The sequence below is a fragment of the Gordonia sp. X0973 genome (assembly GCF_013348785.1).
Taxonomy (GTDB): Bacteria; Actinomycetota; Actinomycetes; order Mycobacteriales; family Mycobacteriaceae; genus Gordonia.
Window position 1 is genome coordinate 2,275,496 of the sequence record NZ_CP054691.1, and the last position, 224,242, is coordinate 2,499,737.

The 224,242-nt window shown below is 69.6% G+C and carries 229 protein-coding genes, 4 tRNA genes and 4 pseudogenes (2 of these 237 cut by a window edge); 89 read left to right on the forward strand and 148 right to left on the reverse strand.

Annotated features, from left to right (window positions below; genetic code table 11):
- The 3 genes in view from fadD5 to HUN08_RS11095 are tightly spaced (at most 47 nt apart) and all read right to left on the reverse strand, a layout consistent with a single transcriptional unit that may run on beyond the window.
- Positions 1–476 carry the beginning of a fatty-acid--CoA ligase FadD5 gene (fadD5, locus tag HUN08_RS11085; RefSeq protein WP_124247727.1) on the reverse strand. It extends 1,117 nt beyond the left edge of the window, so the window shows 476 of its 1,593 coding nt (coding positions 1–476); it begins with the start codon at positions 474–476; its stop codon lies beyond the left edge, outside the window.
- Positions 477–523: 47 nt separating this feature from the next.
- Positions 524–1,321, reverse strand: a complete 798-nt coding sequence (locus tag HUN08_RS11090; RefSeq protein WP_124247726.1) for an enoyl-CoA hydratase-related protein — start codon at positions 1,319–1,321, stop codon at positions 524–526.
- Positions 1,322–1,356: 35 nt separating this feature from the next.
- On the reverse strand, positions 1,357–2,094 hold the full coding sequence (locus HUN08_RS11095; protein WP_124247725.1) for a hypothetical protein: 738 nt from the start codon (positions 2,092–2,094) through the stop codon (positions 1,357–1,359).
- A gap of 94 nt (positions 2,095–2,188) precedes the next feature.
- On the opposite strand from HUN08_RS11095, the gene HUN08_RS11100 reads away from it, so the two are divergent.
- The 12 genes from HUN08_RS11100 (at position 2,189) to HUN08_RS11155 (ending at position 10,838) form a co-directional block, all read left to right on the forward strand.
- A complete protein-coding gene (locus HUN08_RS11100) occupies positions 2,189–3,322 on the forward strand; it encodes an acyl-CoA dehydrogenase family protein (RefSeq protein WP_124247724.1) in 1,134 nt (377 codons plus the stop codon).
- Between the two features lie 77 nt (positions 3,323–3,399).
- A complete protein-coding gene (locus tag HUN08_RS11105; RefSeq protein WP_301546992.1) occupies positions 3,400–4,011 on the forward strand; it encodes a GntR family transcriptional regulator in 612 nt (203 codons plus the stop codon).
- 68 nt (positions 4,012–4,079) lie between these two features.
- Positions 4,080–4,152: transfer RNA gene (locus tag HUN08_RS11110), tRNA-Asn, on the forward strand.
- 152 nt (positions 4,153–4,304) lie between these two features.
- The gene (locus HUN08_RS11115) at positions 4,305–4,547 is read left to right on the forward strand and encodes a hypothetical protein (RefSeq protein WP_124247723.1); all 243 of its coding nucleotides are present in this window, start codon (positions 4,305–4,307) and stop codon (positions 4,545–4,547) included.
- Between the two features lie 72 nt (positions 4,548–4,619).
- Positions 4,620–6,017 carry a threonine/serine exporter ThrE family protein gene (locus HUN08_RS11120; RefSeq protein WP_124247722.1) on the forward strand — a complete coding sequence of 466 codons (1,398 nt, stop codon included), beginning with the start codon at positions 4,620–4,622 and terminating at the stop codon, positions 6,015–6,017.
- Between the two features lie 87 nt (positions 6,018–6,104).
- On the forward strand, positions 6,105–6,350 hold the full coding sequence (locus tag HUN08_RS11125; RefSeq protein ID WP_301546682.1) for an excalibur calcium-binding domain-containing protein: 246 nt from the start codon (positions 6,105–6,107) through the stop codon (positions 6,348–6,350).
- Positions 6,351–6,380: 30 nt separating this feature from the next.
- Positions 6,381–6,821, forward strand: coding sequence for a hypothetical protein (locus HUN08_RS11130; protein ID WP_124247721.1), 441 nt, complete (start codon positions 6,381–6,383; stop codon positions 6,819–6,821).
- A gap of 9 nt (positions 6,822–6,830) precedes the next feature.
- Positions 6,831–7,355 (forward strand): GNAT family N-acetyltransferase, encoded by a 525-nt coding sequence (locus HUN08_RS11135; RefSeq protein WP_124247720.1) that lies wholly within the window; start codon positions 6,831–6,833, stop codon positions 7,353–7,355.
- A 164-nt stretch (positions 7,356–7,519) separates the two neighbouring features.
- A complete protein-coding gene (locus HUN08_RS11140) occupies positions 7,520–8,011 on the forward strand; it encodes an FBP domain-containing protein (RefSeq protein WP_124247719.1) in 492 nt (163 codons plus the stop codon).
- Positions 8,012–8,051: 40 nt separating this feature from the next.
- Positions 8,052–8,125, forward strand: a tRNA-Ile gene (locus tag HUN08_RS11145).
- 56 nt (positions 8,126–8,181) lie between these two features.
- Positions 8,182–9,162 carry a patatin family protein gene (locus HUN08_RS11150; protein ID WP_124247718.1) on the forward strand — a complete coding sequence of 327 codons (981 nt, stop codon included), beginning with the start codon at positions 8,182–8,184 and terminating at the stop codon, positions 9,160–9,162.
- 32 nt (positions 9,163–9,194) lie between these two features.
- Positions 9,195–10,838 (forward strand): amidohydrolase, encoded by a 1,644-nt coding sequence (locus HUN08_RS11155; protein ID WP_301546683.1) that lies wholly within the window; start codon positions 9,195–9,197, stop codon positions 10,836–10,838.
- Here HUN08_RS11155 and HUN08_RS11160 read toward each other — a convergent pair.
- The gene (locus HUN08_RS11160; protein WP_124247717.1) at positions 10,825–11,547 is read right to left on the reverse strand and encodes an aspartate/glutamate racemase family protein; all 723 of its coding nucleotides are present in this window, start codon (positions 11,545–11,547) and stop codon (positions 10,825–10,827) included. The genes HUN08_RS11155 and HUN08_RS11160 overlap by 14 nt on opposite strands.
- A gap of 108 nt (positions 11,548–11,655) precedes the next feature.
- On the opposite strand from HUN08_RS11160, the gene HUN08_RS11165 reads away from it, so the two are divergent.
- The 3 genes from HUN08_RS11165 to HUN08_RS11175 all read left to right on the forward strand — a co-directional run bounded on the left by HUN08_RS11165 (position 11,656) and on the right by HUN08_RS11175 (position 14,659).
- Positions 11,656–13,305 (forward strand): amidohydrolase, encoded by a 1,650-nt coding sequence (locus HUN08_RS11165; RefSeq protein WP_124247716.1) that lies wholly within the window; start codon positions 11,656–11,658, stop codon positions 13,303–13,305.
- A 92-nt stretch (positions 13,306–13,397) separates the two neighbouring features.
- Entirely contained in the window at positions 13,398–13,793 is a 396-nt protein-coding gene (locus tag HUN08_RS11170) for a hypothetical protein (RefSeq protein ID WP_124247715.1), read from the forward strand.
- Positions 13,794–13,876: 83 nt separating this feature from the next.
- Positions 13,877–14,659, forward strand: a complete 783-nt coding sequence (locus tag HUN08_RS11175; RefSeq protein WP_165353445.1) for an oxygenase MpaB family protein — start codon at positions 13,877–13,879, stop codon at positions 14,657–14,659.
- Here the strand turns inward: HUN08_RS11175 and HUN08_RS11180 are convergent.
- Complete coding sequence (locus HUN08_RS11180) at positions 14,625–15,365, reverse strand: DJ-1/PfpI family protein (protein ID WP_124247714.1); 741 nt, start codon at positions 15,363–15,365, stop codon at positions 14,625–14,627. The two genes, HUN08_RS11175 and HUN08_RS11180, sit on opposite strands and share 35 nt — an antisense overlap.
- A gap of 142 nt (positions 15,366–15,507) precedes the next feature.
- On the opposite strand from HUN08_RS11180, the gene HUN08_RS11185 reads away from it, so the two are divergent.
- The 7 genes from HUN08_RS11185 (at position 15,508) to HUN08_RS11215 (ending at position 20,658) form a co-directional block, all read left to right on the forward strand.
- On the forward strand, positions 15,508–16,734 hold the full coding sequence (locus tag HUN08_RS11185; protein ID WP_124247713.1) for an oxygenase MpaB family protein: 1,227 nt from the start codon (positions 15,508–15,510) through the stop codon (positions 16,732–16,734).
- A gap of 17 nt (positions 16,735–16,751) precedes the next feature.
- Positions 16,752–16,997 carry a hypothetical protein gene (locus tag HUN08_RS11190; protein ID WP_124247712.1) on the forward strand — a complete coding sequence of 82 codons (246 nt, stop codon included), beginning with the start codon at positions 16,752–16,754 and terminating at the stop codon, positions 16,995–16,997.
- On the forward strand, positions 16,994–17,977 hold the full coding sequence (locus HUN08_RS11195) for an FAD:protein FMN transferase (RefSeq protein WP_124247711.1): 984 nt from the start codon (positions 16,994–16,996) through the stop codon (positions 17,975–17,977). Before HUN08_RS11190 ends, HUN08_RS11195 begins: the two co-directional genes overlap by 4 nt.
- Complete coding sequence (locus HUN08_RS11200; protein ID WP_124247710.1) at positions 17,970–18,539, forward strand: ferric reductase-like transmembrane domain-containing protein; 570 nt, start codon at positions 17,970–17,972, stop codon at positions 18,537–18,539. Before HUN08_RS11195 ends, HUN08_RS11200 begins: the two co-directional genes overlap by 8 nt.
- A 5-nt stretch (positions 18,540–18,544) precedes the next feature.
- A complete protein-coding gene (locus tag HUN08_RS11205; protein ID WP_301546684.1) occupies positions 18,545–19,579 on the forward strand; it encodes an NADH-ubiquinone oxidoreductase-F iron-sulfur binding region domain-containing protein in 1,035 nt (344 codons plus the stop codon).
- Between the two features lie 47 nt (positions 19,580–19,626).
- The gene (locus HUN08_RS11210; protein WP_301546685.1) at positions 19,627–19,833 is read left to right on the forward strand and encodes a ferredoxin; all 207 of its coding nucleotides are present in this window, start codon (positions 19,627–19,629) and stop codon (positions 19,831–19,833) included.
- Positions 19,834–19,992: 159 nt separating this feature from the next.
- Positions 19,993–20,658: a TetR/AcrR family transcriptional regulator gene (locus HUN08_RS11215; protein WP_124247708.1), complete on the forward strand. Its 666-nt coding sequence runs from the start codon at positions 19,993–19,995 to the stop codon at positions 20,656–20,658.
- Here HUN08_RS11215 and HUN08_RS11220 read toward each other — a convergent pair whose 3' ends face one another.
- The 12 genes from HUN08_RS11220 to HUN08_RS11275 all read right to left on the reverse strand — a co-directional run bounded on the left by HUN08_RS11220 (position 20,659) and on the right by HUN08_RS11275 (position 32,460).
- On the reverse strand, positions 20,659–21,369 hold the full coding sequence (locus HUN08_RS11220; protein ID WP_124247707.1) for a GntR family transcriptional regulator: 711 nt from the start codon (positions 21,367–21,369) through the stop codon (positions 20,659–20,661).
- A gap of 103 nt (positions 21,370–21,472) precedes the next feature.
- Positions 21,473–22,402, reverse strand: a complete 930-nt coding sequence (locus HUN08_RS11225; RefSeq protein WP_124247706.1) for an oxygenase MpaB family protein — start codon at positions 22,400–22,402, stop codon at positions 21,473–21,475.
- Positions 22,403–22,445: 43 nt separating this feature from the next.
- Entirely contained in the window at positions 22,446–23,096 is a 651-nt protein-coding gene (locus HUN08_RS11230; RefSeq protein ID WP_124247705.1) for a hypothetical protein, read from the reverse strand.
- Positions 23,086–24,315, reverse strand: a complete 1,230-nt coding sequence (locus HUN08_RS11235; RefSeq protein ID WP_124247704.1) for an MlaD family protein — start codon at positions 24,313–24,315, stop codon at positions 23,086–23,088. The genes HUN08_RS11230 and HUN08_RS11235 overlap by 11 nt, the downstream gene beginning before the upstream one ends.
- Positions 24,312–25,325, reverse strand: coding sequence for an MCE family protein (locus HUN08_RS11240; RefSeq protein ID WP_174900846.1), 1,014 nt, complete (start codon positions 25,323–25,325; stop codon positions 24,312–24,314). The genes HUN08_RS11235 and HUN08_RS11240 overlap by 4 nt, the downstream gene beginning before the upstream one ends.
- Before the next feature lie 98 nt (positions 25,326–25,423).
- Positions 25,424–26,578, reverse strand: a complete 1,155-nt coding sequence (locus tag HUN08_RS11245) for an MCE family protein (protein ID WP_124247702.1) — start codon at positions 26,576–26,578, stop codon at positions 25,424–25,426.
- Positions 26,578–27,621, reverse strand: coding sequence for an MlaD family protein (locus tag HUN08_RS11250; RefSeq protein WP_124247791.1), 1,044 nt, complete (start codon positions 27,619–27,621; stop codon positions 26,578–26,580). Before HUN08_RS11250 ends, HUN08_RS11245 begins: the two co-directional genes overlap by 1 nt.
- 14 nt (positions 27,622–27,635) lie before the next feature.
- Positions 27,636–28,655, reverse strand: coding sequence for an MlaD family protein (locus HUN08_RS11255; protein ID WP_124247701.1), 1,020 nt, complete (start codon positions 28,653–28,655; stop codon positions 27,636–27,638).
- Positions 28,652–29,989: an MCE family protein gene (locus tag HUN08_RS11260; RefSeq protein WP_124247700.1), complete on the reverse strand. Its 1,338-nt coding sequence runs from the start codon at positions 29,987–29,989 to the stop codon at positions 28,652–28,654. Before HUN08_RS11260 ends, HUN08_RS11255 begins: the two co-directional genes overlap by 4 nt.
- Positions 29,990–29,992: 3 nt before the next feature.
- Positions 29,993–30,856 (reverse strand): ABC transporter permease, encoded by an 864-nt coding sequence (locus HUN08_RS11265; protein ID WP_174900919.1) that lies wholly within the window; start codon positions 30,854–30,856, stop codon positions 29,993–29,995.
- Position 30,857: 1 nt separating this feature from the next.
- A complete protein-coding gene (locus HUN08_RS11270) occupies positions 30,858–31,667 on the reverse strand; it encodes an ABC transporter permease (protein WP_124247698.1) in 810 nt (269 codons plus the stop codon).
- A gap of 148 nt (positions 31,668–31,815) precedes the next feature.
- The gene (locus HUN08_RS11275) at positions 31,816–32,460 is read right to left on the reverse strand and encodes a hypothetical protein (protein WP_124247697.1); all 645 of its coding nucleotides are present in this window, start codon (positions 32,458–32,460) and stop codon (positions 31,816–31,818) included.
- A 32-nt stretch (positions 32,461–32,492) separates the two neighbouring features.
- Here HUN08_RS11275 and HUN08_RS11280 point away from each other — a divergent pair, with 32 nt between their 5' ends.
- Complete coding sequence (locus tag HUN08_RS11280; RefSeq protein WP_301546686.1) at positions 32,493–32,954, forward strand: hypothetical protein; 462 nt, start codon at positions 32,493–32,495, stop codon at positions 32,952–32,954.
- A 63-nt stretch (positions 32,955–33,017) separates the two neighbouring features.
- Here the strand turns inward: HUN08_RS11280 and HUN08_RS11285 are convergent, their stop codons facing one another.
- The 4 genes from HUN08_RS11285 to HUN08_RS11300 are packed head-to-tail and all read right to left on the reverse strand — an operon-like array spanning position 33,018 to position 37,670.
- Complete coding sequence (locus tag HUN08_RS11285; RefSeq protein WP_124247695.1) at positions 33,018–33,986, reverse strand: bile acid:sodium symporter family protein; 969 nt, start codon at positions 33,984–33,986, stop codon at positions 33,018–33,020.
- Positions 33,979–35,889: a DNA primase gene (gene dnaG / locus HUN08_RS11290; protein WP_124247694.1), complete on the reverse strand. Its 1,911-nt coding sequence runs from the start codon at positions 35,887–35,889 to the stop codon at positions 33,979–33,981. Before dnaG ends, HUN08_RS11285 begins: the two co-directional genes overlap by 8 nt.
- 16 nt (positions 35,890–35,905) lie before the next feature.
- Positions 35,906–37,189, reverse strand: a complete 1,284-nt coding sequence (locus HUN08_RS11295) for a deoxyguanosinetriphosphate triphosphohydrolase (protein WP_124247693.1) — start codon at positions 37,187–37,189, stop codon at positions 35,906–35,908.
- Entirely contained in the window at positions 37,182–37,670 is a 489-nt protein-coding gene (locus HUN08_RS11300; protein ID WP_124247692.1) for a cold-shock protein, read from the reverse strand. Before HUN08_RS11300 ends, HUN08_RS11295 begins: the two co-directional genes overlap by 8 nt.
- A 96-nt stretch (positions 37,671–37,766) precedes the next feature.
- Between HUN08_RS11300 and HUN08_RS11305 the strand changes: the two genes are divergently transcribed.
- A complete protein-coding gene (locus HUN08_RS11305; protein ID WP_124247691.1) occupies positions 37,767–38,186 on the forward strand; it encodes a VOC family protein in 420 nt (139 codons plus the stop codon).
- Between the two features lie 68 nt (positions 38,187–38,254).
- Here the strand turns inward: HUN08_RS11305 and HUN08_RS11310 are convergent, their stop codons facing one another.
- Complete coding sequence (locus tag HUN08_RS11310) at positions 38,255–39,640, reverse strand: glycine--tRNA ligase (protein ID WP_124247690.1); 1,386 nt, start codon at positions 39,638–39,640, stop codon at positions 38,255–38,257.
- Positions 39,641–39,737: 97 nt separating this feature from the next.
- Positions 39,738–40,253: a glyoxalase/bleomycin resistance/extradiol dioxygenase family protein gene (locus HUN08_RS11315; RefSeq protein ID WP_124247689.1), complete on the reverse strand. Its 516-nt coding sequence runs from the start codon at positions 40,251–40,253 to the stop codon at positions 39,738–39,740.
- Between the two features lie 88 nt (positions 40,254–40,341).
- On the opposite strand from HUN08_RS11315, the gene HUN08_RS11320 reads away from it, so the two are divergent.
- Genes HUN08_RS11320 through HUN08_RS11330 form a run of 3 tightly spaced genes read left to right on the forward strand, consistent with a single transcriptional unit; the run spans position 40,342 to position 41,966 of the window.
- Complete coding sequence (locus HUN08_RS11320) at positions 40,342–41,139, forward strand: helix-turn-helix domain-containing protein (RefSeq protein ID WP_124247688.1); 798 nt, start codon at positions 40,342–40,344, stop codon at positions 41,137–41,139.
- A 42-nt stretch (positions 41,140–41,181) separates the two neighbouring features.
- On the forward strand, positions 41,182–41,559 hold the full coding sequence (locus tag HUN08_RS11325; RefSeq protein ID WP_124247687.1) for a metalloregulator ArsR/SmtB family transcription factor: 378 nt from the start codon (positions 41,182–41,184) through the stop codon (positions 41,557–41,559).
- Positions 41,556–41,966 carry a Fur family transcriptional regulator gene (locus HUN08_RS11330; protein ID WP_124247686.1) on the forward strand — a complete coding sequence of 137 codons (411 nt, stop codon included), beginning with the start codon at positions 41,556–41,558 and terminating at the stop codon, positions 41,964–41,966. Before HUN08_RS11325 ends, HUN08_RS11330 begins: the two co-directional genes overlap by 4 nt.
- Here HUN08_RS11330 and HUN08_RS11335 read toward each other — a convergent pair whose 3' ends face one another.
- The 13 genes from HUN08_RS11335 to hrcA form a co-directional block, all read right to left on the reverse strand.
- Positions 41,967–42,356 (reverse strand): hypothetical protein, encoded by a 390-nt coding sequence (locus HUN08_RS11335; RefSeq protein ID WP_124247685.1) that lies wholly within the window; start codon positions 42,354–42,356, stop codon positions 41,967–41,969. It lies immediately after the preceding gene.
- Positions 42,353–43,117 (reverse strand): isoprenyl transferase, encoded by a 765-nt coding sequence (locus HUN08_RS11340; protein WP_124247684.1) that lies wholly within the window; start codon positions 43,115–43,117, stop codon positions 42,353–42,355. The genes HUN08_RS11335 and HUN08_RS11340 overlap by 4 nt, the downstream gene beginning before the upstream one ends.
- Positions 43,114–43,866: a DNA repair protein RecO gene (gene recO, locus HUN08_RS11345; protein WP_124247683.1), complete on the reverse strand. Its 753-nt coding sequence runs from the start codon at positions 43,864–43,866 to the stop codon at positions 43,114–43,116. Before recO ends, HUN08_RS11340 begins: the two co-directional genes overlap by 4 nt.
- A gap of 12 nt (positions 43,867–43,878) precedes the next feature.
- A complete protein-coding gene (locus HUN08_RS11350; protein WP_124247682.1) occupies positions 43,879–45,342 on the reverse strand; it encodes a YhgE/Pip domain-containing protein in 1,464 nt (487 codons plus the stop codon).
- A gap of 18 nt (positions 45,343–45,360) precedes the next feature.
- The gene (era, locus tag HUN08_RS11355) at positions 45,361–46,275 is read right to left on the reverse strand and encodes a GTPase Era (RefSeq protein WP_124247681.1); all 915 of its coding nucleotides are present in this window, start codon (positions 46,273–46,275) and stop codon (positions 45,361–45,363) included.
- Positions 46,268–46,591 (reverse strand): cytidine deaminase, encoded by a 324-nt coding sequence (locus HUN08_RS11360; RefSeq protein WP_124247680.1) that lies wholly within the window; start codon positions 46,589–46,591, stop codon positions 46,268–46,270. The genes era and HUN08_RS11360 overlap by 8 nt, the downstream gene beginning before the upstream one ends.
- The gene (locus tag HUN08_RS11365; RefSeq protein ID WP_124247679.1) at positions 46,578–47,885 is read right to left on the reverse strand and encodes a hemolysin family protein; all 1,308 of its coding nucleotides are present in this window, start codon (positions 47,883–47,885) and stop codon (positions 46,578–46,580) included. The genes HUN08_RS11360 and HUN08_RS11365 overlap by 14 nt, the downstream gene beginning before the upstream one ends.
- A gap of 3 nt (positions 47,886–47,888) precedes the next feature.
- Positions 47,889–48,440 carry an rRNA maturation RNase YbeY gene (gene ybeY, locus HUN08_RS11370; protein ID WP_124247678.1) on the reverse strand — a complete coding sequence of 184 codons (552 nt, stop codon included), beginning with the start codon at positions 48,438–48,440 and terminating at the stop codon, positions 47,889–47,891.
- Entirely contained in the window at positions 48,437–49,459 is a 1,023-nt protein-coding gene (locus HUN08_RS11375; RefSeq protein ID WP_165353446.1) for a PhoH family protein, read from the reverse strand. Before HUN08_RS11375 ends, ybeY begins: the two co-directional genes overlap by 4 nt.
- A 74-nt stretch (positions 49,460–49,533) precedes the next feature.
- The gene (locus HUN08_RS11380; protein ID WP_124247789.1) at positions 49,534–50,295 is read right to left on the reverse strand and encodes a S9 family peptidase; all 762 of its coding nucleotides are present in this window, start codon (positions 50,293–50,295) and stop codon (positions 49,534–49,536) included.
- Positions 50,292–51,059 (reverse strand): 16S rRNA (uracil(1498)-N(3))-methyltransferase, encoded by a 768-nt coding sequence (locus tag HUN08_RS11385; protein WP_124247677.1) that lies wholly within the window; start codon positions 51,057–51,059, stop codon positions 50,292–50,294. Before HUN08_RS11385 ends, HUN08_RS11380 begins: the two co-directional genes overlap by 4 nt.
- Before the next feature lie 12 nt (positions 51,060–51,071).
- Positions 51,072–52,220 carry a molecular chaperone DnaJ gene (gene dnaJ, locus HUN08_RS11390; protein ID WP_124247676.1) on the reverse strand — a complete coding sequence of 383 codons (1,149 nt, stop codon included), beginning with the start codon at positions 52,218–52,220 and terminating at the stop codon, positions 51,072–51,074.
- A 55-nt stretch (positions 52,221–52,275) separates the two neighbouring features.
- On the reverse strand, positions 52,276–53,310 hold the full coding sequence (hrcA, locus tag HUN08_RS11395; protein ID WP_124247675.1) for a heat-inducible transcriptional repressor HrcA: 1,035 nt from the start codon (positions 53,308–53,310) through the stop codon (positions 52,276–52,278).
- Positions 53,311–53,419: 109 nt separating this feature from the next.
- Here hrcA and HUN08_RS11400 point away from each other — a divergent pair.
- Positions 53,420–53,767 (forward strand): annotated as a pseudogene (locus HUN08_RS11400) (type II toxin-antitoxin system VapB family antitoxin); the annotation flags it as partial.
- Positions 53,768–53,808: 41 nt separating this feature from the next.
- Here HUN08_RS11400 and HUN08_RS11405 read toward each other — a convergent pair.
- A complete protein-coding gene (locus HUN08_RS11405) occupies positions 53,809–54,798 on the reverse strand; it encodes an alpha/beta hydrolase (protein ID WP_124247673.1) in 990 nt (329 codons plus the stop codon).
- Positions 54,799–54,839: 41 nt separating this feature from the next.
- On the reverse strand, positions 54,840–56,063 hold the full coding sequence (gene hemW / locus HUN08_RS11410) for a radical SAM family heme chaperone HemW (RefSeq protein WP_124247672.1): 1,224 nt from the start codon (positions 56,061–56,063) through the stop codon (positions 54,840–54,842).
- A 329-nt stretch (positions 56,064–56,392) separates the two neighbouring features.
- Here hemW and HUN08_RS11415 point away from each other — a divergent pair, with 329 nt between their 5' ends.
- From HUN08_RS11415 to HUN08_RS11435, 5 genes are read left to right on the forward strand one after another with little or no spacing between them, the layout of a single operon-like run.
- On the forward strand, positions 56,393–58,153 hold the full coding sequence (locus tag HUN08_RS11415; protein ID WP_124247671.1) for a nitrite/sulfite reductase: 1,761 nt from the start codon (positions 56,393–56,395) through the stop codon (positions 58,151–58,153).
- An 11-nt stretch (positions 58,154–58,164) separates the two neighbouring features.
- Entirely contained in the window at positions 58,165–58,893 is a 729-nt protein-coding gene (locus HUN08_RS11420) for a phosphoadenylyl-sulfate reductase (RefSeq protein WP_124247670.1), read from the forward strand.
- The gene (gene cysD / locus HUN08_RS11425; protein ID WP_124247669.1) at positions 58,890–59,825 is read left to right on the forward strand and encodes a sulfate adenylyltransferase subunit CysD; all 936 of its coding nucleotides are present in this window, start codon (positions 58,890–58,892) and stop codon (positions 59,823–59,825) included. Before HUN08_RS11420 ends, cysD begins: the two co-directional genes overlap by 4 nt.
- Positions 59,825–61,129: a sulfate adenylyltransferase subunit 1 gene (locus HUN08_RS11430; protein WP_124247668.1), complete on the forward strand. Its 1,305-nt coding sequence runs from the start codon at positions 59,825–59,827 to the stop codon at positions 61,127–61,129. The genes cysD and HUN08_RS11430 overlap by 1 nt, the downstream gene beginning before the upstream one ends.
- The gene (locus HUN08_RS11435; RefSeq protein ID WP_124247667.1) at positions 61,126–61,851 is read left to right on the forward strand and encodes a sirohydrochlorin chelatase; all 726 of its coding nucleotides are present in this window, start codon (positions 61,126–61,128) and stop codon (positions 61,849–61,851) included. Before HUN08_RS11430 ends, HUN08_RS11435 begins: the two co-directional genes overlap by 4 nt.
- Here the strand turns inward: HUN08_RS11435 and HUN08_RS11440 are convergent.
- Positions 61,787–63,529, reverse strand: a complete 1,743-nt coding sequence (locus HUN08_RS11440; protein WP_301546687.1) for an HNH endonuclease signature motif containing protein — start codon at positions 63,527–63,529, stop codon at positions 61,787–61,789. The two genes, HUN08_RS11435 and HUN08_RS11440, sit on opposite strands and share 65 nt — an antisense overlap.
- Positions 63,530–63,555: 26 nt before the next feature.
- Complete coding sequence (locus HUN08_RS11445; protein ID WP_124247336.1) at positions 63,556–64,530, reverse strand: alpha/beta hydrolase; 975 nt, start codon at positions 64,528–64,530, stop codon at positions 63,556–63,558.
- Positions 64,531–64,687: 157 nt separating this feature from the next.
- Here HUN08_RS11445 and HUN08_RS11450 point away from each other — a divergent pair, with 157 nt between their 5' ends.
- On the forward strand, positions 64,688–65,056 hold the full coding sequence (locus HUN08_RS11450; protein ID WP_124247335.1) for a hypothetical protein: 369 nt from the start codon (positions 64,688–64,690) through the stop codon (positions 65,054–65,056).
- A gap of 13 nt (positions 65,057–65,069) precedes the next feature.
- On the opposite strand, the gene HUN08_RS11455 is transcribed toward HUN08_RS11450, so the two are convergent.
- The 7 genes from HUN08_RS11455 to lepA all read right to left on the reverse strand — a co-directional run bounded on the left by HUN08_RS11455 (position 65,070) and on the right by lepA (position 73,443).
- Positions 65,070–66,062, reverse strand: a complete 993-nt coding sequence (locus tag HUN08_RS11455; protein WP_124247334.1) for a sulfate/molybdate ABC transporter ATP-binding protein — start codon at positions 66,060–66,062, stop codon at positions 65,070–65,072.
- Position 66,063: 1 nt separating this feature from the next.
- A complete protein-coding gene (cysW, locus tag HUN08_RS11460) occupies positions 66,064–66,984 on the reverse strand; it encodes a sulfate ABC transporter permease subunit CysW (RefSeq protein WP_124247333.1) in 921 nt (306 codons plus the stop codon).
- The gene (gene cysT / locus HUN08_RS11465) at positions 66,981–67,835 is read right to left on the reverse strand and encodes a sulfate ABC transporter permease subunit CysT (protein WP_124247332.1); all 855 of its coding nucleotides are present in this window, start codon (positions 67,833–67,835) and stop codon (positions 66,981–66,983) included. The genes cysW and cysT overlap by 4 nt, the downstream gene beginning before the upstream one ends.
- Positions 67,832–68,923 carry a sulfate ABC transporter substrate-binding protein gene (locus tag HUN08_RS11470; protein WP_124247361.1) on the reverse strand — a complete coding sequence of 364 codons (1,092 nt, stop codon included), beginning with the start codon at positions 68,921–68,923 and terminating at the stop codon, positions 67,832–67,834. Before HUN08_RS11470 ends, cysT begins: the two co-directional genes overlap by 4 nt.
- A gap of 228 nt (positions 68,924–69,151) precedes the next feature.
- Complete coding sequence (locus HUN08_RS11475) at positions 69,152–69,448, reverse strand: hypothetical protein (RefSeq protein ID WP_124247331.1); 297 nt, start codon at positions 69,446–69,448, stop codon at positions 69,152–69,154.
- Positions 69,449–69,531: 83 nt separating this feature from the next.
- Positions 69,532–71,544 carry a M3 family metallopeptidase gene (locus HUN08_RS11480; protein WP_301546688.1) on the reverse strand — a complete coding sequence of 671 codons (2,013 nt, stop codon included), beginning with the start codon at positions 71,542–71,544 and terminating at the stop codon, positions 69,532–69,534.
- Entirely contained in the window at positions 71,545–73,443 is a 1,899-nt protein-coding gene (lepA, locus tag HUN08_RS11485) for a translation elongation factor 4 (RefSeq protein WP_301546689.1), read from the reverse strand. It lies immediately after the preceding gene.
- A 16-nt stretch (positions 73,444–73,459) separates the two neighbouring features.
- Between lepA and HUN08_RS11490 the strand changes: the two genes are divergently transcribed.
- Genes HUN08_RS11490 through HUN08_RS11500 form a run of 3 tightly spaced genes read left to right on the forward strand, consistent with a single transcriptional unit; the run spans position 73,460 to position 75,015 of the window.
- Entirely contained in the window at positions 73,460–74,131 is a 672-nt protein-coding gene (locus tag HUN08_RS11490) for an alpha/beta fold hydrolase (RefSeq protein ID WP_124247330.1), read from the forward strand.
- A 46-nt stretch (positions 74,132–74,177) separates the two neighbouring features.
- Positions 74,178–74,555, forward strand: a complete 378-nt coding sequence (locus tag HUN08_RS11495) for a DUF4189 domain-containing protein (RefSeq protein WP_124247329.1) — start codon at positions 74,178–74,180, stop codon at positions 74,553–74,555.
- A 13-nt stretch (positions 74,556–74,568) separates the two neighbouring features.
- Positions 74,569–75,015: a type II toxin-antitoxin system PemK/MazF family toxin gene (locus tag HUN08_RS11500; protein WP_124247328.1), complete on the forward strand. Its 447-nt coding sequence runs from the start codon at positions 74,569–74,571 to the stop codon at positions 75,013–75,015.
- A gap of 15 nt (positions 75,016–75,030) precedes the next feature.
- On the opposite strand, the gene HUN08_RS11505 is transcribed toward HUN08_RS11500, so the two are convergent.
- A complete protein-coding gene (locus HUN08_RS11505; RefSeq protein WP_124247327.1) occupies positions 75,031–76,173 on the reverse strand; it encodes a sulfotransferase family protein in 1,143 nt (380 codons plus the stop codon).
- A gap of 108 nt (positions 76,174–76,281) precedes the next feature.
- On the opposite strand from HUN08_RS11505, the gene rpsT reads away from it, so the two are divergent.
- Positions 76,282–76,542 carry a 30S ribosomal protein S20 gene (gene rpsT, locus HUN08_RS11510; protein WP_124247326.1) on the forward strand — a complete coding sequence of 87 codons (261 nt, stop codon included), beginning with the start codon at positions 76,282–76,284 and terminating at the stop codon, positions 76,540–76,542.
- A 58-nt stretch (positions 76,543–76,600) separates the two neighbouring features.
- Here the strand turns inward: rpsT and holA are convergent, their stop codons facing one another.
- From holA to HUN08_RS11580, 16 genes and pseudogenes are all read right to left on the reverse strand, one after another.
- Positions 76,601–77,569, reverse strand: a complete 969-nt coding sequence (holA, locus tag HUN08_RS11515) for a DNA polymerase III subunit delta (RefSeq protein ID WP_124247325.1) — start codon at positions 77,567–77,569, stop codon at positions 76,601–76,603.
- Positions 77,570–77,621: 52 nt separating this feature from the next.
- Positions 77,622–79,058, reverse strand: a pseudogene (locus tag HUN08_RS18545) (ComEC/Rec2 family competence protein); the annotation flags it as partial.
- Positions 79,059–79,064: 6 nt separating this feature from the next.
- Positions 79,065–79,973 (reverse strand): ComEA family DNA-binding protein, encoded by a 909-nt coding sequence (locus HUN08_RS11520; RefSeq protein WP_124247323.1) that lies wholly within the window; start codon positions 79,971–79,973, stop codon positions 79,065–79,067.
- Positions 79,974–80,069: 96 nt separating this feature from the next.
- On the reverse strand, positions 80,070–81,167 hold the full coding sequence (locus HUN08_RS11525) for a beta-propeller fold lactonase family protein (protein WP_165353489.1): 1,098 nt from the start codon (positions 81,165–81,167) through the stop codon (positions 80,070–80,072).
- 125 nt (positions 81,168–81,292) lie between these two features.
- The gene (locus HUN08_RS11530) at positions 81,293–82,075 is read right to left on the reverse strand and encodes an alpha/beta fold hydrolase (RefSeq protein ID WP_165353490.1); all 783 of its coding nucleotides are present in this window, start codon (positions 82,073–82,075) and stop codon (positions 81,293–81,295) included.
- The gene (locus tag HUN08_RS11535; protein WP_165353491.1) at positions 82,072–82,797 is read right to left on the reverse strand and encodes a hypothetical protein; all 726 of its coding nucleotides are present in this window, start codon (positions 82,795–82,797) and stop codon (positions 82,072–82,074) included. The genes HUN08_RS11530 and HUN08_RS11535 overlap by 4 nt, the downstream gene beginning before the upstream one ends.
- A 50-nt stretch (positions 82,798–82,847) precedes the next feature.
- On the reverse strand, positions 82,848–83,693 hold the full coding sequence (locus HUN08_RS11540) for a DegV family protein (protein WP_124247320.1): 846 nt from the start codon (positions 83,691–83,693) through the stop codon (positions 82,848–82,850).
- 9 nt (positions 83,694–83,702) lie between these two features.
- The gene (gene octT, locus HUN08_RS11545) at positions 83,703–84,413 is read right to left on the reverse strand and encodes a diglucosylglycerate octanoyltransferase (protein ID WP_301546690.1); all 711 of its coding nucleotides are present in this window, start codon (positions 84,411–84,413) and stop codon (positions 83,703–83,705) included.
- On the reverse strand, positions 84,413–85,123 hold the full coding sequence (locus HUN08_RS11550; RefSeq protein WP_124247319.1) for a histidine phosphatase family protein: 711 nt from the start codon (positions 85,121–85,123) through the stop codon (positions 84,413–84,415). Before HUN08_RS11550 ends, octT begins: the two co-directional genes overlap by 1 nt.
- Positions 85,120–85,485, reverse strand: coding sequence for a ribosome silencing factor (gene rsfS, locus HUN08_RS11555; protein ID WP_124247318.1), 366 nt, complete (start codon positions 85,483–85,485; stop codon positions 85,120–85,122). Before rsfS ends, HUN08_RS11550 begins: the two co-directional genes overlap by 4 nt.
- Positions 85,486–85,506: 21 nt before the next feature.
- Positions 85,507–85,842 carry a CD225/dispanin family protein gene (locus HUN08_RS18390; RefSeq protein ID WP_367649949.1) on the reverse strand — a complete coding sequence of 112 codons (336 nt, stop codon included), beginning with the start codon at positions 85,840–85,842 and terminating at the stop codon, positions 85,507–85,509.
- 135 nt (positions 85,843–85,977) lie between these two features.
- Positions 85,978–87,357: pseudogene (locus HUN08_RS11560) on the reverse strand (amino acid permease); the annotation flags it as partial.
- Between the two features lie 99 nt (positions 87,358–87,456).
- The gene (gene nadD, locus HUN08_RS11565; RefSeq protein ID WP_124247316.1) at positions 87,457–88,134 is read right to left on the reverse strand and encodes a nicotinate-nucleotide adenylyltransferase; all 678 of its coding nucleotides are present in this window, start codon (positions 88,132–88,134) and stop codon (positions 87,457–87,459) included.
- A gap of 19 nt (positions 88,135–88,153) precedes the next feature.
- Complete coding sequence (locus HUN08_RS11570; RefSeq protein ID WP_124247315.1) at positions 88,154–89,560, reverse strand: VWA domain-containing protein; 1,407 nt, start codon at positions 89,558–89,560, stop codon at positions 88,154–88,156.
- 2 nt (positions 89,561–89,562) lie between these two features.
- Entirely contained in the window at positions 89,563–90,486 is a 924-nt protein-coding gene (locus tag HUN08_RS11575) for a MoxR family ATPase (RefSeq protein WP_174900921.1), read from the reverse strand.
- The gene (locus tag HUN08_RS11580) at positions 90,486–91,751 is read right to left on the reverse strand and encodes a glutamate-5-semialdehyde dehydrogenase (RefSeq protein WP_124247313.1); all 1,266 of its coding nucleotides are present in this window, start codon (positions 91,749–91,751) and stop codon (positions 90,486–90,488) included. The genes HUN08_RS11575 and HUN08_RS11580 overlap by 1 nt, the downstream gene beginning before the upstream one ends.
- A gap of 172 nt (positions 91,752–91,923) precedes the next feature.
- Here HUN08_RS11580 and HUN08_RS11585 point away from each other — a divergent pair, with 172 nt between their 5' ends.
- Genes HUN08_RS11585 through HUN08_RS11600 form a run of 4 tightly spaced genes read left to right on the forward strand, consistent with a single transcriptional unit; the run spans position 91,924 to position 95,194 of the window.
- Positions 91,924–92,826: an acetoacetate decarboxylase family protein gene (locus HUN08_RS11585; protein ID WP_124247312.1), complete on the forward strand. Its 903-nt coding sequence runs from the start codon at positions 91,924–91,926 to the stop codon at positions 92,824–92,826.
- 20 nt (positions 92,827–92,846) lie between these two features.
- Positions 92,847–93,785: an NAD-dependent epimerase/dehydratase family protein gene (locus tag HUN08_RS11590; RefSeq protein ID WP_124247311.1), complete on the forward strand. Its 939-nt coding sequence runs from the start codon at positions 92,847–92,849 to the stop codon at positions 93,783–93,785.
- Positions 93,786–93,806: 21 nt separating this feature from the next.
- Positions 93,807–94,625 carry an SDR family NAD(P)-dependent oxidoreductase gene (locus tag HUN08_RS11595; protein WP_124247310.1) on the forward strand — a complete coding sequence of 273 codons (819 nt, stop codon included), beginning with the start codon at positions 93,807–93,809 and terminating at the stop codon, positions 94,623–94,625.
- Entirely contained in the window at positions 94,622–95,194 is a 573-nt protein-coding gene (locus tag HUN08_RS11600; RefSeq protein ID WP_124247309.1) for a TetR/AcrR family transcriptional regulator, read from the forward strand. The genes HUN08_RS11595 and HUN08_RS11600 overlap by 4 nt, the downstream gene beginning before the upstream one ends.
- Before the next feature lie 33 nt (positions 95,195–95,227).
- Here HUN08_RS11600 and HUN08_RS11605 read toward each other — a convergent pair whose 3' ends face one another.
- From HUN08_RS11605 to HUN08_RS11615, 3 genes are read right to left on the reverse strand one after another with little or no spacing between them, the layout of a single operon-like run.
- Positions 95,228–95,914 (reverse strand): HNH endonuclease family protein, encoded by a 687-nt coding sequence (locus HUN08_RS11605; RefSeq protein ID WP_124247308.1) that lies wholly within the window; start codon positions 95,912–95,914, stop codon positions 95,228–95,230.
- 41 nt (positions 95,915–95,955) lie between these two features.
- A complete protein-coding gene (gene recG / locus HUN08_RS11610) occupies positions 95,956–98,205 on the reverse strand; it encodes an ATP-dependent DNA helicase RecG (protein WP_124247307.1) in 2,250 nt (749 codons plus the stop codon).
- Positions 98,202–99,887, reverse strand: a complete 1,686-nt coding sequence (locus HUN08_RS11615) for a DAK2 domain-containing protein (protein ID WP_124247306.1) — start codon at positions 99,885–99,887, stop codon at positions 98,202–98,204. Before HUN08_RS11615 ends, recG begins: the two co-directional genes overlap by 4 nt.
- A gap of 152 nt (positions 99,888–100,039) precedes the next feature.
- Here HUN08_RS11615 and rpmB point away from each other — a divergent pair, with 152 nt between their 5' ends.
- The 4 genes from rpmB (at position 100,040) to HUN08_RS11635 (ending at position 101,908) form a co-directional block, all read left to right on the forward strand.
- The gene (rpmB, locus tag HUN08_RS11620) at positions 100,040–100,228 is read left to right on the forward strand and encodes a 50S ribosomal protein L28 (protein WP_005182428.1); all 189 of its coding nucleotides are present in this window, start codon (positions 100,040–100,042) and stop codon (positions 100,226–100,228) included.
- Between the two features lie 89 nt (positions 100,229–100,317).
- Positions 100,318–101,109 carry an enoyl-CoA hydratase/isomerase family protein gene (locus HUN08_RS11625; RefSeq protein ID WP_124247305.1) on the forward strand — a complete coding sequence of 264 codons (792 nt, stop codon included), beginning with the start codon at positions 100,318–100,320 and terminating at the stop codon, positions 101,107–101,109.
- A gap of 31 nt (positions 101,110–101,140) precedes the next feature.
- Positions 101,141–101,692, forward strand: coding sequence for a hypothetical protein (locus tag HUN08_RS11630; RefSeq protein WP_124247304.1), 552 nt, complete (start codon positions 101,141–101,143; stop codon positions 101,690–101,692).
- 57 nt (positions 101,693–101,749) lie between these two features.
- Positions 101,750–101,908 (forward strand): hypothetical protein, encoded by a 159-nt coding sequence (locus tag HUN08_RS11635; protein ID WP_165353493.1) that lies wholly within the window; start codon positions 101,750–101,752, stop codon positions 101,906–101,908.
- Here HUN08_RS11635 and HUN08_RS11640 read toward each other — a convergent pair.
- From HUN08_RS11640 to thiL, 4 genes are all read right to left on the reverse strand, one after another.
- Positions 101,905–103,395: an HNH endonuclease signature motif containing protein gene (locus tag HUN08_RS11640; protein ID WP_367649918.1), complete on the reverse strand. Its 1,491-nt coding sequence runs from the start codon at positions 103,393–103,395 to the stop codon at positions 101,905–101,907. The genes HUN08_RS11635 and HUN08_RS11640 overlap by 4 nt on opposite strands.
- Positions 103,396–103,540: 145 nt before the next feature.
- Positions 103,541–104,218: a uracil-DNA glycosylase gene (locus HUN08_RS11645; RefSeq protein ID WP_124247303.1), complete on the reverse strand. Its 678-nt coding sequence runs from the start codon at positions 104,216–104,218 to the stop codon at positions 103,541–103,543.
- A gap of 10 nt (positions 104,219–104,228) precedes the next feature.
- Positions 104,229–104,750, reverse strand: a complete 522-nt coding sequence (locus tag HUN08_RS11650; protein ID WP_124247302.1) for a gamma carbonic anhydrase family protein — start codon at positions 104,748–104,750, stop codon at positions 104,229–104,231.
- 26 nt (positions 104,751–104,776) lie between these two features.
- On the reverse strand, positions 104,777–105,751 hold the full coding sequence (thiL, locus tag HUN08_RS11655) for a thiamine-phosphate kinase (RefSeq protein WP_124247301.1): 975 nt from the start codon (positions 105,749–105,751) through the stop codon (positions 104,777–104,779).
- Positions 105,752–105,786: 35 nt separating this feature from the next.
- Between thiL and HUN08_RS11660 the strand changes: the two genes are divergently transcribed.
- Positions 105,787–106,338 carry a DUF3515 domain-containing protein gene (locus HUN08_RS11660; protein WP_301546691.1) on the forward strand — a complete coding sequence of 184 codons (552 nt, stop codon included), beginning with the start codon at positions 105,787–105,789 and terminating at the stop codon, positions 106,336–106,338.
- Between the two features lie 16 nt (positions 106,339–106,354).
- On the opposite strand, the gene HUN08_RS11665 is transcribed toward HUN08_RS11660, so the two are convergent.
- The gene (locus HUN08_RS11665) at positions 106,355–107,356 is read right to left on the reverse strand and encodes an NAD(P)H-dependent glycerol-3-phosphate dehydrogenase (RefSeq protein ID WP_124247300.1); all 1,002 of its coding nucleotides are present in this window, start codon (positions 107,354–107,356) and stop codon (positions 106,355–106,357) included.
- A 43-nt stretch (positions 107,357–107,399) separates the two neighbouring features.
- Positions 107,400–107,936 carry a YdeI/OmpD-associated family protein gene (locus tag HUN08_RS11670; RefSeq protein WP_124247299.1) on the reverse strand — a complete coding sequence of 179 codons (537 nt, stop codon included), beginning with the start codon at positions 107,934–107,936 and terminating at the stop codon, positions 107,400–107,402.
- Between the two features lie 50 nt (positions 107,937–107,986).
- On the opposite strand from HUN08_RS11670, the gene cofC reads away from it, so the two are divergent.
- Genes cofC through HUN08_RS11685 form a run of 3 tightly spaced genes read left to right on the forward strand, consistent with a single transcriptional unit; the run spans position 107,987 to position 111,781 of the window.
- The gene (gene cofC / locus HUN08_RS11675) at positions 107,987–108,676 is read left to right on the forward strand and encodes a 2-phospho-L-lactate guanylyltransferase (protein ID WP_165353494.1); all 690 of its coding nucleotides are present in this window, start codon (positions 107,987–107,989) and stop codon (positions 108,674–108,676) included.
- The gene (locus HUN08_RS11680; RefSeq protein WP_124247297.1) at positions 108,666–110,849 is read left to right on the forward strand and encodes an RNA degradosome polyphosphate kinase; all 2,184 of its coding nucleotides are present in this window, start codon (positions 108,666–108,668) and stop codon (positions 110,847–110,849) included. The genes cofC and HUN08_RS11680 overlap by 11 nt, the downstream gene beginning before the upstream one ends.
- A 17-nt stretch (positions 110,850–110,866) precedes the next feature.
- Positions 110,867–111,781 carry an NUDIX hydrolase gene (locus tag HUN08_RS11685; protein ID WP_124247296.1) on the forward strand — a complete coding sequence of 305 codons (915 nt, stop codon included), beginning with the start codon at positions 110,867–110,869 and terminating at the stop codon, positions 111,779–111,781.
- 15 nt (positions 111,782–111,796) lie between these two features.
- Here HUN08_RS11685 and HUN08_RS11690 read toward each other — a convergent pair whose 3' ends face one another.
- The 3 genes from HUN08_RS11690 to leuC form a co-directional block, all read right to left on the reverse strand.
- Entirely contained in the window at positions 111,797–112,498 is a 702-nt protein-coding gene (locus tag HUN08_RS11690) for an HU family DNA-binding protein (protein ID WP_124247295.1), read from the reverse strand.
- A gap of 148 nt (positions 112,499–112,646) precedes the next feature.
- On the reverse strand, positions 112,647–113,234 hold the full coding sequence (gene leuD, locus HUN08_RS11695; RefSeq protein WP_124247294.1) for a 3-isopropylmalate dehydratase small subunit: 588 nt from the start codon (positions 113,232–113,234) through the stop codon (positions 112,647–112,649).
- On the reverse strand, positions 113,222–114,679 hold the full coding sequence (gene leuC / locus HUN08_RS11700; RefSeq protein ID WP_124247293.1) for a 3-isopropylmalate dehydratase large subunit: 1,458 nt from the start codon (positions 114,677–114,679) through the stop codon (positions 113,222–113,224). The genes leuD and leuC overlap by 13 nt, the downstream gene beginning before the upstream one ends.
- 41 nt (positions 114,680–114,720) lie before the next feature.
- Between leuC and HUN08_RS11705 the strand changes: the two genes are divergently transcribed.
- The gene (locus HUN08_RS11705; protein WP_124247292.1) at positions 114,721–115,455 is read left to right on the forward strand and encodes an IclR family transcriptional regulator; all 735 of its coding nucleotides are present in this window, start codon (positions 114,721–114,723) and stop codon (positions 115,453–115,455) included.
- Between the two features lie 28 nt (positions 115,456–115,483).
- Positions 115,484–115,981, forward strand: coding sequence for a pyridoxamine 5'-phosphate oxidase family protein (locus tag HUN08_RS11710; protein WP_124247291.1), 498 nt, complete (start codon positions 115,484–115,486; stop codon positions 115,979–115,981).
- Positions 115,982–116,039: 58 nt separating this feature from the next.
- Here HUN08_RS11710 and HUN08_RS11715 read toward each other — a convergent pair.
- The 5 genes from HUN08_RS11715 to HUN08_RS11735 form a co-directional block, all read right to left on the reverse strand.
- Positions 116,040–116,112, reverse strand: a tRNA-Glu gene (locus HUN08_RS11715).
- A gap of 34 nt (positions 116,113–116,146) precedes the next feature.
- Positions 116,147–116,218: transfer RNA gene (locus HUN08_RS11720), tRNA-Gln, on the reverse strand.
- Between the two features lie 98 nt (positions 116,219–116,316).
- Positions 116,317–117,792, reverse strand: a complete 1,476-nt coding sequence (gltX, locus tag HUN08_RS11725) for a glutamate--tRNA ligase (RefSeq protein WP_124247290.1) — start codon at positions 117,790–117,792, stop codon at positions 116,317–116,319.
- Between the two features lie 35 nt (positions 117,793–117,827).
- A complete protein-coding gene (locus tag HUN08_RS11730; RefSeq protein WP_124247289.1) occupies positions 117,828–118,670 on the reverse strand; it encodes an alpha/beta fold hydrolase in 843 nt (280 codons plus the stop codon).
- Positions 118,667–119,452, reverse strand: coding sequence for a fumarylacetoacetate hydrolase family protein (locus HUN08_RS11735; RefSeq protein ID WP_124247288.1), 786 nt, complete (start codon positions 119,450–119,452; stop codon positions 118,667–118,669). The genes HUN08_RS11730 and HUN08_RS11735 overlap by 4 nt, the downstream gene beginning before the upstream one ends.
- Before the next feature lie 87 nt (positions 119,453–119,539).
- Here HUN08_RS11735 and HUN08_RS11740 point away from each other — a divergent pair, with 87 nt between their 5' ends.
- Positions 119,540–120,742: an MFS transporter gene (locus HUN08_RS11740; RefSeq protein WP_124247355.1), complete on the forward strand. Its 1,203-nt coding sequence runs from the start codon at positions 119,540–119,542 to the stop codon at positions 120,740–120,742.
- Here HUN08_RS11740 and HUN08_RS11745 read toward each other — a convergent pair.
- Complete coding sequence (locus HUN08_RS11745) at positions 120,729–121,739, reverse strand: 3-isopropylmalate dehydrogenase (protein WP_124247287.1); 1,011 nt, start codon at positions 121,737–121,739, stop codon at positions 120,729–120,731. The genes HUN08_RS11740 and HUN08_RS11745 overlap by 14 nt on opposite strands.
- Complete coding sequence (gene serA / locus HUN08_RS11750; protein ID WP_124247286.1) at positions 121,736–123,331, reverse strand: phosphoglycerate dehydrogenase; 1,596 nt, start codon at positions 123,329–123,331, stop codon at positions 121,736–121,738. Before serA ends, HUN08_RS11745 begins: the two co-directional genes overlap by 4 nt.
- 277 nt (positions 123,332–123,608) lie before the next feature.
- On the opposite strand from serA, the gene HUN08_RS11755 reads away from it, so the two are divergent.
- The gene (locus HUN08_RS11755; protein WP_124247285.1) at positions 123,609–124,268 is read left to right on the forward strand and encodes a serine protease; all 660 of its coding nucleotides are present in this window, start codon (positions 123,609–123,611) and stop codon (positions 124,266–124,268) included.
- Positions 124,269–124,361: 93 nt separating this feature from the next.
- On the opposite strand, the gene ilvC is transcribed toward HUN08_RS11755, so the two are convergent.
- The 3 genes from ilvC to HUN08_RS11770 form a co-directional block, all read right to left on the reverse strand.
- The gene (ilvC, locus tag HUN08_RS11760; RefSeq protein ID WP_124247284.1) at positions 124,362–125,375 is read right to left on the reverse strand and encodes a ketol-acid reductoisomerase; all 1,014 of its coding nucleotides are present in this window, start codon (positions 125,373–125,375) and stop codon (positions 124,362–124,364) included.
- Positions 125,376–125,480: 105 nt separating this feature from the next.
- Positions 125,481–125,984, reverse strand: coding sequence for an acetolactate synthase small subunit (gene ilvN, locus HUN08_RS11765; RefSeq protein WP_124247283.1), 504 nt, complete (start codon positions 125,982–125,984; stop codon positions 125,481–125,483).
- Positions 125,981–127,939: an acetolactate synthase large subunit gene (locus HUN08_RS11770; protein WP_124247354.1), complete on the reverse strand. Its 1,959-nt coding sequence runs from the start codon at positions 127,937–127,939 to the stop codon at positions 125,981–125,983. Before HUN08_RS11770 ends, ilvN begins: the two co-directional genes overlap by 4 nt.
- Positions 127,940–128,199: 260 nt before the next feature.
- Here HUN08_RS11770 and HUN08_RS11775 point away from each other — a divergent pair, with 260 nt between their 5' ends.
- A complete protein-coding gene (locus HUN08_RS11775; RefSeq protein ID WP_301546693.1) occupies positions 128,200–128,613 on the forward strand; it encodes a PH domain-containing protein in 414 nt (137 codons plus the stop codon).
- A gap of 96 nt (positions 128,614–128,709) precedes the next feature.
- A complete protein-coding gene (gene ilvD / locus HUN08_RS11780) occupies positions 128,710–130,554 on the forward strand; it encodes a dihydroxy-acid dehydratase (protein WP_124247282.1) in 1,845 nt (614 codons plus the stop codon).
- Between the two features lie 13 nt (positions 130,555–130,567).
- Here ilvD and HUN08_RS11785 read toward each other — a convergent pair whose 3' ends face one another.
- The gene (locus HUN08_RS11785) at positions 130,568–131,755 is read right to left on the reverse strand and encodes a DoxX family protein (RefSeq protein ID WP_124247281.1); all 1,188 of its coding nucleotides are present in this window, start codon (positions 131,753–131,755) and stop codon (positions 130,568–130,570) included.
- 150 nt (positions 131,756–131,905) lie between these two features.
- Between HUN08_RS11785 and HUN08_RS11790 the strand changes: the two genes are divergently transcribed.
- The gene (locus HUN08_RS11790) at positions 131,906–133,093 is read left to right on the forward strand and encodes a PQQ-dependent sugar dehydrogenase (RefSeq protein WP_124247280.1); all 1,188 of its coding nucleotides are present in this window, start codon (positions 131,906–131,908) and stop codon (positions 133,091–133,093) included.
- Between the two features lie 20 nt (positions 133,094–133,113).
- Here HUN08_RS11790 and gatB read toward each other — a convergent pair whose 3' ends face one another.
- Together gatB and HUN08_RS11800 are read right to left on the reverse strand one after the other, a co-directional pair.
- Positions 133,114–134,616 (reverse strand): Asp-tRNA(Asn)/Glu-tRNA(Gln) amidotransferase subunit GatB, encoded by a 1,503-nt coding sequence (gene gatB, locus HUN08_RS11795; RefSeq protein WP_124247279.1) that lies wholly within the window; start codon positions 134,614–134,616, stop codon positions 133,114–133,116.
- 31 nt (positions 134,617–134,647) lie between these two features.
- The gene (locus HUN08_RS11800; protein ID WP_124247278.1) at positions 134,648–135,682 is read right to left on the reverse strand and encodes an ATP-dependent 6-phosphofructokinase; all 1,035 of its coding nucleotides are present in this window, start codon (positions 135,680–135,682) and stop codon (positions 134,648–134,650) included.
- A 104-nt stretch (positions 135,683–135,786) separates the two neighbouring features.
- Here HUN08_RS11800 and HUN08_RS11805 point away from each other — a divergent pair, with 104 nt between their 5' ends.
- Both HUN08_RS11805 and HUN08_RS11810 read left to right on the forward strand, forming a co-directional pair.
- Entirely contained in the window at positions 135,787–136,461 is a 675-nt protein-coding gene (locus HUN08_RS11805) for a TetR/AcrR family transcriptional regulator (RefSeq protein WP_124247277.1), read from the forward strand.
- Between the two features lie 45 nt (positions 136,462–136,506).
- Complete coding sequence (locus HUN08_RS11810) at positions 136,507–137,706, forward strand: oxygenase MpaB family protein (protein ID WP_124247276.1); 1,200 nt, start codon at positions 136,507–136,509, stop codon at positions 137,704–137,706.
- A gap of 9 nt (positions 137,707–137,715) precedes the next feature.
- Here HUN08_RS11810 and HUN08_RS11815 read toward each other — a convergent pair whose 3' ends face one another.
- Complete coding sequence (locus tag HUN08_RS11815) at positions 137,716–138,378, reverse strand: TetR/AcrR family transcriptional regulator (RefSeq protein WP_124247275.1); 663 nt, start codon at positions 138,376–138,378, stop codon at positions 137,716–137,718.
- An 87-nt stretch (positions 138,379–138,465) separates the two neighbouring features.
- On the opposite strand from HUN08_RS11815, the gene HUN08_RS11820 reads away from it, so the two are divergent.
- Complete coding sequence (locus HUN08_RS11820; RefSeq protein WP_301546694.1) at positions 138,466–139,434, forward strand: oxygenase MpaB family protein; 969 nt, start codon at positions 138,466–138,468, stop codon at positions 139,432–139,434.
- Here the strand turns inward: HUN08_RS11820 and gatA are convergent.
- Positions 139,424–140,923, reverse strand: a complete 1,500-nt coding sequence (gatA, locus tag HUN08_RS11825; protein ID WP_124247273.1) for an Asp-tRNA(Asn)/Glu-tRNA(Gln) amidotransferase subunit GatA — start codon at positions 140,921–140,923, stop codon at positions 139,424–139,426. The genes HUN08_RS11820 and gatA overlap by 11 nt on opposite strands.
- Positions 140,923–141,219 carry an Asp-tRNA(Asn)/Glu-tRNA(Gln) amidotransferase subunit GatC gene (gatC, locus tag HUN08_RS11830; RefSeq protein WP_124247272.1) on the reverse strand — a complete coding sequence of 99 codons (297 nt, stop codon included), beginning with the start codon at positions 141,217–141,219 and terminating at the stop codon, positions 140,923–140,925. The genes gatA and gatC overlap by 1 nt, the downstream gene beginning before the upstream one ends.
- A gap of 91 nt (positions 141,220–141,310) precedes the next feature.
- Here gatC and HUN08_RS11835 point away from each other — a divergent pair, with 91 nt between their 5' ends.
- Positions 141,311–141,970 carry an amino acid-binding protein gene (locus HUN08_RS11835; protein ID WP_124247352.1) on the forward strand — a complete coding sequence of 220 codons (660 nt, stop codon included), beginning with the start codon at positions 141,311–141,313 and terminating at the stop codon, positions 141,968–141,970.
- Between the two features lie 13 nt (positions 141,971–141,983).
- Here the strand turns inward: HUN08_RS11835 and ligA are convergent, their stop codons facing one another.
- The gene (gene ligA / locus HUN08_RS11840) at positions 141,984–144,026 is read right to left on the reverse strand and encodes an NAD-dependent DNA ligase LigA (RefSeq protein WP_124247271.1); all 2,043 of its coding nucleotides are present in this window, start codon (positions 144,024–144,026) and stop codon (positions 141,984–141,986) included.
- Between the two features lie 53 nt (positions 144,027–144,079).
- On the opposite strand from ligA, the gene HUN08_RS11845 reads away from it, so the two are divergent.
- Complete coding sequence (locus HUN08_RS11845) at positions 144,080–144,487, forward strand: MmcQ/YjbR family DNA-binding protein (RefSeq protein ID WP_124247270.1); 408 nt, start codon at positions 144,080–144,082, stop codon at positions 144,485–144,487.
- Positions 144,488–144,517: 30 nt separating this feature from the next.
- Here the strand turns inward: HUN08_RS11845 and HUN08_RS11850 are convergent, their stop codons facing one another.
- From HUN08_RS11850 to HUN08_RS11905, 12 genes are all read right to left on the reverse strand, one after another.
- The gene (locus HUN08_RS11850; RefSeq protein ID WP_124247269.1) at positions 144,518–145,516 is read right to left on the reverse strand and encodes a vitamin-B12 independent methionine synthase; all 999 of its coding nucleotides are present in this window, start codon (positions 145,514–145,516) and stop codon (positions 144,518–144,520) included.
- On the reverse strand, positions 145,513–146,604 hold the full coding sequence (mnmA, locus tag HUN08_RS11855; RefSeq protein ID WP_124247268.1) for a tRNA 2-thiouridine(34) synthase MnmA: 1,092 nt from the start codon (positions 146,602–146,604) through the stop codon (positions 145,513–145,515). Before mnmA ends, HUN08_RS11850 begins: the two co-directional genes overlap by 4 nt.
- Positions 146,601–147,824 carry a cysteine desulfurase family protein gene (locus HUN08_RS11860; RefSeq protein WP_124247267.1) on the reverse strand — a complete coding sequence of 408 codons (1,224 nt, stop codon included), beginning with the start codon at positions 147,822–147,824 and terminating at the stop codon, positions 146,601–146,603. Before HUN08_RS11860 ends, mnmA begins: the two co-directional genes overlap by 4 nt.
- A gap of 56 nt (positions 147,825–147,880) precedes the next feature.
- Positions 147,881–149,269: an FAD-binding oxidoreductase gene (locus tag HUN08_RS11865; protein WP_124247266.1), complete on the reverse strand. Its 1,389-nt coding sequence runs from the start codon at positions 149,267–149,269 to the stop codon at positions 147,881–147,883.
- A gap of 123 nt (positions 149,270–149,392) precedes the next feature.
- Positions 149,393–152,851 carry a BTAD domain-containing putative transcriptional regulator gene (locus HUN08_RS11870; RefSeq protein ID WP_301546695.1) on the reverse strand — a complete coding sequence of 1,153 codons (3,459 nt, stop codon included), beginning with the start codon at positions 152,849–152,851 and terminating at the stop codon, positions 149,393–149,395.
- Positions 152,852–152,859: 8 nt separating this feature from the next.
- A complete protein-coding gene (locus HUN08_RS11875) occupies positions 152,860–154,353 on the reverse strand; it encodes an MFS transporter (RefSeq protein ID WP_301546696.1) in 1,494 nt (497 codons plus the stop codon).
- Between the two features lie 112 nt (positions 154,354–154,465).
- On the reverse strand, positions 154,466–154,915 hold the full coding sequence (locus HUN08_RS11880) for a hypothetical protein (RefSeq protein WP_124247264.1): 450 nt from the start codon (positions 154,913–154,915) through the stop codon (positions 154,466–154,468).
- A gap of 72 nt (positions 154,916–154,987) precedes the next feature.
- Positions 154,988–155,470 carry a hypothetical protein gene (locus HUN08_RS11885; RefSeq protein WP_124247263.1) on the reverse strand — a complete coding sequence of 161 codons (483 nt, stop codon included), beginning with the start codon at positions 155,468–155,470 and terminating at the stop codon, positions 154,988–154,990.
- A 13-nt stretch (positions 155,471–155,483) separates the two neighbouring features.
- Positions 155,484–156,371, reverse strand: coding sequence for a 1-acyl-sn-glycerol-3-phosphate acyltransferase (locus HUN08_RS11890; protein WP_124247262.1), 888 nt, complete (start codon positions 156,369–156,371; stop codon positions 155,484–155,486).
- Position 156,372: 1 nt separating this feature from the next.
- On the reverse strand, positions 156,373–157,209 hold the full coding sequence (locus HUN08_RS11895) for a GNAT family N-acetyltransferase (RefSeq protein ID WP_174900922.1): 837 nt from the start codon (positions 157,207–157,209) through the stop codon (positions 156,373–156,375).
- 142 nt (positions 157,210–157,351) lie between these two features.
- Positions 157,352–158,308, reverse strand: a complete 957-nt coding sequence (locus HUN08_RS11900) for an electron transfer flavoprotein subunit alpha/FixB family protein (protein WP_124247260.1) — start codon at positions 158,306–158,308, stop codon at positions 157,352–157,354.
- A 41-nt stretch (positions 158,309–158,349) separates the two neighbouring features.
- Positions 158,350–159,132: an electron transfer flavoprotein subunit beta/FixA family protein gene (locus HUN08_RS11905; RefSeq protein ID WP_124247259.1), complete on the reverse strand. Its 783-nt coding sequence runs from the start codon at positions 159,130–159,132 to the stop codon at positions 158,350–158,352.
- Positions 159,133–159,290: 158 nt separating this feature from the next.
- Between HUN08_RS11905 and HUN08_RS11910 the strand changes: the two genes are divergently transcribed.
- Positions 159,291–159,641 carry a VOC family protein gene (locus tag HUN08_RS11910; RefSeq protein ID WP_124247258.1) on the forward strand — a complete coding sequence of 117 codons (351 nt, stop codon included), beginning with the start codon at positions 159,291–159,293 and terminating at the stop codon, positions 159,639–159,641.
- A gap of 28 nt (positions 159,642–159,669) precedes the next feature.
- Here the strand turns inward: HUN08_RS11910 and HUN08_RS11915 are convergent, their stop codons facing one another.
- Positions 159,670–160,068: a hypothetical protein gene (locus tag HUN08_RS11915; RefSeq protein WP_124247257.1), complete on the reverse strand. Its 399-nt coding sequence runs from the start codon at positions 160,066–160,068 to the stop codon at positions 159,670–159,672.
- A gap of 100 nt (positions 160,069–160,168) precedes the next feature.
- On the opposite strand from HUN08_RS11915, the gene HUN08_RS11920 reads away from it, so the two are divergent.
- From HUN08_RS11920 to HUN08_RS11930, 3 genes are read left to right on the forward strand one after another with little or no spacing between them, the layout of a single operon-like run.
- On the forward strand, positions 160,169–160,954 hold the full coding sequence (locus HUN08_RS11920) for a bifunctional 2-polyprenyl-6-hydroxyphenol methylase/3-demethylubiquinol 3-O-methyltransferase UbiG (protein WP_124247256.1): 786 nt from the start codon (positions 160,169–160,171) through the stop codon (positions 160,952–160,954).
- On the forward strand, positions 160,951–162,501 hold the full coding sequence (locus HUN08_RS11925) for a glycoside hydrolase family 57 protein (RefSeq protein ID WP_124247255.1): 1,551 nt from the start codon (positions 160,951–160,953) through the stop codon (positions 162,499–162,501). The genes HUN08_RS11920 and HUN08_RS11925 overlap by 4 nt, the downstream gene beginning before the upstream one ends.
- On the forward strand, positions 162,498–163,766 hold the full coding sequence (locus tag HUN08_RS11930) for a glycosyltransferase family 4 protein (protein WP_124247254.1): 1,269 nt from the start codon (positions 162,498–162,500) through the stop codon (positions 163,764–163,766). The genes HUN08_RS11925 and HUN08_RS11930 overlap by 4 nt, the downstream gene beginning before the upstream one ends.
- 2 nt (positions 163,767–163,768) lie before the next feature.
- Here HUN08_RS11930 and HUN08_RS11935 read toward each other — a convergent pair whose 3' ends face one another.
- Positions 163,769–164,509, reverse strand: a complete 741-nt coding sequence (locus HUN08_RS11935) for an acyltransferase (RefSeq protein ID WP_124247253.1) — start codon at positions 164,507–164,509, stop codon at positions 163,769–163,771.
- Between the two features lie 118 nt (positions 164,510–164,627).
- On the opposite strand from HUN08_RS11935, the gene HUN08_RS11940 reads away from it, so the two are divergent.
- A complete protein-coding gene (locus HUN08_RS11940; RefSeq protein ID WP_301546995.1) occupies positions 164,628–165,923 on the forward strand; it encodes a pyrrolo-quinoline quinone in 1,296 nt (431 codons plus the stop codon).
- 24 nt (positions 165,924–165,947) lie between these two features.
- Here the strand turns inward: HUN08_RS11940 and HUN08_RS11945 are convergent, their stop codons facing one another.
- From HUN08_RS11945 to HUN08_RS11955, 3 genes are read right to left on the reverse strand one after another with little or no spacing between them, the layout of a single operon-like run.
- Complete coding sequence (locus tag HUN08_RS11945) at positions 165,948–167,138, reverse strand: class I SAM-dependent methyltransferase (protein WP_124247251.1); 1,191 nt, start codon at positions 167,136–167,138, stop codon at positions 165,948–165,950.
- A gap of 19 nt (positions 167,139–167,157) precedes the next feature.
- Entirely contained in the window at positions 167,158–168,132 is a 975-nt protein-coding gene (locus HUN08_RS11950; RefSeq protein ID WP_124247250.1) for a class I SAM-dependent methyltransferase, read from the reverse strand.
- A 36-nt stretch (positions 168,133–168,168) separates the two neighbouring features.
- Complete coding sequence (locus HUN08_RS11955; RefSeq protein ID WP_124247249.1) at positions 168,169–168,957, reverse strand: enoyl-CoA hydratase/isomerase family protein; 789 nt, start codon at positions 168,955–168,957, stop codon at positions 168,169–168,171.
- Here HUN08_RS11955 and ligD point away from each other — a divergent pair.
- A complete protein-coding gene (gene ligD / locus HUN08_RS11960; protein ID WP_124247248.1) occupies positions 168,956–169,915 on the forward strand; it encodes a non-homologous end-joining DNA ligase in 960 nt (319 codons plus the stop codon). The two genes, HUN08_RS11955 and ligD, sit on opposite strands and share 2 nt — an antisense overlap.
- A gap of 18 nt (positions 169,916–169,933) precedes the next feature.
- Here ligD and HUN08_RS11965 read toward each other — a convergent pair whose 3' ends face one another.
- Genes HUN08_RS11965 through HUN08_RS11975 form a run of 3 tightly spaced genes read right to left on the reverse strand, consistent with a single transcriptional unit; the run spans position 169,934 to position 172,360 of the window.
- Positions 169,934–170,752 (reverse strand): NUDIX domain-containing protein, encoded by an 819-nt coding sequence (locus HUN08_RS11965; protein ID WP_124247247.1) that lies wholly within the window; start codon positions 170,750–170,752, stop codon positions 169,934–169,936.
- Positions 170,739–171,473, reverse strand: a complete 735-nt coding sequence (locus HUN08_RS11970) for a hypothetical protein (RefSeq protein WP_174900923.1) — start codon at positions 171,471–171,473, stop codon at positions 170,739–170,741. Before HUN08_RS11970 ends, HUN08_RS11965 begins: the two co-directional genes overlap by 14 nt.
- Before the next feature lie 17 nt (positions 171,474–171,490).
- The gene (locus HUN08_RS11975) at positions 171,491–172,360 is read right to left on the reverse strand and encodes an ABC transporter ATP-binding protein (protein WP_124247246.1); all 870 of its coding nucleotides are present in this window, start codon (positions 172,358–172,360) and stop codon (positions 171,491–171,493) included.
- 64 nt (positions 172,361–172,424) lie between these two features.
- Here HUN08_RS11975 and HUN08_RS11980 point away from each other — a divergent pair, with 64 nt between their 5' ends.
- From HUN08_RS11980 to HUN08_RS11990, 3 genes are all read left to right on the forward strand, one after another.
- The gene (locus tag HUN08_RS11980; protein WP_301546697.1) at positions 172,425–173,438 is read left to right on the forward strand and encodes an LLM class flavin-dependent oxidoreductase; all 1,014 of its coding nucleotides are present in this window, start codon (positions 172,425–172,427) and stop codon (positions 173,436–173,438) included.
- A 74-nt stretch (positions 173,439–173,512) separates the two neighbouring features.
- Complete coding sequence (locus tag HUN08_RS11985) at positions 173,513–174,265, forward strand: DUF1906 domain-containing protein (protein WP_124247245.1); 753 nt, start codon at positions 173,513–173,515, stop codon at positions 174,263–174,265.
- Positions 174,256–174,984 (forward strand): DUF1906 domain-containing protein, encoded by a 729-nt coding sequence (locus HUN08_RS11990; protein ID WP_124247244.1) that lies wholly within the window; start codon positions 174,256–174,258, stop codon positions 174,982–174,984. The genes HUN08_RS11985 and HUN08_RS11990 overlap by 10 nt, the downstream gene beginning before the upstream one ends.
- On the opposite strand, the gene HUN08_RS11995 is transcribed toward HUN08_RS11990, so the two are convergent.
- The 3 genes from HUN08_RS11995 to ctaD are packed head-to-tail and all read right to left on the reverse strand — an operon-like array spanning position 174,953 to position 178,665.
- Positions 174,953–175,720, reverse strand: a complete 768-nt coding sequence (locus HUN08_RS11995; protein WP_124247243.1) for a peptidyl-tRNA hydrolase — start codon at positions 175,718–175,720, stop codon at positions 174,953–174,955. The two genes, HUN08_RS11990 and HUN08_RS11995, sit on opposite strands and share 32 nt — an antisense overlap.
- Positions 175,720–176,961 (reverse strand): phosphoserine phosphatase SerB, encoded by a 1,242-nt coding sequence (gene serB, locus HUN08_RS12000; protein WP_124247242.1) that lies wholly within the window; start codon positions 176,959–176,961, stop codon positions 175,720–175,722. Before serB ends, HUN08_RS11995 begins: the two co-directional genes overlap by 1 nt.
- A 3-nt stretch (positions 176,962–176,964) precedes the next feature.
- Complete coding sequence (gene ctaD / locus HUN08_RS12005) at positions 176,965–178,665, reverse strand: cytochrome c oxidase subunit I (RefSeq protein ID WP_124247241.1); 1,701 nt, start codon at positions 178,663–178,665, stop codon at positions 176,965–176,967.
- Between the two features lie 188 nt (positions 178,666–178,853).
- Here ctaD and HUN08_RS12010 point away from each other — a divergent pair, with 188 nt between their 5' ends.
- Entirely contained in the window at positions 178,854–179,786 is a 933-nt protein-coding gene (locus HUN08_RS12010) for an ABC transporter substrate-binding protein (protein WP_301546996.1), read from the forward strand.
- Between the two features lie 22 nt (positions 179,787–179,808).
- Here the strand turns inward: HUN08_RS12010 and HUN08_RS12015 are convergent, their stop codons facing one another.
- On the reverse strand, positions 179,809–180,327 hold the full coding sequence (locus tag HUN08_RS12015; protein WP_124247239.1) for a DinB family protein: 519 nt from the start codon (positions 180,325–180,327) through the stop codon (positions 179,809–179,811).
- A gap of 57 nt (positions 180,328–180,384) precedes the next feature.
- On the opposite strand from HUN08_RS12015, the gene HUN08_RS12020 reads away from it, so the two are divergent.
- On the forward strand, positions 180,385–183,345 hold the full coding sequence (locus tag HUN08_RS12020; protein WP_124247238.1) for a DEAD/DEAH box helicase: 2,961 nt from the start codon (positions 180,385–180,387) through the stop codon (positions 183,343–183,345).
- Positions 183,345–184,127 carry a hypothetical protein gene (locus HUN08_RS12025; RefSeq protein ID WP_124247237.1) on the forward strand — a complete coding sequence of 261 codons (783 nt, stop codon included), beginning with the start codon at positions 183,345–183,347 and terminating at the stop codon, positions 184,125–184,127. Before HUN08_RS12020 ends, HUN08_RS12025 begins: the two co-directional genes overlap by 1 nt.
- Before the next feature lie 7 nt (positions 184,128–184,134).
- On the opposite strand, the gene HUN08_RS12030 is transcribed toward HUN08_RS12025, so the two are convergent.
- Together HUN08_RS12030 and nrdF are read right to left on the reverse strand one after the other, a co-directional pair.
- The gene (locus HUN08_RS12030) at positions 184,135–185,502 is read right to left on the reverse strand and encodes a DUF2252 domain-containing protein (RefSeq protein WP_124247236.1); all 1,368 of its coding nucleotides are present in this window, start codon (positions 185,500–185,502) and stop codon (positions 184,135–184,137) included.
- Positions 185,502–186,503, reverse strand: a complete 1,002-nt coding sequence (gene nrdF, locus HUN08_RS12035; protein WP_124247235.1) for a class 1b ribonucleoside-diphosphate reductase subunit beta — start codon at positions 186,501–186,503, stop codon at positions 185,502–185,504. Before nrdF ends, HUN08_RS12030 begins: the two co-directional genes overlap by 1 nt.
- Positions 186,504–186,756: 253 nt before the next feature.
- Between nrdF and HUN08_RS12040 the strand changes: the two genes are divergently transcribed.
- Positions 186,757–187,170, forward strand: a complete 414-nt coding sequence (locus HUN08_RS12040) for a cupin domain-containing protein (RefSeq protein ID WP_124247234.1) — start codon at positions 186,757–186,759, stop codon at positions 187,168–187,170.
- Positions 187,171–187,189: 19 nt separating this feature from the next.
- Here HUN08_RS12040 and HUN08_RS12045 read toward each other — a convergent pair whose 3' ends face one another.
- On the reverse strand, positions 187,190–187,744 hold the full coding sequence (locus HUN08_RS12045) for a type II toxin-antitoxin system VapC family toxin (protein WP_367649919.1): 555 nt from the start codon (positions 187,742–187,744) through the stop codon (positions 187,190–187,192).
- Positions 187,626–187,871, reverse strand: a complete 246-nt coding sequence (locus HUN08_RS12050; RefSeq protein WP_124247232.1) for a type II toxin-antitoxin system VapB family antitoxin — start codon at positions 187,869–187,871, stop codon at positions 187,626–187,628. The genes HUN08_RS12045 and HUN08_RS12050 overlap by 119 nt, the downstream gene beginning before the upstream one ends.
- A gap of 60 nt (positions 187,872–187,931) precedes the next feature.
- Here HUN08_RS12050 and HUN08_RS12055 point away from each other — a divergent pair, with 60 nt between their 5' ends.
- A complete protein-coding gene (locus HUN08_RS12055; RefSeq protein WP_301546699.1) occupies positions 187,932–188,573 on the forward strand; it encodes an LON peptidase substrate-binding domain-containing protein in 642 nt (213 codons plus the stop codon).
- A 31-nt stretch (positions 188,574–188,604) separates the two neighbouring features.
- Here HUN08_RS12055 and HUN08_RS12060 read toward each other — a convergent pair whose 3' ends face one another.
- On the reverse strand, positions 188,605–189,213 hold the full coding sequence (locus tag HUN08_RS12060; protein WP_301546700.1) for a TetR-like C-terminal domain-containing protein: 609 nt from the start codon (positions 189,211–189,213) through the stop codon (positions 188,605–188,607).
- Positions 189,214–189,314: 101 nt separating this feature from the next.
- Here HUN08_RS12060 and HUN08_RS12065 point away from each other — a divergent pair, with 101 nt between their 5' ends.
- From HUN08_RS12065 to HUN08_RS12075, 3 genes are read left to right on the forward strand one after another with little or no spacing between them, the layout of a single operon-like run.
- Positions 189,315–190,643 (forward strand): S9 family peptidase, encoded by a 1,329-nt coding sequence (locus tag HUN08_RS12065; protein ID WP_124247231.1) that lies wholly within the window; start codon positions 189,315–189,317, stop codon positions 190,641–190,643.
- Positions 190,640–191,347: an MBL fold metallo-hydrolase gene (locus HUN08_RS12070; RefSeq protein ID WP_124247230.1), complete on the forward strand. Its 708-nt coding sequence runs from the start codon at positions 190,640–190,642 to the stop codon at positions 191,345–191,347. The genes HUN08_RS12065 and HUN08_RS12070 overlap by 4 nt, the downstream gene beginning before the upstream one ends.
- Positions 191,344–191,853, forward strand: coding sequence for a PaaI family thioesterase (locus HUN08_RS12075; RefSeq protein ID WP_124247229.1), 510 nt, complete (start codon positions 191,344–191,346; stop codon positions 191,851–191,853). Before HUN08_RS12070 ends, HUN08_RS12075 begins: the two co-directional genes overlap by 4 nt.
- A gap of 24 nt (positions 191,854–191,877) precedes the next feature.
- Here HUN08_RS12075 and nrdE read toward each other — a convergent pair whose 3' ends face one another.
- The 3 genes from nrdE to HUN08_RS12090 all read right to left on the reverse strand — a co-directional run bounded on the left by nrdE (position 191,878) and on the right by HUN08_RS12090 (position 194,827).
- Entirely contained in the window at positions 191,878–193,959 is a 2,082-nt protein-coding gene (gene nrdE, locus HUN08_RS12080) for a class 1b ribonucleoside-diphosphate reductase subunit alpha (protein WP_301546997.1), read from the reverse strand.
- Between the two features lie 166 nt (positions 193,960–194,125).
- Positions 194,126–194,569 (reverse strand): class Ib ribonucleoside-diphosphate reductase assembly flavoprotein NrdI, encoded by a 444-nt coding sequence (gene nrdI, locus HUN08_RS12085; RefSeq protein ID WP_124247228.1) that lies wholly within the window; start codon positions 194,567–194,569, stop codon positions 194,126–194,128.
- 18 nt (positions 194,570–194,587) lie between these two features.
- On the reverse strand, positions 194,588–194,827 hold the full coding sequence (locus HUN08_RS12090; RefSeq protein WP_124247227.1) for a redoxin NrdH: 240 nt from the start codon (positions 194,825–194,827) through the stop codon (positions 194,588–194,590).
- Positions 194,828–195,036: 209 nt separating this feature from the next.
- On the opposite strand from HUN08_RS12090, the gene HUN08_RS12095 reads away from it, so the two are divergent.
- The gene (locus HUN08_RS12095; protein ID WP_301546701.1) at positions 195,037–195,651 is read left to right on the forward strand and encodes a TetR/AcrR family transcriptional regulator; all 615 of its coding nucleotides are present in this window, start codon (positions 195,037–195,039) and stop codon (positions 195,649–195,651) included.
- A gap of 3 nt (positions 195,652–195,654) precedes the next feature.
- Here the strand turns inward: HUN08_RS12095 and eccB are convergent, their stop codons facing one another.
- Both eccB and HUN08_RS12105 read right to left on the reverse strand, forming a co-directional pair.
- The gene (gene eccB, locus HUN08_RS12100; protein ID WP_165353495.1) at positions 195,655–197,049 is read right to left on the reverse strand and encodes a type VII secretion protein EccB; all 1,395 of its coding nucleotides are present in this window, start codon (positions 197,047–197,049) and stop codon (positions 195,655–195,657) included.
- Between the two features lie 143 nt (positions 197,050–197,192).
- A complete protein-coding gene (locus tag HUN08_RS12105) occupies positions 197,193–197,636 on the reverse strand; it encodes an ester cyclase (RefSeq protein WP_124247225.1) in 444 nt (147 codons plus the stop codon).
- Between the two features lie 73 nt (positions 197,637–197,709).
- Between HUN08_RS12105 and HUN08_RS12110 the strand changes: the two genes are divergently transcribed.
- Together HUN08_RS12110 and HUN08_RS12115 are read left to right on the forward strand one after the other, a co-directional pair.
- Positions 197,710–198,357: a TetR/AcrR family transcriptional regulator gene (locus tag HUN08_RS12110; protein ID WP_301546702.1), complete on the forward strand. Its 648-nt coding sequence runs from the start codon at positions 197,710–197,712 to the stop codon at positions 198,355–198,357.
- Between the two features lie 105 nt (positions 198,358–198,462).
- The gene (locus tag HUN08_RS12115; RefSeq protein WP_124247224.1) at positions 198,463–199,950 is read left to right on the forward strand and encodes a type VII secretion protein EccE; all 1,488 of its coding nucleotides are present in this window, start codon (positions 198,463–198,465) and stop codon (positions 199,948–199,950) included.
- Here HUN08_RS12115 and manA read toward each other — a convergent pair.
- The 3 genes from manA to HUN08_RS12130 form a co-directional block, all read right to left on the reverse strand.
- Positions 199,947–201,206: a mannose-6-phosphate isomerase, class I gene (gene manA / locus HUN08_RS12120; RefSeq protein ID WP_124247223.1), complete on the reverse strand. Its 1,260-nt coding sequence runs from the start codon at positions 201,204–201,206 to the stop codon at positions 199,947–199,949. The two genes, HUN08_RS12115 and manA, sit on opposite strands and share 4 nt — an antisense overlap.
- Positions 201,207–201,208: 2 nt before the next feature.
- A complete protein-coding gene (locus tag HUN08_RS12125) occupies positions 201,209–202,327 on the reverse strand; it encodes a hypothetical protein (protein ID WP_124247222.1) in 1,119 nt (372 codons plus the stop codon).
- A gap of 86 nt (positions 202,328–202,413) precedes the next feature.
- Positions 202,414–202,815: a DUF3499 domain-containing protein gene (locus HUN08_RS12130; RefSeq protein WP_301546703.1), complete on the reverse strand. Its 402-nt coding sequence runs from the start codon at positions 202,813–202,815 to the stop codon at positions 202,414–202,416.
- Positions 202,816–202,915: 100 nt separating this feature from the next.
- On the opposite strand from HUN08_RS12130, the gene HUN08_RS12135 reads away from it, so the two are divergent.
- Complete coding sequence (locus tag HUN08_RS12135; RefSeq protein ID WP_124247220.1) at positions 202,916–203,422, forward strand: metallopeptidase family protein; 507 nt, start codon at positions 202,916–202,918, stop codon at positions 203,420–203,422.
- 47 nt (positions 203,423–203,469) lie between these two features.
- Here the strand turns inward: HUN08_RS12135 and HUN08_RS12140 are convergent, their stop codons facing one another.
- The gene (locus HUN08_RS12140; RefSeq protein ID WP_174900991.1) at positions 203,470–203,727 is read right to left on the reverse strand and encodes a WhiB family transcriptional regulator; all 258 of its coding nucleotides are present in this window, start codon (positions 203,725–203,727) and stop codon (positions 203,470–203,472) included.
- A 402-nt stretch (positions 203,728–204,129) separates the two neighbouring features.
- Between HUN08_RS12140 and cofD the strand changes: the two genes are divergently transcribed.
- The 3 genes from cofD to HUN08_RS12155 are packed head-to-tail and all read left to right on the forward strand — an operon-like array spanning position 204,130 to position 207,052.
- Entirely contained in the window at positions 204,130–205,155 is a 1,026-nt protein-coding gene (cofD, locus tag HUN08_RS12145; RefSeq protein ID WP_124247218.1) for a 2-phospho-L-lactate transferase, read from the forward strand.
- Positions 205,152–206,507 (forward strand): coenzyme F420-0:L-glutamate ligase, encoded by a 1,356-nt coding sequence (locus HUN08_RS12150; protein WP_124247217.1) that lies wholly within the window; start codon positions 205,152–205,154, stop codon positions 206,505–206,507. The genes cofD and HUN08_RS12150 overlap by 4 nt, the downstream gene beginning before the upstream one ends.
- Positions 206,504–207,052, forward strand: coding sequence for an NUDIX hydrolase (locus HUN08_RS12155; protein WP_301546704.1), 549 nt, complete (start codon positions 206,504–206,506; stop codon positions 207,050–207,052). Before HUN08_RS12150 ends, HUN08_RS12155 begins: the two co-directional genes overlap by 4 nt.
- A gap of 18 nt (positions 207,053–207,070) precedes the next feature.
- Here HUN08_RS12155 and glgC read toward each other — a convergent pair whose 3' ends face one another.
- The 11 genes and pseudogenes from glgC to dapE all read right to left on the reverse strand — a co-directional run bounded on the left by glgC (position 207,071) and on the right by dapE (position 215,759).
- Positions 207,071–208,288: a glucose-1-phosphate adenylyltransferase gene (gene glgC / locus HUN08_RS12160; protein WP_124247216.1), complete on the reverse strand. Its 1,218-nt coding sequence runs from the start codon at positions 208,286–208,288 to the stop codon at positions 207,071–207,073.
- Between the two features lie 33 nt (positions 208,289–208,321).
- Positions 208,322–209,026, reverse strand: a complete 705-nt coding sequence (locus tag HUN08_RS12165; protein ID WP_301546705.1) for a methyltransferase domain-containing protein — start codon at positions 209,024–209,026, stop codon at positions 208,322–208,324.
- A 33-nt stretch (positions 209,027–209,059) separates the two neighbouring features.
- Positions 209,060–209,218, reverse strand: a pseudogene (locus HUN08_RS18550) (putative RNA methyltransferase); the annotation flags it as partial.
- Positions 209,215–209,382 (reverse strand): DUF3117 domain-containing protein, encoded by a 168-nt coding sequence (locus HUN08_RS12170; RefSeq protein WP_007322703.1) that lies wholly within the window; start codon positions 209,380–209,382, stop codon positions 209,215–209,217. The pseudogene HUN08_RS18550 and the gene HUN08_RS12170, both read right to left, overlap by 4 nt.
- A 98-nt stretch (positions 209,383–209,480) precedes the next feature.
- Positions 209,481–209,795 (reverse strand): DivIVA domain-containing protein, encoded by a 315-nt coding sequence (locus HUN08_RS12175; RefSeq protein WP_301546706.1) that lies wholly within the window; start codon positions 209,793–209,795, stop codon positions 209,481–209,483.
- Positions 209,796–209,799: 4 nt separating this feature from the next.
- Positions 209,800–210,732, reverse strand: coding sequence for a glucosyl-3-phosphoglycerate synthase (locus tag HUN08_RS12180; protein ID WP_124247215.1), 933 nt, complete (start codon positions 210,730–210,732; stop codon positions 209,800–209,802).
- Complete coding sequence (gene folP / locus HUN08_RS12185; protein WP_124247214.1) at positions 210,729–211,637, reverse strand: dihydropteroate synthase; 909 nt, start codon at positions 211,635–211,637, stop codon at positions 210,729–210,731. The genes HUN08_RS12180 and folP overlap by 4 nt, the downstream gene beginning before the upstream one ends.
- Positions 211,600–213,396 carry a long-chain-acyl-CoA synthetase gene (locus HUN08_RS12190; protein ID WP_124247213.1) on the reverse strand — a complete coding sequence of 599 codons (1,797 nt, stop codon included), beginning with the start codon at positions 213,394–213,396 and terminating at the stop codon, positions 211,600–211,602. The genes folP and HUN08_RS12190 overlap by 38 nt, the downstream gene beginning before the upstream one ends.
- Before the next feature lie 19 nt (positions 213,397–213,415).
- Entirely contained in the window at positions 213,416–213,952 is a 537-nt protein-coding gene (locus HUN08_RS12195; protein ID WP_124247212.1) for a TIGR00730 family Rossman fold protein, read from the reverse strand.
- Complete coding sequence (locus HUN08_RS12200) at positions 213,952–214,662, reverse strand: TIGR00730 family Rossman fold protein (RefSeq protein ID WP_124247211.1); 711 nt, start codon at positions 214,660–214,662, stop codon at positions 213,952–213,954. Before HUN08_RS12200 ends, HUN08_RS12195 begins: the two co-directional genes overlap by 1 nt.
- The gene (gene dapE, locus HUN08_RS12205) at positions 214,659–215,759 is read right to left on the reverse strand and encodes a succinyl-diaminopimelate desuccinylase (protein WP_124247210.1); all 1,101 of its coding nucleotides are present in this window, start codon (positions 215,757–215,759) and stop codon (positions 214,659–214,661) included. The genes HUN08_RS12200 and dapE overlap by 4 nt, the downstream gene beginning before the upstream one ends.
- 41 nt (positions 215,760–215,800) lie before the next feature.
- Between dapE and dapD the strand changes: the two genes are divergently transcribed.
- Genes dapD through HUN08_RS12220 form a run of 3 tightly spaced genes read left to right on the forward strand, consistent with a single transcriptional unit; the run spans position 215,801 to position 218,154 of the window.
- Positions 215,801–216,754 carry a 2,3,4,5-tetrahydropyridine-2,6-dicarboxylate N-succinyltransferase gene (dapD, locus tag HUN08_RS12210; RefSeq protein WP_124247209.1) on the forward strand — a complete coding sequence of 318 codons (954 nt, stop codon included), beginning with the start codon at positions 215,801–215,803 and terminating at the stop codon, positions 216,752–216,754.
- 24 nt (positions 216,755–216,778) lie between these two features.
- Positions 216,779–217,417: an O-methyltransferase gene (locus HUN08_RS12215; RefSeq protein ID WP_124247208.1), complete on the forward strand. Its 639-nt coding sequence runs from the start codon at positions 216,779–216,781 to the stop codon at positions 217,415–217,417.
- Positions 217,414–218,154, forward strand: a complete 741-nt coding sequence (locus tag HUN08_RS12220; protein ID WP_124247207.1) for a dienelactone hydrolase family protein — start codon at positions 217,414–217,416, stop codon at positions 218,152–218,154. The genes HUN08_RS12215 and HUN08_RS12220 overlap by 4 nt, the downstream gene beginning before the upstream one ends.
- On the opposite strand, the gene dapC is transcribed toward HUN08_RS12220, so the two are convergent.
- From dapC to HUN08_RS12250, 6 genes are all read right to left on the reverse strand, one after another.
- Entirely contained in the window at positions 218,151–219,278 is a 1,128-nt protein-coding gene (gene dapC, locus HUN08_RS12225) for a succinyldiaminopimelate transaminase (RefSeq protein ID WP_124247206.1), read from the reverse strand. The genes HUN08_RS12220 and dapC overlap by 4 nt on opposite strands.
- A 5-nt stretch (positions 219,279–219,283) precedes the next feature.
- On the reverse strand, positions 219,284–219,613 hold the full coding sequence (gene fdxA, locus HUN08_RS12230) for a ferredoxin (protein ID WP_124247205.1): 330 nt from the start codon (positions 219,611–219,613) through the stop codon (positions 219,284–219,286).
- A gap of 112 nt (positions 219,614–219,725) precedes the next feature.
- On the reverse strand, positions 219,726–222,308 hold the full coding sequence (locus tag HUN08_RS12235) for a bifunctional FO biosynthesis protein CofGH (RefSeq protein WP_301546707.1): 2,583 nt from the start codon (positions 222,306–222,308) through the stop codon (positions 219,726–219,728).
- Between the two features lie 23 nt (positions 222,309–222,331).
- Positions 222,332–222,730 (reverse strand): hypothetical protein, encoded by a 399-nt coding sequence (locus HUN08_RS12240; protein ID WP_124247204.1) that lies wholly within the window; start codon positions 222,728–222,730, stop codon positions 222,332–222,334.
- Positions 222,727–223,611: an N-acetyl-1-D-myo-inositol-2-amino-2-deoxy-alpha-D-glucopyranoside deacetylase gene (gene mshB, locus HUN08_RS12245; RefSeq protein ID WP_301546708.1), complete on the reverse strand. Its 885-nt coding sequence runs from the start codon at positions 223,609–223,611 to the stop codon at positions 222,727–222,729. Before mshB ends, HUN08_RS12240 begins: the two co-directional genes overlap by 4 nt.
- Positions 223,608–224,242: the final stretch of an ABC transporter substrate-binding protein gene (locus tag HUN08_RS12250; RefSeq protein WP_367649920.1), read on the reverse strand. The gene runs 1,210 nt beyond the window's last position; only the last 635 of its 1,845 coding nucleotides appear in the window; its start codon lies beyond the right edge, outside the window; it ends in the stop codon at positions 223,608–223,610. Before HUN08_RS12250 ends, mshB begins: the two co-directional genes overlap by 4 nt.

Genomic DNA, 224,242 nt, shown 5'->3' on the forward strand with positions numbered 1-224,242 from the left:
AGATCCTCGAACCGCAGGTGACCGTCGCCGGCCTCGCCGACGGTGACGATGGTGTCGATAGCACCGCTCGCCGCCGCCACCCCGTCGGCCAGCGGGGCCAACGCCGTCTCGGTGATGATCCAGCGGGCACCGCTGTCGGCGACGAGGAAGCCCACCTCGGCCGGCGCCATCCGGAAGTTGACCGGCACCGCGATCGCCCCGATGAGGTTCGCCGCGAGGACCGCCTCGACGTATTCCGAGCGGTTGAGCATGAGGATCATCACCCGGTCGCCGAAGGCGACGCCTCGGCGGTGCAGGGCACCGGCGAAGGCGCGCACCCGCTCGTCGAGGGTCCGCCACGACGTCTCGGCACCGAGGAACCGCAGCGCGGGAGCCTCGGGTTTCATCAGCGCGTGGCGGCGGACCTGGTTGTTCCAGTGGTTACGGCTCGAGCGCAGCGGCTCGGCGGTGCGATCCTCGACCGGTGAAACGGGCATCGTCGCAATCCTCTCCCGGCGGCGCCGGTGTGTTTGACGGTCCGGCGTCAGCCGGAATGCTTGGCGAACGCGGCCAGGGTGACCTGGAACTCCGGCGATTGCAGGAGCGCGACTTGGCCGGCCAACTCGTGGCCCAGCGCGGACTCGAATGCGGCCATCGTGATCGCATCGGAAGCGGCTTTGGTCGTGCGCAGCGCCGACGCGGGCTTGGTCGCGAGCTTGGCCACCACCTCGTCGACCCGGGCGCGCAGCGCCGGCTCGTCCGCGACGACCTCGGTCACCAGACCGGCGTCGAAGGCGGCGGCTGCGCGGAATTTCTCGCCCAGGAGCAGCAGCGCGTTGGCGCGCGCCCGTCCGACCGACGCCGCCACCAACATGCTGGCGCCGCCGTCAGGCATCAGGCCGATGTTGACGAACGGGAACAGGAAGTACGCGCGACTCGTCGCATAGACGAGGTCGGCGCCGAGGGCCAGGGAGGCGCCGATTCCCACGGCCGCCCCGTCGACCGCCGACACCACCGGCACGGGGATCCGCCGCACGGAACGGGCCAGCTCGGAGCCGTTGGCGATGATGCCCTGGGCGCTGGCCTCGTCGACCGAAGCGCCCGCGTCGCCGCTGTTCGCCGCGGCCATGTCGGTGATGTCGGCGCCCGCCGAGAAGCTGCCGCCGACCCCGGTGATCACGACGACGCGGATGTCGTCGCGCTGTGCCCATTCGTCGAGCGCGGCACGGATGGCCAATGAGACCGGACCGCTCAGCGCGTTCATCCGATCCGGGCGGTTGATGGTCAGTCGGGCGATTCCACCGTCGTCGACGGTGGCCAGGAGCTCAGCGGAATCGGTCACGCTCTCGTTCTAGCACAACGTGATAACGCGTGTTGTCACACGACGTCGAAGCCGTCGAGCAGCCACCGGTTGCCGTCGCGCACCAGGGTCGCCCGCACACGCGACTGATACAGGTGCCCGTCGGGAAACTGCTCTGCTATCGCCGGCGAGGTGATCGTCTGATCCAGGGCGACGAGGACCACCGCGCGCTTCCCGGACAGCTCGATGATGCCGGTGGCGGCGGCCTTCCCCTGCGACGAGGCATCCCCGGCGGCGCTGCCCTTGCGGGCCGGGCCGGAGGCCTTGATGTACTGCTCGGCGAATCCCGGGGTGGCGACGGCGTGGATCCGACGATCCAGGTCGCCGAAGTCGTCGACGTTGTAGGTCATCACGTCGGCGACGTATTTGCCGGCCGTGGCCTGCGCATCCTTTCCGAAGGAGGACTGCGGATTCAGCTGTGCCGCCTCGTTGGACGAGCGCACCGCCCAGAACACGACCCCCGCCGCGACGACGGCGAGCACCGCCGACAGCGCGATCAATGCCGGCACGAGCCGGCTGCGGCCGGATGCGCCCCGCGTGGGCGCGGCCACCTTGCCCGGGGTGCGCGCCTTGCGGGCGGCCTCCTCCTGCGCCCGCGCCTTGGCCTCGGCCCGATTCCGACGATTCGCCGCGAGGAAGTCGGCCCCGGCGAGCGGCGAGTCGGTGTCCGCTTCTGCATCCGTCGATGCGGTCTTCTCCGTCGATGCCGTCTGCTCGTCGACGGTCTCGTTCTCGGAATCGGTGGTGCGTCCCATGGCTTAACAGGGTAGGCGACAACCCGGGACTGTCTGACTATCAAATATATGTGATATGAATGACGGAGCTTCCGAACGAAAGGCTCCATCAGACATGGTCGAATTCACCCCAGAACAGCAGTCGTTCGCCCAAGCGGTGCGCGACTTCTGCGCCCGCGAGGTCGGCACCCGCGAGCAGCGCGCCAAGTACACGCAGGACGGTCCGCACAGCGAGGAGCTGTACCGCAAGATGGCCGACCTCGGCTGGGCCGGCATCATCGTCGGCGAGGAATACGGCGGCGCCGGCGCGGGCAACGTCGAACTCTGCATCTTCCTCGAGGAAGCCCTGCACGGCATGGCCCCGGTCGGCGGCATCGGCCCCACCTTCATCACCGCCGCCGCCTACGAGCGCTTCGCCAGCGAGGAACTGAAGAAGGAAGTCCTGGCCAACGTCGTGAAGGGCGACTCGCTGTCCATCGCGATGAGCGAGCCCGAGGCCGGCTCGGATGTCGCGAACCTGTCCTGCAAAGCGGAGAAGGTCGACGGCGGCTGGAAGATCAACGGTCAGAAGACGTGGATCTCCAACGCGGCGATCGCCTCGTCGATCCTGCTGATCGCCCGCACCGAGCGCACCGACAAGAAGCACGAGGGCATCACCCAGTTCCACGTGCCCGCCGGCACCAAGGGCCTGGAGATCGTGCCGATCGAGACCCTCGGCGGTCGCGAGCAGAACGACCTCTACTTCACCGACTGCTTCATCCCCGACGAGTACGTCGTCGGCCAGGTGAACCAGGGCTGGTGGCAGCTGATGGCCGGCCTGAACACCGAGCGTCTGATCCTGGGCGCCATGCAGCTGGGCCTGGCCGAGCGCTCCTTCGACGACACGCTGAAGTTCATCACCGAGCGCAAGCAGTTCGGCAAGCCGGTCGGCACGTTCCAGGCGTTGCGGCACCGCATGGCCGATCACGCCACCGAGATCGCCTGCACCAAGCTGCTCGTGTACGACTTGGCCGCCAAGGCCGACGCCAACCCCACGCAGATGTTCCCGCGGGAGGCGTCGATGGTGAAGCTCAAGTCCACCGAGGTGTCCAAGGCGATGACCATCGACGGGATGCAGATGATGGGCGGCTATGGCTACACCAAGGAGTTCGACGCCGAGGCGCTGATGCGCAGTGCGATCATCTCGACCGTCTACGGCGGTACCAACGAGATCCAGCGCGACATCATCGGCAAGACTTACGGGCTGTGACACCACCCCAGGGCGGCGCACTGCGTCGTCGGCCCCAATTGTCGGAGGAGGTCGCCGGCGCGATCCGACACCGGATCATGACCGGCGACTTCCGCCCCGGCGACCCCATCCGCATGGATGAAACGGCCGCCGAACTCGGGGTCAGCGTCACGCCGGTGCGCGAGGCTCTGCTCACGCTGCGGGGCGAGGGGATGGTGAACCTCGCCCCGCACCGCGGGTACGTCGTGGCCGACCTCTCGCGCACCGACGTCGAGGACATCTTCTGGCTGCAGGGCCAGATCGCGGTGAAGATCGCGCTGCGCACCGCCGACATGGTCTCCCCCGAAGACGTCGAACTGCTCACCGCCTGCAACGAACGGCTGCGCGCGGCGGTGGGTTCCGGCGACGTCGACGAGATCGTCGACGCGGAGTTCGACTTCCACCGCACCCATAACCGCATCTCGGCCAGCGACAAGCTGGCGTGGTTCCTGTTCAACGCGACGCACTACACCCCGCACCGGATCTACGCCGCCGATCCCGACTGGGGTTCGGTGGCCGTCGACAGCCACGCCCGCCTCATCGACGGGTACCGCACCGGCGATCGCGCGCTGATCGTCGAGCAGGTGCAGCGCCAATTCGACGACGGTGCCGCGCGCCTGGTCGCCCGGCTCTCCGCAGCCGGCATCTGGGATCCCGAGCCACGCGGCTGACCAGCGGTTTTGTCCGCGTTCAGGCAATGCGCTAGAGTCAACATCCGGCTCATACGAGCCGATGCCAATCCCCCATAGCTCAATTGGCAGAGCATTCGACTGTTAATCGAACGGTTACTGGTTCGAGTCCAGTTGGGGGAGCTCAGAACCGCCTGCTCGCGCAGGCGGTTTTTTGTCGCCCTGATACGCCTGGTTAGCCGCGCAGGCGGAGGCGACCGCGACCGCAGTCTTGAACAGCAGGGGCCAGGTGGTCACCTGCTGGCCGCGCAACCGGATGGGCTGGAGGCACTGAAATGCGATTCCTGGAGCCATTCACCGAAGACCAGCGTGCACAGATCCGGGCGAGCGTCGCCCGACACGGTGGCGAGTACGAGTTGCTTCGTCTCGAATCCCTGGACAACCCGACGGCCGCCGACGCCGAAGCGATCATCGACCTGCTCGGCAATGACGTGGCGGTCGACGCCGACGGCAACCCCGAGCCGGGCGCCGACTACGTGATCTCGGTCATCGAGGCGGTGACCGAGCACTGGACGTGACGCGGGGATCACGGCGCGGGAACACCGAGGATCACTAGGCTGGTGCGGAGGCGACGAGGAGGAGGCGCGGGCGTGCGTGATCTGTTGCGGCGCGGCATGGACCGAGTGTTCGGAACCCGACCCGCGACGATCGACACCATCGAGCCGGGCAGCATCGTCATCGCCCCGCGCAAGCCGATCGACCTCCGCGACGAGGCGGCGATCACCGAGGTCCTCGACCTGGCACTGCGGATCGGCGCGGTATTGCTCGACGCCGGCACCGGGGCCGTGGACACCCGACACCAGGTGGAATTCGTCGCCAACATCTACGGACTCGAAGACGTCGACGTCGACGTCACCTTCAACACCATCCTGATCTGCGCCCGGCGCGGGAGCACGTTGCCGCCGATCACCGCGTCGCGCACCGTCTACTACCGTTCCCTCGACTTCACCCGGCTCGCCCAGATGGACCGCCTGGTGCGGAAGATCCGACGGCTGTCCATCACCCCCGCCACCGCCCACGGCATCGTCGACGACATCACCGAGGCACCCCACCCCTATCCGCGGTGGGTGGCGACACTCGCCTGGGGGTTGATGGCACTGGGCGTCGGCATCTTCCTCGGCGGCACCTGGGTCGTCTGGCTCACCGCGTTCGCCACGTCGGTCGTCATCATCGAGGTGAACCGACGGCTCAACCGCATCGGTACCCCGCCGTTCTTCCAACAGATGGCCGGCGGATTCCTCGCCGTCCTTCCCGCGGCATTGCTCAACCCGGTGCTGGAGAGCAGCGGCCTGGGTTTTCGGCCGACGCAGATCATCGCGGCGGGCATCATCGTCCTGCTGTCGGGCCTGACCCTGGTCGGCGCGGTACAGGACGCCATCACCGGCGCACCCATCACGGGCACCGCCCGATTCACCGAGGTTGTGGTGATGACCGGCGGCATCATGATCGGGGTCGCCCTCTCGATCCGCTTCGTCGGCCTATTCGACGTCCACCTCCCTGCCCTCACCGCCGTGCCACCGTTCGGGGCCGCCGACGTGCCCGCCCGCGTCGTGGGCGGTGCCATCGCCGCCTTCGCCTTCGCGCTGGCCAGCTACGCCGAGCGCCGGGCACTGCCGGCCGCCTTCGTCGCCGGCGCGATCGGCTCCGGCGTCACGGCCGCACTGATGCTGACCAACCTCGGACCGGTGTTCGGATATGCCGCCGCCGCGACGATCGTCGGCCTCGTCGGCGGTATCGCCGCCCGCCGATCGCTCACTCCGCCGCTGGTCATCGCCGTCGCCGGCATCACGCCGCTGCTGCCCGGCCAGGCGATCTACCGCGGCATGTACGGCCTGATGACCGGCACCGGCGGCACCTCCGCCATGGTCACGGCCTTCATCATCGGGGTCGGGCTGGCCGCCGGAGTAACACTGGGCGAGTTCATCGCCCGCATCCTGCGCCGACCGCGCCTGCCCAACGTCTTCACCGCCTACCGCCGCACCCGTTGATCGGTATCCGAATCCTCTCCGCGCAAGAGCGGCCACTCGTACAGTTGATGACGGCCGGGGAAGCTGCTACCGAGACGGAGTCCCCGCATGCCCGCAACGACCGCCACCCTCATCGCCAGAACCTTCGCGGCCCTCGCCGTCGGCGCGGCCGGAATGGTCCCGCTCACCGTCGCCGCATCGGTGCACGCCTCCCCTCTGCCCGGCGCGACGCAGGCCACGTACTACGAGAACTGCACCGAGGCGCGCAAGGCCGGCGTCACCCCGATCCAGAAGGGTGAGGACGGCTACGCCTCGCACCTCGACCGCGACGGAGACGGTATCGCCTGCGAATGAATCCACACCGTCCGGGCGTAGGCTGCCCCGATGGCCCGCTTCACCATCGACGACATCGACTACGCCCAGAACGGCTCGGGCACGCCGCACGCCATTCCCGAACTCCGGGCACAGCTACCCGTCTCGGCCGATGCCGTGCGCCAGATCGCCGCGAGCGACCGCGACGACTACTACATCGGCGTCCTGGAAAGCCCGGTCAAATACCACCCTGGACCGGACTTCGACTGGAGCCGACCCCAACCCCAACTCACCGGGACCGACGACGACGGCCGCTTCGTCTCCGTTCTCGCCGTCGTCATCGTCGCCCTCATGGCCGGTAGCCAGGTGCACGCCGGAATGCGTGGATTCCCGGTCCAATTGGCCTACATCATCGACAACACCGTCAGCGAAGACACCGAGCTGCAGTTCGCCAAGTGCGACCTGATCGGGTGGGCCATGATCTCCGACGCCACCCCGGCCGCGGATACCTAGGCTTACCCCATGCTCTCGCTGCGCCGCGCCACGGTCGACGACGCCGAGGCGATAGCCGACGTCCACGTCCACTCCTGGCGATCGGGCTATCACGGCCTGCTCCCCCAGACCTTCCTCGACGGGTTGTCCGTCGAGCAGCGCGCCCGGCGCTGGCACGAGATCATCGGCGCGGAGGACTCTTCCACCGTCCAACTCGTCGCGGAGCGCGACGGCGACATCGTCGGATTCACGGCATTCGGCGCCAGTCGCGAGGACGCCGCCGACGGCGAGCTGTGGGCGCTCTACGTCCATCCCGACGCGTGGTCGGCGGGCGTCGGATCAGCGTTGCTCACCGGTGCCGAACAATGCCTCGCCGACGACGGATTCCGCGACGCCTACCTCTGGGTCCTCGACGGCAACGACCGCGCCAATCGGTTCTATCGGCGCCACGGTTGGCGGGCCGACGGCCGGACCCGCGTCGAGCGGCGCCCGGACGTGACGTTGCCCGAACACCGTCGGCACAAACCATTGGGCGGCCACGACTCACCGCGCTAACCTGGTCCGGTGAGCAATCCGCGAATCGAGGAGTCCGGCGCCTTTCGCGCCCGTATCAGTTGACCGCGCCCCGCGCCGATCATGGTGATCGGCCGGATTAGCCTGCCCTCCTCTTCCGGATTTCTCGACGCCCATCGGCGTCGACCTCACCGTTTGGTTCTCCTATGCAACCCCTTTCCCAGACAACCATCCGTTCGGCCTTCCGCGGCGCCACGCGCAGCGAGGTCGCCCGAGTCACCTACCCCGACCTGGCCGACGTCGACTTCGCACGGCTCGAGTTCCTCGGCTGGCGCGACCCCAAGATCCCGCGTCGGGCCTACCTCGTCGTCGACCACGACGACGGGCCGGTGGCACTGTTGCTCACCCGGGCCGAGTCGAAACCGCGGGGGCGCGCGATGTGCTCCTGGTGCTCGGATGTGAACCTGTCCGACGACGCCGTGCTCTACACGGTTCGACGGGCGGGCGCCGCCGGTCGGCGCGGCTGCACTCTCGGGGTCCTGATCTGCGAGAAATTCGGTTGTTCGCGCAATGCGCGGCAGCTGCCCCCGGCCTATCACCGCGGCACCGATCTCGAGCAGATCCGCGACCAGCGCGTGGCCGAATTGCGACGTCGGATCCGCGCCTTCGTCGACGAGGTCCTGACCGACGTCGGCTGAGGCGGCCCGGTACCCTTCTGAGCGGGCCTGGTGCCCGCTGGGGGCGATAGCTCAGTTGGTTAGAGCCGCGGACTCATAATCCGCTGGTCCCGGGTTCGAGCCCCGGTCGCCCCACGTCAGGACCGGAGCAGTTTCATCGTCGTCGGCCATGCGCCGACGAGGGGGTGCGCGTGACCGAGACCTCAAGTGCCACAACGAGTCTGTTCGACGTATTGGCCGAACGGCTCACCCGCCGTCGTCGGGGCGAGGACCACCGCGACGACGGTCGGCGGGTCGTCCTCGTCATCGAGGGCGGCGGGATGCGCGGAACCGTGTCCGGCGGTATGGCCCGCGAGATCCACGAGCTGGGCCTGACACCGCTTTTCGACGCGGTGTACGGCGCCTCGGCGGGCGCGATCAACGCCGCGTGGCTCCTCAGCTCGCGCCCGGAGGGCATCGAGGGATGGCGCGACCCACGGTTCGCGCAGGCGCTCATCGACCCGCGCAACGTGCTGCGCCGACGTCCAATCATCGACGTGGAGCGGCTCATCGAGGACGTCTACGTCAACGACTGGGTACTCCCCTTCGAATCGGTGTTGACCGGCAGCGTCGCGATCCACCCGTTGGCCACCGACGTGGCGACCGGCCAGTCGGTCGACCTCGCCCCGATGATCGACGACGCGGCGGACCTGCGCCTCGCGATCAGGGCGAGTGCGGCGCTGCCCCTCGTCGCGGGTCCACCGATCCGGATCGCCGGACGCCGCTTCTACGACGCCGGGTTGGCCGAATCGGTTCCGTATCGCCGAGCGCTCGCCGACGGCGCGACGCACGCGTTGGTGCTGCGGTCACGGCGCATCCTCGATACGGCCGATCCCTCGGAACCGAGCCGGGGCAACCGGCTGTTCGCCGCGACCGTGCTGCAGTTCACCTCCCCGGCGCTGCGCGCGGCCTACCTCGATCGCGACCGGCGGCTGCAGGAGGACGACGACACGTTGGCCGGCTACGACGCCGAGCCCGAGGCGACCGTCGTCTCGATCCGACCCGCCGACGACAGTCCCCGCGTCAGTCGACTCGAGTCGCGCGGCGAGGTGCTCGAACCGGCCTTCGAGGCGGGACGAGAAGCCGTCCGTCGCCGACTCGCGCACATCGGGTCGGCCACCGGTATACGTTGAGGCCACGTCGTCCACCGACTTAGTGAGGCACCGTGCCGGATCCGTCCACCACCTACATCACCGGGCGAATCGTCCGAACCGACGTCGATGCCGACGACCCGAACGCCTCCGCCGAGGCGATGATCGTCGAGAACGGGTTGATCACCGCCATCGGATCGAGGACCGACGTCGACCAGCCCGCGGGCGCGAAGGTCGTCGACGTCGCCGACGGCTGGATCCTGCCCGGCCTGATCGAGCCGCACGGCCACCCCAGCGTCGCCGCCTTCCAGCTCTGCTACGCCGTGGTCGACATCCGACCGGTCACCCTGTTCACCGCCGACGACGTGTGGGCGGCGATCAAGAAACAAGTCGCCGCCAAGAGCGATCCGAAGGCCGCCGACCGGTGGGTCTTCGCCAACGGCTGGGACCCGCTGCTGCAGAAGGGCCTCACAGCGCCGACGATCGGCGAGCTGGACCGCGTCTGCCCCGACATTCCGCTGCTCATCGTCCACAACTCGGGACACTCGCTGTACTTCAACACGGCCGCGGCGAAGTACGCCAACCTCACCAAAGACACCCCCGATCCCGCGGATGGATCCTTCGGCCGCGACGCGAAGGGCGAGCTGACCGGCGTCGGCTACGAGGTCGGCGCCGTCAAGGCGGTGGCCGGACCGTTCCTCGCGAGCCTGGCCCCGAAGATGCCGCAGCTCATGCTCACCTACCTGCGGGATCTGCGCGGTAAAGGCATCACCACCATCGCCGATCTGGGCTGGATGGCGCAGTTCAACCCGTTGATCCAGGGGCTGCAACAGGCCGCCGGCGGCACGCTGCCGGTCCGCCTGCGCACCTACGAACTCTCCGAACCGGGCGCGAAGGCCTCCGTACCGCTGGACAACGGCGACGACTGGTTCCGCCAGGTAGGGATCAAACTCATCTCCGACGGTTCGCCCTGGGTGGGCAACATCGCCACCTCCTTCCCCTACCTCACCAACGATGCGACGAAGGCGATCGGCCTGGAACCCCATCACATCGGCAAGGCCAACTTCACCAAGGAGCAGATGGTCGCCATCTGCGAGCAGTACGTCGGCGACGGCTGGCAACTCGCCACGCACGCACATGGCGACCTTGCCGTCGACCTCACCCTGGACGCCTACGAAGCGGCGATCACGAAGCACAAACTGACCGATCACCGCTTCCGGGTGGAACACGGCGGCTTGATGACACCGGAGCAGTTCCGGCGCGCACAACGCCTCGGGGTCACCGCGTCGTTATTCGTCGACCACATCACGTACTGGGGTGAAGTCCTCGAAGACGACCTGTTCGGCAAGACTCGCGGCGGCGCCTGGGCGGACGCCGGCGCCGCGTCCGAGGCCGGGATCGCCGTCACCTTCCACAACGACGGCACCGTCACCCCCTGCGAACCGCTGCGGAACATCGCCGTCGCGCAGACGCGGACCTCGCGCCAGGGGCGCAAGCTCTCCGGCGGCACGGGCGTCACCCGCGACATCGCACTCCGCGGCCACACCGCGCACGCGGCGTGGCAGCTCAAGAGCGAGGGTCAGATCGGCCTTCTGAAGGAGGGCAACTACGCCGACCTGACGGTCATCTCCGTCGACCCGCGCACGGCCGCGCCCGAGGACTTGGCCACGGCCCAAGTCCTGGCCACCGCACACGCGGGGGTCCTCACGTCGACGTAGCCCCGTGCGGCATCGGGAACACCGACGCCGCGACGATCGCCATGCCCACCGCTGCCGCAGTCGGGTCCACGACCGGAATGCCGATGGCCTCCTGCAGGAGGTCGCGGGCCGGTGACATGCCTCCCTCGCCCAGCACGATCACGTCGGCGCCGTCCTCGATGAGTTCCCTGGAGACCTCCGCGAGGCGGTCGAGAACCATCTTCGGGTCGATCGCGGTAGTCGGATCCAGCGCGTTCGCCGCGTCTCCGAGATCGATGTTCGCCGGACGTTCGCCCGCGATGCGATGTCCGATGCCCAGCGACTCGTAGTACCTGTGGTGGCGCGCGACGGCCGCGTCCGAAATGCCGATCACGCCGACTTTGTCGCCGAGCGCCAGTGCCGTGTTGATCCCGCACTGGTTGATGCCGAAGACCTTGCGGCCGCCCGCGGCCTTTCGCGCCTCGGCGAGGCCGGGATCGGCGAAGCAGACGACCACGAACACGTCGGTGTCGGGTTTGGACCCGACGAACTCGGTCATCGGCGGACCCACGCTGTCGATGTCCTCCTGGGTCTCCATCAGCTTGGGGCCACCGGGGAGGGTGACGACCTCGATCTCCGGTCCGTCGTCAAAGATCAACGGTTTGATCGAGTAGAGGATCCGCTGACGGATCGGCTCGTTGTCGTCGGCATTCACGACGGTGATCCGCCGTCGGCCGTTTTCGTTCGCCATGAACGCACTGTAGAGGACCGATATGCCCATGCACGCCGGATCGAACCCGGTCTCGCCGGCCGCCTGTATAGGTTGAGACACATCCTGCTCCCGACAGAACGAGGCGACATGACCGCGGACAGTGCGTCCACCACCTACATCACCGGGCGAATCGTCCGGACCGACCTCGACGCCGACGACCCGAACGCCTCGGCCGAGGCGATGATCGTCGAGAACGGGTTGATCACCGCGATCGGATCGAAGGCCGACGTCGACAAGCCCGCGGGCGCGCAGGTCGTCGACGTCGCCGACGGCTGGGTGCTCCCCGGCCTGATCGAGCCGCACGGGCATCCGAGTCTCGCCGCCTTCCAGCTCTGCTACGCCGTGGTCGACATCCGCCCTGTCACCCTGTTCACCGCCGACGACGTGTGGGCGGCGATCAAGAAACAGATCGCCGCCAAGAGCGATCCGAAGGCGGACGACCGGTGGGTGTTCGCCAACGGCTGGGACCCGCTGCTGCAGAAGGGCCTCACGTCGCCGACGATCGACGAACTGGACCGCGTCTGCCCGGATATTCCGCTGCTCATCGTCCACAACTCGGGGCATTCGCTGTACTTCAACAGCGCGGCGGCCGCCTTCGCGAAGATCACCAAGGACACCCCCGATCCGGCCGGCGCCTCCTTCGGCCGCGACGCGAAGGGCGAGCTGACCGGCGTCGCGTTCGAGGCGGGAGCGGTCGAGTTGATCGCCATGCCCTTCCTGGCGACCCTGCAGCCGAAGATGCCGCAGATCATGGGCGACTACCTGAACGGCTTGCGCAAGGTCGGCATCACCACCGTCGGCGATCTGAGTTGGCAGCAGAACCTGAACCCCCTGATCACCGGCCTGCAGCAGGCCGCGGACGGGACATTGCCGGTGCGTCTGCGCACCTATGAGATGTCACGGCCGGGTGCCACCGCGACGGTTCCGCTCAGCAACGGCGACGACTGGTTCCGCCAGGTCGGCGTGAAGATCTGGTGCGACGGCTCGCCGTGGATCGGCAATATCGCCACCTCCTTCCCCTATCTGACGAACGAGGCGACCAAGGCGATCGGCCTGGAGCCCGGCCACATCGGGAAGGCGAACTACACGACCCAGCAGCTGATCGACATCGGGTCGCAGTACGCGGTCGACGGCTGGCAACTGGCCTGCCATTCGCATGGCGATGTCGCGGTCGACAGCACCCTGGACGCCTTCGCGGCGATCATCGACAAGTTCGCCCTCGCCGACCACCGGTTCCGCATCGAGCACTGCGGCCTGATGACCCCGGAACAGTTCAACCGCGCCCACTCCCTGGGCGTCACCACCAGCCTCTTCGTCGACCACATCACCTATTGGGGCGACGTCATCGTCGACGACCTGTTCGGCGCGGACCACGGCGGCGGATGGGCCGACGCGGGGGCCGCGTCGGATGCGGGGATCGCCGTCACCTTCCACAACGACGGCACCGTCACGCCGTGCGAGCCGCTGCGCAACATGGCCGTCGCCCAGACGCGCACCTCGCGGACCGGGCGCCACCTGGACGGCGGCAAGGCGGTCACCCGCGACATCGCGCTGCGCGCGCACACCTCGAACGCGGCCTGGCAGCTGCACAGCGAGAACCAGGTCGGCATCCTCAAACCCGGTAACCACGCCGACCTCACGGTGATCGACCGCGATCCGCGCACCGCCGCGCCGGAGGACCTCGCCACCGCGACGGTCCTCGCGACCGCACACGACGGCGTGCTCAGCGCGGTATAGCGGGCGAGCATCCGCTACCGAATCTCACAACTTCTACCGTTGCTTCGGTAGAAGTTGTGAGATTCGGTAGCGAAAGCGGCACCATCAAAGGCATGAGACCTCTTCTCCCCCTTGCCGCGGCCGTGGCGATCTCCGCTTTTGTCGCGCCGACCGCCCACGCCGTCCCGTCCGTCGGTCCGAATGTCGCCCCGCAGAGCGCCTTCGGCAAGCGCGGCACCGGGTGTACCTACAACATCTCGGTGCTGGTCACCGACCGCCGCGCACCGGTTCAACTCCTGATCGTCGACGACCACCGGCACGTCGTCGACCGTCTCAAGACGACCGACGAACAGCGCGACGACGAGAAGCGCGTCGTCGAGGGCTGGTGGACTCCCCGCCGCACCGGGATGATGAGGGCGGTCGCGGTCCAGAACGGCGTCCGCCGGGCGGGCAAGCCGTTCTCCGTGGGTCCCGGGCTCAACGGCGGGTCGTTCTGCGGCGGCGTCTGAAGCGCCGGGACATTCGTCCCGACCTGGCCATCCGCCAGCCCCACTAACTGACAACGGTCGTATCCAGACACTATCCTCGGGTCATGCCTGCACCCGCGGCCCACCGACCCGAAGCCCCACCCCGGCGGCGCGTCGACATGCCGCTGGTCTACCGCTACCTCGGCGACCGGCGCTTCGCGTACACCCTGCCCCGCGCGCTCTCGCTGCAGATCCTCGATCCCGGCGACGCGGCCAGCCTCGTCCAGCACGTACACGGCGGCCTGTGGGCGCACAAGAGCCGGGCCGTCGGCGAGATGGTGTACATCGCCTACAGCAACCGCGATCTCACCGCGGTGATGCGCACCGCCCACTCACACGTCAAGGGCACCGACAGCAACGGCGAGCGCTACCACTCGCTGAACCCGGAACTGTTCTTCTTCCAGCACGCGACGTATGTCGACACCCTCTTCACGTCGCTCGACGTCTTCCACGGCGGGATCGGACCCGACGAGAAGGACCAGCTCTACCGCGAATGCTGCCGCTGGTACGCCAAGTACGACATCTCCGATCGCGCCCAACCGGCGACCTACGCCGAGTTCGTCGAATACTTCGACGACTACTGCCGGACCCACCTGCAGATGACCCCGGACGCGGCTCGGCTGCGCGAGGAGACGCTGCATCCGCCGACCTGGTATCCGCACAGCGTTCCGCATGCCGCGATCCGGGCGATGCTGCACCCGCGCGCCGCCGAGTTGCTCGACGTCGATGTGACCGCGGCCGACCGCGCGGCCCTGCGTGCCTACGCCGCGTCGACGAATCTCCGCATGGCGATCACCCCGCGCAAGTTCCGTCTCATGTCCTCGGCACGGCACGACCCCGACGCCTGACGCGCCGCGACCGCCCGATCGCCTGATCCCACAACAGGCCCACCCCCGCCGCGACCTGCTTCGGATTGGCGCCCTCCTTGGTCAGCAGCAGATTCGCCGCCGTCGCCGTCGATTTCGACGCCTTCTGAATACTGCCGGAGTCGAACGGCGGCCGCGGGTCGTACTCGATGGCGAGTTGGATCGCCTTCGCACGCTTCTCCGACCCGATCTGCCCCGCCAGCCACAGCGCCAGATCGATTCCGGCGGACACCCCGGCACCCGTGACGACGCCGTCGTGGACGACCCGCTCGTCCGCGACCGGGATCGCGCCGAATCCCCGCAGCAGCGGCACCGTCTGCCAGTGCGAGGTCGCGCGGCGGTCCCGGAGCAGCCCCGCCGCGCCGAGGATCACCGATCCCGCGCAGACCGACGCCGTCCAGCTCGCCGTCGCGCTCGCGTTCTGCAGCCACTCCACCAAGGTTCGATCACGGGCCCGGACCAGCACCGAGGCACTGCCGCCCGGCACCAGGATCACGTCCGGCGCAGGCGTTTCGGCGAGAGTGTGGGTGGCGGCGAGGATCAGCGCACCGGAGTCGGCGGTCACCGGACCCGTCTCGTGCCAGACGAATCGGATGTCCGCGCCGGGCAGCCGGGACAGCACCTCGTACGGCCCGACCACGTCGAGGGCGGTGAATCCCGGATAGATGACCAACGCGATCTGCGTCATCGTTCCCCTTACCTTCGCCCCCGGCGCCGGCCGGCCGGAGGGCAATTTCGCGATTTCGACCCGACCCGGCGTTCATCGTGCTGTCATGGTCGAGAGATACAAACTAACAGTATATGTATCTCTGTTCCAGAGGGGATCGTCGATGGTAGACCGCGAGATCAGTAGAAGAGACGCGTTGAAGGTCGGCGGGGTCGCCGCCGGGGCCGTCGGCGCCTTGGCGCTCGGCACTCCGGCCAGGGCCAAGCCCTGGTCGTGGTCACCGCGGGGGTCGGTGGCCGGCCACGGCGCCGGCGCGGACCCGCGGACCGTCTGGGACCCCGAGGCCGATCCGGTACTCGCCGACGTGCTGGAGCATCACAACGTCAATCGGATCAACGCCGAACTGAGGACGTGGACGCGGAACGGGCAGCCGGTTCCCAAGGGGCTGCCCGGCGAGCTGCGCGACTTCATCGAGTACGCGCGACAACTGCCGGCATGGACCGACCACGCGAAATTGGCCGCGGGATTCGAGTACAACAAGAAGCACGGGACGATCATCTCCGCGCTCTACGCCTTCGCCAGCGGGATGATGGCGACCGTCATCCCGAACGAGGCGCGAGCGGTCTACTACTCGAAGGGCGGACAGTTCTTCAAGGACCGGATCGCCAAGACCGCCAAACTCGGCTACGACATCGGCACCCCGACCGCCTACCAGCCCGACGGCCAGATGATCGTGACCTGTGTGAAGACACGGATGATCCACTCCGCCGTCCGGCACCTGCTCCCCCAGTCGCCGCATTGGCCCAAGGAGCACATCCCGATCAGCCAGGACGACCTGATGGTGACGTGGCACAGCCTCCCGACGACGATCATGCAGAAGCTGACCGAATGGCGGATCCCCACCCCGCATGACGAATCGATGGGCTACCTGCACGGCTGGCAGGTGTGCGGGCACCTGTTGGGGATACGCGACGAGTACATCCCGGCCACGTGGGGCCAGGCGAATGCCCAGGCCAAGCAGGTGCTGAAACCGATCCTGGCGCCCACCCGCGAGGGACGGGCACTGGCCCAAGACCTCCTCTCCCTCGGCGAGCAACTCGATCTGACGCTGTTGAGCAAGCCGATCCTGGGCGCCTTCACCCGCTTCATCCTCGGCGACCGGATCGCCGACTGGATCCGGGTGCCGCGCGAACCGGTGTGGAGCCCGCTCCTGGAGGTCAGCTGGGCACCGTTCGTCGCGGTTCGCTCCGGGGTCCTCGGCGTCGCGCCACCGATGGACAACGCCTATTGGATGTTCGACGAATTCCTGCGCCAATTCGTCCTCTGGTACATGGCCGAGTTGCACATGCCCATCAGCATCGAGATCCCGCAACACAACCGGCATTTCTGAGAGCGAAGGGAGTCGGCGTGGCCCACCACGATTCGAACCTGTCGAGGATCCGACGTTGGTCCGCGATCGCCCTCGCCGCGGCGGGTGTCGGCGTCGCCGGGGTGTCGGCCGCACTGGCCGGTCAGCAGGCGGATGGCACCGACGCGGACACGCCCTATCCCGCGATGACCGCGGACCACCGCGCGCCCACCTGGCGGCCGGTCCCTCCGGTGGTCCCCGCCGCGAGGCACAGGCCGCCGCATTCGGACACCGAGGCGTCATGACCTTCGCCGCGACCGCCGCCCCGCAATCCGCGTCATTCGCGGCACTCGGCACGACCGCGACCATCACCTGCACCGATCAGGTCGAGCTCGCCGCCGCCGTCGAGCACGCGCGGCGGCGATTGACCGAGTTGACCATGGTCGCGTCGCGGTTTCGCCCCGACTCCGAACTCGCGCAGATCAACGCGCGCAGCGCCCGGTGGGCCCACCGCTTCCGGCCCGGGGCACCGCTTCGGATCGAGGTCGGCGACGTACTCGCCGCATGTCTGGGTGCGGCCCTGCGCGCCGAACGCCTCACCCAGGGCCTCGTCTCGGCCCAACTGGGGGCAGACCTCGCCGCCTGCGGTTACGACGACGATCTCCAGGCCGTCTGGGAACGCGACACCGCGCCGCCGGCGCCGCGCGGCATCGGCCGTCGCGCCCCGGGCCCCTTGATGTTCGACCAATTCCGCGCACTGCTGATCCTGCCCGCCGGAATCGCCCTCGACCTCGGGGCCACCGCCAAGGCCTGGGCGGCCGACGTCATCGCCGCCGAACTCGCCACCCGGGGTACGGGCGGCTTCCTGGTGAATCTGGGCGGCGACGTCGCCGCGGCCGGACCCGCACCGGAAGACGGCTGGGTCATCGGCATCCGCGACTGGACCGGGAAGCTGGTGCAGTCGGTCCACTCGACCGGGCATGCGTTCGCGACCTCGTCGGTCATGGTGCGCAGGTGGCGCCACGACGGCGTCGAACAGCACCACATCCTCGATCCGCGCACCGGGCGTCCGGCCCGATCCCGCTGGGCCCAGGTCAGTTGCGCCGGGCCGGACGCGGTCCAGGCCAATGCGGCCTCGACCGCGGCGATCATCCTCGACTCCCAGTCACCGCAGTGGTTGCGGGGCAACCATGTTCCGGCATGCCTCATCGACCATCGCGGACGTCGGACCGTGACCCGCGGCTGGCCGTCGGAGACCGGTGACGCCGGCGGGGACCGTGGATAGCCCCTGGTTGTGGCACATCTCCCGTGCCAGCGGAGTCGTCGGCCTCGTCGTGTTGACGTCGGTGTTCGCGATGGGGGCGGTCCTCGCCACCGATCGGCGGCTGCCCACGGCCGCGGCCGGGTGGGTGGCCGGTCTGCACCGCTACCTCTCACTCGGCGCGATCGTCCTCGTCACCGCGCATGTCTCGACCGCGGCCGTGGACACCTACGTCGATCTGGGGTGGTGGTCGGTGATCGTCCCGTTCACCTCCGGTTACGAGGGCGTCCGGGTGGGGATCGGCACCGTCGCCCTCGACCTGTTGGTCCTCGTGGCCGCGACATCCTGGCTGCGCCCCCGGCTGTCGCACCGGGTCTGGCACGTGGTGCATCGGGCCGCCTACATCCTGGCCGCGGCAGTGGCGGTCCACGCCCTCGCGATGGCGCGGACCGATCAGCCGGCGCTCCTGGCGGTCGGCATCGTCTGCGCGATCACGATGTCGCTCGCCGCCGTGTGGCGGCTCCGGGGGTATCGCCGCGACCGGCGGTCGCAGGCGATGACGACCGCGTGGCGGGAGTGGCGATGACCGCGATGGCAAGGCTGCTACTCAGCGCCGGACTGACCGGTCGCGGCGGCGCCGGATTCCCCACCGGCGTCAAGGTCGCGATGGCACAGAAGCACCGCGCCGACCTGATCGTCAACGCCTGCGACGGCGAGCCCGGGTCCCGCAAGGACGCCTGGGTGATCGCCCACCGGCTGTCGCCGATGATGGGTGCCGCCCGCCAGCTGAGCGGCCGCGTCCGCATCGCGGCCCCGCACGGATCGGCCACCCTCGCTGCCGCGGAGCGCGCCGGTGTCGAGACGATCGGCGTGCCGCACCGCTACGTCTCCTCCGAGGAGTCGTCGCTGGCCAGTCTCGCCGCCGGCGGCCTCGCCCGACCGGTGACGCGGTTCTCCCCGTTGACCAGCGGTGTCGGCGGTCGGCGCCGGATCCCGCCCACGTTGGTCCTCAACGCCGAGACGGTGTGGCGGGCCGCCCAGATCATGGACCGCGGAGTGCGATGGTTCCGGTCCCACGGAACCGATGCGGAGCCCGGTCCGCACCTGGTCACCCTGGGCGCCGGGGTCGCCGCCCCCGGCGTCTACGAGGCCGAGGCGGGATCATCCGTCGACGACGTCGTCGGCCTCGGCGGCGGACCGGTCGGGCCGGTGCTGGCCGTGTGGTTGGGCGGGCTCGGCGGCGGGTTCCTCGGCGCCCACGAGACGCGGACGCCCTGGTCGCGCTCGGGTACGAGGGCATTCGGGTTCGGCCCGGGTGCTGGCGTGGTGAGCCTCGTCGACGCCCGACTCGATCCCTGGGAACTGGTCGCCGACGCCCTCGGGTACGCGGCCGGCGAGACCTCTGGCCAATGCGGACCCTGCCGGTTCGGGGTGCCGGCGCTGCACCGCGACATCCTCGCCGCGCGGCGACATCCCGCCTGGGACTCCGACGACGGACTCGCCCGACGGTTGGACCTGCTGGCCGAGCGGGGAGCCTGCCGGTTCCCGGACGGGATCGCGGGCTTCGTCCGGTCGGCGCTGCGCGTCTTCGGCCCCGTCGACGGGCGGGTCCACCCGTGGCACTAATCCCCAGACTTCCCCGTATCCGCCCGGCCCGGCGTCGGTATCGCGTCGTGATCGACCGCACCGCGTGCACCGGCCGCACGGCGTGCGCCCATCTGCTCGCCGGTGCGATCGAGCGCGACGAATGGGGGTATCCCATCGTCGTCGATCCCCGGCCCGACCGGCGCGAAGCCGCCATCGCGGCGGCGCTATGCCCAGACGGCGCGCTTCACGTGTTGTCCGACGACGATCACCACCAGACAAGGAGACCAAGGTGACCTTCTTCCACGCGTTTCAGAACCTGCTCTATTGGCTCGACGGCGGATTCCTGGGCTACGGCGGCTACGGGAGCTGACCCTTCGCCGGCGACCTCGCCACCCCGATAGTCGGCCTTCACCGTGTTAAACTTCCGGGCCGGATCGGGTCAGGAGGGTTGGATGGAGGCAGTACCGCCGACAGTCGAGCCCCACCCCCGTGCCGCCGCGATGTTCGGCCGGGTCCTCTCGGACTCCGCAGCCGGCCCCGACGCCGACGACGAGATCCGCTCGCGGATCCTCGATGCGGCGCGGGACCAGTTCAGCGCCATCGGCGTCCGCCACTCGACGATGGACGACGTGGCGCGCCGGGCCGGCGTCGCCCGGATCACCGTGTACCGCCGCTTCCCGACGAGGGACGCCCTGGTCGAACAGGTCACCCTCCGCGAATACCGGCAGTATTTCGACCAGTTCCTCGTCGACATCCGCAAGGCGAAGACGGTCGAGGACCGCGTGGTGCTGGGCTTCGTCAGTTCGCTGCGCGCCATTCGCGGCAATCCGATAGTCCAGGGGCTGCTGACCGCCGAACCCGATCTCCTGGCGCACACGATGGTGGGCGACGACGGCGGCTTGGTCGCCGTGGTGCGCCGGTTCGTCGCCAACCAGTTGCGCCGCGAGCAGGACGCCGGACAGGTCGCGGCGACCGTCGACGTCGACCTCGTCGCCGAGATGATGGTGCGCATCTCGGCGTCGTTCCTCACCACCCCGAGCGAGATCGTCGACATCGACGACGAGCAGCAGCTCGCCGACATCGCGCGCCGATTCCTGGTGCCGATGCTGGCGGTCTGACTACCGCGCCGAAGCCCGTGCCTGGACCCCTTCGGCGTCGGCCGCGGAACCGTCCCAGAACCCGCGGAGTTCGAGTTCCCGGATCAGCCGCTCGCGGGCGTCGATGAACCGGTTGTGGATCTCGGCGCTGATCGCCTCGGCATCGCCGTTGGCCAGGTGTCCGATGAGACGACGATGGCTGACCACCGCCTGCCTTCCCCACTCCTTGTCCTCGACGTAGAGCGAGTAGGGCGTGTACTTGGTGGCCGCCACGAGGAACCAGGCCAATTTCCTGCTGTTCGCCGCCAGGTGGATCGCCCGGTGGAATTGGTATTCGCGGTCGAGGACCACCTCCGCATCGCCGCGGTCGACCGCCTCCTCGAACTCGTCCACGATCGTCGTGAGCGCGCCGAGGTCGATGCTCGCGTTCCGCGCGGCGTGCACCGCCAGGCGCGCGGAGAGTTGCGATTGCATCCAGAAGATGTCGACGATGTCGTGCCGGGAAATCTCCTCGACGATGAACCCGCGATGGGGCGCCGAGCGGACCAGCCCCTCGCCGCGAAGGGTGACCAGGGCCTCCCGGACCGGCGTGACGCTGCAACCGAGTTCGTTGGCGACGTCGTCGAGCCGGATGAACGCTCCCGGGCGGATCTCGCCGGTAAGGATGCGCGTCCTCAAGTCACCGGCGACCTCATCGGTCAGTTGTGTCCTGCGCAAGCCTGCGTTGTTCACTCGAATCCCTTCGCATCGCCCCGGTGTCCCATTCTCCCGCACGTCGGCCGGTATGTCCGGGACCGGGGTGGCGCACCCCGCGAGCGCCCGCCCGGCCCGGACATCAGATCATGTCCTTGTGATGCCTCATCCGGTATTGCAGATCCTTCATGAGGATCCGGGTTCCGCCCTGTCGGATGACCTTCGGCAGGAACTTGTTGACGATCGAGACGAAGGTGAAGAGGTGCTGGAATCGACGCCGGTCGTCCTCGGTCCACTCCAGTCCCAGCTGCCGGTGGAACAACGGGGGCAGGAACCCGATCGTCAGGAACCGGAGCAGGTTGACGAACGGCAGCCGGATCAGCGGGTTGATCATCTTCAAGTCGACCAGGTCGTTCATGAAGTCGCAGGTGGTGTCGTCGATGACGACGCGCTGGCAGGCGACGTTCCAGTAGTGGTCGAAGTCTTTGCGCGTCGCCGGCCACATGTCGTCGGGTACTTGCAGGGTCGTGCCGAGTGTCTTGGCCGATTGGTAGAACTCCTCCGCGTCGGCCTCGTCCATGACGCCGTGCAGGAGCTGGTGGGAGTCCTCGACGCCGATGAACAGGCAGGCCGCGACCCACATCTGGAGTTCGCGGTTGAAGGCGTTGTACTTCACCGGGCTCTGCGCATCGGACTTGACGTGGCGGTGCGCGGAGTTGACGGCCTCGCGGAACGCCTCCTTCTCCTCGTCGGTGCCCAGCACCGCGACAGCGAGGTACTGCGAGGTGGTGCGCGCCCGCTTCCACGGGTGCTTCATGAGGGCCCCGGACTCGACCTTGCTCTCCATCACCCCGTAGGCGACCTCCGGCCAGCCGAGTTGCATGACGACGTTGGCGGCGGCCCCGGCCAGCGACCAGAAGTCGATCGCCTCGGAGATCTGCGCGGGTTTGCGCAGACTCGTGACGCGGCGCTTGCGCGTCGTGATCTCGATCCTGGTGTCCTGCGTGCGCAGCTCGGGTGTCGTGTGGTCGATGTCGGGCGTGTACTTCAACGCGTGCTCGGCCATTCCCATCGTGTTCTCCTTCTCTTGACCTGGTGATTGTCGACCTGGCGGCTCAGACGGTCTGCACGTCGTCGACCAGCCAGCGGCCGTCGTGGTGCTGCAGCTTCACGACCATCCGATACGGCTGGCTCTTGCCGTCGGGTGCGACGACGTTGCGGGCCTTCTGGTTGACGAACAACACCGCCGTCGCCTTGTCCCCGTCCAGCGACTCGACCGCCGCGTGGGTGACCTCGGCCGTCGCCACCCCCTTCCCGTTCGAGACGATCTCGGTCAGCGCCTTGACCATCTCGTCGTACTTCTTGCCGAAGTCCTCGGTCGACATCGCCGTGATCGCCTGGCGGTTCTTGTCCAGATCCCGGTAGTCGAAGCTCGACAGTTTGACCGCGTAGTCGCTGGCGACCTGCGCCACCTGGGTCCGTGCGGCCGCCGAGTCGTCGGGGGCGGTGAAGTAGTGGAAGCCGAAGAATCCGGTCGCCGCGACGAACAGGGCGAGCAGACCGGCGAGCACGATCACCGTGCGGTTGCCGCCGGCGCGGGCCGCGACCTGCTTCTTCGGTGCGACGGCGGCCCTCGCCGTCGTGCCGGAGGGACGCTTGCGTTGGGTGGGCGCCGAGCGGATTGCCGCGCCGCGGCGTTTCACCCTCGTCTGGGCGGTCTCGGCGTCCAGGTCGACGTCTTCCGCGTCGATGGTGTCATTTGCCATTTCGGGTCCTTTCGAGCAGTTCTTTCCACATCTGGAGGAGTTCGGCGCCGTTGGGGACGAGCACCGGATCGGTGACCGTCGGCGGGCCGGACGGTGCGCCGGGCGAACGCCAATCACGTGTGCCGAGATCGTTGGGGCGTGGCGCGTTGACCGCGCCGCGCTGGCCGTATCCGTCTCCCGGCGGGCAGTAGCGAGCCAGGTTCGGCACCGACGGACTCAGGTCGCCGACGGTCCGACGCGGCTGGTCGTAGAACAGGCAGACCGGGCCCTGCGTGCCGATGAGCGCGAAGTCGGCGCGGTCCCCCTTGACGATCGAGCGCAGGTCGATGAGTCCTTGGGGAATGGTCTGCAGGCCGGTGCGCAACGAGGCCGACCGGTCGCTGATGATCGGTTCCACCGCCACGAGGTTCGCCAACACCGAGCCGAAGGTGCCGCGGTACTTGTCGAACAGGCGCTGCGCGTGTTGCAGCGCCTTGGGCGAATGGTCGAGCAGGTACACGAAGACCGGCTGATTCGCATTGAGCTGGCCGGCGAAGGACGCGGCCGAGCGCATTCCGCTCTCGAAACTCTCGATGGTGGCCCCCATCGCACCCAGCACGTCGAGCCAGTCGGAGAGCAGGCCGCGCAGCAGCGGCGCGTTCTTGGCGACGACGCGGGCCAGCGCCGAGCCGTTGGCGACGAGGGTCGCCAACGAATCGCCGTTCGCGCCGAACGCCTGGTACAGCTCCGTGCCGATCGTGGCCACCGATCCACCGCGGAAGGTCTCGAGCACCCTGGCCGCCTCCGCGATGATCGCGTCCATCTGGATGGGCTGTTTGTCCGCCGGTGCCGAAATGGCATCGCCGCTGTGCAGATAGGGACCGGAATCGGTATTGGGGACGATGTCGACGCTCTGGATGCCGGCCATCGACGCCATCGTCACCTGGAGATACGAGTCGGCGGGCACCCGGGTGTTGCCGCGCAGGACCAGATCGATCCGGGCACCGTGGCCGTCGGGATCCAGTGACGTGGATTCGACGGTGCCGACGTCGACGCCGCGCAGCGTCACCCCCGTGCCGGCGGTGAGACCGAAGGCGTTGTCCATGCTCGCGTGCAGCCGCACTTTGGAGCCGAATCCCTCCGGCCCGGCGATGAAGTTGATGCCGAACGGGATCACGATCGCCGAGACGATCAGGAAGATCACGAATTGCAGTGAGCCGGTGGGGAGTCTGTCTCTCATCGCGGACCCCGCTCTCGCGGCGAACGATGGGCCTGGCGGCGCGGCGACCGGTGGGCCTGGTGGTCCCCCCATAACCCGCCGCTCAGCACGTCCCCGAGTTCGCCCGGTGTCGGCAGTGGTTGCCCGGACCCGAGGATTCCCCCGGTGATGATCTTGTCGATCCCGCCCGGGATGTCGAGCGCGCCGTCGAACACCAGGTAGTCGCCGCGGATGGCTCGAGAGAAGTTCCGCATGAACGAGTTCATATTCGCCAAGGTCTGGCCGACGCCCGAGTTGAACGCCGCCAGGGAGTCGACGAGGGCGGCCGCGTCGGGCACCAACTCGTCGAGCCGCTGCTGGCGTCCCTTCGTGACGGCGTCGAGGTTGACGGCCAGGCTGGTCGTCTGCCCCATCAACGCCGCGATCCGGTCGCGTTGGGCGGCGAGGACGGTGACCGCGCGCGGCGTCTCGTCGAGGAATGCCTCGATCTGCCGTTGCCTGGCCACCATCAGGTCCGTCGCGTCGGCGGCGACGCGCATCGCCCGGTTGAAGTCCGAGGTGTACCGCGAGGAACGGGTCAGCAATCGGTTGAGCGTGTCGATCAGCTCGCCGACGCGATCGGATCGAGTCGCGAACGCCGTGTTCAGGCTGGCCATCACCGACTGCAGTTGGCGCATCCCGCTCCCGGTGAGCACGTTGCCCATCGCCGCGAGCGTGCCCTCGACCTGCGGCCCCACCGAGGTGTGGTCGGCGGGGACCCGGCTGCCCGCCACCAGCCGCCCGTGGGGCGACGACGGGGCCTGCAGACGGACGAACGGCGTGCCCAGCGCGGTCGGCACCTCGACGGCAGCGGTCACGTTCTCCGGCAGGTCGACCGCCTTCTTCAGCGACATGGTCACCCGCGCCTGACCGTTGACCAGCGATACATCGGTGACGCTGCCGACCACCTGTTGCCCGTTGACGACGTCGGCACCGTTGACCACCCCGTCGGCGGTGACCATGTCGGCGGTGACGTCGAAGGTGTTCCGCACGCCCCCGACCGGGACATCCTGCAATCCGACCCCGCACCCGGCCGTGCCGAGGGCTACGGCGACCGCCGCACAGGCAGACGGAATCCTTGTCCGACGGTTCACCGCGGTCCCTCCGGCCGGTTGGGCAGCTGTCCGCCGGTGATCGCCGAGACGATGCCGAAGGGATCGGAGCTGGAGATGGGGAACCCGATCGGATTGGTCAGACCGGCGCCGATGCATATCGGCATCGGGAACCGGTCGCACAGCGGCTTGAGGGTCTTGAACTGCGTCAGCGTGGTCGAGACGTTCAGCCTGATCCGGCCACGGCGGTCGGGCCCGACCGTGCTGGACAGGTTCTGCATCATGAGCGGTGCGAGGTCCATGAACTCGGCGAATCCGGCGCGGTTGGCCGTCAGGACCCGGCCGAGTTCGTCGAGGTTGCTCGCGACGACGCCGACGTCGTTGCCGTGGGTCGTGACGAAGGCGTTGATCTGGTCGAACACCACCCGCAAGTCCTTGATCGGCGTCGCGACGTCCTGATTGGCGGCCTGCCACTGGGTGGAGAGATCCCCCATCGACCGGATGAGTCCGTCGAGTGAGACCTGCTTGGCCCGGAACGTCGCCATCAGTCGGTCGAGGCTTTCGATGAGTGCGCCGATGTCGTCGGCACGGGCACCGAAGACGCCGCTGGCCGCGGACATCTCGGTGAGCGCCTGGTTGAACTCGGTGCCCCGCCCCTGCCACGACTGCGCCGTCCGATTCAGCAGCGCGCCGACGTCGGTGGCGCCGGGGCCGTCGCCCGGGCCGAGGATGGCGGTGAGCGTTCCGAGACTGCCCATCAACTGGTCGAAGCTGATCGGCGCCTTGGTGCGGCCCCGGGGGATCGTGTCACCGTCGCCGAACTTGGGGCCGGTCGTGTAGGCCGGGGCCAGGTCCAGGTGCCGGTCGCTGATGACCGAGGGGTTGAGCACGTTGGCGCGCACGTCGGCCGGCAGGTCGATGCTCGACGGCAGGGTCATCACGACGTGGACGTAGTCGCCGCGCGGCTCGAGCTTCTCCACCCGGCCGACCGGCACGCCGAGGATGGTCACCTTCGATCCCTCGTAGAGCCCGTTGACGAAGGCGAAGTCGGCGCCGATGGTGCGGATCTGCGGGTTGCGCAGCACGAAATACCAGCCGCTGTAGACCAACGCGGCGACCAACACCAACGCCGTCAACACGCGGCCGCCGTAGCGCTTGCGGACCCGGACTTCGCGGACTTGGCGAAATGTCATCAGCTACACCCCTGCATCGTTCCGAGCACGCACAGCAGACCGTCGGGGATGACCGCCGACGGCGAGACGACGTCGGCCCAGTTGCCGTTGCCCGTCGCGTCGGTGATGGTCCGCATCGCCGGGGGCAGCCGCTTGAGGATCTCGTCGATCCGGGCCGCATTGCCCGTCAACGTGTTGGTCACCGCCACGATGTTCGTCGTCAACTGCCCCATCGGGATCTGCGGGAACGTCGTGGCCATTTTGGCCAGCACCAGGCGGAGGTTGTCGGCCAGCCGGGTCAGGACGTGCCGTCGCACCACCAGCATCTGCACGATCGCCTGCGTGTTGGACAGCGCTGTGGCGATCGACTCCGACTGCTCGGCGCTCGCCCCGGCCAGTCGTTTCGCCATCGCTAGGAGTTGGCCCAGCTGTTCGCCGGTGCCCGAGATCGCGACGGCCGCACCGCCGGCGCCGGCCAGGGCCGCCGACAGGTCGTCGGAGTCGGGGACCATATTCGTCATGGTCGTGAGCATCGACCGGACCACCTGTGGGTTGACCTCGGTGGCCGAGCGCACCGAATCGGCCGAGATGTCGTCGAGCGTGTACGGGGAATCGGTCCGCGAGAGCGGGATCGTGTTGTCCGGGCCGATGGACCCGCGCCCGCCCGGGGTGACCTCGAAGTAGCGCTTGCCGAGGACGGTCCGCAGGCGCACCGTCGCGCGTGTCTGGTCGCCGAGCGGCTGGCGGCGGTCGAGGCGGAATTCGACGCGCACACGGTCGCCGGCCAGGCGCACCGCCTCGATCCGGCCGGCCGGCACCCCGGCGACGAGGACGGGGTCGGCGGTGGTCAGGCCCGCGGCGTTCCCCAGTTCCGCGGCGAACGGCTGGGTCCGGGAGTGGTAACTCCACTGCGGGACGCCGGCCGCGAGAGCCATCAGGACCACCAGCGTGATGATCCCGGCCGTGCCGAGTACCGCGGGTGAGGCACCCTGGGCGCGCTTGTCGGATTTGAAGACGAATTCCAGGACGCCGACGAAGACGTCGATGAGTCGGACCAGCAGCATCTCCTCGCCCCCCCCTACCTGCACACCGGCGAATGCAACGGCCCGAAGATATTCGCTTCGAGGTTCCATGCCTTGAGGGTGAAGTTGCAGAGGTACAGCATCATGAACCCGCCGTAGCGGCCGCTGTGGTTGATCCGGTCGGCCATGACGGGGAATCGCTCGAGGAAGGTCTCGAACGCGGGCGTGTTCGGGATCCACGCCTTCGTCACACCCTGCAGCCCGGTCAGCGAGCGGCTGAAGGAATCCCCCGCCGTCGTCATCATCTGCGCCAGCGAGGCCACCGCCCGGTCACCGGAATCCAGCAGGGCGGTCAGCTGGCCGTCGCCCCCGACGATGGCCGACGTGAGCTGCCCCAAACCCGCGAACAACTCGGTCAACTGGGCGTTGCGCGCATCGGCGGCCGACATGAGGGTGCTCAGGTTCGCGACGAGCCGCGCGAAGACGGCCCCGTTGCCCGCGAGGTTCTCCCCCATCGCCGCGATCTGCCGCAGCAGCAGGTGAACAGACTTCGTGCGGCCCGCGAAGGTGTCGACGAACCCCTGGGCGAGTTCGTTCACCTGCTTCGGGTCGAGTGCGGAGAACAGCGGCTCGAACCCGTTCATCAGTGCGGTCAGGTTGACCGGCCCGGTCGTCGCCGCGAGTGGGATTTCGTTGCCGTGCCGGGCGGGCGCCGTCGCACCCGCATCGGAAAGCGCGATATACCTGGCGCCGAGCATGTCGGCGTAGCGGACTGCGGCGTGGACGTGCTCCGGCACCGGATGCGCCCGCTCGATGGCGACCCGCACACGCGCCAGCGACGTCCCGTCTTCCTGCGGGAGCAACTCGACCGCCGATACCCGCCCTATCCGCACCCCGGACATCTTGACCGGGTTGCCCTCCACCAGCCCTTCGGCGTCGTCGAAGTTCAGCAGATAGTCCGACGAGGCACCGCGGACCGGGGTGCGCAGCGTATTGCTCATCAGGGAAAAGGCGACGATCCCGACGACGAGGAACACCGCCGCCTTGATGACCGTCATCACCGACAGCCGAGTCATCCGATCCTCACTTCCGTGCCGCGGACCATTGGCCCCAGCATCACCGTCGTCGCGACATTCGGCCGCTCTCCCCGACTGCCGTCTTCCCTGGCGGGGCCGCCGTGTTCGGCGCCCACGATCGTGGACTCCAATCCGTGCAGCGCCGCGGACTCGGCGGAGCCGTCGATCACCGTCGGCCCGGTGAAGGCGGCCGGGCGGGTCTGGGGCCGCGGCGGACGGAGGATGGTCCCGTTGCGCTGACCCGGGTCGCGCACCGGCCCGGTCCCCCACAGCGAGCGCTTGCCGAAGCAGTCGGCACCGCGCATCGAACCGTAGGTCGGGCAGTCGGCGGCCGAGTAGGGCTGGGGTTGGGAGAAGGTCGGGACCGCGGTGATGTTGAACCGTCCCGACGCGAAGAGGATCGTGCCCGCCCGGCCGAACTTGTCCGCCTCGCGGACGGTCCGGGTGATTCCCGCCGGGTTGTCGGCGACGGTGCCGAGGATGATGCCGGTCGAGTCGAGGACGGTGATCAGGTTCTTGCGCTGCTTGGCGACGAACGGGCCGACCGAGCCGAGGTATCCGCTGGCGGCGGCGAAGAACTCGCCCAGCTCGCCCGCCTTGTCGACGATGCCGCGCGAGATGTCGGCCACCGAGGCGAGGGTCTCCATCATCGCCGGCGTCGCCCGCTTGAGCGATTCCACGACGCGGGCGAACTGCGGGGTGGCGTCGATGAAGCGGTCGATGGTGGATTCGAGTTCCCGTGACGCCGTCCACCAGTCGTCGATCATCATCCCGAGTTGGTCGCCGCGGCCGCCGATGGCCTTGTCGACGGCGGCGAGCGCGATGTTCACCTCGGCGGGTTTCACCTCCGCGATGAGGTCGGACAGCTTGGTGAAGATGTTGTAGAGGTTGATCGCGTCGGGACCGTCGTCGACGGCGATCTGGGCGCCGGGCGCCAATGCCGGTCCGCCGGTCGACGGCGATCCCGGGGTCGGGGCGAGTTGGACGTAGATGTCGCCGAAGAAGGTGCGCGGCAGAACCCGCACCATGACGGTGGCCGGGATGCGGCCGATGGCCGCGCGGTCGATCGTCAACCCCACGCGCGACGACTGTGGCCCGGCCTCGATGGAACCGATCGCCCCGACCCTGACCCCGTGGAACCGTACCGGCGCGCCCGCCTGGATGAGGCCGGCCGACGTCGGCACCTCGGCGTAGACCTTCGGGTCCGTCGTCAGCACCCCGGTGCTGCGGGCGACCATCCAGAGCGAGAAGGCGACGATCAGGACGGCGGCGATCATCGCGCGCACGGCGTATCGGAGGCGGGAGATGCTCTTGCCGGGCAACATGACGGTCATCGGCTACAACCCCAGTCCCGGGATCTTGGGGACCAGGCCCCACAGGCCGAAGGTGAAGACGACGTCGAAGATCCCGATGGCCAGGATCGACGTGCGCAGCGCCCGGCCCGCGGCCCGTCCGACGCCCTCCGGGCCGCCGCTGGCGAAATACCCGTAGGAGCAGTGGACCAGGGTGACGATGCCCGCGAACACCACGGCCTTGATCGCCGAGTAGAGCAGGTCGGTCGGTGTGAGGGCCAGGTGGAAGAAGTAGTCGTAGGTGCCCGAGGACTCGCCGTTGTACCAGACGACGACGAGACGGGTGGCGATGTAGCTGGCCAGCAGGCCGATCATGTAGATCGGGAGGACGCAGACCATCGCCGCGATCATGCGGGTGGTGGCGAGGAACGGGATGGACCGGATCGCCATGACGTCGAGGGCGGCGATCTCGTCGGAGATCCGCATCGCGCCGATCTGGGCGGTGAACCCGGTCCCGACCTTCGCGGCGAGCGCGATGGCGACGACGACGGGTGCCAGTTCGCGGGTGTTGGCGATGGCGGCGAGCATGCCCGAGAGGGAGGTCATGCCGACCAGCTGCAGCCCGCGATAGGTCTCGACGCCGAGCATCATCGCGGCCGCCAGCGACATCGCCAGCACGATGCCCATGGTTCCGCCGCCCGAGAGCAGCGACTTGGTCCCGAAGGTCATCTCCGCGATCTGCCGGATGACGTGCTTGCGGTAGTGGACGAGGGTGTACGGGATCGCGACGACGGCGCGCGCGATGAAGGTGACGTATTCGCCGAAGCGCACGACGCCGTCGCCGATGGGGTCGAGCCGCCGACGGTATCCGGTGCGGACGCGCAGGCGCAGATCAGTGGTCACCACCATGTCAGTACGCCCCCACTGCCGGGACGATCACCGTGTAGATCTGCGACAGGATCGTGTTGAAGATGAACACCAGCGCGAATGCGATGACGACCGCCTCGTTGACCGCGTCGGCGACGCCGCTCGGCCCGCCGCGCGCGTGCAGTCCCTTGAAGCAGGCGACGATCGTGGCGAGGAGGCCGAAGAGGCTCGCCTTGACGAGGGCCATGACGAAATCGGACATGCGGCCGTATTGACTGAAGGTCGAGAGGAAGGCGCCGCCGGGGAGGTGCTGCACGTAGATGTGGTACAGGTAGCACGCGCCCACCCCGGTCACCGTGATGAGCGAGCACAGGACGAGGGCGACGATGATCGCCGCCGCGATCCGGGGTGCGACGAGGCGTTCGATCACGTTTATTCCCATGACTTCCATCGCGTCGATCTCCTCGCGGATCTTGCGCGACCCCAGATCGGTGCAGATCGCCGATCCGGCGACGCCGGCCATCATCAGGGCGCAGACCAAGGCCGCGGCCTGACCGACGATGACGAAAGCGACGACCGCTCCGGAGTAGCCGCCGGCGCCGATCTTCCCCGCGAGCTCGCCGACCGACACCGCGATGAAGACGCCCACCGGGATCATCAGCAGCAGCGACGGTCCGGTGCTCACCCGTCCGATGAAGACGATCTGGTTCAACGTCTCGGTGATCGACAACCGAAAGCGCAGGGTCGCCACCACCAGGGCGCCGATCGACTGCAGGGCGAACCCGAGGGTGTGCCCGGCCTCTACCGCGAGGTCGCGAAGCGGCCCGCGTGAAGCGGGAAGCTCGAACGCCATCTATCCCCCAGACAAGTCGTTGATCGTGACGCAACGGCCGCCGGATCGATTGCCGGCGACCGTGTGGCTGTAGTCACAGTGGGTCAAGCGTACATGTTTCATATATGAAATGTGACTCGATTCGAGAAAATATCACGAGCCTCCGACATCAGGCCGTCGAATCATCGTCGACCCGCGGCGCCCGGAAGGCCCCGAGGCGCAGCACATGGCGCAGGACGAACCCGAACACCGGCCGGCTCAGCGGCGCGGCCCACCGCCAGGGCAGGAATCCGATCCACCTCGGGGTACCGGCGATGGTCCAGCGAACCTCGAGGACACCGGGGCGCTCGGTATCGGCGAGCACGAATTTCTCGGCGAAGGAGCCGATGGTCGCGGGCAGGCAGACGGCCGTGCCCGTCAACCCGATCATCTCGTCTTTGTGAAACTGATTGACCAGTTCAGACACCGAAAATACGGTGCCGGACATCGTCCGCTCCGACCAGATGCCACGACTGTCGACGGCTTCGTCGCGCCAATCCGGACCGTTCAGGAAGGGCAGGCTGCTCAGGTAGCGGCGTCCGACCAGTCGTGCGAAGACCTCGTCGCGCGACAGCGGGGTGCGAGCCGTGACGGTCACCGCGAATGCGGCGCGACGCGCGAAGTAGTCATCCATCTCCGCGCTGTCGATCGGAGTGACCGGAGCGCGATCCGGGCGGCGCGCGAGGCCGGCCGCGACGGCGAAGCCGAGCAGGGCGAGCACTCCGATTGCGACGATGGCTCCCAGGATCAGCAGGAGCGTCTCACCAAATGTCATATATGAGATATTATCTGAGCATGTTTCGACCGATGCGAGTCTTGGCAAAAGCGGCGCTGACGGCCTTCCTGGTTCCGCTGCCCCTTCTCGGTGCGGGCCACGCGGCGGCGGCCCCGGTGCCGACCCTGGCGGTCACCGGCGCCGGTGACCGCGATTGGCAGATCACCTACCAGCGCGGGTCACGGCTGCGGCCGTCGACCACATGCCGCGTCGTGATGGACGACCGCACGCTCCGCGCACCCGCCCTCGCAGGAGGCATGCCCTTCGGATCGCCATCCGACGAGAAGCCGGGCAAACCCGTTCGCCCCGCCACTCCCCCGTCGAGCGAATCCTTCACCCTGCGGGGCCGCTACGTGCTCCCCGGCGCCCATCGCGTCTACGTCGCCTGCGGCCGGATCGCCAGTCCGACCGTCTGGCTCATCGCTCCGCGCCACCAGATCCTGGACGGGGTCACCTGGCTGTCCAACGGCACGGCCGGGCTCTTCGGCTACTGACTCGGCTACTGACGCTTCCCTGCGCCCACGTCGCGTTCGGGCCGCGGGACTCCACGGCCGAGGTCAGTCGGCCAGCGGGCGTCGGGCGAGCCAGGCCGCGACGACGGCGCCGGAGATGTTGTGCCACACCGAGAACACCGCCGACGGCAGCGCGGCCAGCGGTGAGAAGTGCGCGGTGGCCAGCGTCGCGGCCAATCCGGAGTTCTGCATGCCGACCTCGAATGCCAGTGCGCGACGGGCCTTGTCGTCGAGGCGCCCCAGCTTTCCGGCCAGGTAGCCCAGGCCCAGCCCGAACCCGTTGTGCAGCACGACGGCGACGAAGACGATGGCACCCGCCGCGGCGATCTTGCTCGCGCTTCCCGCGACGACGATCGCCACGATGACCGCGATGACGACCGCCGACACCCAGGGCAGCGCCGGGAGCGCCCGGGCGACCAGTTTCGACGCGAAGGTCCGCGCCGCGAGCCCGAGGATCACCGGCAGGAGAACGGTCTTGACGATGTCGAGCACCATCGACCCGGCCGCGATATGCAGGTAGGAACCGGCCAGGAGCCACACCAACAGCGGCGTCAGCACCGGCGCGATCAGCGTCGACACGCTGGCCACCGCCACCGACAGCGCCACGTCGCCCTTCGCGAGGAAGGTCATCACGTTCGACGCGGTGCCCGAGGGCGCGCAACCGACCAGGATGACGCCGACGGCCAACTCCGGCGAGAGGTGCAGACCGTGGGCGATCAGCCAACCGGCGGTGGGCATGATCGCGTAGTGCGCGACGAGGCCGAGCAGTACCGCCCAGGGGCGTCGGGCGACGGCCGCGAAATCCGGCGGCGTGAGCGTCAGCCCCATGCAGAACATGATCAGGCCCAACAGGTATGGGACGTCGTGGGCGAACGGGGTGAAGACGTGCGGGACCGCGTAGCCGACGATTCCGGCGGCGAGCACCAGGAGCGGGAAGACGGTCACCGCTATGCGCGCGATGCGCTCCTCCGCGGCCAGGGCCGGGTTGCGCGACGCCGGGTCGGTCTCACCCAACGTCGATCACCGGGTCGACGGCCTGTTCCAGCAGGCTGCGGCGGTAGGCCTCGAGCGCGACGAGGTCGCCGAACACACCGTTGTAGGCGTCGCCGTCCTCGGTCGGCGACATGCGCCGCAGCTTCGACTTGATGTCGGCGATCTGCTGCCCCACCCACACCTCCTGCAGGCGCGCGAGCACCGACCCGATGTAACGCGGCACCGCGTCGTCGTCGACCCGCATCGGTTCGACGGCGAGCTCGGTGACCAGCGGTCCGATACCCGGGTCGTCGACGGCGTGGTGTACCGCGTCGACCCATTGCGCGCCGCCCATCCCGGACGCGGTGTCGCCGAGCGAGCGCATCGCGGCGCGGATCGCAGTGTAGGCGGGTTCGGTGAAGCATTCGAGCGGTAGCGAGTCGAAGACCGTCCCGGCGATCGACGGGTACTGCAGGGCGGCTTTGAGGGCCTCGCGCTGCGGCCACAGCCGCGGGTCGCTCGCGAGCGGCTTCGCGGTGGGCGCCGGGGTCGACGACGCCTCGGGCCGCACCCGCGACGGCTCCGGGCGGATCGGCTTGCCGCGTCGACGGCTGTTGCGCGCGGCCTCCTCGCGCACCCGCTTGAGGACCTGGGCGACCTCGTCCCAACCGACCCATCCGGCGAGTTGCCGTGCGTACTCGTCGCGCAGTGCGACGTCCTTGATCCGCGCGACGACGGGCACCGTCTCACGCAGGGCGTGCACGCGTCCCTCGGCGGTGTCGAGGTCGTGCTTGCGCAGCAGCGACTTGATGGCGAACTCGAACATGGGGATGCGACGGGCCACGAGATCGCGGACGGCCGCCTCCCCCTGTTGCTGGCGCAACTCGCAGGGATCCATCCCGTCGGGCGCGATGGCGACGAAGGTCTGCCCGGCGATCGCCTGCTCCCCCTCGAAGGCCTTCATCGCGGCGGCCTGACCGGCGTCGTCGCCGTCGAAGGTGTAGATCACCTCGCCGCGGTAGTAGGAGTCGTCCATCATCAGGCGGCGGATCAGCGCGAGGTGGTCCTCGCCGAAGGCGGTGCCACAGCTCGCGACGGCGGTCGTGACGCCGGCCAGATGCATCGCCATGACGTCGGTGTAGCCCTCGACGATGACCACCTGGTGACCCTTGGCGATGTTCTTCTTCGCGTGGTCGAGGCCGAACAGCACCTGCGACTTCTTGTAGAGCATCGTCTCGGGGGTGTTCATGTACTTGCCGAGGTTGTCGTCGTCGTAGAGCTTGCGCGCGCCGAAGCCGATGACGTCGCCCGCGAGGTTGCGGATTGGCCACAGCAGACGCCGGTGGAACCGGTCGATCGGCCCCTGCCTGCCCTGTTTGGAGAGCCCCGCCGCTTCGAGCTCCTTGAACTCGAAGCCCTGTTGCAGCAGCGCCTTGGTCATCGTGTCCCAGCCCGCCGGCGCGTAGCCGCAGCCGAAGGACAGCGCCGCTTGGCCGTCGAAATCCCGCTCGGTCAGATAGTCGCGCGCGATCTGCGCCTCCGGACTGCGCAGCTGCTCGGCGTAGAACTTCTGGGCCGCGGCGTTGGCGGCGACCAGGCGCGCGCGGGTGCCGCGGTCACGCTGCACGCTGGTGCCGCCGCCCTCGTAGTTGATGCGGTAGCCGACCTTGTCGGCGAGCTGCTCCACCGCCTCGACGAAGCTGATGTGCTCCTGCTTCTGCAGGAAGGTGTAGACGTCGCCGCCCTCGCCGCAGCCGAAGCAGTGGAAGTGACCGTGGTTGGGGCGCACGTGGAACGACGGCGTCTTCTCGTCGTGGAAGGGACAGAGCCCGGTCAGCCGGTCCGCCCCGGCGCGGCGCAAGGCGACGTAGTCGCCGATGACATCCTCGATCCGGACCTGTTCACGGATGGCCGTGATGTCGCGGTCGGGGATTCTTCCTGGCACGTGATCAGTCTAGTCGTCAGCCCAGGTGCGCCTGGATATCGGAGTTGCGCTTGTCGGTGCGCTCCAGGCGGCCCTCGGTCATGGATGCGATCTGGTCGACGATGACGCGCAGCCGGGCCCCCTCGTCCGCCGCCGCCTCCCACGCCGGGACGAACAGCGGGTCGAGGCCGCCCGGACCGGCCTGCTGCATCCAGGCGGCCACCCGGTGGATGCGCTCGCGCTGCCGGTCCTGGTGGGCCAGGTGGCGCTGGTCGGAGAAGATGAACTGCAGGGCCATCGTCTTGAGCACGGCCACCTCGGCCGCGACGAGCGGCGGGATCCGCAGGTCGGTCTCGTAGCGGCACACCGGCCGGTCGCCGATCTGCTCGCGGGTCGCCATGACGGCCGCCGTCGCAAAGCGCCCGATCAACTCCGAGGTCATCTGCTTGAGCGCCACCGCACTCGCCAGCGTTCCGTCGTAGTCGCAGGCGGCCGCGACGACGTCCATCTGCGACAACCGCTGCGCGGCGTCGACGAGTTCGCCCTCGTCGAGGCCGCGGAAGTGGGTGACCGCCAGCCGCGCCAGCATGGCGCGCTCCTCCGGGTCGGCCAGGGCGCGCAGGTCGAGGCGGTCGGAGATGACGCCGTCCTCCACGTCGTGGACCGAGTAGGCGATGTCGTCGGACCAGTCCATCACCTGGGTCTCCAGCGACTGCCGGTTGCTCGGCGCGCCCTCGCGGATCCAGGCCAGCGCATCGGCGTCGTCGTCGTAGGCGCCGAATTTGCCGCCCGGCTCGCGTCGCGTCCATGGGTATTTCAGCGTCGCGTCGAGCGAGGCGCGCGTCAGGTTGAGCCCGGCACTGCGCCCATCGGCATCGAGGATCTTCGGTTCCAGGCGGGTGAGGATCCGCAGGTTCTGGGCGTTGCCCTCGAATCCGCCGATGTCGGCGGCCACCTCGTCGAGTGCCCGCTCCCCGTTGTGCCCGTAGGGCGGGTGGCCGATGTCGTGGGCGAGGCCGGCGAGTTCGACGAGGTCCGGGTCGCACCCGATGCCGACGGCGATGCCGCGCCCGATCTGGCCGACTTCGAGGGAGTGCGTCAGGCGGGTGCGGGGCGTGTCGCCCTCGCGCGGGCCGACGACCTGCGTCTTGTCGGCGAGGCGGCGCAGCGCGGCACAGTGCAGCACGCGGGCGCGGTCACGCGAGAAGGCGCTGCGGTGTTCGGTGCTGCTCCCGGGCAGCCCGGCCGTCTTCTGGCCCTCGGCGACCCGCCGCGCGACGTCGGCCGCGGTGTACTCCGCTTCGCGGACGGGGTCAGTCAAGCACCCAGCCCCGGTCGACGGCGAAGTCGGTGAAGCGCCGGCGGATCAGCACGATCTGCGCCGCGGTCAGCGAACCGGAGGAGTCGAGCAGGATCTCGGTGACCTCTTCGTTGAACGCCGCGCCGTCCATCGTTCCCTGGCCGCCGCGCGGACGACGCGGGCGATCGCCGCGATCACCGCGGTCGCCTCGGTCGCGGCGGTCACCACGGTGGTCGTCTCGACGGTGATCGGAGCGCCGCTCGGCGCGCGCGTCGGCCTCGAACCCGGGAGGTGCTTCGGCGGTGAGGACGACGTTGGTGGCCTTGGCGCCGCGATCGGTGTCCTCGATGTCGAAGGCGACGACCGCGCCCGGCTTCAGCTGCGACTCGTCGATGTCGAGGTCGTTGATGTGGATGAACACATCCGCGCCACCCTCTTCAGGTGCGACGAACCCGAACCCCTTGTTCGTGTCGAAATGCACGATCTTCCCGCTGACAGCCACAACCCTTACCCACTTCCAAACACTCAATCCATTGACGCCGCTGCCGGATCGGCCTTGCGACTGTTCCATCTTCGCAGATGGTGGTTGGGTGAGGGGGTGGACCAGCGGATCAGCTTCATCACACTCGCCGTCGCCGACGTGGACCGCTCGCGGCGCTTCTACGTGGACGGGCTGGGCTGGCGGCCCGAGCTCGTCGTGCCCGACGAGGTGTTGATGATCCGCGCCGGCCAGCACCTGATGCTCTCGCTGTGGGATGAGCGGGGTTTCGAGGCGGAGGTCGGCCCGATTCGACGGGGAGCCGGCGTCGTACCGATCACGCTCTCGCACAACGTGCGCACCGAGCCGGAGGTCGACGAGATCCTGGCGTCGGCGCGCCGCATCGGTGCCGACCCGGTCGGCGACGCGATCCGCCGGGATTGGGGCGGATACTCCGGCTACTTCGCCGACCCCGACGGCTATCGCTGGGAGATCGCGGTCAACCCCGGCCCGACGGGCGAGTTGGTCTTGCCGGACTGAGGTGACTCCGCGGATCTGTTTGGTGTTCGGTCCGGAATCCGGCTCAAACACCAAACAGATCGCGTCGGCTACGCGCCGAGGAGCTTGCCGCCCAGGTACTCGACGACCTTGTCGAGCGCGACGCGCTCCTGGGTCATGGTGTCGCGCTCGCGGATGGTGACGGCCTGGTCGTCGATGGTGTCGAAGTCGACGGTGATGCAGAACGGGGTGCCGATCTCGTCCTGGCGGCGGTAACGCTTGCCGATGCTCTGCGAATCGTCGTATTCGATGGTCCAGTGCTTGCGCAGCGAGTCGGCCAGCGAGCGCGCCGTCGGCGAAAGCTCTTCCTTCTTCGAGAGCGGCAGCACCGCCGCCTTGATCGGGGCGAGGCGGCGGTCCAGCTTCAGCACGGTCCGGGCGTCGGTGCCCCCCTTGGCGTTGGGCACCTCCTCCTCGGTGTAGGCGTCGCAGAGGAAGGCCATCATCGAACGGCCGAGACCGGCGGCCGGCTCGATGACGTAGGGCGTGTAGCGCTCGCCGGTGGCCTGGTCGAAGTAGCTGAGATCCTCGCCGGAGGCCTTGCTGTGCGTCGACAGGTCGTAGTCGGTGCGGTTGGCGATGCCCTCCAGCTCACCCCACGGGTTGCCGGAGAAGCCGAAGCGGTACTCCACGTCGGTGGTGCCCTTGGAGTAGTGCGAGAGCTTCTCCTTCGGGTGCACGAACAGCCGCAGGTTCTCCGGGTCGATGCCGAGGTCGACGTACCAGTCGTGCCGCGCCTTGATCCAGTACTCGTGCCACTGGTCGTCCTCGCCGGGCTTGACGAAGAACTCCATCTCCATCTGCTCGAACTCGCGGGTGCGGAAGATGAAGTTGCCCGGCGTGATCTCGTTGCGGAAGCTCTTGCCGATCTGCGCGATGCCGAACGGCGGCTTCTTGCGCGCCGTGGTCATCACGTTCTTGAAGTTGATGAAGATGCCCTGCGCGGTCTCCGGGCGCAGGTAGTGCAACCCCTCCTCGTCGGCGACCGGGCCGAGGAAGGTCTTCATCAGGCCGGAGAACTCGCGCGGCTCGGTCCACTTGCCCGGCTGGCCGGTCTCGGGGTCCTTGACGTCGGCGAGGCCGTTCTCCGGCGGGTGGCCGTGCTTGGCCTCGTACGCCTCGATGAGGTGATCGGCCCGGTACCGCTTGTGCGTGTACAGCGATTCGACGAGCGGATCGCTGAAGACCTCCACGTGGCCGGACGCCTCCCACACCTGGCGCGGCAGGATGACCGAGGAGTCCAGCCCGACGACGTCGTCGCGCGAGGTGACCATGCTGCGCCACCACTGGTCCTTGATGTTGTTCTTCAGCTCGACGCCGAGCGGCCCGTAGTCCCAGGCCGAGCGGGTTCCGCCGTAGATCTCACCGCAGGGGAACACCAGACCGCGCCGCTTGGCGAGGTTGACGACAGCATCGACTTTGGACTGCACGGCCACGGGTTTCGGTTCTCCCACTCAGGCGGATGGACACGGCTTTCGAGATACGTCGTCCAAGCCTAGTCGTTGCAGGTCGCCGCGCTGCGCCACCCCCGGCTCAGTCGGTGCCGAGACTCTTGGCCCATTCGGCGACGCGGGCGTCACTCTCCTCCTGCGAGAGGTCTTCGACGCGGGTCATGATCGACCACCGCACCCCGAACGGGTCGCGGATGCTGCCGAACCGGTCGCCGGAGACGAAGGTCGTCGCGGGCTCGCGGATCGAGGCGCCGGCCGATTCGGCGCGGGCGATCACGGCATCGGCGTCGGGGCAGTACAGCCCGATCGAATAGCAGTCGTCGTCACCCTCCGGCGACGGCACCAGGTGGTACTCGGCCGACGGCTCCCCCAGTTGCAGGCGCCCGTTCCCGAAGTCGAGTTCGGCGTGGTACACGGTCCCGTCGGCCTCGGTGACGCCGAGGACCTTCGCCCCGAATACGTCGCGGTAGAACTCGATCGCGGCCTTCGCGTTGGGAATCGCGAGGAACGGGGTGAGGCTGGTGAAGCCCTTCGGCGTGCCGTCGACGGTGTGGCTGCCGTTGGCGGCGGTGGTCTTTTCGCTCGTTGTCTCTGTCATGCATTTCACGGTACGAGCCGGTCCCGACGTGGGGCTTGCAGATTCGCGACAGGTCTCCGGGCATCGCGGAGCCGCCTAGTCTTGGCACATGGTCGATCCGCACCGCGGCGTGCTCTATCCCGCCAAGCTGCCGAACTTCACCCGCGTCGACCCGCCCGCCGACGTCGCCGCGCTGGTCAACTGGTTCTGGATCCCCGAGTGGGACATCGCGCCCGGCCGCTCGTCGCGCCAGGACCTCGTCGCCTATCCGTCGTCGAACCTGGTGGTGGAACCCGACCTCGTCGGAATCTCCGGCCCGACGACGCGGATCTCGCACCGCGACCTGTCCGGCACCGGCTGGGCCGTCGGGGCGATGCTGCGGCCCGCCGCGGTCGCCGCGCTCGCCGAGGACCCCACGACCGTCATCGACGACTACCGGCCCTTCGACGCCCCCGATCTGCATGCGGCCGTATCTGCGGCCATGTCCGACGGCGAGGATCCGCGCCGACACTGGCGCGCGGTCAAAGCCTTCTCCGAATGGCTCGGGCAGCGGATCCCCGCGCCGACGGAGGAGGCGTTGCTCGCCAACGCGATGGTGGACCTGCTGATCAGCGACCCGACGATGCTGCGCCTCGACCAGGCGGCCGCGACACTGGCGGCGTCACCCCGCACCTTGCAGCGACTCGCCCGTCGCTACGTAGGCCTCCCACCGTCGGCGATCATCCGGCGACGACGGCTGCAGGAAGCGGCCCAGGCGCTGCGCGAGGACCCGACCAGCGACCTGTCGACACTCGCCGCCGACCTCGGCTATGCCGACCACGCGCACCTGGCCAACGACTTCCGCACAGTCTTGGCCTTCACGCCCAGCTCGTATCGTGGGGCGGCACACAACCCAGATGAAAACTGATTCCGATAAGCTGGTGAGGGTATGCCAGATCGAGGAGTGACCATGACCAGCCTTCCCATCGACCGCGCGAACGTCCGGACCGACCCGGCCGCACTCGAGGCCGCAAGTGATCTGCTGCGCGCCCTGGCCGCTCCGACGCGGATCTCCATCGTCATGTTGCTCGCGGAGGAGCCGCGCTGCGTCCACCAGCTCGTCGACGAATTGCAGCTCAATCAGCCGCAGGTCAGCCAACATCTGCGCGTACTGCGCGACCTGGGCCTCGTCGACGGCCGCCGGCGCGGTCGCGAGGTCGAGTACGCGCTGGTCGACGACCACGTCGCGCACATCGCCATCGACGCGATCGTGCACGCCTGCGAGAAGGTCGACGGCAGCTGCGAACACACGCCGGAGCCCGCGGCGCTCCGCCCGACCGCATCGTGACGACCAGGGCCAAGCCGCCGGTCACCGGGCAGCGCAACACGCGTCAGCGCGAGGCGATCGCCGCCGCGCTGGCCGCCACCGACGACTTCCGCTCGGCCCAGCAGCTGCATGACGAATTGACCGCCCGCGGCGAGTCGATCGGCCTGACCACCGTCTACCGCAATCTGCAGGCGCTGGCCGAGGCCGGCGTCGTCGACTCCCTCTGGGACGGATCCGGCGAGACGCGCTATCGGCATTGCTCGGCGCACCACCACCATCACCTGGTCTGCCGCTCCTGCGGTACCACCGTCGAGATCCACGCCGACGAGGTGGAGAGCTGGGCCTCGAAAGTCGCCCGCGCACACAACTTCAGCGACATCAGCCACACGGTGGAGATCTTCGGCACCTGCGCCGACTGCACGGTCTGACTAAGCCAGATCCTCCGCAAGCGCCGCCCCACCGGAGAGCACCAGGTGGAGGACGGTGAGCAGCGGGATGTCGTCGAGCTCGCCGAGCGGGAACGCGTAGGACAGCAGGACGTCGGTGTGCCGCTCGCCCGGATCGGCCCGGCGCAGCGACCCGAAACTCAGCGTGGCGCCGCGCTCCTCCAGCAGGTCGCGCAGCCGCTCGTCGTTGGTCACCTTCCGTGCGACCAGCTGCGTCACCGAGACGACACTCAGGTCGTCGGCCAGCTCGAGCACCCGCACCGAGGCCCGCGTGGTGCCGATGTGGACGAGTACCGACTGCTCGTCGGACTCCTCGACGACGCCCAGTTCCGCGAGCAGCCCGGAGATGCGCTCGACCTCGCCGCCGCTCACTTGACGCCACCGAACCGTCGGTCGCGCTCCGCGTACTCCAGACACGCCGCCCAAAGGTCGCGGCGGTCGAAGTCGGGGAACAGCTTCTCCTGGAAGACGAACTCGGCGTAGGCCGACTGCCACAGCAGGAAGTTGGAGATCCGCTTCTCGCCGGACGGCCGCAGGAACAGGTCGACGTCGGGCATGTCGGGCTCGTCGAGGTAGCGCGCGAAGGTCGATTCGTTGATCCGCTTGGGGTCGATCTCGCCGCGGGCCGCACGCATCGCCAATTCCCTTGCCGCGTCGGCGATCTCGGCGCGCCCGCCATAGTTGACGCACATCGTCAACGTCATGACCGTGTTGTTCTTGGTCAGTTCCTCGGCGACCTCGAGTTCACGAATCACACTGCGCCACAACCGCGGTCGGCGACCGGCCCAGCGCACGCGCACGCCCATCTCGTTCATCTCGTCGCGGCGGCGGCGGATCACGTCGCGGTTGAAGCCCATCAGGAACTTCACCTCTTCCGGGCTGCGCGCCCAGTTCTCCGTCGAAAAGGCGTAGGCGGACAGCCATTTCACGCCGATCTCGATGCAGCCGCAGACCGAGTCCATCAGCACGGCCTCACCGCGCTTGTGGCCCTCGGTGCGCGGGAGGCCCCGATCGGTGGCCCAGCGCCCGTTGCCGTCCATCACCAGCGCGACGTGGCGCGGCACGAACTCGGCGGGGATGGCCGGCGGCCGCGCGCCGGACGGATGGGGGTCGGGCGGGCGGACGGCGTTCACATCGCCAGCCTATGGGGGTCGCCGCGCTCGATGAGCGGAAGGGTCCGCAGCTGCCGTTCCAGATGCCATTGCAGATGGGCGGCGATCAACCCGCTGGCCTGGCGCCGCAACGACTCGGTCGCATCCGTCGTCACCTCCCACTGGCCGTGGAACATCGCATCCATCAGATCCAGCACACCCGGCGACGGGAGCGCCGCCCCGGCCGGTCGGCAATGGACGCACACCGCTCCCCCGGCGGCGACGTGGAAGGCGCGGTGCGGGCCCGGCGTGGCGCAGCGGGCACAAATGTCGAGCGCGGGCATCCACCCCGCGCAGTGCATGGCCCGCAACAGGAAGGCGTCGAGGATCAGCTGGTTCTCCCGGGTCTGCGCGGCCAGCGCGCGCAACGCCCCGACGGTCAGCCGGTGCAGGTCGGGGGCGGGGGCGCGCTCCTCGCCGGCGAGGCGCTCGGCCGTCTCCAGCACCGCGCATGCCGTCGTGTAGCGGCCGTAGTCGGCGACGATGGCATCGGCCAGCGCGTCGAGGCTCTGCACCTGGGTGATCGTGTCCAGGTTGCGACCCGGATAGAGGCAGACGTCGATGTGGGCGAACGGCTCCAACCGCGCCCCGAACTTCGAGCGCGTCCGCCGCACCCCCTTCGCGACGGCGCGCACCAACCCGTGCTGACTCGTCAGCAGGGTGATGATCCGGTCGGCCTCGCCCAGCTTGTGCTGGCGCAGGACGACCGCTTCGTCGCGGTAGAACCTCACCGAGTCATTCTGTCACCGATGCCGGGTGACATTCGGTTGTGACACGGGCGGGGGCGCCTCGTGCCGTCCATGCGGGACGGCGGGCACCTCGACGATGTTCACCGCCGCGTCGGTGTCGGTGTCGACCATCTTCGCCAGGCGCGGCGGCACCGACAGCGCGTTCGGGCGGCGATACCAGCCCTTCCGGTCGTAGTACTTCGTGCCGACGACACCCAGGAGCAGGCCGCAGACCAGGCCGACCACGGCCATGATCACCGAGTGCATGAGGCCCGACGCGGGGTCGGCGTCGAAGTACAGGATCGACCGCACGCCGTAGTAGACGAGATGCATCGGCTCGACCGAGGCGATCAGGGAGAAGATCCGCGGGCTGGCCTCCAGCGGGACGGTGCCGCCCGACGACGGCAGGCCGAGGATGACGAAGAACACCAGGTTGAGCAGCAGGCCGGGATTGCCGAAGACCGCCATCATAGCGCTGGCGGTCACCCCGACGGCGAAGATGACGAGCACCGAGAACGCCCATAGGACAAAGGAATTGGGCAGGGATGTCCCCACCGCCGCGCACACGGCCAAGAACAGCGCGGCCTGCACGGCGGCGATGATCAGCATGATCGTCCACTTGGCGGCCAGGGTGCCCCACCGGGAAACGGCCAGTCGCTTGCGGAGCAGGTAGAGCGGACCGAACTCGATGGGCATCTGGCCGAGCTGGCCGTCGACGATCACCGAGACCACCATCGCGCCGGTGAATCCGGCCAGGATCAGCAGCAGGGTGAAGTAGAACGCGCTCAGCCCGTTGGCGGCGCCATCGGGCAGCGGGTGCGGCTCGGACACCGCGATCTCGATCGGATGCGTGAGCGCGAGCTGTGACGCCCCGGCGAGCTGGAAGTTCTTCCCCACCTGTGCGCGCACGTTCTCCAGGAGCTGCTTGCCCGCCTGCGCGTTGACCTGCTCGGACATCTCCTGCGCCATCGTCGTCGTGATCGACGACGCGAAGGTCCCCGACCCGCGGTGGATGAACACGTCGATCCGCGGCTTGACGGGCTCGTTGGGCAGGACGGCCGACTTGGCGAGGCCCAGCATGAGGTTGGTGAAGTTGGAGTCGATGGCGATGACGCCGTAGACCTTGCCGGTGTAGAGCCGGTGCATCGCCTCGCCGCGATCCAGCTTCTCCATCACGATTCCCTGCTTGGCGGTCGTCGGGACCAGCTGATCGACGATCTGGTCGCCGATGTGCATCTCCGGTTGGTCCGATGCGATCCGCCCGCCGGCATCCTCGTTGACCAGCGCGACGGGAAAGCTGTGCAGATTCTCGCGCGTGTTGACCACGGCGCCCATGTACACCGCGGCCATCAGGCTCATCAGGGCGATGACGACGGCGACCGGCGCGATCCAGAACCGCGGATGTCCGACGACGTCGCCGATCGCGGCCCGTGCCTGTTCGTCGTGCTGTGCGTCCGCTTCGATTCCCCGAGAACTCATCGGGTCATTCTCGCACTGCTAGAAACCCATCCGGCGCAACTGCTTCGGATCGCGTTGCCAGTCCTTGGCCACCTTGACCCGAAGGTCCAGGTAGACCCGGCAGCCGAGCAGCCGCTCGATCTGCTGGCGCGCCTGCGTCCCGACGGCTTTCAGCCGCGAACCGCGGTGGCCGATGATGATGCCCTTCTGGCTGTCGCGCTCGACGTAGAGGATCGCGTAGACGTCGACGATGGGCGGCTCCGAGTCCTCGCGCGGGATCATCTCGTCGATGACGACGGCCAGCGAGTGCGGCAGCTCGTCGCGCACCCCCTCCAGGGCGGCCTCCCGGATGAACTCGGCCATCAGGACCTGTTCGGGCTCGTCGGTGAGCTCGCCGTCGGGATAGAAGGCCGGTCCCGGCTCCATCTGGGAGACCAGGAGGTCGACGAGGACGTCGAGCTGCTGGCCGGATTTCGCGGAGACCGGCACGACCTCGCTGTCCTCGCCGAGCACCCGTGAGAGGGCCAGCAGCTGTTCGGCGACCTTGTCGGGGGTCACCCGGTCGATCTTCGTGACGACGCCGATCACCGTCGTCTTAGGCGCCATCGTGCGCACCTGGTCGATGATCCATCGGTCGCCGGGGCCGATCGCCTCGTCGGCGGGGATACACACGCAGATGACGTCGACCTCGGAGTAGGTGTCGCGCACCAGGTCGTTGAGGCGCTGTCCCAGCAGGGTGCGCGGTCGGTGCAGCCCAGGGGTGTCGACGAGGATCAGCTGCGCGTCGGGCCGGTTGACGATGCCGCGGATGGTGTGGCGCGTCGTCTGCGGGCGATTCGAGGTGATCGCGATCTTCTCCCCGACCAGCGCATTGGTGAGCGTCGACTTGCCGGTGTTCGGGCGGCCGACGAAACAGACGAAGCCGGAGCGGAAGTCATCGGGCTGTTCAGGCATCAAGCGGCTCCCCGCGGAGATCGGTGTGGATGACGACGGCGGTCGGACTGACCTCCGCCAGGGCGGCGAGACCGGCATCGCCGGAACCGCCGCCGACGAGGACGGCCGCCTCGAAACCGGCTGCGCCGCTGGACAGCGCCGTCGCGACGGCGACCTGCAGCGCGGTCAGGCCCAGTGCCTCGAGTGCGACGGGGGCACCGGCGTAGGTGCGGCCGTCGAGGTCGCGCACGGCGGCCCCCGACGACGCCGTGGCCCGGGCCATCGCCCCGCGCGCCAGCGTGACCAGCTTCGCGTCCTCGGGGTCAAGCGGCGCCATGATCGGCCCCTCGTCCGCCGGCCGGCTCCGCTTCGGACAGGCGGGTGACCAGCACCGACGTGATGCGCTGACGCCCCTGACGGTTCGGCCCGCCCTCGGCGACGAGGCGCAGGCCGTGCGAGGACACCTCGGCACCCGGCAGCGGCACGCGGCCCAGCTCCAGGGCGACGAGGCCGCCGACGGTCTCCACCTCGTCGTCGTCGATGTCGATGTCGAACAGCTCGCCCAGGTCTTCGACGGGCAGCCGCGACGAGACCCGGTAACTGCCGTCGTCCAGTTCGGTGACCGGTGCGACCTCGCCGCGGTCGTATTCGTCTGCTATCTCGCCGACGATCTCCTCGAGGACATCCTCGATGGTCACCAGCCCGGCGATGCCGCCGTATTCGTCGACGAGCATCGCCATGTGGTTGCGCGTGCGCTGCATGTCGGCGAGCACCTTGTCCAACGTCTTGGAGTCGGGGATGAACTGCGCGGGCCGCATGACGTCGGCCACGTCGACCGACGCGGCGAGTCCCGCGATGGCGCGGCTCGTCACATCCTTGAGGTAGACGACGCCGCGGATGTCGTCGGGGTTCTCCCCGATCACCGGGAGTCGGGAGTGCCCGGACCGAATCGCCAGGCTGGCGGCCTGCGCCGCGGTCTTGTCCTGCTCAATCCACACCATCTCCGGGCGCGGCACCATCACCTCGCGCACGTGGGTGTCGGCGAGGTCGATGACGGATTGGATCATGCGCCGCTCGTCGTCCTCCACCACGCCGCGCTCGGTCGCCATGTCCACGACCTCGCGCAGCTCGATCTCGGTGGAGAACGGCCCGTTGCGGAACCCCTTGCCCGGGGTGACCGCGTTACCGATCAGGATCAGCAGACGCGTCAACGGGGTGAGCAGCACTCCGACGGCCCGCAGCACCGGCGCGCTGATGATGCCGATGGTGTAGGCGTGCTGGCGCCCGAGGGTCCGCGGACCGACGCCGACGGCGACGAAGGACACCACCGCCATGACCGCGACGGCGAGCACCAACCCCCAGGCCGTGCCCACCAATCGGACGAGCGCCACGGCGGCGAAGGCGGTGGCCGCGGTCTCGCAGATCACGCGCAGGAACACCACGAGGGCGACGTAGGTGGAACGCTGCTCCAGCACGGCCTCCAGGCGCCGCGCACCGGGGCGACCCTGACTGACCAGGTCGGCGACGCGGGCGGGCGACGCGGTGGTCAGCGCCGCGTCGATGGCGGCGAACACACCGCCGACGGGCGTGAGCGCCGCTGCCACGAGGAGCAGGACGACCTCGGACGGCACCGATCAGCCCTCGTGCTCGGCGGGATCGGCGAAACCGGTCTTGCGCAGCAGATCCTCGTCGCGCTGGGAGAGCTGCGCGGAATGGCGGCGATCGCGACGGTCGGCGTACCACTCGTCGAGGATCGCCCCCTGCAGGCCGAACATCTCCCGCTCCTCCTCCGGCTCGGCGTGGTCGTAGCCGAGCAGGTGCAGGACGCCGTGCACGGTCAGCACCGCGAGTTCGTGCTCGAACGGGTGCCCGGCCTCCTTGGCCTGGGTGTCGGCGAACTCGGGGCACAGCACGATGTCGCCGAGGGTCGCCGGACCGGGCTCGTCGGCGTCGGGGCGCCCGGCGCCGGGGGTGAGTTCATCCATCGGGAAGCTCATCACATCGGTGGGCCCGGGTAGGTCCATCCACTTCATGTGCAGGTCGGCCATGGTGTCGAGGTCGACGAAGATGACCGACAGCTCGGCGCCGGGGTGGACGTCCATCCGGGCGATCGCGAACTTCGCGACATCCAGGACGAGATCGGTGGGGACCTCGACGCCGGATTCGTTGGCCAATTCGATGCTCACCGTCGGCGCTCCCGCCCGGCGCGGCGCTCGGCCCGGTTGCCGCCACCGTTCTCGTCGCGGTCGTAGGCGTCGACGATACTCGCGACGAGGCGATGGCGCACCACGTCGGCGCTGGTCAGCCGTGCGAAGTGGATGTCGTCGATACCCTCGAGGATGCGCGCGGCGGCGTTAAGCCCGCTTTCCGCGCCGCCGGGGAGGTCGATCTGCGTGACATCGCCGGTGACGACGACCTTCGACCCGAAACCGAGGCGGGTGAGGAACATCTTCATCTGCTCGCCGGTGGTGTTCTGGGCCTCGTCGAGGATGATGAAGGAGTCATTCAGCGTCCTTCCGCGCATATACGCCAGCGGCGCCACTTCGATGACGCCGGCGGCCATGAGCTTCGGGATCGCCTCCGGGTCCATCATGTCGTGCAGCGCGTCGTAGAGCGGGCGCAGATAGGGGTCGATCTTCTCGCTGAGCGTGCCGGGCAGGAAGCCCAGCCGCTCCCCCGCCTCGACGGCCGGCCGGGTCAGGATGATGCGCGTGACCTCTTTGGCCTGCAGCGCGGCGACGGCCTTGGCCATCGCCAGATAGGTCTTACCGGTACCGGCCGGGCCGAGCCCGAACACGATAGTGTTCTCGTCGATGGCGTCGACGTAGCGCTTCTGGTTCAGCGTCTTGGGCCGGATGGTCTTGCCGCGCCGGGAGATGATGTCCAGGCTCAGCACCTGCGCCGGCGACTCGGCGGTCGGGTCGGCCAGCATGGCGACCGACCGTCGGACCGCGTCGGGGGTCAGCGGCGCCCCCCGCCCGACGACGTCGAGCAGTTCGGCGATGACGCGGTCGGCGGTCGCCACGTCGGCGGGTGTGCCGGAGAGGGTGATCCGGTTGCCGCGCGCGTGGATGTCGGCGTCGAGCAACTCCTCGAGGACCCGCAGGTTCACATCGCCGGTGCCGAGCAATCCGATGATCCGCTCTGGCGCGACCTCCACCACCGTTTCGGCGTGCGGTTGATCGGCTTGCGTCACGTGCGACATCACTCCTTCAAGTTCGGCCACGAGGTTCGTGCCGTGACCAGTGTATCCGCGCCCGCTATCGAAATTCTCTGCGCTCAGATTCCCAGCACCCGCAGCGTCTGGCGCGTACACGCGCTGCGCGGGTCGACGAAGGCGTCGTGTCCCTCGCCCGGCACGACGATCAGTTCCGCGGATTGCCCGCGCGCGGTGGCGGCCTCGACGTAGCGCCGGCTCGATTCGACGGGAACCGCCGCGTCGTCGCCGGCGTGGATGGCGACCACGTGCGCGTCGAACACCGGCGCGTGAACCGGCGAGGCCCGGGCGTACCGCTCGGGGATGTCGACGTACCGCCCGCCCATCAGGTTGCGCGGCGTCGGGCGGTTGCAGGTCTGCGGATGCGTCAGGTCCAGCACCGCCGACTGTGCGACGACGCGGGTGATCCTCGCCCGCTTGGTCCGCCCCGCGACCTCGGCGGGAGCCCACACGGCCAGCAGTCCACCGGCGGAATGCCCGACGACGGCGACGTCGTCGAAGGCGACCCGCGAGGCCCAGTCGGCGGGCAGCGCGGCCGGGACGACGTCGTCGAGGGCGCGCAACGCGGCCACCGCATCGGCGCCGGTCCCCGGCCATCCGCCGCCCTCCTCCTCGACGCGGCGGTACTCGACGTTCCACACCACCGCACCCCGCTGCGCGAGCAGGCGGGCGACGGCGGTCTCGATGGTCAACGTGAACCGGGTGGAGAAGAAGCCGCCGTGGATGAGGACCACCAGCGGGATGCGGTCACCGGGATCGACCGGCTCGTACAGGTGCCCGAACTGGGACTCGTGCGGGCCGTAGGCGAGCTTGTGCCGTTTCAGTGCCGGCTCCGCTCCGGGTCCCAGCGATCGGTGAGCGCGCCCAACGCCCCCAGGGCGACGGCCGCCGCCGTCGACGTCCGCAACACCTGCGGCCCCAGGACGGTGGTGTGCGCGCCCAACGCGGCCAGATCGGTCAACTCCTCCTCGGAGAGCCCGCCCTCGGGTCCGACGACGAGCAGCACGTGCGGCACGTCGCGGAACCCGATGCTGCCGAAGCCCTCGGTGCCGCTCTCGTGCAGTGCGACGACGACTCCGCCCTCGTCGATCACCGCTGCGCAGCGGGCCCGCACCGCCGTCGTCGAGGCCAGGTCGGGAACCTCCGGTATCCAGGCGCGTCGGCTCTGCTTGGCCGCCACCGCCGCGGTGGCGCGCCACTTGGCGACGCCCTTCTCCGCCTTCGAACCCACCCACCTGGCCACGCTGCGCGAGGCCTGCCACGGCACGATCACGTCAGCACCGGCCTCCGTCGCGAGTTCGACGACGAGTTCGGAGCGCTCCGACTTCGGCAGCGCCTGCACGACGGTGACCAGCGGCCGCGGCCGATCGGTGAACCGGTACTCCAGCGCGCGGGCCCGCAGCGTGTCCTTGCCCTTGACGGCCAGCACCTCGCACAGCGCGGACGCACCGGCGCCGTCGCCGAGGATCACGCTCTCCCCGACGCCGATCCGCGTGACCGTGACGGCATGGCGCCCCTCGGAGCCGGACAGCACCGCTTCCGCACCGGCGGCCGGTACCTCGTCGACCCAGAACAGCGGCGGGCTCATCGTCGCGAATCCTCAGCGTCCGGCGAAGGCGTTGCGCAACCGGGAGAACAGGCCGCTGCTGGTTCCGGTGGAATGCGCCGACGCCAGCTCGATCTCCTCGCCGCTGTGGTCGCGGTACTCGGTGAGCAATTCGGTGGTGCGCGCGTCGAGCTTGGTCGGGACGCTGACCTCCAGGTGGGCGTGCAGATTGCCGCGTACGCCGTTGTTGACCCGGGGCATGCCGTGGCCGCGGATCGTCATGATCTGGCCCGGCTGGGTGCCGGCCGGCACGGTGATGTCGATCTGCTCGCCGTCGAGGATGCCGTCGATGGTGAGGGCACCGCCGAGCGCCGCGTGGGCGAAGGGCACGTTGACGGTGACGTGCAGGTCGTCCTTGTCGCGCACGAAGACCTCGTGGCGGCGTTCCCTGATCTCCACGTACAGGTCGCCGGCCGCGCCGCCGCCGGGGCCGACCTCGCCCTGCCCGGACAGCCGCACCCGCATCCCGGCCTCGACGCCGGCCGGGATCTTCACCGTCACGGTCCGTCGGCTGCGCACGCGGCCGTCGCCGCCGCACTTGTGACAGGGGTCCGCGATGACCTCGCCGACCCCGGCGCAGGTCGGGCAGGGGCGCACGGTCATGACCTGGCCGAGCAGCGAGCGCTGCACGGCCTGGATCTCGCCGGCACCGTGGCAGGTGTCGCAGCGGACGGGTTTGGAATCGCCGTTGGTGCCGGCCCCCTGGCACTCGTCGCACAGGATGGCGGTGTCGACGGTGATCTCCTTGTTGACCCCGGATGCGCATTCGTCCAGGTCGAGGGTGACATGCACCAACGCGGGCTCACCTGGCTGGACGCGACTGCGCGGGCCGCGGCCGCCGCCGAACCCGGTTCCGCCGAAACCTCCGCCGCCGAAGAACTGCTCGAAGATGTCGCCGAGGCCGCCACCGGCGAAACCGCCCGACCCCGGACCGGCCAGCGGATCCCCGCCCGCGTCGACGATCCGGCGCTTCTCCGGGTCGCTCAATACCTCGTAGGCGGTGGTGACTTCCTTGAACCTGTCCTCCTCGTTGGGGTTCAGGTCCGGGTGCAGTTCGCGCGCCAACCGGCGGTAGGCGCGCTTGATCTCCTGATCGGTCGCACCCTGGGAAACGCCCAGGATGCCGTAGTAGTCACGTGCCACTGTTGCTTCTATCCTCTATCGATTCCGACGCCGACGGGCGTCGCGGGCCGGCTGCTCAGCGCTCGGCCAATACCTCTCCAACGTACTTGGCGACCGCGGCCACCGATGCAATGGTGCTCGGGTAGTCCATTCTCGTCGGCCCGAGAACACCGACGCCGCCGAACACCGTGCCGCTGGCGCCGTAGGCCGTCGAGACCACCGAGGCCCCGCGCAGGTTGTCGCTGCGGGTCTCGCGCCCGATCTGCACCGTCACACGGTCGGTGCGCTGGGTCCGCGTCAGGAGCTTCAGCACCACCACCTGCTCTTCAAGCGCCTCGAGGACCGAATCCATTCCCCCGAGATCGGCGGAGAAGTCCGAGGCGGCGCGCGCCAGGTTCGACGTGCCGCCCAGCACGAGGCGATCCTCGTCGCGTTCGACCAGGGTTTCCACCAGCACCGCGGCAACCGCGATGACCAGGTCGGATACCTCGCGCGGCGCGGAGTTGGCGACCTCGGCGACGGCCGCCGACGCCTCGGCCAGCCGTTTGCCGTGCAGCGCGGCGGCGAAGAGGTCGCGCAGCGTCGTCGCCTCGTCGTCGGAGATGTCGCGGCTCAGCGCGACCATGCGCTGCTCGACCCGGCCGCTGTCGGTGATGACGACCACCAACAGCCGTGACGGGGTGAGGGCGACGATCTCCAGGTGGCGCACGGTCGCCGACGAGAGCACCGGGTACTGGATGACGGCGACCTGGCGGGTGAGCTCGGCGAGCAGTTTCACCGAGCGCCGCAGCACGTCGTCGAGGTCGACGCTGGAATCGAGGACCGACATGATCGCGCGGCGCTCGGCCTGCGAGAGCGGCTTGATCTCACTGATCCGGTCGACGAACAGGCGATAGCCCTTGTCGGTGGGGACCCGGCCCGAGCTGGTGTGCGGCTGGGCGATGTATCCCTCGGCCTCCAGCACGGCCATGTCGTTGCGGACGGTCGCACTGGAAACACCGAGGTGGTGGCGCTCGACGAGCGCTTTGGAACCGATCGGCTCCTGCGACGAGACGTAGTCGGTGACGATCGCGCGCAGCACCTCGAAACGGCGTTCGTCGGTCGACGTCATCGCGATTCCCCTCGGTCCGGTGCGGCCACCGCGTCCGCGCGACCATCCGCGGACGCGCCCGACGTGCAATATGGTGGTGCTAACCATATTAGGCGGGATAGGGCGGCAAATGATTTTCAAGGCGGTGCTGGAGGGCAAGCCGTATCCCGAGCACAACCTGTCGCCGCGCGCCTGGGCCAAGATCCCGCCGCGCCAATTCCGCCTCGACCAGCTCACCACGGTCACCAGCGTGCTCGCCCTGGACAAGCTGCTGTCCGAGGACTCCACCTTCTACGGCGACCTGTTCTCCCACGTCGTGAAGTGGCGCGGCGAGATCTACCTGGAAGACGGGCTGCACCGGGCCGTTCGCAGCGCGCTGCGGAACCGGCCGCTGATCCATGCGCGCCTGCTCGACCTGGACGCGATCGATCACTCCCCCGGCGCCGCGCCGCTCGAACAGCAGGTCGCCGACGACGCCGTCCGGCCGTCGGTCGCCCGCCATCGCGCCACCTAGCGCGGCTACCGCGCGGTGCAGCGCCGGGCGAAGGCGTCGACGGCGTCGACGAGCTGGTCGAGCCCGGGCTGTTCCACCGGATAGTGGCCGGCGTTCTCCAGCCTCGTCACGGTCACCGGGACGCGGCGGATCGCCGAGATCACCGGCTCGGACAGCTCCACCGGCGTCCACCGGTCCGCGGCGGGCTGCGTCAGCAGCACCGGGCAGGTGTCGAAGTCGGCCGGTTCGACGGCGGGCCGGTAGCCCAGGTAGCTGTCGAGGAAGGCGATGGTCGCACTGTTGCCCGCCGAGGTCTTGTCCCGGTAGCAGGCCTTCTTGGCCGCCGGGTCGTTGACGAGCGCGCGCATCTTGCTCACCAACCGCATCGGCAGCCGCATCCGGCGAAGCGGTGTCGTCGCCGCGGCCCGCAACGTGCCCGCTCCGAGGAAACCGGTGAACACCGGATCGGCCGCCGTCGCCACGCGCACCTTTCGGTTCCGCTGGTCGAGGAAGGTCATGCCGACGATCCCGGCGACCCCGCGGTTGATCGAGGCGACGTGATAGGTCTCCATCCCGCCGGCGGACAGGCCGTACAGGATGATCGGGCGGTCGTCGCGGGCGCGCTCCGCGTCGACGAGGGCCGACCCGATCGCCACCCAGTCGTCGTAGGTCACCGTCGCCCCGTCGGCCACCTCGGTGACGCCGAAGGTCGGCATGTCGATCGCGATGGTCTCGTAGCCGCGCTGCGCCAGCGGGTGGCCGAGGATCGTCGACATCTGCCGCCCGTTGGTCCCGACGCCGTGGAAGAGGATGACCTTCACCGGCGCGTTCGGATCGCGATAGGTGTCGAGATGGATTCGGTGCCCCCACGGCGACGGCGACCACCATTCCTCGGTGGGCTCGCTCGTCGAGTCGAGCCGGTAGGCCTGCGGGAGGAAGTCCTGGATCTCGCGCCAATTCGGCTGGTTCGCGTACGACGGCCCGACCGCGGGCGTCGGCTGATTCTCGTCAGTCATGTGACCACTAAACATGCCGCTGTCCGATGGCACAATTCGAGTCACCCCAGGATGTCGCGGACGATTCCGTCGGCGAGCAGCCGGCCCCGATCGGATAGCACGTATGAGCCGGAGTCGACGACGAGCAGCCCGTCGGCGACGATTCGATCCGCGCGGGTCCGTTCCGACTCGTCGAGCGCCGAGACCGGGAGGCCCGAGCGCATCCGTAACCGCAGCATGATCTCCTCGACGTGGGCGTCGACCGCGTCGACGACCTCGAAATCCGCTCCCGGCCAGGTCTCGTCGGCCAACGAGGACGCGTATGTCGCCGGATGTTTGCGGTTCCACCAGCGCGCGCCCGCGACGTGGGAGTGCGCGCCCGGGCCGATCCCCCACCAGTCGTCGCTGCGCCAATAGGCCTCGTTGTGGCGACAGGCGCCGTCGGTGCCGCGCGCCCAGTTCGACACCTCGTACCAGTCGAAGCCCTCCCCGCGCAGCCGCTCGTCGATCCGCTCGTACCTGGCCGCGAGCACGTCGTCGTCCGGGGCGGCGATCTCCCCCCGCCGGACCTTGCGCGCGAAGGCGGTGCCGTCCTCGACGATGAGGGCGTAGGCCGACACGTGGTCGACGGGGGCGCGCAGAACCGCGTCGAGGGTGGCGTCGAGGTCGGCGTCGGTCTCGGTCGGCGTGCCGTAGATGACGTCGAGGTTGACGTGGTCGAAGCCCGCGGCGGCGGCCTCCCGCGCCGCGGCGACCGCCCGCCCCGGCGTGTGGCTGCGCTCCAAGACGGCCAGCACGTGGGCCGCCCCGGACTGCATCCCCAGCGACACCCGGGTGTAGCCGGCGTCGCGGATCGTCGCGAAGAACTCCGGCGACGTCGATTCCGGATTCGACTCGGTGGTCACCTCCGCGCCCGGCGCCAGGTCGAAACTGTGCCGGACCGCGCCGAGCAGGTCGGCCAGCCCGTCGCCGCCGAGCAGCGACGGGGTGCCGCCGCCGACGAAGATCGTGGTGACCGGACGCGGGCCGAGCAGCCGGGCGGCACCGTCGAGTTCGCGGCGCACCGCCTCGAGCCAGGACTGCGGCGACGACGAGGAGCCGAGCTCGCCGGCGGTGTAGGTGTTGAAGTCGCAGTAGCCGCAGCGCGTAGCACAGAACGGGACGTGCAGGTACAGGCCGAGGCCGGCGCCGCGATCAGCTGACCGCAACCGACCGGCGACCGGCTCTGGTAGGTCCCGCCAGGCACTGGCGACGGCATTCGGGCTCACCCCACCATCATCCCGCATGCGCCTTCCGTGCCCGCCGGGCGGAGTTCGGGTGGCGAAAAGCACACTTCTTCTCACCATGATCGAAAGTATCCGCAAGTAGACGGGGCGCGGGTAGGCGTGGCATGATGGGCAACGTGACTACACGAGGACTGCGCCTGATCCAGCGGCGCCACATCGACCTCATGCGCTGCGACAGCGCGTCCTGTATGCGCTAGCCGGTTTCGGCCAGCGAGTAGTCCCCCTGCGGCCGCGCGACGATGCGCGCCGCGTTCCGGATGCCGAATCCGCGTTTCTCTCATGACAGCCCCCATGACGCCGTGCGCTGCTGCGCGGCGCGAGGAGAACCAATGACGCTCACCACCCCGGAGTCCGTCGACGACAACGTCGGCAAGCCTCCAGCTCCGCGCGAGCGGCCGGCACGCGCCGCGGGCGACAAGCCCGCGCGCCGCGCCCGGCCCACCAAGCGCCGTTCCGAGGGACAGTGGGCCCTCGGCTACCGCGAGCCGCTGAACCCCAACGAGCAGTCCAAGAAGGACGACAACCCGCTCAACGTCCGCGGCCGCATCGAGAACATCTACTCCCACGTCGGCTTCGACGGGATCGACAAGGCCGATCTGCGCGGCCGCTTCCGCTGGATGGGCCTGTACACGCAGCGCGCCCAGGGTTACGACGGCACGCACACCCACGACGACAACATCGACTACCTCGAGGCCCCGTACTTCATGATGCGGGTCCGCACCGACGGCGGTCAGCTGAACCTGGCCCAGGTACGCACGCTCGCCGGCATCTCCCGCGATTTCGCCCGCGGCACCGCCGACGTCACCGACCGCCAGAACCTGCAGTACCACTGGATCGAGATCGAGAACGTCCCGGAGATCTGGCGCCGCCTCGAAGAGGTGGGCATGCAGACTACCGAGGCCTGCGGCGACTGCCCGCGCGGCATGCTCGGTTCGCCGCTCGCCGGACTGTCGGTCGACGAGGTCATCGACGGCTCTCCCGCGCTGGCCGAGATCAAGCGCCGCTACATCGGCAACCCGGAGTACTCGAACCTCCCCCGGAAGTTCAAGACCGCGATCTCCGGCCTGCAGGACGTCGTCCACGAGATCAACGACGTGTCCTTCGTCGGCGTCGAGCACCCCGAGCACGGCCCCGGCTTCGACCTCTGGGTCGGCGGCGGCCTCTCCACCAACCCGATGCTGGCGCAGCGCCTGGGCGCGTGGATCCCGCTCGACGAGGTGCCCGACGTGTGGGAGGGCGTGGTCGCCATCTTCCGCGACTACGGTTACCGCCGCCTGCGCTCCAAGGCCCGCCTGAAGTTCCTCCTCAAGGATTGGGGGCCGGAGAAGTTCCGCGAGGTCCTGGAGGAGGAGTACCTCAAGCGCAAGCTCGTCGACGGCCCGGCCCCGACCCCGCCGGTCCACCCGATCGACCACGTCGGCGTGACCGAGCAGAAGAACGGCCTGTACGCGGTCGGGTTCTCCGCGGTCTCCGGGCGGCTCTCGGACACCGTGCTCGACGCGATCGCCGACGCCGCGGAGCGGGCCGGATCGGATTCGGTGCGCTTCACCCCGTACCAGAAGCTGGTCATCGTCGACGTCCCCAAGGACAAGGTCGCCGGCCTGGAAGCCGAGCTGGAGGCCGTCGGCCTCACGTCGCGCCCCTCCAATTGGCGTCGCAACCTCATCGCCTGCACCGGCCTGGAGTTCTGCAAGCTCTCCTTCACCGAGACGCGCAGCCGCAGCCAGGCCCTGGTCCCGGAGATGGAGAAGCGCCTGGCCGAGCTGAACGAGCAGCTCGACGTACCGATCACCATCAACTTCAACGGCTGCCCCAACTCCTGCGCGCGCGTGCAGGTCGCCGACATCGGCCTCAAGGGCCAGTTGATCGACGACGGCGACGGCCATCCCATCGAGGGGTTCCAGGTCCACCTGGGCGGCTCGCTGGGCCTGGACATCGGGTTCGGCCGCAAGCTGCGCCAGCACAAGATCTACGCCGACGACGCGACCGCCTACATCGAGCGCCTCGTCCGCAACTTCATCGACGGCCGTCACGAGGGCGAGCGCTTCGCCGAGTGGGCGGCGCGCGCCGACGACGCGGAACTGCAGTAGGAGGGGCGACGATGACAACCACCATCGACACCGATCACCTGCGCGACATCGCCGCGCGCGGCGCCGCCGACCTGGGCCCCGACGCGACCGCGGAGCAATTGCTGCGCTGGACCGCCGAGACCTTCGGCACCGACTTCGTGATCGCTGCGAACATGCAGGACGCGGTGCTCATCGACGTCGCCGACAAGGCCATCGACAAGGCGTTGATCGACCACGAGAAGCTCAAGGTGCTCTTCCTGGACACCGGGTACCACTTCCCGGAGACGATCGGGACCCGCGACGCCGTCACCCAGGTCTACGACCTCGAGCTGATCAACGCGACGCCGGAGAACACCGTCGAGCAGCAGGACGAGTTGCTCGGCAAGGATCTCTTCTCCCGCGACCCCGGCGAGTGCTGCCGGTTGCGCAAAGTCGTGCCGCTGCGCACGTCGCTCGCCGGGTACTCCGCCTGGGTCACCGGTATCCGCCGCGTCGAGGCGCCCACCCGCGCCAACGCGCCGCTGATCTCCTTCGACGAGGGATTCGGGCTGGTGAAGATCAACCCGCTCGCCGCATGGACCGACGAGGAGTTCCAGAAGTACATCGAGGACCACGGGGTCCTGGTGAATCCACTGGTCGACGAGGGCTATCCCTCGATCGGGTGCGCGCCGTGCACCGCCAAGCCAGCCATCGGAGCCGATCCGCGCAGTGGCCGTTGGGCCGGGCGCGCCAAGACAGAATGCGGGTTGCACGTCTCATGAGCATCGATACCCAGACCACACCGATCCTGCGCACCGAGGACGAGTTCGACACCCTCGACGCACTGGAGTCCGAGTCGATCCACATCTTCCGCGAGGTGGCCGGCGAGTTCGAGCGGCCGGTGATCCTCTTCTCCGGCGGCAAGGATTCGACGCTACTGCTGCACCTGGCGCTCAAGGCCTTCTGGCCCGCGCCGCTGCCGTTCTCGCTGCTGCACGTCGACACCGGGCACAACCTGCCCGAGATCATCGCGTTCCGCGACGAGATCGTCGAGCGGCACAACCTGCGGCTGCACGTCGCGAGCGTCGAGGAGTATCTGGCCGACGGCCGGCTCACCGAGCGCCCGGACGGCATCCGCAACCCGCTGCAGACGATCCCGCTGCTCGACGCCATCACCGAGAACCGTTTCGACGCGGTGTTCGGCGGCGCCCGGCGCGACGAGGAGCGGGCCCGCGCGAAGGAGCGCGTCTTCTCGCTGCGCAACGCCTTCGGTCAATGGGACCCGAAGCGCCAGCGCCCCGAGTTGTGGAACCTCTACAACGGGCGCCACGCCCCCGGCGAGCACGTCCGGGTCTTCCCGCTGAGCAACTGGACCGAGCTCGACGTGTGGCGCTACATCGCCCGCGAGCAGGTGCTGCTGGCCCCGCTGTACTACGCGCACGAGCGCGAGGTGTTCCAGCGCGACGGCATGTGGATGACCTCCGGCTCATGGGGCGGACCGCGCGAGGGCGAGGTCGTCGAGACCCGCTCGGTGCGCTACCGCACCGTCGGCGACGGCTCCACCACCGGTGCCGTCCTGTCCGACGCCGCCGACAACGAGGCGGTCCTGGCCGAGGTGGCCACCTCCCGACTCACCGAGCGCGGTGCCACCCGCGGCGACGACCGCGTGTCCGAGGCCGCCATGGAAGACCGCAAGCGCGAAGGATACTTCTGATGAAACACTCCCCCGACCTCCTGCGCATCGCGACGGCCGGCAGCGTCGACGACGGCAAGTCCACCCTCGTCGGCCGCCTGCTCTACGACACGAAGTCGGTGCTCGCCGACCAGATCGACGCCGTGCACCGCGCGTCGGAGGCCCGCGGCCTCGACGGCCCGGACCTGTCGCTGCTCGTCGACGGCCTGCGCGCCGAGCGCGAGCAGGGCATCACGATCGATGTCGCCTACCGCTACTTCGCCACCGGTGAACGCTCCTTCGTCCTCGCCGACACCCCCGGTCACGTGCAGTACACCCGCAACACCGTGTCCGGCGCCTCGACCGCGCAGCTGGTCATCCTGCTGGTCGACGCCCGCAACGGCGTTGTCGCCCAGACCCGCCGCCACGCCGCGGTCATGGCACTGTTGGGCGTGCCGCAGCTGGTGCTCGCGGTCAACAAGATCGACCTCGTGGACAACCCGGCCGAGCAGTTCGCCACCATCACGGCTGATTTCGCCGAGCTGACCCGTTCCCTCGGGTGGAGCGACGAGCAGGTGCTCGCGATCCCGGTGTCCGCGCTGCACGGCGACAACGTCGCCAGCCGGTCGGACAAGACGCCCTACTACGACGGCCCCACGCTCATCGAGCACCTGGAGACCGTCCCCAATGTGCACGAGCGCGCCGGCGACCCCGTCGGCCTGCGCTTCCCGGTGCAGTACGTGATCCGGCCGCGGACCGCGGAGTTCCCCGACTACCGGGGTTACGCGGGACAGATCGCCGCCGGCACCGTCACGGCGGGTGACGAGGTCGTCATCCTTCCGTCGGGCACCCGCACCACCGTCGAGGCGATCGACACCGCCGACGGACAGTTGGCCGCCGCCCATGCCGGGCACAGCGTCACGCTGTTGCTCGCCGACGACGTCGACGTCTCGAGGGGTGACGTCATCGCCGCGGTCGACGGTGCGCCCGAACCGATCCAGCAGTTCGTCGCGACGGTCTGCTGGCTCGGCGACAAGCCGCTGCGCCCGGGCGCCCGCCTGCTCCTCAAGCACGGCACCCGCACCACGCAGGCGATCATCGGTTCGCTCGACGTCGGTTTCGACGAGCAGGAGCTGACGCTGCGGGATTCGCCGGAGTTGTTGGAACTGAACCAGATCGGGCGGATCTCGGTGCAGACGGCCGAGCCGATCGTCGCCGACGATTACAGCCACAGCCGCGAGTCGGGCAGCTTCCTGCTGATCGATCCCGCCGGCGGCAACACGTTGGCCGCCGGACTGGTCGGCGACGCCCTCGAGCAGCTGCATCTGGCGCCGGTCCCGGCATGAGTGTCTTGCTCGTCGCGCACGGCAGCCGGGATCCCCGGTTCGCCGCCACGGTGACGGGCATCCGCGACGCGGTGCGCCGGGGACGCCCGGACGTCCGGGTGGAGTTGGCCTATCTGGACCTGAACGCGCCGCTGGTCGGTGACGTCCTCGACGATCTCGCCGTCGACGTCGAGCCGGTCACCGTCGTGCCGCTGCTCCTCGGCGACGGCTACCACAGCCGCTTCGACCTGCCGGTGCTCCTCGACGCGGCACGGCGCCGGCACCCGGCGCTGACCGTCGCGCAGACGCCCGTCCTCGGTTCCGCCGGTCTCGTCGACGCGCTGGCCGACCGGCTGCGCGAGGCCGGAGCCGGCGCCGAGGCCGGAGTGTTGATGTACGCGGTCGGGTCGTCGGATGAGCGTTCCGACGACGCCGCCCGCCGTCGGGGTGCCGAATTGGCCGATCTCGCCGGTGTCCCGGTCGAGGTCGTGTTCGCGACGAAGCTCGGGGAGGACGCGGTCGAACTCGATGCCGCGCTGACCCGCCTGCGCCGTGCCGGTGCGCGCCGTGTCGTCGGGCTGCCCTACTTCCTGTCCCCCGGGCTGCTCACCGAGCGCGTCGAGCGGTTGCTGCCCGACGCTCTCGTCGCACAGCCGCTGGCCGATCACCCCGCGGTCATCAGCGCGATCGTCGACTTGGCGGCGCAGCCCCTCCCGCCGTCCATCTTGGCCCGATCCGGGTAACGATCTCCGGCGGTACCCGCGACCAAGACCTACGCCGCTTCGAGGACATGCTTGAGTACGCGTTCCACACGCGACGGTGACGACCTGTCGCTGGGACTTCGTGATGAGCGTGGGTCGCGGTCGGGTCTGACGCGCAGCAGGGTGATACGGGTTTCGTTGCCCGGTAGGTCAGGGGTGGCGGTCTCGCGAAGATAGGACCGGGGTCGTGGACCCGGTTGACACGGTATGCGGTGCCGCTGCCCGCGAGCCGCCAACCGATCCGGCCGGTGTCGGGGCCGCTGGTGATGGGTCCGGTTTCCCATTGTCCGGGACGGTCGCCGACGTTGCGGTTGTCCGGTCCGCAGGCGGGGACGAGTTCGTCGAGGTTGGTCTCACCGCCCTTGGCGAAGTCGAGCAGGCCGTGATGGGCCTCGGTATGGGAGAACGGCCGCGTGCAGCCGGGCCGGGTGCATCCCAGATAGGCGCCGAACAGGGCCAGGCGCTGCGCCATGGTGGCCAGGCGCTTACCGCGGCCGAAGGCCAGGACTTCACGCGTGCAGGACGTGAACACGCAAAGCCACGGCACCGCATCGGCGGCCACCGCGATCAGATCACCCACCGGAATCATCGATCCCGTCGCCGTCGTCGCGACCCCGGCCCGCCGGGCCAGATCCCCTTCCTCGACGGTGATCACCAGTTGCGCCGGGATCCGGGTGGGGCGCCCCAAGGCTTGATGACCCAGGATCCAGTCGAGACCGTGTTCCAACCCATCGTGCTGACGCTGGGCCGCCGACCGCCCGTCACGGCACTGGGCATCGGCCCACGCCTCCCGGTCCGCCTCACCCAACTCGGAGAACGAACCGCGAAGCGAATCCGGGTCGGCCGGGTTGTTCATCCCGGGCTTGGCCCAGTTGTCCAGCACGACCTCGAGCTTCGCACGCAACGACGGCGTGAGATACCCGGAGATCTTGCTCATCAGCCGCTTATCCTGCCGGCCGATGACGATTCCCCGCATCCGCCGGCGATCCCGGTCGTCGGTCAGCTTTCCATCCGGATCCAGATGCGCCAACAATCGTTGCCCCAGCGGCCGCAAATCCGACGGGGCGACCTCGCGTGCCGCCCCCACCAAGATCTCGACCGCGGTATCCACCTCTTCTGACGACGTCGCGCACGGAACCCGCCCCAGCACCGTCTCGATCTCGCAAACATGATCAGCCGAAACCGCGCCCGCACCGACGGCCTGCGCGACCGACCCACGCTTGGGCGGCAACGCTTCCCCGGTCACCGCGCTCAACGGCCCGATCGCCTCGGCCACCTCCCGTCGTCGCTTCGCCTCCACGGTTCCCAACCGCAAATACTGGGCATAGAAGGTCTTCACCGACCGGTGACCCACCAAGGTGTACGCCGCCCGGCCGGCAATCTCCACATAAAGCGCCGCATTCACTCCGGCAGCGCGACGCCACGCCGTCTCCACAGTCTCCACACAGGCAATCACCTGCCGATCGGACAGCACGCCCAACGACGACCCGGCGAGCTTCGCCACCGCAACATCGATCAGCTCCGCCAACTCGAGCGGGGAATCGGGCAACCGCCCGGCGATGCCCGGCCCGGCTGCGTCAACCTCGACCATCAGACCCCCCCTCCGATCACCCTTCGAATACATGTTCACCATACCAATACGGTGTGCGTATTGCAACACATGTTCGAGAGCAACCCTCGTCCCACTCAGCGCGTCTGCCCACTCTCGACGTGCAAAGCGCCGCGCAGGTAGTCGGTGATATCGGCGACGGCCCGCCGCCCGCCGGGCAGCACGCCGGCCAGGTTGGCGACGAAGCCGTGGATCTGGCCCTCGTACCGCTGCGCGCGCACCGGTACCCCGGCATCGGCGAGGCGGCGGGCGTAGGCCTCGCCCTGATCGCGCATCGGATCGCATTCCGCGGTGACGACGAAAGCGGGTGCGACTCCGGACAGGTCCTCGACGAGGATCGGTGACGCCCGCCAATCGGACGGGTCGGCGGTGAAGTTCTCGCCGAACCAGCGCAGCAGCTTCTTGGTCAGGAACCTGCCGTCACCGTTCTCGTCGACGGACGGATATTTGCGGGTGATGTCGGTGGCCGGATAGATGAGGACCTGCGCCACCAATCCCGGGAATCCGCGGTCGCGGGCGTCGATCGCCGCGACGGCGGACAGGTTCCCACCGGCACTGTCGCCGGCGACCGCGATCCGCGTCGGATCGCCACCGATCTCGTCGGCATGCTCGCCCACCCAGCGCACCACGGCCAGCACGTCGTCGAAGGCGGCCGGGAAGGGCGCCTCCGGGCCCTTGCGGTAGTCGACGGATACGACGACGGCGCCCACATCGCGTGCCAGCACCGTCGCGAGACCGTGAACCGAATCAGGCGATCCCACGATGAACCCGCCACCCGGCGAATACACCAGGACGGGCAACGGTCCCCGACCCGCCGCATCTCCCTCACCTCCGTCGATCGCCGGGGTGTAGACACGCACCGGGATGTCGCCGGCGGGCCCGGCGACGCTCCGATCCTCGACCGAGGCGACCTCGACCGGCGCCAGGCCGTAGCGCGAGCACGTCTCCTCGAATGCGGCCCGAGCCGCCACCGGCGTCATCTCGTGCATCTCCTTGGCGCCGGAGGCCCGTTGCTCGGCCAACCATGCGGCGGTGGGGGCATCGGGTGGCATGGATCCTCGTTTCGACGACACGGCTTGCACATGACGGTGCTACCCATCCAGTCCTACTCCACCGGCGGAGCCGATTCGGCGTGAACGACGAGCCGGTTCCCGAACCTCGCGCTAGTCTCATTCGAATTCATTCGGACATATCGGAAGGCAGCACCACATGCGACGACCCGCAGCGCGGATCCCGGCGGCCGTAGCCGCCGTGGCCTTGACCCTCGGCCTGGGCGCAACCGTCGGCGGCGGAGTCGCCCAGGCGAAGAAACACGAGGTCGGCGGCCTGTCCCAGTTCGGCCACCTCGCGCCCTACTGCAAGAAGTTCGTCATCACGAACGTCGCGAGCACGTGGAACATCAGCGCCTCGCCGTCCAACCCCGCCGATCCGTACTCGTGGAAATGCCGGTGGCCTCCGCTCATCACCAAGCCGATCGACATGAACGCGGTGTGCCGGCACTACTACGGCCGCGACGCCTACGCGCAGGTCACCAAGGCCCACTGGGCGTGGGACTCCTGGAAGTGCTACAAGGGCTGACCCGCCGAGGGCGTCAGCCCTCGAACGCGGCGACCTTCGTCGCGCGGGCGTAGACGGTTTCGCCCGGCTGCAGGTGCAGCGCGTTCTGGTCGCCGCGGGTGATCTGTGCGGCGAACTCGTCGCCGGTGGCCGACGAGAGCAACTCGACGCGGGTCTCGAAGCCGAGGTTCACCACCCGCTTCACCGTCGCCTTCACCACGCCGGTATCCAGGGCGGCGTCGCCGCCGGGCAGCGCGATCTCCGGGTTGCGGCCGATGCGGATGTCGTGCGGGCGCACCAGCTCGCCGTTGACGCGCACCGTCGAGCCTAGGAAGGACGCGACGAACGGGTTGACCGGGCGGTCGTAGAGGTCGTCGGGTGAGCCCACCTGCTCGATTCGCCCCTGGTTGAGCACGGCGATCCGGTCGGAGACGTCCAGCGCCTCGGCCTGGTCGTGGGTCACCAGCACCGTCGTCACGTGTACCTCGTCGTGGAGGCGCCGCAACCATTTGCGCAGGTCGTCGCGAACCTTGGCGTCGAGCGCGCCGAACGGCTCGTCCAAGAGCAGCACCTGCGGGTCGACTGCGAGCGCACGGGCCAACGCCATGCGCTGGCGCTGGCCACCGGAGAGCTGCGCGGGGAACCGCTTCTGGAAGACGGTCAGCCCGACGATGTCGAGCAGCTCGTCGACCTTCTTGTCGATGTCGGCCTTGGACCGCTTGCGGATCTTCAACCCGAAGGCGATGTTGTCGCGCACGTTGAGGTGCTTGAAGGCCGCATAGTGCTGGAAGACGAATCCGATGTCGCGCTTCTGCGGCGACACGCTCGACACGTCGGTGCCGTTGATGACCACGGTCCCCGAGTCGAGGCTGTCGAGGCCGGCGATCGCCCGCAGCAAGGTCGACTTGCCCGATCCCGACGGCCCGAGGAGCGAGGTCAGCGAGCCCTCCGGGATGTCGATCGACACGTTGTCGAGGGCGGCGAAGTCGCCGTAGCGCTTGTTTGCGCCGATAACCGAGATGGACATGTCACACGCCTTCCTTGTGCGCGAGAAGTGTGGGTTGCAACGCCTGCGGCCCGTCGGGGACCTCGGCGACGAGGGGTTCGGCATCGGTGGACGCGGTGGAGCCGCTGGCCTGCGCGTACCGGTTGCGGACCCGCCGCTCGACGAAGGTCATCGCCACCAGTACCAGGACCGCGACCAGCATGAGCAGGGTTGCCGCGGCGTAGGCGCCGTATTCGTTGTAGTCGTCGGTGTAGCGCGAGTGGACCAACAGGGTCAGCGTCTGCGAGATACCCGGATAGTTCGACGAGACCATGGTCACCGCGCCGTATTCACCCAGCGCTCGGGCGATCGTCAGCACGACGCCGTAGGTCAGTCCCCATCGGATCGCGGGCAGGGTGATCCGCCAGAAGGTCTGCCACCCGTTGGCACCCAGGGTGGCCGCGGCCTGTTCCTGTTCGGTGCCGATCTCGCGCAGCACCGGCTCCACCTCGCGGACCACGAAGGGCAGCGTCACGAACAGCGTCGCCAACACCAGCCCGGGGAATCCGAAGATCACCCGGAATCCGAGGCCCTCGACGCCGCCGAACCAGCCGCCGTGCCCCCACAGCAGGATCAGCGCCACACCGGCGACGACCGGCGACACCGCGAAGGGCAGGTCGACGACCGACTGCAGCAATCCCTTTCCGGGGAAGTTGCCGCGGGACAGCGCCAGGGCGGTCGCGATGCCGAAGACGACGTTGAGCGGGACGACGACCACGACGATCAGCAGGCTCAGTTGCAGCGCGGAGATCGCGGCGGGCGTGGTGATCCAGTCCCAGAACTGGCCGAGGCCGTGTTCGAACGAGCGCCAGAAGATCAGCCCGACCGGCACGACGAGCAGCACGAACAGGTACAGCAACGCGACGGTGCGCAGCCCGTACCGGGTCAGGGGTGAGACTTTCATCGGTCATCGTCCTCTCGCACCGACTGGCGCCGACCCACGATCCGCAGTGCGAAGAGCACCACGAAGGCGGTGAGTAGGAGCACCACCGAGACGGCGGCGGCGTTGACCGGCTCGTCGATCTCGATCTGCTGCTGGATGTACTGCGAGGCCACCTGGGTTTCGCCCGGGATGTTGCCGCCGATGAGGACGACCGACCCGAACTCGCCGATCGCCCTGGTGAACGCCAGGCCGGCGCCGGTCAGGATGGCGGGCAGCAGCGCGGGCAGCACGATCTTGGTGAAGGTCACCCGGTTGCTGGCGCCGAGCACGGCGGCCGCCTCCTCGACGTCGGTGTCGAGTTCCAGCAGCACCGGCTGGACCTGGCGGACGACGAACGGGAGAGTAACGAAGGTCAACGCGATGACCAGGGCGGGCCTCGTCGCGTTCAGGTGGATGTCGATCGGCGAGTTCGGCCCGTACAGCGAGAGCAGCACGAGGCTCGCGACGATCGTCGGGAGCGCGAAGGGCAGGTCGATGATCGCGTTGACCAGGCCCTTACCGGGGAAGTCGTCGCGGACCAGCACCCAGGCGATCAGCGTGCCGAATGCCACGTTGATCAGGGCGACGACGACCGAGACCCCCACGGTGATGCCGAGGGCGTCGAGGGCGTTCCCATCGGTGATCGCCCCCCAGAATCCGCTCCACCCGCCGCCGAAGGACTGCACCGCGATCGCGGCCAGCGGCAGCAGCACGATGATGCTCAGCCAGAGCCAGGCGACGCCGATCCCGGCCGGCGACACCCCGTTGAACGTCCGCGCACGGCCCAGGAAGCCGCCGGGGGCCGTGGAATTCGGCACCGTGCCCGTAGTCATTTCCGTCCTCCGGTGTTGTAGATCTCGGTGATGGCGCCCTTCGACCCGAACAGTGCCGAGTCGACGGCCTTCCACCCGGTGAGGTCTTTGCCGTCGTTCTCCTCGGCGGTGCCCTTGCCCAAGACCTTCCCCAGTTCTGCGATGGTCCACAGCCGGTCGATGCGGCCGGGGAACTGGTCGGCGGTTTCCGACACGACCGGTTCGACGACGGGCCGGAACCCGGCCTGCGCCCACAGCCGTTGGCCCTGGTCGGTGAACAGGAAATCCACGAATGCCTTGGCCGCCGCCTTGTCGGTGCTCGTGTTCACCACCGCGACGGGGTTCTCGATCTTGAAGGTCTGCGGCGGGATCAGGTAGTCGACCTGGGACCCGTGGTCCTTGCCGTCGGCCCGGCTGAGCATGATGGCCTCGTTCTCGTAGCTGATCAGGACATCGCCCTGCCCCTGCTCGAAGGCCGTCGTCGCCTCGCGGCCCGACTTCGGCTGCACCTTCACGTGGTCGCGGACCAGCCTGGAGATGTAGTCGAGTCCGGCCTGCGGATTGCGCCCGCCGTCGCTCTTCGCCGAGTAGGGCGCCAGCAGGTTCCACTTCGCCGAACCCGAGCTGCCGGGATTCGGGGTGATCACCTGGACGCCGGGCTTGAGCAGGTCGTCCCAGTCGTGGATGCCCTTCGGGTTGCCCTTGCGGACGACGAGCGCCACCACCGAGCCGAACGGGGTGCTGTTGTTGGGCGCCTGCTTCTTCCAGTCCTCGTCGACGACTCCCTCTTTGACCAAGCGGGTGATGTCGGGTTCGACGGAGAAGTTGACGACGTCGGCGGGCACCCGACGGGCCACCTTGCGGGACTGATCGCCGGACGCGCCGTAGCTCTGCGAGAAACCGACGCCGTGACCGGCCTCGGTCTTCCGGAAGGCGGGGATGACGAGGTCGAAGCCGGGCTTGGGCGTCGCGTAGGCGACCAGGTTCAGGTGCCGGTTCCCCGACGAGATGTCCGCGCCGCCCGGCACGTCGGTGGACCCGCCGCCGCATGCGGCAGCGCTGACGACCACGCTCGCGGCGAGCACCACCGTGGTCGCGGCGCGCGCCATGCGTCGTCGGTGCCCGAGGGCCTTCGTCATCACCGGGGCCTCCTCCATGTCTCGTCGCTCCTGCTGACCGGCACAACCTAACCAGGTCTCCGACACGCCCAGAACCGCGCGAAACGGGACCCGCTCGGCGGAATGCGACCCGGGCCCGCGTGTGCTAGCGGATGATCAGCCAGGCGACCACGACGAGGACCAGCAGACCCAGCAGGGCCCAAGTGACCGGGGAGCGTTTCACTGAGATGTCTCGACTTTCGGTTCGGTGGGCGGCGACTCGACTTCCGGCGCCCGCGATGCGGTGGGTCCGCGGTGGCCGATTCTGCTGCTGACCTGCGCCTCCCATCGGATGGACACGGCTTCGGCGACGCGCGCGGCCAGCCCGGTCACCACCTCCACGACCGCCGAGAGAACCATCGCGGCCATCACGGCGAACGGCACGACGACGAGCAGGACCACGACGAGTTGCGGTACGAAGGGCAGCCGGATGAGCCATGCCTCGACGCCGTCCCACCACGCGAGAAACCCGGACACCGCTCCCCCTTCTTACGAATCAGTGTGAGCGAAAGGCGCTCCGCAGCACGCCCCCAGCATAGTCGCCGCGGGCCGCGGCCCTCCTAGGCCAAACCGCGGCGGCGCAACAACGGCTCGACCGGGGCCGGGCCGCCGATGAGAGCGCGATGCGCCGCGATCGGATCGACGCTGTCACCCGTCGAGAGAACAGTCTCGACGAACCGTCTGCCGAGGTCGCGATTCAAGCCGCCGTTCGCGTCGAACCACTCCCGTGTCGCCGCGTCGAGGACCTCGGACCACAGGTAGGCGTAGTACGCCGCCGAGTACCCGCCGGCGAACACGTGGTTGAAGTACGGGCTGCGGTAGCGCGGCGGGATCAGCGCGTTGTCCGCGCCGGCCCGCGTCAATGCCGCGTCCTCCACCGACCTCCACCCGTCGGCTTCCGGGATCTCGTCGGCGGAGAGCCGGTGCCACCCGAGGTCGACGATGGCCGCACCGAGATATTCGACGGTGGCATGTGCGGTCTCGGTTCCCGACGCCTCCCGCACCTGCTCGATCAGCTCGGCCGGGGCCTTCTCCCCCGTCTCGACGTGACGCGCGTAGTTCGCGATCACCTCCGGGTGCAGTGCCCAGTGCTCGTTGACCTGCGACGGGAATTCGACGAAGTCGCGCGGCACCGAGGTGCCCGACTGCGAGGAGAACCGCACGTCGGAGAGCAATCCGTGCAGTGCGTGCCCGAATTCGTGGAACAGGGTCGTCAGCTGGTCGACGGAGAGCAGCGTCGGCTCACCGGCGCTCGGCTTGGGGATGTTGAGCACGTTGACGACGACCGGCTTCTCGTCGAGTTCGCGGGATTGGTCGACGAAGGAGGTCATCCACGCGCCGCCGCGCTTGGTCGGGCGGGCGTAGTAATCACCGAGGTAGAGGCCGATCCCGGTGCCGGATTCATCGCGGACCTCGAAGACGCGGACATCCGGGTGGTATCCGTGCAGGTCGTCGCGCTCGACGAAGCTAAGGCCGTAGAGCCTTCCGGCCGCGAAGAAGACCCCGTCGCGCAGGACCCGGTCCAGTTCGCAGTACGACGTGAAGCCCGAGACGTCGACCTCCGCCCCGGCCGCGCGGTTCCGCTCCAGCCAATAGGTGTAGTCGGCCGCTTCGAGCTCTCCGCCGGCCAGCTCGCGCAGCGCCGACTTCTCGGCCTCGGCCGCGGGCTTCACCGCCTCGACGACCTCGGTGAGCAGCGCGACCACCGCGTCGACGTCGGGGGCGGTCTCCTCGTCGATGACGTAGGAGGCGTGGTCGGGGTAGCCGAGGAGTTCGGCCCGCCGCGCCCGCAGCGCCGCGATCTCGACGATCAGTTCGGTCGTGTCGTTCTCGTCCCCACCGGAACCGCGGGCCAGCGAGGCGTCGAAGACACGTCTGCGGGCGGTGGGGTCGGTGAGTTCGGCGACGCTGCTCTGACTGGTCGGCAGTTCGAGAGCGAGGAGCAATCCGGCGCGCCCCGCGTCGGCCGCCTTGGTCCGCGCCGCGGAGATCTCTCCCGCGGAAAGGCCGTCGAGCTGCGACTCGTCGTCGAACGGCACGGCGACCGCGTTGGCGCCCTCGAGGACGAGTCGCCCGAATTCGGTGGTCAGGTCGGCCAGGCGCGCGGTGATGCGGCTCATCTCGGCGCGCCCGGCGTCGTCGAGTCGGGCCCCGGCGCGCACGCCGTCGCGGTACTGCCTGTCGAGCAGCCGGTACTCGTCGGTGGCCATAGCCGCGTCGGCGCGCCCGTCCCACACCGCGGCGATCCGGCCGAACAGCACCGGATCGGATCGGATGGCACTGCTGTGCTCGGCGAGTCTCGGCGCGATCCGTGCGGCGATGTCGGTGCGTTCCGGCGTCGCGTCGGGGCCGAGGACGCCGTAGAACACCCGCAGCACCCGCGCCAGTTGCTGACCCGAATTCTCCAGTGCGACAACGGTGTTGGCGAAGGTCGGCGCCTTGTCGTTCGCGGTGATCGCGGCCACCTCGGCGCGGTGGGCGGCCATCGCCGCGTCGACGGCCGGCTCGAAGTCGGTGTCGGAGATCGACGCGAAGTCCGGCAATCCGTACGGCAGTGCGCTGCGCTCGAGCACTTACTTCCCCTTGGGCTTGTCCCCGACGGCGTCGGAGGACAGCGCAGCGACGAAGGCCTCCTGCGGGACGTCGACGCGGCCGATCGTCTTCATCCGCTTCTTGCCCTCTTTCTGCTTCTCCAGCAGCTTGCGCTTACGGCTGATGTCGCCGCCGTAGCACTTGGCGAGCACGTCCTTGCGGATCGCGCGGATGTTCTCGCGGGCGATGATCTTGGAACCGATCGCGGCCTGGATGGGTACCTCGAACTGCTGGCGCGGGATCAGTTCCTTCAGCTTGAGCGCCATCTTGTTGCCGTAGGCGTAGGCCGCGTCGCGGTGGACGATGGCGCTGAAGGCGTCGACGGCCTCGCCCTGCAGCAGGATGTCGACCTTCACCAGGTCGGCCTCCGCCTCGCCGGACTCCTCGTAGTCGAGGCTGGCGTAGCCGCGGGTGCGCGACTTCAACGAGTCGAAGAAGTCGAAGATGATCTCGGCCATCGGCAGGGTGTACCGGATCTCCACCCGCGTCTCGGAGAGGTAGTCCATGCCGCCGAGTTCGCCGCGGCGGGATTGGCACAGCTCCATGATCGCGCCGATGTATTCGCTGGGAGCGATGATCGTCGTCTTGGTGATCGGCTCGTAGATCTCCTTGGTCTTGCCGCTCGGCCAATCCGACGGGTTGGTGACGATGTGCTCGGTCCCGTCATCCATGACGACGCGGTAGACGACGTTGGGCGCCGTGGAGATGAGGTCGAGGTCGAATTCGCGCTCTAGGCGCTCCCGGGTGATCTCCATGTGCAGCAGTCCGAGGAATCCGCAGCGGAAACCGAAGCCCAACGCCACCGACGTCTCCGGCTCGAAGGTGAGCGCCGCATCGTTGAGCTGCAGCTTCTCCAGCGCCTCGCGCAGCACCGGGTAGTCCGAGCCGTCCACCGGGTAGAGGCCCGAGTAGACCATCGGGACGGGTTCGCGATAGCCGGTCAGCGCCTGGGTCGCGCCACCGCGCGCCGTCGTCACCGTGTCGCCGACCTTCGACTGGCGGACGTCTTTCACACCGGTGATGAGATAACCCACCTCGCCGACGCCGAGTCCCTTCGTCGGCTTCGGCTCGGGTGAGACGATGCCGACCTCGAGGAGCTCGTGGGTGGCGCCGGTCGACATCATGGCGATCTTCTCGCGGGGCACGATCTTGCCGTCGACGACGCGGACATAGGTGACCACGCCGCGGTAGGTGTCGTAGACCGAGTCGAAGATCATCGCGCGCGCCGGGGCATCGGGATCGCCGACGGGCGGCGGCACCTTCTCGATGACCCGGTCGAGCAGTTCGGCCACGCCCTCACCGGTCTTGCCGGAGACGCGCAGCACGTCGTCGGGCTCGCAGCCCACGATGTGCGCCAGCTCGGCGGCGTAGCGCTCCGGGTCGGCGGCGGGCAGATCGATCTTGTTGAGGACCGGGATGATCTCCAGGTCGTTCTCCATCGCCAGGTACAGGTTGGCCAGCGTCTGCGCCTCGATCCCCTGCGCCGCGTCGACGAGGAGTACCGCCCCCTCGCACGCCTCCAGCGCGCGGCTCACCTCGTAGGTGAAGTCGACGTGGCCGGGGGTGTCGATGAGGTGGATGACGTAGTCGTCCTTGGTGCCGTCCGGGCCGGCGACCTGCCACGGCAGGCGCACGTTCTGGGCCTTGATCGTGATGCCGCGCTCGCGCTCGATGTCCATGCGGTCGAGGTACTGCGCGCGCATCTGCCGTTCCTCGACGACGCCGGTCAGCTGCAACATGCGGTCGGCCAGAGTCGACTTGCCGTGGTCGATGTGGGCGATGATGCAGAAGTTGCGGATGCGCTGCGGGTCGGTGAACGTCGTATCTGCGAAAGTGGAAATCTCTACTGCTCCTTGGCGCGGTTTCCCCCAGTTTCTCACACTAGGCTCGGCGGACATGGACCCTGACGCCGCAGCCGAGACCACGACGGTGGACGACGACGGTGTGGTCGCCGACGTCACCACCCCGGCCGGGCCGGTCCGCGGCCTGGTCGTCCTCGCCCACGGCGCCGGCGGCAACCGTCGGGCCGAGATCCTGCGGGCCTACGCCGACGCGTTCAACGCGCACGGATTCGTCGCCGCCCGCATCGACCTGCCCTACCGCCAACAGCGACCGAAGGGCCCGCCGTCGGCGTCGAGATCCGGTGACGACCGGGACGGTATCCGTCGGGCCCTGGAACGATTCCGGCCGCTCGCTCCGGGCGGGCCGGTGGTCGTCGGCGGCCACTCCTACGGCGGCAGGCAGGCGTCGATGGTCGTGGCCGAGGACGGGGCGGGCACCGCCGACGTCCTGCTGCTCAGTTCCTATCCGCTGCACCCGCCGGGCAAACCGGAGCGCCGACGGATCGAGCACCTCCCCGACATCCGCGTCCCCACCGTCGTCGTACACGGCCGGACCGACCCCTTCGCCTCCGCTGACGAACTCGAAGAGGCGGTCGCGCTCATCGACGCGCCGACGCTCGTCGTCACCGTGGCCGCGCCGCATGCCCTCAACCCGGCCCGCACCGGGGTCGCGGACCTGGCCGTCGAGGCCGTCAACGAGATGCTTGGCCCAGACTCGGTCAACTGACCGACAAGGCGGCGCGGCGCCGACAGATGTGCCTTATCCTTCTCGCATGATCGCACGCAAGCACATCGCCGCCCTCGGTATCTCCGCGGCGCTCGCCACCGGCGGCGCCCTGCTTCCGACGGCCGCACCCTCGGCCCACGCGTACACCTACAACTACGGCGCCATCGCCTACTCGCAGAACCAAAGCGTCGCCTACGCCGTCAACTACCCGAGCGCCCGTGCCGCGGCCAACGCGGCCTACGCCCGGTGCGGCGCCGGCTGCGGATACTTCACCTTCTACAACTCGTGCGGGGCCGTCGCCTACAGCCCCAACCGCATCGGCAAGGCCTGGGGCTACCGCACCGCGGCCGGCGCCAAGGCCGCCGCACGTCGGCAGGCCGGATGGGGCGGTCGGGTCCGCATCTGGGCCTGCACCTCGCGCTGACATACTCGTCGCCATGACCGACGCATCGGAGCCGCGCCCCTCGGGCGCGGCTCCGGTCGTCTCCGACACCCGAACCGTCGCGCGGGCAGTCGTCTACTCCCCCGATCTCGACGGCGAGGCCGATCCCGGCGAGATCGTGTGGACGTGGGTGCCGTTCGAAGAGGACCACACCCGGGGCAAGGACCGGCCCGTTCTCGTCGTCGGCCGCGACCCGCGCGACCGCGAACCCGACCATCTGCTCGGGCTGATGCTCTCCAGCAAGCCCTACCACGCCGACGACCCGGAATGGCTCCCGATCGGGGTCGGCACCTGGGACGACGAGAACCGCCCCAGTTTCGTACGACTCGACCGCACCCTCCTCGTCGTCGCCGACCGGATCCGTCGCGAAGGCGCGATCCTGGACCGGCAGCGCTTCGACGCCGTCGCGCGGGAACTGCGCGCCCACTACGGCTGGAGCTGATCCGCGGAATCGTCCTCAGCGGGCCGATCGGCGTTGCCGGGCGCGGTTGCGCACCCCGACCGCCCGTCGCCTGGCCTTGCGCACGACGTTGCGCGCGGCCGACTCCCAGCGCCGCGGCGGGGCGGGGAGCGGCGCGATCTTCACCCAGCCGGCCAGTGCGTCGAGCGCCGCGTCGAGAACCTCCTGCTGCGTTGGCGGCTGTGCGTCGCCCTCGTCGGCCTCACCCACCGCGAGATCGTCGAGGGATCCGACGACGTCGTAGCCGCGCCGGGTCAGTTCCGCCGTCATCGTCTCCGCCTGGCGCGTCGCCCAGCTCCGTTGGGCGGCCGAGAGTCCCTGCGGCTCCCCCGTCCGCTCCGCGCCGAACATCACCTCGCCGATCAACTCGCCCTTGACGACGCGTTCGTAGCGCGCCCACTCCACATCCGACGGCTGCAGCCGGTCGTTGAGTTGGCGCAGGAATTCGGCTTGCGCGGCCGACAACGACGAGTTCGCCGTTTCGATCGGCGCGGAGAGGGTCGCCGGGTCGACGCCGAGAACACCGACGAACCGTTCCCACAGCCCGTCGCCGGGCGCGGCCTCCCGGGGCACCGTGACGACGTGGATGCGCTCCGGCTCGACGAGGCCGGACCAGTCGTCGAGGATGCGGACGTAGTCCTGGAACTCCCAGAACGGCCCCTCCTCGCCGTGGCCGAGGTCACCCGATCCGGCCCGATCGGCGACCGCGGCCACGAACTCGTCGAAGGTGCCGCGACGCTGGTTCTTCACGTTCTCCTGCCACGCCGACGGCAGCTGCCGTGCCAGGTCGCGCACGGTCACCACCACGTGCACCTCGTCGGCGAAATCGAGTGCGCCGACGAACTGCGCGATCTGCTCGCGGTTCGCCGTGGCCAGCAGCTCGTGGGACACCAGGCTGGTGCCCGGCCATGCTTTCATCTGCGCGATCATCGTCGGCCACGCCTGGGCGTGCTCCGGATCGACCCAGTCCAGGTAGCGCTCGGGTTGCAGGTGGGCGGCGGCGTGGAAATGGTCGTCGATCGCGTCCCCCGGGTAGAGCAGCCCGGCCTTCAACGCCAGATCCCGATTCCGCCACAGCCGGTCCTGTAAGTGAGTGGTACCGGTCTTCGGGAGTCCGATGTGGACGAATACGACAGACATACCGCTCACCCTAGCGGCGCCGCCACCGCGCGATTTGGGGTGCCACACCCGCTGCTGGTAAAGTCGACCGTCGTTGTCATCCCAGATCTAGTTAGAGGACAAACTCGCGTGGCAAACATTAAATCGCAGGTCAAGCGCATCAAGACCAATGAGAAGGCGCGTCGACGCAACCAGTCGGTTCGCTCCGCCCTTCGCACCTCGATCCGCAACTTCCGCGAGGCCGTCGCCTCCGGCGACAAGGACAAGGCCGGCGAGCTGCTGACCGCGACCAGCCGCCAGCTCGACAAGGCCGCCAGCAAGGGCGTCATCCACGCCAACCAGGCCGCCAACAAGAAGTCGGCCATGGCGATCGCCGTCAACAAGCTCTGATCTGATCTTTCGCTGATTCACCCCGGTGACGACCACGCGGTCACCGGGGTGAATTGCGTTACTGCCCGCGGCTGCGGCGGGACCGCAGCGCGGCCACCTGCGACACCGCGCTGACCAAGCTGTAGTCGGCGTCGGCCGCCTGTCCCTTCACGTCACCGTTGAGCTGCGCGACGACCACCGCGGCGGCACCGATCGACGCCGTGTCCCACGCGGCCGCCTGGGCCTGCAGCTTCTTCACCCGACTCGGCGGCATCCCCAGCTCCGATGCCGCGGACTGCGGATTGGTGGAGCCGAGTCCGCGCACCCGCGCGATGCCGTGGACCGCCTCGGCAAGCGCGTCGGCGAGGATCACCCGTGGCGTCCCGTGGTGCATCGCCCAGGCCAGCGCCTCCAATGCCCCGGCCTGGTCGCCGGTGACCGCCTTGTCGGCGATTTCGAATCCCTTCACCTCGGCGCGCCCCGAGTAGTAGGTCTCCACCGCCTGCTCGGTGATCTTCCCCCCGGTGTCGGCGACGAGCTGACTGGCCGCGGCGGCGAGTTCGCGCAGGTCCGATCCCACGTTGGCGAGCATCAGCTCGACGATGTCGCGGGAGACACGGACTCCGAGCTGCTGGAACTCGCGTCGGACGAAGTCGGCCCGATCCGACGGCCAGCGCGGCGTCGCACAGTCGACGACCTCTGCACCGGCCTTGCGCAGGTCGGCCACCATCGACTTGGCACGTCCCCCGCCGGAGTGCGCGACGATGAGCGTGATGCCGTCCGGGATCTCGCCCAACGTCGACGTGATGACCGCGGCGGGTTCCTTGCCCGCCTCACCGGCCGCCTCCAGGACGATGGCGCGCAGATCGCCGAACAGTGAGGGCGAGAGCAACTCGGCCAACTCGGCCGCGGTGACCTCCCCGGCGCGTATCCGGGTGACTGGCACCGACTCGCCGCCCTCGCGGCCCATCTCGCGGACGATCTGCCCGACGGCGCGCTCGATCAGGAAGTCGTTGTCGCCGAGGAGCAGATGAAGGGGGTGCGTCACGCCCCCATCGTGCCAGACGCGCACGCCGGAGCACCGTCGGTGCGACGCAGGCCGCCAGGAGTACCCCGGTCACCCAGAGCGGACCGGCCGGGACCGTCGCCCACGGACCGCCGAAGAGTCGCGCAACCGCCAGAATCCACCACAGCCCCGGCTCGCAGGCCGTGATCAGCAGCTGCGCCACCGATGTCGCCAACGCGAGGTCGACTGCGGCGAGCAGCAGCGCGATCGCCCCGAGCACGGTCACCAGCGGAACCGCCGGTGCCACCGCGAGGTTGGCGGCGATCGCCGTCAGGCTGACCCGCCCGGAGATCAGGGCGATCAACGGCGCCGTCACCAGATAGGCGACCGTCGACATCGCCGCCGCGTCGGCCACTCCGCGCGGCCAGCCGCGTTCGACCAGCCACTCGCGCAACCGCGGAGCCCAGACGATCAGCGCGGCCGTCGCCGCAACCGACATCGCGAACCCCGCGTCCGCGGCGAGACCGGGCCACACGAGCAACCCGACCACCACGGCCCCGGCGAGCGCGGGCATGGCCGGGCGACCCCGCGACGCCGCCATCGCCAGCAGCCCGATTCCCCCCATCACCGCCGCGCGGATCACGCTCGGCGAAAGTTCGACCAGGATCGCGAACGCCGCCGTCACGAATACCCCGGCCACCACGGTCGCCCGGATGGACCCGCCGACGACCGCGATCAGCAGCACCACCGACCCGACGATCAGGGCGAAGTTCGCCCCGGAGACGGCGAGCAGGTGGGTCAGGCCGGCTTGTCGAAACTGTGCGTCCACCGTCTCCTCCCCCACGCTCGTATCCCCCACGACCAACCCCGGCAGCAGCCCGGCCTCGCGGTGCCCCAACGCGGCGGCACAGGCCCGACGGAAGCGGGCGCGCACCATCTCGGCCAGCCGTTGGTATCCGGGTGCCGGGGCCTGGACAATCGGCGGCCCGCGCATGGTGAGCCGGGCCGCGGTCAGCCCGCGTTGTTGCGGAGCCCGAATCGCCGCCATGCCGCGCACGCGCTGGCCGACGCGCAGGTCCAGCCAGCCGCGTCCCCCGGTCTGCTTCGACGACGCGAAGACGAGCACCTGTGCGTCGGGGACTGCCCTTCCATCCACCGAATGCACCCGGGCGCGGATCCAGACCAAGTCCGGATCGGCGCCGCTGACCTTGGGATCCTCGGTCGCGCTGATCACCACCGCGGCCGTGGCACCCTCGAGCTGGCGCAACGGATGCGCGTCGACGCGATCGGTTCGGATGAGCAGTGCCGTGCCGCTCCCGAACGTCAGTCCCGCCGCGGCGAGGATGACGAGTGCCGCGCGCAGCGCTCGCGCGGCTGCGGCCACCCACAGCACAGCGGCCGCCGACACCAACAAGCCGAGCGACCCGAGGATCGCCGCGACCAGGGCGGTGCGCGCACACCCCACACCGATCCAGCTGATCAACCAGCAGGCCGCCGCGGGAACGGTCAGGCGCAGGTCGAGCGCGGACATGCCGGTTCACCTCCCGCCCACGGTCACGAGCCCGCGCAGCCGCTGCAACCGTGCCGGACCGATACCGTCGACCTCGCCGAGCTGGTCCACCGAGGTGAACCCGCCGTGGGCGGTGCGCCACTCGACAATCGCCTTGGCGGTCACCGGCCCCACTCCGGGCAGCGAGTCCAGCTGTTCGACGGTCGCCGTGTTCAGGTCGATCGCGGCGCCCGCACCCGGAGCGGCCGGAGGCGGGGATGCCCGTTCCCCGTCGACGCCGATGATCGTGCTGCGCAGCCCCGCCCGGCCCGGCGCCTCGGCCAGCCCCACCACCACTTGGTCGCCGTCGCGCAGCGGGCGCGCGAGGTTCAGGGAGAGCAGGTCGGCCCCGGGGCGCGCACCGCCGGCCACGCGGAGCGCATCGGCGACGCGCGACTGCGGCGGCAGGCGCACCAATCCCGGGTGGACGACCAACCCCACAACACTGACGACGAGCGGCGAAGCGGGCCGCGGCGTCGAGGGCGGTCCGCCAGGCCGCACGGCCACCGGGGACTGCCGAGCCGCGGGCCCGGCCGACGCCGGGAAGTCGACCAGGGGCACCGTCTCCGCCGGTGCGCGCAGCGCGAAATACCCGGCCACCAGTGCCGCCAGCACCCCGACGACCACCAGAACCACCGCTGCCGGTGGCAGCGGTGAGACCCGCGGGCCGCGCGAATCCTCGTCGGCGTCCCGGATGGCGCCGGCATCGTCATCGAGGAGATCAGCCACCGCGAAGCCGTCGGCGGCGGCCTCCCCCTCCGCCCACACATCGGCGTCGAGCCACCGGGGCTTCGCGGCGATCCCCCAGGGCGGACTCTCGGGCGACGCCTCTCCAGCAGCCAGGCGCGCGAGACGTCGCCGCACGATCTCCGGTTCGACTGCTCGCCCACTCCTCATGCAGCCGAGGCTAGAGTCGGCCGACGTCCGCCAAGCCTCACAACGAGCCGCTCGGCGCCGGGTCTGTGGACGGCGTCGAACTGTGGAAAAGCCGCGTCAGCGCCTGATCGGCACGACGGCGAGGCTCGGGCCGTCGGCGAATCCCAGGCCGGTGGGCACCGGCCCGTGTCCCGCGTCCTTCAGACCGCCGTCGCCCTGGATCTCGAAGGCGGTCACGACCACCTTGGAACCGTCCTTGAACACCGGCGAGGAGAGCAGGTAGAGCCACTTTCCGTCGGTGGACACCTCGAGCATCGCCGGCCCGGGCTCGGTGGCGAACGGCGAACCCGGGACCCGGGTGAGCCCACCGTCGGCACCGATCTCGAACCCGTCGATCTGGTGCGACATGGTGTTGGCGAAGTAGACGTACTTGCCGTCCCGGCTGGCCACGGGGTTGTGCGGGAACTTGCCGGTGGGGATCGGCGAATCCGCCATCTCGGTCAGCCCGCCGTCGGCACCGACGGCGAAGGCGGAGATCGACTTCGACTGTTCGTTGGGGACGTAGAGGAATCTGCCGTCCAGCGAGAACACCGGGGTGATCGGGAAGATCCCCGACGACTTCACCCGGCCGACCGGCCCCCGCAACGCCCCGTCGGCGGTGACCTCGAACCAGACGACCGACTTCGCGAAGACGCTGGCGACGTAGAGGTGCTTGCCGTCAGGGGCGAGGTAGGGCTGCGGTGCGCCGTCGAGGAATTTGCCGAGCGAGTGCAGATCGCCGTTGGCGGCCGGCTTACCGTCGTCACCGATCCGGAAATGCGCCACCCCGCCGCGGAAGAAGCCGGCCGGACCGTTGCCCATCCCGAGGTAGAGGTTGCGGCCGTCGGCCGAGAGGGTCATCGCGACGGGGGTGCGGGCGAGGTCGAGCTGGTCGATCCGGCTCAGCGAGCCGTCGTCGGCGATCGAGTACGTGAGCAACTCCGGGTTGCGCAGGTTGCGGATGCTCACCGGGGTGCCCAGCCCCAACCCGGGTGCGACGTAGAGGAACCTCCCGTCCGGGCTGACCCGCACGCAGAAGGTGCCCGCCCCGGTGGGCCAGGGTGAGCCGGGAAGCTCCGTCATCGACCCGTCGTCGTGCAGGTCGAATCCCGCGATTCCACCGCTTTGGGCGACGGCGTAGAGGCGTTCGACGGGAGTGGATTGGTTTGCGGACATGGGGAGGTTCTCCTCGGGATGACGTGCGGCCACATCGACCGCAATATTTTCTACTCCCTGGTTAGAAACCATTAGATACCAGCGCCCGCGCAATGGGGAGCGTTTCGAAAGAATCGGCCGGGCCCTCAGGCAACCGAGGCGATAGCGGACCTGATCCGGTCGATGGCGACGGGATCGAATCCGATCAGCATGTGCCCGCTGCGAACGCCCGGATCTAGTTCCTGCAGCACGATGTTGTCCGCCCCCGCGACGGCCACCGAACCCGGAGCGGCGAAGGCGTCCCGGGTGCTCGTGATCGTGGTCGTGGGGACGGCGGGCGGCACCGCGTCGAGGTCGGCGAGATAGCCGGACCCGGGGATCAGGTCCAGCGCCATCGGACAAACGACGCCGACGATGCTGCGCATACCGGGCGCGGTGAAGACCCTCGACCACAGCGGACGGAACCCGTGGTTCTGTGAACTGACGAGCACCGCCGCCCGCACGTCGGCGGTCGTCGTGCGCAGCAGGTCTCGGATGATCACCCCGCCGAACGACTGTCCGACGAGGATCACCGCATCGGTACCGGTCGCGTCGCGAACCCGCGTCAAGAACTGTTCGAGCGCTGCGACCTGCCGGGCGGGCCTCCGCGTCCCCACCCCGGGCAGGTTGCAGGCATAAACGGGGTGGCCGTCGGCGATCAAGCCGGGAACCAGCCGATGCCAGTAGAACTCGCCCGGCACGAACGACCCCGGAACCAACACCACCGGGATCCCGCTCGTGGCGCGCTCCGTGCCCGTTGCCGCCCCCCGACTCCACTCATTCACTCCGGCCGGCCACCGCCCGCGCCCGGTCACCAAACCGGCGAACGCGGACACACCGCCACTCACCGCCTGTGCGGCGACCGGTGCCGTCGACAGCGCGCCGTTCACCGGCCCTGCCCGACAGGGATCTCGACAACCGTCCGGGTGCGCGATTCGTTGTAGTACCGCAGGTTCAGCACGAACTCCCACCGGCCGCTCGCCGGCGCCCGCGCGGGTAGCCGGAAGACTCCCCGGTCGAAGAAGTCGACCGAGACGTTGAAAAGCGCGTCCAGCCCATCTGGTGCGCGGAAGCTCGGTGCCTCGCCGATCTCCCAGAGAAAGCCCGAGGAATCCAACGGCGTCTTGAACAGCAGCGGGAAGACTGTGACCCCGAAGACCCGGTTGTGCTCGTAGGCGAAGAAGTATCCGTCGCCCAACACGATCTCGTGCATCGGGCTCCCCACCTTCTCGAGGCCGGGGACGCCGAAGTCGACGCGGGCGGTGCCCGATCCGACGAGACCGGGAGCACGATAGGCCTTGCGGCTGAAGAACATCCGCCAGCGCGACGGCCCGACGGTCGGCATGGCGGTGAAGTCGACTTCGAAGCCGTCGGGGAACTCGACCCCGATTTCGCGAATGGAATACGGCCGACCGTTCGCCGCCTTCGGGAATTCGAATGCCGCGGACAATCCGGTCGTCGAGCCGGGCTCGGTCGAGGTGAGGTGGAAGTCCACCACCGGATCTGGCAGGTCGATTCCCCGTGGCGCCCGCAGCGCCAAGATCCGGGAAAGGCCGGCCGAGAACCGTGGCAACGCCCCGTTTCGCTCGACGATCGCCGATCGTGTCATCATTCCCCCAATTCGATTGGACGAACGGTACATCACCAAACTGCCGCGGGCGTTCAGTCCAGCGGCGTCAGCGTGGACCCGATCATGACGCCGACCGCCCCGTCGCCCACGTGCATGCTCAACACCGGCCCCAGCGGCGCCGTCAGGGAGGTCACCACGTCGGGGATCCGGCGGGTCAACTCGTCCATGACCTGTGCGGCGGCCTCCGGTGCGTCGCTGTGCTGCACGCCGATCGACACCGGGCGGGCGCCGGAGAACTCACAGGCGGCGTCGACCATCTTCGCCACCGCCTTCGAGAAGGTCCGGTGCCGTTCGCGCAGCGTCAGCGAGCCGTCGACAGTGTGCAGGATCGGCTTGATCGACAACGCCGACCCCAGCATTCGACCGGCCGCGCTGATCCGCCCGCTGGACCGCAGATGGTCGAGGTCGGCGACGCAGATCATCGATTCGATGGTGGCGGCCTCCCGCACCGCCGCCTCGTACACCCGATCGCGGTCGGCGCCCTTGGCCGCCGCCTGCGCCGCGACGAGGGCGGTGAAACCGACGGCAAGACCGACCGATCGGGAGTCGACGACGCGTACCGCCCCGTCGTACTTGTCGGCGGCGACCCGCGCGGCGCTCCACGTGCTCGACAGTTTGCGGGACATGTGGACGGCCACGACCCCGTCGCCCTTGGAGTCCTTGATCGCCTTGGCGAAGGCCTTCTCCAAATCGGCGGGGGTCGCGCCGGAGGTGGTCACGCCGGGGGTCTTGAGGATCCCCGCAGGGATCTCGTCCAGGTTCTCCCGGTAGTCCTCGCCGTCGGCGATGATGTGCAGCGGAACCTGACGGATGCCATGGCGCTTGGCGAGCTTGGGCGGCAGGCAACACGACGAATCGGTGACGACGACGACGGGCACGTGTCTAACTTAACCCAGCGCGGCATCGACGACCGGGGCGACCGCATCAGCGATCCGCGAGTGGCAGCGGAACCCCCAGTGAATGCCGTCGGGATTCATGTCTTCCCGGTGCTCGGTGAACTCGTCGCGGGTCACCGGATAGAACTCTGCGGTCGCCAGACCGTGCCGCGAAGCCCACTCGCGCATCGCCGCGGTCGTCGGCACCCGACCGGTGTGGACGTTCCCGTAGTAGGGGCTGTCATGCGTCGACGGCAGGCACACGACGATCGGCAGCTCGGGCCGCAGTTGCGACAGGGCCTCGCGCACCTTCTCCAGATACTCGACGGTGACCCGCGGCGGCAGCGCCATCGGCCAGCCGAGCCGCGCCGCCCGCGGCTGTACCCAGGAGTATCCGTCGCGGACCACCTGGCGCAACCTATTGGGCCGCAGGTACCGGATCTGCTCGCGCAGCGCGGTCGGTAACGGCGACGGCAGGCTGTCCATGCCGCCGTAGGCGAGGACGACGACGTCCGCATGCGGCAGGGCGGCCCAGATCCGCGGGTCCTGGGTGACGGCCCACCACACGTCGCGACTGGTCCACCCGATGCGGCCGAAGAGTTCGACCGGGCGTCCCAGTCGCTGCCCGACGAGGTTCGGCCAGATCCGCTCGTCGTCGGCGGCGAGCCCTCCCCGCGGTCCGTAATAGGCCAGCGAGTCGGAGAGCACCACGATGCCGCCCACTAGGGGGCCTCCTCGTCGACCCCGCTGTTCCAGACGTCCAGGCGCCAGCGCGGCGGCATGTCGGCGGGTCCCAGCTGGTGGCCGGAAAGCTGCACCCAGCCCGCGTTCGCGAGTCCGCCGAGCGCCGGCCAATTCGCCACCGGCAGACCGAGCAGGGAGGCGGTGAGCGCGGCGATACAACCACCGTGTGCGACGAGGACGACGGGCGACTCGGGCCGCTCCCCCGATCCCCACTCGGGCAACTCGGCGAGCAGGTCGTCGACGACGGGGGTGATGCGGGCGGCGACTTGCACGCGCGACTCCCCGCCGGGCGGACTCCACGTCGCGTCGTCGCGCCAGACGCGCCGCGCACCCGGGTCCCGCTCGTCGACCTCCGCGTGCGTCAGGCCCTGCCACTGCCCCAGGTCGGTCTCGCGCAGCCGGGGGTCGCGTTGCACCGGCAGGTCGACCAGCTCGGCCAGCGCGTCCGCAGTCTCCGCGGCCCGTCGCAGATCCGAGGACCGCAGGATAAGCGGATCGCGCAGCGCGAGGGCCGCGGCCGCCGCCCCGATCTGGCGCCGGCCGCGGGCGGACAGGTCGGTGTCGAGTTGCCCTTGCATCCGGCTGGCCGCGTTGTACTCGGTCTCCCCGTGACGCCACAGCAGCAGGCGCCGCACCACCGGGGTGAGGCGTTCGACGCTGGTGTCGTGGGAATCGGGCCCAGCGCTCACGGCTTCGACAAGCCCAGGTCGATCTCGGGACAGTCCTTCCACAGCCGTTCCAGCGCGTAGAACTCGCGCTCGTCGGCATGCAGGATGTGGATGACGATGTCGGTGTAGTCGAGCAGCGCCCACCGGCCCTCGCGGGCCCCTTCGCGTCGGGCCGGCTTGTAACCGGCCTCCCGCATGGCATCCTCCACCGCGTCGACGATCGAGTTCACCTGCCGCTCGTTGTCGGCGGAGGCGATCACGAAGGCGTCGGTGATGACGAGTTGCTCGGACACGTCGATGGCGACGACGTCGGTGGCGAGCTTCTCGGCGGCGGCGGCCCCGGCGATGCGGGCCATCTCCACCGATTCTCCTGCTGCAGTCATGGGTTACAGCGTCTCACGCCGCTACCGACTGCTGATGAGCAGCCATGCCAGTACGCCCACGATGACCACGACCCCGACGACCGCGGCGATGACAGCAGCCGTCTTGGCGGTCGCCGCCGACCGGTGGGCCAGCGCGTATTCGCCCGCCTGCCACTGCGGATGCACCGACGCCGACTTGTAGACGGCGAACCAGCCGATGGGCAGGAACAGGGCGCAGGAGAGGATCGACCACAGGAAGCCGTCCCTGGGTTCCGGTCCCGCTTCCTCGAGCGTCATCCGCGGTTCCTGGTAGACCGGCTCCTGATAGACCGGTTCCTGGTGGATCGGTTCGGTGGGCGCCGACGACGGTACGACCATCGGCTCCGCCACGGCCTCCAGTTGCTCGGTCGCCGCCTCGGAGACGGCGGCCCCGCCGAGTGCGCCGGCACCCGCCACCGCGCTTCCCGCCACGGCACCGGCCGCGACGGCCGGGTTACCGGCCGCCAATGCCCGCCACACGAGGTAGCCGAGTCCGACGAGGACGAACCACACCGCCCCGACGATCAGCGCGACCCGGCCGTCGCTGGTGAAACCGAGCAGCACCAGCACGCCCAGGAAGAAGGCCAACGTGAGGTAGGACGTGACCGGCGCGCCGGGCACCGTGTAGTCGGTCGGCGGCAGCAGGCCCTTCTTGATCCGGTTGCGGTAGACCAGGTGGCACGCGATGATCACCGACCACACGACCAGGATGCCGACCGTCGACACCGAGGTGATCCAGATGAACGCGTGCTTGGTGTCGATGACGTTGATGACGACGCCGATGACCATGACCGCGGCCGAGAGCACGATTCCGCCGACCGGCACGTGCCGGTTGGACAGCCGGGAGAGCTGGTGCGGCGCGTCACCACGCATCGAGAGCGACCGGAGCATGCGGCCGGTGGAGTAGATGCCCGAGTTGCACGACGACAGTGCCGCGGTCAGCAGCACGAAATTGATGATTCCCGCCGCGCCGGGGATGCCGACATCCTGGAAGACCTGCACGAACGGGCTGGTGCCCTCGTGGAAGTTGCGCCATCCCTTCACGCAGAGGATGACGAACAGCGCGCCGACGTAGAAGATGCCGATACGGAACGGCACCGAGTTGATGGCCTTGCGCAGCGTCACCTTCGGGTCGTGCGCCTCGCCCGCCGTCACGCCGACCAATTCGACGCCGACGTAGGCGAACATCACGATTTGCAGGACGAGGATGGCATTCCAGTGCCCGGTGGGAAAGAACCCGCCGTCGTTCCAGAGGTTGTGGACCGACGGGCCGACCTCCGGCCCGAAACCGACGATCGGCATGAGGATGCCCAGGCCGATGATGATCATGCCGAGGATCGCGACGATCTTGATGCTCGAGAACCAGAACTCGGCCCGGCCGAAGACACCGACGGAGATGAGGTTCGCGCAGAACAGCACGGTCAGCGCCACCAGTGCGGTCACCCACACCGGGATGGCCGGCCACCAGTAGTTGATGTATTTGCCCGCGACGGTGATCTCGGCCATACAGGTGGTCACCCACACCGCCCAATAGGTCCAGCCCTGGCTGAACCCGGCGAACCGGCCGAGGAACTCGTCGGCGTACTCGGAGATGCCGCCGGCCACCGGACGGTGCAGCAGCAACTCGCCGAGGGCGCGCATCATGAAGAACACCGCCAGTCCGGCGATCGCGTACGCCAGCAGCAACGCCGGGCCGGCCATCTCGATCGCCGCGCCCGAGCCGTAGAACAGGCCGGTCCCGATCGCGCCTCCGATGGCGATCATCTGCACGGTTCGCGTGGTGAGGCCGCGTTGGTATCCGGCATCGGTGTCGACTGTGACCGGGTTGGGCCCGGTTGGTCCTGACTGGGTGATCGTCACAAGGATCCCTTCGGCTCGGCAAACTGCGGATTACTCTAGCGAGCGCTGCCGGACATGGCGGATTTGCAACGAATATTTCACAGAAGGTGGCGATCAACCCGGCGCGGTGACACTCGGTCCGTCATGCGGCCAGCGCCGGTACAGGCCGCGTTTGGCGATGTATTGGACCACCCCGTCGGGCACCAGGTACCACACCGGTCGGCCCGCGCCGGCGCGTGCGCGGCACTCCGTCGAGGAGATCGCCAGGGCCGGTATCTCCAGCATCTGCAGGGTGTCGGGCGGCAGTTCCCGCAGATGTTTGGCCAGGTGGGAGGCCGACAGCTCGTAGCCGGGACGGCTCACCCCGACGAAGTGCGCCAGCGAGAACAGCTCGTCGAAGTCCTGCCACGAGAGGATGGACTCCAGCGCGTCGGCACCGGTGATGAAGAACAGCTCCGCGTCGGGCAGCGCCCGGCGCAGGTCGCGCAGGGTGTCGACGGTGTAGGTGTTGCCCTCGCGGTCGACGTCGACGCGGCTCACCGAGAACCGGGGGTTCGACGCGGTCGCGATGACCGTCATCAGGTAGCGGTCCTCGGCCGGGCTCACCTCGCGCGCGTCGCCTGCCTTCTGCCACGGGCGGCCCGTCGGCACGAAGATGACCTCGTCGAGGTCGAAGCGGTGGGCGACCTCGCTGCCCGCCACGAGGTGTCCGTTGTGGATCGGGTCGAACGTGCCGCCCATGACGCCGACGCGTCGCCGACCGCCCCGGCGGCCGGGCCCATCTTCTGACATGCGCAAGGAGCTTACCTGGTCAGACCGGCAGCAGATCGCCGATCACCTTGGCCAGCTGCTCGGCGTTGCGGCACTCGTGCATCTCGATGTGCTCGGCGTAGACGTCGGCGTCGGAGTCGCCGGTCCCCCACTCCTCGCGGCGCTCGGGGTTGAGCCAATACGCGTGGCGCACGCGCTCGGTGAGCGTGTCGAGGGAATCGGTCTCGGTCCAGTGGTAGTTGTTGCGGGCGTCGCCAAGGATGAGCAGCGCCCCGCGATGGGTCAGCGACTCGAGGTATTCCTGCGCGAATCCCTTGATCATGTGCCCGTAGTCGGAGTGGCCGTCGCGGGTGGAGATGCGCGCGGTGGTGATCATCTCGGTCATGATCTCGCCGAAGGACTCGTCGGCCTGACCGCGCTCGAAATACTCGGTGACCTCGTCGACGGTGTCGACGAAGGCGAAGACGCGCACCTTGGAGAACTGTTGGCGCAGCGCGTAGACGAGTTGCAGGGTGAACCGCGAGAAGCCCGACACCGAGCCGGACACGTCGCAGATGATGACCAGTTCCGGGCGGCCGGGGCGCGGGCGGCGATGGGTCAGCGTGATCGGCACCCCGCCGGTCGACATCGACGCGCGCAGCGTCCGGCGCACGTCGACCGGGCCGTGGCGGGCCCGGCGACGGCGGATCTCCAACCGGGCCGCGAGCAGTCGGGCCAGGGGTTCGACGGTGCGCCGGATCTGTGCGAGGTCCTTGGCGCTCGAGTGCAGGAAACTCATGTGCTCGGGCAACTTGGGCACCGCGTAGTCGGCCACCCGGTCGCGGCCCTGACGGTCGGCCATCCGGCGCTGGGTCTCGGCCTCGATCGACGCGCGCAGCGCGGCCGCCCGATCGCCCGCCGCCCGCCGGAACCGGGGTTGGGTGCCCGGGCGCCCGTCGGAATCCTCGTCTGCCGATCCGCGCGCCATCGCCGCGGCGATCGCCGCGATGAGCGTCTGCGGATTGATGGTCGACGTGGCCTGATACGCCGAGAATGCCTCGCCCCGAGCACCCTCGTAGCGGCCGAATTCGTCGACGATGAGCGCGACCATCTCACTCAGCCGGCCGTCGGAGGCCGCCTGGTCGTCGGCCACCACCTCGGCGAGCATTTCCCGGAAGGCGGCGACGTCGACGTTGCCGTCCTCGTCGCGCGGCAGCTCGGTGTGGGTGGTGCGGGCGCCCCGCCCGAGGGGGAACCACAGGTCGAAGGCGCGGTCGAAGACGTCGCGGTGCATATGCGTGGACAGCAGCGTCGCGGCGAGTCCTTCGCGCAGCCCCTCGCGGTCGAGGAGATCCAGGACGGAGACGGCCTGCCCGGCGTCGAGCAGCGCGGCGGGGCCGATGTCGATACCGCGCCTGCGCAGCTCGTCGATGAACTCGACGAGGTGGTCGATAAGGGGCGCGGACATCCTCAGTCCAACTTGAGTTCTTTGCGGGCAGTCGCCAGGTCGGGCCGATGCTTGAGCACGACGCCCAGGGTGCGCGAGATGAGCGAATCGTCGACGCGCCCCTTGGCGAGCTTGGCCTCCGGGGTGCCCGGCGCGGCTCCGGCGGCCAGGGCCAGCAGGGTGTTGCCCCAGTCGATGGTCTCCGAGACCGACGGGCGTTTGCGGACGTCGAGGCCGCGCAGCGCGCCGATGACGCGGACCACCTCGGTGGCCAGCGCGTCGGGCAGCTCGGGGACGCGGCTGGCGAGGATCTCCTTCTCGCGGGCGGCGTCGGGGAAGTCGATGTGCAGGTAGAGGCAGCGGCGTTTGAGCGCCTCGGACAACTCCCGCGCGGCGTTGGAGGTGAGGATGACGATGGGCCGCTGCTTCGCGACGACCGTGCCCATCTCCGGGATCGACACGGCGAAGTCGGACAGCACCTCCAGCAGCAGGCCCTCCATGTCGACGTCGGCCTTGTCGACCTCGTCGATGAGCAGCACCGTCGGCTCGGTCCTCGAGATCGCCTTGAGCAGCGGGCGCGGCAGCAGGAACTCGTCGGAGAAGATGTCGGCCTTGGTGTCGTCCCACTCGCGCGAGCCGGTGGACTGGATGTGCAGGATCTGCTTGGCGTGGTTCCACTCGTAGAGCGCCCGCGCCTCGTCGAGGCCCTCGTAGCACTGCAGGCGGACCAGCTCCGCACCGATCGCCGTCGCGACGGCCTTGGCCAATTCGGTCTTGCCGACACCGGCCGGACCCTCGACGAGCAGCGGCTTGCCCAGGCGGTCGGCGAGATAGGTGGCCGTCGCGGTGGCGGCGTCGGGCAGGTAGCCGGTGGCCGACAGTCGCGCCGAGACGTCGGCAACCGACTCGAAGGCGGGGACGATCGTTGCGTCTGACTGTGCGCTCATCAGACCGGCCGAACCTGGCCGTCGCCCCAGACGACCCACTTGGTCGACGTCAACTCGGGCAGGCCCATCGGGCCGCGGGCGTGCAGCTTCTGGGTGGAGATGCCGATCTCGGCACCGAATCCGAACTGCTCGCCGTCGGTGAACGCGGTCGAGGCGTTCACGATGACGGCGGCGGCGTCGATCCGGCGCGTGAACTCGTTGGCCGCGGCCAGGTCGGAGGTGACGATCGCCTCGGTGTGCCCGGTGCCGTAGCGCGCGATGTGATCGATCGCCTCGTCGAGGCCGTCGACGCGGCGCACGGCGATGTCCATCGAGAGGTATTCGTCGCTCCAGTCCTTCTCGTCGGCGGGCTCCATCCCCGGCTCGTCGCCGTGGATCGTCACGCCGGCCGCGGTGAGCGCACCGGTCAGGCGCGGCAGTGCGACATCGGCGATCGCCGAATCGATGAGGACCGTCTCTGCGGTGTTGCACACGCTGGGGCGCCGGGTCTTCGCGTTGATGACGATGGTCTCGGCCATATCGAGGTCGGCGGCCGAGTGTACGTAGACGTGGCAGTTGCCGGTTCCGGTCTCGATGGTCGGGACGGTGGCGTTGGCGATGACGGCGTTGATCAGGCCGGCGCCGCCACGCGGGATGACAACGTCGACGAGACCGCGGGCCTGGATGAGCGCGGTGACGCTGGCACGGTCGTGTGCGGGCAGCAACGCGACGGCGTCGGGGGCGACGTTGTGCGCGGCGAGCACGTCGCGCAGGACGGCGACCAGCGCGGCGTTGGAATCGGCCGCCGAGCTCGACCCGCGCAGCAGGACGGCGTTGCCGGACTTGAAGGCGATTCCGAAGGCGTCGACGGTGACGTTGGGCCGCGCCTCGTACACGATGCCGACCACGCCCAGCGGCACCCGCACCTGGCGCAGCGTCAGCCCGTTCGGCAGGGTCTTGCCCGCGATGACCTCGCCGATCGGGTCGGGCAGGCCGGCGACCTGCCGCAGGCCGTCGGCGATCCCGACGACGCGCTCGGGGGTCAGCCGCAGCCGGTCGAGCAGGCTCGCCTCGGTGCCGTTGCTCTCCGCGCGCGCGATGTCGCTCGCGTTCGCGGCCAGGATGGCGGCCGCGGCGGCCTCGATCGCGGCGGCCGCGGCGGTGAGAACGGCGTTCTTCTCGGCCGTCGATAGGCCGATCAGGCTGCGCGACGCCGCTTTGGCCGCGGTCGCCGACGCGATGACCTCGTCGGTCACGGCGCTGGTGTCGACGGTGGGTGCACTCATCGGGGTCCTTCGCTGTTGAGAAGCTGCTCGATTCAGGTTAACGCCCAGCGGTCCCACACCGATTCCCGCCCGCGCGACGACCCGCCCGGGCAGCCAGACACGATCCAGTGTTGACATTGTCAACATTGCTGTCTAGCGTGTTGTTAACATCGCTTACATCAACGGAGGAAGCATGCCGAAAACCACCGTCGTCGATCTCGGAGGACGGAGCGTCACCGTTCCCGCCGGCGGACTCTACGACCGCTACCGGATGAAGGCACCACTGGAGGAACTGGCCGCCGATCCTCGGGTCCCGGGTATCGACTTCTTCGAGGCACTCCCCAAGACCGAGGTGCAGTCGCCGATCGGGCCGACGCTTACCCCGAACTACTACTACGCACTCTCGTCGGCGCGGCTCACGCTGCTGGCGTCGTCGAAGGCCATCCGCGCACGGCTCCCAGAGGGCTTGGAACCCCTTCAGCCCATACCCGGCCTCGGCCTCGTATCACTGATGTTCTTCCGGTACGACGTGTGCGACACCGACTTCTACACCGAGGCCGCCGTCGGCGTCGCCGTGCGGCCGGCGCGCAACGGGGGCCGCTCGACCGCATTGGCCGACCTCGTCACCGCACTGGGCGACGACCACCTCCACTCCTACGTCTTCGCGCTGCCGGTGAACACGGAGATCGCCCAGGTGCGCGGGCACGACGGCTATGGCTTCCCGAAATGGGTCACCGACCTGGACGTCGAGATCGATGATCGGCGCGTGTCCGCGCGGGTCGCGAATGCCGACGGCGGCGTCGACGTCGCCTTCACGGCCGCCACCCCGAAACAACACGCCTCCGACAGCGGCGAACAGGTATCAAGCCTGACCTCGTACACGCGGCGCGACGGGGCATGGATGTCAACGCTCAACCAGACGAACGTGCTGGCCACCGGCAACCGGGCGTTGCCGCGCGGATATGAACTCACCCTCGGGGACGGCCACATGTCCGACGCCGTCCGAGGTCTCGAGCCCAAGCGCGCCGTGCGACTCGACGTCACGACGTCGGCACAGGCCGCCCTGCACATGCCGGTACCGGTCTCGGTGCGCTGAACATCGTCAGGAGCAGTGAGATGCAGACAATCCTGGGAGCCAACGGTCAGATCGCGGTTGAGCTGGCGCGCGAGCTCGCACAGAACCACACAACGGACCTCCGGCTGGTCAGCCGCACCCCGCAGAAGGTCAACGACACGGATCACACGGTCAGCGCGAATCTCCTCGACGCGGACGCGACGGCGAAGGCGGTCGAGGGCAGTGACACCGTCTACTTCACCGCGGGACTGCCGCCGAACACGGAGCTGTGGGAACGCGACTTCCCGACCATGCTTCGCACCGCCCTCGATGCGGCGAGGGCTGCGGGCGCGAAGTTCGCCTACTTCGACAACACCTACATGTATCCGCAGGACGAGCACGTACAGACCGAGGACACCCCGTTCGCACCGGTCGGCGCCAAAGGCCGGGTACGCGCCCAGATGGCGACGATGGTCCTCGACGAGATGGCCCGCGGGGAGATCGAGGTCCTGATCGCACGTGCCCCGGAGTTCTACGGTCCCGGCCGCACCCAGGGCTTCACCAACTCCCTCGTCGTCGACCGGATGGCGGCGGGCAAGCGACCGCTCGTCCCGGTCCGCGACGACAAGCTCCGCACGCTTATCTGGACTCCGGATGCCAGTCGTGCCCTCGCGACACTCGGTAACACCCCCGATGCCTACGGTCAGACCTGGCATCTACCCGTCGACACCGACCGCCCGACCTACAAGCAGTTCATCTCCCTCGCCGCTCAAGCATTCGGCACCGGGGACGGATACACCGTCGCACCCAGGTGGTTACTCAGCGCGGCCGGTGTGCTGAACCCGGAGATTCGCGAGATCCGCGAACTCCTCCCCCGGTACGCGCAGGACAATGTCTTCGACGCGTCGAAGTTCGCACAACGCTTCCCATCCTTCGCGGTGACCACCTACCCCCGCGGACTGGAGACCATCCACGCAGAGAGTCGATCAGACTCTCTATAGAACACTAGGAACGGAGGCCTCATGGCCGACACGAAAACCATCGTCATCACCGGTGCGAGCGACGGAATCGGAGCGGTCGCCGCCCGCGAACTCGCGGGACCGGAGGTGACGCTCATCATCACCGGACGATCGCCCGACAAGCTGAATGCCGTCGCCGAGGAGACCGGTGCGACCGCTTTCGTCGCCGACTTCGCCAGGCTCGACGATGTCCGCGCCCTGGCCGAACAGATCAACGGCGCCGTCGACCACATCGATGTCCTGCTCAACAACGCCGGCGGCACGTTCGAACCGAACCGGTTGCGCACCGTCGATGGGCACGAGCCGAACTTCCAGATCAACCATCTGTCGCCATTCCTGTTGACGAACCTCCTCAAAGACAAGTTGTCGGGGGCGTTGATCGTCAACACGTCGAGCGTGGGAAACCTGGTCGGCAAGGTGGACCTGGACGATCTCGACTTCGAGAAACGCCGCGCGTTTCAGACCCGCTGCTACGGCACCGCGAAGCTCGAGAACATCTTGTTCACCCGCGGCATCGCGCGGCGATGGGCCGACGACGGCATCGTCTCCGTCGCGGTCCATCCCGGCCCGGTGGCGTCGAGCTTCGGCCGCGATTCGTTCTTCATCGGTCTGCTCTATCGGACGCCGCTCAAGAAGTACGGCACCATCACCGTCGAGAAGGGGGCCGCCCCTCTGGTCGAGCTGGCGAGGAAGGGCGCCGACCCGAAGCTCAACGGCCAATACTTGGAGCGCTTCAAGAAGGGTCACGAGAACAAGCAGGCAAGCGATCCGACGCTGATCGACGGCCTCTGGACGCGATCGGCCGAGCTGACCGGACTATGACCACCTCCCCCTCCACTCCGTATCACCACGGCGACCTTCCGACCGCCCTGGTGACCTCGGCGATGGAGTTACTCGAGGAGGACCCCGCTGCGGATCTCTCGCTGCGGGCCGTCGCCAGACGAGCGGGAGTCTCCGCGGCGGCACCGTACCGACACTTCGCGGACCGCAATGCCCTCGCGTCGGCGGTGGCAGCCGTCGGGTACGACGAACTCGCCGCGGCGCTCCTGGCGGTGAGCCCGGCACCGTCGAGCACCGAGGACATCGCTGGACTGGCCGTCGCCTACGTCCGTTTCGCCCTGGACCGACCCGGCCTGTTCCGGGTGATGTTCACCGAGGGCTGCGATCTCGGGAACCCGGACCGCGTAGACGCCGTCGCCGCAATCAACACCTTCCTCGCCGGTGCGGTGCAGCGGGCCGCCCCCGACGCCGATCCGGAGCCGACGGCGCTGGGTGCCTGGGCGTTGGTGCACGGGCTGGCGTTTCTCCACCTGGACGGCAAACTCGACGCATCCTCGCCCGAGGCGGTAGCGGATCGGGTCCGGTCCACGGTGGCCGCGATTCTGCGCTGACCCGGTGGCACCCGACGTCGTCATGCGCAGACGTCACCCGCACCCGCGCAGTGCTCGTCGCAGGGTGCGCGCGGAGGGCTCGTCGAGCAGGAGCGGATAGGCGGCGAGCACGGCGACGAACTGCTTCGCGTACTGGCAGTGGAAGCGCCGTGCCGACGGCATCCACCTGGCCGGCTCGAGATCCTTCTTGTCCTGGTTCGACTGCTCGTCGACGGCCACGAGGTTGGCCGGGTCGTTGGCGAAACGCAGTCTGACCGTCGATGACCAGGTGTGCGCGCCCATGTCCCACGCGTATGACAGCGGGACGATGTGGTCGATCTGCACCCCGGCCGCACGACTGCGCCGGAACACGAACACCCGGCCCGTGTACGGGCTGCGCAGCCGCCCGGCCGTCACGGTCGCCGCGCATCGCGGGCCGGTCGTCGTCACGACCTCGTCGAGGTCGCGTCGCAGGATGTCGTTGCGGGTGTCGCACGCGTTGTTCCCGCCGGCGGCGTCGTTAGCGTCGCTCCAGGCCGCGCCGAAGGCCGACCGCTGGTAATCCGACCGGTGCGGCAGTCGCTCCGCCACGCGCGGGATGCGCTGTAGTTCGGCGAGCCAGCCGGCTGCCGCCGACGGCGGTGTCTGCCGCTGATGCGCGATCACCGTCGCGGCGGTGAACACGGCCAGCACGGTGCAACCGATCAGGACGGCCCAGTTCTTCCGCGTCAGCTCCCCCATGCGTACTTAGACGCAGCGGCCCTCTCGCCGGTTCCCCAGTGTCAGGACTTGTCGAGGAAGTCGGCACGACTGCCGACGACGGCGTCGATGATCGTCGCCGCGCCGGGATGACCACCGAGGGTGAGCCCCCCGTCGACGACGGATTGCGCGAGTTCGCGGGCGTCGGCGATGACCTCGGCGTCGTCGAGCAGCGACAGGAACCGCAGCGAGGAGGCACCGCCGGATTGCAGTTCCCCCAGCACGTCGCCCTCCCGACGCTCGGCCAGGTCGAGCCGGGCCAACTCGAATCCGTCGACGGTGCCGGCGACAGCGGCGAGACGGCGAAAGGGCGCCGATCCCTCGGGCACGGCGGTGACCAGCAGACACAGTCCCGGCAGCCCGCCTCGGCCGACGCGACCGCGCAGCTGGTGCAGCTGGGAGACACCGAAGCGGTCGGCGTCGACGATGATCATGACGGTGGCGTTGGGGACATCGACGCCCACCTCGATCACCGTCGTCGACACCAGCACGTCGATCTCTCCGGCGGTGAACTCGTCCATGACGGCGGCCTTGTCGTCGGCCGGCATCCGCCCGTGCAGCATGCCGATCCGGCAGTCCGGCAGGCGCGCCCCCACCTCGTCGTACAGGTCGAGCAGCGAGACCGGTTCACGGCGCCCGTCGTCGTTCTTCGCGGCCTTCTTCTCCGACGTCTCGTCCCCGATGCGCGAGCACACGACGTACACCTGCCGCCCGGAGGCGACCTCCTCGCCGGCGCGCTCCCACACCCGGTTCATCCACGCCGGCTTGCCCATCGGCACCACCGAGCTGCTGATCTCCTGGCGACCCTTGGGCAGCTCGGTGAGCACCGAGGTCTCGAGGTCGCCGAAGACGGTCATGGCGACGGTCCGCGGGATCGGCGTCGCGGTCATCACCAGGTGGTGCGGCGCCCGTCCGCCGGCGGCCTTCGTGCGCAGCACGTCGCGCTGTTCGACGCCGAAGCGGTGCTGCTCGTCGACGACGACGAGCCCGAGATCGAAGAACTCGACGTTCTCCTGCAACAGGGCATGGGTGCCGATGACGATCCCGGCCGTCCCGGTCACCACGTCGAGCAGGGCCTGCTTCTTCTCCGCGGTGCGCTGCGAGCCGGTGACCAGGGTGATGGTGGTGGCACCGTCGGCGGCCCCCAGCTGACCGCCGATCCCCAGGTCGCCGAGCATCCCGCGAATCGTGCGGTAGTGCTGGGCGGCGAGCACCTCGGTGGGGGCGAGCAACGCGCACTGCTGGCCGTTGTCGACGACGCGCAGCATCGCCAGCAGCGCAACGAGGGTCTTGCCGGACCCGACCTCGCCCTGCAGCAGTCGGCTCATCGGGACGTCGCGGTCGAGTTCGTCGTCGATCTCGCGCAGCACCGTCTCCTGCCCGTCGGTGAGCGTGAACGGCAGACGCTGCCGCAGCGCGTCCTCCAGGCCGCCGGGTACATACGGGCAGGGTCGCGCGGTCTCGGCCCGTCCGAGCCGCGCCCGCTGCGCGAGGACCAACTGCATCGCGTAGGCCTCGTCGAACCGCAACCGCTCGCGCGCCGCGTCCACGTCGGTCATCTTCTCCGGCAGGTGGATCCGCCGCCACGCCTCGTCCGTGGTGATCAGCTCCCGCTGGGCCCGCTGCTCGTCGGTCAGGGCGTCCGGGACCGGTCCGAGTTGGGCGAGCACCCGGCGCACCGCGGCCCAGATGTCCCAGGTCTGTACGTCCTTCGTCGCCGGGTAGATCGGCAGGATCGCGCGCTCGAACGCCTCGTCGAGGCTGACGCCCTCCCCCGTCTCGGCCTCGCGCGCCTCCTGTTCGACGGCGTAGAGCTGCTGCATCATCGAGTTCCCGACGACGGCGACGTCGGGATCGGCTCCGTCGGGCAGCACGGCCCATTCCGGGTGCGCCAGCTGCACGCGTCCCTGATAGAGCCCGACCTTGCCCGCCATCATCACCCGCGCGCCGGGCCGCAGCTTGTTCTTGATGTAGCGGGGGTTGAAGAAGCTCGCCTCGTAGATGCGCGAATCGTCGTCGACGAGCACTTTGAGGAACTGGCCGTTGCGCCGTTTCATGCGGATCAGGTCGGCGCGGGTGATGCGGCCGACGATGGTGATCCACTCCCCCGCTTCGGGCAGTTCGTCGGAGGCGACGACACCGGCCTGCGCGTAGCGCCGCGGCGTGTAGAAGAGCAGTTGCCCGACGGTGGTCAGGTCCAATCCGGCGAGTTTCTCCGCCGTCGCGGCGTCGAGCACGTCGGCCAGCGGCGTCGACGGGGTCGTCGAAGTCACTCGACGCCGACCTGCAACAGCGAATCGGATTGGCCGCAGGGGTAGACGGCCAGTTCGACGCCCGGGAAGGTACGGCGGACGTGATCGGCCAGCTCGTCGAGGACGCCGGGGTACTCGTCGAGCAAGGCCCCGGCCAGCACGGTGATGAGTTCCCCGCCGGTGGCCAGCATGAGGTCGAGCAGCGCCGTCGTCGCCGCCAGCGGATCGCGGCCGATCACCAGCGCGTCGGATCCGATGTAGCCGAGCATGTCGCCGGGCTCGCTGGTCCCGGCCAGCGTCATCATCGCCTGTTCGGACCGGCGGACCGAGCCCCACCGGGTGCCTGCGGCGGCCTCGGCCATCGCGTACGCGTCCACGTCGGCCGATTCCGACGGGTCGTGGACGGCCAGCGCGGATAGGCACTGCACCATCGAGAGCGTCGGGATGAAGACGACGGTCCGGTGCGCGGAGCGGGCGCCGGCCGCCACCGACACCAGTTCCTGGGAGGCGAGCTCACCGTTGGCCATGACGACGACGTGCGCGGCGTCGGTGGCGCGGATCGCCTCGGCGACCGCCGCGGCCGACACCCCGTCGTCGGCGGTGACGACGACGGCTCCCGCGTCGGCGAACAACTCCCTGGCCCCGCTGCCCTTCGCGATGACGACGACAGCGCGCTTATGCCGCGGCAGGGGTTCCTCCGGGTCGGAATCGCGGATCGCGTCGAGAGCGAAACACGAGATCCGCACGTCGCTGATCGCCCCGACGACGGCGCCGGCCTCCACCGCCTTGCCCGGCTCGTTGGTGTGCACGTGGACCGAGAACCGTTCGCCGTCCGCGCTGTTGTCGCCGACGATGACCACGGCGTCGCCGATCTCGGCGAGGTAGTCGCGCAACCGGCCGATGCGGCCGTCGGCGATCCCGTCGAGCAGGTACATGACCTCGAAGTCCATGTCGCTGCTGCCGTCGCACGCCTCATCGGCGCGCAGGGCAGGCATATTGCCCTCCACCAGCAGGCCCCGATAGTTGCGGCGGCGGTTCGCCACCCCGGTGAGGACCAGCACCATCGCGTCGAGCAGCACCAGCATTCCGCGGCCGCCGGCGTCGACGACCCCGGCATAGGCGAGTTCGGCGAGTTGCTCGGGTGTGTGCTCGAGGGCGTCCGCCGCCGCTTCCGCCGCTGCCCGTGCCAGATCGGCCGGGCTGGCCGCCGTGTTGTCGTGCGCGGCCGCCGCCGCTTCGCGCAACACGGTGAGCACGGTGCCCTCGCGGGGCTCGCTGACCGCGCGGACCGCCGCCAGCGACGCGAGCTGGAGGCCGCCGGCGAACAGCCGTGAGAAGGAATGATCGCGTTGCGCGTCGGCGATGGCCGCCGCATCGGCGACGCCGACCAGCACCTGCGACAGGATGATCCCGGAGTTGCCGCGCGCATTGGCGACGGCCGCATCGGCCATCGCCCGAGTCACCGTCGCGACGTCGGCGTCGCCCGGCGCCTCCTGCGCCGCATCGGCCGCGGCCGTCATGGTGAACGCCATGTTGGAGCCGGTATCGGAGTCCGGGATCGGGAAGACGTTGAGCTCGTTGATCTCCGCCCGCGCGGCAGTCAGCCCGTCGGCCGCCGCCCGTGCCCAGTCACGCAGCAATTGCGGGTTCACCCGAGGTGGGCGATCGCCGCGCGGTGCTGTGGTTGGGGCGGTATCCGACATCGCAATCGAGACTAGCCCAGCGCCCGGATTTGGAAGCGACCATGCGCTGCGGCTATCCTTGTCAGGTTGCGTTCTGCGCCGGGCCGTCACCGACCCTGCGACCGGATTCCGCACGCTAGACCCAATTCTTTCGACGATCAAGGGAGTTCGACATGGCTGCCGTCTGCGACATCTGCGGCAAGGGCCCCGGCTTTGGCAAGTCGGTCTCGCACTCGCACCGGCGCACCAACCGCCGCTGGAACCCGAACATCCAGTCCGTGCGAGTCGAGGTCGCGCCGGGTAACCGCAAGCGCAAGAACGTGTGCACGTCCTGCCTGAAGGCCGGCAAGACCACCGTCTAGACCTTCGGTACAACTGCTCCACCGCGACCCCCGACGGGCATCTGCCCGTCGGGGGTCGCGGTGTTTGGCCGCGGTCTAGGCTGACCACCATGACTGGTGAGCCCAATGTGACCTCTGCCGACGGCGTGCTGACCCTCGCCGTCTCGACCGCGGCCAACGGCACCGCGATGAACCCCGGCGCCGTCGACCAAGCGGCCGACGCGCTGGCCGAACTGCTCAGCGGCGCGCGCGACGAGCGGGTCATCCTGCTGGTCGGCAAGGGCAAGAACTTCTGTGCCGGCGGCGACGTCGCCTCCTTCGCCGCGGCCGCCGATCGCTCCGATTTCGTCCGCGACCTGGCCGTGCGGATGCACCGCATGATGGATCTGATGGTCTGCTCGGGACGGCCCGTCGTGGTCGCGGCCAAGGGCTGGGCGGCGGGGGCCGGCATGAGTTTCACCCTGCACGGCGACGTCGTCGTCGGCGGGACGTCGACCCGGCTGCGCCCCGCCTACAGCGGCATCGGCCTCTCCCCCGACGGCGGGATGACCTGGACGTTGCCGCGGATCGTGGGTGCGGCCCGGGCACGCGGAATCATTCTCACCAACCGGGTGATCAGCGCGCAGGAGGCGCTCGACTGGGGGATCCTCTCCGAGATCGTCGACGACGATCAGGTCGACGCCCGGGCCCGCGAGATCGCCGTCGATCTCGCCGCCGGCCCGAGCGAAGCACTCCAGACGACCGCGCGGCAGCTGCGCGCCGATCCCTCGACGACGCTGGTCGAGCAGTTCGCCACCGAGACCCGCGATATCGCCCGTCTCGTCGGGGAACCCGAGGGTATCGAGGGAGTCAACGCCTTCGTCGAGAAGCGCAAGCCCGTCTGGAATCGTGAGCACGGGTGAGCAGACCTGCCGTGGCGCTACCGTACTGGGCATGATGGTGGACCGCGACCAGTTTCGCGTCGATATTGACGGCAACCAGTTCGAGGCGGCATGGCACGCGCTGCCTTCCGCGATTCGGAGGTGGGACGCCGAGCCACATACACCATGCGAGGAAGGCGCGGTCACGATGATCGTTTGGGCGGCGATCGATCACGTTCCGGGTGTGGCGGAAGAATTGGAAATCCCGGCGGGTACGACGTTGTACCGGGGCGGCCATGGTGACGGTGACCTGCGCAGCGAGGATCGGCTGTGGCACCTCGAGATCAAGAGCCACTACTCAAAGATCAGTGAGGGCGAGAAGTGTCCGTCCAAATGTGGAGTCCTCAAGTCGCAGTTCGAGCACATGCTCGAGACCGAGGGGGCAAATGTGCGTCTACTGTGCCCCACGCGCAGAGTTGAGCACTTCCGTCGACAGGTATCCGGAGTATCGATCATGAGCTTCAGTGACTTCGCTTCGCTCGTTGAGGCGTCACTCGCGAGCGGAGGTGCACCATCGCTGTCGCCATTCGCCTGTGTACTCGCGGTTGAGTATCAGGTGTCGTAGATCCTCACAGGCCTCACCACCGCCCCAGACGCACACCTGGAGGGTCGTCGAAAAGCCTTGCGCAAGCGGGATTTCGGCGAGATCGGTGCTGATGATCGGGGCGCCGTCGGCTCGGCGGATGTCCAGGCGATCTTTGCGGCCGCTGGTCACCGTGTCAGTGAGTGCTACAGCGGTTTCGGCGAGGCGTTCGGCGTCGTGATCCGCGACGAGCGCTAGGCGGCCGCCTCAGCGGACGCCTGCTGCTGCGCCTTCCGACGTAGCCGTTCGCGGCGGTCCCACACCCCGTAGATGACTTCGGTGGCATAACCGAGGTCGAGGGGTCCGTTGCCTTCGGAGGTGAGGGCATCACGAGCGACGCGGTGGTCGGGATACCAGTCGGCGGGGCTCGCTATCGGCGGGGCGGGGTGCAACTCGCTGCCGGCGGGGGTTTGGAATCGGAATCGCTGCTTGCCCTGAGCGATGATGACGAAGTCCCCATCATGCAGCGCCCGATGGTGATACCCGCAGAGCAGGATCAAGTTATCCGGGTCGGTGGTCCCACCGGCCGACCACGGCGTGACGTGATGCAGGTGCAGATGATGGGTGCGTTCACAGCCGGGTGCCTGACACGTCACGTCGCGCATCGCGATCACCCGGATCAACGCGGCGTTGGCATAGCGGCGCTTACCACCCCACCACAGCACCGGCCCCAGCTGCGGTCCGGTGCTGTAGCGCGAATCGTCGTGGCCCACCGCCCGAGTCGACGCACCGCACCGCAACTCCTCATGCTGAGCCTCGGTCAAAGCAGGCCCACGGTCGAGGTACGCATGCGCCATAGACGACGCCTCGCCGTCCGGGGTTCCGTGGATCGGGGTTTCGTGGATCGGGGTTTCGTGGACCAGGATCTCCGCTCCCGGGGCGACCTGCGGAATCGCCATCGCATCGAACACGGTATCGGCCATCGTCACCAACGCGGCAGCAATGTTGGCGGGAACTCCGCGCCACAGGTCGCGGGGTGGCTTACACCCCGCCTCGCCGCCGGCCGCCTCACCACCGGCCGCCTCACCGTCGGGCGCGACGGGCAGGTCGGGATCGCCCGTGGTGCGGGTCCGCTCGTACTCGGCGCGCACCAGCCCAGCGAGCAGATGAGCGCCGTCGACGGGGTTCAGGCGCACGCTGAGCCCCAGCGACCCGTCGTCGTTCCACCGCCACGACCCATACGACTCGATCGGCCTAGGCTCGACAGCAGTGCCGTCGATCTCTTGGTTCCGGTCGATCGGTCCCATCGCGGCGACGAATCTTTCCAACTGCGACGCCGTGGACGACAACGCGAGGTTGACCAGCTCGGGTTCCCGCTCCGCAGTGGCGACGCGGGTCAGGGCTCGCACCTTGGAGAACGACAACTCCCCGGCGAGCAGATGCTCGCGCACCATCGGCAACCCGCCCAACGCGTGGGCGACGCGGATGTGTTCCTGAGCGGTGCGCCGGTTCATCCCGGCCCGCCAGGACAACCACTGGGCACACGAATTCATCCCCGGCCCCGCCCACGCGCCGCGCGCGTCGAATTCGGCCAGGTACTCCAAGAACCGGCCGGTCAACGCGGCAATCTGGGCCGCGTACCCCAGCACCCGCTCCTCCAGATCCTCGTCGCCCAGATCAGCGGCAGCCGTGTCATCGAAAACATCCGAAGCGGTGTCCGAGGTGGCGTCTGACCTCATGTCCATAGCGGCCTCCATAGAACTGTAGTTCGATTATGAGGCAACTCTATCCGGAACGTCTGACATCGAAGCCCACGCGAACACAGTGATCACAGTGATCGTTGAGGCTGATGAGGCGTTCCGCGGAACGCCTGGTGAAGCGCAGAGATCCCTACGGCAGGCGCCAATCCACCGGTTCGCAGCCGAGGTCTTCCAGCTCGGCGTTGGCCCGGCTGAACGGCTTCGACCCGAAGAAGCCGCGCGACGCGGAGAGCGGCGACGGATGCGGGGAGGCGATCGTCGGCACGTCCGGCAGCCACTGCTCAAGATTCTGGGCGTCTCGTCCCCACAGGATCGCGACGAGCGGCTCGTCCCGCGCGGCGAGCGCCTTGATCGCGCATTCGGTGACCTGCTCCCACCCCTTGCCCCGGTGCGAGCCGGCCTCCCCCGCCCCGACGGTCAGCACCCGGTTCAGCAGGAGCACGCCGGCGTCGGCCCACGGGGTCAGGTCGCCGTTGCTCGGCCGCGGATACCCCAGGTCGGCGCAGTACTCGGTGTAGATGTTGTCCAGCGAACGCGGCACCGGACGGACCTCGGGCGCGACGGAGAAGCTGAGTCCGACGGCGTGCCCGGGCGTCGGATACGGGTCCTGTCCGACGATCAGCACACGCACGTCGGCCATCGGCCGGGTGAAGGCACGCAGAATGTGTTGCCCGGCCGGCAGGTAGGTGCGCCCCGCGGCGATCTCGGCGCGCAGGAATTCACCCAGTTCGGTGATCACCGGTGCGACCGGCTCGAGGGCACGGGCCCAATCGGGGGCGACGAGTTCGGAAAGCGGCTTGGGGGGCATCGTGTCCCAATCAGTCGAGGCGGCGCAGGTTGTCGCGGTAGTACTGGGCGTTTTCGTAGTACATCGTGGTGTTGAGGTCGGCGTGGCCTTCGGGGACCTCGTAGTTCGCCCGAATCTTGGCCGGGACGCCGAGCGCCATCCTGCGGGCGGGCACCTCGAAGTCGAAGGGCACGACGGCGCCCGCGCCGACGATCGCCCCGTTGCCGACGGTCGATCCGTTGAGCACGATCGAGCCCGACGCGATGAGGACCTCGTCGCCGATCGTCGACCCCTCGATATGCGCGTTGTGCCCGACGACGCAGCGCGCACCGAGGACCGTCGCGTGGATCACCGTGCAGTGGATGACCGTGCCGTCCTGGATGTTCGTCTTCTCCCCGATCTCGATCCGCCCGTAATCGCCGCGCAGCACGGCGTTGGGCCAGATCGACACCCCGTCGGCGAGGGTGACGTCACCGATGACGACGGCGTCGGGATGGACGTACGTGTTGGCGCCGAGCTTCGGCTCGCGATCGCCCAATGCGTAGATGGCCATACAGGGGAATCTAGCCGCAGCGGCGATCAGAGACTGTGCCACCCGTGGACTGTGGCCGGTTCTCCGTCGATCCGCACCGCATCGGCGGCCTTGTCGACGTCGCCGACCGGCCCCGATACCCCACCGATCACCGTCCAGCCGGGCGGCACCGAGCCGCGGTCCGCAAACGCGCCGAGCAGTTCGTGGTCCTCGCCGCCGGTGAGGGCCCAGGAGACGACGTCGGCGCCGAGGGCCCGCGCCACCCGCCGCGTCGCCTCGGTGATCGGGACGGCGGCCGAGTCGACGTCGACGACGACCCCGGAGGCGGCGCTCATCAGCCGCAACTCCTCGACCAGCCCGTCGGACACATCGGTCAGCGCGCTCGCACCGTGGCGGGCGGCCACCGGGCCCTGCGTGAGGTCGGGCGCCGGGCTGCGGAAGGCGGCGAGCACCTCGTCGGCGGCGTCGCCGGTGATCTCCGAATCTCCGCTGATCAGCGCATATCCGGCCGCCGATGCCCCCAACGGGCCGCTGACCGCGAGCACATCGCCCGGTCGGGCACCGGAAAGCAGGATCGGCGGTTCGTCGTCGAGTACGCCGACCGCGGTGATGGACACCGCGATCTCCCCCGCCTCCACGAGGTCGCCGCCCAGCACCGCAGCGCCGAGTGCCGCGGCCCGCTCGACGACCCCGGTGTTGATCCCCTCGACGAGCGCGACCGGCGCCGATACCGGCGCGGCCAACGAGACGAGCACCCCGGTCGGGCGTGCCCCCATCGCCGCGATGTCGGCCGCCGCGGCGGTGACCGCCCGCGAACCGATCTGCGCCGGTGACGACCACTCGACGCGGAAATGACGTCCCTGCACCGCGGTGTCGACGCTGAGCACCGTCGCCCCCGGGGCGATGACGGCGGCATCGTCGCCCGGGCCGACCAGGGCACTGGGCGCCGCACGCGCCGCACGGGCGAACCGCGTCAGCAGGGCTCGCTCCCCCACTTCCCCGACGGTCCGCTGTCCTGCCACGATCGCCCAGTCTAGGCGTCGCTAGGCTGAAGCCCGTGGCCACCGACGACAGCACCCACGACACCGACGCCCCCGACGACGATGCGGCCGGGCGTGACGGTCGGTTGTCCCCGGCGCTGCTCGCCACCCTGATCACCATCCCGATCATGGTTCTGGCCGGCTTCGTCACCTTCGCGGTGATGCGCGGGCACGGCGGCACCCAACTCGACTCGATGGCCGCCGCGCCTGGCTCCCAGGCCGCCTGCGCGCCGTTCCTCGCGGCCCTGCCCGACCGCCTCGGCGACTACCGCAACAAATCGGTCAGCGGCGACACCGTGCGCTGGCGCTCGGACAAGGGCGATGTCGTCGCGCTGCGATGCGGGGTCGCGCGCCCGGCCGCGCTGGCGCCGTCCTCCAGACTGCAAGTGGTCGACGCGGCACAGTGGTTCATCACCGACGAGTCGGACTCCGGCGTCGCGTACGTGGCCGTCGACCACCGCCCCTACGTCGCGCTCTGGCTGCCGCGAGACTCCGGCCCGGCGCCGATCAGCGAGGTCACCGCGGTGATCGACAAGCACCTGCAGCCCGGCCCGCTCGAACTGCACTGAGCCGGTCGGAGATCGGTCAGCGGATCTCCGGCTTGCGGGGACGTCCCAGCAGCATCGCGATCGCGTCCGGGACGGTCAGCCCGTCGTGGCACACCTGGTCGACCGCATCGGTCAACGGGACGTCGACGCCGTGCAGCTTGGCGAGAGCGCGCACCGACGAGCAGGACTTCACGCCCTCGGCGACCTGACCGTTGGTGGCGGCCTGCGCCTCGTCGAGCGTCTTGCCCTGCCCCAGCGCGTATCCGAAGGTCCGGTTCCGCGAGAGCGGCGACGAGCAGGTCGCGACGAGGTCGCCGATTCCGGCCAGCCCGGCCAGCGTGCGCACGTCGGCGCCAGCGGCGACGCCCAGGCGCATGGTCTCGGCCAGGCCGCGGGTGATGATCGTGGCGAGGGTGTTCTGCCCGAAGCCCTGCCCGGCCGCCATGCCGCAGGCCAGCGCGATCACGTTCTTCACCGCGCCGCCGAGTTCGCAGCCCACCACGTCGGTGTTGGTGTACACCCGGAAATAGCTGGTGGAGAAGGCCTCCTGCAGCGCGACCGCCCGCTCCTCGTCGACGCAGCCGATCACCGTCGCGGCCGGTTGGCCCGCGGCGACCTCTTTCGCGAGGTTGGGGCCGGAGAGGACGGCGATCCGCTCGGGTCCGGCACCGGTCACGTCGGCGATGACCTCCGACATGCGCAGCACCGTCGACGTCTCGACGCCCTTGGAGAGTGACACGTAGGTCATGTCGTCGGTGAGCCTCGGCAGCCATCGCTCCAGATTGGCGCGCATCGACTGCGAGGGGACGCCCAGCACCACGACGTCGGCGCCGTCGAGTGCCTGTGCCTCGTCGCTCACCGCGTGCAGTCCGGCGGGCAGGGCGATGCCGGGCAGGTAATCGGGGTTCTCATGGGTGGTGTTGATGGCGTCGGCGAGTTCGGGGCGCCGCGCCCAGATCCGCGTCGGCGTACCCGCGTCGACGAGCACCTTCGCCACGGTCGTGCCCCACGACCCGGCCCCCATCACAACGGCCTGCACTCTGATCCCCTCTCGCCGACGACTCCGATGCTCACCCTATCGGTCAAACCTCGATGAGTTTGCCGCTCTTGGCCACCTCGGGGACCGTGCACGAGGACAGGTCGAAGCAACAGGGCCGCCGTTTGCCCGAGCGCATCTTGTCGATCGCCACTTCGACGCGCCGTGCGCGGGTGTCGAGATTCTTCGTCGCGTTGACCCAGCGCACCCATTCCCACCGCGCCATCGGCGTGATCGACGACCAGACGTCGGCGATGTCGGGAGCGCCGTCCAGCGCGGTCGCGAAATCCTCCGGCAAGTCCGGCTCCGGCCACTCCTTCGTCGGTTCGACGACGACCTCGACCTCGTCGCCGGGTGCGAATCCGTCGGCGAGTTCGTCGACGGGCAGCCAATGCCCCTTGCGGCCGTCGGGTTCGACGACCGTGGTGACCGCCGGCCGATCGTCGAGCGTCACCGACGCGGCGACCTGGCCGCGCGAGGACAGTCGGGCGCTGGCCGGGTCGGGGAGTCGGAGGATGAGCCGGTCCTCGACGCTGCGGACGGTGGCGGTGAAACGGATGGACGGTGCGCTGGTCTCGGCCATGCCGCCAGCGTAGTCGGCGGGACCGCCACCGCGGCTGCCATGATGGTGACGTGAGCTGGGGTGCGGTGCTGGCGGTCAAACCGCTACCGGAGGCGAAGACACGGTTGGGCGGCAGCGCGCATGACCGCGCCGCCCTGGTGGTGGCGATGCTGGTCGACGTGATCGGGGCGGCCGCCGGTGCCGGGATGGTGCCGCTGGTCGTCACCCCCGACGCCCGGATCGCCGGGGCGGCGCGGGAGGCCGGGGCACTCGTCGTCGGTGAACCCGCCGATGCGAGCGGGCTCAACGCGGCCTTCTCGCACGGTCAACGGGAGTTGCGGGACCTCGACCCGGCGATCGACGCCGTGATGTTCCTGCAGGCCGATCTCCCAGCCGTGACCTCGGAAGCGTTGCGCAGCGCCCTCGCCGTGCACCGCGGCGCCACCGACGCCTGGCGCCCCCAGTCTTTCGTCGCGGACTCCGCCGGGGTCGGCACCGCGGCCCTGCTGCGCCCGCTGACCGTCGTCGACCCCCCGTTGTTCGGCCCCCATTCGGCCGCCTCCCACCGGCGCGCCGGAGCCGTGGAGATCGCCGCGCCCACCACGGCCGACGACCCGTGGCGGGGCCTGCGCACCGACGTCGACACCGTGGCCGACCTGCGCGTCGCGGCCGACATCGGGGTCGGTGCGGCCACCGCGGAATGGCTGCACCTGCGGGCCGGGTCCGGGCCCCGCTGCGCGGCTGGCGACCATGGTGCATGATGAGGCGGTGAATTCCGCCGATCCCGGTCCCGGCGCACCCCCCGCCGCGACGGCGCACCCCGACGAGTCCGCCGACCTGCCGGCCGATCGCTATCTCAATCGCGAGCTGTCCTGGCTGGACTTCAACTCCCGCGTGCTCGCCCTCGCCGAGGACACGTCGCTGCCGCTGCTCGAGCGGGCCAAGTTCCTCGCCATCTTCACGTCGAATCTCGACGAGTTCTTCATGGTGCGCGTCGCCGGGCTGAAGCGGCGCGACGAGACCGGGCTCTCGGTGCGGTCCGCCGACGGACTCTCGCCACGAGAACAACTGAGCCGCATCGCGGCGCGCACCCAGTCCATCGCCACCCGCCAGGCGCGGGTGTTCAACGAATCGGTGAAGCCGGCCCTCGACGGGGAGGGCATCCATATCGTCGCGTGGGCCGATCTGGACAAGCCGCAGCGCACCCGGCTCGCCGACTACTTCACCGACCAGGTCTTCCCGGTCCTCACCCCGCTCGCCGTCGACCCGGCCCACCCCTTCCCCTACATCAGCGGGTTGAGCCTGAACCTGGCCGTCACCGTGCGCGACCGGGCCGACGGCGCCGAGCACTTCGCCCGCGTCAAGGTGCCCGACAACGTCGCGAGATTCCTGCGCGTCGACAAGCTGACGGCGGCCGAGCCGCGGTCGGCCGCCGACGAATCCGACGTGGTGTTCCTACCCGTGGAGGAGTTGATCTCGGCGAATCTGGGCCAGCTCTTCCCGGGGATGGACATCGTCGAGCATCACGCGTTCCGCATCACCCGCAACGCCGACTTCGAGGTCGACGAGGATCGCGACGAAGACCTGCTGCAGGCGCTCGAGCGCGAATTGGCGCGGCGCCGGTTCGGGTCTCCGGTGCGCCTGGAGATCGAAGAGGACATGAGCGAGCACATGCTCGAACTGCTCCTGCGCGAACTCGACGTCGACCCGGCCGACGTGATCGCGGTCCCTGGGCCGCTGGACCTTTCGGCCCTGTTCCAGATCTACGACGTCGACCGCCCCACTCTGAAGGATCCGCCGTTCGTCCCGGTGACCAACCCGGCGTTCGGCGAGCGCGAGACCCCCAAGAGCGTGTTCTCCACGCTGCGCGAGGGCGAAGTCCTGGTCCATCACCCCTACGAGTCCTTCTCCACCAGCGTGCAGCGCTTCATCGAGCAGGCTGCCGCCGACCCGCAGGTCCTGGCCATCAAGCAGACGCTGTACCGCACGTCGGGTGATTCGCCGATCGTCGACGCCCTGATCAGCGCCGCCGAGGCCGGTAAACAGGTCGTCGCGCTGGTGGAGATCAAAGCGCGCTTCGACGAGCGCGCGAATATCAAGTGGGCGCGCAAACTCGAGCAGGCCGGCGTACACGTCGTCTACGGACTCGTCGGGCTCAAGACCCACTGCAAGACCTGCCTGGTGGTGCGACGCGAAGGGTCGACGATCCGCCGCTACTGCCACATCGGGACCGGCAACTACAACCCGAAGACCGCGCGCCTCTACGAGGACGTCGGCCTGTTCACCGCGGCGCCGGAGATCGGCGCCGACCTCACCGATCTGTTCAACACGCTGACCGGCTACTCGCGCAAGCACACCTACCGCAACCTGCTTGTGGCGCCGGACGGGATCCGCGCCGGGATCGTCGAGCGGATCCGCAACGAGATCGAGCGGCACCGGGCCGGCGACGCCAATGCACGGATCCGCCTCAAGGCCAACGCGCTGGTCGACGAGCAGATCATCGACGCGCTCTACCGCGCGTCGCAGGCGGGTGTGCCGGTGGAGATCGTGGTCCGCGGCATCTGCGCCCTGCGTCCCGGTATCCCCGGCGTCAGCGACAACATCGAGGTCCGCTCCATCCTCGGCCGGTTCCTGGAGCACTCGCGCATCTTCCACTTCGGCGCGCAGGACGAGTTCTGGATCGGCAGCGCCGACATGATGCACCGCAACCTCGACCGGCGGATCGAGGTCTTGGTCCAGGTCTCCGACCCGCGCCTCACCCGCCAGCTCGACGAGATCTTCGAATCGGCACTCGATCCGCGCACCCGCTGCTGGGTGCTGGGCAACGACGGCAAGTGGACCGCGTCGCCGGGTGCCGACGTCGAGGTCCGCGACCACCAGACCGAGCTGATGACGCGCTATCGGCGCCTCGCGGCCGGGTCGGGCCAGGCCTAGGCGGGAACCGCACACCGATGAGCGTGAACGTGCGCGCCGTGTGGGCGGGGGGCGGGGTGGTGTGGCGCCCCGACGCCGACGGCCAACCGGAGATCGCCCTGATCCACCGTCCCCGCTACGACGATTGGACCCTCCCCAAGGGGAAGACCGAATCCGGCGAGACGGTGTTCGCGAGTGCGGTGCGCGAGATCGCCGAGGAGACCGGATACGCCGTTCTCCTCGGCCGGCACCTGCGCCACGTCACCTACGCGATCAACGGAACGAAGCGCAAACACGTGCGCTATTGGTCGGCTCGCGTGACCGGGGGCGAGTTCACCCCCAATCGCGAGGTCGACCAATTGGTGTGGGTCTCGCCGTCCGCGGCGAAGACGAAGCTGACCTACACGCTGGACCGGTTGGTGGTCGACGAATTCCTCACCCTGCCCGCCGACCTGCACACGCTGCTGTTGGTCCGGCACGCCAAGGCCGGACGTCGTTCGCGCTACAGCGGCCCCGACGACCAGCGACCGCTGGAGCGCGTCGGCCGCGCCCAGGCCCAGGCCCTCGCCGCGCTGCTGCCGTTGTTCGGCGCCCGACGCCTGCATGCCGCCGATCGGACCCGCTGCGTCCAAACGCTCGAGCCGCTGGCGAAAGCCCTCGGCGACAAGAAGATCCGCATCGAGGAATCGCTCACCGAGGAAGCCTATTTACGCGATCCCGAGGCCGCCCAGCGCCGCATGGTCGATTTGGCGGCACGCCACGACGCCGTCCACGTCGTGTGCAGCCAGGGCAAGGCCATCGCGCCGTTGATGCAGTGGTGGTCGGCGCGCGACGGCTTCGCGCTGCCGGCCAACCGCAACCGCAAAGGCAGCACGTGGGTGTTGTCGATCGACGACGACGGCCGGGTCGTCGCGGCGGATCACATCGCCGATCCGATGCCCGACTACGACTGATCGAACCTCCGGCGACTACTTCTTGGGGGTCGCCTTCTTCGCGGGCGCCTTCTTTGCTGGGGCCTTCTTAGCCGGTGCCTTCTTTGCCGCAGCCGCGGTCTTCGCGGGCGCCTTCTTGGCGGGGGCCTTCTTGGCCGGTGCTTTCTTCGCCGCGGCCGTGGTCTTGGCCGGAGCCTTCTTCGCGGGCGCCTTCTTGGCCGGAGTCTTCTTCGCCGCGGTCACGGTCTTTGCCGGGGTGGCCTTCTTGACCGCCGCCTTCTTGGCGGGTGCCGCCTTCTTGGCGGCGGCAGTCTTCTTAGCGGGTGCCGCCTTCTTAGCAGTGGTCTTCTTCGCCGGCGTCGCCTTCTTAGCGGCAGTCTTCTTGGCGGGCGCCGCCTTCTTGGCCGCGGCCGCGTCGACCGCTCCGCGCTTGACCGCGGGGATTCCGGCCGGCAGGCGGAGCCGCCCGGCGATCACCTCTTTGAACTGGGCGCCGGGCCGAAACGACGGCACGTTGACCGCGCGGACCTTCACCGTCTCGCCGGTGCGCGGGTTGCGCGCGACGCGCGGCGCTCGTTTGCGCTTCTCGAATACGCCGAACCCGGTGATGGTCACCTTCTCGCCCCGGTTGACCGCGCGCACCACCGTGTCGATGAACTGCTCCACGGCGTCGGTGGCGGTCTGACGATCCGCTTTGAGCCGTTTCGTCAGTTCGTCGATGAGCTCCGCCTTGTTCATGTCGACCTCCACGGTTGGTGTGACGTGACTAACACAACACGGTAAACGCCGCGTGAGAAAAGGTCCATCATCGGCGCGCATATCCGCGCGTCGAATCTCGTTGCGCCCAAGCGCTAGTCGATCACGTCGCCGCGTCGACCGTTCCGCCTCAGAGCGTGGTCGGTTTGAACGCGGGCCGTGCGCGCTCGAAGACGTCGATCGCCTCGACTTCGCGCAGGGTGAGCCCGATGTCGTCGAGCCCCTCCAGCAGGCGCCACCGGGTGTAGTCGTCGATCTGGAAGGGCACGACGAGATCGCCCGCGGTCACGGTCTTGGCTTCGAGGTCGACGGTGAGCTCCAGGCCGGGCTCGTTCTCCAGCCGCTTCCAGATGAGCTCGATGTCACCCTGGTCCACCTGTGCCGCAAGCAATCCGGCCTTGCCGGAGTTGCCGCGGAAGATGTCGGCGAACCGGGAGCTGAGGACGACGCGGAAGCCGAAGTCCATCAGCGCCCACACGGCGTGCTCGCGCGACGACCCAGTACCGAAGTCGGGACCGGCCACCAGCACCGACCCCTTGTCGCAGGGCTCGGTGTTGAGGATGAACTCGGGGTCGGCGCGCCAGGACGAGAACAGTCCGTCCTCGAATCCGGTGCGCGTGACCCGCTTGAGGTACACCGCGGGGATGATCTGGTCGGTGTCGACGTTGCTGCGGCGCAGCGGGACCCCGATACCGGTGTGGGTGGTCAACGGTTCCATGATTCCTCCGTGGTGAGATCGGCGGGGGCGCTCAGCGTCCCGCGCACCGCGGTGGCCGCGGCGACGGCAGGCGAGACCAGATGGGTCCGGCCGCCCTTGCCCTGGCGGCCCTCGAAGTTGCGGTTCGACGTCGACGCGCACCGCTCCCCCGGCGCCAGCTGGTCCGGGTTCATGCCCAGGCACATCGAGCAGCCGGCCTGGCGCCATTCCGCCCCGGCCGACGTGAAGACCTCGCCGAGGCCTTCTTGCTCCGCCTGCTGGCGCACCTTCATCGAGCCGGGGACGATCAGCATGCGCACCCCGTCGGCGACCTTCCGCCCGCGCAGCACGTCGGCGACGGCCCGCAGGTCCTCGATCCGCCCGTTGGTGCACGACCCGACGAACACCGCGTCGACCTTGACCTCGCGCAGCGGCGTGCCCGGCACCAGGTCCATATATTCCAGCGCGCGTTGGGCCGCCTGCTTGTCGTTCTCGTTGCCGAAGTCCTCGGGGTCGGGGATCGCCGCACCCAGCGGGAGGCCCTGGCCGGGGTTGGTCCCCCAGGTGACGAACGGGGTCAGCTCGGAGGCGTCGATGTGCACCTCGGCATCGAACTCGGCGCCCTCGTCGGTGCGCAGGCCGTCCCAGTATTCGACGGCGGCATCCCACTCGTCGCCGGAGGGGGCATGCGGACGCCCCTTGAGGAACTCGTAGGTCACCTGGTCGGGGGCGATCATCCCGGCACGGGCGCCGGCCTCGATCGACATGTTGCACATGGTCATGCGCGCCTCCATCGAGAGCTTCTCGATGGCCGGTCCGCGGTATTCCAGCACGTACCCCTGGCCGCCGCCCGTCCCGATCTTGGCGATCACGGCGAGGATCAGGTCCTTACTCGTCACGCCGGGCGGCAACTCGCCGTCGACGGTGATCGCCATCGTCTTGAAGGGCCGCAGCGACAGCGTCTGCGTGGCCAGCACGTGCTCGACCTCCGACGTGCCGATCCCCATCGCCAGCGCGCCGAAGGCGCCGTGCGTGGAGGTGTGGCTGTCGCCGCAGACGACGGTCATACCCGGCTGGGTCAGCCCCAGCTGGGGGCCGACGACGTGCACGATGCCCTGCTCGGCATCGCCCATCGGGTACAGGCGGACGCCGAATTCCTCGCAGTTGTGACGCAGCGTCTCGACCTGCGTGCGCGACACCGGGTCGGCGATCGGCTTGTCGATGTCGACGGTGGGGACGTTGTGGTCCTCGGTCGCGATGGTGAGATCGGTGCGCCGCACCGGGCGGCCGGCCATGCGCAGGCCGTCGAAGGCCTGCGGGGAGGTCACCTCGTGGATGAGGTGCAGGTCGATGTAGATGAGGTCGGGATTGCGCTGACCGGAATCATCCACCTCGCCGCGCGCGACGACATGGTCGTCCCACACCTTCTCGGCGAGCGTTCGGGGCTTGGCCGGGCTGTTGCTCATCGCTCTTGGAATCTCACTATCTGGACAGTTAGTATCGTCTTATGGGAAATGGTACCGCATCCGGTCCGGTCAGCGGAATCGGCGTGCTCGACAAGTCGGTCACCGTGCTGAGCGCGGTCGCGGTCGCGCCGTGCAACCTCGCCGAGCTGTGCGAGACCACCGGGTTGCCCCGCGCCACCGCCCACCGCCTCGCCGTCGGGCTGGAGGCGCACCGGTTGGTGGCGCGCGACTCGACGGGACGCTGGGTGCCCGGCCCGGCGCTGCGCGAACTGTCCGGCTCCCACGTCGACCGCATTCCCGACGCCGCCCTCTCGATCCTCCCGCGGCTGCGGGAGATCACCGGCGAATCCGTGCAGATCTACCGGCGCGACGGGGCCGAGCGCATCTGCGTCGCCGCCCTCGAGCCGCCCAGCGGCCTGCGCGACACCGTCCCCGTCGGAACGCGTCTGCCGATGACGGCCGGCTCGGCCGCCAAGGTGCTGCTCGCCTGGGCACCGGAGGGGGTGCGAGCCACCCTGCTCGACGAGAGCGTCTTCGCCGAGCGGACCCTGGCCGACGTCCGCCGCAAAGGGTGGGCCCAGAGCGTCGCCGAGCGGGCGGCCGGGGTGGCCAGCGTCTCGGCACCGGTGCGCGACGCCGACGGCGAGGTGGTCGCGGCGATCTCGGTCTCCGGACCGGTCGAGCGCATCGGCCGACGTCCCGGCGCGCGCTGGGCGGCCGATCTGCTGGCCGCAGCCGACGCGCTGACCGAGCGGCTCAGCCATAGCGTCGACTGACGGCGCCGGGGGCCGATAGGGTCGGCGGATGGGTAAGAATCAGCGCGGCCAGATCGTCATGTCCGACGAGGAGATCGCGGACTTCATCAACTCCCAGCGGACCGCGACACTCGCGACGACCGGTCCCGACGGGTCCATCCACCTCGTCGCCATGTGGTACGGCGTGATCGACGGCGAGTTGTGGTTCGAGACGAAGTCGAAGTCGCAGAAGGCGATGAACCTGCGGCGCAACGCGCGCTGCTCGGTGCTCATCGAGGACGGCGACACCTACGACCAACTGCGCGGCGTCACCATCGAGGGCAGCGCCGTCATCTACGACGACGAGGAGCACACCCTCCCGACCGGGATCAACGTGTTCGAGCGGTATTACGGCCCCTACAGCGAGGAGCTGCGGCCGGCCGTCGAGCAGATGATGAACAAGCGGGTGGCCGTGCGGGTCCAGGCCGAGCGCACGCGCAGCTGGGACCACCGCAAACTGGGCCTGCCCGCGATGCCGTTGTCGGGGTCGACCGCCCCCGCGCCCTGACCGCGACCGAAACGAGAAAAGCGCCCCGCACCTGTCGGTGCGGAGCGCTTTCGCGTTGTACCCCCTACGGGATTTGAACCCGCGTTACCGCCTTGAGAGGGCGGCGTCCTAGGCCGCTAGACGAAGGGGGCCTGAACAACTCCTCGGCGCAAGCCGTGAAGTCCGCTGGGGTACCAGGACTCGAACCTAGAATGGCGGTACCAGAAACCGCTGTGTTGCCAATTACACCATACCCCAAGGGTCTGCCTCCCCCGTGCGTCACCGCCCGGCGGAAGGACCGAGAAGTAGGTTAGCAGGATGGGCGCCCGATAGCACAAACGTGCAGGCCAAGGGTATTATTCCGAATACTTCTCGACGGCGTCGCGCAACCGGGCCAGCGAGCGGTCTGCGCCCAGCACCTCCATCGACTCGTACAGCGGCGGACTCACCGCTGCCCCGGTCACCGCGACGCGGACCGGGCCGAAGGCCTTGCGCGGTTTGAGTTCCAATCCCTCCACGAGGGCCGTCTTCAGCGCCTCCTCGATCGAGGCCGTGTCCCACGTGGACAGACCCTCCAGGGCGCCGATGGCGGCTTTCAGCACCGGTACCACCTCGGGTCCGAGGTTCTTGGCCGCGGACTTCTCGTCGAGCACGAAATCGGCGTCGGCGACGTAGTGGAACTTGACGAGGTCCCAGGCGTCGCCGAGGACCTGGATCCGCGTCTGGATCAGATCGGCGAGGGCCCGGAAATCGGCCTCATCGGCCGGCGACTGGGCGAAGTGCCCCTGGGCGACGAGGTAGTCGCCCAGGCGCGCGGCGAAGTCGGCCGGGGCGAGCATGCGGATGTGTTCGGCGTTGATCGCCTCGGCCTTCTTCTCGTCGAAGCGGGCCGGGTTCGAGTTGACGTCGCGGACGTCGAAGGCCTCGATCATCTGCTCCAGGGTGAACACGTCGGTGTCGCCGCTGTAACCCCAGCCGAGCAGGGCCAGGTAGTTGAGCAGCCCCTCCGGCAGGAAACCGCGGTCGCGGTGGTGGAACAGGCTGGACTCCGGGTCGCGCTTGGAGAGCTTGCGGTTGCCCTCCCCCATGACGAAGGGGAGGTGCCCGAATCGCGGCACGCCGTCGGCGACGCCGATGCGCTCCAGCGCCCGGTACAGCGCGATCTGACGCGGGGTCGACGAGAGGAGGTCCTCCCCGCGCAGCACGTGGGTGATCTTCATCATCGCGTCGTCGACGGGGTTGACCAGTGTGTACAGCGGGTCGCCGTTCGCCCGCGTCAGCGCGAAGTCGGGCACGGTGCCCGCCTTGATCGTGGTCTCGCCGCGCACCAGGTCGTCCCAGGTGATGTCCTCGTCGGGCATGCGCAGCCGCAGCACCGGCTTGCGCCCCTCCGCGGCGAAGGCGGCGCGCTGCTCCTCGGTGAGGTCGCGGTCGAAGTTGTCGTAGCCCAGCTTCGGGTCGCGCCCGGCCGCCTTGTGCCGCGCCTCGACCTCTTCCGGCGTCGAATACGCCTCGTAGGCCTCGCCGGCCGCCAGGAGCTTCGCCACGACCGCGCGATGGGTCTCGCGGCGCTGCGACTGGCGGTACGGGCCGTAGGGGCCGCCCTTCTCCGGGCCCTCGTCCCAATCCAGTCCGAGCCAGCGCAGGGCGTCGAGGATCGCCGCGTAGCTCTCCTCGCTGTCTCGGGCCGCATCGGTGTCCTCGATGCGGAAGACGAAATCGCCGCCGGTGTGCCGTGCGTAGGCGTAGTTGAACAGCGCGGTGCGGATGAGCCCGACGTGCGGGGTTCCGGTGGGCGACGGGCAGAATCGGACGCGGACTTCGCTGGTCATGGCGTCAACCGTAGCGAACGCCCGCGACGGTGCCGTCAGGCCCCGGTGCGGCGCTGGGCGAGGAAGTCCAGCAGCAGCCCGTTGACCCGGTCCGGCTGCTCGAGGTACCCGAAGTGCCCGGCCTTCTCGACCACCTCGTAGCGCGCCCCGGGAATCGCCTCGGCCACCTCGCGCGCCAGGAATTCGGGCAGGGTGCGGTCGTCGGCGAATCCGATGACCAGCGCCGGGACGGCGATGGCCCGGTAGGCGGCGAGCCGGTCGACCTCCCCCTCGTGGACGCCGTACTGCGCGCGGACGCCGGGGGTCACGCGCTGCGGGGAGAACTTGATGATGTCGAGCCAATCGCGCGCCGAGCGGTCGTCGGCCAGCGTGTGCGGCGAGAGGTTGAGATGGGCCGTGACGGCCGCCGCGTAGTCCTCCGGCACGGTGACGCCTTGGTCGTAGAGGGCGCGCTCCCCGGCGCCGAGCGCGCTGATCATCGGGGTCGGGCGCCCGTAGGTGGCGATCATCGATGCCGAGCGCACCAGGTCGGGACGGGCCAGGGCGAGTTCCTGGGTGATCCGCGCCCCCAGCGAGGTGCCGACGACATGCGCCGGCGCCACGTCGAGGTGTTCGATGAGCGCCGCGGTGTCGGCGACCATGTCGTCGACGGTGAAACCCTCCGGACATTCCGACGACGGCGAGATCCCGCGGTTGTCGAAGGTGATCACCCGATACCCGGCCCGGCTCAGCGCCGGGGCCTGGTTGGCCCGCCACACCCGTCCGGGGCTGCCGGTGCCCATGATCATGACGACCGGCTCCCCCGGCCCTCCGGGATCCTCGTAGGCGAGCGTGATGCCGTTGACCTGGGCCGTTTTCGGCGGCTGGGGACGGGTCACTTGTCGATCACCGGGTTGGTGAGGGTGCCGAGCCCGTCGACGGTCACCGAGACGCGCTCGCCGGCGACCATCGGGCCGATCCCCTCCGGGGTGCCGGTGAGGATGACGTCACCGGGCAGCAGGGTCATCACCCGCGAGACCCATTCGACGATCTCGCCGACGCTGTGCAGCATGAGCGACGTCCGAGAGTCCTGCTTGACCGTCGTCGTGCCGTCGACGCCGGTCAGCTCGGTGCGGATCCGCACGTCGGAGGGGTCGAAGTCGGTGTCGATCCACGGTCCCAGCGGGCAGAACGTGTCGTAGCCCTTGGCCCGCGTCCACTGGCCGTCGACTTTCTGCTGATCGCGGGCGGTCACGTCGTTGGCGATGGTGTAGCCCAGAATCGCCTCGCGCGCCTGGGCGGCCTTGACGTCCTTGCACGGTCGCCCGATCACCACGGCCAGCTCGCCCTCGTAGTCGACCCGCTCCGACGACGGCGGGCGCACGATCGGCACCTCGGGACCGACGATCGAGGTGTTGGGCTTGAGGAAGATCACCGGCGACTCGGGCGCCTCGCCCCCCATCTCCTTCGCGTGTGCCGCGTAGTTCTTGCCGACGCAGATCACCTTGGTGGCCAGGATCGGCGCGAGGATGCGCACGTCGGCCAGCGGCCATTCCCGGCCGGTGAACGTCGGCGTGCCGAACGGGTGCTCGGCGATTTCGCGGGCGGTCTCGCTTCCCTGCGCCCCCTCGATGGCGGCGAAGGCGACGCCGTCGCGGGTGGCTACTCGTCCTAGTCGCATGGTCGCCAGCCTATCCCACCGAATGGGAGGCCGATTGCCGGGCCGCGTCCGGCGAGTTTTAGAATCTGAAACAGATCGTCTCAAATGATGAGACGCGGAGGTGTGGATCACAGGAGGTCGGCAGTGCAGCGGTGGATAATCCTGGCCAGTTCCCTGCTAGCCGCGCTCGCCACGACCTGCCTCGCGAGCGGCGTCGCCTTCCTGATCCCCCGGCTGCACCGCGAGGGGATGAGCCTGCAGGCCGCATCCGTGCTCGCGACCGCGCCGATGGTCGGGATGGTCGCGACGACGGTGCTGTGGGGCTGGGCCCTGGACCGGGTCGGCGAGCGCCGCATCCTGTTGCTGTCGTTGTCGCTCACCGTCGCGACGACCGCGGCCACCGTCGCCGCCTCGGCCGCCGGTGCGCCCACCTGGGCGCTGTGGCTGGGGTTGTTCGCCGGCGGCGCCGTCGCCTCGTCGACGAATGGCGCGAGCGGCCGCATCGTCGTCGGCTGGTTCCCCGTCCAGCAGCGCGGCACCGCGATGGGCATCCGGCAGATGGCCCAGCCGTTGGGCGTCGGGGTCACCGGGTTGACGGTGCCCGTGCTGGCCGAGAAATTCGGTGCGACGGCGGGTTTCGCCGTTTTCCTCGTCGTCGCCGTCGCGGCGCTGGGGGCGACGGCCCGCTGGATCGTCGACCCGCCGCACCCGGCCGCCACCGCCTCCGACGACGGCGAGAACCCCTATCGGCGCGGCTCCTTCCTGATCCGGGTACACGCGGTGAGCGTGCTACTGGTCATTCCCCAGATGGCGCTGTGGACCTTCGTGCCGGCGTGGCTGATGATCGGCCGGCACTGGCCGCCGCTGCAGGCGGGAGTGGCGGTGACGGCCACCCAGATCGTTGCCGCCCTGGGCCGCATCGCCGCCGGCCGGTGGAGCGACCTGTGGGGCTCGCGCATGCGCCCGATCCGCGTGGTCGCGGCGGCCGCCGCCCTCCTGATGGCCGTCCTGGCCGCGACGGATGCGATCGGCAGCCCTCTGGCCGTGCTGGTGATGGTCGCGGCCTCGATCGTCGTCGTCGCCGACAACGGCCTGGCGTTCACCGCCATCGCCGAATACGCGGGGCCCCGGTGGAGCGGGCGCGGGTTGGCCATCCAGAACACCAGCCAATACCTCGCCAGCGCGGCCGTCGTACCCCTCATCGCCGGCGTGGTCCAGGCCCACGGCTACGCCTGGGCCTACGCGCTGTGCGCCATACCGCCGCTCGTCGCCCTGGGCCTCGTCCCGCGCGACCCCGCTAAACGCGGGTGAGGATCCGATCCCCGACCTCGACGGTGCTGATCGGCCCGCCGCCGCGCTCGGCGACATCGGCCGCCACCGCCTTTTCGACGCGGACGGCGTCGTCGTCGCGACCCAGGTGGCGCAGCAGCAGCGCGACGGACAGGATCGTCGCCGTCGGATCGGCCTTGCCCTGCCCGGCGATGTCGGGGGCACTGCCGTGCACCGGCTCGAACATCGACGGGTTGACGCGTGTGGCGTCGATGTTGCCCGACGCCGCCAGGCCGATCCCACCGGTGACCGCCGCGGCCAGGTCGGTGATGATGTCGCCGAACAGGTTGTCGGTGACGATCACGTCGAAGCGGCCCGGATCGGTGACCAGGTAGATCGTCGCCGCGTCGACGTGGCAGTAGTCCGTCGTCACGTCGGGGAACTCGCTGCCCACCTCGTCGACGGTGCGCTGCCACATCGAACCGGCGAACGTCAGCACGTTGGTCTTGTGCACCAACGTCAGCTTGCCGCGTCGCGCGCGGGCGCGGGCGAAGGCGTCGCGCACGACGCGCTCGATACCGAAACGGGTGTTGACGCTGACCTCGGTGGCCACCTCGTGGGGGGTGCCGACGCGGATCGCGCCGCCGTTGCCGGTGTACGGCCCCTCGGTGCCCTCGCGCACCACGACGAAGTCGATCCGCGGATCGCCGGCCAACGGTGAGGAGACACCCGAGAGCAGCACCGACGGCCGCAGGTTGACGTGGTGATCCATCGCGAACCGCAGCTTCAGCAGGAAGCCCCGCTCCAGCACGCCGGAGGGCACGCTCGGGTCGCCGATCGCACCCAGCAGGATCGCGTCATGCTCGCGCAGCGACGCCAGATCCTGCTCGGTGAGCAGTTCCCCGGTGGCGTGATAGCGACGCGCACCGAAGTCGTACTCGGTGGTGGTCAGCTCGGGGTCGAGCTTCTCCAGCACGCGCAGGCCCTGCGCGACGACCTCGGGACCGATCCCGTCGCCGGGGATGACCGCCAGCTTCACGAGAGGTCCACCTGCTTGATCAGGGCGGCGTCGACCGACGCGCCGACCTTCGCGACGACGTCGTCGGACAGCTCGCGGTCGACGCGCAGCATGACCGTCGCACCGTCACCGCTGGCGTCCTGCGACAGCGCGGCGGCCTGGATGTCGACACCGGCATCGCCGAGCGCGGTGGCGATCTTGCCCAGCGAACCGGGCTTGTCGGCGTAGCTGAGCACGAGGTTGTTGCCCTCCGCGCGCAGATCGAAGCTGCGACCGTTGATGTTGACGACCTTCTCCACCTCGCGCGGCCCGGACAGGGTGCCGGCGACGTTATGCGTCGAACCGTCGGGGAAGACGGCCTTCACGTCGACGACGCTGCGGTGATTGGGGCTCTCGGTCGCCGTGGTGACCTCGCTGTCCACCCCGCGCGCCTGCGCGACGGCCGGGGCGTTGACGAAGGTGACCGGCTCGTCGGTGGTGGCCGAGAAGATCCCGCGCAGCGCGGAGAGTCCCAGCACCTCGACATTGTTCGCGGCCAGCTCGCCGCGCACGTCGACGGTGACCGAGGCGGGGACGTCGGCACTGATCGCGCCGACCATGACGCCCAGCTTGCGGGCCAATTCGAGCCAGGGGGCGACCTCGTCGTCGACGGCGCCGCCGGTGATGTTCACCGCGTCGGGCACGAAATGCCCGGCCAGCGCCAGGCGCACGCTCTTGGCGACGTCGGTGCCGGCCCGGTCCTGCGCCTCAGCGGTCGACGCGCCCAGGTGCGGGGTGACGACCACCTGGTCGAGCTCGAACAGCGGCGAGTCGGTGCACGGCTCGCTGTTGAAGACGTCGAGTCCGGCGCCCCAGACCTGGCCGGAGGCGATGGCGTCGGCCAGCGCCTGCTCGTCGATCAGGCCGCCGCGCGCGGCGTTGACGATGATGACGCCCTTACGGGTCTTCGCCAGCTGATCGGCACCGATCAGTCCGGCGGTCTCCGGGGTCTTCGGCAGATGCACGGTGATGAAGTCGGCGCGCTCCAGCAGTTCCTCGAGCGAGACCAGTTCGATGCCGAGCTGGGCGGCCTTGGCCGCGGACACGTACGGGTCGTAGGCGATGACCTTGGTCTCGAAGGCGGCCAGCCGGGCGGCCACGAGCTGCCCGATCCGGCCGAGTCCGACGACGCCGACGGTCTTGTCGAAGAGTTCGACACCGGAGAACGACGACCGCTTCCAGGTGTGGTCCTTGAGCGTCGCGTCGGCGGCGGGCACCTGGCGCGCGGTGGCCATGAGCAGGGCGATCGCGTGTTCGGCGGCGGAGTGGATATTCGACGTGGGCGCGTTGACGACCATCACACCGCGCTCGGTGGCGGCGGAGATGTCGACGTTGTCGAGGCCGACACCGGCCCGGCCGACGATCTTCAGCTTCGGCGCGGCGGCGAGGACCTCGGCGTCGACGGTGGTGGCCGACCGCACCAGCAGGGCGTCGGCGTCGGTCACCGCCTCGAGGAGCTTCGGGCGGTCCGGGCCGTCGACCCACCGCACTTCCACATCGTCGCCGAGCGCTTCGACGGTCGAGGGCGCCAACTTGTCGGCGATAAGGACAACTGGACGGCCAGCTGCGGTCACGTGTGTCTCCTGGAGGGTTCGCTGATCGGAGGGGGTACGCCATGAGTTTAGTGGCCCCAAAAGTCCCGGTTGCAGGCGCCCGGCAGCCAAGCCCGTTACGATGGTCGAGGCGCGCGGGACTGCGCGCCGACCATCGGGGGATGTGGCGGGACCTGTGTATCTCCGCGATGCGGGCTGGTTCCCAGAATCAACGGGTATGGTTGCCGTGTTTGAGCCGCGGACCGGGAAATGTCCAACGGCGCAAGCCGTCTTCGAGGAACGACGAACTGGAGTTTTGATGACACGCAAATTGACCGCGGCGTGCGCGGTCGTCGGAGCGCTCGCCCTGGGCGGATCGGGCGTCGGAACCGTCAATGCCGCGCCATCGATGCCGGTCGGCGGCGGTACCGCCATCCTGATCCTCAAGGGCGGCAACTCGGCCGCGGCGTGCACCGTCACCGCCATCGGCCGCTCCCGCAACGGCAACCACCTCATCGGCCTCACGGCCGGCCACTGCGGCACCCCGGGACAGCGCGTCTTCTCCGAGAAGAACCAGAACCGCGGCCAGATCGGCACGATCACCTACTCGGTGGAAGACCTGGACATGGCCATCATCGAGTTCAACGGCTCGGTCGCCCCGGTGCGCACCGTCAAGGGCACCACGATCACCGGCGTCGACACCCGCCCGGTGAGCTTCCCCACCGTCATGTGCAAGTCCGGCCGCACCACCGGTAAGACCTGCGGCGTCGCCTGGGCCTCGGACGGGCAGAGCCACTTCTCCCAGATGTGCGTCATCGAGGGCGACTCCGGTTCGCCGGTGACCGTCGGCACCAAGCTCGTCGGCATGGTCAACGCCTACTACTTCGCCGCCTGCGTCGGCCCCGAGACCGGCACCAACATCGGGCCGATCCTCAAGCGGGTCTCGCGCACGAACTACGGCGGCATCAACATCATCTAGGCGGGAAGCCCGGGAGATCGGGAAACCCCACAGATACGGACAAACCCCACACCTGCACGGTGTGGGGTTTGTCCGTTAGTGCGGGGTTTGCGCTCAGGCCGTCTCGGTGATCGGACGATCCACCCAGCTCATCAGGTCGCGCAGCTTCTGGCCGGTGACCTCGATCGGGTGCTCGGCGTTCTCCTTGCGCAGCGCCTCGAGCTGCTTGTTGCCGCCCTCGACGTTGGCGACGAGCTGCTTGACGAAGGTGCCGTCCTGGATGTCGGAGAGGATCTCCTTCATCCGCTTCTTGGTGTCGGCGTCGATGACGCGCGGACCCGAGAGGTAGCCGCCGAACTCGGCGGTATCGCTCACCGAGTAGTTCATCCGGGCGATGCCGCCCTCGTACATGAGGTCGACGATCAGCTTGAGTTCGTGCAGGCACTCGAAGTAGGCCATCTCGGGCTCGTAGCCGGCCTCGACGAGGACCTCGAAACCGGTCTTGACCAGTTCCTCGGTACCGCCGCACAGCACGGCCTGCTCACCGAAGAGGTCGGTCTCGGTCTCTTCCTTGAAGTCGGTCTTCAGCACGCCGGCGCGGGTGCCGCCGATCGCCTTGGCGTAGCTCAGCGCGAGCGCCTGGCCGTCGCCCTTCGGGTCCTGGTGCACGGCGATCAGGCAGGGCACGCCCTTGCCGTCGACGAACTGGCGGCGGACCAGGTGGCCCGGGCCCTTCGGCGCGACCATGCCGACGGTGACGTTGGCCGGCGGCTTGATCAGGCCGAAGTGGATGTTCAGGCCGTGGCCGAAGAACAGCGCGTCGCCCTCGTTCAGGTTCGGCTCGATGTCCTCGGTGAAGATCTTCGCCTGGCTGGTGTCCGGCGCGAGCACCATGATGACGTCGGCCCACTCGGCGGCCTTGGCCGGGGTGAGGACCTTGAGGCCCTGCTCTTGGGCCTTCTCGCGCGACTTGGAGCCCTCGCGCAAGCCGATGACGACGTCGACGCCCGAGTCGCGCAGCGACAGCGAGTGCGCGTGGCCCTGGCTGCCGTAGCCGATCACGGCGACCTTACGGCCCTGGATGATCGACAGATCTGCGTCATCGTCGTAAAACTTCTCGACTGCCACAGTTGGTTCCCTTCTAGCGGTGGTGGCCGGCGGCGCCGACCTCTTGGTTATCTGGTTGTCGTAGTGCCCGGTCGCGCAGCAACGCTACCGGTTGGTCGAGCGCGCCTACCTGTTGGTGGACATGCTGCGCGGGCCCCGGCCCAGCGTGACGGCGCCGGATTGGGCGATCTCGCGGATCCCGTAGGGGTCGAGCATCTTGAGCAGGGCGTCGAGCTTCTCGTTGGTGCCGGTCGCCTCGACGGTCAGCGATTCCTGGGCCACGTCGATGATGTGGGCGCGGAACAGGTTGACGATCTCGAGCACCTCGCCGCGCTGGGCGGCACCGGCGCGCACCTTGATCATGACCAGCTCGCGGCTGACCGACTGCGCCGGGTCCTGCTCGACGATCTTGATCACGTTGACCAGCTTGTTGAGCTGCTTGGTGACCTGCTCGAGCGGGAAGTCCTCCACCTCGACCATGATCGTCATCCGGGACATGCCCTTGATCTCGGTCGGCCCGACGGCCAGCGAGGCGATGTTGAACCCGCGTCGGGAGAACAGCCCCGAAACGCGGGCCAGAACGCCGGGCCGGTCCTCGACCAGCACCGAAAGGGTGTGCGTCGTCGTCACTTCTTCTCCCCGTTCTCGGTCGCGGCCAGCTCGGCCTCGCCCGCCTCTTCGCCGAGCACCATCGCCTCGTGGATGACGGCGGGCTCGGCCGCCCCGTCGTCGTCGAACAGCGGCCGGATGTCGCGGGCCGCCATGATCTCGTCGTTGCCGGTACCGGCGGCCACCATCGGCCACACCTGCGCGTCGGCGCCGACGATGAAGTCGATCAGGACCGGGCGGTCGTTGATCTCGCGCGCCTTGGCGATCGCCTCGGCGACCTCCTCCTCGGTCTCGACGCGGAAGGAGACACAGCCCAGCGCCTCACCCAGCTTCACGAAATCCGGGATGCGGCGCGAGTGGGTGGCCAGGTCGGTGCTGGAGTAGCGCTCCTCGTAGAACAGCGTCTGCCACTGGCGGACCATGCCGAGGTTGCCGTTGTTGATCAGTGCGACCTTGATGGGGATGCCCTCGATCGCGCAGGTGGCCAACTCCTGGTTGGTCATCTGGAAGCAGCCGTCGCCGTCGATGGCCCAGACCTCCAGGTCCGGATCGGCCATCTTGGCGCCCATCGCGGCGGGGATCGAGTAGCCCATCGTGCCGAGGCCGCCCGAGTTCAACCAGGTGCGGGGGTTCTCGTAGTTGATGAACTGCGCGGCCCACATCTGGTGCTGGCCGACCCCGGCGACGTAGACGGCGTCGGGACCGGCGGCCTTGCCGAGCTCGGAGATGACGAACTCCGGCGACAGCGAGCCGTCGGACTGCTTGTCGTAGCTCAGCGGGTAGGTCTTGCGCAGGCCGTCGAGGTAGGTCCACCACTTCTTCATGTCGGGCAGCCGCGACCCGGTCGCGAGCTCGGCGCGCAGGGCCTCGATCAGTTCGCCGATGACGGCCTGGCAGTCGCCGACGATGGGCACGTCGGCGTGGCGGTTCTTACCGATCTCGGCCGGGTCGATGTCGGCGTGGATGACCTTCGCGTCGGGGGCGAAGGAGTCCAGCTGACCGGTGACGCGGTCGTCGAAGCGGGCGCCCAGGGTGATCAGCAGGTCGCTGCGCTGCAGCGCCGCGACGGCGCCGACGGCGCCGTGCATGCCGGGCATGCCCATGTGCAGGTCGTGGCTGTCCGGGAAGACGCCGCGGGCCATCAACGTGGTGACCACGGGGATTCCGGTCAGCTCGGCAAGTTCCCGCAGCTGCGGGGCGGCGTTGGCCTTGATGACGCCGCCGCCGACGTAGAGGACCGGCTGCTGCGAGGCGAGGATCATCCGCGCCGCCTCCCGCACCTGCTTGCCGTGCGGCTTGGTGACCGGGCGGTAGCCGGGCAGGTCCATCTGCGGCGGCCACGAGAAGGTGGTCTGCGCCTGCAGGATGTCCTTCGGGATGTCGACCAGGACGGCGCCGGGACGACCGCTCTCGGCGATGTAGAAGGCCTCGGCCATCACGCGCGGGATGTCGGCGGCATTGCTGACCAGGAAGTTGTGCTTGGTGACCGGCATGGTGATGCCGGAGATGTCGGCCTCCTGGAAGGCGTCGGTGCCGATCAGCCCGCGACCGACCTGGCCGGTGATCGCGACGACCGGGACCGAGTCCATCTGCGCGTCGGCCAGCGGCGTCACCAGGTTCGTCGCGCCCGGGCCGGAGGTCGCCATCATGACGCCGGCGCGGCCGGCGACCTGGGCGTAACCCGTCGCGGCGTGGCCCGCGCCCTGCTCGTGGCGGACCAGGACGTGGCGCACCTTCTCCGAATCCAGCAGCGGGTCGTACGCGGGCAGGATCGCCCCGCCCGGGATGCCGAACACGACGTCGACGCCGAGTTCCTCCAGCGAGCGGACGACCGACTGGGCGCCGCTGACCCGCTCGGGGGCGACCGTCGTGGTGTGGGAGGTGCGCAAGGTACCGCCGGCCGGCGACTTGGTGCGCAACGTCTCAAACGTCTGCGCGGCGTCGGTGCCGATGGCGTCTGCTGTGGGAGCGCTCACGAGCGTGATTCCGTTCTTGCTGGTGCGTTGGTGGACGACAATTGCGTTGGGCATTAAAAAACCCTCGACAGCGGGATGCTGTGCGAGGGGCGCGTCGAGAATTCCGGGGGTCTACGAAGTGACCGGTCAGGCGACGCGCCGACCGATTACTACGAGGATCCCGTTGTTCTGCACGGGACAACCCTAGGACTGTGCCGCGTGCGTAGTCAAACCGGCGGGTGAGTGATGTCTCCCGCATCCGCCGGTGCGAGAATGGGAAGGTGCCCGATTCCGATGCGTTGGTGATCCGTTTCTCCGGGGTGGCCTACCTCAGCGCCCTCGCGGCATTCGTGCTCGCGCTCATCTTCGCCGGCGTCAACATCACCTACCTGTGGTGGGTCCTGCTCCTGCCCGTCCTGCTGGTGCTGTGGATCCGCCGGCTGCGGACCGTCGTCGACGACGAGGGTGTGACGGCGGTGCGCACGATCCGCACCGACCGCGTCGCCTGGGAGTCGCTGGCCGGCCTGCAATTCCCCAAGTGGTCGGCCGCACGCGCGGTGACCACCGACGGCAACCGGATCCCGCTGCCCGCCGTCGGCTTCAACGACGTGCCCGCCATCGCTCAGCGCAGCGCCGGTCGCCTGCCCGACCCGTTCGCGGCGGCGGAGGCAGACGCCGAGAACACCGGGGACTGACCGGGAAAAACAGGTTGGCGGGAGCGCGTAAACTGGATCGGTACCAGGTGCGGCTCAGCCCGGCCGGCACCACCAGCGAATCTTCGAGGACACCACATGCCAGCCCTGCGGTCCCGCACCACCACCGTCGGCCGGGAGGCCGCCGGCGCCCGCGCCCTCTGGCGCGCCACCGGCATGACCGACGACGATTTCGGTAAGCCGATCGTCGCGATCGCCAACTCCTACACGCAGTTCGTCCCGGGCCACGTGCACCTCAAGAACGTCGGCGACATCGTCGCCGAGGCCGTCACCGCCGCCGGCGGCGTGGCCCGCGAGTTCAACACGATCGCCGTCGACGACGGCATCGCGATGGGCCACGGCGGCATGCTCTACTCGCTGCCGTCGCGCGAGATCATCGCCGACTCGGTCGAGTACATGGTCAACGCCCACACCGCCGACGCCCTGGTCTGCATCTCCAACTGCGACAAGATCACCCCCGGCATGCTCAACGCGGCGATGCGCCTGAACATCCCCACCGTCTTCGTCTCCGGCGGGCCGATGGAGGCGGGCACGTCGGTGGTCATCAACGGCGTCGTGCACCCGGGCACCGACCTGATCGACGCGATCTCCGCCTCGGCCGACAGCAATGTCGACGACAAGGAACTGCTCAACGTCGAGCGCTCCGCCTGCCCGACCTGCGGTTCGTGTTCGGGCATGTTCACCGCCAACTCGATGAACTGCCTGACCGAGGCGCTCGGCCTCTCGCTGCCGGGCAACGGGTCCACCCTGGCGACCCAGGAGGCGCGCCGCCAGCTGTTCCTGAAGGCGGGCAAGCTCGTCGTCGAACTCGCGACGCGCTACTACCGCGACGACAACGAATCGGTGCTGCCGCGCAACGTCGCCACCAAGGAGGCCTTCGAGAACGCGATGGCCCTCGACGTGGCGATGGGCGGTTCCACCAACACCGTCCTGCACATCCTGGCCGCCGCGCAGGAGGGCGAGGTCGATTTCGACCTGGCCGACATCGACGCCATCTCGCGCCGCGTCCCCTGCCTGGCGAAGGTCGCGCCGAACTCGCCGAAGTACTACATGGAGCACGTCCACCGCGCCGGCGGCATCCCCGCCATCCTGGGCGAGCTGAACCGGGCCGGACTGCTCAACAAGAACGTCCACCCGGTGCACGCCCCGTCGCTCGACGAGTACCTCGCCGACTGGGATATCCGCAGCGGGACACCCACCACCGAGGCGATCGAGCTGTTCCACGCCGCGCCGGGCGGGGTCCGCACCACCGAGCCCTTCTCCACGACGAACCGCTGGGAGTCGCTGGACACCGACGCCGCCGAGGGCTGCATCCGCGACCTGGAGCACGCGTACACCGTCGAGGGCGGGTTGTGCGTGCTGCACGGCAACATCGCCGAGAACGGCGCCATCCTCAAGACCGCCGGCGTCGACGAGTCGCTGTGGCATTTCCAGGGCCCGGCGCGCGTCGTCGAGAGCCAGGAGGACGCCGTCCACGCCATCCTGTCCAAGGAGTTGCAGAAGGGCGAGGTCCTGGTGATCCGATACGAGGGCCCCGCGGGTGGTCCCGGCATGCAGGAGATGCTGCACCCGACCGCCTTCATGAAGGGCACGGGCATGGGCAAGTTCTGCGGCCTGGTCACCGACGGCCGTTTTTCGGGCGGGTCGTCGGGCCTGGTCATCGGCCACGCCTCCCCCGAGGCGGCGGCCGGCGGCGTCATCGGTCTAGTCGAGGACGGCGACGAAATCCTCATCGACGTCCATTCGCGCACGCTGAAGGTGCTCGTCGACGACGACACGCTCGCCGAGCGGCGCGCCAAGATGGAGGCGTCGGAGCACCCGTGGCAGCCGAAGAACCGGGAGCGGACCGTGTCCAAGGCGCTGCGGGCCTACGCCAAGCTGGCCACATCGGCCGACAAGGGCGCCGTCCGCCAGGTCGACTAGCGGCCGTCGGGTATCAGCCCGGGTGGTTGCCCGTGGACGCCAGCGGGTTGCTGCCGTTGAACAGCACCCAGATCGCGACCGCGACGGCGATGCCCACCAGCAATGCCACCACCGAGCCGACGCCGGGGCGCCGCGCCCAACCGCGCGCACCGTCGAGTGAGTAGCGACCCGGGCCGCACAGGATGATGACGACGAGCATCACCCACAGCGCGGCCTGGAATCCGACACCGCCCCGGTCGGCCTGGTCGGCGAACAGGTGGACCGCACCGGCGGTGGTCACGCCGAAGGCGAGGTCGAGGGAGGCGACGACCAGACCCGCCGCCGCGATGATCGGCGTGAGGAACCCGGCGATTAACACGATCCCGACGACGATCTCGGTCACCGACCACCCCATCGCGAGGATGCCGGCCGATTGCTTGCTGAACCCCAGTTCCGGTTTGGGGGTGTTCAGCAGGTCGGTCTCGAAGCCATTGAGCGACGGGCCGCCCAGCCAGCCGAAGATCTTCCGGAACCCGTCGACGGCGAGGTAGGCGCCGACGGCCAGGCGCAACACCAACAACCCGAGGTCGGTAGTGCCGCGGCGACCGAGCTTCTTCAGCCCCGCGATCTCGTCCTCGAGCTCGGTGATCCGACGGCTCCGCAGCGCCTCGGCGTGTTCCTCGTAGGGTTCTCCGCTCCGGGCCGCGGGCACCTCGACCGCATCGGAGGCCGCGGGTTCTGCGAACGCCACCGGGGTCTCGACGTGCACGGCCGGGATCGCCTCGGTCTCCGAATCCGATGACTCGGGCTCGGTGAACGCCTCGGTGTGGACCGCCTCGGTCGGCACCGTCTCCGGTAGCGGTTCTTCCTCGAGCGTGGCCGGTGCCTCGCCCGCCGGCTCGCCGTCTACCGGCCCGGGTACCGGGGCCGATGCCCGGCGCCCGAAGAGACCGCGCGTCTTGGCCGGCTTGATATTGGCCGCGTCGGTATCCACCGGCGCCGGGTCGAAGGCATAGGACTCCGCGGCCTTGTCCGTCGCGGCGTCGGCCTTCTCCTCGCTCGCCACGGAGGGCACGGTCGCCGGGGGGAACTGGTCGAGGTCGTCGAGACTGTCGATACGCGAGTATCCGGTCGGTGGAGCCGGTATCCGCGACTGTTCGACGCGGTGCTTGTCGTCGCGACGCTCGGCATCGTCAGATTCGTCACGTCTGTGGGAGGCCATGGGACCAAGGTAGCGCGAAAGCTCCCCGATTCTCGGGCGACGCGACGAGTTGCCCGGCCCGGACTCACTGCCGCGCTGCGTCGCGCGATCGTCGGACATGCCGGCGGTGTCCTCGACGAGGTGCCGCGCGCAATCGCTAGGCTGGTCCCCATGCCCGTCGCACCCGACGCCGCGGCCGCGCGTCCGACGCGCCGCCCCCGCCGATTCCGCACTTCGGTGGCCCTCGCCGCCGTCCTCGCGGTGCTGACCACCGTCGGCTTGAGCGGCTGCGCGGATTTCTCCAAGCAGGACGGCGAGCGCAACGCCGGGCCGTTCTCCAAGAACAACGAGTCCTTCGAGATCACCCGGCCGCCCAAGACCCCGCCGCCACCGCCGCCCAACCTGCCCTCGCCCCCGCCCGGCCCGTGCGTCGATCCCGACCCGAACGTGATCACGACCTGCCTCGCCTCCACCTCCGCGGTGACGCCGGGCGACGACCAGGGCAACGTGACGGTGGTCGCCGAGCGCACCACCGGCAAGATCATCCAGGCCAAGCGCTTCTCCGAGCACAAGGTGCTGTGGACCATCCCCGGCATCGACGCCTCCGGCGACGGCGGGCTGATCGACTTCGCGCCGTCGCCCACCTATCGCCAAGACCACCTCATGTACGCGTTCATCACCACCGCGACCGACAACCGGATCGTGCGCATCGCGCAGGGCGACGTGGCCAAGCCGATCCTCACCGGCATTCCGAAGGGCCCGACCGGCAATCTCGGGTCGATGTACTTCCGCTCGCCCACCGAGCTGGTCGTCGCCACCGGCGACGCCGGCAACCCGGCGGCGGCGAATAACCCGGCCTCGCTGGCCGGCAAGATCCTGCTGGTCACCGGCTTCACGTCGGGGGTCAACCCGGCACCGAAGGTGCTGGCGTCGGGCCTGGGCTCCAACCCGGCGCTCTGCCCGTCGGACGACGCGATCTTCGTCGCCGACGGCACCGATTCCGCCGACCGTCTCTCCCAGGTCAGCGGCAAGTCACTGCGGACGGTGTGGTCGTGGCCGGACAAGCCGGGACTGGGCGGGTGCGCGGTCGTGCAGGACACCATCGCCGTGTCGACCATCCGCACGCAGCGGATCGAGACCCTGATCGCCCCGACGCCCAAGAAGCCGTCCGTGGACAAGCCCACCGTCGTGCTGGAGAAGCGCTACGGCGCGATCGGGCGCATGCGTCCCGTCGGCAACGGGCTCGTCCAATTCGGGACCGTCAACAAGCAGTACGGTCCGAAGGTCGTCTCGCAGGACGACCGCGTCGTGCGCTTCCTCGTCCCGGCCGGCGGCGGTGGCGAAGACAGCAAGATGTAGCCGCGGCTACCTCGTGACGGTCATTCGCAGGCGGCGAGCACCAGCTCTTTGACGCGGGCCGGGTCGGCCTGGCCGCGGGTCGCCTTCATGACGTCGCCGACGATCTTGCCCGCCGCGGCGACCTTGCCGCTGCGGACCTTCTCGACGATGTCGGGGTTGGCGGCCAGCGCCTCGTCGACGGCCTTCTGCAGCGCCGAGTCGTCGCGGACGACCTCCAGCCCCCGTGCGGCGACCACCTCGTCGGGCTCACCCTCGCCGTCGAGGACGCCGACGACGACCTGCTGGGCAAGTTTGTTGGTGAGCTTGCCCTCGTCGACGAGCGCGATGACGCGCGCGACCTGGGCCGGGGTGATCGCCAGCTGTGCCAGCTCCACGTCGCGGCTGTTGGCCTGCTGCGCCAGGAAGGAGACCCACCAGCTGCGCGCGGCCTCCGGGGAGGCGCCCGCGTCGGCGGTGGCGATGATCAGATCGACGGCGCCGACGTTGACCAGGTCGCGCATGACTTCGTCGGACACTCCCCATTCCTCCTGGATGCGGGCGCGGCGCAGCCAGGGCAGCTCGGGCAGCGTGGCGCGCAACTCCTCGATCCACGCGGCGTCCGGGCTCACCGGCGGCAGGTCCGGCTCCGGGAAGTAGCGGTAGTCCTCTGCGGTCTCCTTGCGGCGACCGGGCGACGTGGTGCCGTCCCCCTCCTGGAAGTGCCGGGTCTCCTGGATGACCTCGCCGCCGTCGCGCAGCACCGCGCCCTGGCGGCACATCTCGTAGCGCACCGCGACCTCGACCGAGCGCAGCGAGTTCACGTTCTTCGTCTCGGTGCGGGTGCCGAACTCGGCGGCATCCTTGGGCATCAGGGAGACGTTGGCGTCGCAGCGCAGCGAGCCCTGGTCCATCCGGACGTCGGAGACGCCGAGGGAGGCCAGCAGGTCGCGCAGCGCGGTCACGTAGGCGCGGGCCACCTCGGGCGCCCGCTCCCCCGCACCCGTGATGGGCCGGGTGACGATCTCCACCAGCGGCACGCCGGCCCGGTTGTAGTCGAGCAGCGAGTGGCTGGCCCCGTGGATGCGCCCGGTGCCACCGATGTGCAGCGACTTGCCGGTGTCCTCCTCCATGTGGGCGCGCTCGATGTCGACGCGCCACGTGGTGCCGTCGGCGAGTTGCACGTCGAGGTAGCCGTCGTAGGCGATCGGCTCGTCGTATTGGCTGATCTGGTAGTTCTTCGGCTGATCGGGGTAGAAGTAGTTCTTGCGCGCGAAGACGCTCGACGGGCGGATCGAACAGTTCAGGGCGAGGCCGATTCGGATGGCCGACTCGATGGCGGCGGCGTTGGCGACCGGCAGCGACCCGGGCAGGCCGATGCACACCGGGCAGACCTGGGTGTTGGGTTCGGCGCCGAACGTCGTCGGGCAACCGCAGAACATCTTGGTCGCGGTGCCGAGTTCCACGTGGACCTCCATGCCGAGCACGGGGTCGTAGGCGGCGAGGACGTCGTCGAAGTCCATCAGTTCGGTCGCGGGCGCAGTCATGCGTCCAATCCTATCTAGTCGCGCGCGACGCTCAGCCGAAGGCCGCCCGCGCCTCACCGTAGAGGTCGAGCGGCACGTTCTTGGTGTGGCCGACCGCCTCGGAGAAGGGCACCCGCACGATGTCGGTGCCGTGCAGCGCGAGCATCTGCCCCCACCCGCCGTCGGCGATCAGTTCGGGCACCCCGAAGCCGAATCGGGTGCCCAGGACGCGGTCCCAGGCACTGGGGACGCCGCCGCGCTGGATGTGCCCGAGGACGGTCGCACGGGTTTCGATGCCGGTCTTCTCCTCGATCAACGGGGCGAGGATCTCCCCGATGCCGCCGAGGCGGGGGCGGTTGAACCCGTCGAGGCCCTTGTGCGAATGCGCCTCCTCCATCTCTGGGAAGGTGAAGCCCTCGGCGACCACGATCATCGGCGAACGCGCCCGGTCGCGCACGCCGGTGACCCATTCGCAGACCTGGTCCAACGATTCCGGCGCCTCGGGGATCAGGATGGCGTGGGCGCCCCCGGCGAGACCCGAATACAGCGCGATCCAGCCGGCGTGGCGGCCCATCACCTCCAACACCATGCAGCGACGGTGCGAGTTGCCGGTGGTGCGCAGGCGGTCGACGGCCTCGGTGGCGATCTCGACGGCGGTGTTGAAACCGAAGGTGTAATCGGTGGCGGCGAGATCGTTGTCGATCGTCTTGGGCACCCCGACGGTGGGGATGCCGTCGGCGAACAGTCGGGCCGAAGCCGCCATGGTGCCATCGCCGCCGATGGCGATCACCCCGTCGACGCCGATCCGCGCGAGTGCCTTCTTGATGTTCTCGGGCCCGCCGTCGGGCTCGGTGTAGGGGCCGAAGCGGCTGGTGCCGAGGATCGTGCCGCCCTCTTTGGAGATGCCACGCACCGCCGAGCGGTCCAACGGGATCGTCTCGCCGTACACCAGGCCCCAGAAGCCGTCCTTGAACCCGACGTATTCGAAATCGGCGTGGCTGGAATCGGCGTCGAGCACGATCGCGCGGATCACCGCGTTCAAACCGGGGCAATCACCGCCGGAGGTCAGGATTCCGTACCGGGCCATGCGCGGGTCCTTCTCCTCGAGTGCCGTGAACGGATTCGAATCTATCTGCTCGGCAGCGGTGTCGCACAGCGACGCCGCAGGTGGTACGCCGATACAGTAAGCACGTGACGGATTCGGCCACCGCGGGTCGCCGGTATAACGGCATCAGTGCCGCTGCACGACGCGACCAGCGTCGTGGGCAGTTTCTTGATGCCGCGCTGACCGTCGTCGCTCGTGACGGCGTTGCTGCGATGAGTATGCGCGCGCTATGCGCGGAATCCGGCCTGCATGCGCGGTACTTTCGCGAGATATTCGACTCCGTCGACGAAGTCATGAACGCGGCCGCCGATGAGGTCGCCTCCGACATCGCCCGCGATGTCAGCGAAGCGATCGCGCAGGTTCCCCGTGAGGCGCCGAACGCGGTGATTGCCCGGACGCGTGCCGCGGTGCGCGCCGCGTTTGACGTCGTCAACGCCGACCCGCGTCGCATCGCCTTGCTGACCAGCGCGGACTCGGTTCCCGGCCTCGCCGCTCGACGCGAGCAACTCATCGACCTGCTGGCGACGGTCATGGCCATGCAGGCAGCCGAGATGCTCGACGATCCCCCGGCACCAGAGGACGCGTTGTTGGCCGCACGCCTCACCGCTATGGGCGCGGTCTCGCTGTTGACTGCCTCCGCGGCCGGCAGAGTCGAGGCCTCAGGAGCAGCGATCGAAGAGACTATCGTGGCGGCAATCCTCGGCTCTCAGGGCATCGCCGAAACATTGCGCCAGGTCAGGAGCATGGCGACCGATTCCTGACATATCTGTCTACACAATGTGGTCAGATTGAGTTAGTCTTGCCGCATGACCACCACGCTTGAACCAGCAACACTCACGGCAACCCCGACGCGTTTCAACCGTGATCCAGAGTGGGCGGCCCGCTCCATACGGACCCTGTTCCTCCTCCAGGGCGACCGCCGGCCGTTCTCGCCAGAAGAGGTCGAGTGGGCCCGTACCGCACTCAACCGGGGTGACGACCTCGGGAACCGACTGGCCCGCACGATGGTCGACGACCACGCCTTCTCGATGCGAGATCTCGACGAGGCACTAACAACGGGGGAAACAACCATCCCGTCGTTGCGGGACCTGCTCGCCGTCGTCGACGGCTCCGCCACACCAACCTGGGTCGACTTTGCGGCCATCGAGCGAGGAGCGGCGGTGTGCAGGCGTTCGGGGGAACTCGGACTGGATGTGTTGGCGACCGCGTCGCTCATGACCGGGTTCACCTCCTCGGCGACGACACGTCAACTCGTCGGCACTGGCAAGCTGGTCGATGACCCCGGCGCGCGGCTGCAACGAACGGCCAAGTGGTGGTCGGAAATCATCGCACCCGGAGCTGCCATGCGTCCCCATCATTCCGGCTGGAAGGCGGCGGTGCGGATCAGAATCATCCATGGGCTCGCCAACACGATGCTGAGCCGCCAAGACGATTGGGACCGTGCCGAATGGGGCGAGCCGATCAACCAATCAGACCAGCTCGCCACCATCGGATTGTTCTCGACCACATTCCTACTCGCGCTACGCGGGCTCGGGATGCCTCTGTCGCGGGCGGAGGGAAACGATGTGATGGCCTTGTGGCGCTACGTCGGCTGGTTGCTCGGCGTCGACGAGGACGTCTTACCGGCAACGGAGTTCGAGGGTCGCCGACGGATGGTGCAGGTCGGCCAGTACGCCCCTGCGCCGGATGCGAACACTGCAATTCTCGGCGCAGCCATGTACGAGTACTTCGCTGAACTCAACTATCCGCGCATGCAGGCCTTCCAGCGACGGTTCGGTCAGCGCTATCGCGGAAGCCTCCAAGCAGTTTTCGTCGGACAGTCCGGACTGCGCGAACTGGGAATCCCGGCAGAACACCAATGGGCGGTACCGGTGGCATGGGCGAGGTACTTCCCCATCCAGATGGCTGCTCGGCTTTCCCCGCGTGTCCGCGAGTGGGCGACCAGGCGCGGCGAACGCAGGATCAACACCTTGATCTCGCTCAATATCCCCGACGGCGACAAATAGTCGTCGCCGCTAGTCGGCGCGGGTAGCGTCCACCTGCCCGGCGCCGTCGGCCTGCGAAGCCCGGTCGAGCGCCGCGGATGTCAGATCGACGATCCGGTCGACCAAGGTGGCGCGCGAGATCGCCACGTCGCCGCGCAGCCACGCCGCCAGCAAATCCACGCTCCCGCTCACCAGGATGTAGGCGGTCACCGACAGGTCCTCGTCAGCGGGCCGGTGCTCCCCGATCAGCAGCGGCGCGATGCCGACGGCAGCGTCGGCGACGGTGCGGATGCCGGACAACCACTCCTGCTGCAGCACCCGATCGGAACCGGATTCCAGCACCAGTCGGCCCCGACGCGAATCCTCGGTGAAGTAGTCCAGCGCCGCGTCGACGGCGGCCCGCACCCGGTCCTCGGCCGTTCCGCCGACCAGGAGCATGCTCCCGATCACCGCGCGCAGCGCCTCGGCCGTCAACTCCTGCCCCAATACGCTCAACAACACGTCGCGATCGGCGAAGTGCTCGTAGAAGTAGCGGTCGTTGAGCCGCGCTCGTGCGCAGACCGACCGCTTGGACACCGCCGCGGCTCCCGACTCGCTGATCAGGTCGAGCGTCGCCTCGAGTAGCGCCTCGCGCCGGGCGGCCCGCCGTTGCGCCGCCGGGATGCCGTCGTACCCGCGATCTGCCGCCGCCACCGGTCGCCCTTTCGGTCAGTTCTTGACTCATGCCCCTTTGTGGTGCAGGCTAGCACCACTTAGCTTGTGGTGCCGCATAGCACCAGAATGGAGAACTCCATGACCTGCCCGATCAGCCCCACCACGGTCACGCCGGAGCAGAAGCGTGCTGCTGTCGTCGACGACACCACCCGCGCCGTCGACTTCTTCGAACGCGTCGCCGGTTCCACCTTCATCGCCTTCTACGCGGCGGCCCTCTTCGACCAGGCCATGGTCCCGGGAGTCTCCGCCGCACTGGAGGCGACCGGCCGGGTCAGGTACTCCCCGTGGCCGCGCGCACTGCGCACCGCCGCCTCCGATCAACTCGTGTTCGCCGGAACCGCGGATGATCGCGAAGCCGAGTCGCGCCGACTACTCGAGCTGCACCGCGACGTGCGGGGTACCGGCGCCGACGGTCAGCGCTACAGCGCACTGTCCCCGGATCTGTGGAACTGGATCCTGATCAGCACCTTCTTCATGCATCGCAATGCCGCCGAGGCGCTCGCCGGGCGTGCGTTCACCGCCGCCGAGGACCAGGCCGTCTGGGATCGGTTCCGAGCGGTGGGTACCGACCTCCAGCTACCCGGGCAAGGCCGGCTGATGGAGTCCTTCGACGAACTGAGCGCCTACTACGACCGCTTCGCCGCCGATCGCCTCACCGTCACCCCGACGCTGCGCGCCGTCATGGCGAGTCAAGGACGCGTCCCGCGGCCCGATTTCCTCCCGGCCGCCGTCGGCCCGTTGTGGTCGGCCGTCGTTCCGATCGCGGGGCATGTCACCGGTGTCCTCGGCTACGGCACCATGCGTCCGTCGGCGCGCGAGGTGCTCCCGATGCGGTGGACGCGACGCCACGACATCGAGTACGCCGCCCTCAACGCCGCATTGCGCGTCGCCTTCCGACTGCTTCCCGATGTCGTGACCCAGACGCCACTGGTGCGGGCGCGCAAAAAGTACGAGCGACTCGCCGACTCCTACCGCTCGATCGGGCTCACCTCCTTCAAGCCCGATCGCGGCGCGGCGGCGGTGCTCAACCGGTAATCGGCCCGCGCGCCGCCTCGTAGGCCGCGCCGACGCGGTAGAGGCGGTCGTCGGCGAGGGCCGGGGCCATGATCTGCAGACCGACGGGCAGCCCGTCGGACAGGCCCGACGGCACCGACATGGCAGCCACACCGGCGAGGTTCACCGGAAGCGTGCACAGGTCGAACAGGTACATGGCGAGCGGGTCGTCGACGCGCTCCCCCAGCTTGAAGGCCGTGGTCGGGGTGACCGGCGAGACCAGCACGTCCACGTTCTCGAAGGCCGCCTCGAAGTCGCGCGCGATGAGTGTCCGGACCTTCTGCGCCTGTCCGTAGTAGGCGTCGTAGTAGCCCGCCGACAGCGCGTAGGTGCCGATCATGATGCGGCGCTTCACCTCGGCACCAAACCCCGCCTCGCGGGTCAGCGCCATCACCTCGTCGGCGCTGTGGCTGCCGTCGTCGCCGACGCGCAGGCCGTAGCGCATGGCGTCGAAGCGGGCGAGGTTGCTCGACACCTCCGACGGCAGGATCAGGTAATAGGCGCCCAGCGCGTAGGTGAAGTGCGGGCAGCTGACCTCGACCACCTCGGCGCCCCGCTCGGTGAGCGCCTTGACCGCGGTCTCGAAGGACGCGAGGACACCCGGCTGATAGCCCTCACCGGCGAGTTCCTTCACGACGCCGACGCGCACGCCGGACAGGTCGCCCTGCGCACCGGCCTTCGCGGCGCCGACGAGGTCGCCGACCGGGGCATCGATCGACGTGGAGTCGCGCGGGTCGTACCCGGCGATGATCTCGTGCAGCAGCGCCGTGTCGAGCACCGTCGTGCCGCACGGTCCGCCCTGGTCCAGCGACGACGCGCAGGCGACCAGGCCGTAGCGCGAGACCGTGCCGTAGGTGGGCTTCACGCCGACGGTCGCGGTGACGGCGGCCGGCTGGCGGATGGAGCCGCCGGTATCGGTGCCGATGGCCAGCGGGGCGCTGTGCGACGCGAGGGCCGCGGCACTGCCGCCGCCGGAGCCGCCCGGGATGCGCTCGATATCCCACGGGTTGCGGGTCACCTGGTAGGCGGAGTTCTCCGTCGAGCTGCCCATCGCGAACTCGTCCATGTTGGTCTTGCCCAGGATCGGCAGGCCCGCCGCGCGCAGCTTCGCGGTGACCGTCGCGTCATAGGGCGGCACCCAGCCCTCGAGAATCTTCGATCCGCAGGTCGTGGGGGCGTCGACCGTGGTGAATACGTCCTTGAGTGCGATCGGCACCCCGGTCAGCGGGGAGGCGGCCTCGCCGGCGGCGATCGCGGCATCGGCGTCGGCCGCAGCGGCGAGCGCCTGATCGGCCCCGACGTGCAGATAGGCGCCGATCGTCTCGTCGACCTCGGCGATGCGATCCAGGAAGGCGCGGGTCACCTCGACCGAGGACAGCTCGCGCGCGGCGATCTGCTCGCCCAGGCGGGCGGCGGTGGCGCCGAGGATGGCGTCGTCGACGCCGGTGTAGGAGGCGGTCTGCTCTGCCATCATTCCTCCCCGAGGATCTGCGGGACGGCGAAGCGATCCTGCTCGACGGCGGGGGCGCCCGACAGCGCCTCGTCGCGGGTCAGACCGGGGGTCACCTCGTCGACGCGCAGCACGTTGTCCAGCCGCGCGGGATGCGCGGTGGGCGGCACGTCGGCGGCGGCGACCTCGGTGATCGACGCGACGTGCGTCAGGATCGAATCGAGCTGGGTCGCGTAGTGGTCGAGTTCGTCCTCGGTGAGCGCGAGCCGTGACAACCGCGCGAGATGCGCGACCTCGTCACGAGAGATGGCAGCCAAGTCCTCAGTCCTTTCGAGCCGGAGGGTGATGCCTACAGCCTATTGGCCCGGCCCGGGGGCCGCCGCGCCGGGCGGACCGTTCGGTGGAAGAATGGCCCGGGTGTCCTACCTGCTGCGCGTAACCATCGACGATCGCCCGGGTAGCCTCGGCCAGCTCGCGGTGGCGCTCGGCGGGGTCGGGGCCGACATCATCTCGCTGGAGGTCATCGAACGCGGTAGCGGCTGGGCCGTCGACGACATCGTCGTGGACCTCCCCCTGGGCGCGCTGCCCGACACCCTGATCACCGCCGCGGCCACCGCGGACGCGCATGTCGACTCGGTCCGCCCCTACGCGGGGGTGTTGGACACCCATCGCGAACTCGAACTCGTCGACCACGTCGCGACGGCGAAAGCCGACCGCCTGCAAACCCTCGTCGACGATGCCCCGCAGGTGCTGCGCGCCTCGTGGGCGACAGTCGTCACGAAGGCGGATTCCGGTGCCACGGTGACGGTGTGCGGCAGTTCCGGCGCCCCGGAGACCCCGCTCGCGGATGCGTCCTGGCTCCCGATGGCGGCGGCCGCGACGATCGATCCGCAGGATCCGGGGGTTCCCCAGATGTGGCGGGATTGGGACACCAGGCTCGTCGCCGCACCCCTCGACGGTCCGCACCGCGCACTGCTGCTCGGCCGGGTCGGCGGACCCGATTTCCGTCCCGCCGAGGTCGCGCGCCTGGGCTACCTGATCGGGATCATCAGCAGCCTCAGCCGCTAGGCCGCCTCGCGCGCTACGCCTCGCCGGTTTCCAACAGTCGCTTGAACCCGGCCTCGTCGAGGACCGGCACGCCCAGCTGTTCGGCCTTGTCGGCCTTGGAGCCGGGTGACTCCCCGACGACGACGTAATCGGTCTTCTTCGACACCGAGCCGGACGCCTTGCCGCCGCGGGCCAGGATCGCCTCTTTGGCACCGTCGCGGGAGAAGTCGACGAGGGAGCCGGTGACGACGATGGTCTTGCCCTCCAGCGTCCGCTCGATCGACTCGTCGCGCTCGTCGACCATGGAAACGCCTGCCGCGCGCCACTTCTCGACGATCTCCCGGTGCCAGTCGACGGCGAACCAGTCGCGCACCGAGGCGGCGAGGATCGCCCCGACCCCGTCGGTGGCGGCGAGTTGCTCCTCGTCGGCCGCCTCGATCGCGTCCAGGGAGCCGAACTCGGTGGCCAGCGAGCGCGCCGCCGTCGGACCGACGTGGCGGATCGACAGGGCGACGAGGACCCGCCAGAGCGGCACCTGCTTGGCCTTGGCGAGGTTGTCCAGCAGGCGCTTGCCGTTCGCGGAGAGCGCGCCGGACTTGGTGACGAACAGATCGGCCTTCCCCAAGTCCTCGGCGGTGAGGCCGAACAGGTCCCCCTCGTTGGCGATGACCTTCGACGTCAGCAGCGCGGTCGCCGCCTCGTAGCCCAGTGCCTCGATGTCGAAGGCGCCGCGGGAGGCCAGGTGGAACAGCCGCTCCCGCAGCTGTGCAGGGCAGCCCTGGGCGTTGGGGCAGCGGATGTCGACGTCGGAGTCCTTCTCCGGGCGCAGCGCGGCACCGCACTCCGGGCAGTTCGTCGGCATGACGAACGCGCGTTCCGTGCCGTCGCGCAGGTCGACGACGGGTCCGAGCACCTCCGGGATGACGTCGCCGGCCTTGCGGATGGTGACGGTGTCGCCGATCAGCACCCCCTTGCGGCGCACCTCGGACTCGTTGTGCAGCGTCGCGCGCGCCACCGTCGAACCGGCCACCAGCACCGGCTCCATAAAGGCGAACGGGGTCACCCGCCCGGTGCGGCCGACGCCGACCCGGATGTCGAGGAGCTTGGTGGTGACCTCCTCGGGCGGGTACTTGTAGGCGATCGCCCAGCGCGGCGCCCGCGACGTGGATCCCAGGCGCCGCTGCACGGCGGTGTCGTCGACCTTCACGACGAGGCCGTCGATCTCGTGTGCGACGTCGTGCCGGTGCTCGCCCCAGTAGGCGATGCGCTCGAGGACTTCGGCGGAGGTGTCGACGCGGCTGGTGTGCGAGGACACCGGCAGCCCCCACGCCCCCAGCGCCAGATAGGCGTCGTGCAGGCTTTCCGGGCGCCACCCCTGCGTGTGCCCGACACCGTGGCAGATCATCCCGAGGCGGCGCTGCGCGGTGATCGCCGGGTTCTTCTGCCGCAGCGAGCCGGCGGCGCTGTTGCGCGGGTTGGCGAACGGCGGCTTGCCCGCCTCGACGAGGCTGGCGTTGAGCGCCTCGAAATCGGCGAGCCGGAAGAACACCTCGCCGCGGACCTCCAGCACGTCGGGAACCGGGTACTCGTCGGTCGCGGTCAGCCGGTCGGGGATGTCGGTGATCGTGCGGGCGTTGAGCGTCACATCCTCGCCGGTGCGCCCGTCGCCGCGGGTGGCGGCGCGGATCAGCGCACCGTTCTCGTAGACGAGGTTGAGGGCGACGCCGTCGATCTTCAATTCGCACAGGAACGGGACCTGCGCGCCCGCCGCCGCGTCGGTGCGCTCGATCCAGGCACGCATCTCGTCGTCGTCGAAGACGTTGTCCAGCGAGAGCATCCGCTGGAGGTGATCGACGGCGGTGAACTCCGTCGCGAATCCGCCGCCCACCAGTTTCGTCGGCGAATCCGGCACGGCGAGTTCGGGATGGGCGTCCTCCAGCGCCTGCAGCTGCCGGAAGAGCTTGTCGAACTCCGCGTCGGAAACGATCGGCGAATCCCGCACGTAGTAGCGGAATTGGTGGTCGCGAACCTGCTCGGCCAGGTCGGTCCATTCGCGCTGCAAGTCCCCGTTGTCCACGTTGTGCAGCGTAGTCCAGGGCTCCGACCCACTCGCGAGGCAGAATGGGCACCATGCCGCACCCGATCATGTTCTCCGACGACGATCCCGTGCTGGCCCGCGTGCGTGAGATCGCGCTGGCCCTGCCGACGGCCACCGAAGCCGTCGCCCACGGCCGCCCGACGTTCCGCTGCCCCAAGATGTTCGGCATGTACGGCGGCGGCGAGAAGAAGATCGACAAGGACACCCCCGGCCGGCGCTTCGACCAGGCCATCCTGTTCGTCGCCGATCCCGCGGAACGGGAGGCGCTTCTCGCCGATACCCGCTTCTTCCTCCCCGCCTACGTCGGCGCATACGGTTGGGTCGGTCTCCCGCTGGCCTTGGACGGCGACACCGACTGGGACGAGGTCGCCGAACTCCTCGACGCATCCTTTCGCCAGGTCGCGCCGAAGCGGACGATCGCCGAACTCGACGCGCGGTAGGCGCCGCGCCCGAGCGCCGTCGGAACGGCCTCAGTCGAGGCGGGCGAGCTGGTCAGCGACCTTCGAGGCGAGCCCCAATGCCCGAGGCGCCCACGGACCCGCCCCCGCCAGGCCGCAGGTCGGTGAGACCAGCACCTGCTCGCGCACGACCGCGGGCGGCAGACCGATGCGGCCGAGCAGCGCGACCAGGCGGTCGGCCAATTCGTCTGCCGACACCGCCGTAGCGGGTTCGGCGGTCGGGACCACCCCGGCGATCAGGCGACCGCCGCGGTCCAGGTGGGCACCCAACTCGTCGTAGTCCCCGTCGGTGATCTGGCCGAGGTCCAGTGACAGCGCATAGCCGGTCAGCGCCGACAGCAGGTCCCAGCGCGGTGCGGCGCAGCTGTGCAGCACCACCGGTCGCCCGACACGGGTGGCGAGGTCCGCGAGTGCCGCGGCGACATCCGGCGCCGGGATGGGCCGGTTGACGTCCAGCCTCGTCAGCGGTGCGATCTGACCGTCGATCACGGCCCCGACCATCGGCTCGTCGAGTTGCACCACGATCGGGACCCCGAGCCGCCGCTCCAGCTCGTCGGCCCGCTGGGCGAGCCCTTCGGCCAGCGAGGCGACGACGTCGCGCCAGGCACCCGCGTCGTGGAGCACCTTGTGCCCGCCGGGCAGTTCCACGAGCGCGGAAAGGGTGAACGGGCCGATCGCCGCCAACTTCACCGGGGAGCGCAATCCGCCCCGCTCGACGACCTCCTCGACCGCGTCGAGATCCGACCGCAGGAATCCATCGGCGCGGCTCATCAGCCGCGTGCGCCCCGAAGCGAGCCGATAGCCGTCGCGCGTGGTGTCCATCGCGATATCGACGAGCAGTGCCGCGGCGCGCCCCACCATGTCGGCGCCCGGACCGCGGGCCGGCAGTTCCGGCACGAACGGCAGGGCTACCTCGTCGAAGGCGAGGCGGGCCGCGGCCAGCGGATCGGTGCCCGGCATGGAACCGACCCCGGTGGCGGTCCCACCGACGAGCGGCACTCGATCGGTCATTCGGTGTCGGCGATGCGGCCGGAACCCAGCACGAGGTCGCCCTGCTCGGGGTCCGGCGAGTACAGCACCGCCGCCTGCCCCTTGGCGACGCCGGTGAGCGGTTCGTGCACGACGATGTCGATGCCCGGCTCCCCGTCGACAACGATCGGGGTGGCGGTCGCGGGTGCGAGGCCGCCGTGGGCCCGCACCTGGACGACGCAGTCCACCGGGCCGGTCGGCGCCGCACCCGAGGTCCACACCGCATGGCGGGCGGCGATGCGCGAGACCCCCAGCGCGTCGGCCGGCCCGACGGTCACGGTCCCCGTCGCCGCGTCGATCCCGGTGACGTACCGCGGCTGCCCGTCGGCGGCCGGGGCGTCGATCCCGAGGCCCTTGCGCTGGCCGATGGTGAAACCGTGCACCCCGTCGTGGTCGGCGAGCTTGACGCCGGTCTGACCGTCGACGACGGCACCGGGGCGGACCCCGATCTTGGTGCCTAGGAAGGCCCGGGTGTCGCCGGTCGGGATGAAGCAGATGTCGTGGGAATCGGGCTTGTCGGCGACGAGCAGACCGCGCCGGGCCGCCTCTTCGCGGATCTGCGGCTTGGGCGTGTCCCCCACCGGGAACATCGCCCGCGCGAGCTGGGCATCGGTCAGGACGGCCAGCACGTAGCTCTGGTCCTTGTCCTCGTCGACGGCGCGGCGCAGCTCGCCGTCGACCAGGCGCGCGTAGTGACCGGTGGCCAGCGCGTCGAAGCCGAGCGCCAGCGCCTTCTCCGCCAGCGCGGCGAACTTGATCTTCTCGTTGCAGGACAGGCAGGGATTCGGGGTCTCACCGGCCGCGTACGCCGCCACGAAGTCGTCGATCACGTCCTCACGGAACTTCTCCGCGAAGTCCCACACGTAGAACGGGATGCCGAGCACGTCGGCGGCACGTCGGGCGTCGTCGGCATCCTCGCGCGAACAACAGCCCCGCGAGCCGCTGCGCAGCGCGTCGGGCGTCTCCGACAGCGCCAGGTGCACCCCGACGACGTCATGCCCGGCGTCCACGGCGCGGGCCGCGGCCACCGCCGAATCCACGCCACCGCTCATCGCGGCCAAGACCCTCATGACCCGCCCCCGGTACCGAGCGCGCGCGCCCCGGCCGCGACGAGTCCGGCGGCCCGGGCGCGTTCCACCACGTCGGCGATCACCGCGCCGACGTGGTCGACATCCGCGTCGGTGGTGGTCTGGCTCAGGCTGAACCGCAGCGAACCGCGTGCGACGGCCATCGGCAAGCCCATCGCGAGCAGCACGTGGCTGGCCTGCGCGACACCCGCCGTACACGCCGAACCGGTCGAGCACTCCACGCCACGGGCGTCGAGCAGCATCAGCAGCGAATCACCCTCGCAACCCTCGAAGGAGACGTGGGCGTTGCCGGGCAGCCGCCACTCGTCGCGCGGACCGTTGACCCGGGTGCCGTCGACGGCGAGCAGGTGCCCCAGGAGCCGATCGCGCCGCGCCGCCACCATGCGCGCCTCGTCGGCGAGGTTGGCGGTGGCGACCTCGAGTGCCGTGGCCATCCCGACGGCCCCGGCCACGTTCTGCGTCCCGGGCCGCAGGTCGCGCTCGTGCCCGCCGCCGTGGGTCAGCGGCGACAACGCCACGTCACGGCCAAGGACCAGCGCGCCGACGCCCTGCGGACCGCCGAACTTGTGGGCCGCGACCGACATCGCGGCCAGCCCGCTGGAGTCGAAGTCGACGGGGATGTGCCCGACCGCCTGGATGGCGTCGGAGTGCACCGGCACCCCGTATTCGCGGCCCAGCTCGGCGATCCGCCCGATCGGCTCGATGGTTCCGACCTCGTTGTTGGCCCACATCACCGAGACGGCCGCGATCTCGTCGGCGTGCTCGGCGAGTTCGGCCGCCAAGGCGTCCACGTCGACGAAGCCCTGCGCGTCGACGTCGATCAGGACCAACTCCGCGTCCCCGGACGCGGCGAGGGCCTGAGCCGGGTCGAGCACGGCGTGGTGCTCGACGGCGGAGACGACCACCCGGCGACGGCGCGGATCCTCCCGACGGCGGGCCGCGACGATCCCCAGCAGCGCCAGGTTGTCCGACTCGGTGCCGCCGGAGGTGAACAGCACCTCCGACGGGCGGGCACCCAGGCTCGAGGCGACCGATTCCCGGGCCTCCTCCAGATGCCGGCGCGCCGCCCGGCCGGCCGCGTGGAGCGACGACGGGTTGCCCGCACACTGCAACAGCGGCAGCATCGCCGACACCGCCTCCGGGCGCATGGCCGTGGAGGCGGCGTTGTCGAGGTAGACCGGCTCGACCGGCGGGGTGGGCATAGTGCTCACCAGGATAGACGCGCCCGGTGGGCGGTCCAATTCCGCCGGCGACGGGCCTAGGAGCGCACCACCTGTCCGACGCGGAACACGCCGTGCGGATCGAGCCGGTCGGCCAACGCGGCCAACCAGGCGGCCGTGTCCTCGTCATAGGACGCGCGGACCCGCGCCGGATCGTCAGAGGCCACGAAATTGGGCAGCGTCGCCCCGGTCATCCACGGCTCGAGCGCCGCCAACGCGCCGTCGACCACGCCGGTCACCGCGGCCGCCGCCTGCTCGTCGGCGAGCACCCCCACCATGTTCAGGTTGAAGGGCGCATCCCGGTGGCACAGGGCCGAGCGGACCCGCGGCTCACGGGCATAGACCCCGCCGAGGGCGCGGATCTCGACGACGGGCAGCAGCGGCGCCACCGGCGAGGTCACCGCGCCGACGATGACGTCGACGGCCTCGTCGGGCAACGCCGCGAGCAATCCGCCGCGCTCCCGCACCGGCATCGGACCGGGCGGGTCGGCGTGGATGGCGCCGACCGCCGCGTACGGCATCGGCCCGACCGCGTCGAGCAGCGGCTGCGCCAATTCTCGAATCGGGCCGAGCACGGCCGCCGCGGTCTCGGCGTCGGCGACGCTCGCGTAACGCACGGCGACGGTGAGCTTGCCCGCGAGCATGGGCGGGACCTGCGGCATCGCCGGCAGGTTGAGCAGGGCGAGCGACGTGGATGCCTCGTCGGGCAGTCCTGCGGCCCAGTCCCGCCACGCGCGCAGGACGCGGACGGCGTCGGCACCGTCGAAATAGAGGGCGCCGCCATAGATCTCGGCGATGGCCGGCATCTCGATGACCGCCTCGGTGATGATGCCGAGGGTTCCCTTGCCGCCCCGCAATCCCCAGAACAGCTCGGGGTTCTCGTCGGCCGTCGCGGTGACGAGTGTCCCGTCGCCGGTGACGACCGTCATCGAGCGGATGTGGTCGGCCGAGCTGCCGACGGTCCGCACCAGCGGTCCGATGCCCGCGCCGGAGAGGTAGCCGACGACCCCCACGGTCGGCGCGGAACCGCACAGCGGGGCCAGACCGTGCGGCACCGCCGCGTCGAGGACCGACTGCCAGCGCACCCCGGCGCCGATGCGCGCGGTGCGCTGCTCCGGATCGACATCGCAGGTGTCCAGGGCGGTGGTCCGCACGAGGATCGACCGGCTCCCGACCGGCGTGCCGCCGTGTCCGGTGGCGAATACGCCGACGGTCATGCCGTGCGCGGCGGCGAAGCGGACGGTGGCGGCGATGTCCGCGGCGTCGGCGGCGTCGACCACAGCGGCCGGATGACGCTCGAGCGCGACGTTGAAGCCGACAGTCGGATAGTCGGGGTCCGCCGGACCGTGCACCGCACCGCGTACGCGGCGGCGCAACTCGTCGAGGTCGCTGCTCGAGAAAACGTTGCTGTCGAAGTCACTGTTCATGGTCTCCCTCGTCTGAAGTCGGGTGGCCGCCGGTTCGATACCGCGGCCCGGGCCCGTTCGGGCCGTGTACCCACGATGACGCAGACCGCTTGGCGCGATCTTGGCGCGCGCTTGGAAGCCGTCTCACTCCGCCAGCAGCTCGCGGGCCGCCTCGGCCACCGGGTCGATGCCCAGTTCGCGGGCCCGGCGCTCGACGTCGACGAGGGCTTGTTCCCGGCCCGGCGCCCGCGGGTGCATCCGGGCGTGTAGGAGCCGACCCCGCAGCATCGACGGCTCCCCGTCGCCGCGCTCGGCTATCGCCATCGCCTGCGCCAGGATCTCGTCGGCCGAATCGGTATCCCCCAGTTGGAAGCACAACCCGGCCAACGGCAGCGCCACCGGTCCGATGCAGCCGACCTGTCCGACGGTGGCGATGCAGTCGCGGAACGGCATCAGGCGGTCCCGCAGTGCGGGCGCGTACTCGTCGAGGCCGAGGTCGTGGACGACGTGTGCCAGCATCACCGCCTGTCCCAGGGTCGTCCAGATCATGGTCCGATGATCGGCCAGCCAGCTGTTCACCATCGTCTCGGCCAACTCGCGGTCGCCCTGATCGCCGGCCACCGAAGCGACGCCGGCGGCGAACAGGGTCATCACCTGGTTGTCGCTGAACTGTTCCAGCAGCGCACGGGCCCACTCGGTCGGCGTCAGCCCGCCGGTGTCGATGAATTCGCCGAGCATGCCCTGCTCGGTGGCCAGCGCCATCATCGCCAGCGCGCCGCTGCCCGCGACGTAGAGCTGGGTGTCCTCGTGGACTCGGATCGCGATGTGGAAGTGCTCCTTGGCCTGCTCGAATCCGCCGTGCCATACCGCCAGCGACGCCTGCATCCAGCGCAGTTGGGCACGCAGGATCGGAAGCCTCAACCGTTCACTCCCGACAATGGCGCGCCGGGTCAACTCCTCGGTCGCCGCGACATCGCCGCGCACCATCGTCGCCATGGTCAACACGGTGTCCACGATGACCTCGTCCACGTCGCGCCCGGGGTAGCGAAGACCGCGCATCTGCTGCGCCCAGGCGAGCGAGACCTCGGCATAGGGCGCGACGCCGGAGTAGGTGATCATCCGGGCCAGCAACACGTCGGCGGTGATCGCGTCGTCGGATAGATCGGCGGCCAGCGCGTCGGCCCGCTCGAGTAGGGCGTCGGGAACAGAGGCGTCACGCGCGTAGGTCTCCCCGATCGCGGCCGCCGCCAAGACGCGGGCCAGGCTCCCCGGGTCGTCGGCAACAGCCTGCGCGGACCGCTCGAGCGTGAACCGAAGCCCCTCGTTCTCCACGTGGGGGCCGATCCACGGCCACGCGCCGCCCGCCCGGATGAGGACTGAGGCCAACCGTCCCGCCGTGTCGGATCGACCCGTCTCGATGGCGCGGTTCAACCGCTCTTCGACGGTGTGCAGCACCTCCTGCAGGTGTCCGGCGCGGGCGTGGGCCGTCAACGCGCCGACCAGCAGGTCGTCGACGTCGGGGGCATTCGGATCGACTGACTCCCGCGTCTTCAGGGCGGCGTCGAGCCAGCGGGCGGCGCTCTCGGAATCCCAGTGCGCCACCGCGTCGCGGGCGGCGAGTCGACAGGCGTCGACGACGTCACCCGCATCGGCCACCGGCATCGCGTCGAGCAGATGCGCGGCACGTCGCGGGGTGGCATCCGAGGCCGTCGAGTCGCGCAGCACGTCGGCGACCCGCAGGTGGATCCGGCACCGGCGCAACGGGCGGATGGTGGTCAGCGCCTGGTCGCGGAGCAGGGCGTGCGCGAACCGGGTGCGCCCGGTCACCGGGTCGGCGACCAGGATGCGTTCGTCGACGGCCTCGTCGAGGGCGTCGGCGACGTCGTCGAGGTCGCGGCCGCAGACCGCCACCAGCAGGGCGACGTCGACCTCCTCCCCGATGACGGCGGCGTGGCCGATGATCTCCTGCACGGCGGGGTCGAGGGAGCCGAGGCGGCGGTCGAGGACAGAGCGGACGGCGTCGGGCACCATCTCCGCGGCCCGCTGTTCCGCGGGCAGGCGGGCGAACTCGGAGACGAACAGCGGGTTGCCCTCTGTTCGGCGGACCAGCGCGTCGAGCGAATCGGGTGCGAGATCCTCGTCGGCGACCGCGCGCACCAGTGTCGCGACGTCGGCCCGCCCGAGCCGCCCGACGGTGATGACGGCACCGCCCGCGCGGGCGACGGCCGCGACGAACCGCTCCGTCTCCTGGCCGCCCTCCCCCTCCCGCACGGTCGCGACGACCGAGACCGGCGCCTCCGCGACGACGGTCGTCAGATACGACAGCAGGCCCAGGGTCATCGGGTCGGCCCACTGCGCGTCGTCGACGATCAGCGTGAACGGCGCGGACCGCTCGACGAGGTGCTGGACCCGCTCGTACACGGCGAAGCGCGCGGTGTCGGCCCCGGCGCCGTCCGGCACGGCCAGCACATCGTCGGGATCGGCGTCCAGCGCCCGGCACAGTTGTCGCAGCGGCCACCAGGCCGGGGTGCCCTCCGCGTCGGGGCAGCGGATCCACACGGCCGGCCGCCCGGCCGCCGCGGAGATCGCCGCGGTCTCCTGGGCCAGGCGCGTCTTGCCGATCCCGGCCGGGCCGATCAACACCGCCCAGGAGGTTCCGGACCCGTGCGTCACCGCGACGCGCAGCTGTGCGACCTCGTCCTCGCGCCCGATCAACGGCACGCCGACATCGACGGGACCGTCGCCGCGCGGGCCGACCGGTTCGACGGCGGATGCGGCTGGCGTGTCGTCCGGCTCGGCGACCGAGACCGCCCCGGTCCAGTGCGGCGGACGCGGCCAGGCGGCGATCGCCGGGTCGTGGCGCAGGATCGCCCCGTGTAGTTCCACCAGCTCGGCTCCCGGTTCCAACCCCAGCTCGTCATCGAGGGACCGCAGGTAGGACCCATAGACCTCCAAGGCCTCGGCCGCCCTTCCCGCGCGGTACAGGGCGACCATGTGCAGCCACGCCGCGCGCTCGCGGAAGGGGTCGGCCGCCCGCATTCCGACCGTCTCGGCGAGCGCGGCGCCCGTGTCGCCGCCGGCGAGCAGGGCCGCGACGTGGATCTCGCCGACGGCCGCCACCGTCTCCCGCAACGACATGGCCTCCGCGCCGAGCCAACCGAGCGGGTCGAACTCGCCGCCCAGCAGTTCGCCGCGCCAGAGCGCCGCCGCCGCCTCCGAGGCCCGCAGCGCGTCGTCCCAACGGCCGTCGTCGCGTGCGGCACGAGCGTCTCGGGCCCATTCGGCGAACTCCACGAGGTCCACACCGTCGTCGCCGACGTCGAGCCGATAGCCGCCGGCCACCCGCTCGATCGGCGACGGCTCCCCCGAATCCGCCCGCAGCAATCTGCGCAGGTTGGAGATGTAGGCCTGCAGGCTCGTCGTCGCGGCCTCGGGTGGATCGTCGGGCCAGACGGTGTCGATCAGCCGCTCCACCGAAACGACCGCACCGCGCGCGACGAGCAGCGCGCCGAGAACGGCGCGCTGCTTCGGCGATCCGAGTTCCACCCGGTTCCCCTCGACGACGACGGCGAGGGGGCCCAGCACCAGATACTCACGCGCCACGTCGCTCCTCACTCGCCGCTGATCGTCGCAGTGTATGCGGGGACGTACAGCTCTCGTGACGCGATGAGGTCGCCATGTCGATCGGCGGCCTCCACTGCGTCGTCGGCGACGGTGGCCCGGGCCCGCCGCATCATCGTCGCCACCACCGCGGCACCCACCAGGGCGACCGCCGTGCTGCACCACAGTGCGGCGTGCAATCCGTCGACGAAGCCCTGCGGCGAGCCGCCGTGCAGAACCGACTGCGCCGGGAAGAAGGCACCCAGCGCCGCCACCCCCAGCGCGATACCAGACTGCCGGAAGGCGTCGTTGATCCCCGCGGCCAGGCCGGCGTCGTCGCTGTGCGCCTCGGCGAGGACGACTCCGCTCATCACCGGGTTGAACACCCCAGCCCCGACGGCGGCGAGCATGAACCCGCCGACGAGATCCCAGCCGGAGCTCTGCGTCCCGCACACGGTCATCCAGCCCAGACCGCCCGCCACCGCGACGAGGCCGCCGGTGAGCAGGATCCAGGGCGCGACGCGACCGAGGATCCGGTCGGTGACGCCGGCGGCGACGAACATCATCATCGTGCCGGGCAGGTACACCAGGCCGGCCTTGATCGCCGACAAGCCCAGCACGCCCTGCAGATAGATGGTCGCGTAGACGAAGACCGCGAACATCGACGCGGAGATGGCGAAGGTGGCGATCTGGGCGCCGGCGAAGCCGCGGTTGGCGAACATCGCCAGCGGCATCATCGGGTGCTCGACGCGGCGCTCCACCGCGACGAAGCCGACCAGGGCGACCGCCGCGACAGCCAGCGCGGTCACCGTGGCACCGTCGCCCCACCCACGTGAGCTGGCCTCGAACAACCCGTAGGTCAGGGCGGCGAGACCGACCATGATCAGCACCTGCCCGGCCCAGTCGCCGCGGCGCGGCGCGGTGCTGCGCGATTCGACGACCCACCGGGTACCGGCGAGCATCGCGATGCCGACCGGGATGTTGGCCAGGAAGATGGTCCGCCAGTCGAGGAGGTCGGTGAGGATCCCGCCGAGCAGCGGTCCCACGGCGAAGGAACCGCCGATGGTGGCCCCGTAGACGGCGAGCGACTTGCTGCGCTGCGCCGAGCCGGGGAACGCATGCGCCAGCAGGGCCAGCGACGTCGCGAACAGCAGCGCGGCACCCAGTCCCTGCACGACGCGGGCGGCGTTGAGGGCGACCATGCCCGGCGCGGCCGCACAGGCCGCCGAGGCGAGGGTGAAGCCGACGGCGCCGAGGATGAAGACCCGGCGACGACCGACGCGATCGGCCCACGCACCGGCGGTCAGGACGACGGTGGCCAGGGCGAGGGTGTATCCGTCGACCACCCATTTGAGGCCGTTCAGATCGGCGCCGAACTCACGGGCCATGGCGGGCAGTGCGGTGTTCACCACCGCGATGTCGAGCATGAGCATGGCGGTCGCGGCACACACGACCGCGAGGGTGACGCGTTGGGACCGGGTGAACCGGCCGGGTGTCTCGAGCACGGGAGGACTCCTCGTCGAAGTGGGTTTCTACGACGAGAAGATTCGCCCGGTCGACTTGGAACCGACTTGGCGGTGGCTTGGCACGGCTGGGGCGGCCGATGCGCGCCGTGAATCAGCCGACGGGGACCGGGGCCTCTTGGACGACGAAGGAGGTGATGGCGAGTTGGCCGGACACACGGTCTTGCACGGTGATCGTGTACTTGCCCGGCGACCGGTACGTCCGACGCGGGAAGGACGCCGAGCCCTGGCAGTCCTTCGACAGGTACATCGGCCAGCGCTTGCCCGGGAAGGTGATCTCGATGCCGCACCGGCGGCCGGTGACGGGCGCACCGCTCTTCGCGCGCGCCGACCAGCTCACGGCGGGGGCGAACGCGCCGCGGCCCACGTTGGTCACGCCCGCCGCGATCTTGGTGACGCCGTTGCGGTTGTAGAGCTTTCCCGGCGGCGGGGCCGAGCTGCCCAGGTCGCCGAGCGACCCCGCGAAGCGCGCCTGCGCCGGGGAGGCGGTCAGCACGGTCAACAGCGCGGCGGACGCCGCCGCGGCGGTAATGGTGCGATTCATCCCGGTGGTCCTCCCCCACAAAGCACGGACTCCAGGTGGGAGTGTACCCACCTGGAGTCCGCTACTCGCCGATTAGCCGATCCGGAACGACTTCGAGGCCGAGGCGCCGGACACCCGGTCGACGACGGTGATCCGGTAGGTGCCTGCGTTGCGGTAGTAGTTGCTGTTGAAGCCGATGCTGCCCTGGCAGTTGGCCGTCTTCTTCGTCGGGTAGGACGTACCGGGGAAGGCGATCTCGATCTGGCAGCCGCTGCCCTTGACGATCGCGTTCGAGCGGTCGCGCGCCGACCAGCCGACACTCGGGGCGAATCCCTTGCTGTAGTAGTCCGGGCCCTGCTTCTTGCCGAACCAGTTGCCGACGGTCAGCGTGATGGAGCTTACCCCGTTGCGGGAGGTCGGGTTGCCGGGCTGCTGCGGCGCGGGGCCGCCACCCTGCGGGCCGTGCTGGAAGAGGCTGCCGAAATCGATCGGGGCCGGATCAGCGGCCGCGGGTGCGGCGACGACCGCGGTGGCGGCAGTGGCGGCGAGCAGGGCTGCGCCCAGTTTGCTGTTCATGAAGTGGATTCTCCTAGAGGACACTGAGGGACAGTGAGTCACGGGTCTCCCGACCCGAATTCAGCCTAATCGGGGCTTTCTCCGGGGAGCCGAAGACCCTCGCCTGCGCCCGCATGGCGTCGGCGCGGCGATCCGCCGTCGGCAACATCGCGGGATGTGCGGTGACGGTGATGGTGAGCGAGCCGACGGCGAGGATGCGACGCAGCGTGTCGACCGGCTCGTCGTCGCCGATGAAGGCCGCCGCCGGGCAGGGGTGGCCGTCCTCCTCGGTGAGGGCGACGGTCATCGGCATGATCGGCGATCCCGCGTCGTGCGCCGCGCGGAAGAAGGCGGGCCGGAACGTCCCCGACGCGGCCCCGCACCACGTGGTGCCCTCGGGGAAGACGGCGACCGCGTGACCGCCGCGCAGGACGTCGGCGACCCGCTCGACGGTGCCGGGCAGCTCCCGCAACGATGCGCGGTCGATGCCGATGACCCCTACGCGGCGCGCGAGCCACCGCATCCCCGGCATCGTCAAGACCTCGGACTTCGCCACGAACCGGGAAGGGGTGACGGCGGCGATGGCCAGGATGTCGAGGAAGGACACGTGGTTCGCGACGACCAGCCCGCCGATCGGCACCCGCGGATCGGCGTCGATGAGCCGCCGGTCGTTGACTTTCACGGTGATCCCGAGCGCCGCCAGGACGCGACGCGACGACCAGCGGGCCAGGCGGTGCCGCCGGGCGGGGGCGATGCGCCAGGCCACCGGGGCGAGGAGCGCCAGGCCGCAGAGCACCACCAGCAGGCGGGTGATGCGCCAGGCGACGCGCGTCCGGCCGGCCCGCCGGCGGGGCGGGTGCGCACAGCCGCTGGTGCACCCGGAGACCGGGAACCAGGCGTGGCGACCCACTCGACCGGTCATGTCAGGCCTGCTCGCTCAGCCGGCGCACCGTCTCGGTGAGCCGTTGCCGGTAGCGCGAATCCGCGTCGTTGCTGGCCAACACGGTGAGGAAGTCGCCGCAGTCGAAGACCGGGTCGATCGCCGGGTCGCCGCACACCCGCGCCCCCAGGCGGAGGTATCCGCGCATCAGCGGCGGGATCACCAACCGGGCCGGCGGATCGATCTCGTCGATCCCGACCCCGTCGATCACCGAACCGCCGTGTGGCGCGGCCGGCCACTGCGCCGCGTACTTCTGGCGCAGCTCGTCGCGGATACCGCGCAGGGCGCTGCCGCGCACGGTTCCCGGATACGAGAGCGGGACCGACACGCATCCCATCAGGTAGGCGTTGCCCGATTCCTCCACGTAGGCGAGCACCGCGGCCCACATCAGCGCGGTCACCGATCCGTTGCGCTGCCCGCGCGCGACAGCGGCACGTCCCATCTCGACGGTTTGCGACTCGATGGGCGCCAGGTGCTCGAGCGCGAACTCGCCGCCGCTGTACCAGCCACCCGCTGCGATGGCCCGCAGCGGCGCGAGCAGCCGGGCGCACCCGACGAGGTCGCCGGTCTGCTCGTCGCGAACCAGCAGGTGTTCGCAGAACTCGTCGAATCGGTCGGCGTCCAGACGTGTGGCGGAGTCGCCGATCGCCTCGGAGAAGCCGGGCTCGGAGGTGAAGACGTCGTAGCGCAGTCGCTGCGCCGCCACGATGTCGTCTGCGTCGGTGGACAGCCAGACAGAAAAGCCGCCTCCTCCGAAGAGGCGACGGCTCGATTGCGGGGCGGCCGCACGCGCGGCCGTCGGGACATTGATTACTGTCATGCCCTCATGGAATCGGGGGCAGGCGACGCCACGGCCACCCGCACGTGTCATGTCGGGGTCGCCGAAGTGAAAACCGGACGGAAAAGACGAACCCCCGGCCAACGCGAGGCGTCGGCCGGGGGTTTCGCGGTACGGCGAGCGCTTACTTGCGCTTGTTGATCTCCTCGGTGAGCTGCGGAGCAACGTCGAACAGGTCGCCGACGACGCCGAAGTCGCTGATCTCGAAGATCGGCGCTTCCTCGTCCTTGTTGACGGCGACGATCGTCTTCGACGTCTGCATGCCGGCGCGGTGCTGGATGGCACCCGAGATACCCAGGGCGATGTACAGCTGCGGCGACACGGTCTTGCCGGTCTGACCGACCTGGAACTGGCCCGGGTAGTAGCCCGAGTCGACCGCCGCGCGCGAGGCGCCGACGGCGGCACCGAGCGAGTCGGCCAGCGCCTCGACGACCGAGAACTTCTCCGCGCTGCCGACGCCGCGGCCGCCGGAGACGACGATCGAGGCCTCGGTGAGCTCGGGGCGGTCGCCGCCGACGTTCGGCTCGACCTTGGTGATCTTCACGGCGTTCTCCGCCTGGGCCGGGACCTCGATGTCGACGCGCTCGCCGGCACCGGCCGCGGGGGCGGCCTCGACAGCACCGGGGCGCACCGAGATGACCGGCACGTCGCCCTTGGCCTGGGCGTCGACGGTGAAGGCGCCACCGAAGATCGAGTGGACGGCGTTGCCGCCCTCCTTGACCTCGATGACGTCGGCGAGGACGCCCGAGCCGAGGCGGACCGCCAGGCGACCGGCGACCTCTTTGCCGTCGGTGGTGGCGGCGACGATGACGCCGGCGGGCGAGGCGGACTCGGCGATCGCCGAGAGCACGTCGACCTTCGGCGAGACCAGCACGGTGGCGGCCTCGTCGGACTCGGCGACGTAGACCTTCTCCGCACCGGCCGCGGCCAGGTCGGAGAGGATCGCGTCGGCGCCACCGGGGGCACCGACGACGACCGCCGACGGGGAACCGAGCGCACGCGCGGCGGTGATCAGCTCCGAGGTGACCTTCTTCAGCCCACCCTCGGTGTCCCGCTCAACGAGAACGAGTACTTCAGCCATGTGTTTTTCTCCTGAGGTTCAGTGTCGATTGGGGGTGGGCGCTAGACGATCTTCTGCGCGACCAGGTACTCGGCGATCTTCGTGCCGCCGTCGCCCTCGTCGGTGACGCGCTCGCCGGCCTGCTTGGCGGGCTTCGGGTTCACCCCGGTGACGGTCGACGCGGCGTTCGCCAGACCGACGTCGCCGGCCTCGACGTCGATGTCGGCGAGGGAGACCACGGCGATCTCCTTCTTCTTGGCGGCCATGATGCCCTTGAACGACGGGAAGCGCGGCTCGTTGATCTTCTCGTTGACGCTCACGATCGCGGGAAGCGCGCCCGCGACGGTGAAGATGCCCTCGTCGGTCTCGCGCTCACCGGTCAGGTTCTCGCCGTCGACGGTCAGCGACCGCAGCGAGGTGAGGTGCGGCAGCTCGAGGTACTCGGCGATCATGGCCGGGACGGCACCCACGCCGCCGTCGGTGGCCTGGTTGCCGGCGATGACGAGTTCGACGCCCTCGACGGTGCCGAGCGCGCGGGCCAGCACGTAGGCGGTCTGGACGGCGTCGGAGCCGTGCAGCGCCTCGTCCTGGATGTGGATCGCCTTGTCGGCGCCCATCGACAGCGCCTTGCGGATCGCCTCGGTGGCCTTCTCGGGACCGGCCGACAGCACGGTCACCTCGCCGCCGTTGGCCTCTTTGATCTGCAGCGCTGCTTCGACGGCCTTCTCGTTGATCTCGTCGATCACCGGGTCGATCTCGCGATCGAGGGTGAAGTCGCTGTCGTTGAGCTTGCGCTCCGAGCCAGAGTCGGGCACCTGCTTGATGAGTACGACAATGTTTGTCATGGGTCTACATCGACCTCCTGCATCGGGTGAGGCGTCTTACCAGCGCGGTAAGGCCATTAGGGTCGCCCAACACTGTAACGTGTCACCTCCGTTCCGCGAACGCGGCGTACCTCACAACGGCCACATTCCGCACGCGCCCCGTCGACTAGCGTTGAGCCATGACGATTTCTGTTGGCATGATCACCTTCGACACGACCGATGCGCTCGCGCTGGCGCGGTGGTGGGCCAAGCAGACCGGCGGCCGGATCCTGGAAGAGAACGACGGGTGGTTCGTCACCGTCTCGACCGGCGAGGGCAAACCGCTACTCGCCTTCCAGAAGGTCGAGGACCCCACGCCCGGTAAGAATCGGATCCATCTCGATCTGGCGTCGCCGGACCGGGAAGCCGAAGTAGCCCGACTACTCGACGACGGTGCGACCCTCGTCGCCCGGCGGGAGATGCCCGGCTTCGAGTGGGCGACTCTGGCCGACCCGGACGGCAACCAATTCTGCGTCTCCGGCCCGCACTAGGACTAGACCGGACCGGGCGCGCCGCCGCTCACCGCGGCACGACCTGGTCGACCAGGTAGAGGCCGAGGAAGAAGCCGGCCGCCGCCAGGGCGATGCCGATGAGCGGCCAGCAGAACATCACCTTGCGGCGGACGGCGCCGAAGATCGTGCCGCCGATCGCGACGATGATGCCCATACCCGCGCCGACCCAGACGGCCAGCATTCCCCAGCCGACGAGATTCTCCCGGCAGCCGGTGCCCGATCCACACGGATCGGTCGCCATCGCGAAGAACAACGAGAAGAACAGCGTGAACGCGCACCCGATCCCGAGAGCCGCGAAGGCGAGGACCGTGACGACGATGTCGGCGATCCGGGCACCGCTCGTCTTGGGGGCCGGAATCGGTGTCGCGGGCGCCCAGCCGGCAGGGACGGGCGGAACAGGATTCATCGTCATAAGTCCAGAGTGCTCCCGCGGTGGAGAAAAGAACATGGGGATAGATACTCAATCCCCGTCGGCCGAGAAACGCCACCCCTACTACCCTCTTCAGATGATGAGTGAAACACCAGCATCCGACGCGGGTACGCCCGATCCTTCCGCCACCCTGGCGCTGACGGGCGAGCGCACCGTGCCCGGCATCCCGGAGGAGAACTACTGGTTCCGCCGCCACGAGGTGGCCTACGAGTACATCGCCGACCTCGTCGACGGCCGCGACGTCCTCGAGGCCGGTTCCGGCGAGGGCTACGGCGCCGACCTGCTCTCACGTCGCGCCCGCAGCGTCGTCTGCGTCGACTACGACGAGACCGCCGTCGAGCACACCCGGGCCCGCTACCCACGGCTGACGGTGCACCAGGGGAACCTGATCGACCTGCCGCTGGACGACGAATCCGTCGACGTGGTGGTGAACTTCCAGGTCATCGAGCATCTATGGGATCAGCCGGCCTTCGTCGCCGAGTGTCACCGCGTCCTGCGCCCGGGCGGTCGGCTGCTGATGTCGACGCCCAACCGGATCACGTTCACGCCGGGCAGCGACACCCCGGTCAACCCGTTCCACACCCGCGAGCTCAACGCGATGGAGATGACCGAACTCCTCGTCGACGGCGGCTTCGACGTCGAGCAGATGCTCGGCGTGCACCACGGACCCGCGCTGGCCGAACTCGACGCGAAGTGGGACGGCTCGATCATCGACGCCCAGATCCGGCGCGCGCTCGCCGACGAGCCGTGGCCGGCGGCACTCGCCGACGACGTCGCCGCGGTCACCACCGCCGACTTCGCGATCCGGCCCGGTGACGTGGACGCCAGCCTCGACCTGTTCGCGATCGCGACCCGCCGATGACCCCCTCCGTTCCCGCCGGGGTGCCGGGCCAGTTCACGCTGGTCCTGCACTCCCACCTGCCGTGGCTCGCCAACCACGGGCGGTGGCCGGTCGGCGAGGAATGGCTCTACCAATCCTGGGCCGCCAGCTATCAGCCGGTGTTCGCCGTGTTGCGCGGGCTGGCCGACGACGGATTCACCGACGTCCTGTCGCTCGGCATCACCCCGGTCCTCGCCGCCCAGCTCGACGACCCGCACTGCGCGTCGTCGATGTACGAGTGGCTGGCCAACTGGCAGCTGCGGGCGATGGAATTGGCCACCGACCGCGACCCGGTGCGCGCCGCGGCGGGTGGCGCGCATTTCCGCGACGCCGGTGCCGCGATCGCCGACTTCGAACGGCATTGGCGCCACGGCGCGTCGCCGGCCATCCGCGCGTTGGCGTCGTCGGGAATCATCGAATTGCTCGGCGGGCCGTTGGCCCACCCGTTCGCGCCGCTGCTCGACGCCCGGATGCGCCAATTCTCCCTCGGCGAGGGCCTGGCCGACGCGCACCGTCGCTGGGGCCACACCCCGACCGGGATCTGGGCCCCGGAATGCGCCTTCGACCCGGGTATGGAGTTCGAGTACGCCGACGCCGGCGTCGGCCACTTCATGGTGGACGGCCCGACCCTGCACGGCGACACCGCATTGGGTCGCCCGGTCGGCGACACCGACGTCGTCGCCTTCGGCCGCGATCTCACGGTCAGCTACCGCGTCTGGTCCCCGAAGTCGGGCTATCCCGGGCACGGCGCCTACCGCGACTTCCACACCTATGACCACGACTCCGGGCTTAAGCTCGCCCGCGTCACCGGGCGGACCGTCGACGGACCGGACAAGGCGCCCTACGATCCGGACCGCGTCGACGCCGTCATCGACAAGCACGTCGAGGACTTCGTCGCCACCGTGCGCGACCGCCTCATCGCCGAATCCGACCGAATCGGACGGCCCGCGCACGTCGTCGCCGCCTTCGACACCGAGCTGTTCGGCCACTGGTGGTTCGAGGGCCCGACGTGGCTCGACCGCGTCCTGCGCCGCCTACCGGAGGCCGGCGTGTCCGTCGGCTCGCTTGCGACCGCGCGCGAACGCGGCTACGTCGGCGATCCCGTCGACCTCCCGCCCTCGTCGTGGGGGTCGGGCAAGGATTGGCGCGTGTGGGCGGGTCCGCAGGTCCAGCACTTCGTTGACCTGAACGCCGAGGTCGTCGACACCGCGCTGACCACGGTCGACAAACGGGAACAGCACGACGCCCGCGACCGGGTCAACGACCAAATCCTGCGCGAGACGCTGATGACCGTCGCGTCGGACTGGCCGTTCATGGTCTCCAAGGACACCGCCGCCGGCTATGCCACCGACCGCGCCCACAAGCACGCCCACGCGACGCGGGAGATCGCCGACGCCGCCGCGCGCGGCCGCGAGTCCTCGGCCCGCGCGCTGGCCGACGGCTGGTTCGCCGCGGACAACCTGTTCGCCGACCTCGACGCCCGCCGCCTGCCCGGTCCCGAGGCGTACGCGAAGGGAGAAGGTCGGTGAAGCTGCTACTCGTCTCGTGGGAGTACCCGCCGGTCGTCGTCGGCGGCCTGGGACGCCACGTCCACAACCTCGCCGTGGAGCTGGCCGCGATCGGCCACGACGTCGTCGTACTGACCCGTCGGCCCACCGGGACGGATGCCGCCACCCATCCGACGACGTTCACCACCGCCGAGGGTGTGCGGATCATCGCCGCCGCCGAGGACCCGCCCGAATTCGATTTCGGCACCGACATGATGCCGTGGACGCTGGCCATGGGCCACACCATGATCCGCGCCGCGCTGCGCCTCCTGCGCGACGACACGACCGGGCAGGCATGGATCCCCGACGTGGTGCACGCCCACGACTGGCTCGTCGCCCACCCGTCGATCGCGCTCGCCGAGTTCTTCGACGTCCCGCTGGTCGCCACCATCCACGCCACCGAGGCCGGTCGGCACAGCGGCTGGGTCGCGGCGAAGACCAACCGCCAGGTCCACTCCGTCGAGTGGTGGCTGGCCCGTGAGGCCGACGCGCTGATCACCTGCTCCACCTCGATGCGCGACGAGGTCAGCCGGCTGTTCGGCCCGGAACTCGCCGAGATCCAGGTCATCCACAACGGGATCGCCGTCGAGGAATGGCCGCACCTGCCGCGCGCCGAGTCGTCGGGCCCCGCGGAACTGCTGTTCGCCGGGCGCCTCGAATACGAGAAGGGGGTGCAGGACCTGCTGGCCGCGCTGCCACGCATCCGCCGCACCCATCCGGGCACGACCCTGACGATCGCCGGCTCCGGCACGCAGCAGGAGTGGCTCGAGGAGTTGGCGCGCAAACACCGGGTGGTCGGCGCCGTCGATTTCCACGGCTCGGTCGAGCGCGACGAACTCATCGCGCTGATGCACCGCTGCACGGCGATCGTGTTGCCGAGCCGCTACGAGCCGTTCGGGATCGTGGCGCTGGAAGCGGCCGCCACTGGGATCCCGCTGGTGGTGTCGACGGCCGGCGGCCTCGGCGAGGCCGTGACCGACACGGTCACCGGTATGACCTTCCCGCCGGCCGACGTCACCGCGCTGGCCGCGGCGGTGCGCACCACCCTCGACGACCCGGCCGCCGCGCAGCAGCGCGCCGAACGCGCCTACGCGCGGCTCACCGAGGAGTTCTCCTGGCGCACCGTCGCCGAACTCACCTCCGGCGTGTACCTGGCCGCCAAGCGCCGGGTGCGGCACCCGATCGGACGGCCCAACATCGTCGAACGACCGCTTCCCGAGCGCGACCCGAACAAGCCGCTGACCTGAGTTCAGCTCGCCGCGTGCTTCTTCCGCTCGATGTCGGCCAGCGCGCGTTCGTGTTCGGCGCGGGCGGCGGCGTTGGCCTCCCATTCCTCCCTGCGGTTCTTCACGACGCGGGCCGGTGCGCCGACGGCGATCGAGTAGTCCGGGATCACGCCCTTGACCACGGCGTGCGAGCCGAGCACGCACCCGCGCCCGACCGTGGTGTTGCGCAGCACCGAGACCTTCGCGGCGACCCAGGTGTCCGCCCCGATGCGGACCGGTCCCTTCACGATCCCCTGGTCTTTGATCGGCAGGTCCAGGCTGTCCATCTTGTGGTCGAAGTCGCAGATGTAGCACCAGTCGGCGACCAGGGTCGAGGCGCCGATCTCCATGTCCAGATAGGAATTGACGACGTTGTTGCAGCCGAACACGACCTTGTCGCCGATCCGCAGGCTGCCCTCGTGCGCCCGGATCGAGTTGCCGTCGCCGATGTGCACCCAGCGGCCGATCTCCATGCGCGCCATCTCGGGGGTCGCGTGGATCTCGACGTTGCGCCCGAGGAACAGCATCCCGCGCAGCACGACGTGCGGGTTGGCCAACCGGAACCGGGCCAGCCGCAGATAGCGGACCAGGTACCACGGCGTGTAGGCACGGTTGGCCAGCACCCAGCGCAGGGAGGCCAGGGTCAGGAATCGGGCCTGGTCGGGGTCGCGCCGACGCCCGGCCCGCCAACGGTCCCGGTACGACGCGTTCCACATGGTGGTCATGGCACAAACACTAACGGAGCGAAAAATCGGACACGATAGGCTCACTGGGCAGCCCGGATCTTCCGCCGGGCCGGATCCGCAGAAGGAGCACCGAATGTTGCGAGCAGCCACCTCGACGATGCGCGCCGCGGCCGCCGTGGCGACCGTGGCGGCGACGGCACTCGCACTGGCATCCTGCTCCGACGGACAGGTTCAGGTGAAGTCGCTGGCCAGCCCGGGTTGGTCGAGCTTCGGCGGCAACGCTGGCAACACCAACTTCGCCTATCCCGACGTGCCGAAGGACCTCGCGCTCAGCTGGACCCGTCCGACCGGCGGCCCCGTCACCTCCCCGTTGACGATCTCCAACCAGTCCAACGTCAGCGTCACGTCGAACACGGCCGACGGGTGCAACTGGCTGGTCCTCGACCAGCGCGCCGGCCGGATGAACTACTGCAAGCGGATGCGTCCGGGCATCGAGGTGCAGGCCCCGCTCATCGACCAGTTCGACCAGGTCTACGTCGGCGAGGAGACCTCCTTCCTCGGCTGGACCGCGGGCGGCGTCATCCGCTGGCGGATGCCGGTCATCGGCGTGCCGACGTCGGCGAAGTTCGTGGCACCGTCGGTGGTGCTCGTCGCCACCACCCAGGGGCAGATCCTGCTGCTCAACACCCAGGATTCGACGTTCGCCGCCCCCGAGGTCCGGCTGCGGGCCGACGCCAACCCGGACGACGCGATGGCCGGTTTCGCCGACTGCCTCGTGAGCGGACCACGGTGCGGGATTCCCGCCCCGGCCGCCGTCGACTTCGATCGTCAGCGCCTGTTCCTGAACTTCTGGCCGCAGGGGGCCATCGCCTCGCAGATCCGGGCCCTGGACTATGGCGAGGTCAACGGCCGTCGCGAGGTCCGCGAGGCCTGGCACGCCGACATCCCGGGCGGGGTCGTCGGACCGGCCACCGTCTCCGCGGACGGCACCACCGTCTACGCGTTCAGCCGCCTGGGCAAGCTGGTCGCCCTGCACGCGGACACCGGCAAGACGAAGTGGACCTTCGACTACGGCGATCCCGGCTTCGCCACGCTGACCGCCACTCCCGACGGCAAGATCATCCCGACCGGACCGCTCGGCGGCCCGTTGCGGATGCTCGCCGACCGCGGTGACCGCGCCGAACAGGTGTGGAACCGGACCGACCTGAAGACGGTCAGCCTCTCGACCCTCACCAACGCCGGAACGGCCTGGACGGTCGTCCGCACCGCCGACGACGGCCTGGCCCTCACCGAGGTCTCCGCCGAGGACGGCAAGACCCTGCGGACCCTGCCCCTGCCGGACGCGAAGGGGTTCACGACCGGCGTCGCGGTGTCGCCGAAGGGCCAGATCGCCGTCGCCACCAATATCGGCAAGGTGTACTTCTTCGACTCCAAGGCGGAGATCGGGAAGTAGCCGGAGTCGGGACGCTATCGAGTGCTAGTCGGCGCGCACGCCGGTTTCGCACACGAAGGCGACGCCCCGCGACCCGATGCGGGTGATCACCAGCGCCAGCGGGGCCTTCCCCTTGAGCCGCAGGCGCTTGCGGAGTTGATCGGGATCGACGTCGACCCCGCGGACCAGGATCTCCAGGCTGCCGCAGTCACGGTCGGCGAGCGCCTTGCGCAGCGCCTTCTCCTTCATCGGCACCTGTTCCAGCACGGCGAACCCGCGCTCCCCCGGCGGAATCGAGTCACCGGTGAGGTAGGCGATCTTGGGGTCGAGCTGCCACAGCCCGTGCCGGGTCGCCCAGTGCCGGACGAGGCCGGCGCGCACGATCGCGCCGTCCGGGTCGACGATCCACCGTCCGGACGGACCGACGCGGGTGTCGTCGGGATCGCGGTCGGTGACCTCCTCGGTGCGCACCGCCCCGCCCGACGTGCGCAGCACCGTCGCGCGCTGGGAGATGCCGTCGTCGAGTTCGGTCCACAGGCAGGCCTCGCGCACCCAGCCGTCGAGCGAGGTGATCTGCACCTGGCCGTCGAAGCCGAAGCGGGCGCGCAACGTCCCGTAGTCCAACCCGGGCGCGCATTTCACCGCGAGCGGGCGGCCGGCGTAGGTGGTGAGGACGTCGAGCAGCGGTGGCGACAGGTCCTCGATGCGGAAGGTGCGGGAGCCGCCGCGCCGACGGGCCGGATCGGCCAACAGCACATCGGCGGTCGACACCGGGGTCAGCGCGTCGGCGCGCAGCAGGGTCGCACCGTCGACGTTGTGCGCGGCCATCGCCAGGCGCACCGGGTCGAGGTCGGAGCCGATGACCGCGCCGATGCCGTCGGCCGCGGCCAGTTCCACCAGTTCCGCGCCGACCGAGCAGGTGACGTCGTGGACCACCGCGCCGGGAAACCGCCGGGCGATCTCGGCGGCCCGGGCAGCCGCGACCACCGAAGCCGTCGCCTGCTGCAACGCCTCGTCGGTGAGCAGCCAGTGCTGCGGATCGACCAGCCTGCCCGCAGCCCGGCGACGACAGTGGACGGTCTCGGCCAAGGCCGGCGCCCGCTCGCCGTAGCGGGCCCGCAGCGCTGCGACGTCACCGATCAGGGTGTCCGGCTTGAGTTCCAGCGCGGAAGCGTTCTCCAGCGCTTTGACGCCGAGGCGCGAACGCAGAAACGCGACGTCGTCGGTGGTGATCACCGCGGGATCGCGACGATGGTCACGCGGCCGGCTTGGTGCCGGTCACCATGACGTTGTAGAAGAACTTCGGCGGCACGACCTTGCGGAGCACGTTGTCGTCGAGCCAGCTCAGGCTGCGCCAGCCGCCGAACGCGAACCGCGCCCAGCCCCAGCCCAGCTTCTCCGGCGGCACCGCGGCCTCGAAGGTGCGGACGGGCCAGCCGAGCATCGCGGCGGAGAATTCCTCGGTGGCGGTGTCGACGTTGGCCGCTCCGGCCTTGCGCGCGATACCGGCGAGGTCGTCGGGATCGAAGGTGTGGATGTCGACGACGGCCTCCAGCGCGGCCGCGCGCGAGGACTCGTCGAGTTCCTCCTGCGGGCGCCGCCAGCCGTTGAGCGGGCCGAACTTGGTGATGTTGGTCGTCGCGAACCAGGTCGCCCGCGAGAGCCACCGCGCGTAGAAGTCACCGATGGTCGAGGGCTCACCGGCGAAGACGAATCGGCCACCCGGCTTCAGCACGCGCAGCACCTCGCGCAGCGACAGCTCCACGTCGGGGATGTGGTGCAGCACGGCGTGGCCGACGACCAGGTCGAAGGTGTTGTCCTCGTACGGGATCTTCTCGGCGTCGGCCACCCGGCCGTCCACGTCGAGGCCCAGGTTCTCCGCGTTGCGCAGCGCGACCTTGACCATGCCAGGCGAGAGGTCGGTGACCGACCCCTTCTTCGCGACACCCGACTGCATCAGGTTGAGCAGGAAGAAGCCCGTGCCGCAGCCGAGTTCCATCGCCCGCTCGTAGGGCAGCTTGGCGTCGGGGACGATCGCGTCGAACCTGCCGCGCGCGTAGTCGATGCAGCGCTCGTCGTAGGAGATCGACCACTTGTCGTCGTAGGTCTCCGCCTCCCAGTCGTGGTACAGCACCTGGGCGAGCTTGGTGTCCTGCAGAGCGGCTTTCACCTGCTCCTCGGTGGCGTGCGGATTCGGCGCCGGATCGGACTGCGGGGTGTTCGTGGTCATACTTGCTCCGAGGTTGTGACGACTGACCCGGCTATCCTACTTGCCGGTAAACTTCGCCTTACCCGGGCCGTTCTCGACGAAGGATTCCATGCCGATCCGACGGTCGTCGGTGGCGAAGAGAGCGGCGAACAATTGCGCCTCGATCGCCAGGCCGGTGGTGAGGTCGACGTCGAGCCCGCGGTCGACCGCGGCCTTGCCCGCGGCGAGTGCGACGGAGGCGGCGTTGGCGAATTGACCGGCCCATCGCAGCGCCGCGTTGTACACCTCGTCGGGGGCGACGACCTCGTCGACGAGCCCGATGGCCAGCGCCTCTTCCGCACCGACGAAGCGGCCGGTGAAGATCATGTCCTTGGCCTTCGCGGGCCCGACGAGACGCGCCAGGCGCTGGGTGCCGCCGCCGCCCGGGATCACCCCGAGCAGCACCTCGGGCACGCCGAGCTTCGCATTGTCACCGGCGATCCGGCGATCGGCACCCAGCGCGACCTCCAGGCCGCCGCCGAGGGCATAGCCGGTGATCGCCGCGACCGTCGGCTTGGGGATCGCCGCGATGGCGCCCAACCCGTCCTGCAGCTTGCCCGCCACCTTGTTCATCTCGGCGAAGGTCATGTCGTTCATCTCTTTGATGTCGGCGCCCGCGGCCAGCACCTTCGGCCCCCCGTACACGACGACGGCCTTGATGTCGTCGCGCATCGACGCCTCCTGCGCCGCGGCCACCAGCTCGGTCTGCAGCTGGCGGTTGAGGGCGTTCATCGGCGGCCGGTTCAGCGCGATCGTGCCGACGCCGGGGTGGTCTTCCGAGGTTTCCAAAGTGACGAACTCAGCCATGCCCCCAACCCTATACGCTGGTCGGGTGGCTGATCGCAGCGACCGGATTCCCATCGACGTCGACGGCCGCGTCGTGGAGTTGTCCAGTGCGGACCGCGTCTATTTCCCCGACCGCGGCGAGACGAAACTCGACCTCGCGCGGTACTACCTGTCGGTCGCCGATGGGATCGTCCGCGCCCTGCGCGACCGTCCGACGATGCTGCACCGCTTCCCCAAAGGGGTCACCGGCCCCAAGGTGCACCAGAAGCGGCTGCCCGCCGGCGCGCCCGACTGGATCGAGACCACCGAGATCTATTTCCCGCGCTACGGGCGCACCGCCGACGAGTTGTGCCCCACCGGCGCCGCCGACGTGATCTGGGCGGTGCAGATGTCCACCGTGGAGTTCCATCCGTGGAACTCGCGCCGCTTCGACGTGGAGAAGCCCGACGAGTGGCGCATCGACCTCGACCCGATGCCCGACTGCCCCTTCGACCGTGTGCGCCGGGTCGCCGGCGGGGTCCACGAGGTACTCGACGAGCTCGGTATCCGCGGCTTCCCGAAGACCTCGGGCGGCCACGGCCTGCACGTGTACATCCGGATCGAGCCGGAGTGGGGATTCGCCGACGTGCGCCGCGCCGCGCTCGCCTTCGCCCGCGAGGTGGAACGGCGACTACCCGACGATGCGACGACGGTGTGGTGGCGCAAGGACCGCGACCCGACGTCGGTCTTCCTCGATTTCAACCAGAACACCCGCGATCACACGATGGCCGCGGCCTACTCGGTGCGCGGGAACCCGCGGGCCACCGTGTCGGCTCCGGTGACCTGGGCCGAGATCGACGAGGTCGTGCCCGACGACTTCACCATCGCGACGATGCCGTCGCGGTTCGCGCGGATCGGTGATCTGCACGCGGAGATAGACGACGTCGCCTACCGCATCGACACCCTGCTGGAGTGGGCCGACCGCGACGGGCTGGATTGATCTGTCGGCGGTCGCCCGCTAGGGCGTGTGCTTGAAGAACAGTTCCCTGGCCTGCGGGTCCATCGACGCGAAGTACTCGTCGGCGTGGGTGAACCGCAGCCCCTCGAAGTCATCGTTGGGCGTCCCCGGCTCGATCGGTTTGATGTCGCGGTTCGCCGCGAACAGCTCGGCGACCGTCGCGTAGGCGGCCAGGTCGCGCAGCTGCGACCACGTCGGCGGCAGCAGGAAATGCTTGCCCGCCGACCAGTCGGCCAACGCCGCCGACGCCGAATACCATTGCGCCTCTTCGACTTCCGAGGTCTCCGCGTCGGCGTCCTGCCCCTGGGGGAGCTCGGCGAGGAAGAACCGGGTGTCATAGCGCCGCTTCTCGATCTTCGGCGTGATCCAGTGCGCCAGCGGCCGCATCAGATCGGCACGCAACGCCAGGTCGTTCTCGCGCAGGAACTGCGCGAAGGAGATCTCCTTGCTCTCCAGCGCGCCGCGGGCCGGCATGAGCGCCGCGATGTCGGCGGGCGCGCCATCGGTGCGGGTCACCAGGAGAACGCCGCACTCCTCGAAGGTTTCGCGGACCGCGGCGCACACCAGCTTCTGTGCGCCGATCGGCGAGGTCGAGAAGTGATCGGCCCACCACTGCGCGTCGGGACCGATCCAGGCCAGATCGGCGTCGGCGTCGCGCTCGTCGACACCCCCGCCGGGGAACACCGTCATCCCGCCGGCGAAAGCCATCTCCTTCACGCGACGCTGCAGGAAGACGTCGATGCCGTCGGCACCGTCGCGCACCAACACCACCGTCGACGCGTCGCGCAGCGGCACGGGCGCCGAGTCAGTTGGGCTCATAGCCGCCCGCTCCCGTGGTGCCGTTGTAACGGAAGGTCCGCGACGACCCCTTGATCGTCACATCGGTGCCCAGCGGCTGCTGCGCCAAGAACTTGCGTTCGTATTCCCGCGCCTGGGCGTCGTACTTCGCGGTGTCGCCGGGCGAGAACTGGCCGGCCATGCACTGGTCGGTCAGCAGATACAGGAAGGCCGACAGGGCCGTCTGGTTGAAGTCGTTGTTCGGCAGGGTCTGCCACAGCGCCCCCGAGTCGCGCTTCGCCTTGTAGTCGTCGCCCATGGTGCAGGCAACGCCCGCCGCCTGGGTCGGCTCCGGCGTCGACTCGGGCGTCGACTCCGGAGTGGACTCGGAGGTCCACGGCGAGTCCGACTGCGACGTCGACTGCTCCGCAATCGGCGGCACGGTCTCGTCGTCGTGCGGCGCGGAGGCGAAGGCCGCGATCACGATGCCGACCACCGCGGCGAGCAAGACGACTCCGCCCACCACCGCGGCGATGATCCACGCCGTATTCGACGATTTCCGCGCCTGCTCCGTGTACGGCTGGCCGTAGGGCTGCTGACCATAGGGCTGTTGACCATACGGCGACGGACCGTACTGTTGCTGGCCGTACGGCTGCTGTCCATAGGGTTGTTGGCCATAGGGCTGCTGACCGTAGGGCTGTTGGCCGTGTTGGGGAGGCTGCTGCTGACCGTACGGCTGCGGTGAACCGGGACCTGCTGTCATGTCGCGTAGGTTACGCCTCACTCCGCCCGACGGTGCCCGCCGGGGCGACGGGCGCGGCGGGCGAAGTAACGGCCGTCGATGACGTCGAGCGCGATCTGCTGGTGGAACGCGGCCGAGAGGTTCTGCGCGGTCAGGACGTCGGACAGGAGACCCTGGGCGACGACCCCGCCCTCCGAGAGGAGCAGGGCGTGGCTGAACCCGGGTGGGATCTCCTCGGGGTGGTGAGTGATCAGGACCAACGCCGGTGCGTCGGGGTCGAGGGCCAGTCGTCCGAGACGGTCGACGAGTTCCTCCCGACCGCCCAGGTCCAGGCCAGCCGCCGGCTCGTCGAGCAGGAGCAGTTCCGGATCGGTCATGAGAGCGCGCGCGATCTGCACCCGCTTGCGCTCCCCCTCGGACAAGGTGCCGTAGGTGCGCCCGGCGAGATGCTCGGCGCCCAGCGATTCCAGGGTGTTCACCGCCTGCTCGCGGTCCACCGTCTCGTAATCCTCGCGCCACCGGCCGAGCACCGAATACCCGGCCGAGACGACGAGATCCTCCACCCGCTCGTCGGCGGGAATCCGTTCGACCTCCTTGCCGCCGGTCATCCCGACCCGCGTCGTCAGCTCCCGCAGTTCCACCCGCCCGAGCTGCTCGCCGAGGACGAAGGCCGTCCCCGACGACGGGTGGACGCGGGCGGCGGCCATCGACAGCAGCGAGGTCTTACCCGCGCCGTTGGGCCCCAGGACCACCCACCGCTCATCGAGCTCGACCTGCCAGTCGACCGGGCCGACGAGGGTGTTCTGATCGCGGACCAGGGAGACGCCGCGGAAGTCGAGCAGGAGGTCCGGATCGGGCGGCGTGGGATCGAACGGTCGTGGATCGTCGGCGGGGAGATCGGCAGTCACTCCCCCATGGTGCCGGACGTCGCGGCCCGGGAATAGCCCGCCTCCCCGCGTCGCTGCACTAGACGTGCCCGACGACAACCTGACCTCCACTGATGTGCCGCTGTCCATCCTCGACCTCGCCCAGGTGGGCCGCGACGAGACGGTTCGCGAGAGCCTGGCGCACTCGACGCGTCTGGCGCGGTTCGCCGATACCGCGGGCTATCGCCGCATCTGGTACGCCGAGCACCACAACATGTCGGCCATCGCGTCGGCCGCCCCCGCGGTGCTGATCGCCCACATGGCGGCCCATACCGAGCACATCCGCCTCGGTGCCGGCGGCGTCATGTTGCCCAACCACTCACCGCTGACGATCGCCGAGCAGTACGGCACCCTCGCCGAGCTTTACCCTGGCCGCATCGACCTGGGTCTTGGGCGGGCCCCCGGCGGCGATCAGGCGACCTTCGCCGCCTTGCGCCGCACCCACCAGGCGGCCGAGCAGTTCCCGTGCGACGTCCTGGAACTACAGGCCTACTTGCGCGACGAGTCACGGGTGGCCGGTGTCCGGGCCACCCCGGGAGCGGGCACGAACGTCGACCTGTACATCCTCGGCTCGTCATTGTTCGGCGCGCAGCTGGCCGCGGCGCTCGGCCTGCCGTACGCCTTCGCGTCGCACTTCGCGCCGCAGGCCCTGACCGAGGCCGTCGCGCTCTATCGCAGCGAGTTCCGACCGGCACCGCTGCCCGACGGCGGGTTCAGCGAGCCCCACGTCATCGCCGGGGTCACCGCGATCGCGATCGACGACGTCGACTTCGCGCGACGGCAACTCCACGAGGCCAAGCGCGACCGCATCAAGCACCTGGTCGCCCATCACCGCAAGCTCACCGACGAGGAGGCCGAGCAGTTGTTCGACTCCCCGGTCGGACGGCAGGTCGACGAGATGATGCGCTACGCGGCGACGGGCACACCCGACGAGGTGCGCCGCAAGCTGCGGGAGTTCGCCGACCACGCCGATGCCGACGAGTTGATCGTCGGCTCCTTCGCACCCGACCGGACGGTGTGGTTCCAGACCTTCGTCAACCTCGCACCCGATAAGGGTTAAGCGCAGGTCGCGATCGGGTCACCGACCGCCAACAATCCTGGTGGGACTGGTGAGGTTGAAGTTACGGTTGTGAAATGTCGTTCAACCGTCGCCAGTTCCTGGCCACCATGGTCGCCGGCGCTGCCGGCGCCGGTGCCGCGACGATGTTCAGCGCCAGCCGAGTCGGCGCCGCGCCGAGCGCCCCCGCCCTGCCGCCGACCTTGGCCGCGGGAACCAGCTACGGGACCCTCCTCGACTACTCCAAATCGGTGCCCTCCCCCCTCGCGATCCGCGCGGCCGGCCACCTCGGCGTGGTGCGGTACGTCTCCGATCGCCGCCCCGGCGCCGAGAACATGAAGGCCAAGCCGCTGACCGCGGTCGAGTCGGTCGAGATGCGCGCATTCGGACTCACCGTCGTCTCCTGTTACCAGTACGGCAAGGCCAAGACCGCCGATTGGCTGGGCGGCTTCGACGCCGGTGTGAAGCACGCGAAGCGCGCCGTCGAACTGCACACCGAGGCCGGCGGGCCATCGGATGCGCCGATCTACGCCTCGATCGACGACAACCCGAGCAAAACCCAGTTCACCGCCAAGATCGCCCCCTATATCGAGGGATGGCAATCGGTGATCGGCGCGCAGCGCACCGGGATCTACGCGAATGCGCCGACGATCCAATGGGCCGTCGACGCGGGGCTCGGCACGTGGTTCTGGCAGCATGACTGGGGTACCCCCAAGGGATACCTGCACCCGTCCGCCCACCTACACCAGATCCCCGGCCAGAAGCGCATCGGCGGGGTCGAGGTCGACGTGAACACCATTCTCAAGCCGCAGTACGGCCAATGGACCTGAACCGCAGGAGCTTTCTGACCACCGCGGCCGGCGCCGGTGCGGCGGTCTGCCTCGGCGCCGCCACCGCCCATGCCGACGGCTCGGACTCCGGGTCCTTCGGCTCCTCGAGCGGTTCGGCCAACTTCGGCGCGCTGTGCGACTACTCGGCCGCCGTCCCGCCCGCCACCGCGATCCGCGCCGCCGGCTACCTGGGCGCCATCCGCTACGTATCGGGCCGTCTCCCCGCCGACCGGTGGATGAAGGCCAAACCCATCACCGCGGCGGAGGCCAAAAACCTGCGGCGGGCCGGTCTGACGATCGTCTCGTGCTACCAATACGCCAAGAACGATTGGATCGGCGGCTTCCAGGCCGGCGTGCACCACGCGCGCATCGGCGCCGCCAAGCACCGTGCCGCCGGCGGTCCCCCGAACGCGCCGATCTACGCCTCGATCGACGCCAATCCGTCCTTCGACCAGTTCCTCAAGCAGATCGCACCCTATCTGCGCGGCTGGCAGTCGGTGATCGGACCGGGTCGCACCGGTGTCTACGGCAATGCCCAGACCCTCACGTGGGCGATGGCCGGCGGCCTGGCCTCCTGGTATTGGCAGCACGATTGGGGCACCCCGCGCGGGTTGGTCCATCCGCTCGCCCATATCCACCAACTCCCCGGGGAGCGCCGGATCGCCGGGATCGGCATCGACCGCAACATCATCCTGCAGCCCAATTACGGGCAGTGGTGATAACCGTGACGGAACCGGGGGCGATCTCGGTGAATCCCGCGTCGCGCACGGCGATCGCCCGGCCATGCCCCTCGGCACCGAGTAGCTCACCCCACCGCGCCGGCGTCGGCTGGCACACCTGAAGCGGGCACCCGGCCCGATACCAGGCCAGCGCCTCGTCGACGGAGAGCAGCGCCGCCCCGAGCATCGATGCGTGCCCCACCTGTGCCGCCGTCTTCCCGACGGTCATCGCCAGACCCGGGTTGACCCACAGGCACAGCGCCGGCCCGGATTCGGACTCGCCGGGTTCGGCGGGCAACTCCCCCGGTACGTCGGTCCCCTCGATCTGCAGTTTGCGCACCCGCTGATCCACCTGGCCCATCATCGTCGGGACATAGGCGCGGGCCTGCTCGTCGGCGGATGCGGTCACCCCCCACACCTGCTGCGCCGCGGTCCATTGGGCACCGCGCGCCCGACGGGCGATCTTGCGGATCCGCGCGTCACACCAGGCGTCCATCGCCGCGGCCCACGGACCGCCCGGTGCGCTGCGCTCGTCGAGACAGACCAGCACGGCCGATCGGGCGGCGGCGACGAGCAACCCGTGCCGTTGCGGCGGGTCGGACTTCTCCACCCGCAGCACCATCTGCATGGCCCAGACCTGTGCGGGGTCTTCGGGGTCGTCGCGGTGCGGGGCATCGAGATACCCGGCGAGACGCGCGTGATTCGCGGCGATCGCCTCGCGCGAGGGGGTATGCATCAGTCCAGTGGGACGCGGCGCAGCGTGCCGTCGACCGCGTCGGCCGCCTCGATCTCCTCGCGGGTGACGCCGAGGATGAACAGCACCGCGTCGAGGAAGGGGTGGTTCAGCGCGGTGTCGGCGACGTCGCGCAGCGCGGGTTTCGCGTTGAACGCGATCCCGAGTCCGGCCGCGCCGAGCATGTCGATGTCGTTCGCACCGTCGCCGACGGCGACGGTCTGCTCCATCGGGACGCCCGCCTCGTCGGCGAAGGCGCGCAGCGCGACGGCCTTGCCCGGTCGGTCGACGACGGTTCCGGTGACCCGGCCGGTCAACTTCCCGTCGACGATCTCCAACGTGTTCGCCCGCATGAAGTCCAGGGAGAGTTCACGGGCCAATGGCTCGATGACCTGCTCGAATCCACCGGAAACGACCCCGCAGCGGTATCCGAGGCGGTGCAGCGTGCGGATGGTGGTGCGCGCCCCCGGGGTCAACTCGAGCGACTGCGCGACGTCGGCGATCACGGCGGCGTCGAGTCCGGCCAGGGCCGCGACGCGCCGGTGCAGCGACTCCTCGAAATCGATCTCGCCGCGCATGGCCGCCTCGGTGACCGCGGCCACCTCGGCCTCGCGGCCGGCCCGGGCCGCGAGCATTTCGATGACCTCGCCCTGGATCAGCGTCGAGTCGACGTCGAAGACGACCAGCCGCTTGGCCCGTCGCGCGATTCCGGCCCGCTCCACCGCGACATCGATTTCGTGGTCGGCGGCGACCCCGGCCAGGGCCTCCCGGAGCAGGGTATCGGCGAACGGCGTGTCCGCCGGAGCGCTGACCATCAGCTCCAGGCCGGTCACCGGATAGTCCGCCACCCCGCGGATGGAGTCGATGTTGGCCCCCTGGGCGGCCAGGGCGGCCGCCAGATTCTGGAAGGCCCGCGCGGTGACCGGGCTGCCGAGGACCACGACGGCGTGGGTCGACGGGGCCTGTCCGACGGCGTTGGAACCGGCTTCGACGTGGACCGCGAACCCCTCCGCGATCAGCCCGGCCGCGGCGATCGCCTCGTCGACACGGTCGGTGAGGTCCTCGACGTCACGCACGGCCGCGACGAGCACCCCGAGCGTCAGTCGGCCGCGGATGACGACCTGCTCGACGTCGAGCAACTCGACACCGGCCTGGGCGAGCACGCCCATCAGGACCGAGGTGACACCTGGTCGATCGGGGCCGCTGACGGTGATGAGGACCGAGGGCGTACCCGGCTGCCCCACCTGTCAGTGACCGCCGGAGCCCGCGTGGGCCTCCGCGCGCATCCGCTCGATCATGTGCGGGTAGTGCAGCTCGAACGCCGGGCGCTCGGAACGGATCCGGGGCAGCTCGGTGAAGTTGTGCCGCGGCGGCGGGCAGGAGGTGGCCCACTCCAGCGAGTTGCCGAAGCCCCACGGATCGTCGACCGTGACGACCTCGCCGTAGCGGTAGCTGCGGAAGACGTTCCACAGGAACGGCAGGGTCGACAGGCCGAGCACGAGCGCACCGGCCGTCGAGACCATGTTGAGCATGGTGAAGCCGTCCGACGGCAGGTAGTCGGCGTAGCGGCGCGGCATGCCCTGGTTGCCCAGCCAGTGCTGGACCAGGAAGGTCAGGTGGAAGCCGATGAAGGTCAGCCAGAAGTGGATCTTGCCGAGGCCTTCGTCGAGCATGCGCCCGGTCATCTTCGGGAACCAGAAGTAGATGCCCGAGTAGGTGGCGAACACGATGGTGCCGAACAGCACGTAGTGGAAGTGGGCCACGACGAAGTAGCTGTCGGACAGGTGGAAGTCCAGCGGCGGGCTGGCGAGCAGCACACCGGTCAGGCCGCCGAAGAGGAAGGTCACGATGAAGCCGACCGCGAAGAGCATCGGCGTCTCGAAGGTCATCTTCCCCTTCCACATGGTGCCGATCCAGTTGAAGAACTTCAGACCGGTCGGAACGGCGATGAGGAAGGTCATGAACGAGAAGAACGGCAACAGCACCGCGCCGGTCACGAACATATGGTGCGCCCACACCGCGACCGAGAGGGCCGCGATCGACAGGGTCGCGTACACCAGGCCGGTGTAGCCGAACAGCGGCTTGCGGGCGAACACCGGGAACACCTCGGAGACGATGCCGAAGAACGGCAGCGCGATGACGTAGACCTCGGGGTGCCCGAAGAACCAGAACAGGTGCTGCCACAGGATCACGCCGCCGTTGGCGGGGTCGAACAGGTGGGCGCCGAAGGCGCGGTCGACCTCGACGCCGAGCAGGGCGGCGGTCAGCAGCGGGAAGATCAGCAGGATCAGGATGCTGGTGACGGTGATGTTCCAGGTGAAGATCGGCATGCGGAACATCGTCATGCCGGGGGCGCGCAGACAGACGACGGTGGTGACCATGTTGACCGCGCCGAGGATGGTGCCCAGACCACCGACGCCCAGGCCCATGATCCACAGGTCGGCGCCGACGCCGGGCGAGTGGATCTCGTTGGTCAGCGGGGTGTAGGCGGTCCAGCCGAAGTCGGCGGCACCGCCGGGGGTCAGGAAGCCCGCGAGGGCGACGGTCGAGCCGAAGACGAAGAGCCAGAAGCCGAAGGCGTTCAACCGCGGGAAGGCGACGTCGGGGGCGCCGATCTGCAACGGCAGCACGAAGTTCGCGAACCCGATGACGATCGGCGTCGCGTACATCAGCAACATCACCGTGCCGTGCATGGTGAACAGCTGGTTGAACTGCTCGTTGGAGAGGAACTGCAAGCCCGGGTGGGCGAGTTCGCCGCGCATCAGCAGCGCCATCAGGCCGCCGATCAGGAAGAACACGAAGCAGGCGACGATGTACATCATCCCGATCAGCTTGTGATCGGTCGTCGTCAGCATCTTGTAGATGAAAGAGCCCTTGGGCTGGTAGGTCTCCGGGTACGGGCGTACCGGGGCCACTACCTGTGTGGTGGGCTGATCAACCGCGGTCACAATTCCTCCTCGAGGGCGGGCATTAGCCTCATCCTAAACCCTCCCGGGGCCTCCCGCGCCAGGGGTCCTACGAAGTGTCGTACTTGTCTGGAACGGGACGTCCAAGACGCGGTGCTAGCGTTCTAGACGTGCACGCATTCCTCCGCCACACCGGCACGACCGCCGTCGTCGCAGGACTAGGGCTCTGCCTGCTGTCCGCGTGCGGGACCGAAGACACGGTCCTGCGCGACCCGAGCGGCCACCCGATCTCGACGTCGACCACTCGGATCGCGGAGGTCAACCTCGTCAATCCGGACCGCGACTACTCCCAGACCTGCGGCGCGCCGGGCCCGGCCGACACGCGCCGGGTCGAGTCGAGCCGGATCGTCGTCACCGACGTCTCCCTGCTCGACGCGCTGTGCGCCCTGGGGATGGGTGACAAGGTCGTCGCGGTCACGGCCGCCCCTGGCTCCGTTCCGGCCTATCTCGGTCCGCAGTTGGGCGCCGTTCCGGCCATCGGCACCGATCCCAGCCGCGATGCGGTCGCGAAGGCCGGCGCCGACCTGGTCCTGACCACCCCCGCGACCGCGAAGTCGGCGGGCGCGTTCGGCCCGGCCCGCTCCGTGACGGTCGACGCCAACGGCTGGGAGGACACCTTCAAGGCGGTGGGCGCGGCCGTCGGCCGTCCGGTATCGGCGGACCGACTGCTGGCGGCCTTCCACGCCGACGCCACCGCCTTGGGGGCGCGTCTGGACGCTGCCCACTCACAGGTCTCGCTGGTGCGGTTCGGCCCCGATGCGGAGACGATCCCGGGAACCGACAGCTTCGCCGGCCAGATCCTCACGATGGTCGGCGTGCAACGCCCGCCCCACCAGCGCCAGCCCGGCCCGCTGAAGGTCGACTCGGACAACTTCACCGCGGCCGACGGCGACCTCATCTATGTCAGCTTCGAGCCGGGTGGCATCGACCACGGCAAGTCGGTGCTGCTGAGCGACCGGTGGCTGGACATGGGCGCCCCGACCTGGAAGCGCGTGTTGAGCGTCAACGACGAGGTCTGGTACCGCAATCCCGGCTTGGCCGCCGCGGGCCTGGTCCTCAAGGACCTGAAGAAGTCGCTGCACGGCGACTCGTCGCAGTACTGAGACGACCTACTCCCCCGGCGACCTACTTTCCCGCCACGTCGTACCAGTGGTGGTTGATGTCGTGCAGTAGGTAGCGCAGCAGGTATTCCGCGGTGAACGGGCGCCCGTCGCGCGTGCCGGAGCGGTCCCAACCGTCGTCGGCGATCCCGTCGATGACGCGGGCGAGCCGCGCCGTGTCCGCGGACACCTCCTCGGCGACGATCGCCGGATCCATCTGGTCGTAGCGCGCCGCGATCGCGGCCGCCTCCTGGTCCCACCCCGGGAACTCGGGTGAATCGGTGGCGAGGATCGCCTCGACGCGGTCCGTGAACAGCCGCGTCATGTCGCGGACGTGGGCGCCGTATTCCAGGGCCGACCAGACGTTCGGCTCCGGCCGGGCCCGCACGTCCTCCGCCGGTCCGCGCAGGAACCGCGACCAGTCCTCGGCGTTGCCCAGGGCCGTCGCGGCGATGGCGGCGCGCGGAACCGTCGAAGCATCGAAACCGCATTCGTCGCAACGCTTCTGCGCGAAGACGCTCCAGTCCTTGTTGTCCGTGGCCATGGCGCCAGCGTAGCCGCACGCGAATCAGCCGTCGGGGTGCGCCGATACAGTGGCGGCATGACGGCCGCGGCCACCGCAGACGAGCGCACCGGGACACCCGGTGGCGCGGTGTTGCGCGCTCTGTGGCATCCCGGGATCGGGCTGAGCCTGTGGCGCTCACACGAGCCGGCCGACGCCGATCCGCCCCCGCTGACAGCGGCCGAGGTGCCGGCCGGCACGGCCGAGATCCTGGCCGACCGAGCGTTTCGCCGCACGCTGCCGGTGATCGGCCCGGACGGGCGTCGGGTGCTGCGCCGCAGCGTCGTGCTGGGCCGGACCTCGACCTTGGCGTTGCTCACCCGACTCGACGAGTCGGCCCCCGCCGGGGTAGGCGGGGAGCTGCGCTACTACCGGCACCTGCTCGCGGGGATCGCCGCCGCCTGCGACGCCGGTGCCGTGGCCCCCGCCGTCGCCGCCGTCGACGGCGAGCACCTGTTGCGGTGGCAACTCGTGGCCGCCGAATACGGCTCGACGTGGCGCAGTTGGCTCGCGGCCGTGCTCGACCGCACCCCGGAGGCGGTGGCCCGCAACGACCCCCGCCCCGGCGGCCGCAACTCCGCGGTCGCCGACTTCGTCGCCGAGATGACCGACGCGCTGTGCCGCGACCGGCTCGACCGGGGCGGGGCGGGAACCTTGCTGCCCGACCTGGTCGACGATCCCCGGCCGCTCCCGGGCGAGCGCGGACCGGCGGCCCTGACCGCGTGGCGCGAGTGGTCGGTGAGCGCCGCGTCGGGTGAACCCGTCGTCGTCTTCCGGCTCCACCTCCCCGAGGAGCCCGACCCCGACCAGCCGGCCCGTGCCGTGACCGCCGAGCCGCCGTGGCGTCTGCAGGTGTGTCGGCGCGACGCCACCGGGGCGATCGCCGCGGTGGTCCCCCAGCGCCTCGGCGGAACCGAACTCGACGAGGTGGCGGCCAGCCTCGCCGACGCGCTCGCGGCCCACCCCGGCCTGCGTGCGGTCGGCACGGATGTGCATTCGCTGGACTATCTGCTCAGCACCGTCGAGGCCGAGGCATTCCTCATGTCGGGCGCGGCGAGCCTGCGCGACGCCGGTTTCACCGTGCTGTTGCCGCGCAGCATCGCGACGGTGCGCCCGACGCTGCACGCCCACGCCCGGCCGGTCGCCACCAACACCGGACGGGCCGCGATCGTCAGCGCCGACGACCTCGCCGAATTCGAGTGGCGGCTGGCCCTCGGCGATGCCCCCGGTGCTCCGCAACTCACCCAGGGCGACCTCGACAGCCTCGCCCGTCAACAGGGCGACCTGGTGCGACTGCGGGGCGTGTGGGTCCTCGCCGAGAACTCCGCGCTGAGCCGCGCGGCCCGCTTCATCCTGGAGCGCCGCGACGCGGACCACACCGATCCGGCGGTCGCGATGCGCGAGCTACTCGCCCTGATCGCCGGGGTCGCCGACGAGCCGACGCCCGTTCCGGTGACGGCGGCACCCGGCCTCGGCTGGCTCGACGACATGGCCGCCGGCCGCGTCCCGCACCCGCCGGGGATCGGCGCGCCGACGCGACTGGCGGCGACCCTGCGCCCCTATCAGCGTCGCGGACTGGACTGGTTGGTGCAGTTGTCTGCGCAACGGATCGGCGGAGTCCTCGCCGACGACATGGGGCTCGGCAAGACCGTCCAGGTCATCGCCCTGCTGTGCCACGAGCGCGAGAACTCTCCCACGCGGCCGACGCTGGTCGTCTGCCCGATGTCGCTGGTAGGCAACTGGGCCCGCGAACTCGACCGATTCGCCCCGCACCTGCGCGTCCTGGTCCACCACGGCCCGGACCGATTGCGCGGCGACGACTTCCACCGGGAGGCGCAGGCCGCCGACGTCGTCCTCACGACATTCGCCATCGCCACCCGCGACCGCGCCCTGCTGGCCCGCGTCGCGGGGAAACCGTGGCGGCGCCTCGTCGTCGACGAGGCGCAGCACGTGAAGAACGTCGCCACCGCCGCCGCGTCGGCGCTCCGCGCAATCGACGCGCGCCACCGCCTCGCCCTGACCGGGACGCCCGTGGAGAACCGCCTGGAAGACCTGCGGGCCGTCGTCGACCTGGTCAACCCCGGAATGCTCGGTTCGCCGTCGACCTTCAAGGCCCGTTTCGCCGAGCCGATCGAACGGGAGCGCGATCAGGGCACCGCGGCGCGGTTGCGGGCGATCACCCGCCCGTTCATCCTGCGGCGGACCAAGACCGATCCCGACATCGTCGACGGCCTGCCCGCCAAGACCGAGTTGGTGGTGCGCGCCAACCTGACCGTCGAACAGGCGGCGCTCTACCGGGCGATCGTCGACGAGCTGATGGCCGCACTCGCCGACAAGCAGCAGCGCACCCTGCGGCGGCGCACCGTGCTGGCCGCGTTGACCCGACTCAAACAGGTCTGCAACCATCCGGCGCACTACCTGGCGGACGGGTCGTCGATCCTCGACAAGTCGGCGCACCGCTCGGGCAAGGTCGAGTTGCTGGCCGATCTCGCGTCGACCGCGGCGGACGAGGGCGACCGGATGCTGGTGTTCACCCAGTTCGCCGAGTTCGCCCACCTCCTGCGGCCGTGGCTGTCCACGCTGCTCGACGCCCCGGTTCCCGTGCTGCACGGCGGACTCCCGCGCGCCGAGCGCGACCGCCTCGTCGCCGACTTCCAGGACGGGGGCGGGCCGCCGCTGATGCTCGCCACGCTCAAGGCCGGCGGGACCGGGCTCAACCTGACCGCGGCCAATCAGGTGGTACACGTCGACCGCTGGTGGAATCCGGCGGTCGAGGATCAGGCCACCGACCGGGCCTATCGGATCGGCCAGGAGCAGCACGTGCAGGTCCGCAAATTCGTCTGCGTCGGCACCCTCGAGGAGCGGATCGACGAGATGATCGCCGCCAAGCGCGAGTTGTCGGCGCTGACCGTGCGCGCCGGGGAGAGTTGGTTGGCCGATCTCGCCGACGAGGCCGTCTTCGACTTGCTCGCCCTGCGCGACGAGGCGGTGAGCGAGTAGTGGCCCCCGCGAAGCCCCATCGCGCGCCACCGCGGTCGTACGCGATCACACCGTGGGGTGCGGCGTTCCTGCGCGCCTTCGGGGTCGATATGGCGCAGACCCGGCGGATCACCAAGGCGCGCACCTACTTTCGCGACCGCCACGTCCACTCCCTGACCCTCGACCCGGGACGGGTGATGGCGTCGGTGACGGGCAGCCAGCTCGACCCGTTCACCGTCACCATCAAGTTGCGCACCGTCGACCCGCGCACGGTCGCCGACCTCCTCCGGGGCTCTGGCGGGCTGGCCGATCTGACCGCGGTTGCGCGCGGCGAACAGCCGTCGGGCCTGCTGGAATTCGTCGCACCGACCGAGGCGGCCGATGCGGCATTCGCCTGCACCTGCCCGATCGACGACACCTGCATCCACGTGTTGGCGACGGCATTCGAGGTGGCCGCGATGATCGACCGGGACCCCGGGGTCCTGCTGACCGTCATGGGCGCACCGCTGGGCCGACTGCTCGACATCGCCAACGCGGGGGCGCCGGCGACCGGCGACGAGGGCGCTGACCGACCGGGATCCCTCGCGGATGACGGCGGCGAGCCGATCGTGGTCGATGATTTCTTCGGCGACACCGCCGACTATCCCGCGGTGCCCGTCCTCCCCGACTTCAATCCGTTCACGCGATTCGAGGCCCCGATGCTGCGCCGCGCGTTGCGTGCCACCGGCATCGCCGCCGACGACGTCCCCGAGGCCACCGACGAACTGGCGGCGCTCTACGACCGGATCACCCGGCGCGACTGACCGGCGATCAGGGCCAGCCGGGTTCCGCCGCGACCCGGCCGTCCTCGATCGCCTGCGCCAGCATGGCGTGGTCGCGGGCGTTCTGCGCGTCGTAGGCGAAGGCGTAGTCGGTGAACGCGTCGGCAACCTTGTCCGACGAACCCAGGTAGTCGTCGATCGCGGCCACATCGCCGCTACGCGCGTGCGCCCGGGCCAACACGTGCCCGCAGGCGTGCGCGAAGGAGGACAGGTGCGGGGCGATCTGCGCCCCGTCGGGGATCACCTTGCCGTCGCGGAATTGGCGGACGTAGTAGTCGTGCCGTCCCTCGTCGCCGGCCACCGACGTCCATCCGAGGAAGGCGTCGGAGGCGCTCTGGATCAGCCGCTGGCCGTTGACCACGCGCTGCCCGTGCTCGGCGTAGCGGCTGGCACCCAGGTAGGGCTCGTACACCGACGGTCCGGCCTGCTTGACCTGCATGAACATCGGATCACCCGTGCGCCGCTCCTCCGAGAGGGCCAGGAATACGCGCATGCCGACGCTGCCGACGCCGACCACCTGCTGCACCACGTCGACGATGTCGAAGTGATCCCACAGGGACTTGAGCTGGTCGGATACCGACGAGCGGTATTGCGCGATGATCGTGTCCAGTTGCTCGGCGTATTCGCTGAGCGCGTGCGTCCGGTACGGCGGCTTCTCGACGATCAGCCGGCGGCCGTCCTTCACCGCCGTCATCTTGTCGAAGGCGGCTCTGCTGGTCCGCTTGGCCGCCCGCTTCTCGAGGATCTCGTCGGTCTGCATGTCGTCGTCGCGCTTGGTGTATTTCACGAGGCGGTCGGAGCGGACGATGTCGTACCAGATGTCGAGTTCGGGCCAGGTGGCGTATTCGGCAATCCATTTGCGATAGCCGCGGTAGCCCGCTCGGACCGCCTTCCGGGTGTCCTTGTCGCGCAGCCCGTTCTCCCGCGAGAGAACGACGAGGCTGGTCAGGAACCGTTTCACATCCCATTCGAACGGGCCGGGCAGGGTTTCGTCGAAGTCGCGGAGGTCGAAGGCGAGGCTGCGCTCCGGGGTGTTCCACAATCCGAAGTTCAGCACGTGGGCGTCTCCGCACATCTGCACCATGATGCCGCTGTGCGGTTGCGCGCCCAGGTCGGCGGCCATCACCGCGGCGGCACCCCGGTAGAACGTCCACGGCGACGCCCCCATCCGACCGTGTCGGATGGCCAAGAGCGACGGGTCGCGGATGTCTTCCTGACCGAGGATCGTCGCGATCGGGTCCTGCTGGCGCTGCTCGGGCTTCCACACCGCGAGCGCCGAACGCGGCAGCACTTTGCGCTGCGCCTTGCCGTCGACGGTCCCCGGCTCGTTCAGCGACGCGACGGAAGGCCCCGCCATCAGAAGTCCCAGTCTTCGTCCTCGGTATTCACGGCCTTGCCGATGACGTAGCTGCTACCCGAACCGGAGAAGAAGTCGTGGTTCTCGTCGGCGTTGGGCGAGAGGGCCGAGAGGATCGCCGGGTTCACGTCGGTCTCGTCGCGCGGGAACATCGCCTCGTAGCCCAGGTTCATCAGAGCCTTGTTGGCGTTGTAGCGCAGGAACTTCTTGACGTCCTCGGTGAGGCCGACCTCGTCGTAGAGCGTCTCGGTGTAGTCCGACTCGTTGTCGTAGAGGTCGAAGAGCAGCTCGAAGGTGTAGTCCTTCAGCTCGGCGCGGCGCTCCGCGGTCTCGGTCTCCAGGCCGCGCTGGTACTTGTAGCCGATGTAGTAGCCGTGCACTGCCTCGTCGCGGATGATCAGCCGGATCAGGTCGGCCGTGTTGGTGAGCTTCGCCCGACTGCTCCAGTACATCGGCAGGTAGAAGCCGGAGTAGAAGAGGAAGGATTCCAGCAGGGTCGACGCGACCTTGCGCTTGAGCGGGTCCTCGCCCCGGTAGTAGTCCATGACGATATTCGCCTTGCGCTGGAGGTTCTCGTTCTCCTCCGACCAGCGGAACGCCTCGTCGATCTCCTTGGTCGAGCAGAGCGTCGAGAAGATCGAGCTGTAGCTCTTCGCGTGGACCGATTCCATGAAGGCGATGTTGGTGAGGACCGCCTCCTCGTGGGGGGTCGTCGCATCCGGGATCAGCGAGACCGCGCCGACCGTGCCCTGAATGGTGTCGAGCAGCGTCAGACCGGTGAACACCCGCATGGTCAGCTGCTTCTCGTACTCGGTGAGAGTCCCCCACGACGGGATGTCGTTGGACACCGGCACCTTCTCCGGCAGCCAGAAGTTACCGGTCAGACGGTCCCAGACCTCGGCGTCCTTCTCGTCGGGAACGCGGTTCCAGTTGATCGCGCTGACCCGGCTGACCAGCTTGATCGGTGCGCCTTCGGCAGGGCTGTGGGCGGTCGCAGACATGACACCTCGGTTGCTCGCAAAATGAAATTCGATATTCCTCATCGGGAATGGGCCCAACACTACCTCTTGGGACCGACGCCGGAAGGCACCACAAGATGGTGTGTCTCGGCGATTCTCGGCGTGTCGGTCCCCGGCGTGTCGGAACGAGCAGATGAGCCGTCCCCCGGCACCGTCTGGCGCAAGTCCTCGCCACCCGGGTCACCTCGCGGATACTGTGCGAGAAAGCCCCGACGCCGAGAGGACTGCTGCCGCCATGCGACTCACCCCGATTTCCGCAACCGGCAAGGGGCCGGCCGATCGCTTCACCGGAGACGTCTACGTCACGACGATGGCAACGCCGACCGCGCCGCCGTACCTGTCGTCGGCCATCGTCCATTTCATGCCGGGTGCGCACACCAATTGGCATATGCACCCGAACGGTCAGACGCTGCACGTGATCGAGGGCATCGCCCTCGTCGGCACCCGCGACGGCACGGTGATCGCGGCCCGACCGGGCGAGTCGGTCACCTGTGAACCGGGTGTCGACCACTGGCACGGGGCGACCGCAGAGACCCTCGCCGTGCACGTCGCGATGATCGTCGCCTCGGCCGATCACTCCGGCACCGACTGGCTCGAACCCGTTCCCGACGAGGTCTACGACGCTGCCCAGGTCGCCGCGCAACGCTGATGCCGTCCTCCGGTCGGGCTCAGAGTTCGGGCAGCCCGGTCGTCGGCAGACCGGCGAAACGGGAGAAGTCCCGGTCGAGGGTGATCAATTCCTCGACACCGTTGGCCTGACACAGCGCGGCGATTCGCGCGTCGTGCACCATCGGGCCGACGGTCCGACTCGCGGCGACGACCTCGCGGGCCACCGTCCAGTGTTCGACCCCCTCGGAGAGCAAACGCAGCGACGGCGAGCCGAGCCATGCGTCGATCTGCCGCAGCGCCTGATCGGTGGAGCTCGGCGGCAGGTAGATCTTCGGGCTGGTGACCACCGAGTAGAACTCATAGAGACAGGGCCACGGGATCGCCCACGCCGCCCGCCCTTCGGCTAGGTTGCGCATCAGGGAAGCGGCGCGGTCGTGGAACGGAGAATCCGACCGGTGTGCGTACACGAGGACGTTGGTGTCGACCGCACGCACGCTAGCCCCGTGGGCCGTACGCCGCCGCGCGAAGTTCCGACCACGCGACATCCGCGAATTCCGGCGCCATACCGCGGCCGCCGACCGAGGCATCCGGGAGACGGTAGCCCCGTCGTTCATCGGAGTATCGCTCGAGCAGCTCCACCAGTGCCTCGGTCACCAGGGATTTCGCCGTCGTGTTCTCCGCCTTGGCGACTCGACGCACCTCAGCCATCAGCGCCTCCGGCAAGTCGAAACTGGTCTTCACCTCCTCAGCTTAGCACTGAATACCGTTAGCGGTATTTGAAATACCGGTAGCCTTAGTCCTATGACGGCCATGCCGATGTTCCCGCTCGAGCACGTCCTATTGCCCGGGGAGCCGCTGCAGTTGAACGTGTTCGAACCGCGGTATCGCGCGATGGTCGCCGACGTGCTCGCCGGCGACCGCCGGTTCGGCGTCGTCCTCATCACGCGTGGCAGCGAAGTCGGCGGCGGAGACGAGCGCAGCGACGTCGGGACGATCGCCCGGATCATCGCCCACCAAGACCTGCCGGATGGCCGCATCATGGTCGCCTGCCGCGGCATCGAGCGGCTGACCGTGACGGGCTGGCTCCCCGACGACCCCTATCCGCGGGCCGACGTGCAGCCGTGGCCGGACGGCCCGTCGGGGACACCGGAGGAATGGGACCGGGCACTCGTCCGCTTCGAGGAGCAGCTCAGCCCCATCCAGGACTGGTTCGTCGAGGCCGCGCAGCGCGAGGGCAAATCCCACCCGGGCTTCATCGGCCCACCCGCCGACGCGGAGCCGACCGAGTACACATTCGGGAAGTCGGGAGCCTTGCCGCTACCCGAACTCGACCGCTACCGGATCCTCGCCGCCCCCGACCCGATCGCCCGCATCGACGTCATGGCACGCGCCGTCGACGACGTGGAACCGCTGCTGCGCGACGTGCTGCGGCCGGAGGAATGACGTGGCACGAACCGAGGACCTTGTTCGGCCCTCAGTTCCGTGCTGCGATTTCCGGATCGGTTTGCACTGCCCGGATCGCGGTGGCCGCGAGGCGGCTCGCGAGTGCGTGGTCGGGGCGTTCCCGGGTGAGCAGATGCCGGAAGTGGATCGGTGCGATGACGAGTTCGATGAGGGTGCGCCCATCGACGTCCGGCGGCAGCTCGCCGCGCTCGATCGCCCGCGTGAGCATCGGCAGGAGCGTCTGCAATCTACTGGCCCAGAACTCGTCTCGCGCGGACCGGGTGTCCTCCGAGTCCGGAATGGCCGCGAGTGTTCGGGCGAGGCCATCGCCCAGCGGCGTGTTCAGGTAGTCGATGAGGGCGCCCGCGAATGCGCTCAGGTCTCCGTGGAGGGATCCGGTGTCCGGCACGCGGAGTGAGTGCTCGCTGGCAGCGAGAAGTGCATCGACGAGAAGGTTCTCGCGAGTTCCCCAGCGTCGATAGATCGAGCTGTCTCGGACGCCGGCGCGACGGCTGACCTCGGGAATGCCGACCTTGGCCACGCCCAGCTCGATCACCGTCTCCAGCACGGCCCGGTGGACGGCATCGCGCACGCGTGCAGAACGGCCTCCCGGCCGGCGGAGTGCCTCGGCGTCAGTCACACGGACATGCTAACGCAGAAACTATTGCGTTTGTCGCGTCCGAACCGTACTGTCACACAAAAGCAGATGTTTCTGCGATATTCCGTTCTGGAGGATGCACGATGTCTCTGACCGACTTGACCCGACGAGCGGCGGTGACCGCCTGCGCGCTCACTCACACGACCGAGAGGGCGGCCCGCAGGCTCGGGCCGGTGCCGTTCCTGCCGCGGCTCTTCGCCGACCGGTTCACGCACCTCGGCGGCATCTCGAAAGAGGAATTCCGCATCCAGTTGGAGAGTTGCCGATCGTTCGAGGACGCCAACTGGAGCGGCTACTGGGAGTCCTTCGCCGAGCGACACCTCGCGGCGGCAGAGGCTGCGCTCGCCCAACTCGGCGGGCCCAGCACGAGCGAACTGCTCGACGAAGCAGCGGTCGATGTCCGCGCGCTGGGCGAACTACTCGCTCCGGCCGTCACGATCCTCTCCGAACGCGGTGCCGCCGCCGACCCGGGTGCGGCTGAACGCTTCTGCGCGGAGAATCCCGCTCACGCGGACGCGGCGATCGCACTCGACAATCTGATCAAAGCAATGACCTACGAGTTCGTCGCGGCATGGCCGGGCTGGAGTCCGCTCCGGCTCCGCGCCTACGAGCGCTCGCATGTCCTCGGTGAGATCCTGCTGACCGCCCTGGCCCCTGCGATGGGTGTGACGATCGAGCTGGTGGAGATCCCCTTCGGCGACGACGACCGGGTGCGCGGCTACCTCATGGCTCCGAGCGGGGTGGAGAAGGCGCCGGTCGTGCTCGTGAGCAACGGCGTCGAGGGCACGCTGGCCGAAGCGTTGCTGCCGCTCCTGAAGTACCGATCCGAAGACCTCGCGGTGTTCGTCATGGAGATGCCGGGCACCTACTCTTACCGTGAACCGCTTTCGCCCGCCGCCGAACGCGTCTACACGAAAGTCATCGACTTCCTGGCCGGTGATCCTCGGGTGGACGACGAGCGTATCGGGATGATGGGCCTCAGCTTCGGCGCCTACTGGGCCACCCGGATGGCGGCAGTCGACTCGCGTTTGAAGGTCGCCGTCGCCAACGGGGCACCGACGAACCGAAGTTTCGGCCCGCTCGCGTCGATCGGGCTACCCGAGATCATGGTGTCGACGCTCCGGAACGCCGCCGGCGCGAAGAGTTTGGCGGACACGACGAAAAAACTCGCGGCGATGTCGATCGCCGACTACTACCCGCGAATCCCCATTCCGCTGCTGGTGATCAACGGGGCCGACGACACGCTCGTCAGCACCCAGGACTCGATCGACATCGCCATCGGGGCGCCCTACGGCCAGCTCGTGCTGTACGACGGTGACGACCACTGCGCCATGGGGCATGCCGACGAATGGATGCGGTTGTCCCAGGACTTCCTCCGCGACCATCTGTGTCACGTCGGAGGAGAAGAATGAAGATCGACCAGGTATCCGACTCGGTCTACGCGGTGGCCGGGACGAACGTCAACTGGGCGCTGGTCACCAGTGGTTCCGGCGTGACGCTCATCGACGCGGGCTATTTCGGCGACACGGCCGACGTGCTGAAGTCGGTGCGCGAGATCGGGCACTCCCTCGACGACGTCGCGGCGGTCCTGATCACCCACGCCCACCTCGACCACATCGGCGCGATCCCCACCCTCGTCGAGAAGATCGGGATGCCGGTCTACACCGGCGCGGCCGAGGTGCCGCACGCCCGGCGCGAGTATCTGGAGCAGATCACGCCGAAGGAGATGCTCCGCCAACTCACGAACCCGGCGGGCCGACGCTGGGTCACCCAGACGATGGTCGCGGTCCGGGGGCGCATGGACATCAGGATCCCGTCGGTCGTCAGTGCCGACGACGTGGTCCTGCCCGCCGGGCTGACGCCGATTCCCACGCCCGGGCACACGACGGGCCACACGGCGTACTTCTTGGCGGACGAGGGAGTGCTGTTCTCCGGTGACGCCCTCGTGACCGGCCATCCGCTGAGCCGGCGTTCCGGGCCGCAGATCCTGCCCGCGGTCTTCAATCACGACGAGGCCCGCACGCTCGACAGCGCAAAGCTTCTCGAGAACCACGCCGCCCGCACGATCGTCCCCGGACACGGGCCGTCGATCCACATGAATCCGGAGTCCGCATGACCGACGACCGCGCACACGACGGGGTGAGGACGAAGACCGTCCACTGGAATGACCCGATGGCCACGGCGGAACTCAGTCGCAGTCTCTCCGGGCGGGACTTCCTCACGAAATGGATGCACGGCGACCTCCCGGGTGCGCCGATCTGCGAGTTGATGGGTTTCCGGTTGGCCGAGGTGGCCGAGGGTGAGGTCGCCTTCACCTGCACGCCCGACGAGTCCGTCTACAACCCCATCGGAATGGTGCACGGCGGGCTGGCCTGCACCGTGCTCGACTCCGCCGCCGGCTGCGCGGTCCATTCGACACTCCCCGCAGGCTTCGGCTACAGCTCGATCGAGATCAAAGTCAGCTTCCTGCGGCCGATCCAGGCGTACGACGGCGACATCGTCGCCCGGGGCTGGGTCACCAAGCCCGGGAAGAGGGTCAGCTTCGCCGAGGCCGACCTCCGTGACGCCCACGGCATGGTCCTCGCGACCGCCAGCAGTAGCTGCCTGATCGTTCCCGTGTGAGGCCGGAGGGCGAAGGCAACACCCCTACAGCATGCAGCTGACGCAGCCCTCCACTTCGGTCCCCTCGAGTGCCATCTGCCGCAGGCGGATGTAGTAGAGCGTCTTGATGCCCTTGCGCCACGCGTAGATCTGCGCCTTGTTCACGTCGCGCGTGGTGGCGGTGTCCTTGAAGAACAGCGTGAGGCTCAAACCCTGGTCGACGTGCTGGGTGGCCGCCGCGTAGGTGTCGATGACCTTCTCGTACCCGATCTCGTACGCGTCCTGGTAATACTCCAGGTTCTCGTTCGTCATGTACGGCGCCGGGTAGTAGACGCGGCCGATCTTGCCTTCCTTGCGGATCTCGACCTTCGCCGCGACCGGGTGGATCGAACTCGTCGAATGGTTGATGTAGCTGATCGAGCCGGTCGGCGGCACCGCCTGCAGGTTCTGGTTGTAGATGCCGTCGCGCTGGACCGCCTCCTTCAGCTCCCGCCAATCCTGCTGGTTCGGGATGTGGATGCCGGCCTCGCCGAACAGGTCGCGCACCTTCTGCGTCGCCGGCTCCCACACCTTGTCGGTGTACTTGTCGAAGAACTCGCCGGAGGCGTACTTGCTGTTCTCGAAGCCCTCGAACGCGCTGCCGCGCTCCCGCGCGATCCGGTTCGACGCACGCAGCGCGTGGTAGAGCACCGTGTAGAAGTAGATATTCGTGAAGTCGACGCCCTCCTCGCTGCCGTAGAAGACGCGCTCCCGCGCGAGGTAGCCGTGCAGGTTCATCTGCCCCAGGCCGATGGCGTGCCCGCTGTCGTTGGCATTCTTGATCGACGGCACCGAGTCGATCGAGGTCTGATCGGCGACGGCGGTCAAGCCGCGGATCGCCGTCTCGATCGTCTGCCCGAAGTCCGGCGAGTCCATCGTCTTCGCGATGTTGAGCGAACCGAGGTTGCAGGAGATGTCCTTGCCGACGTGCGAGTAGGACAGGTCGTCGTTGAAGGTCGACGGGGTCGACACCTGCAGGATCTCCGAGCACAGGTTGGAGTGGGTGATCTTGCCCGCGACGGGGTTCGCCCGGTTCACCGTGTCCTCGTACATGATGTACGGGTAGCCGGATTCGAACTGCAGCTCGGCCAGCGTCTGGAAGAACTCGCGGGCCCTGATCTTGGTCTTGCGGATCCGCTTGTCCTCGACCATGTCGTGGTAGTTCTCGGTCACGTTGACATCGGCGAACGGCTTGCCGTAGACGCGTTCCACGTCGTACGGGCTGAACAGGTACATGTCGTCGTTGCGCTTGGCCAATTCGAAGGTGATGTCGGGGATCACGACGCCCAGGCTCAGCGTCTTGATGCGGATCTTCTCGTCGGCGTTCTCGCGCTTGGTGTCGAGGAAGCGGTAGATGTCCGGGTGATGGGCGTGCAGGTACACCGCACCGGCACCCTGGCGCGCGCCGAGCTGGTTGGCATAGGAGAAGGAGTCCTCCAGCAGTTTCATGATCGGGATGACACCACTGCTCTGGTTCTCGATCTTCTTGATCGGCGCCCCGTGCTCGCGGACGTTGCTCAGCAGCAGCGCGACGCCGCCGCCCCGCTTGGACAGCTGCAACGCCGAGTTGATGGAGCGCCCGATCGACTCCATGTTGTCCTCGATGCGCAGGAGGAAGCAGCTGACCGGCTCGCCGCGCTGCTTCTTGCCCGAGTTGAGGAAGGTGGGGGTGGCCGGCTGGAAGCGGCCGGAGATGATCTCGTCGACGAGCTGGCGGGCGAGCACCTCGTCGCCGTCGGCCAGGGTCAGCGCCACCATGCAGACGCGGTCCTCGAAGCGCTCGAGGTAGCGCTTCCCGTCGAAGGTCTTCAGCGTGTAGCTGGTGTAGTACTTGAACGCCCCGAGGAAGGTCGGGAAGCGGAACTTCTGCTTATACGCGTGGCCGAAGAGGTCGCGGACGAATTCCCGGCTGTAGCGATCGAGGACCTCGGGCTCGTAGTACTTCTCCTCGACCAGGTAGTCGAGTTTCTCGTCGAGGTCGTGGAAGAAGACCGTGTTCTGGTTGACGTGCTGCAGGAAGTACTGGTTGGCCGCTTCCCGGTCCTTGTCGAACTGGATCTTGCCGTCCGCGTCGTACAGGTTGAGCATCGCGTTGAGCGCGTGGTAGTCCAACTCCCCCGGCTCGTGCCCGGCGGGTGACGGGTGGACGCCGGACTGGCTGGCCGACGCGGTGTCTGGGGTGGTGGTGGGCGACGACACGATGGACACTCCTGGTGCAGATGGAACAGATGTGGTGCTGCGGATCGCGTAACGATCAGCCGGTGACGAGCAACTCGCCGGTGGTGCGGGCGAACTCGGCGAGCCCGTCGCGGACGCGGTCCACGTCTGCGGCGGTACCCATGAGTTCGAATCGGTAGAGGTACGGGACATGACACTTGGCGGAGATGATCTCCCCGGCCATCCCGTACTCCGCACCGAAATTCGTGTTACCCGCGGCGATCACGCCGCGGATATGTGAGCGGTTGCGCTCGTCGTTGAGGAAACGGATGACCTGCTTCGGTACATAACCGCCGCCGATCCTCGTCGCACTGCGCCCCCCGCCGTAGGTCGGGGTGATCAGGACGAACGGGGCGTCGACGACCAGCGGGGCCGCCGCGTCGTCGTGGACCGGGATCCTTACCGCGGGCAGGCCCAGCTTCTCGACGAACCGGTGGGTGTTCTCCGACACCGACGAGAAGTAGACGACCGACAGCGACATGGCCCGCTCCGCAACGAATCAGGCCGTGGCGGCGCTGTGTGCGAGTGCCTTGATGCGGTCGGGGCGGAAGCCGGACCAGTGCTCGTCACCGGCGACGACGACGGGGGCCTGCAGGTAGCCGAGGGCCATGACGTAGTCACGGGCGTCGGAGTTCTCCGAGATGTCGATGATCTCGTACTCCACACCGGCCTTGTCGAGAGCCTTGTAGGTGGCGTTGCACTGAACGCAAGCCGGCTTGGTGTAGACGGTGATAGCCATCAGCAGCTCCGAATTCCATCGATGTCGTTTGGTATCCCGAACACTACACCTTGTGTCTGACATTGCCAGCCAACACTAGAAGTTGTGAATTACATTTATGAAACTCGCTGGTCGCAGGCCTACAGGATCACAAATTCCCGGCGTGTCCCGGCGTGTTCGGCGTGTCGTGTCCGAATGGGTGCCGCGGGGCGACCGGCTACCCTTCACACGTGGACAGCCGCGACGACGCACCGCCCCTGGTCGGCAACGACCTGTTGGCGCAGCGCGACGAGCGCGCCGACGCCGCGGCCAACCGGGCACGCCTCCTGGACGCCGCCGCGCGCCTGGTCGCCGAGCACGGTGCCGCGGCCGTGACGATGGACGAGGTGGCCGCAGCAGCCGGGGTCGGGAAGGGCACGGTCTTCCGCCGTTTCGGCAGTCGCACCGGCCTCATGCGCGCCCTCATCGACCACGACGAGAAGCGCCTGCAGCACGGCTTCCTCTTCGGCCCGCCGCCCCTGGGCCCCGGCGCCGCACCGCTCGACCGCCTGCTCGCCTACGGCCGCGCCCGCCTCGAGCACACCCTCGCCCACCGCGACATCCTCACCGAGGCGATCGCCCACGACCTCGCCGCGCGCTACACCATGCCCGTCGTCATGGTGTCGACGACGCATGTGCGCATCCTGCTCGCCGAACTCGGCGTCGCGCGCCCCGAGGTGGCCGCGCTGGCCGTCGAGGCGCCGCTGCACGCCGACGCCGTCGTCTTCCTCTCCGACGTCGAGGGGTTGTCCCCGGCCGAGATCACCCAGCAGTGGGAAGAGCTGGTCATCGCCCTCGCGCGCTGAGCCCTACCGGTCGTACGACCCGTGGGCGGCCAGCGCCTGCGCCCGCGACAGGTCCGGCCCGGCCGGGAGCAGGCGCACGATCGGCCACGGGGCCAAACCGGGCTCCCCGAGACCGAGCACCCCGGCTGCGGCATCGTCGGCCACCGTGTGACGCACTCCCGTGTCGGCGATCAGTACCCGGCCGTGCCGGCGCCCGCTGCGCGGATCCATCCCGGTCAACCGCACGTCGTGGGTGGTGCCGGGAGCCACGCGGATCTCGTCGACGCGCGGACCGGGACCGTCGGCCCCCACCGGTATGACCGGCGCACCGCCGGGGATCGCGTGGCCGCCGAGCAACTCGGTCCGCGCCTGGGGCGCCCCGGCCGCCCGCTGCCAGCGCTGACACAGGACCGGCCCGTCGGCGACCCCGAGCAGCCGTGGCACCCGGTCGGGGAAATGCGCCGACTCCGCCGCGCCCACGACGGGCACCGCGGCCGCCCGGGCCGGCGCCACCGTCGGCACCCTGGGCGGAGCCGACGCATCGGCGAGCCGGATCATCTCGGCCGCGACGGCGGTCACCGGCTCGACACCGTCGGCGCGGACGAGGAAGTGCTCTGTCCGGCCGTCGATCCCGGCAACGGCGAATACCGACCCGACGCGCAGCCCCAACGGTCCGGGCCGTCCCGCCCCGGGCACGGTCGGCACATCCAGCGCCGCGACCTCTTCGATCGCGTTCGCCAACCCCGGTGACAACTCCCGGGCGGGTACCCCGTCGAGGCGCAACGCGCGCCGCACCGGCGCCGACTCGACGTCGACCCGGGCCCGCACCGTCCTGGCCTCCGCGCCCTTGCCGAGCCGGTAGACGAGGTAGGCGGCCCCGTCGACGGCGGCCAGCACCCCGGCCCCCGGGTCCACGGCCGGAAGGTCGGCGTCGCCGACGACGACGGCGGTCCGCGCCGGCGGATCACCCGCCGAACCGGCCGCGTCGCAGACCGTCCACGTGGTGGCCGCTCCGGCACCGAGGGTGTTGGGCGCGCCGACGATACCGAGGGCCGGTCCGCGCGGGAGCGAGCGCAGCGCCGCGGTGGACACCGTCTTCGGCTCCGCCGGCGACCCGGCGATCAACCGTGCCGACGCAAGGTTGAGCACCGGATGCGCGGTGTGGTCGACGACGACGTAGAGCCCGCCGTCGGACCGGTTCAGGACGATCGGCGCGTCCGCGACCGACCCGACCGGGCGGATCAGCCCGTACACCCCGCACCCGGCGGCGACGAGCACCGCCAACACCAGGCCGATGGTCACCGATTGGCGCTGCGCCCGCATCGGGTCGTGCAACATCCGAGCGTCGCGGCGCACGAGCGCGTGCTCGGCGCGCTGCAGCAGGAAGCGGTACCCACTCACCTGGGCGCGCGTGGTCAATTGTCGAACCATCCCCGGTCCCCCAACCTGAGATCGCGCACCGGATCGGCACGATCCCCCCGGATCGGCCGAGAACTACCGGCGCGCAGCCACTCTCGCACGACGACGTCGCGCACGGGTGGGATTGCGGCAGATCGGCGCGGCTAGCCCGACGCGGCGGCGTCGAGCGCCCCCGGATCCGGGGCCGGCAGCACGCCCATCTGCACCATCGCACCGACCTCGTCGCGCACGCCCCAGTGTTCGGCGAGGCGCTCCCCCTCGGTCCGGTAGATGTGGATGGTCGACATCGCGTACTCGCGCCCCACCGCGGCGGGACCGTGGATCTGCGCGACTCCCGGGCCGCGCGCCACCGCCCGGAACACGATCCGGTCCGCGGTCTCGATGGTGTCGACGATCTCGTACTTGAGCCGCAACACCCCGGTCACCCAGGTCAATATCCGTCGGTACCCCTGGGGCCCCGGCTCGATCGGGAACGGCGACCCGTGGTCGATGAAGTCCTCCGTCACGCAGTCCTCCAGGCAGGAGAGATCCCCGGAGGTAATCGCCTGGAACACGGCGCGTGCGGCCGGCATGGCGGGGTTGGACATGGCATCCTCCTCGATGAGAGATCCAGTGGATCATAATTCCACTGGAATATAATTCTAAGTAAATTGGTGGGTGATGGCAATGGCCGATCGGCGCAGCTACGACGCCTCGCGGCGCCTGGAGGCGGCCAGGCAGACGCGCCGCCGGATCGTCGACGCCGCGCGCGAGGCCCTGCTCGCGGGCGGCTACGACGGCATGACCGTCGCCCGGCTGGCGCAGACGGCCGGGGTCAGCCCGCAGACGGTGTACAACTCGATCGGCGGCAAGGCCGAGGTGGTGAAAGCCGTCTACGACGTCATGCTCGCCGGCGACGACGAACCCGTGCCGATGAGTGAGCGCCCGGAATTCCTCGCCATGCGCGCCAGCACCTCCCCTGCCTCCTTCCTGGCCGCCTACGCGCACATCTCCCGCACCATCTACGAGCGCGTCGGCCCGCTGCTCGGGGTACTGCTCGAGGGCGGGTCGGGGGGCGACGCGACGTTGCGCGAGCTGGTCGCGACGATCGACGGCGAGCGCCGCACCGGCAACGGGCACGCACTGGACCAGCTCGACGCGATGGACGGCATCCCCTCCGGGGTCGGGCGCGCACGCCTGCACGACATCGTGTGGACGCTGACCTCCCCCGAGGTCGCCGACCGCCTCATCCGGCGCTGCGGTTGGTCGCCCGCCGACTACGAGTCCTGGCTGCACCACCAGCTCGTCGCCGCACTCGACGCGCCGTAGCCGCTTCCGCGACGAATCCTGCGCGGCGCGGGGAAGCCGTTTGCTACGGTCACACCGCGCGATGCCGGGGGGCTCGCCGCACCGGCACCGAATCGGGGGATCGTCGTGCTCACATCCGTTGTCAACCGTCGTCGCGCGGGCCAGACCGCCGTGTTCCGCCTGCGCATGCCACCGGCCTTCGATCTTCCGGCGACGGTCGACCCGAACCTCACCGACTCCGCGCGCGGCGATCTCCCCGTCGGGGTGCGCTGGGAATCGGAGACCCTGGTCTCCGCCGTGGCTATCGACGCGGTGCGCCCGACACCGCGCGCCCACACCGTCGCCGCGAGCCGTCCCGTGGTCGGCGTCGAGCCGACCGTCGACCTCGCGGTCCTGCACCGGTTTCGACGGTCGGCGCGGGTGCCGGTGACCGTCGACCTGGTCGTCTCCGATCACCGCTACTGCGGGGCCGGTCCGCTCGCGCGCGCCTACCGCGACACGCTGGGACCGCTGCCGATCGCCTCGGCACGGCGGGTCGCCGCGGTCATCCGGGTACGAGCCGCCGACGCCGCAGCCGGATCGTCGTCCGCACCCGCGGTCGCCGCGCTGCGCACGACGGCCATCCTCACCCGACGGTTGGCCGCGCTCCTCGCCTCGCGCGGCCTGCGGGCGACGGTGTGTACCGCCGACGACCTCGCCGCGCTGACCGACCGCCTCCTCGGTCCCGGACTGATGCCGCCCGCGACGTCGACGGGGATCGGGCTCAGCACCGATGCGACGTCGGTCAGCGGGAACGGTGTCTCGTGGCGCACCTTCGCCCTGTCCCGCGAGTCCGGGCCCGCGGCGGTGCGGGGCGCCGCGGCCGGCGACGCGGTGTCCACGACGACGGTGCTGCGCCTCTCCGGAGCACCGCACGCACCCGTGCTGGGCGGGATGCTCGGAGTCACCGAGTTCCCGGCCGCCGGGCGCGTCTGGCGAACCCCGTCGGCGGACCTCGACCCGCTGACCGGAAGACAGGCGGCCGCCCTGCGCGACCGCCTGCCCGTCGCGGCCCCGACGGTGGATCTGCCGCGATTGCCGGTCGATCCGATCTCGTTGGCGCGGTGGGCTTTTCGCCTCGGTGATGACGGGGCGCTGATCGGTGCGGATGCTGCCGGTCGCGCCGTCACCGTGCCGTTGGCCGGTTCGGCGCGCCACCCCGTCGTGGTCGACGTCGACGAGAGCCTCGCGGCCCTGCTGATCGGGCGGTGTATCGCCGGCGGCGCCTCGATCTCGGTACACACCGACGAACCGGCGCGCTGGGAGCGACTGGTGGGCGCGGTCGGCGATCACGGCGTGCTGGCCCTGGGCGCGACCACCGGCACGGGCGCCCTGGCCGAGGTCGCGCTGGTCGACGAGACCGACGCGCGGGACCCCGAGCGTTCCCGGCGGTTCCGGTTGGTGCCCGAGCAGACCCGCGAAGCCGGTCGACGCGATCCATGGGCCGTGATCCGCGGAGCATCCACCGATCCGGGACGGATCACCCTCGACATCGGTCCCACCGCGATCGACCTCGCCAGCGTCGCCGGGGCAGCCGAATGCGCGCTGCTGCCGGTGCCGGCGGAACCGGTCTAGCGGGAGTCCGGAACCGAATCGCCCAGCGGCACGCGCGCCCGGTAGAACACCGCTTTCGACGAGGCCGAGGCGACGACGACGTCGGGGTCGGAATCCGCCAGCCACACCGCGCGGCCTGATTCCGCCGTCAGGCTCTGACCGCCGCCGCGCACGTCGATCCGCCCGGAGGTGACCGCGAGGATCTGGGGGCCGGGCATGTCGAAGGAGATGGTCGAGGGAGCGTGCAGGCCGGTGCCGTCCAATTCGACACGGGACAGCCGGAATTCCGGGGCCGGGGTGGAGTAGACGCGCTCGGCGCCCACCACCGACACCGTCGGCGAGAGCCGATCCGGGCTCACCGGCGTGAAGTCGAGGACGCGCAGCAACTCCGGCACGTCGATGTGCTTGGGCGTCAGGCCGCCGCGCAGCACGTTGTCCGAGTTCGCCATCACCTCGATGCCGGTCCCCCGCAGATAGGCGTGGAGATTCCCGGCCGCGAGGTACAGGGCCTCGCCCGGCTCGAGGTGGATGCGGTTGAGGAGGAGCGAGGCGAGCACCCCCGGATCGCGCGGATACGCCTCCCCCAGTTCCAGCAGGGTGCGCAGCTCGGCCTCGAACTCCGTCTCACCGTCGGACAGCACCCGTACCGCGGCATCGATGACGGCCGGCACGAGAACGGCCAACACGGCCTCGGGCAGCGTGATCCACGTCGTGAACAGCGCGCGCAGCCCGTTGTGGTCGGGCTGCCCGGCGATCATCCCCAGATAGGGATCGAGTTCGGCCAACGCCAGCCGCGCCAGCAGGTCGACGGTGCGCGCAGGGTCGCGGAACCCGGCCAGCGCGTCGAAGGGCGTCATCGCCAGGATGACCTCGGGCTTGTGCCACGGATCGCGGTAGTTGCGCTCGGGGGCGTCGAGGCGGATCCCGGCGGCGTTCTCCCGGGCGAAGCCCTCGGCGGCCTGCTCGGCGCTGGGGTGTGCCTGCAGGGACAGCGGCTCCTCGGCGGCGAGGACCTTCAGCAGATACGGCAGCCGGACCCCGAACTCGTCGATGACCGGGGAGCCGAGGGCGGCCATCGGGTCGGCCTCGATCTCGGCGAGCAGGTTGCGGTCGGGACGGCCCGCGGCGTCCAGGCACTCCGCCTGGCCGGCCGGATGCGCGCCGAACCACAGCTCGGCCTCCGGGTGTGCCGAGGGCACCGGCAGTCCGCGGATCGTGGCGATGGCCGTGCGCGAACCCCAGGCATAGGGGCGGACCACCCCCTCCAACAGTCGCACGGCTACCGGCCCCCGAGGAGTGCCGCGTAGACCGCCGCCATCTCCAGTCGCGCCGCCAGGACGACGGCGGCCACCAGGCCCGCGGCCCCCTCGTCGGCCGATTCGCCGACCGATCGGGACGGCGACGCCGCCGCGGCGTCGTCGGTCGATTCGTCGGGTGCCGTCCCGACGAGCACCTCGGCGTCGGGCAGCGCGGCCACCCGTCGACGGGCCTGCCACTGCTGGGCGGGACTGCTCAGGACGAACAGCTGGTTGTGGGTGGGCAGGGGCCCGTCGATCTCCGGGTCGTGGAAGATGGCGTCGACGCCGCGCGCCCCGCTCGGTTCGCGCAGCAGGCGCGTCATCGCCGTCGCCAGGTCGACGGCGGTGGCCGAGACTCCGGCGACGGCGAACAGCGTGCTCGCACTGCGCGCGGCCAGTGCATCGCCGGCCGGGCTGTCGCCGCTCAGCACCGGGGCCGCCGCCACCAGCCGCTCGGCCAGCGACTTCGCCGGCGCCCCGTAGACGTCCTGCGAGGGATGGTTGCGCGCCGCCTCGGCGTCGAGGGCGTCGGCCAGGAACTCCAGGTCGAGGTCGCCGCCGACGAAGCGGACCTCGCGCAACCCCTGACACACCGCGATCAGGGCGGCGACGTGCCCGGCGAAGCGGAACTGCTCGGGGACGACGATGCGCGGCGAGAGATCGATCCCCCGACCGCCGACGGCATCGGCGAGCGGACCCTCGATCGGCGCGACGACGACGGTCTCGGCGTGTCGGCGCGCGGCCCGTGACGCGGCATCGGCGAGGGCCGGATCGCCCGCGTCGTCGCCGATCACGACGACGACGTCGAGCGGGCCGATCCATCCCGGCAACGCCGGGGTGGACACCAGCGGGACGTCGAGGCGGGCGGCGGCATGGGCGATGACGAAGCGGGCCGATTGGGCGGCGGCCACCGAGGCGCCGGTGACGACCACCAGACTGCGCGGACGCAACGTCGCGAGCGGCTCGACCACTCCCTCGCGCACCGCTTCGGCCACGGCGCGGACCTGCGCGCCGGAGCGGGCGACGGAGTGGAGCAGACCGTCGACATCGGCGTCGACGAGGCTGCTCGGGTCGTCCAGGTCGGCCCCTGTGGTGCGCATGCCTCCAGCCTATCCTTGCCGGCTTCCTCTCCTGCGCGGACCGGACGGCCCCGGGACGGCGATCGGCGTCGCGCCGCCCGTCGGACTCAGTCGATGTCGGGCAGAACGCGCAAATGCCCGCGGCGGCCCGGCCGCGGGCGCACCGCGGTCGGCTCGGAGAGCAGCGGAGCCGGGCGCGGCGGCAGATCGTCGAACCCGTCGAGCGGCTGCTCGGAGCCGACGGCCACCGACTCGCGCACCGCCTCGGCGAGCGCGGTCAGCTCCTGCTCCTCGGTCGGCACGGCGAAACCGCTCAGGTTGCGCATGATCTCCCACCCGCGGGGCACGGTGATCCGGTCCGCGTGCTCGGCGCAGAGATCCCAGGAATGCGGCTCGGCCGTGCGGGACAGGGATCCGATCACGGCAGTGGAACTGGCGTAGTCGTATGTCAGGGTCGCGACGGCCGGCCGCGAACACGCCGGACGGGAGCACTGACGAGGATGGTTCACGACTGTCAGATTAACCCCCGGCGGCGCCTGTGCGGCCGGGACACACCGGATGAGCCCCATGCGAGCGCTTCGATCGCCGTCCGGGGCATAGACTCGCGCCATGCGACACGAGGCGAGGCCGGGTCCGCGGCGCAGCGGCGCCCCGGCGCCCACCCGCTCGCGCCGGTCACGCGACCGGCGCGACCGCGGCCTGCGCTCCCCGCTGCTGCCGCAGACCGTGCCCGCCTGGACGTCGCGCGCCGACGGGTTCGACGCGGTCGTCATCGAGGCCCTCGCCGACATCGACGCCCGGTGGCATGCCGAGTTGGCGAACCTCAACGTCGCCGTCGACGACGTCCCGCGCATGCTGCCGAGGGATCCGGCCAGCGTGTCCTGGCCGCCGGAGGTGTCGGCGGATCGGGCGATCCCGCTGGCCCGACTCCTACCGGCGGGAATCGATGCGACCGGCGCGCCGACCGCGGCACAGATCGTGGTGTTCCGCCGACCGCTCGAACTGCGCGCGAAGGATCGCGACGACTTGGCCGACCTCGTCCGCGAAGTGTTGATCGAGCAGGTGGCGACGTATCTCGGCATCGACGAAGACACCGTCGAGAACGGGCCGTCGTAGCGACGACCCCCTCCGACAGCGTGTCGATTCGGCTCGGTTGCCTCCGGTCAGATGATGCCGCGCTTGAGGCGCCGGCGCTCACGCTCGGACAGCCCGCCCCAGATGCCGAAGCGTTCGTCCTTCTGCAAGGCGTATTCCAGGCATTCGGCCTTGACCTCGCAGCCCGAGCAGATGCGCTTGGCCTCGCGCGTCGAGCCGCCCTTCTCGGGGAAGAACGCCTCCGGATCGGTTTGGGCGCACAGCGCCCGGTCCTGCCACGTCTCCTCGACCTCGTCGAACAGGGCGTCGAAATCGTTGGGGACGATGGATAGGTGCTGTCGAGCAGCCTGTGGTGCGTTCCCGGCAAATGGCGTCGGGAAGCCGAACGCAGACGAGTCGCCGCCCAGCGGGTTCTCAAATCCCATCTCAGCGTTTCCTCTCGTTGTCGTTAGCCGGCCTCGGTCTCGGTCAGCGAATGTGCTCCGCGGTGTCACGTGGTTCGCCACGAACTCGAACATATGGTCGAATATGCTGTGCCTCAAGACAATTCACATTCGTTGCGCCATAATTCAAACTCGCAAATGACACTGATGTGATTAGACACGTGGACCATCGTCCAGGTCAAGCCGAACGGCAAATTGGGCGTATACCACTACCGAACCGTAATCGGTTGTCTCGACACGTGCTGGAGGGATTGGCATCAATCACACGCACTAGGCTGGACCCCCGTGAAGATCACTGTCCTCGTCGGCGGCGTCGGCGGAGCCCGCCTGCTGCTCGGCGCGCGCGAACTGTTCGGTGCCACCCCGTTCCCGGCCGTGGCCGACCAACCCCCGTCGGACACCGGCGAGCATACCGTGACCGCGATCGTGAACGTCGGCGACGACGCCTGGATGCACGGGGTACGGATCACACCGGATCTCGACACCTGCATGTACACCCTCGGCGGCGGGATCGACGAGGAGCGGGCGTGGGGCCGTCGCGACGAGACGTGGCACGCCAAGGAGGAGTTGGCCGCCTACGGCGCCGACCCCGACTGGTTCGGGCTCGGTGACCGCGACCTGGCCACCCACCTGATCCGCACGCAGATGCTCGAGGCGGGCTATCGGCTGACCGACGTCACCGCCGCCCTGTGCCGGCGATGGAACCCCGGGGTGCGGCTGCTGCCCGCCTCCGACGAGCGGCACGAGACCCACGTCGTCATCACCCCGCCCGACTCCGTCGACGGCGCCCAACGCGCGGTCCACTTCCAGGAGTGGTGGGTGCGCTACCGCGCCCAGGTGTCCACCACGGGCTTCGCCCAGGTGGGCGACAAGAACGCCAAGCTGACCGCCGACGCCGCCACCGCGATCGCCGAGGCCGACGTGATCCTGTTCGCACCGAGCAACCCGGTCGTCAGCATCGGCGCGATCCTCTCGCTCGAAGGCGCCCGCGCCGCGCTGCGCTCGGCGTCGGCGCCCGTCGTCGGCATCAGTCCGGTGATCGACAACAAGCCGCTGCGCGGCATGGCCGACGAATGCCTCTCGGTGATCGGCGTCGAGACCAGCGCACAGGCCATCGCCGCGCACTACGGCCCCCGCAGCGGCACCGGCCTGCTCGACGGGTGGTTGATCGCCGACGGCGACACCGCCGAGGTCGACGGCATCGCGGTCGGCACGGCGCCGCTGCTGATGACCGATCCGCGTGCCACCGCGCAGATGATCCAGGCGGCCTGCGCCCTGGTCGGCGTCGACACCCCCGCGGAGGACTCGTGACGGCCGATCACCGCTCCCCCGGGCCCGTCGAGATCGTCGGGATCCCGGGTCTGCCGGAGTTCCGCCCGGGGATGGACGTGGCCCGGGCGATCCTGGCAGCCGCGACGCTGCGCGACGGGGACGTCGTCGTCATCACGTCGAAGGTCTTCTCCAAGACCGAGGGCCGCCTGGTCGCCGCACCCACCGATCCCGACGAGCGCGACGCGCTGCGCCGCCGGTTGATCGACGAGGAGTCGGTGCGCGTCGTCGCCCGCAAGAACCGCACGCTGATCACCGAGAACGCCTACGGCCTCATCCAGGCCGCGGCCGGCGTCGACGGGTCGAACGTGGCCGCCGACGAGTTGGCGCTGCTGCCGCTGGACCCGGACGCCAGCGCCGCCAGGACACGGGCCGCCTTCGCCGCGGCGGGTGTGGACGTGGCCGTCCTCGTCACCGACACGATGGGGCGCGCCTGGCGCGTCGGGCAGACCGACGTGGCGATCGGCTCCGCCGGGCTGGGCGTCGTCCACGGATACGCCGGCCGCACCGACGCGCACGGCAACGAGCTGATCGTCACCGAGATCGCCGTCGCCGACGAGATCGCCGCGGCCGCCGACCTCGCCAAGGGCAAGCTCGACGGCGTCGCCGCCGCCATCGTGCGCGGCCTGTCCGTCGCCGACGACGGCAGCCGGGCCGCGGACCTCGTGCGTCCGGCCGACGAGGACTTGTTCCGCCTCGGCACCGACTTCGCGATCGCCCGGGGCCGGCGCGAAGCCGTGCTGACCAGACAGTCGGTGCGGACCTTCGCCCCCGACCATGTGGACCCCGACGAGATGCGCGCCGCACTCGCCGAGGCCCTCACCGCGCCCGCGCCGCACCACACGCATCCGGTGCGGTTCGTCTGGTTGCGCGACCGCGCGCGCCGGATCGCGCTGCTCGACGCGATGGGCCGGGCCTGGCGCGCCGACCTGCGCGGGGACGAGAAGACGCCGGAGTCGATCGCCAAACGCGTGCGGCGCGGCCAGATCCTCTACGACGCCCCCGAGGTCGTCATCCCCTTCCTGGTGCCCGACGGTGCGCACACCTATCCCGACGAGCGGCGCAACGCCGCCGAGCACACGATGTTCACCGTCGCCACCGGTGCCGCGGTCGGCATGCTCCTGGTGGCCCTGTCGGCCCGCGAGATCGGCAGCTGCTGGATCGGATCGACGATCTTCGCCCCGGAGGTCGTGCGCGACCAGCTGGGCCTGCAACGGCACTGGGAGCCGCTGGGTGCGATCGCCGTCGGCTATCGCACCGATCGCCCCGACGACGGCTCGAATCTGCCGCCGCGCCCGGCCGCCGACCCGACCGGGTTGGTGGTGGAGCTGTGAGCGTCCATTCCTCGGTGCGCGAGGCCCTGATCGCCTGGGAGCCGGCCGACGACGGGCAGGATGTGATGCGACACACCTACCTCGCCTTCCTCGACGCCGCGCCGGACGGCTGCCTGCGCGCCTGCGAGCCCGGGCATATCACCGCCTCGGCGCTGGTGGTCGACGCCGATGCCTCGCACGCCCTGCTCACCCTGCACCCGCGGATCGGCAAGTGGGTGCAGCTCGGCGGCCATTGCGAACCAGAGGACGCCTCTATCGAGGCGGCGGCGCTGCGCGAGGCGACCGAGGAATCCGGCGTCGACGGGCTGACGCTGCTCCCCGGACCGGTCCACCTGCACACCCATCCGATCACCTGCTCGCTCGGCGTGCCCACCCGCCACCTCGATGTGCGCTTCCTCGTCGTCGCACCGGCGACGCCGGACGGCTCACTACCCGATCCGGTGCTCAGCGACGAGTCGCTGGACCTGGCCTGGTTCCCGCTCGACGAGCTGCCCAATCCGGAGCTGGCACCCCTCGTCGAGGCGGCCCGGGACCGATTGCGCTGAGCACGCTGTTCGCGCGGCCTATTCGACGACGATGCCCTTGCCGATGGTGACGATGCCGCCGGGGCTCACGGCGTAGCGCTCCCGGTCGCGCTCCAGGTCGACGCCGAGCTGGGCCTCCGGGGAGATCACCACGTTCTTGTCCAGGATCGCGTTGCGGACCACGGCACCGGAGTTGATGCGGGCCCCGGGCATGACGACGCAGTTCTGCACCACCGCGCCGGCCTCGATGATCACGTCGGTGGAGATGACCGAGCCGCTGACCGCCGTGGCCTTGACGATGGACCCGGCACCGACCACCGAGTTCTGCACCGAGCCGCCGAGGATGAACTTCGCCGGCGGCAGATTCGTCGTCTCGCCGCGGATCGGCCAGCGGCGGTTGTACAGCGTGAACGCCGGGTCGGGCGAGACGAAGTCCATGTGCGCGTCGAAGAAGGCGTCGATCGTCCCCACGTCGCGCCAATAGCCGCGGTCGCGCTCGGTGGCGCCGGGCACCTCGTTGTCGCGGAAGTCGTAGACCGCGGCATCCCCCTTCGCGACGAACGCGGGGATGATGTTGCCGCCCATGTCGTGGTCGGAGTCCTCGTCGCTCGAGTCGGCGCGCAGCGCCTCGATGAGCGCGTCGGTGGTGAAGACGTAGTTGCCCATCGACGCGAGGGTGACCGCCGGGTCGTCGGGGGTGGCGGGCGGATCGGCCGGCTTCTCCACGAATCGGGTGATCCGGCCGGAGCCGTCGGTGTCGATACAGCCCAGCGACGACGCCTCCTCCCGCGGCACCCGGATCCCGGCGACGGTCGCCCCGGCCCCCGACTCGATATGGGCCGCCACCATCTGTGACGGGTCCATCCGGTAGACGTGGTCGGCGCCGAAGACGACGAGATAGTCGGGCTTCTCGTCGTACACGAGGTTGAGCGACTGCAGGATGGCGTCGGCGCTGCCGGTGAACCAGCGTTTGCCCAGGCGCTGCTGCGCCGGGACCGACGTGATGTATTCGCCGTGGAATCCACTCGACCACCAGGTCTGCGCGATGTGGCGGTCCAACGAGTGGGACTTGTACTGGGTCAGCACGCAGATGCGCTCGTATCCGCCGTTGACCAGGTTCGAGAGCACGAAGTCGATGAGGCGGTAGGTGCCGCCGAAGGGCACCGCCGGCTTGGCGCGGTCGGCGGTCAACGGATAGAGGCGCTTCCCCTCGCCTCCGGCGAGGACGATCGCAAGGACGTGCGGCGCTGCTCTCACCCCTCAAACCTAACCCAGCAGTCGGTCCCGCGCTCACGACCGCGCGACGGTGAGGTCCACCGAGAGCGTCACCGCCACCGATCCGGCCGGTCCGACCAGTTCGGCCGCCCGGGCGCGCAGCCGATCCGGTTCTGCGTGGAAGGCGCTGGGCCCCATCGCCACCGCGTCGGCGACCTCGGCGGCACCCCAGTCGTCGCACCTGGTGAACGCCGCGCGGTGCACCGACGCGAACCCGGCCCGTGCCAGCCCGGCCGAGAGCCGCTCGTGTTTGTCCGGCTCGACGCCGACCATCCCCATCGGCTCGACCAACTCCCCGAGGTGCTCGGGGCGCGGCGTGACGACGACCAAGAATCCACCGGGTTCCAACACCCGGCGCACCTCGTCGAAGCCGCGGGGCGCGAACACCGAGACGACCGCGGCCGCGCTGCCGTCGGCGACCGGCCACGGCTGCCACAGATCCGCGACGACGGCGGCCGCGCGCCGGTGTGCCCCGGCGGTCGCGCGGGCGGCGTATTTCGAGAGATCCAGGCCCAGGCCCAGCGCGTCGTCGCGCGCGTCGAGACATGAGGCGAGGTATTGGCCGGTGCCGCACCCGGCGTCGACGAGGAGCGGGTGCGCCGACGTCGCCGGCAAGCCGTCGGCGACGGTCCGTGCGACGGCGTCGCGCAGCGCGCGATACGGCGGCGAGTCGAGCGCGTCGCGGCGGGCGGCGATCATCGCCGCGGTATCCGACGACAAGCCGCCGCCACCGCCGCCGCGCAGCAGTGAAACGTAGCCCTGACGGGCGATGTCGAACCGGTGCCCGGACGGGCATCCCAGTGTGGTGGGGAGCGCCCGGTGCAGCGGCGAACCGCAGACCGGGCAGCGCAGGGCGCCCAGAACCGGACCGAGCGCGCCGCCCCGGACTCCCCCTGCGGGTGCTGGCGTCAGCCGGCGACCCCGCGCAGTTCTTCGCCGAGCGCGGCGGCCTCTTCGGCCGTCAGCTCTACCACGAGGCGTCCGCCACCCTCGATCGGGATGCGCACCACGATCCCGCGGCCCTCCTTGGCTGCTTCCATCGGGCCATCTCCGGTGCGTGGCTTCATAGCCGCCATCGTTGCAACTCCCTCCGAGTTTTCGATTCGCTCTATCATAGCTGGTCACCGCTGTGGACACCGCCTCGGCCCGGTGGGGACCCCCGACGACGGCGCGGCTAGTGCCCGCCCTCGCGCCCGCCTTGCTCACGGTCGCGCAGTGCCTGCGCGACGCCGCGCAACTCGTCGATCTCGCGGGCCAACTTCTCCAACGCCCAGTCGACTTCGGCCTGCTTATAGCCGCGGAACACCAGTCCGAAGCGGAGCCGGCGGACGTCCTCCCCGCTGATGCCGGCGCGGGGCAACTCGGTGACGGTCACGTCGTCGTCGACCTCGGCCAGCTCTTCGCCGCGCCCGAACACGAACCACACGACGGCGAACAGCAGGCCGCCGACGAGCCCGAGGGCCGCCGCGTAGCCAATGACCATCATCATCGGATCACTCCTCGCCTCTCGTCCGGGGTCGCAGGCTGTCCATCGGTGGCCGGTCGGCGAGGACGGTCTCGGTCACCTGGGTGGCGAAGGATCCGTCCGCGGCGGCCGCGAACTGGACCAGCGGCGCCCCCGAGTCGGCGATGCCGCACCGACGCAACAGCGTTCCGACGATCTGCCGGCTCATCACGCCCAATTCGGTGAGGGGCCGGTGGCGGTGCATCCGGACGCCGAGGTTGACCTGACCGATCGCCTGCGGGCCGCGCGCCTCGAGCGTGTCGATGAGCAGCCCGATCTCCACCCCGTATCCGGGGGCGAAGGGCAGCGAGGCGAGCAGGTCGCGGGTCCCGGCGTATTCGCCGCCCAGCGGTTGGACGACGTGGCTCAGCTCCGGTCGCAGCGCGGCCAACAGCGGCCGGGCGACGAGTTCGGTGACGCGGCCGCCGCCGTCCTCGATGTGCTGTGCCGCGGTGCGCCACGGCCTGCGGTAGTAGCCCTTCACCAGCTCGATCTCGGGCTGGGTGAGGATCGGCCCCACCAGCTTCGGGACGAACATCGGGTCGGGGCGCACCAGGTCGGAGTCGATGAAGACGATGACGTCGGCGGTGGTCGCGGCGATCGAGCGCCACAGGACCTCGCCCTTGCCGTCCACCGGCGGCACCTCGGGCAGCGCCTCCTCGCGCCGGACCACCCGCGCACCGGCCGCGCGCGCGACGGCGACGGTGTCGTCGGTGGAACCGGAGTCGAGCACCACCAGGTCGTCGACGAGCCCGCCCAGCAGCGGCAGCACCGATTCGACCACCCCGGCGACCGTGTCGGATTCGTTCAGCGCCGGCAGCACGACCGCGACGCTGCGCCCGGCCTTTGCCTCGACGAGTTCGGCGACCGTCCACGTCGGCCGATCCCACACGCTGGGCAGTTCCGGTAGCGGCGCGGTCATGCGAGCCCCCGGACCGCGCGGCGCGGCGAGCGGCGCCCGGTGATCGCCGCGACCATGTCGACGACGCGGCGGGTGGCGGCGACCTCGTGGGCGCGGAAGATCGCGGCGCCGTGCTCGGCGGCCAGCGCCGTGGCGGCGAGTGTGCCGTCGAGGCGCTCGTCGAGTTCGACGCCCAGCGTCTCGCCGACGAAATCCTTGTTGCTCAGGGCCATCAGCACCGGGTAGCCGAGCGCGGCGAGCCGATCGGTGTGGCGCAGCAGCGCCAGCCCGTGATGGGTGTTCTTGCCGAAGTCGTGCGTCGGGTCGACGACGATCCCGTCGGCCCGCACCCCGGCCGCCGCCGCGCGGGCGGCGGCAGCCGCGAGATCGGCGACCACCGCGTCGACGACGCCGTCGGCGGTGCTGCCGTAGCGCACCCGGTGCGGCCGGGTCCGCGGCACGGCGCCGCCGGTGTGCGAGCAGACCAGACCCGCCCCGCGCCGGGCGGCGACCTCCACCAGCGCCGGGTCCGCTCCGGCCCAGGTGTCGTTGATCAGGTCGGCGCCGGCGTCGCAGGCCGATTCGGCGACGGCGGCCCGCCAGGTGTCCACGCTGATGACGATGTCGGGGAACTGTGCGCGCACCCAGGCGATGAACCCGACGACGCGCTCGGCCTCGGCGGCGGCGTCGACGGTCTCCCCCGGTCCGGCCTTCACGCCGCCGATGTCGACGATGTCGGCACCCTCCGCGACGACCTGTTCGACCCGGCGCCGCGCCGCGTCGTCGTCGAAACTCGCGCCGCGGTCGTAGAAGGAGTCGGGCGTGCGGTTGACGATCGCCATCACGAGGGCGCGATCGGCTGCCACCGGTCGCCCGCAGAGCGTGGAATCAGCGGGGGGCACGGGCTTGCGCCACGTCCTGGGCATATTCGTCGTAGGCGGTGACGAATCCGTCCGCTTTGCCCTTGAGCACGTAGAGCGGGTCTCCGCCGACGTCGGTGAACCCCTCCTCGCGCAGCTCGACCTTGCGGTTCTTGAACGTCGACGTGGCCTCGACGGCGCCGATGATCCGGACGAACAGCGGGATCGCGTAGACCGGCAGCGTCGCGTAGAGGTGTTTGGCCAGCTTCTCGCCGTCGAACCCCGCGCCGTCGCTCAGCGTGACCGCGGCCATGCCGGCCTTGCCGTCGCACCCGGGTACCTGCGCGCCGTAGACCACCGACTGCTCGATGCCGTCGAAGGTGTCCAGCGCCCGCTCGACCTCGGTCGTCGCGACGTTCTCACCCTTCCACCGGAAGGTGTCGCCGAGGCGGTCGACGAAGGCGATGTGGCCCCAACCGACTTCGCGGACGAGGTCGCCCGAGTTGAACCAGGAGTCGCCCTTCTTGAAGCCGTCGCGGATGATCTTCTTCTCCGTCGCGGAGCTGTCGGTGTAGCCGTCGAGCGGCACCCGCTCGCTGATCTCGGAGATGAGCAGCCCGGGTTCCCCCTTGCGCACCGCGCGCAGCCGCCCGGCGGAGTCCCGCTTGGCCTCACCGGTCTCCTGGTCGTATTCGACGACCTTGAACGGCAGCGGGCAGAACCCGGCGGTCTTGGCGACGGTGAAGACGTTGACGAAGGCCAGGTTGAGTTCGCTTGCACCGTAGAACTCGACGATCCGCTTGATGCCGAAGCGCTGGGCGAACTCGTCCCAGATCTCCGGGCGCATCCCGTTGCCGACGGCCAGGCGCACCCCGTGGGTGCGGTCGGTCGACTTGGGCGGCTGGGCCAGCAGGTAGCGGCACAGTTCGCCGATGTAGCAGAAGGCGGTGGCCCGGTTGAGGATGACGTCCTCCCAGAACCGCGACGCGGAGAACTGCTTGGCGATCGCGACGCAGGCGCCGGCGGCGAGCACCGCGCCGAGGGACACCGAGAGCGCGTTGTTGTGGTACAGCGGCAGCGGGACGTACATGGTGTCCGACGGGCGCAGGCGCACCGCCATGCCGCCGATGCCCGACATGTTGGCCAGCCAGCGGTTGTGGCTCATGACGCTGGCCTTGGGCAGACCGGTCGTGCCGGAGGTGAAGATGTAGAACGCGTTGGTCGAGGCGGGCAGCGTCGCGGTGACCGCCGGGTTCGTCGCGGGACGCTTCGCCGACGCGGCGTCGAACTGCGTGTAGTCGTAGCGGTGTGCTGGCAGGCAATCCGGCGAGATCGACCCGAAGGACTCGGCGCATTCCGGGTCGAACACGATGACCTTGGCACCGAGCAGCTTCATGGAGTGGTCGGCGACCTCGCCCTGCTGGTTGTAGTTCATCATCCCGGCGACGGCGCCGAGCTTGACCGCGGCCAACGTCAGGTACAGCAGCGTCGGCGAGTTCTTGCCCAGCAGCGCCACCACGTCACCGGTGACCACGCCGTCGGCGGCGAGTTGGGCGGCATAGCGGTTGACGATGGCGTTGGCCTCGCCGTAGGTGGTCGTGTTGCCCTCGAAGCGGACGAAGGGCCGCTGCGGGTGCTTGCCGGCGTGCTGTTGGAACACGCTGCCGATGGTCTTGCGCGCATCGGCGGGCCGGTGGATCAGTCCGGGTGCGTGGCGCAGCATGAGCGGGGCCGACGGAACCATGTCGACCACGCCCTTGGCCAGATCGGTCAGCCTCACCTTGGTCGTGGCGTTTGCGCTGTTGGGCACGAAAATCCCCCTCATCGTCGAGTCTGCGAACATCCTACTGTCGGGTAACGGCGGTCACAGCATCGGCCACCGTCGCGACGACCCGCATGCGGTTCAACGCGTCCGCGGCGACGAATCCCTCGCCGCGCAGCTCGTCGAGCCAGGAGAGCAACGGCTGGTAGAAACCATCCGCGTCGAGCAGGACGACGGGCTTGTCGTGCTCGCCCAGATAGCCGCCGGTCCAGGTCTCGAACAGCTCCTCGAGCGTGCCGATGCCGCCGGGCAGCGTGATGAAGCCGTCGGCCCGCACCTCCATGAGGCGTTTGCGCTCGCGCATGGTGTCGGTGACGATCAGCTCGTCGCTGTCGTGGTCGGCGGCCTCCCGCTCGACGAGGTGGCCGGGGATGATGCCGACCGTCTTGCCCCCGGCGGCCCGCGTCGCCGCGCCGACCGCGCCCATCATGGAGACGTGGCCGCCGCCGCTGATCAACGTGTGCCCACCCGCGCCGAGTGCCGTGCCCAGGTCCGCCGCGAGGTCGATGTAGCGCTGCGGAACCGGCCCGGAGGCGCAGTAGACGCAGATGTCGGCCACTATTTCGCCTCCCGCGCCGCGCGGGATTCGGCCAGGATCTCGACCACTTCTTCCGGGGTGTCGACGACGCTGATCAGCCCGGGATCACCCGGCGACACCATGCCCTCGGCGACGAGTCGGTCGGTGATCCACTCGTGCAGTCCGGCCCAGAATTCGCGGCCCACCAGGATGATCGGGAACTGCGTCACCTTGTGCGTCTGCACCAGGGTCAACGCCTCGAACAGCTCGTCGAGGGTGCCGAATCCGCCGGGGAGGCAGACGAAGGCCTGCGCGTATTTCACGAACATCGTCTTGCGGGCGAAGAAGTAGCGGAAGTTCAGGCCGATGTCGATGAACGGGTTGAGGTGTTGCTCGAACGGTAGCTCGATCCCCAGCCCGATGGAGCACGCGCCGGCCTGGCGCGCACCGCGGTTGACCGACTCCATGCTCCCCGGGCCGCCGCCGGTGATCACCGCATACCCGGCTGCGCCGAGGGCACGGCCCAGGTCGACGCCGAGTTCGTAGCCGGGGGTGCCCAACGCGGTGCGCGCGGAGCCGAAGACGGTGACCGCGTCCTCGACGTGCAGCAGGGCGTCGAAGCCGTCGACGAAATCGGCCTGGATGCGCAGCACGCGCCAGGAGTCGTCGAGTTTGGTCTGGTTGACCTCGGCCTGGCTGCGCGGCGGGCGGCGGTTGAGCAACCGCCGGTCGGAGGTTTCGATCTCGCTCATGCCGGCTCTCCCTGCAGGTAGTCGCGCAGCACTCGGTGCACGGTGTGGATCTCCGCGACGGCGACGTGCTCGTCGCACATGTGGGCGATGCTCGGATCGCCCGGGCCGAAGTTGACCGCGGGGATCCCCCGCGCGGCGAATCGGGAGACGTCGGTCCAGCCGTACTTGGCGCGGAACCTCCCGTCGGCGGCGGCGACCAGTTCGGCGGCGGCGGGATTCGACAGACCGGGCAGCGCGCCGGGGGCGCTGTCGGTCAACTCGACGGTCAGCTCGTCGCCGCCCGGCGCCGAGGCGATCACGTCGCGCACATGCGCCAATGCCTGCTCGGCGCTGCGGTCGGGTGCGAACCGGAAGTTGATGTCGACGCTCGCCGCATCGGGCACGACGTTCCCGGCGACCCCGCCGGTCACCGCGACGGCCTGCAACCCCTCCCGGTATTCGCAGCCGTCGATGTCGACCCGGCGCGGCTCGTAGGCGGCGAGGACGCCCAGCAGGCCGCCCAGCCGATGGATCGCGTTCTGGCCCATCCAGGCCCGCGCGGTGTGGGAACGGGTGCCAGACGCGCTCACCCGCACCCGCAGGGTGCCCTGGCAGCCCGCCTCGATCAGCCCTCCGGTCGGCTCGCCCAGGATGGCCACGTCGGCCTCGAGCCACTCCGGCAGTTCCTCCTCGATGACGCCGAGACCGTTGAACTCGGCGGCGATCTCCTCGCAGTCGTAGAAGACCAGCGTCAGATCGTGGCGCGGCTGCTCGAGGGTGGCGGCGAGGTGCAGGAACACCGCGTCGCCCGACTTCATGTCGACGCTGCCGCAGCCGTGGATGACGTCTCCCCCGGGACGCGACTCCCAGCGGTGGGGCAGGTTGTCGGCGAGGGGGACGGTGTCGAGGTGACCGGCCAGCAGGACGCGCCGCTCCCGCCCGAGGCTGGTGCGGGCGAGCACGCGGTTGCCGTTGCGGACCACCTCGAAACCGCTGGTCTGCCGGCGCAGCGCCGCTTCCACCGCATCGGCGATCGCCGCTTCGTCGCGGGACACGCTGGGGATGTCGATCAGGGCGGCGGTCAGCTGCGCCGGGTCGGCGCGCAAGTCCAATGCCATGGCGCTCGATCCTACCGGGCGCCCCGGTAGGATTGCCCGACGTGAGCACCCAAGGAGCATTCGCCGTCGGCATCGCCACGGTCACCGACACCGACACCGTCCTGGACACCTGGTTCCCCGCACCCGAATTGGGCGTCGCCTCCGAGACGGGCACGACGGTGCTCTCCGGCAACGACGTGCCCGCCGAGCTGGCCGACCTGGTCGGCTCCGACGAGCTGCGCGGTGTGCGGACCGTCGCGGTCCGCACGTCCATCGCCGACCTGTCCGCCGCCCCCACCGACGCGCATGACGTGTACCTGCGCCTGCATCTGCTCTCCCATCGGCTCGTCGCCCCGCACGGGGTCAACCTGGACGGCCAATTCGGCCTCCTCACCAACGTCGTGTGGACCAACTTCGGCCCCTGCGCCGTCGAGGGCTTCGAGCAGGTCCGCGCCAAGCTGCGCACCCGCGGGCACGTCACGATCCTCTCCATCGACAAGTTCCCCCGCATGGTCGACTACGTCGTCCCGGCCGGCGTCCGCATCGGCGACGCCGACCGCGTGCGCCTCGGCGCCCACCTGGCGTCGGGGACCACCGTCATGCACGAGGGCTTCGTCAACTTCAACGCCGGCACCCTGGGCGATTCGATGGTCGAGGGCCGCATCTCCGCGGGCGTCGTCGTGGGCGAGGGCTCCGACATCGGCGGCGGCGCGTCGACGATGGGCACCCTCTCCGGCGGCGGCAAGGAGATCATCTCGCTGGGACGGCGCTGCCTGCTCGGCGCGAACTCCGGCTGCGGCATCCCGCTGGGCGACGACTGCGTCATCGAGGCGGGCCTCTACGTCACCGCGGGCACGAAGGTCGTGGGGCCGGACGGATCGGAGGCCAAGGCCCGTGACCTGGCCGGCCAGTCGAACATCCTGTTCCGGCGCAACAGCACCACCGGCGTCGTCGAGGTCGTGCCGTGGAAGGGCGACGGCATCGCCCTCAACGACGCGCTGCACAAGAACGACTGAGGATCGCGGCGTAGCGTCGAGTCCGTGGATGCACAGCGGTGGGCCCGGACCGACGACTACCTCGAGCGGACCGTCGCCGACGATGCGACGGGATTCGACTTCATCCGGCGGGCGCAGGCCGACGCCGGACTGCCCGACATCGCGGTTTCGCCGACACAGGGCAAGTTCCTCTACCTGCTGGCCCGGATCGCGCGGGCGCGCCGGATCCTGGAGATCGGCACACTCGGCGGCTACAGCACCGCGTGGCTGGCGAAGGCCGTCGGCGCCGACGGCCTCGTCGTGACGCTGGAGTACGAGCGCGCACATGCCGAGGTCGCCGGTGCCAGTCTGGCCAAGGCCGGTCTCATCGACCGCGTCGACATCCGGGTCGGGGCCGCCCTGGACCTGCTGGACTCGGTCACCGGCCCGTTCGACCTGGTCTTCATCGACGCCGACAAGGCCAACAACCCGAACTACCTGACGCAGGCGCTGCGGCTCACCGGGCCGGGGGCCGTCATCGTCGTCGACAACGTGGTGCGCCGGATCGACGAGGACGGACCGGATGCCGACGGGACGCGGCGGGCGCTGGAGATGCTCGGCTCCGATCCGCGGTTGGATGCGACGGCGCTGCAGACCGTCGGGGTCAAGGGTTGGGACGGATTCGCGGTGGCGGTCGTCAAATGAGCGCCGGGCACACGGTCGTGATCGATCTGCCGACCGGCACGGCCGAAGCCTTCCTCGCCGGTGCCGGCCCCGGGGTGCTGCTCTACATGGATGCCATCGGGCTGCGGCCCCAGATCGAGGCGATGGCACAGCGCATCGCCTCCTGGGGATACACCGTCCTCGCGCCGAACGTGTTCTGGCGCGACGGGACCGCGGCCGAGCTGGCCCCGAAGACGGATCTGCGGATCCCCGGCAACCGCGAGGCCTTCTTCGCCTCGGGGGTGATGGACCGGGTCGCGGCCCTCACGCCGACCGTTGTCCGCGACGACGCGCGCGTCTGGCTGGACACGCTGGCCGAGCACGCCTCCGCCGGACCGGTCGCGGCCGTCGGCTACTGTTTCGGCGGCCGGCTGGCATTGCGGACCGCCGCCGACTTCCCCGACCGGGTCGCCGCGGTCGGCCTCTTCCACAGCGGCGGCCTCGTCGTCGACGGCCCGGACAGCCCGCATCTGCTCCTGCCGCGGGTGGGCGCCCGGGTGCTGGCCGGGCACGCCGACCACGATCGATCCAACTCGCCCGAGCAGATCGCCGCCTTCGACGAGGCACTGACCTCGGCCGGGATCGAGCACGCCACGGCGGTCTACCCCGACGCGCCGCACGGCTACACGATGGCGGACACCCCGATGTATCAGGAGACGGGCGCACAGCGGCACTACGACGAGCTGCGCGAACTCCTCGCCCAGGCGTTGGTGCCTTAGGACGCTGGCGCGACGAGGCGACGGGCGGCTTGCGCGATCTGCTCGTCGGAGGCGGTCAGCGCGATGCGGACGTGCGTGGCGCCGGCCGGGCCGTAGAAATCTCCCGGAGCGGCGAGGATGCCGCGCTGCGCGAGCCAGTGATGGGTGACGCGGGCATCCTCGTCGCGGGTGGCCCACAGGTAGAGCCCCGCCTCGGAATGGTCGACGCGCAGCCCGGCCTCGACCACGGCGGGCAGCAGCACGTCGCGCCGCGCCCGGTAACGGGCGGCCTGCTCGTCGACGTGGCGGTCGTCGGTCAGCGCCGCGGTCATGGCCGCCTGGATCGGGAAGGGCACCATCAGCCCCGCGTGCTTGCGCACGGCGAGCAATTCCCCGACGAGATCGGCGTCCCCGGCGAAGAAACCGGCCCGGTACGAGGCCAGGTTGGAGATCTTCGAGAGCGAATGCACCGCGATCAGGCCGCTGACGTCACCGTCGCAGACGCGCGGGTCGAGCACCGAGACCGGTTCGGCCTCCCACGCCAGGCCCAGGTAGCACTCGTCGGAGACCACCACCGCGCCGCGTTCGCGCGCCCAACCCACGGCGGCACGCATCTGCTCGACGCCCATGACGGCGCCGGTCGGGTTCGACGGGGAGTTGAGGAACACCAGCGCCGGGTCGGCGCCCTCGGCGATGCCGTCGGCATCCGCCCGCACCGCCGTCGCACCCGCGAGCAGGGCGCTCACCTCGTAGGTGGGGTAGGCGACCTGCGGGATGACGACGGTGTCGCCGGCCCCCACCCCGAGCAGCCCGCAGATCGAGGCGATGGCCTCCTTGGTGCCGATGACCGGCAGGATCTGGTTCTGCGCCAACTCGACCGAGCCGTAGCGCCGGGTCAGCGCGGCGGTCGCGGCCTCGCGCAACTCGCGCGTGCCCACCGTCGTCGGATACCCGGGGAACTCCGACGCGGCCGTCAGCGCGTCGCGGATGAGGGGGTCGACCGGGTCGACCGGGGTGCCGACGGACAGGTCGACGATGCCGCCGGGATGGGCCGCGGCGGTCGCCCGTGCACCGGCGATGGTGTCCCACGGGAAGTCGGGCAGCGCTGCGCTCACCCGGCGGCGCTCACGCCCGACCGCTGCCATCGGCCTTAGTCCTCCTCGCCCATCGGCGGGAGGTTCTTGACGAACGGCGGGTCGTAGTCGACCTTGCCGACCTTGCTGGCACCGCCGGGTGAGCCGAGGTCGTCGAAGAAGTCGACGTTGGCCGCCGTGTAGGGCTCCCACTCGTCGGGCACGTCGTCCTCGTAGAAGATGGCCTCGACCGGGCAGACCGGCTCACACGCACCGCAGTCGACGCATTCGTCGGGCTGGATGTAGAGGCTGCGGCCGCCCTCATAGATGCAGTCCACCGGACACTCTTCGACACAAGCCTTGTCCATGACGTCCACACAGGGCTCGGCGATGATGTAGGTCACCACAGTCTCCTTAACGATGCCGGCGCGCGACGCCGGGAAACGATTCTCGGCCGCGCGGCAATGGGCTGGGCCGCGACGCGCCGATTAACTGAAGCCTTCAGACACTGATTATCAATCATGGGCGCTGGCCAGCGAAATCGAGGCTGGTCCGAACATGGCCCGGATCACCCCGACCGCCGTCGACGCGCCCGTATTCGGTGGTCCGCTGCCGGGCCGGGCGGCCGATTCCGTCGGCGATCGCGTGGAGTTCGGCGACCGTCTTCTCCGAGCCGTGCTCGGAGCCCGCCATCCGCGAGATCGTCTCCTCCATCAGCGTGCCGCCCAGGTCGTTGGCGCCGCCGCGCAGCATGGCGCGGGTGCCGTCGACGCCGAGTTTGACCCAGCTGGTCTGGATGTTGTCGATCCGGCCGTGCAGCATGATCCGCGCCAGCGCGTGGACCGCCCGGTTGTCCCGCCGCGTCGGACCGGGGCGCGCGGCACCCGCCAGGTACAGCGGCGAACTCTGGTGGACGAAGGGCAGCGGGACGAATTCGGTGAACCCGCCGGTCTCGTCCTGGATGCCGCGCAGGGTGTTGAGATGCCCCACCCAGTGCCGCGGCGCGTCGACGTGGCCGTACATCATCGTCGAACTCGACCGCAGGCCCACGCGGTGCGCGGTCGTGATGACCTCGATCCAGGTCGCGGTGGGCAGCTTGCCCTTCGTCAGCACCCAGCGCACCTCGTCGTCGAGGATTTCCGCCGCGGTGCCCGGGATGGTGTCGAGTCCGGCCTCGCGCAGGGCGACGAGCCAGTCGTGCACCGTCTGCCCGCCGCGCGACGCCCCGTTGACCACCTCCATCGGGCTGAACGCGTGGACGTGCATCGACGGGACGCGCGCCTTGACCGCGCGGACCAGATCGGCGTAGCCGGTGACCGGCAGCTCCGGGTCGATCCCGCCCTGCATGCAGACCTCGGTGGCCCCGGCTACGTGGGCCTCCCAGGCGCGGTCGGCCACCTCCTGTGCGGAGAGCGTGAACGCATCCGCGTCACCCTTGCGCTGCGCGAACGCACAGAACCGGCAACCGGTGTAACAGATGTTGGTGAAGTTGATGTTGCGGTTGACGACGTAGGTGACGTCGGGTCCGACGACGTCGGCGCGGATCGAATCCGCCAGGGCGACCATCGCTTCGAGGTCGTCGCCGTCGGCGGTGGCCAGCGCGAGGTAGTCGTCGTCGCTGCAGCCGGCCGGATCATTCTCCGCGTGGCGCAGCGCGGCGGCCACCTCCGAGGAGAGGCGGCTCGGCGCACCCGACTCCGCGTCGGCGAGGGCCCGCACCTGTTCGCGGACCGTCTCCCAGTCGCCGAATGCCGAACCGAGGTCGCTGCGGGTCTCGGTGCGCCTGCCCTCGTCGTCGATCTCGGTGTTCAAGTCCACGCGCCCCGAGGAATCCCACTCCTCGTCGGGCTCCTGCCAGGCCATCCCCGCCGGCATCGCCTCCGCGGCGGCCAATCCGGTGGCCGGATCGGCCAGCGCCCGCACGTGGCCGACCACGCGCGGATCGATCCACGGCGATCCGGCGAGCACATAGGGCGGCTGCGCGGTGAGCCGCTCGGTCAGGATGAACCCCGCGGCGGCGGTGATGTCGGCCAACGCGTCCAGATTGGGCCACGGGCGTTCCGGGTTGACGTGATCCGGCGTCAGCGGCGACACCCCGCCCCAGTCGTCGATACCGGCCGCGATCAGCGCGGCGCACTCGTCGGCGTCGACGAGGTTCGGCGGCGCCTGCACCCGCATCGCCGGCCCCATCAGCAACCGGGTGACCGCGATCGCCGCCCGGTACTGCGCCAGATCGGCATCGGGCACCGCGCGCATCGCGGTATCGGGCTTGGCGCGGAAGTTCTGGACGATCACTTCCTGGATGTGCCCGAAGGCCTTGTGGCTGGCTCGGATCGCCATGATCGACTCGGCGCGCTCGGCGCGGGTCTCGCCGATGCCGACGAGGATCCCCGTCGTGAACGGCACCGACAACCGGCCCGCATCGGTGAGGACCTGCAGCCGTACCTTCGGATCCTTGTCCGGGCTGCCGTAGTGGGCCTGCCCCTTCTCGGTGAACAGCCTGCTCGAGGTCGTCTCCAGCATCATCCCCATCGACGGCGCGACGGGCTTGAGGCGGGAGATCTCCTCCCACGACATCACGCCGGGGTTCAGGTGCGGCAGCAGGCCGGTCTCCTCGAGGACGCGGATCGCCGCGGCCCGCACGTACTGCAACGTCGAGTCGTAACCGCGCGCGTCGAGCCACTCGGCCGCCTGCGGCCAGCGCTCCTCGGGACGGTCGCCGAGCGTGAACAGGGCTTCCTTGCAGCCGAGCGCGGCACCGGCCCGCGCGATCTCCAGCACCTCGTCGATCTCCAGGTACATCCCCTTGCCCTGCGCCGCGAGCTTGCCGGGCACGGTGACGAAGGTGCAGTAGTGGCACCGGTCGCGGCACAGGTGGGTCAGCGGGATGAAGACCTTGCGCGAATAGGTGACCTGCCCGTCGCGCCCGGCGTCGGCCAGACCCGCGTCGCGGACACGGGCGGCGCTGGTACACAGGTCGTCGAGGTCGGGGCCCGTGGCGGCCAACAGCACCGCCGCCTCGTCGACGTTGAGCGTCGCACCGTCACGGGCGCGTCGCAGGGCTCGTCGCATCGCCGCGTCGGAAGGGCGTTCCTCGGTCACCTTGCCGATAGTAGACGCGGCTCCTAGTCGGGGTCGCGCGGCGCCTGGCGCTGCGCGACGACGATGCGCTCCCGCTGCGCCGAGAGACCGCGCACGACGGCCGGCCCGATCAGCCCGGCGACGAACAGCAGCGGGGTGCGCCAGTCGTTGGGGAGGACCACGTTGCCGCCCGGCCCGCCGAAGAGGGCGACGAGCACGACCAGCCCCCAGCCGATGACCGGCAGCCAATTCCACGGCGTCTGCACCTGCCCCGTCGCCAACCACAGCAGCAACCCGTTGCCCACCAGCGCGATGAGGATGCCGACGGGTGCGGCGGTCGTCCCGATATAGGGCGTCAAGAACACCACCGACAGGATTCCGACGATGATGCCGTCGAGGAAGAGGAAGACGCGCAGCACCGCCTCGGCGAACGGATCACTCATGGCATGACTCCCTCGAACAGGTCGGTCTCGCGGCGCGCCGGGTCGACGCCGGGATCGACGCGGCGGAAGTGCTCCACCGCCCCGATGGGCGCCAGGATGTTGTTGGAGAGCGCGTATTCGCGGCCCGACTCCGACACCGACACCTGGGTGGCGTGTGCGGCGAGCGCGGCCACCTTGCGGTCGAACACCGCACTCACGTCGACCGCCGCGGTGATCTCGTCGTCGGGATAGCTCGGCAGTTCACCCGGTTGCGGCATCCGCCACCCGGCGGGCACGCGGTCGGCGGCCGCGGCGAGTCCCTCGGCCAGCGCCGACGCCTGCGTCACCGATTCGTAGACCTTGACCGCGCGCCCGGTCTCGGCCGTGTGGCGCGCCACCGCCGCCGCGCACGCCTCATGCACCCGACGGTGATCGGGGTGGCCGTAGGTGCCGGCCTCGTCGTAGGTGACGACGACCTGCGGATCGAAAGTCCGTAGCTCGTCCAGCAGCGCCTCGACCACGTCGTCCAGCGGTGCCCGCACCAGCGCCCGCGGGTGCCGCGCCGCCGCCGAGCCGGCCATCCCCGAGTCGCGCCACCGCCCGGCACCGCCGAGGAAGCGGGGTGCCACCGGCTCGGCGCCGGGTGGGCTGAGCGCGGCCAGGGCCGCGGTGAGCTCGCCGATCCGGAACCCGCCGAGCTGATCGGCACCGCCGTCGGCGACGAGTCCGGCCCACCGCTGCCCGATGACCTCGCCCTCCTCCCCCAGCGTGAAGGTCACGACCACGACCTGCACCCCGTCGGCCAGGTAGCGCGCGATGGTGCCGCCGGTCATCAGCGACTCGTCGTCGGGGTGCGCGTGGACCAGCAGCAGACGCCTGCCGTCGCGCGCGGCGGCCGTCACGACTGCGTCCACTTGTCGGCACCGGCGAAGATCGACGTCTGCACCGGACCGGCGAGAGGGACCCCGAGCACCTCGTTGGTGACCACGACGAGTGCCGAATCCTGGTAGATGGGCAGGTAGATCGACGCGTCGGCCAGCTCGCCCTCGGCCTGGTAGAGCAGGTCGGAGGGATCGGGCGAGGCCAGCGCCCGCCGGGCCAGGTCGATGAGCGCGGCGTCGCACAGGCCGGAGGTGTTGCTGGTGTAGCTCTGCGCGGCGGGATCGTCGCCGCGACCGGGCTTCACCGACTCGGTGACCTTCTTCGGCTGGTCGCAGTCGACCAATGAGGCCAAGGCCGTCGCCGGCGCGACCGCGCCGTCATTCCACCCGACGACGAGGTCGACGCGCCCCGAGGAGAGCGCCGAGCCGTACAGGTCGGTGTTGGACAGTCTCGCCACCGTCACGCTCACCCCGAAGGAGCGCAGTTGGTCGGCGACCGCCGAGGCCGCGGCGACGGTGCGCGGATCGGCCGCGACCGCCCCGATGGTCACCTGCAGCGGCTCCTCGCCCTTCATGATCGGGGCGACTCCCGGCGGAATCCGCTCGTCCGGCTCGTGGCTCCGACTCGGCTTGGGTGCCGCCGACGGGGCCG

Excerpts from the sequence above, each read along its gene's own strand:
- HUN08_RS11095 (WP_124247725.1), bottom strand. The coding sequence starts at position 2,094 with ATGGGACGCACCACCGATTCCGAGAACGAGACCGTCGACGAGCAGACG.
- HUN08_RS11100 (WP_124247724.1), top strand. The coding sequence starts at position 2,189 with ATGGTCGAATTCACCCCAGAACAGCAGTCGTTCGCCCAAGCGGTGCGC.
- HUN08_RS11105 (WP_301546992.1), top strand. The coding sequence starts at position 3,400 with ATGACCGGCGACTTCCGCCCCGGCGACCCCATCCGCATGGATGAAACG.
- HUN08_RS11115 (WP_124247723.1), top strand. The coding sequence starts at position 4,305 with ATGCGATTCCTGGAGCCATTCACCGAAGACCAGCGTGCACAGATCCGG.
- HUN08_RS11125 (WP_301546682.1), top strand. The coding sequence starts at position 6,105 with ATGCCCGCAACGACCGCCACCCTCATCGCCAGAACCTTCGCGGCCCTC.
- HUN08_RS11130 (WP_124247721.1), top strand. The coding sequence starts at position 6,381 with ATGGCCCGCTTCACCATCGACGACATCGACTACGCCCAGAACGGCTCG.
- HUN08_RS11135 (WP_124247720.1), top strand. The coding sequence starts at position 6,831 with ATGCTCTCGCTGCGCCGCGCCACGGTCGACGACGCCGAGGCGATAGCC.
- HUN08_RS11140 (WP_124247719.1), top strand. The coding sequence starts at position 7,520 with ATGCAACCCCTTTCCCAGACAACCATCCGTTCGGCCTTCCGCGGCGCC.
- HUN08_RS11160 (WP_124247717.1), bottom strand. The coding sequence starts at position 11,547 with ATGGCGAACGAAAACGGCCGACGGCGGATCACCGTCGTGAATGCCGAC.
- HUN08_RS11165 (WP_124247716.1), top strand. The coding sequence starts at position 11,656 with ATGACCGCGGACAGTGCGTCCACCACCTACATCACCGGGCGAATCGTC.
- HUN08_RS11170 (WP_124247715.1), top strand. The coding sequence starts at position 13,398 with ATGAGACCTCTTCTCCCCCTTGCCGCGGCCGTGGCGATCTCCGCTTTT.
- HUN08_RS11175 (WP_165353445.1), top strand. The coding sequence starts at position 13,877 with ATGCCTGCACCCGCGGCCCACCGACCCGAAGCCCCACCCCGGCGGCGC.
- HUN08_RS11180 (WP_124247714.1), bottom strand. The coding sequence starts at position 15,365 with ATGACGCAGATCGCGTTGGTCATCTATCCGGGATTCACCGCCCTCGAC.
- HUN08_RS11185 (WP_124247713.1), top strand. The coding sequence starts at position 15,508 with ATGGTAGACCGCGAGATCAGTAGAAGAGACGCGTTGAAGGTCGGCGGG.
- HUN08_RS11195 (WP_124247711.1), top strand. The coding sequence starts at position 16,994 with ATGACCTTCGCCGCGACCGCCGCCCCGCAATCCGCGTCATTCGCGGCA.
- HUN08_RS11205 (WP_301546684.1), top strand. The coding sequence starts at position 18,545 with ATGGCAAGGCTGCTACTCAGCGCCGGACTGACCGGTCGCGGCGGCGCC.
- HUN08_RS11215 (WP_124247708.1), top strand. The coding sequence starts at position 19,993 with ATGGAGGCAGTACCGCCGACAGTCGAGCCCCACCCCCGTGCCGCCGCG.
- HUN08_RS11225 (WP_124247706.1), bottom strand. The coding sequence starts at position 22,402 with ATGGGAATGGCCGAGCACGCGTTGAAGTACACGCCCGACATCGACCAC.
- HUN08_RS11230 (WP_124247705.1), bottom strand. The coding sequence starts at position 23,096 with ATGGCAAATGACACCATCGACGCGGAAGACGTCGACCTGGACGCCGAG.
- HUN08_RS11235 (WP_124247704.1), bottom strand. The coding sequence starts at position 24,315 with ATGAGAGACAGACTCCCCACCGGCTCACTGCAATTCGTGATCTTCCTG.
- HUN08_RS11245 (WP_124247702.1), bottom strand. The coding sequence starts at position 26,578 with ATGACATTTCGCCAAGTCCGCGAAGTCCGGGTCCGCAAGCGCTACGGC.
- HUN08_RS11250 (WP_124247791.1), bottom strand. The coding sequence starts at position 27,621 with ATGCTGCTGGTCCGACTCATCGACGTCTTCGTCGGCGTCCTGGAATTC.
- HUN08_RS11255 (WP_124247701.1), bottom strand. The coding sequence starts at position 28,655 with ATGACTCGGCTGTCGGTGATGACGGTCATCAAGGCGGCGGTGTTCCTC.
- HUN08_RS11260 (WP_124247700.1), bottom strand. The coding sequence starts at position 29,989 with ATGACCGTCATGTTGCCCGGCAAGAGCATCTCCCGCCTCCGATACGCC.
- HUN08_RS11265 (WP_174900919.1), bottom strand. The coding sequence starts at position 30,856 with ATGGTGGTGACCACTGATCTGCGCCTGCGCGTCCGCACCGGATACCGT.
- HUN08_RS11270 (WP_124247698.1), bottom strand. The coding sequence starts at position 31,667 with ATGGCGTTCGAGCTTCCCGCTTCACGCGGGCCGCTTCGCGACCTCGCG.
- HUN08_RS11275 (WP_124247697.1), bottom strand. The coding sequence starts at position 32,460 with ATGACATTTGGTGAGACGCTCCTGCTGATCCTGGGAGCCATCGTCGCA.
- HUN08_RS11280 (WP_301546686.1), top strand. The coding sequence starts at position 32,493 with ATGCGAGTCTTGGCAAAAGCGGCGCTGACGGCCTTCCTGGTTCCGCTG.
- HUN08_RS11315 (WP_124247689.1), bottom strand. The coding sequence starts at position 40,253 with ATGACAGAGACAACGAGCGAAAAGACCACCGCCGCCAACGGCAGCCAC.
- HUN08_RS11320 (WP_124247688.1), top strand. The coding sequence starts at position 40,342 with ATGGTCGATCCGCACCGCGGCGTGCTCTATCCCGCCAAGCTGCCGAAC.
- HUN08_RS11325 (WP_124247687.1), top strand. The coding sequence starts at position 41,182 with ATGACCAGCCTTCCCATCGACCGCGCGAACGTCCGGACCGACCCGGCC.
- HUN08_RS11350 (WP_124247682.1), bottom strand. The coding sequence starts at position 45,342 with ATGAGTTCTCGGGGAATCGAAGCGGACGCACAGCACGACGAACAGGCA.
- era (WP_124247681.1), bottom strand. The coding sequence starts at position 46,275 with ATGCCTGAACAGCCCGATGACTTCCGCTCCGGCTTCGTCTGTTTCGTC.
- HUN08_RS11360 (WP_124247680.1), bottom strand. The coding sequence starts at position 46,591 with ATGGCGCCGCTTGACCCCGAGGACGCGAAGCTGGTCACGCTGGCGCGC.
- HUN08_RS11375 (WP_165353446.1), bottom strand. The coding sequence starts at position 49,459 with ATGTCGCACGTGACGCAAGCCGATCAACCGCACGCCGAAACGGTGGTG.
- HUN08_RS11385 (WP_124247677.1), bottom strand. The coding sequence starts at position 51,059 with ATGAGCCCGCCGCTGTTCTGGGTCGACGAGGTACCGGCCGCCGGTGCG.
- hrcA (WP_124247675.1), bottom strand. The coding sequence starts at position 53,310 with ATGACGTCGACCGACGAACGCCGTTTCGAGGTGCTGCGCGCGATCGTC.
- HUN08_RS11405 (WP_124247673.1), bottom strand. The coding sequence starts at position 54,798 with ATGACTGACGAGAATCAGCCGACGCCCGCGGTCGGGCCGTCGTACGCG.
- hemW (WP_124247672.1), bottom strand. The coding sequence starts at position 56,063 with ATGCGGGATGATGGTGGGGTGAGCCCGAATGCCGTCGCCAGTGCCTGG.
- HUN08_RS11415 (WP_124247671.1), top strand. The coding sequence starts at position 56,393 with ATGACGCTCACCACCCCGGAGTCCGTCGACGACAACGTCGGCAAGCCT.
- HUN08_RS11420 (WP_124247670.1), top strand. The coding sequence starts at position 58,165 with ATGACAACCACCATCGACACCGATCACCTGCGCGACATCGCCGCGCGC.
- cysD (WP_124247669.1), top strand. The coding sequence starts at position 58,890 with ATGAGCATCGATACCCAGACCACACCGATCCTGCGCACCGAGGACGAG.
- HUN08_RS11430 (WP_124247668.1), top strand. The coding sequence starts at position 59,825 with ATGAAACACTCCCCCGACCTCCTGCGCATCGCGACGGCCGGCAGCGTC.
- HUN08_RS11435 (WP_124247667.1), top strand. The coding sequence starts at position 61,126 with ATGAGTGTCTTGCTCGTCGCGCACGGCAGCCGGGATCCCCGGTTCGCC.
- HUN08_RS11445 (WP_124247336.1), bottom strand. The coding sequence starts at position 64,530 with ATGCCACCCGATGCCCCCACCGCCGCATGGTTGGCCGAGCAACGGGCC.
- HUN08_RS11450 (WP_124247335.1), top strand. The coding sequence starts at position 64,688 with ATGCGACGACCCGCAGCGCGGATCCCGGCGGCCGTAGCCGCCGTGGCC.
- HUN08_RS11455 (WP_124247334.1), bottom strand. The coding sequence starts at position 66,062 with ATGTCCATCTCGGTTATCGGCGCAAACAAGCGCTACGGCGACTTCGCC.
- cysW (WP_124247333.1), bottom strand. The coding sequence starts at position 66,984 with ATGAAAGTCTCACCCCTGACCCGGTACGGGCTGCGCACCGTCGCGTTG.
- cysT (WP_124247332.1), bottom strand. The coding sequence starts at position 67,835 with ATGACTACGGGCACGGTGCCGAATTCCACGGCCCCCGGCGGCTTCCTG.
- HUN08_RS11470 (WP_124247361.1), bottom strand. The coding sequence starts at position 68,923 with ATGGCGCGCGCCGCGACCACGGTGGTGCTCGCCGCGAGCGTGGTCGTC.
- HUN08_RS11490 (WP_124247330.1), top strand. The coding sequence starts at position 73,460 with ATGGACCCTGACGCCGCAGCCGAGACCACGACGGTGGACGACGACGGT.
- HUN08_RS11495 (WP_124247329.1), top strand. The coding sequence starts at position 74,178 with ATGATCGCACGCAAGCACATCGCCGCCCTCGGTATCTCCGCGGCGCTC.
- HUN08_RS11500 (WP_124247328.1), top strand. The coding sequence starts at position 74,569 with ATGACCGACGCATCGGAGCCGCGCCCCTCGGGCGCGGCTCCGGTCGTC.
- HUN08_RS11505 (WP_124247327.1), bottom strand. The coding sequence starts at position 76,173 with ATGTCTGTCGTATTCGTCCACATCGGACTCCCGAAGACCGGTACCACT.
- HUN08_RS11520 (WP_124247323.1), bottom strand. The coding sequence starts at position 79,973 with ATGAGGAGTGGGCGAGCAGTCGAACCGGAGATCGTGCGGCGACGTCTC.
- HUN08_RS11525 (WP_165353489.1), bottom strand. The coding sequence starts at position 81,167 with ATGTCCGCAAACCAATCCACTCCCGTCGAACGCCTCTACGCCGTCGCC.
- HUN08_RS11535 (WP_165353491.1), bottom strand. The coding sequence starts at position 82,797 with ATGATGACACGATCGGCGATCGTCGAGCGAAACGGGGCGTTGCCACGG.
- rsfS (WP_124247318.1), bottom strand. The coding sequence starts at position 85,485 with ATGACTGCAGCAGGAGAATCGGTGGAGATGGCCCGCATCGCCGGGGCC.
- HUN08_RS18390 (WP_367649949.1), bottom strand. The coding sequence starts at position 85,842 with ATGGTCGTACCGTCGTCGGCGCCCACCGAACCGATCCACCAGGAACCG.
- nadD (WP_124247316.1), bottom strand. The coding sequence starts at position 88,134 with ATGTCAGAAGATGGGCCCGGCCGCCGGGGCGGTCGGCGACGCGTCGGC.
- HUN08_RS11570 (WP_124247315.1), bottom strand. The coding sequence starts at position 89,560 with ATGTCCGCGCCCCTTATCGACCACCTCGTCGAGTTCATCGACGAGCTG.
- HUN08_RS11575 (WP_174900921.1), bottom strand. The coding sequence starts at position 90,486 with ATGAGCGCACAGTCAGACGCAACGATCGTCCCCGCCTTCGAGTCGGTT.
- HUN08_RS11580 (WP_124247313.1), bottom strand. The coding sequence starts at position 91,751 with ATGAGTGCACCCACCGTCGACACCAGCGCCGTGACCGACGAGGTCATC.
- HUN08_RS11585 (WP_124247312.1), top strand. The coding sequence starts at position 91,924 with ATGCCGAAAACCACCGTCGTCGATCTCGGAGGACGGAGCGTCACCGTT.
- HUN08_RS11590 (WP_124247311.1), top strand. The coding sequence starts at position 92,847 with ATGCAGACAATCCTGGGAGCCAACGGTCAGATCGCGGTTGAGCTGGCG.
- HUN08_RS11595 (WP_124247310.1), top strand. The coding sequence starts at position 93,807 with ATGGCCGACACGAAAACCATCGTCATCACCGGTGCGAGCGACGGAATC.
- HUN08_RS11600 (WP_124247309.1), top strand. The coding sequence starts at position 94,622 with ATGACCACCTCCCCCTCCACTCCGTATCACCACGGCGACCTTCCGACC.
- HUN08_RS11605 (WP_124247308.1), bottom strand. The coding sequence starts at position 95,914 with ATGGGGGAGCTGACGCGGAAGAACTGGGCCGTCCTGATCGGTTGCACC.
- HUN08_RS11615 (WP_124247306.1), bottom strand. The coding sequence starts at position 99,887 with ATGTCGGATACCGCCCCAACCACAGCACCGCGCGGCGATCGCCCACCT.
- rpmB (WP_005182428.1), top strand. The coding sequence starts at position 100,040 with ATGGCTGCCGTCTGCGACATCTGCGGCAAGGGCCCCGGCTTTGGCAAG.
- HUN08_RS11625 (WP_124247305.1), top strand. The coding sequence starts at position 100,318 with ATGACTGGTGAGCCCAATGTGACCTCTGCCGACGGCGTGCTGACCCTC.
- HUN08_RS11630 (WP_124247304.1), top strand. The coding sequence starts at position 101,141 with ATGATGGTGGACCGCGACCAGTTTCGCGTCGATATTGACGGCAACCAG.
- HUN08_RS11640 (WP_367649918.1), bottom strand. The coding sequence starts at position 103,395 with ATGGACATGAGGTCAGACGCCACCTCGGACACCGCTTCGGATGTTTTC.
- HUN08_RS11645 (WP_124247303.1), bottom strand. The coding sequence starts at position 104,218 with ATGCCCCCCAAGCCGCTTTCCGAACTCGTCGCCCCCGATTGGGCCCGT.
- HUN08_RS11650 (WP_124247302.1), bottom strand. The coding sequence starts at position 104,750 with ATGGCCATCTACGCATTGGGCGATCGCGAGCCGAAGCTCGGCGCCAAC.
- HUN08_RS11670 (WP_124247299.1), bottom strand. The coding sequence starts at position 107,936 with ATGGCCGAGACCAGCGCACCGTCCATCCGTTTCACCGCCACCGTCCGC.
- HUN08_RS11680 (WP_124247297.1), top strand. The coding sequence starts at position 108,666 with ATGGTGCATGATGAGGCGGTGAATTCCGCCGATCCCGGTCCCGGCGCA.
- HUN08_RS11685 (WP_124247296.1), top strand. The coding sequence starts at position 110,867 with ATGAGCGTGAACGTGCGCGCCGTGTGGGCGGGGGGCGGGGTGGTGTGG.
- HUN08_RS11690 (WP_124247295.1), bottom strand. The coding sequence starts at position 112,498 with ATGAACAAGGCGGAGCTCATCGACGAACTGACGAAACGGCTCAAAGCG.
- leuD (WP_124247294.1), bottom strand. The coding sequence starts at position 113,234 with ATGGAACCGTTGACCACCCACACCGGTATCGGGGTCCCGCTGCGCCGC.
- leuC (WP_124247293.1), bottom strand. The coding sequence starts at position 114,679 with ATGAGCAACAGCCCGGCCAAGCCCCGAACGCTCGCCGAGAAGGTGTGG.
- HUN08_RS11705 (WP_124247292.1), top strand. The coding sequence starts at position 114,721 with ATGGGAAATGGTACCGCATCCGGTCCGGTCAGCGGAATCGGCGTGCTC.
- HUN08_RS11710 (WP_124247291.1), top strand. The coding sequence starts at position 115,484 with ATGGGTAAGAATCAGCGCGGCCAGATCGTCATGTCCGACGAGGAGATC.
- gltX (WP_124247290.1), bottom strand. The coding sequence starts at position 117,792 with ATGACCAGCGAAGTCCGCGTCCGATTCTGCCCGTCGCCCACCGGAACC.
- HUN08_RS11735 (WP_124247288.1), bottom strand. The coding sequence starts at position 119,452 with ATGCGACTAGGACGAGTAGCCACCCGCGACGGCGTCGCCTTCGCCGCC.
- HUN08_RS11740 (WP_124247355.1), top strand. The coding sequence starts at position 119,540 with ATGAGACGCGGAGGTGTGGATCACAGGAGGTCGGCAGTGCAGCGGTGG.
- HUN08_RS11755 (WP_124247285.1), top strand. The coding sequence starts at position 123,609 with ATGACACGCAAATTGACCGCGGCGTGCGCGGTCGTCGGAGCGCTCGCC.
- ilvD (WP_124247282.1), top strand. The coding sequence starts at position 128,710 with ATGCCAGCCCTGCGGTCCCGCACCACCACCGTCGGCCGGGAGGCCGCC.
- HUN08_RS11785 (WP_124247281.1), bottom strand. The coding sequence starts at position 131,755 with ATGGCCTCCCACAGACGTGACGAATCTGACGATGCCGAGCGTCGCGAC.
- HUN08_RS11790 (WP_124247280.1), top strand. The coding sequence starts at position 131,906 with ATGCCCGTCGCACCCGACGCCGCGGCCGCGCGTCCGACGCGCCGCCCC.
- gatB (WP_124247279.1), bottom strand. The coding sequence starts at position 134,616 with ATGACTGCGCCCGCGACCGAACTGATGGACTTCGACGACGTCCTCGCC.
- HUN08_RS11800 (WP_124247278.1), bottom strand. The coding sequence starts at position 135,682 with ATGGCCCGGTACGGAATCCTGACCTCCGGCGGTGATTGCCCCGGTTTG.
- HUN08_RS11810 (WP_124247276.1), top strand. The coding sequence starts at position 136,507 with ATGACCACCACGCTTGAACCAGCAACACTCACGGCAACCCCGACGCGT.
- HUN08_RS11820 (WP_301546694.1), top strand. The coding sequence starts at position 138,466 with ATGGAGAACTCCATGACCTGCCCGATCAGCCCCACCACGGTCACGCCG.
- gatA (WP_124247273.1), bottom strand. The coding sequence starts at position 140,923 with ATGGCAGAGCAGACCGCCTCCTACACCGGCGTCGACGACGCCATCCTC.
- HUN08_RS11835 (WP_124247352.1), top strand. The coding sequence starts at position 141,311 with ATGGCCCGGGTGTCCTACCTGCTGCGCGTAACCATCGACGATCGCCCG.
- HUN08_RS11845 (WP_124247270.1), top strand. The coding sequence starts at position 144,080 with ATGCCGCACCCGATCATGTTCTCCGACGACGATCCCGTGCTGGCCCGC.
- HUN08_RS11850 (WP_124247269.1), bottom strand. The coding sequence starts at position 145,516 with ATGACCGATCGAGTGCCGCTCGTCGGTGGGACCGCCACCGGGGTCGGT.
- mnmA (WP_124247268.1), bottom strand. The coding sequence starts at position 146,604 with ATGAGGGTCTTGGCCGCGATGAGCGGTGGCGTGGATTCGGCGGTGGCC.
- HUN08_RS11860 (WP_124247267.1), bottom strand. The coding sequence starts at position 147,824 with ATGCCCACCCCGCCGGTCGAGCCGGTCTACCTCGACAACGCCGCCTCC.
- HUN08_RS11865 (WP_124247266.1), bottom strand. The coding sequence starts at position 149,269 with ATGAACAGTGACTTCGACAGCAACGTTTTCTCGAGCAGCGACCTCGAC.
- HUN08_RS11880 (WP_124247264.1), bottom strand. The coding sequence starts at position 154,915 with ATGAATCGCACCATTACCGCCGCGGCGGCGTCCGCCGCGCTGTTGACC.
- HUN08_RS11885 (WP_124247263.1), bottom strand. The coding sequence starts at position 155,470 with ATGAACAGCAAACTGGGCGCAGCCCTGCTCGCCGCCACTGCCGCCACC.
- HUN08_RS11890 (WP_124247262.1), bottom strand. The coding sequence starts at position 156,371 with ATGACCGGTCGAGTGGGTCGCCACGCCTGGTTCCCGGTCTCCGGGTGC.
- HUN08_RS11895 (WP_174900922.1), bottom strand. The coding sequence starts at position 157,209 with ATGACAGTAATCAATGTCCCGACGGCCGCGCGTGCGGCCGCCCCGCAA.
- HUN08_RS11900 (WP_124247260.1), bottom strand. The coding sequence starts at position 158,308 with ATGGCTGAAGTACTCGTTCTCGTTGAGCGGGACACCGAGGGTGGGCTG.
- HUN08_RS11905 (WP_124247259.1), bottom strand. The coding sequence starts at position 159,132 with ATGACAAACATTGTCGTACTCATCAAGCAGGTGCCCGACTCTGGCTCG.
- HUN08_RS11910 (WP_124247258.1), top strand. The coding sequence starts at position 159,291 with ATGACGATTTCTGTTGGCATGATCACCTTCGACACGACCGATGCGCTC.
- HUN08_RS11915 (WP_124247257.1), bottom strand. The coding sequence starts at position 160,068 with ATGAATCCTGTTCCGCCCGTCCCTGCCGGCTGGGCGCCCGCGACACCG.
- HUN08_RS11920 (WP_124247256.1), top strand. The coding sequence starts at position 160,169 with ATGATGAGTGAAACACCAGCATCCGACGCGGGTACGCCCGATCCTTCC.
- HUN08_RS11925 (WP_124247255.1), top strand. The coding sequence starts at position 160,951 with ATGACCCCCTCCGTTCCCGCCGGGGTGCCGGGCCAGTTCACGCTGGTC.
- HUN08_RS11935 (WP_124247253.1), bottom strand. The coding sequence starts at position 164,509 with ATGACCACCATGTGGAACGCGTCGTACCGGGACCGTTGGCGGGCCGGG.
- HUN08_RS11940 (WP_301546995.1), top strand. The coding sequence starts at position 164,628 with ATGCGCGCCGCGGCCGCCGTGGCGACCGTGGCGGCGACGGCACTCGCA.
- HUN08_RS11950 (WP_124247250.1), bottom strand. The coding sequence starts at position 168,132 with ATGACCACGAACACCCCGCAGTCCGATCCGGCGCCGAATCCGCACGCC.
- ligD (WP_124247248.1), top strand. The coding sequence starts at position 168,956 with ATGCCCCCAACCCTATACGCTGGTCGGGTGGCTGATCGCAGCGACCGG.
- HUN08_RS11955 (WP_124247249.1), bottom strand. The coding sequence starts at position 168,957 with ATGGCTGAGTTCGTCACTTTGGAAACCTCGGAAGACCACCCCGGCGTC.
- HUN08_RS11965 (WP_124247247.1), bottom strand. The coding sequence starts at position 170,752 with ATGAGCCCAACTGACTCGGCGCCCGTGCCGCTGCGCGACGCGTCGACG.
- HUN08_RS11970 (WP_174900923.1), bottom strand. The coding sequence starts at position 171,473 with ATGACAGCAGGTCCCGGTTCACCGCAGCCGTACGGTCAGCAGCAGCCT.
- HUN08_RS11985 (WP_124247245.1), top strand. The coding sequence starts at position 173,513 with ATGTCGTTCAACCGTCGCCAGTTCCTGGCCACCATGGTCGCCGGCGCT.
- HUN08_RS11990 (WP_124247244.1), top strand. The coding sequence starts at position 174,256 with ATGGACCTGAACCGCAGGAGCTTTCTGACCACCGCGGCCGGCGCCGGT.
- HUN08_RS11995 (WP_124247243.1), bottom strand. The coding sequence starts at position 175,720 with ATGCATACCCCCTCGCGCGAGGCGATCGCCGCGAATCACGCGCGTCTC.
- HUN08_RS12015 (WP_124247239.1), bottom strand. The coding sequence starts at position 180,327 with ATGGCCACGGACAACAAGGACTGGAGCGTCTTCGCGCAGAAGCGTTGC.
- HUN08_RS12020 (WP_124247238.1), top strand. The coding sequence starts at position 180,385 with ATGACGGCCGCGGCCACCGCAGACGAGCGCACCGGGACACCCGGTGGC.
- HUN08_RS12030 (WP_124247236.1), bottom strand. The coding sequence starts at position 185,502 with ATGGCGGGGCCTTCCGTCGCGTCGCTGAACGAGCCGGGGACCGTCGAC.
- nrdF (WP_124247235.1), bottom strand. The coding sequence starts at position 186,503 with ATGTCTGCGACCGCCCACAGCCCTGCCGAAGGCGCACCGATCAAGCTG.
- HUN08_RS12040 (WP_124247234.1), top strand. The coding sequence starts at position 186,757 with ATGCGACTCACCCCGATTTCCGCAACCGGCAAGGGGCCGGCCGATCGC.
- HUN08_RS12045 (WP_367649919.1), bottom strand. The coding sequence starts at position 187,744 with ATGAACGACGGGGCTACCGTCTCCCGGATGCCTCGGTCGGCGGCCGCG.
- HUN08_RS12055 (WP_301546699.1), top strand. The coding sequence starts at position 187,932 with ATGACGGCCATGCCGATGTTCCCGCTCGAGCACGTCCTATTGCCCGGG.
- HUN08_RS12065 (WP_124247231.1), top strand. The coding sequence starts at position 189,315 with ATGTCTCTGACCGACTTGACCCGACGAGCGGCGGTGACCGCCTGCGCG.
- HUN08_RS12070 (WP_124247230.1), top strand. The coding sequence starts at position 190,640 with ATGAAGATCGACCAGGTATCCGACTCGGTCTACGCGGTGGCCGGGACG.
- HUN08_RS12075 (WP_124247229.1), top strand. The coding sequence starts at position 191,344 with ATGACCGACGACCGCGCACACGACGGGGTGAGGACGAAGACCGTCCAC.
- nrdE (WP_301546997.1), bottom strand. The coding sequence starts at position 193,959 with ATGCTCAACCTGTACGACGCGGACGGCAAGATCCAGTTCGACAAGGAC.
- nrdI (WP_124247228.1), bottom strand. The coding sequence starts at position 194,569 with ATGTCGCTGTCGGTCGTCTACTTCTCGTCGGTGTCGGAGAACACCCAC.
- HUN08_RS12090 (WP_124247227.1), bottom strand. The coding sequence starts at position 194,827 with ATGGCTATCACCGTCTACACCAAGCCGGCTTGCGTTCAGTGCAACGCC.
- HUN08_RS12105 (WP_124247225.1), bottom strand. The coding sequence starts at position 197,636 with ATGTCCAACCCCGCCATGCCGGCCGCACGCGCCGTGTTCCAGGCGATT.
- HUN08_RS12110 (WP_301546702.1), top strand. The coding sequence starts at position 197,710 with ATGGCAATGGCCGATCGGCGCAGCTACGACGCCTCGCGGCGCCTGGAG.
- HUN08_RS12125 (WP_124247222.1), bottom strand. The coding sequence starts at position 202,327 with ATGCGCACCACAGGGGCCGACCTGGACGACCCGAGCAGCCTCGTCGAC.
- HUN08_RS12135 (WP_124247220.1), top strand. The coding sequence starts at position 202,916 with ATGCGACACGAGGCGAGGCCGGGTCCGCGGCGCAGCGGCGCCCCGGCG.
- HUN08_RS12170 (WP_007322703.1), bottom strand. The coding sequence starts at position 209,382 with ATGGCGGCTATGAAGCCACGCACCGGAGATGGCCCGATGGAAGCAGCC.
- HUN08_RS12175 (WP_301546706.1), bottom strand. The coding sequence starts at position 209,795 with ATGATGATGGTCATTGGCTACGCGGCGGCCCTCGGGCTCGTCGGCGGC.
- HUN08_RS12180 (WP_124247215.1), bottom strand. The coding sequence starts at position 210,732 with ATGACCGCGCCGCTACCGGAACTGCCCAGCGTGTGGGATCGGCCGACG.
- folP (WP_124247214.1), bottom strand. The coding sequence starts at position 211,637 with ATGCCCAGGACGTGGCGCAAGCCCGTGCCCCCCGCTGATTCCACGCTC.
- HUN08_RS12190 (WP_124247213.1), bottom strand. The coding sequence starts at position 213,396 with ATGAGGGGGATTTTCGTGCCCAACAGCGCAAACGCCACGACCAAGGTG.
- HUN08_RS12200 (WP_124247211.1), bottom strand. The coding sequence starts at position 214,662 with ATGAGCGAGATCGAAACCTCCGACCGGCGGTTGCTCAACCGCCGCCCG.
- dapE (WP_124247210.1), bottom strand. The coding sequence starts at position 215,759 with ATGGCATTGGACTTGCGCGCCGACCCGGCGCAGCTGACCGCCGCCCTG.
- HUN08_RS12220 (WP_124247207.1), top strand. The coding sequence starts at position 217,414 with ATGAGCGCCGGGCACACGGTCGTGATCGATCTGCCGACCGGCACGGCC.
- dapC (WP_124247206.1), bottom strand. The coding sequence starts at position 219,278 with ATGGCAGCGGTCGGGCGTGAGCGCCGCCGGGTGAGCGCAGCGCTGCCC.
- HUN08_RS12240 (WP_124247204.1), bottom strand. The coding sequence starts at position 222,730 with ATGAGTGATCCGTTCGCCGAGGCGGTGCTGCGCGTCTTCCTCTTCCTC.